Raw genomic sequence first — 214,962 nt, 5'->3', positions numbered from 1 at the left:
CGCCCCGGACGACACCCCACCCCGGACACGGCACCGACCCACCACCCCAGCCCCGCCGGCGCTTGAGGCGACCCGCAGCAACCGAGCTGCAAACCAACCCGGCCCGGCGCGGGGCAGCCCGAACCCCGGAAACCGCCCGGCCAGGGCACGGGGTACCGGGGACACCCCGAACCCCGTCACACGACCCGGCCAGGGCAACGGCCCGGCAAGGGCACCGGCCCGGCCAGGGCACCGGATCCGTAGACCGGCACCGGAACCCCCGCCTCCGACACCAGCTTGCCCGCCGCCTCCCCCGCCTCCGACGGAGTCCACCGGCCGCCGCGGTCCACCGTCGGCCCCGGCCGCCAGCCCTCCATCACCGTGATCCGGCCCCCCTCCGCCTCGAAGACCCGCCCCGTGACCCCGGCCGACGCCTCCGACCCGAGCCACACCACCAGCGGCGACACGTTCTCCGGGGCCATCGCGTCGAAGCCCCCGGCGGCCGGCGCCGCCATGGTCTCCGCGAAGGTCCGCTCCGTCATCCGGGTCCGCGCGGCCGGCGCGATCGCGTTGACCTGCACCCCGTACCGGCCCATCTCCGCCGCCGCGACCAGCGTCAGCCCCAGGATCCCGGCCTTCGCCGCGCTGTAGTTGCCCTGCCCCACCGACCCCGCCAGACCGGCCCCCGAGGAGGTGTTCACCACCCGGGCCGCCACCTGCCGGCCGGCCTTCGCCTCCGCCCGCCACCACGCGGCCGCCGCGCGCAGCGGCAGGAAGTGGCCCTTCAGGTGCACCCGCATCACCGCGTCCCAGTCGCCCTCGTCCAGGTTCACCAGCATCCGGTCCCGCAGGAATCCGGCGTTGTTGACCAGGGTGTCCAGCCGCCCGAAGGCGGATACGGCCGTCGCCACGAGGGAGGCCGCGCCTTCGGAGGTCGCGATGTCCCCGCCGTGCGCCACCGCTTCGCCGCCCAGCGCCCTGATCTCCTCGGCCACCCGCGCCGCGGGACTGTCCGGACCCGGCAGCCCGTCGATCCCGACCCCCAGGTCGTTGACGACGACCTTCGCCCCTTCCGCCGCGAAGCCCAGCGCATGGGCCCGGCCCAGTCCCCGGCCCGCGCCCGTCACCACGACCACCCGGCCGTCCGCAATGCCCGCCATCTCAGCTCTCCTTGTCCGCAGTCTTGTTGACGTTCGCCGCGTCCAGAAACGCCGGCCGCTCCCCGCCCCCGTGTACGAGCAGGCTCGCCCCGCTCACGTATCCCGCCCGGCCGGAGGCCAGGAAGACCGCCGCCTCCCCCACGTCCGAGGGTTCCGCCAGCCGCCCCAGCGGCACGGTCGCGCCGACCGCCGCGATCCCGGCCTCGTCGCCGTAGTGCAGGTGCGCCAGCTCGGTCCGCACCATGCCCAGGACCAGCGAGTTCACCCGTACTTCGGGCGCCCACTCCACGGCCATGGACCGGGCCAGGTTCTCCAGCCCCGCCTTGGCCGCGCCGTAGGCGGCCGTCCCGGGCGAGGGCCGGGTGCCGCTGACGCTGCCGATCATCAGCACCGAGCCCCGGGACTCCAGCAGCCACGGGTACGCCGCCAGCGAGGCCGTCATCGGGGCCACCAGGTTCAGCTCGACGACCCGCGCGTGGCGCTCCGCCTCCCCCTCCCCCAGCAGCCGGTACGGGGTGCCGCCCGCGTTGTTCACCAGGCAGTCGAGCCGCCCGTACCGGGCCGCGACCGCGCCGAAGAAGTCCTGGACGGCCGCCGGATCGCGCAGGTCCAGCGCGGTGTACGAGGCCTCGCGGCCCGCCGCCGACACCGGTTCCCGCGGCGGCCGGCGCGCGCAGACGACCACTTCCGCGCCCGCCGCGAGGAACGACCGCGCGATCCCGGCGCCGACGCCCCGGGTTCCGCCGGTGACGACGGCAACCCTCCCGTTGAGCTCCATCGGCTGCTACCTTCCTCACCTAACAAATGTTTGGTGGAAAGGTAGCTGATCCGCTCATGGGTGTCTCCACCTCCAGCCCGGACAAGGGCATCGCACTCGTCACAGTCGACTTCCCGCCCGTCAACGCACTGCCCGTGCAGGGCTGGTACGACCTCGCCGACTCCCTGCGCGCCGCCGGCCGCGACCCCGAGGTCCGCTGTGTCGTCCTCGCCGCCGAGGGCCGTGGCTTCAACGCGGGCGTCGACATCAAGGAGATGCAGCGCGACACCGGCCACGCGGCCCTCATCGGCGCCAACCGGGGCTGCTACGAGGCCTTCGCCGCCGTCTACGAGTGCGAGGTGCCGGTCGTCGCGGCCGTGAACGGGTTCTGCCTGGGCGGCGGCATCGGCCTCGTCGGCAACGCGGACGCGATCGTGGCGAGCGACGACGCCACCTTCGGCCTGCCCGAGCTGGACCGGGGCGCGCTCGGGGCCGCCACCCATCTGGCCCGTCTCGTCCCGCAGCACCTGATGCGCGCCCTGTACTACACCTCGCGCACCGCGACCGCCGCCGAACTGCACGCGCACGGCTCGGTCTGGAGGGTGGTCCCGCGCGCGGAACTGCGTACGGCGGCGCTCGAACTGGCCGCCGAGATCGCCAGGAAGGACGGCTACCTGATCCGGCTGGCCAAGGCGGCCATCAACGGCATCGACCCCGTCGACGTGCGCCGCAGCTACCGCTTCGAGCAGGGCTTCACCTTCGAGGCCAACCTCAGCGGGGTCGCCGGCCGCGTCCGCGACACCTTCGGAAAGGCGGAACCGGCATGACGGGCACGACCGGCACGACGGGCACGACCGGCACGACCGACAAGGTGCTGACGCCCGAAGAGGTCGTCGCACGGCTGCACAGCGGAATGACCCTCGGCATAGGCGGCTGGGGATCCCGGCGCAAGCCCATGGCCCTGGTGCGGGCACTGCTCCGCTCCGAGATCACCGATCTCACCGTGGTCTCGTACGGCGGCCCCGACGTCGGGCTGCTCGCGGCCGCCGGCCGGATCCGCAGGCTCGTCGCCCCCTTCGCGACCCTCGACTCGATCCCGCTGGAGCCCCACTTCCGGGCCGCCCGCGAACGCGGCGCCTTCGCCCTCACCGAGCTCGACGAGGCCATGTTCATGTGGGGCCTGCACGCCGCCGCCAACCGGCTCCCCTTCCTCCCCGTCCGCGCCGGCCTCGGCTCCGACGTGATGCGGGTCAACCCGGAGCTGCGTACCGTCACCTCCCCCTACGCCGACGGCGAGGAGTTCGTCGCCGTCCCGGCGCTGCGGATGGACGCCGCGCTCGTGCACCTGAACCGCGCCGACCGCCTCGGCAACGCCCAGTACCTCGGCCCCGACCCCTACTTCGACGACCTGTTCTGCGAGGCCGCCGACACCGCGTACGTCTCCTGCGAGCAGCTCGTCGAGACCGCCGAGCTCTCCAAGGCGGGCCCGCCGCAGTCCCTGCTGGTCAGCCGGCATTCCGTCACCGGGGTCGTGGAGACCCCGAACGGCGCGCACTTCACCTCCTGCGCCCCCGACTACGACCGTGACGAGCCCTTCCAGAAGCTGTACGCGACCACCCCCTGGCCCGAGTTCGCCGCCCGGTTCCTCTCCGGTGCGAGCGAGCACGACTACCAGTCGGCCGTCCGGACCTGGCACGAGGAGCAGAAGTGAGCACAGCGACAGCGACCCCGGTCAGCCGCGCCGAGTACTGCGTGGTGGCCTGCGCCGAGGCCTGGCGGGACAACGGGGAGGTGCTGGCCAGCCCGATGGGCCTGGTGCCCTCGTTCGGAGCCCGGCTCGCGAAGCGCACCTTCTCCCCGGACCTGCTGCTGACGGACGGCGAGGCGATGCTGGTCGGCCTGGACGGCACTCCCGAGGGCTGGCTGCCGTACCGCCGTCATCTCACGATGGTGACGGGCGGCAGGCGGCACGTGATGATGGGGGCGAGCCAGATCGACCGGTACGGCAACCAGAACATCTCCTGCATCGGCGACTGGGAGCAGCCGGCCCGCCAGCTCCTCGGGGTGCGCGGGGCGCCCGTCAACACCCTGAACAACCCGGTGAGTTACTGGATCCCCAAGCACTCCACCCGGGTCTTCGTGGAGCGGGTGGACATGGTCAGCGGGGTGGGCTACGAGCGTGCCGAGGCGGCCGGGGTGACCCGCTTCCACCGGCTGCCGCGCGTGGTGAGCGATCTCGGCGTCTTCGATTTCACCGGCCCCGGCCACAGCATGCGCCTGGCCTCCCTGCACCCGGGGGTGAGCGTCGAGCGGGTCCGGGAGGCCACCGGTTTCCCCCTCGCGGTCGCGGACGGGGTCCCGTACACGCGGGAACCGACGGCGCGGGAGCTGCGGCTGATCCGCGAGGTGATCGACCCCGAGGGGCTGCGCGACCGGGAAGTGCGGGTCTGACGGCATGAAGACGGCATTCACCGAGCTGGTCGGGGTGGAGCACCCGATCGTGCAGACGGGCATGGGCTGGGTGGCGGGCCCCCGGCTGGTGTCGGCGGCGGCCGGCGCGGGCGCCCTCGGGATCCTGGCCTCGGCGACGATGACGGTGGAGCAGCTGCGCGGGGCGGTCCGGGAGGTGAAGTCCCGTACGCGGGCGCCGTTCGGGGTCAATCTGCGCGCGGACGCCGGGGACGCGGCCGAGCGGGCCCAGCTGATCATCGACGAGGGGGTCCGGGTGGCCTCGTTCGCCCTCGCTCCGTCGAAGGAGCTGATCGCACGCCTCAAGGACGCGGGCGTGGTGGTGATCCCGTCGGTCGGGGCCCGGCGGCACGCCGAGAAGGTCGCGGCCTGGGGCGCCGACGCGGTGATCGTGCAGGGCGGCGAGGGCGGCGGGCACACCGGTGACGTGGCCACCACCGTGCTGCTGCCGCAGGTGGTGGACGCGGTGGACATCCCGGTGGTCGCGGCGGGCGGGTTCAGTGACGGTCGCGGGCTCGTCGCGGCGCTGGCGTACGGGGCCGCGGGCATCGCCATGGGCACCCGCTTCCTGCTGACCTCCGACTCCACCGTCCCGGACGCCGTCAAGGCCGAGTACCTGAAGGCCACGGTCAGGGACGTCACCGTCACCACGGCCGTCGACGGGCTCCCGCACCGGATGCTCCGCAGCGAGCTGGTCGCCTCCCTGGAGCGGGCGGGCCGCGCCGGGGCGCTGGCCAGGGCGGTGCGGCACGCGGCCGGGTTCCGGAAGCTGTCGGGCCTGTCCTGGCCGCAGATGGTGCGGGACGGCCTGGCGATGAAGCACGGCAAGGACCTGTCCTGGAGCCAGGTCCTGCTCGCCGCGAACACCCCCATGCTCCTCAAGGCGTCCATGGTCGAGGGCCGTACGGATCTCGGCGTCATGGCATCGGGCCAGGTCGCGGGTGTGATCGAGGATCTTCCGTCGTGTGCGGAACTCGTCGCCCGGATCATGGCCGAGGCCCAGGCCGTGCTGGACCGACTGCACGGCTAGGGGCCGTCCCCCAGATCAGGCTGGGTTTTCCCGGGGGGTGTCCTGCCGACAGGGCACCCTCCGGCTCCAGCACCCCCCGCACCCGCTCGGCACCCTGCCACCGACAGGGTGATTCCCCCTTCTCCGTTACGGGAGTTGCCACAGATGAGCCGTGCCCGAATCCGCCTGGCGACCGCGGCGCTCGCCTCCGCACTCGCCCTCGGTACTCTGCCCGCCGCCGCGTCCGCCGCGCCGGCGGCCCCCGCGTCCGCGGGACACCACGGGTACCACCAGGCGGCAGAAACGATTCGCCAGATCCCCCTCCAGGGCGCGGTCAACGTCCGCGACCTCGGCGGCTACCGCACGTGGACGGGCGGCCAGGTCCGCCAAGGCCTCGTCTACCGCTCCGACGCGCTGAGCAAGCTGACCGCGGCGGACCTCACCACCGTCGCCGGTCTGGGCCTCAAGAAGGTCGTGGACTTCCGCATTCCGATGGAGGTCCAGTACGACGGCGCCGACCGGCTGCCCGCCGGGCTCTCCCCCGCCTCCCGCCCGGTCAGCGACCTCGGCCTGTACGGGACCCTCGTGTCCGCGATCTCCAGCGGCGACCCCGCGACGCAGGAGCAGATGCTCGGCGGGGGCCGCGCCGAGGCCTACATGCGCGACATCTACCGCACCTTCGTGACCAGCCCCGAGAACCGGGCGCAGTTCGCGGCCACGCTGCGGGAGATCGCCGACGGCAAGCAGGGCCCGCTGCTGTACCACTGCACGTCCGGCAAGGACCGGACGGGCTGGATGAGCTACGTGCTGCTGCGCGCACTGGCCGTTCCCGAGGACACGGCCGAGCGCGACTACCTGGCCTCGAACACCTTCCGCGCGGCGTACGACGCCCAGGTGCGCGCGGGCCTCAAGCAGTCGGGCCGGATGCAGAACCCGGACCTGCTGATCCCCCTCCAGGAGGTCCGCGCGGACTACCTGGACGCGGCGACGGCGCGGATGGAGGCGGACTACGGCAGCTTCTACGGCTACCTGACGAACGGCCTCGGCCTGGACCTGCAGACGCTGGCGCGGCTCCAGTCCAAGCTGGTCCGCTAGATCCAAAACTTGCCGGAACGCGGAGCGCCGGGCAGCGCGCGAGTGCGCTGCCCGGCGTACCGGTGTGTCTTGCGGCGGATTCCCGCGCGGATCAGGCGCGCCCGGCCGCCGGACGGCCGCCACCGGAGCGACGCCGGGCGCCCGCCGGGGCGCCGCCGGTGCGGGCACCGCCCTGGCCGCCGCCCTGGCCCCGGGAGCCCGCCGGGGCGCCCTGGCCGCGCGTACCGGACTGGCCGGAGCCGCCCTGGCCGCCCGCGGAGCGGGGTGCCCGGCGCGAGCGTCCCTCGCCCGCAGCGGCCGAGGTACCGGAGGAGCCCTGGCCGCCGCCCTGGCCGCCGCCGGAGCGACGGCGCGGGGCACCGGAGCCGGAACCCGAACCGGAGCGGCCGGCGCTGCGCGGCTTCGGCGGGGTCGGCTGCGGCACGTCCAGCACCACCGGGATGCCCGAGGGCTCCTTGGCGCCGGTCAGCCGGGACAGCTCCTCGTCGGAGGACTTGATCTGCGCGGTGCGCGGGGAGATCCCGGCGTCCGACATCAGCCGGGTCATGTCCCGCTTCTGGTCGGGCAGCACCAGGGTGACCACGCTGCCGGACTCGCCGGCGCGGGCGGTACGGCCGCCGCGGTGCAGGTAGTCCTTGTGGTCGGTGGGCGGGTCCACGTTGACGACGAGGTCCAGGTCGTCGATGTGGATGCCGCGCGCGGCCACGTTGGTGGCGACCAGCGCGGTGACCTCACCGGTCTTGAACCAGTCCAGGGTCCGGTTGCGCTGCGGCTGCGAGCGGCCGCCGTGCAGGCCGGAGGCGCGCACGCCGTCCGCGAGGAGCTTCTTGACCATGCGGTCGACCCCGCGCTTGGTGTCGACGAACATGATCACCCGGCCGTCGCGGGCGGCTATGCGCGTCGCCACGGCCTTCTTGTCGGTCTCGTCCATGACGTACAGGACGTGGTGCTCCATCGTGCTGACCGCACCCGCGGACGGGTCGACGGAGAAGGCGACCGGGTCGTGCAGGAACATCTTGACGAGCTTGTCGATGTTCTTGTCGAGGGTCGCGGAGAACAGCATGGTCTGGCCCTCGGGCTCGACCTGCTTGAGCAGCGCGGTGACCTGCGGCATGAAGCCCATGTCGGTCATCTGGTCGGCCTCGTCGAGGACCGTGATGGCGACCTGGGAGAGGTCGGCGTCACCGCGGTCGATGAGGTCCTTGAGCCGGCCGGGGGTGGCGACGAGCACCTCGGCGCCGCGGCGCAGCGCGCCCGACTGCCGGTTGATCGACATGCCGCCGACGACGGTCGCGATGCGCAGGTTGACGGCCGTGGCGTACGGGGCCAGGGCGTCGGTGACCTGCTGCGCGAGCTCGCGGGTCGGTACGAGGACCAGCGCGAGCGGCTGCTTCGGCTGTGCGCGGCGGCCGGCGGTGCGGGACAGCAGCGCCAGGCCGAAGGCCAGCGTCTTGCCGGAGCCGGTGCGGCCGCGGCCGAGCAGGTCACGGCCGGCGAGGGAGTTCGGCAGCGTGGCGGCCTGGATCGGGAACGGCTCGGTCACGCCCTGGACGGCGAGGGTCTTCAGCAGCGCCTCGGGCATGTTCATGTCCTCGAACGCGGCGACCGGCGGGAGCGCCGGGGTCAGCGGTTCGGGCATGGTGAATTCTTGGGGCCTGGCCACGGGGGCGGACTTCTGCCGTCCCGCGCCAGCCTTCGGACGTCCCTGGGCCGCACCTCGGCCCCGGGTGGGGCGGCGGCTGGGTCGTGCGGAGCTGGAGCTGGTCATGCGGAAATGCCCTCCTGAAACCGGCAGGTACAACAAGGTCGAAACAGCAGACAAGCCGGGGCCCGCACCTCACGGTGCGGGCCCCGGCGAGCTGAAATACTTAGTTGGCGGGGAGGATGTTCTCCGCCTGGGGGCCCTTCTGGCCCTGGGTCACGTCGAAGGACACGCGCTGGCCCTCCTGGAGCTCACGGAAGCCCTGGGTGGCGATGTTCGAGTAGTGGGCGAAGACGTCCGGGCCGCCACCGTCCTGCTCGATGAAGCCGAAGCCCTTTTCCGAGTTGAACCACTTCACGGTGCCAAGTGCCATTTTGAATCTCCTGAATAGGCGGCAAGGGCCCCATCCGGAGACTCCGGTAAAAACAATTAAAGCGCCTGTCGGAGCATTCCCGTCAGGCGCACATAAAGTTCATGGGTACCACAACTGCAACGAGACCTAAGCTAGCACACCGCCACAGGGGCGCGCCTCCGCGCGTGTGGGACCTCACTCCGGGGCGCCCTCGCCGCCGGTGCCGGACCCGGTGCGCCGGGGGGCCCATCGTACGTGACCCCGGCCGCCACGGGCCCGGCCCGAGGGGCGGGCCCGGCCCGATCGGCAAGCCCGGCCTGATCGGCAAGCCACCCCCTCGGGGCTACAGCCGCTCGATGATCGTGACGTTGGCCTGGCCGCCGCCCTCGCACATCGTCTGGAGGCCGTAGCGGCCGCCGGTGCGCTCCAGCTCGTGCAGGAGGGTGGTCATCAGCTTGACGCCGGTGGCGCCCAGGGGGTGGCCGAGGGCGATGGCCCCGCCGTTGACGTTGACCCTGGCGGGGTCCGCGCCCGTCTCCTTCAGCCACGCCAGCACGACCGGGGCGAAGGCCTCGTTGATCTCCACCAGGTCGATGTCGTCCAAGGACAGCCCGGTCTTCTTCAGCGCGTGGGCCGTCGCCGGGATCGGCGCCGACAGCATCCGGATCGGGTCCTCGCCCCGCACCGACAGGTGGTGGATCCGGGCCCTCGGGGTCAGGCCGTGTTCCCCGACCGCCCGCTCGGAGGCGAGCAGCATCGCCGCGGCCCCGTCCGAGACCTGCGAGGAGACCGCCGCGGTGATCGTGCCGCCCTCCAGCACCGGCCGCAGGCCCGCCATCTTCTCCAGGGTCGTGTCGCGGCGCGGGCCCTCGTCCACCCGTACGTCCCCGTACGCCGCGATCTCCCGGTCGAACCGGCCCTCGTCGATCGCCCGGACCGCCCGCTGGTGGGAGCCGAGCGCGAACTCCTCCATGTCCCGCCGCGAGATCCCCCACTTCTCGGCGATGAGCTGCGCGCCGTGGAACTGGTTCACCGGCGCGTCCCCGTACCTGGCCCGCCAGCCCGCCGAGCCCGCGTACGGGCCTTCGGTGAAGCCCAGGGGCTCCGCCGCCTGACGCGAGGCGAAGGCGATCGGGATCATCGACATGTTCTGGGTGCCGCCCGCGACCACCAGGTCCTGGGTGCCGGACAACACGCCCTGCGCCGCGAAGTGCACGGCCTGCTGGGAGGAACCGCACTGGCGGTCGACGGTCACCCCCGGCACCTCCTCGGGCAGGCCCGCGGCCAGCCACGCGGTCCGCGCGATGTCGCCCGCCTGCGGCCCCACCGTGTCGAGGCAGCCGAAGACCACGTCCTCGACGGCCGCCGGGTCCACCCCGGAACGCTCCATCAGCGCCCGCAGGACGTGGGCGCCGAGGTCGGCCGGGTGGGCCCCGGACAGGCCTCCCTTGCGCCGCCCCACGGGGGTGCGTACCGCGTCGACTATGTAGGCCTCGGGCATGGGGACTCCTTTGGTCGGTTACGTACGCAGGGCGATCCCGTCCAGCACCATCGACAGGTACTGGCGGGCGATCTCCTCGGGGCTGTGCAGGCCGCCCGGCCGGTACCAGGAGGCCGCCACCCACACCGTGTCGCGCACGAAGCGGTAGGTGAGGCGGATGTCGAGGTCGGCCCGGAAGACCTTGGCGGCGACCCCGCGCTCCAGGGTCCCCAGCCACGCCTTCTCGAACTTCTGCTGCGAGTCGGACAGGTAGTGGAAGCGGGGCTGGGCGGACAGGTGCCGCGATTCCTTCTGGTAGATCGCGACGGCGGCGCGGTGCCGGTCGATCTCGCGGAAGGACTCGGTGACCAGGGCCTCGATGGTCTCCCTGGGACCGAGACCGGCGGCGAGGACGGTGTCGTAGCCGGCCCACAGTTCGGTCAGGAAGGCCGAGAGGATCTCGTCGAGCATCGATTCCTTGGAATCGAAGTGGTAGTAGAGGCTTCCGGCGAGCATCCCGGCGGCGTCGGCGATCTTGCGGACGGTGGTGGCGTTGTACCCCTGGGCGGCGAAGACCTCGGCGGCGGTGTCGAGGAGTTCCCGTCTGCGCTCGGGGGACGCGGTCACCTGTGGCTTCTTCTTGTTCGTTGGCACGCGCCCATTCTCGGCCTACGCGTGCTGGCTGCTGACCGACACGGTCTCGCCCGTCATGTACGACGAGTAGCCGCTGGCCAGGAAGACGATGACGTTGGCGACCTCCCACGGCTCGGCGTACCGGCCGAAGGCCTCCTTGGCGGTGAGTTCGGCCAGCAGCTCCTCGCTGGTGACCTTCACCAGGTGCGGGTGCATGGCCAGGCTCGGGGCGACCGCGTTGACGCGTACGCCGAACTCGGCCGCCTCCAGGGCCGCGCAGCGGGTCAGTGCCATCACTCCGGCCTTGGCGGCGGCGTAGTGGGCCTGGCCGCTCTGGGCGCGCCAGCCGATCACGGAGGCGTTGTTGACGACGACCCCGCGGCCGGTGCGGGCCGGTTCGCCGACCGCCTCGCCGGCCCTCTTGCCCGCCGCCTTGAAGGAGCGCAGGGCGGCGCGGGTGCAGCGGAAGGTGCCGTTCAGGGTGACGTCGAGGACCCGGCCCCACTGGTCGTCGGTCATGTCGACGAGGGCGGCGGTGCCGCCGAGTCCGGCGTTGTTGACGACGATGTCGAGGCCGCCGTGGGTGTGTTCGGCGAGCGCGAACAGGGCCCGCACCTGCTCCTCGTCGGTGACGTCGCAGGGCAGGGAGGTCACCCGGTCCGCCCCGAACTCCGCGGCCAGCGCCTGCTCGGTCTCCTTGAGCCGCCGGGCGTGGGCGTCGCCGATGAGGACGCCGGCGCCTTCCTCCAGGAAGCGGCGGGCGGTGGCGCCGCCGATCCCGGCTCCGGCGGCCGCGGTGACCACGGCGGTCCGGCCGGCCAGCAGCCCGTGCCCGGTCACGTACTGCGGTGCGTTCACGCCCGTACCTCCTTGGGAAGGCCGAGGATCCGCTCGGCGGTGGTGTGGCGCCGGATCTCGTCCGAGCCCGCGTCCGCGCGGGGGCCGTCGAAGAAGACCTCGGTGCGGAACTCCTCGACGCCGCTCATGGCCGTACGTTAACCTACCAAACACTTGTTAGGGAAGGATCCCCGCATGGCCGAGCCCGAAGCCCCGGCGATGCCGTACGAGCGGCGCGGCCCGGTCGCGCACGTGACCGTGAACCGGCCCCGCTGCCGCAACGCCCGGAACAGCGCGCTGACATGCGCCCTGGACGACGCCTGCTACCGGGCGGCCGAGCGGGTCGTCGAGCGGGCCGGGCCGGCGCGGGAGACCGGCCGGCCGGCGCGGCGCATCGCCAGGACGGCGGCGGAACCGCTCGGCGGCATCGGCACCGCCGCCACGAAGGAGGCGAACAGCTGATGGACCTCACGCACGCGGCGGACGTGGAGGCCTTCCGGGCCGAGGCCCGGGACTGGCTCCGCACCCACGTCCCGGCCCGGCCCCTGCCCTCGCTGGAGACGGCCGAGGGGTTCGCCGCGCACCGGGAGTGGGAGGCCCGGCTGCACGCGGACCGCTGGGCGGTGGTGTCCTGGCCCGAGGAGTACGGGGGTCGGGGCGTGGACATCGAACGCTGGCTGGTGTTCGAGGAGGAGTACTGGGCGGCGGGCGCGCCCGGCCGGGTCTCCCAGAACGGCATCAACCTGCTCGCGCCGACCCTCTTCGACCACGCCACGGCGCGGCAGCGGGCGCGGGTGCTGCCCTCCATGGCCGGCGGCGAGGTGATCTGGGCCCAGGCCTGGTCGGAGCCCGAGTCCGGCTCCGACCTGGCCTCGCTGAAGTCGAAGGCGGTCCGCACCGAGGGGGGCTGGCTGCTGTCCGGGCAGAAGACCTGGTCCTCCCGGGCGGCGTTCGCGGACCGCGCCTTCGGCATCTTCCGGACGGACCCGCAGGCGCCGAAACCGCACCAGGGGCTGACGTACCTGATGTTCGACCTGCGGGCCCCGGGGGTCACGGTGCGGCCCATCGGCCGCCTCGACGGGAAGCCGGCCTTCGCGGAACTCTTCCTGGACCGGGTCTTCGTACCGGACGAGGACGTCATCGGGGAGCCGGGACAGGGCTGGCGGATCGCGATGTCCACGACGGGCAACGAACGGGGCCTGACCCTGCGCTCGCCGGGCCGTTTCCTGGCGGCGGCGGACCGGCTGCTGTCGCTGTGGCGCGCGCGGGCGGACCCCTGCGACACCGCGATGCGGGACCGGGTGGCGGACGCGGTGGTCGGGGCGCGCGCCTACGAGCTGTTCACCTGGGCCAACGCCTCCCGGTTCGCGGCGGGCGAGACGATCGGCGCCGAGTCCAGCCTCAACAAGGTGTTCTGGTCCCAGTACGACATCGCCCTGCACGAGACGGCGCTGGACCTGCTGGGCCCGGACGCGGAACGCGCGGACGGCGAGTGGGCCGAGCCGTGGGTCTTCTCACTGGCCGGGCCGATCTACGCGGGCACCAACGAGATCCAGCGCGACATCATCGCCGAGCGGCTGCTCGGCCTTCCGAAGGGCCGCCGCTGATGCGCTTCCTGCCGACCGACGAGCAGCGCGACTTCGCCCGCACCCTGCACGCACTGCTCGGCTCCGCCGCTGTCCCGGCGGCCGTACGGGCCTGGAGCGCCGGGGACCAGGCCCCCGGGCGGGCGCTCTGGACCCGGCTGGCCGATACGGGGCTGTTCGCACTGGCCGCCGACGAGGCGTACGGCGGGGTGGGGCCGCTGGCGCCGGAACTGGCGCTCGCCTTCGTCGAGTTGGGGCGGGCCGGAATGCCGGGGCCGGTGGTGGAGACGGCGGCAGCCGGGGTGCTGCTGTCGGAGCTGGCCGACGAGGCGGTGGCCAAACGCTTCCTGCCCGGCCTGGTGGCGGGCGAGACCTCGGCGACCGTGACCCTGCCGGGCGGGGGGCCGTACGCCCTGGACGCGGACGCGGCGACGTACTGCTTCACCGTGTCGGACGCCGGCGAACTGCGGCTGGCGGGCGGCCGCGGCGAACTGCTGCCGTCGACGGACCCGGCGCGCCGGCTGTACGCGCCGGACCCCGGCGGGGAACTGCTGGCCGCCGGACCGGCCGTGACGGCCGCGGCGCAGACCGCCCTGCGGTGGGCGCGCCTGCTGACCGCGGCCCAGTGCCTGGGGGTCGGGGAGGCGCTGCTGGCACGGACGGTGGAGTACGCCAAGCAGCGCACCCAGTTCGGGACGCCGATCGGCGGCTTCCAGGCGGTCAAGCACCGGCTGGCGGACACGCTGCTGGGCCTGGAGTTCGCCCGGCCGCTGCTCTGGGCCGCCGCCCTGTCCCTCGGCGCGGGCGATGTCGCGGCGGCGAAGCTCACCGCGGGCGAGGCCTCGTACGCGGCGGCCGCCACGGCCCTCCAGCTCCACGGGGCGGTCGGCTACACCGAGGAGCTGGACCTCTCCCTGTGGCTGCGCAAGGCCCGCCCGCTGCGCGACGCGTGGGGAACGGCGCCGGCGTGCCGGGCGGAGGTGCTGCGGGGAGCCGGGGCCGGGCGGCCGGGGGGCTAGGCGGGCCGCTGTCACATGACCGTCACGTGGAGGCTGGTGACGTAGGGCTCCTCGACCGTCCCGTCGGGGAACCGCTCGCTCAGCAGTGCCCGCTCGGCGTCCACGAACTCCCTGGTGCCGGGCTCGCCGAGGAGGAGGAAGGCGGAGTGGCTGGCGAGGTTGGCGAGGTGGTCTTCGAGGGTGACCCGGCGGGACCAGGAGACGCTGCGGGAGCGGAAGCCGGAGTCGATGCCGGCGGGCAGGGTACGGAAGCTGACGCCCTCCGCGCCGAACAGCGCCCGGATCCGGGCGCCCTGGGCGGCGACCCACGGCACCGACTCGTCTATGTCGTTCCAAAAGATCGCCAGCGCCCCGCCGGGCCGCAGCACGCGGCGGGCCTCGGGGACGGAGCGGGCGGGGTCCGTCCAGTGCCAGGCCTGTGCGTACGTGAGCAGGTCGAAGCCGGCGGTGACGAGCGGGAGCCGGTCACCGTCGCCGCGCACGAGCGGGATCGAGGGGTGGGCCCGGCGGAGTTCGGCGGCCATTCCGTCACCGGGTTCGACGGCGACGACGTGCGCCCCGCGGGCCTGCAGCAGGGCGGTGGCGATGCCGGTCCCGGCGCCGACGTCTGCGACGCGGGCACCGGCGAGCGGGCGGCCGCCCAGCTCTTCCAGGGCGTCGAACAGGGCCTCGGGGTAGGCGGGCCGGTGCGCGGCGTACTGCGCGGCGGCGGCGTCGAAAGATCGTGCGCGGGGTGTGGTCACGGGGCCCATTCTCCCCCGCCGGGGCGGGGGTTGGGGGTCGGGGGTGCCCCCGTGGCCCCGTGATCAGGTTTGCAGCTCGGGGTACCGGGGACACCCCGAACCGAGGAAACCGCCCGGCCAGGGCACCGGCAGATCAGGCCCGGGGTACCGGGGACACCCCGAACCCCGTCCACCGCCCGGCCAGGGCAACGGCTGCGCGGGCCGCCGGGAGGGGGGCGCCCAGGAAGCCGTGGAAGACCCCCGGGTACAAGAGGATTCCGCAGTCGACGCCCGCCTCCGCCAGCCGGCGCCCGTACGCCAGCCCCTCGTCCCGCAGCACGTCGCAGTCCGCCAGGACGATCAGCGTGGGCGGCAGGCCCGACAGGTCGGCGGCGCGCAGCGGGGATACGTGCGGGTGGGCCGGGTCTCCGCCGTACTGGTCCCAGTACCAGGCCATGTGGGCGGCGGTGTGGAAGCAGCCCTCCCCGTACGTCTCCACGGACGCGGAGTCCATGGCCGCGTCCAGCGGCGGGTAGAACAGCAGCTGTCCCGCCACCAGTCCGGGGGCCCGCAGCGCGGTGACGGCCGCCAGGTTGCCGCCGCTGGAGTCCCCGGCGACGGTCACCCGGTCGGGGTCGCAGCCCAGTGCGCCGGCCCGGGCGCGGGCCCACAGCAGCACGGTCAGGGCGTCGTCCGGCGCGGCGGGCCAGGGGTGTTCGGGGGCCAGGCGGTAGTCGGCGGAGACGACCACGGCGCCCGAGGCGGCGGCGAGTTCCCTGCAGAGGGCGTCGTGGGTGTCCAGGCCGCACATCACCCAGCCGCCGCCGTGGAAGTAGACGACCAGCGGCCGCCCGGTGGATCCGGGAGCGGGGTCGTACACCCGGACCGGGACCCCGGAGGCGTCGGTGTCCCGTACGGAGGCGACCTCGGGTCCGGGGGCGCGTGTGCCGGCGGCGACCGCGGCCCGCAGCGCCTGCACGTCCCCGGGGCCGGGGAAGGCCGCGGCCATCGCGTCGCACAGCCGCCGGGCCTCCGGGGAGAGGGAGTCGCTCATCGGGCCGTCATCCCCCCGTCGACGGCGAACTCGGTGCCCGTGACGTACGAGGACGCGTCCGAGCAGAGGAAGAGGACGAGTTCCCCGACCTCTTCGGGGCGGCCCATGCGGCCCAGCGGTACGTGCGACCAGTCCTGCCCCGACACGGCGGAGATCATCGGGGTGTCGATGGCTCCGGGGTGCACGGAGTTGACCCGGATCCGGTCGCCGGCCAGGTCGAGCGCCGCCGAGCGGGTCAGTCCGCGCAGCCCGAACTTGGTGGATCCGTAGGCCGCGTGGCCGGGTATCCCGACCAGTCCGGCGGTGGAGGAGATGTTGACGATCGAGCCGCCTCCGGCGGCGCGCAGCACGGGGGCGACGGCCTGGATGCCGAGGAAGGGGCCGAGCAGGTTGACCCGCAGCAGTGCCTCGAACTCCGCGGGGTCCTGGCGCTCCACGTGGGCGGTGCGCCACAGGGCCGCGTTGTTGACGAGGGCCGAGATCGTGCCGAAGGCGGCGCTGGCCTCGCGGACGACCTGGGCCCAGCTGTCGGCGTCGGCCACGTCGTGGCGGACGTACAGCGCCTGTTTCCCGAGGGAGGCGGCGACCTCGCGGCCCTCGTCCTCCCGGATGTCGGTGACGACGACCCGGGCTCCGGCCTCGGCACACAGCCGGGCTTCGGCCGCGCCCTGGCCGCGTCCGGCGCCGGTGATGACGACGATCTTCCCGTCGAGTGGGATCACGGCTCGGCCCTCCAGTCCCTCCGTACGGCTCTTTCGATTAGGCATACTTCTAGCAGGCATAACCTGCCGGGGGAAGGGGCACCGCGGGGACCGGTCGTAGACTGCGCTGCGTGGCAGACGAGACGAACAGGCGCGCCCTCCCCGCGACCAGCTGGGCTGTGCTCGGGCTGCTCTCCTTCGGGGAGGAGCTCTCCGGTTACGACCTGAAGAAATGGTCGGACTGGTCGCTGCGCTTCTTCTACTGGAGCCCGTCCTTCAGCCAGATCTACAGCGAGCTCAAGCGGCTGGAGAAGGCCGGCTACGCCTCCTCGCGGATGGTCGCCCAGGAGACCGGAACCCGCGACAAGCGCGTCTACCGGATCACCGACGAGGGCATGACGGCCGTACGGGAATGGGCGCGCGAGGCCCCGGTCGACCCGCCGGTGCTCAAGCACGGGCCGATGCTTCGGCTGTGGCTCGGCCACCTGCTGGCGCCGGAGCAGATGCGCGAAGTCCTCGTACAGCACCAGGAGTTCGCGGAGATGATGCGCTGCCGCGCGGTGGCGGACGTGGAGGGTGCCAGGGACGAGGCGTCCTGGGCGTACCCGACGCTGACCCTGAAGTGGGCCGAGCGGTACTACGCCTCGGAGCGCGATCTGGCGGCGGCCATGCTCGACGACATCGAGGCGCTCACGGCGGAGCGCGGCAAGCAGCCGTAGGCGCGCCGGCCCGGGCCGAGGAGGGCGGGCGGGGGCGTGCGCGTCTGAGGGGCCTCTGTCAGTGCTCCGCGCTTAGATGGAGGGATGACAACCATCAACAACTGGGCGGCCTTCGAGAAGGCGGAACCGGAATTCGCGGCGACGGTCCAGGCCCGCTTCGCGCAGTTCCCGCACCATGTCCTCGGCACCCTCCGCAAGGACGGCTCGCCGCGGCTGACCGGCCTCAATGTCGACATCCGCGGCGGGGAACTGTGGCTCGGCATGATGGCCGGCTCCCTGAAGGGCAGGGACCTGCGGCGCGACCCGCGCTTCGCGCTGCACTGCAACCCGGGCGCGGGCGAGGAGATGGAGGGCGGGGACGTCCGGATCTCCGGGCGGGCGGTGGAGCTCGTGGACCCGCCGGAGCTCCACCGGTACGCGGAGGAGACCGAGTCCCCGCACCCGTTCGACCTCTTCCACGCGGATCTGACGGAGGTCGTCCACATCAGCATCGACGGCGACGACCTGGTGGTCCGGACATGGACCCCGGCGCACGGCATCCGCACCCTGCGCCGGGGCAACGACGACGAGCCGCCGCGCGAGGACCCGCCCGGCGGCCTGGGCAGTCCCGCTAGCTGAGGGGGACGACACCGCCGGGTCCGGGGACGGCGAGGACGCGCGGGTCGACGTCCAGCTGACTGCGGTCGATGTTGATCGTGACCCCGCCGTACGTGGAGTCGTGGCCGCCGCGGAACTGGTGGGCCCGCCGCGGGCCCGCCCATTGGAGGGTTCCGGCGGGCAGGCCCATATCGGCGTCGGAGACCGAGGCCGAGCTGTTCCAGCGGGCCACCCACAGCACGTCCGGCATCGCCTCCGGGGCCTGGTGGTAGTGCGCGCTCAGCGCCGGGACCCCGGAGGCGGCGTGCACGTACGCCGCCGCCTTGTAGCCGAGTTCGTGCAGGCGCACCGTCCAGGCGGTGAGGTAGGCCACGACCGGGGCGTCCCAGGTGGCCCGGTCCGTGTAGTGCTCCAGGTCGTTGTAGATCACCGTGCCCTGCCCCAGGCCCAGCGACCGGGCCGCGTCGGCCGCGCCCTCGGCCGCCTCCTTGCCCTCCTCGTTGGCCTCGGAGGGGTCGGTGGACAGGCCGGTGGTGGCGCTGCGCCAGGGCTGCGGGCCCACCCAGATCGGCATCAGGTGCCAGCCCGCGTCGGCCTGCTTGCGGACCCAGCCGGACGTGAGCTGCGGCTGGGCGCAGGCCCGGGCGCGGCCGCCGATGTACACGCCGACGGCGCCGAAGGGGGAGTCCTGCCGCCAGGCGTTCATCGCCGCCTGGGTGGGGGCGGTGCAGGCGTCGAAGCCGAGGCCGGTGAAGGGTTCCTGGGCGCTACGGGGCGCCGGGAGGGCGGCGGTCACGGCGTCGGCCGCCGCGCCGGGGGCGGTGGCGCCGCCGGCCGCGGCGCGGGCGCGCTCCAGGAGGTCGCGTACGGCGTCGGGGGCGGTCCCGTACGAGACGGTGGCCATCAGCCCGGCACCGGGCAGGGCGTACCGCAGCTCGTTGCTGTCGCCGTCGTCCTGCGGGAGCGGGCCGCCCCGCTCCACCGGGAGGGTCGGGACGTCGGCGCGCGCCGGGGCGCCGTCGAGGGGCTCCAGGTGCAGGGTGTCGGCGCGGGTGACGACGGCGCGGCCGGTGCATTCGGCCTGGGTGCCGGCGTGGCCGAGGTAGAGCGTGGGCAGGTCGAGGCGCAGGCAGGCGCCGGGGTGCCGGTCGAGGTCGACGACCCGCCAGTCGGCGGGGACGGTGAGCCGCAGCCCGCGGTAGTCGATGGTGCGGCCGTCGGCGGCGCCGTCGGCGGTGACGGCGAGCGCGGTCGGGGCGGGCAGCAGCAGGGCGGCGCCCAGCAGGCAGCGCAACAGCAGCATTCGGGAGGGCATGGGGCCCACAGTTACCAGACGGCGGGGCCCCTCAACTGTGCCGAGGAGCCCCGCAGATGGGCCGTACGGCCTAGGGTGCGTCCTGCCGGTCGGGCTGGTCCTGGAAGGCGGGGAGCGCGAAGATCCGCTCCTTGCCCGCCTCGTCCATCAGCTCGGCCAGCGGCAGCACCAGTTCCCACAGGTCCCGCCGGTCGACCTCCCGTACCAGCGCGTCCAGCTCGGTGTCGGCGAGCCCGGCGGCGGAGTCCGCCACCGCCCTCCGTCCCTCCTCGGGCAGCGCCCCCGCCAGGGGCGGGAACTCCGCCCACAGCCCGGTCGCGGCGACGGCCCGTACCACCCCGGCCAGCACCTGCGGATCGCGCAGCGACTCCAGCCGGGCCACGGCCGTCCGGTCCCGTTCGCCGAGCAGGGCGACGAGCGGGAGCAGCGCCTCCCACAGGCCCTCGGCGTGCGTCACCCGCACGAGCGAATCGAGCTCGGCCCCGTCGAGCCGGGCGGTGAGCTCCGCGATCCGCCGTCGCTGCTCGCCGCCGACCATCGCGGCGACGGCCAGGGCTTCTTCCCAGAGTCCGCGCACGGCGGCGGTGCGGACCACCGAGCCGAGCCGCTCGTCGCCCATGAGCTCCAGGATGCGCGGGAGCCGCTCGGGAAGGTCGGCGTAGAACCCGGCCCGGAGCACGTCCGCGTCGCCGACCTGCTCCAGGAGATGGCGGCGGCCACCCCGGCCGGTACCAGCTTGGTCGCGGCGGCGGTCGTCACCTCCGCCGTCGCCACCGGCGACCTGGCCTGCGCCGAGGCGTGAGCCTCCCTCGCGCACCGGGACGCGGAGCGGCTCGGGCTGCCCACGCAGCGGGCCGCGGCCCTGCGCTGCGCGGGCCAGGACCTGGCGGGCCGGGGGGGGAACCGGCAGCGGCGGCGCAGCGGTACGTACGGGCGGCCGAGGAGGCGGGGCGTTCGGGCGCAGCCCTGTGGGAGGCGCTGTTGCTGCTGCCGGGCGCGTCGCTGACGGAACGGGCGGGGGACGCGGCCGGGGCGGAGCCCCTGTGGGAGCAGGGCCGACGGCTGGCCGGGGCGGGCGGGGCCGGGCTGCTGACGGGCCTGGCGGACCTCCTGCGGCCCGCCGCCCAGGCCCCTCCCCCGGCTCCCTTGGCGGACCTCACCCGGCGGGAGCGGGAGATCGCGGCCCTGGTCGCCGAGGGGCTCACCACCCCGGCGATCGCGGCGCGGCTTCGGCTGAGCCCGCGTACGGTCGACACGCACCTCTCGCACATCTTCCGCAAGACCGGCCTCACCAGCCGCTCGGCGCTGGCCGCGCTGACCGCCCGCCGGCTCCCGGGAGAGGACCGGCCTACCGTGCGGCTGCCCGGACCATGAAGACGTCCACCTCGTCCTGGGCCTCGACGACGAACCCGTGATGCTCGTACAACGCCCGCGCGGCGCTCCCCCGCAGCACGTTCAGCCGTACGTCCGCCCCTTCGGCGTCGGCCCGTTCCAGCACCCCGCGCAGCAGGGCGGACCCCATCCCCCGGCCCTGGTGGGCGGTGTCCAGGTACAGGTGCTCCAGCAGCAGCCCCTGCCCGTCGGGCCGTACGGTGACGGACCCGACGACCTCGTCCCCCACGACGACCACGGACGAGCACTCCGGCGAGAACCCGTCCCGCAGCCGCTGCCGCACCCGGTGCTCGTCGTACCGCCCGAGCCGCTCCAGGTCCCCGCGCATGACGACGGCCCTCAGCTCGGCCACCGCCTCCACGTCCCCCGCCTCCGCGGCCCGCAGCCCCCACTCCACGTCAAGATCCATCGCCCAAGTATCCGCCCCGGCGCATACCGTGGGAGCCGCAAGGCAGACCGGTACACGGGAGGGCGGCTGCCCGCCTCCGGCGAGGTCGCGGACCTGCTGGGCACGATCGTCGGCGAAGCGGTGGTCGTGCGCAGGCGTCTCATCGAACTCGACGGCATCCCCTGCGAGTTGACGGACACCTATTACCCCGGCCCCATCGCGGCCGGCACCCCCCTCGCGGCAGCCGGCAAGATCCGTGGCGGCGCCGTCACCCTCCTCGCGGAACTCGGGTACGTGGGCGTCAAGGCCGTCGAGACGGTCACGGCCCGTATGCCGTCGGCGGACGAACGCGACCGTCTGCGCATGGAGGCCCGACCGCACATGCCACAGCGCCCGCCATCCCTGGTCGGGGACATGCCGGGCGCCGTGTCAGAGTGCCGTACGCCGTTGTACGGACCGTATGAGGGGTCCTCCCGAGAGGGAGGGGGTTTCGCTTGGTTACACCGTGATGGAGCGGTCCGTCGGCTTGACCGGGTACGGGAGGGCGCTGCTGCCGGTCAGGAAGCGGTCCACGCCGCGGGCGGCGGAGCGGCCTTCCGCGATCGCCCAGACGATGAGCGACTGGCCGCGGCCCGCGTCGCCGGCGACGAAGACGCCGTCCACGTTGGTCGCGTACGCGGCGTCGCGCTCGATGTTGCCGCGCGCGTCCAGGCCCAGGCCGAACTGCTCCACCAGGCCGTTGGCCTGGTCGGTGCCGGTGAAGCCCATCGCCAGGGTGACCAGCTGCGCCGGGAGGACGCGTTCGGTTCCGGGCTTCTGCTCCAGCTTGCCGTCCTTGAACTCGACCTCGATCAGGTGGAGCGCCTGGACGTTGCCGTCCTCGTCGCCCTCGAAGTGGGTGGTGGAGACGGAGTAGATCCGCTCGCCGCCCTCCTCGTGGGCCGAGGTGACCTTGTACAGCATCGGGAACGTCGGCCACGGCTGGCCGGCCGCCCGCTCCTCCGACGGCCGCGGCATGATCTCCAGCTGCGTGACCGAGGCCGCGCCCTGGCGGTGGGCGGTGCCCACGCAGTCCGCACCGGTGTCGCCGCCGCCGATGACGACCACGTGCTTGCCCTCGGCGGTGATCGGCGGCGCCATGAAGTCGCCCTCCTGGACCTTGTTGGCCAGGGGGAGGTACTCCATCGCGAAGTGGATGCCCTTGAGGTCACGGCCGGGGACCGGCAGGTCGCGGGAGACCGTCGCGCCGGCCGCGATGACCACCGCGTCGAACCGCTTGCGCAGGTCGGTGGCGCTCAGGTCGCGGCCGATCTCGATGCCGGTACGGAACTTGGTGCCCTCCGCGCGCATCTGCTCGATGCGGCGGTTGATGTGCACCTTCTCCATCTTGAACTCGGGGATGCCGTAGCGCAGCAGACCGCCGATGCGGTCCGCGCGCTCGTACACCACCACGGTGTGGCCGGCCCGGGTCAGCTGCTGGGCCGCGGCCAGACCCGCCGGGCCGGAGCCGATGACGGCTGCCGTCTTGCCGGAGAGGCGCTCCGGCGGCTGCGGGGTGACGTTGCCGTTGTCCCAGGCCTTGTCGATGATCGAGACTTCGACGTTCTTGATCGTGACGGCCGGCTGGTTGATGCCGAGCACGCACGCCGACTCGCACGGAGCGGGGCACAGGCGGCCCGTGAACTCCGGGAAGTTGTTCGTGGCGTGCAGGCGCTCGGACGCCGCGCTCCAGTCCTCGCGGTACGCGAAGTCGTTCCACTCCGGGATCAGGTTCCCGAGCGGGCAGCCGTTGTGGCAGAACGGGATGCCGCAGTCCATGCAGCGGCCGGCCTGCTTGCTGATGATCGGGAGCAGCGAGCCCGGGACGTAGACCTCGTTCCAGTCCTTGACGCGGTCGGCGACGGGACGGGTACAGGCGGTCTCGCGGGGGGTGGTGAGGAAGCCCTTAGGGTCAGCCATTGGTCGCCGCCTCCATCATCTTCTCGGTGGTCTCGGACTCCGAGAGTCCAGCGAGCTCAGCGGCGTCCTTGGCGGCGAGCACTGCCTTGTAGGTGGTCGGGATGATCTTGCTGAAGCGGTCGACCGAGACGGCCCAGTCGGCCAGGAGCTTCGCGGCCACGGTCGAGCCGGTCTCCTCCTCGTGGCGGCGCACCACGTCGTGCAGCCACCGCTTGTCGGCGTCGGACAGTACGGTCTCGACGGCCCCGGCGTTGCCGACGTTGACGCTGTTCGGGTCGAGGTCGATGACGTACGCGACACCGCCCGACATGCCGGCCGCGAAGTTGCGGCCCGTCTCGCCCAGGACGACGGCCTGGCCGCCGGTCATGTACTCGCAGCCGTGGTCGCCCACGCCCTCCGAGACGACCAGGGCGCCGGAGTTGCGGACGCAGAAGCGCTCGCCGGTGCGGCCGCGCAGGAACATCTCGCCGCCGGTGGCTCCGTAGCCGATGGTGTTGCCGGCGATGGTGGAGTACTCGGCGAGGTGGTCGGCGCCGCGGTCGGGGCGGACCACGACGCGGCCGCCGGAGAGGCCCTTGCCGACGTAGTCGTTGGCGTCGCCCTCCAGGCGGAGGGTGACGCCCTTCGGCAGGAAGGCGCCGAAGGACTGGCCGGCCGAGCCCGTGAAGGTCAGGTCGATGGTGTTGTCGGGCAGGCCCGCGCCGCCGAACTTCTTCGTGACCTCGTGGCCGAGCATGGTGCCGACGGTCCGGTTGATGTTGCGGATCGCGACCTGGGCGCGGACCGGCTGGGCCGCTTCGGCGGTCTCGGCGTTCAGCGCGTCGGCGGAGAGCTTGATCAGCTCGTTGTCGAGGGCCTTCTCCAGGCCGTGGTCCTGCTCGATCAGGGCGTGGCGGACCGCGCCCTCGGGCAGCTCGGGCACGTAGAAGAGGGGCTCGAGGTCGAGGCCCTGCGCCTTCCAGTGCGTGACGGCCTTGCTGGTGTCGAGGAGCTCGGCGTGGCCGACGGCCTCCTCGATCGTGCGGAAGCCCAGCTCGGCGAGGAGCTCGCGCACCTCCTCCGCGATGAACTCGAAGAAGTTGACGACGAACTCGGGCTTGCCGGAGAAGCGCTCGCGCAGGACCGGGTTCTGGGTGGCGATGCCGACCGGGCAGGTGTCCAGGTGGCAGACGCGCATCATGACGCAGCCGGAGACGACGAGCGGCGCGGTCGCGAAACCGAACTCCTCGGCGCCGAGCAGCGCGGCGATGACCACGTCGCGGCCGGTCTTGAGCTGGCCGTCCGTCTGGACGACGATGCGGTCGCGCAGCCCGTTGAGCAGCAGGGTCTGCTGGGTCTCGGCGAGGCCGAGCTCCCAGGGACCGCCCGCGTGCTTCAGCGAGGTGAGCGGGGAGGCGCCCGTACCGCCGTCGTGGCCGGAGATGAGCACGACGTCCGCGTGGGCCTTGGACACACCGGCGGCGACGGTGCCGACGCCGACCTCGGAGACGAGCTTCACGTGGATGCGCGCGACCGGGTTGGCGTTCTTGAGGTCGTGGATCAGCTGAGCCAGGTCCTCGATGGAGTAGATGTCGTGGTGCGGCGGCGGGGAGATCAGGCCGACACCCGGGGTGGAGTGCCGGGTCTTGGCGACCCACGGGTAGACCTTGTGGCCGGGCAGCTGGCCGCCCTCGCCGGGCTTGGCGCCCTGCGCCATCTTGATCTGGATGTCGTCCGCGTTGACCAGGTACTCGCTGGTGACGCCGAAGCGGCCGGAGGCGACCTGCTTGATGGAGGAGCGGCGCGCCGGGTCGTACAGGCGGTCCGGGTCCTCGCCGCCCTCACCGGTGTTGGACTTGCCGCCCAGCTGGTTCATGGCGATGGCGAGGGTCTCGTGCGCCTCCTTGGAGATGGAGCCGTACGACATGGCGCCGGTGGAGAAGCGCTTGACGATCTCGGAGACCGGCTCGACCTCGTCGAGGGAGATCGACGGGCGGTCGCCCTTGAAGCCGAACAGGCCGCGGAGCGTCATCAGGCGCTCGGACTGCTCGTTCACGCGGTCCGTGTACTGCCGGAAGATGTCGTACCGGCGGTTGCGGGTGGCGTGCTGGAGGCGGAAGACCGTCTCCGGGTCGAACAGGTGCGGCTCGCCCTCGCGGCGCCACTGGTACTCGCCGCCGATCTCCAGCGCGCGGTGCGTGGCGGCGATGCCGGAGACCGGGTACGCCTTGGCGTGGCGCGCGGCGACCTCCTTGGCGATGACGTCCAGGCCGGCGCCGCCGATCTTGGTGGCGGTGCCGCCGAAGTACGTGTCGACGAACTCCTGGTTCAGGCCGACGGCCTCGAACACCTGGGCGCCGCGGTAGGAGGCGACGGTGGAGATGCCCATCTTGGACATGACCTTCAGGACGCCCTTGCCGAGCGCGTAGATCAGGTTCTTGATGGCCTGCTCCGGCTCCAGGCCGGACAGGAACGTACCCGCGCGCAGCAGGTCCTCGACGGACTCCATGGCGAGGTACGGGTTGACGGCGGCCGCGCCGTAGCCGATCAGCAGCGCGACGTGGTGGACCTCGCGGACGTCACCGGCCTCGACCAGCAGACCCACCTGGGTGCGCTGCTTGGTGGCGATGAGGTGGTGGTGCACGGCGGAGGTGAGCAGCAGCGACGGGATCGGCGCGTGCTCGGCGTCCGAGTGACGGTCCGAGAGGACGATCAGGTGGGCGCCGTTCTCGATGGCCGCGTCGACCTCGCCGCGGATCTCCTCCAGGCGGGCGGCCAGGGCCTCGCCGCCGCCCGAGACCCGGTAGAGCCCGGACAGGGTGGCGGCCTTCATGCCCGGCATGTCGCCGTCGGCGTTGACGTGTATGAGCTTGGCCAGCTCGTCGTTGTCGATCACCGGGAAGGGCAGGGTGACGCTGCGACAGGACGCGGCGGTCGGCTCCAGCAGGTTGCCCTGCGGGCCCACCGAGGACAGCAGCGAGGTGACGAGCTCCTCGCGGATGGCGTCCAGCGGCGGGTTGGTGACCTGCGCGAAGAGCTGCGTGAAGTAGTCGAAGAGCAGCCGGGGGCGCTCGGACAGGGCCGCGATCGGGGAGTCCGTGCCCATGGAGCCGAGGGGCTCGCCGGCCGTACGGGCCATCGGCGCGAGGATGACGCGCAGCTCTTCCTCGGTGTAGCCGAAGGTCTGCTGGCGGCGGGTGACCGAGGCGTGGGTGTGCACGATGTGCTCGCGCTCGGGCAGGTCCGTCAGCTCGATCTCGCCGGTCTCCAGCCATTCGGCGTACGGAGCGGCGCCGGCCAGTTCGGCCTTGATCTCGTCGTCCTCGATGATCCGCTTCTGGGCGGTGTCGACGAGGAACATCTTGCCGGGCTGCAGGCGGCCCTTGCGGACGACCTTGGCCGGGTCGATGTCGAGCACGCCGACCTCGGAGCCGAGGACGACGAGGCCGTCGTCGGTGACCCAGTAGCGGCCGGGGCGCAGACCGTTGCGGTCGAGGACCGCGCCGACCTGGGTGCCGTCGGTGAAGGTGACGCAGGCCGGGCCGTCCCAGGGCTCCATCATCGTGGAGTGGTACTGGTAGAACGCGCGGCGGTCCGGGTCCATGGAGGTGTGGTTCTCCCACGCCTCCGGGATCATCATCAGCACGCTGTGCGGCAGCGACCGGCCGCCGAGGTGGAGCAGCTCCAGGACCTCGTCGAAGGAGGCCGAGTCGGAGGCGTCCGGGGTGCAGATCGGGAAGATCCGGTCCAGCGCGCCGTCGCCGAAGACGTCGGAGGCGAGCTGGGACTCGCGGGCCTTCATCCAGTTCCGGTTGCCCTTGACCGTGTTGATCTCGCCGTTGTGCGCGACGAAGCGGTACGGGTGGGCGAGCGGCCAGGACGGGAAGGTGTTCGTCGAGAACCGGGAGTGGACCAGGGCGAGCGTCGACGCGAAGCGACGGTCGGAGAGGTCCGGGAAGAAGGGCTCCAGCTGGCCGGTGGTCAGCATGCCCTTGTAGACGATCGTGCGGGCGGAGAGCGAGGGGAAGTACACCCCGGCCTCGCGCTCGGCGCGCTTGCGCAGCACGAAGGCCTTGCGGTCCAGCTCGATGCCCGTGCTGCCTCCCCCGGACTCCGTCCGGGAGGTGCCCCCGGTCACGAAGAGCTGCGAGAAGGCCGGCATGGTGGCGCGGGCGCCGTTGCCGAGCAGGTCGGGGGTGACCGGGACCTCGCGCCAGCCGAGAACCGTCAGGTTCTCCTCGGCCGCGATGGCCTCGATCTGCTCCACGGCGACGGCCTGTGCGGTGCCGTCGGCGGGGAGGAAGGCGATGCCGACGGCGTACGCGCCGGCCTCGGGGAGCTCGAATCCGGCGACCTCGCGCAGGAAGCCGTCGGGCACCTGGGAAAGGATTCCGGCGCCGTCGCCCGAGTCCGGCTCGGAGCCGGTGGCGCCGCGGTGCTCGAGGTTCCGCAATACGGTCAGCGCCTGCTCGACCAGCGTGTGGCTGGCCTCGCCGCTGAGGTTGGCCACAAAGCCGACGCCGCAGGCGTCGTGCTCGTTGCGCGGGTCGTACATGCCCTGCTGGGCGGGGCGACCGTCCATGGGCGACCAGGCGGTGTTGCTGAGGCCGGTCGCGGAGTGCGTGGATGCGGAACGCATCGGCTCTCCCGTCGTCGTCGTGGCATATGTGCATAGCCGAGGGACGACGTTGGCCCTCTGCGAAATTTCGTGCAGGTTACATGATGACGCCAATCCCGAGAAGCGGATATCGCGTTCCAGCATGCGGACACTGCACGAAGCAGGAGAAGGGGGACCTTCGCGGAGGTTCGATGGACGTCCGTGGACGCATCACGGGTCGAAGGTCCCGGCGCGGGGCGGGCACCATTGCCCGGACGCCCTGGTCTGATGCCCGGCTGACACGGAATTGAAACCGCCGGGTAACGGACTACTTATGCTGCCTACCGCATAGTGTCTCACTCCTGCGCCGGTTAGCCTATGGCGCCGCCGATCCAGCTTCCCAGGACGTACGTCACACCGGCGGCCGCACCGCCCAGGACCAGCTGCCGCAGCCCGCTGTACCACCAGGACCGGGCCGTGACCCGGGCGACCACCGCGCCGCAGGCGAAGAGCCCGGCCAGCGCCAGCAGCACGGCCGGCCACAGCGCGGTCGCACCGAGCAGGTACGGCAGTACGGGCAGCAGCGCGCCCAGCGCGAACGAGCCGAAGGACGAGACCGCGGCGACGGCCGGCGAGGGCAGGTCGTCGGGGTCGATCCCGAGCTCCTCGCGGGCGTGGATCTCCAGCGCCTGCTCCGGGTCGCGGGACAGCTGCATCGCGACCTCGCGCGCCAGGGCGGGCTCGACGCCGCGCGAGACGTACAGCTCGGCCAGCTCCTCCATCTCGTCGACGGGGTGCTTGCGCAGCTGCTGGCGCTCGACGTCGAGCTCCGCCAGCACGAGCTCGCGCTGCGAGGCGACCGAGGTGTACTCACCGGCCGCCATCGAGAAGGCGCCGGCCGCCAGACCGGCGAGGCCGGTGATGACTATGGTCTGCGGCGCGACCGCGCCGCCCGCCACTCCGGTCATCAGGGCGAGGTTCGAGACGAGCCCGTCCATGGCACCGAAAACAGCCGGCCGCAGCCATCCGCCGTTGACGTCACGGTGGGTGTGGTTGTCGCGGTGGGCGGTGTGAAGCGGTGCTTCGGTGTCGATGATGGACATACGGCTTATCTCCCCTTTTCTTGCGAGTGGGTACGCGAAGGCGACGCGCAGGAATCCACTCCCCCTGAACACCTCGAAACTACGCACGATTTTTGCCGCCCGCCAGCAAGGAAGGCCGTACTTACCTGGGGTTTCGCGGGTCGGCGACCGGGTGACGGGGGTGTTCTGGGGGCGTTTCGCGGCAAGCGACAAACCACATGCCATGGCACAAATCCCCCAAGGGCTCATCATGAGTCCCATCAAATGGAGAGGCGCGCCATGGAGCTGATTGCATGCAATCCGCAGGTCCTCCTCGAACGGGCCAGGGGCGCTCTTCTGGGACTCGCGGTGGGCGACGCGCTGGGCGCCCCCGCGGAGAACATGAAGCCCTCGGAGATCCGGGCGAAATGGGGGCGGATCGAGGGCTTCGTCTCCGATGACCCGGCGGGCACGGACGACACCGAGTACGCGATCTTCTCCGGCCTGCTGCTGGCCCGGCACGGCTCCGCCCTGACCGTGTCCCACGTCGAGCGTGCCTGGCACCACTGGATCGCGGACCTGGACGAGGGCCCGTTCCGGGGCGCCGGCTTCTCGGAGCGCGGCACGCTGGAGAACCTCCGCCGCGGCCTCGCCGCCCCCATCTCGGCGCAGCACCGGCACGCCTGGTCCGACGGGCTGGCGATGCGGGCGGCCCCGTTCGGGGTCTTCGCGGCGGGGCGTCCGGCGGAAGCGGCCCGGCTCGTGGCCATCGACGGCTCGGTCAGCCACGACGGGGAGGGCATCTACGGCGGCCAGGCCGTCGCGGCGGGTGTCGCGGCCGCCATGGCCGGGGGCTCGCCCGCCTCCGTGATCTCGGCGGCCCTGTCGGTCATCCCGTCCGACTCCTGGACGGCCCGCTCCCTGCGCCGGGCGGTCACGGCCGCCCCGCGCGGCGAACGGGCGGTGCGGTCGGCGGTGGTCATCGGCGGCTACCCCTGGACGGACCTGGCCCCGGAGGCGGTGGGCCTGGCCTTCGGGGCCTTCGCCGCGTGCCGCGGGGACTTCGCGGGGTCGGTGCTGACCGCCGTGAACATGGGCCGGGACGCGGACACCACCGCCGCGGTGGCGGGCGCCCTCGCCGGCGCCATGTCCGGCGCCCCCGACATCCCCGCCGCCTGGGCGTCGGCCATCGGCCCGGTCCGGGGCAGCTGCCTCCCCTCGATGCGGGGCTACCACGTCCTGGACATCGCGGACCTCCTCACCCCGGAAGCCGAGACCCCCCGATGACCCCACCCCTCTCCCCCTCGAACCCCGCCGCCACCGACCCACCCCGCCCGCCCGAGCCCGCCCCGGGCCCCGGGGAGCCCTGCCCGGCCGAAGCCGCCCCCGGCGTCACCGACCCACCCGGCCCGGCCTCCTCCACGCCGGACCCCGCCGACCCGACCCGCCCGGCCGCGGCCGCCCCGGGCCCCGGAGAGCCGGCCCGCACGACCGAGAACCCGGTCCCGCGGCCGGACCCCGCCGCACGCCCCGGCGCATCGCCCCGCCCGGCGGAGACCCTCTCGGGCCCCGGCCGGCCCTGTCCGGCCTGGGCCCCGGCCGTGCGGGCGGACGCCGCCCCGGTGCCGGATCCGGCCCACGCAGCCCTGGCCCCCGGGGGGCCGGACACCGCCGCCCCCGGCCCGGACCACCCGGCCGAAGCCCGGGCCCCCGGGGGGTCCGGCACGACCCCCGCCCGGCATCCACCGGCCGCCGGGCGGGTGCCCCAGGGCCTGCCCCCGCTTCCGGGAACGGGCCGAGCGGGAGACAGCCCCGCCCCCGCCGCGCCCCCGGGCGACCTGGCCGAGGGCCCGCGCCCGCAGGCCCGTACCGGCACGGCCCCGGCCCAAAGCCCCGGCAGCGGCACACACTCCGCCCCGGCCCGCCCCACTGCGCAGACGCCGACTCCGACGCACACCGCAACGGCCCTGGCCGGCCCGCAGGAACCGCCCACGGGAACCCACTCCGCCACGGCCGCCCCCTCCCCGCAGGCACCGCCCACGGGCACCGCACCCGCCCCGGCCCCGTCGGACCCCGCCCCCCGCACCGACACGCCCCAGCCGGCCGGCCCGCGCCGCATCGAGGGGCTCCTGCTCGGCCTCGCCGCGGGCGACGCCGCCGGGTGGCCCGCCGCCCGGCACCGGGCCAGCCGGATGCCCGAGTGGACCCGCCGCCTCACCCGCGAGCTCGACACCTTCGCCGAGCAGAACGCCACCACCACCCTCCCCGTCCCCATCGCCCTCAACCAGCCCCCGGAGCCCCTGCGCCTCGGCCCCTCCGACGACGCCGAGTGGGCCGCCTTCGCCGCCGAGTCCGTGCTGACGGCCGCCGGGGTGCTGCTCAGCGACCTCAGCCGGTCGCGCCGGATGCGCGCGGCCATCGACCTGGCCTGGAACGCCCTGGCCTCCGAGGTCGCCGCGGCGGCCGAACGTGCCCCCGAGGTGGAGTCGGCCGTGCTCCCCCTGCGTGCCCGGATCTCCGTCCGGGCCGGCCTCGGCAACCTCGCCGCCGGGCTCCGCCCGCCCGCCACCGGCCACGACAACCCGCACTACTTCGACGACGCCGCCTGCATCCGCGCCTGCGTCCTCGCCGTGGTCCACCCCGGCGACCCCCGCGCGGCCGCGGACCTCGCCGAGTTCGACGCCCGCTACACCCAGGACGGCGACGGGGTCCACGGCGCCCGCGCCATGGCCGCCGCCATCGCCACCGCCCTCACCGGCGCCGACACCGACACGGCCGTCGACGCCGCCCTCGAACAGCTCCCCGCCGCCACGGAGATCGGCCGCAACGCCCGCCACGCCGTCAAACTCGCCCGCACCGAGGCGCCCGGCGGCGCCTTCGCCATCGTTCCGCTCCTGGAACACCAGATCGTCGACCACGTCTACAGCTACGGCATCGCCGCCGCCGAGACCGTCCCCGTGGCCCTCGCCCTCGCCACCGCCGCCCGCGGCAAGGTCTCCGAGGCCGTCCCGGCGGCCGCCTGCCTCTCCCGCGTCGCGGACTCCGCCCCCGCCCTGGCCGGCGCCCTCACCGGCACCCTCGGTGGCGGCGACTCCCTCCCCGCCGCCTGGCGCGAGGCCTGCCGCACCCTCTCCGGCTGCGCCCTCCCCCGGCTCGCCGGCACCGACCTCGTCGAACTCGCCGCGCTGCTGACCCGTACGGAACTCACCTCCCCCAAAAACCCCAACCCCCAAGGGATGATTCGGACATGACCCACACGCCCCTCACGCTCGACGACCGGGTGGCCGGCTGCCTGATCGGGGCCGCCGTCGGCGACGCCCTCGGCGGCCCCGTGGAGGGCTGGTCCCCGGACCAGATCGTCGAGCGGCACGGCGGCCGCGTGCACGGCATCGTCGGCCCCTGGTACGAGAACTGGCGCACCGCCCGGCCCATCGCCCCGTACCACAAGGGCGACGGACACGTCACGGACGACACCCTCATGACGCACGCGCTGGTACGGGTCTACGAGGCCGTACGGGACCACCTGGACGCGTACGCGATCGCCGAACACCTGGTCCCTGACCTCATGACGAACCCCCGCTGGATCCCGGAGCTCGAAGCCGAGGCCCTCCCCCTCCAGCGCGTCTTCCTGGCCGAGAAGTGGATCGTGACCCGGCTGCACTACGCCCACGCCGATCCGCGCGAGGCGGGCACCGGCAACATCGTCAACTGCGGTGCGGCGATGTACGTGGCGCCGGTCGGACTCGTCAACGCCGGCGATCCCGCGCACGCGTACGCCGAGGCTCTGGACATCGCCGGCGCGCACCAGTCCTCGTACGGGCGGGAGGCGGCGGGCGTGTTCGCGGCGGCGGTGGCCGCGGCGTGCGTGCCGGGGGCGACGGCGGCCTCGGTGGTCGACACGGCCCTGTCCCTCGCCAAGGACGGTACGCGCGAGGCCATCGCGGCGGTTCGCGAAGTGGCCTCGCAGCACCGGGACTTCGAATCGGCGCTGGTCCCTCTGCGGGCGGCCGTCGCCCCGTACGACTCGGTCGGCCCGGACTACCGCAAGCCCTCGCTCGGCGCCCGGCGGCCGTCGCGGCTCCACGCGATCGAGGAGCTCCCGATCGCGCTCGGCATGCTGCTGGTGGCCGACGGGGCGTACGAGGGTTCCGTGCTCGGGGCCGTCAACTACGGCCGGGACTGCGACTCCATCGCCACCATGGCGGGCGCCGTCGCGGGGGCCCTCGGGGGCGAGGCCGTGATCCCCGCCGCCTGGGCGAAGCAGGTCGCGGAGGCCAGCCGGCTGGACCTGCACGCCCCGGCGGCCGCGCTGACCGAGGTCGCCCGGGAGGTCTTCCGGCGGGACCAGGACCGGCGCCGCGCCCACGAGGCGGCGTTCCGGGCGATCGCGACGCCGCGGTGACGGGGCCCGCGGAGTGCGCCGTGCGGCTGACGTGGGTCCAGCCGGAGGACCTGGTCGGGCACGAGTTCCGCCAGGCGGCGCAGGACGGCCGGGAGGCGGGGCCGCTGCTGCGCACCTGGCTCGCGGCGGGCGGCCGGCCGGCCCCGCCCAGCGCCGGCGCCTCCCCCGCCCCGCCCGCGCCGGAGCTCCGCGCCCTGGCCGCCCGCCTCCTGACCGAACTCGCGGCCCTGCCCTGCCCCTCGGCCCCGGCCGAACCCACCCCCTGGCCCGCCATCACCGCCACCTGGGCGGAGCCGCCCCGGGCCGACGAGGCGGCCGTGTCGCCCACGCCGGCCCCGCCCCGGTGCCTGCCGCCCGCCCCGCCGCCGCCCGCCGCCACACCCCGGCCCGGCGCAGCCACCGATGCCGGCTCCGAACCCCCGCCCGGGCCCACCGCCACACCCCCGCCCGGCGCAGCCACCGCCCCCCGGCCCGGCCCAACCACCGATGCCCGCACCGAACCCCCGCCCGGGCTCACCGCCACACCCGCGCCCGGCGCAGCCACCGCACCGCCGCCGCCAACGACGCCCGCCGTCGCAGCCGGGGCTCGCCCCGACCCCCGGCCCACCCACAGGGTGCGGACCCGGCCGGCGCCCCCGTCCCCGCAGGAGCGCCCCGCCCCGCGCACCCCGCCGGAGGCGTCCCGGCTGGAAGCCGCCTGGCTCGGCCGGGCCGTCGGGTGCCTGCTCGGGAAGCCCGTGGAGAAGCTGCCCCTGGCCGGGATCCGGGCCCTCGCCCGGGCCACCGGCAACTGGCCGCTGGCCGACTGGTTCACCGCCCGCGGCGTCCCGGCGGAGCTCCTGGCCGCACACCCCTGGAACCGCCGCTCCGCCCCCACCTCCCTCGCCGAGAACATCGACGGCATGCCCGAGGACGACGACCTCAACTACCCCCTCCTGAACCTGATCCTGCTCCAGCGCCACGGCAAGGGCTTCACCACCGCCGACGTGGCCCGGCTCTGGCTCGACGAACTCCCCGCCGGCCGCACCTTCACCGCCGAGCGGGTCGCCTACCGCAACCTCCTCCAGGGCCTGGAGCCCCCGGCCACCGCCACCCACCACAACCCCTTCCGGGAGTGGATCGGCGCCCTCATCCGCGCCGACGTCCACGGCTGGACCAACCCCGGCGATCCGGCCGCCGCCGCGGCCCAGGCCCACCGGGACGCGGTCCTCACCCACACCGGCAACGGGGTCTACGCGGCCCTCTTCGTCGCCGCCGCCATCGCCGAGGCCGCCACCGGCCGGGCCGACGTGCACACCGCGCTCCGGTCCGGTCTGGCCGTCGTACCGCCCCGCTCACGCCTCGCCGAGGCCGTCCGCTTCGGGATCGACACCGCCGGCCGCCACGCCGACTTCGACCACGTCGTGGACCGCCTCCACGCCCGGTACGGCCACTACCACTGGGTCCACGCCGTCCCCAACACGGCCCTGATCGCGGCCGCCCTGACGCACGCCGACGGCGATTTCACCCACTCGGTGTGCCGCGCCGTGTCCGGCGGCTGGGACACCGACTCCAACGGCGCCACCGCGGGCTCCCTCGCCGGACTCCTCGCAGGGGCCCCCGCGAACCTCCCGGACCGCTGGACCGCCCCGCTCAAGAACCGCCTCGCCACCACCGTGCCCGGCTTCGACGGCATCGGCTTCGACACCCTCGCCCACCTCACCGCTCAGGAGGCAGCCCGCTCATGACGGCCATCGCCGTGCTCGGCAGTACCAACATGGACCTCGTCGCCTACGTACCCAAGGCCCCCCGGCTCGGGGAGACCGTCACCGGCCGCGCGTTCCGCACCGCTCCCGGCGGCAAGGGCGCCAACCAGGCGGTGGCCGCCGCCCGTTGCGGCGGCGAGGTGGTGATGATCGGTGCGGTCGGGGCGGACGAGTTCGGCGTACGGCTGCGCTCCGCGCTCGCCGCCGCCGGGGTCGAGACGGCCGCCCTGCGCACCGTCGAGGGGGCCAGCGGCACCGCCCACATCACCGTCGACGACGAGGGCGCGAACAGCATCATCGTCATCCCGGGCGCCAACGCCCTCGTCACCGGCCTGGAGGCGGGCGACGAATCCCGCATCGGCTCCGCCGGCTCCCTGCTCCTCCAGCTCGAACTGCCCATGGAAGCCGTGCTCGCCGGGGCCCGCGCCGCCCGCGCCCACGGCGTCCGTACGATCCTCACCCCGGCCCCGGCCCAGCCGCTGCCCTCCGAACTCCTCGCCGTCACCGACCTCCTGGTCCCCAACGAGCACGAGGCGGCCACCCTCACCGGTCTCACCGATCCGTACCAGGCGGCCGAAGCGCTGCTCCAGGACGTCCCCGAGGTGGTGATCACCCTCGGTGCGGCCGGGGTGCTGTACGCCGCGCGCGGCCGGGAGCCGCTGACGCTGCCGGCGCCCCGGGTCCGGGCCGTGGACACCACCGCCGCCGGGGACACCTTCGTCGGGGCGCTGGCCGTGGCCCTCGGGGAGGACCGCCCGATGGGCCAGGCGCTGCGCTGGGCTTCGGCCGCCGCCGCGCTGTCCGTCCAGCGGCCGGGCGCCCAGGACTCGATGCCGGCCCGGGCCGAGACGGACGCCTTCGCAGCAGCGGCCGGGGCCGGGAACGCGAACGGCAACGGCAACGGCAACGGCAACGGCAACGCGCCCGCCGACGGGAGGGCGTCATGACCCGACCCGCACCCCTGGCCCAGACCGCCCCGCCTTCCGCCCCGCACCCCGGCCCGCACCCCGCCCCGCACCCCGGCCCCCTGCGGGGGCTCCGCGTCCTCGACCTCGCCACCCTCTTCGCGGGGCCCCTCGCGGCCACCCTGCTCGGGGACTTCGGTGCCGAGGTCGTCAAGGTCGAGCACCCGGACCGCCCGGACCCCTCCCGCGGCCACGGCCCCGCCAAGGACGGCATCGGCCTCTGGTGGAAGCTGCTCGGCCGGAACAAGCGGACGATGACCCTCGACCTGTCCACCCCCGGCGGCCGGGAGACCCTGCTGCGGCTGGCCGCCACCGCCGACGTGGTCATCGAGAACTTCCGCCCCGGAACCCTGGAGAAGTGGGGCCTCGGCTGGGCCGAGCTGTCCGCCGCCAACCCGCGGCTGGTGCTGGCCCGCGTGACGGCCTTCGGCCAGCAGGGCCCGTACGCCCACCGCCCCGGCTTCGGCACCCTCGCGGAGGCGATGAGCGGCTTCGCGGCGATCACCGGGGAGCCGGAGGGGCCGCCGACCCTGCCGCCGTTCGGGCTCGCGGACTCCATCGCGGCGCTGACCACCGCGTACGCCGTGATGGCCGCGCTGGCCGGCCGGGACCGCACCGGCCGGGGGCAGGTGGTGGACCTGGCCATCATCGAACCGATCCTGACCGTGCTGGGCCCGCACCCGCTCTGGTACGACCAGCTCGGCTACGTACAGCCGCGCAGCGGCAACCGCTCCGCCAACAACGCGCCCCGCAACACCTACCGCAGCGCGGACGGCCGCTGGCTGGCGGTGTCCGCCTCGGCCCAGTCCATCGCGGAGCGCCTGATGCGCCTGGTCGGCCGGCCCGAACTGATCGCGGAACCCTGGTTCGCGACCGGCTCCGGCCGGGCCGCCCACACGCACGTGCTCGACGAGGCGGTCGGCGGCTGGATCGCCCGGCACAAGGCGGAGGAGGTGGTCGCCGCGTTCGAGGACGCCCAGGCGGCGGTCGCCCAGGTCTACGACGTACGGGACGTCATGGCCGATCCGCAGTACGCGGCCCTCGGCACGCTCACCGAGGTCGAGGACCCCGAGCTCGGCCCGCTCCGCATGCAGAACGTGCTCTTCCGGCTGTCCGAGACCCCGGGCGGCATCCGCTGGGCGGGCCGCCCGCACGGCGCGGACACCGAAGCCGTCCTCGCCGAACTCGGCCTGACCGAGGCCGAGATCACCGTGCTCAGGAAGGACGGGGCCCTGTGATCCTCACCTGGCTGTACGCACCCGGCGACCGGCCCGAGGTGGTCTGGAAGGCCCTGCACTCGGGGGCGGACTCCGTCATCGTGGACCTGGAGGACGGGGTCTCGGCATCCCGCAAGGAGTACGCCCGGGCGGCGACCGCCGAACTGCTGGCCGACCGGCCGCCGGTGCCCGTGCAGGTCCGGGTCAACGCCCTGGACTCCCCCTGGGCCGGCGCCGACCTCAACGCCCTCACCGGGCTCCGGGGCCTGTCGGGGCTGCGGCTGCCCAAGATCTCCGCCCCGGAGCAGATCAGCGCCGTGGCGGACCGCACGGGCGGGGTGGCCCTGTACGCCCTGCTGGAGTCGGCCCTGGGCGTGGAACGGGCGTACGAGATCGCGCGCGCCCACCCCGTCCTGCGCGGGCTGTCCCTCGGGGAGGCCGATCTCCGGGCCGACCTGGGCGTCAGTGCGGAGGCGGGCCTGGACTGGCCGCGCTCCCGGGTGGTGGTCGCGGCCCGGGCCGCCGGGCTGGCCCCGCCCTCGCAGTCGGTGTTCCCCGACATCCGGAACCTGGAGGCGCTGGCCGTCTCCTGCGCGCGCGGCCGGGCCCTCGGGTTCCTGGGCCGCGCCGCGATCCATCCGCGGCAGCTACCGGTGATCGAACGGGCCTACCTCCCCGGCCCGGAGGAGGTCACCGCCGCCGAGGAGATCGTCACCGCCGCGCGGGCCACCCCGGGCGCGCTGGCCCTGCCCGACGGCCGCTTCGTGGACCCGGCGGTGGTGGCGGCGGCCCACCGCACCCTGACCCTGTCCCGCCGCGGCAACGGCTAGGCCGTTCCTTTCGGCCTGGGGCCGTCCCTTTCGGATCTCGGGGTGTCCTCGGGAACGCGGAAGGGTGCCGCGCTGAGCGCGACACCCTTCTCGGCAGATCACGGACCTGGGGCCCGGAGCTGGTCAGAGCTTCTTGGCCTCGGGAGCCGCCTCGGCGTCCGCCTTCGCGGCGTCCTGCGGCGCGCCCTCGGCAGCGGGCTCGGTCTTGACCCCGGCCTCGGCCTTGGTCTTCCCCCCGGCCCCGGCGGCGTCCTCGCCCGTGCCGCCGGTCGCGGACTCGGACCCGGACCCGGCCTTGGTCTCGGACCCGGTCGCGGACTTGGTGCCGGACCCGGTCTCGGCCTTGGTCCCGGACCCTGTCACGGCCTTGGTCCCGAGCTCGGACGTGGTCGCGGCCTTGGCCTCCACGTCGGACTTCCCCTTCGCCCCGGCGCCGTCGGCCGCGGCGGGGCCGCGGTCCGGCTCCACCACTTCCTCACGGCCCGGCCGCAGCTTCGTCGAGACGACGAAGTAGACCACCGCGAGCACGAAGCACAGGATCGCGGTCCACACGTTGAGCCGCATGCCCATGATGTGGTGGGCCTCGTCGACCCGCAGGTACTCGGTCCAGACACGGCCCGCGCAGTACGCGGCCACGTACACGGCGAAGGCCCGGCCGTGTCCGAGCTTGAAGCGGCGGTCGGCCCAGATCACCAGCGCGGCGACGCCGAGGCACCACAGCGACTCGTACAGGAAGGTCGGGTGGTACGTCCCGGCGACCCGGTTCGGGCCCTCGCTGATCTTCAGGGCCCACGGCAGATCGGTGGGGCGGCCGTACAGCTCCTGGTTGAACCAGTTGCCCCAGCGGCCGAAGGCCTGGGCGATGGCGATGCCGGGAGCCAGGGCGTCGGCCCAGGCCGGCAGCGGGATCCCGCGCAGCCGACAGCCGATCCAGGCACCCACCGCGCCCAGCGCGATCGCGCCCCAGATGCCCAGGCCGCCTTCCCAGATCTTGAAGGCGTCGACCCAGTTGCGGCCCTCGCCGAAGTAGAGCTGGTAGTCGGTGATCACGTGGTAGAGGCGACCGCCGACAAGGCCGAAAGGCACCGCCCAGACGGCGATGTCCGCGACCGTGCCCGGCTTTCCGCCGCGCGCGATCCACCGCTTGTTGCCGAGCCAGACAGCGACGAAGACGCCGATGATGATGCAGAACGCGTAGCCGCGCAGCGGGATCGGTCCAAGATTGATCACGCCGGTCGACGGGCTGGGGATATAGGCAAGGTTCATGGCAGGACCGACGCTACCCTGCCGGGCGGTGGAGACCGCAACCCGCCCGGCAAGCTCGGCTGAATCGATACGGGGGCGTCACACCTTCCCCACGGGCAGCTCAGTCCTCTCCCGCCCCCTTGGAGACGGAAGCGGAACCGGCCTTGGCCCCCGTCGTCGAGGAGGACTTCGCCGAAGACTTCACCGAGGACTTCGCCGGGGAAGCCGAAGCGGAGGCCGAGGCGGACGGCGAGGCCTTCCCGGCGTCCGTCGCGGAGCCCTTCGGCGTCGTGGCGGCGCCCCCGGTCCCCTTGGCCGCGGCCTCCACCTTCTCCTTGAGCTTCTGCGGGGTCAGCGGGTTCGCCTGGTCGGCGAAGATGTCCTTGCCGTCCAGCTGCACGGTCGGGGTTCCGCGGAACTTCCCGGCGCGGAAGGCCTCCTGGGACTTGCCCACCCAGGCGTTGTGCTTGCCGTCCTCCACGCAGGCGCGGAACTCGGGGGTGTCCAGCCCCTCCACCTTGCCGGCCAGCTCCAGCAGCTTGGCGTTGTTGCCGTAGGCGTCGTCGGTCTCCTGCGGCTGGTTCTCGAAGAGCACGTCGTGGTACGCGGGGAACTTCCCGGCGTCCTGCGCGCAGGCGGCCGCGTTGGCCCCCTTGAGGGAGCCGGTGCCGCCCATGTTCCCGTCGATCAGGGTGACCAGGTGGTATTCGGCCTTGAGGAGCCCCTTGGCCTCCAGTTCGTGGACGGTGGCCCGGTAGTTGTCCTCGAAGGCCTTGCAGGCCGGGCAGCGGAAGTCCTCCCAGACGGTCAGCGTGGACGGGGCGGCGTCCTTGCCGGTCTGGATGGCGAGCGCGTCCTTGCCCACGGCCCCGGAGGGCGCGACCACCGGACCCTTCGCGGAGTCGCCGGACTTCCCGGTGTTGGCCGCGATCAGGCCGACGACGGCCGCCAGGCCTAGTACGCCGACCACCGCCGCCGACACGATCAGGGTCCGGCGGCGCTTGTCCCGGGTCTTCTGCCGCTCGCGCTCCACCTGGAGTCGCTCGCGGGCCGATCGTTTCGTCGCATCGCGGTTCGCACCGTCGTTCTTCTCGCTCACGTTCCGCCAAACGAAGCGGGGAGGCACTCGCGTGCCTCCCCGCTCCCACTTCCACCCGATCGGGCTACAGAACCCCCGTCGGGGCCCGCCCGGCGTCAGGACCTGCGTACGCCTTCCGCAAGCTCGCCCGCCAGGGCCCGCACGCCGGCCAGCCCCGTCGCCAGGTCCGGCGCGTCCAGCAGCACCTTCACGAAGGCCGAGCCGACGATCACCCCGTCGGCGAAGCCCGCGACCTCCTTCGCCTGCACGGCGTTGGAGACGCCCAGGCCCACGCAGACCGGGAGCTCGGTGGTGGCGCGGGTGCGGCGGACCAGGTCCTGGGCCTGGTTGCCGACCGATTCGCGGGTGCCGGTGACCCCCATCAGGGAGGCGGCGTAGACGAAGCCGGAGCCGGCCGCCGTGATGGTGGCCAGGCGGGTGTCCTGGCTGCTGGGCGCCACGACGAAGACGGTCGCCAGACCGTGCTTCTCCGCGTGCTCGCGCCACAGCGCGGACTCCTGGACCGGCAGGTCGGGCAGGATGCAGCCCGCGCCGCCGGCCGCCGCCAGCTCGGCCGTGAACCGCTCGACGCCGTAGCGGTCGATGGGGTTCCAGTACGTCATGACCAGGATCGGGACCCCGGTGGCCTCGTGCGCCTCGCGCACGGTGCGCATCACGTCGGCGATCTTGACGCCGCCGCGCAGGGCGATGTCGTCGGCGGTCTGGATGACCGGGCCGTCCAGCACCGGGTCGCTGTGCGGCAGCCCGATCTCGACGATGTCCGCGCCGCCGGCGAAGACGGCCTTGACGGCCTCGATCCCGCCGTCGACGGTCGGGAAGCCGGCCGGGAGGTAGGCGACGAGAGCGGCGCGGTCCTCGGACTTCGCCTTCGCGAGGGTGGCGCTCAGCAGGTCGATGTTCCCGCCCGCGCTGTTTGCGTCGGCGCCGTTTCCGCCCGCGTTGTTTCCGTTGGCACTCACTTGTCGTCCCCCTCGGAGAACTCGTTCTCGGCGACTTCCCCGTCGGTGTCGTACAGCCCGAAGTACCGCGCGGCGGTGTCCATGTCCTTGTCGCCCCGACCGGACAGGTTGACCAGGAGCAGGGCGTCCTTGCCCAGCTCCCTGCCGAGGTCCAGCGCCCCCGCGAGGGCGTGCGCGGACTCGATCGCCGGGATGATGCCCTCCGTACGGGAGAGCAGGCGCAGGGCCTGCATCGCGGCGTCGTCGGTGACCGCGCGGTACTCACCGCGGCCGGAGTCCTTGAGGTAGGAGTGCTCGGGGCCGATGCCCGGGTAGTCCAGGCCGGCCGAGATCGAGTACGGCTCGGTGATCTGGCCCTCCTCGTCCTGGAGGACGTAGGAGCGGGAGCCGTGCAGGATGCCCGGCTCGCCCGCGGTCAGCGTGGCCGCGTGTTCGCCGGTCTCGACGCCGTGTCCGGCGGGCTCGAAGCCGACGAGGCGGACGCCGGCGTCCGGGATGAAGGCGTGGAAGAGGCCGATGGCGTTGGAACCGCCGCCGACGCAGGCCAGTGCCGCGTCGGGCAGGCGTCCGGCGCGCTCCAGGATCTGGCGGCGGGCCTCGACGCCGATGACCCGGTGGAAGTCGCGGACCATGGCCGGGAAGGGGTGCGGGCCGGCGACCGTGCCGAAGAGGTAGTGGGTGCGGTCGACGTTGGCGACCCAGTCGCGGAAGGCCTCGTTGATGGCGTCCTTGAGGGTCCGGGAGCCGGACTTCACCGCGATGACCTCGGCGCCCAGCATCCGCATCCGGGCCACGTTCAGCGCCTGGCGCTGGGTGTCGATCTCGCCCATGTAGATGGTGCAGTCGAGGCCGAAGAGGGCGCAGGCGGTGGCGGTGGCCACGCCGTGCTGGCCGGCTCCGGTCTCGGCGATGACGCGGGTCTTGCCCATGCGCTTGGTGAGCAGCGCCTGGCCCAGCACGTTGTTGATCTTGTGCGAGCCGGTGTGGTTGAGGTCCTCGCGCTTGAGGAAGATCCGCGCGCCGCCCGCGTGCTCGGCGAACCGGGGCACCTCGGTGAGGGCGCTGGGCCGGCCCGTGTAGTTGACCATGAGCTCATTGAGCTCGGCGGCGAAGGCCGGGTCGCCCTTGGCCTTCTCGTACTCGACGGCGACCTCGTCCACGGCGGCGACGAGCGCCTCCGGGATGAACTTGCCGCCGAAGTCGCCGAAGTAGCCCTCGGCGTTGGGGACGTGACCCTCCGGGTCCGGGATGAAGAACGAGCTGGTGGACATGGCCACTACTCCTACGGGGTGCGACGGGATGACTGCACCGTATTGCGCCGCCGGCCCGTGGCACGCGCACCCCGCTGGGGGGTGGGGGTGCGTACGGACGGAGCGGCCCGCGCCCGGAGCCGGCGGCTCGGGGCGGCGGGCCGTACGGGACCACCCGGCGGGTACCTCAGCGGTACCGGGCGGGGAAGGCCCTCGTTACGGCGCCGGGGCGCCGCGCCATCGCATGCCGTTGACCTGACCGGGCTCGGAGCCGATCACGTACCGCACCCGCCGTCCGTGCACGCGCCGGGCCGGGGCGCGGCAGCCGCGGGGGCGGCAGCCGCGCGCCAGGGGCGCGTACGCCGTCGGCACGGCGGCCGGGCCGTAGCCGGGCCGGGTGCGGACGCGGGGGCGGAAGGGCGGCATGGGAGTGGTCAGCTCCGCCCGTGGCGCAGGGCGGGGTGGGCGCCGGCGGCGACGAGGTCGGCCACGGCCGCCTTCGGGTCGCGTCCGGTGACCAGGGACTCCCCGACGAGGACGGCGTCGGCGCCCTCGTTGGCGTAGGCGATCAGGTCGTGCGGCCCGCGGATACCGGACTCGGCGACCTTCACGATGTGGTCGGGGATCTCCTGGACGACGCGCTCGAAGGTGGAGCGGTCGACCTTGAGGTCCTTGAGGTTGCGCGCGTTGACGCCGATGATCTTGGCGCCGGCGGCGACGGCGCGCTCGACCTCCTCCTCGTCGTGGACCTCGACGAGCGGGGTCAGCCCGATGGTCTGGGCCCGCTCGATGAGGGAGACGAGGGCCTCCTGTTCCAGGGCCGCGACGATCAGCAGCGCGAGGTCGGCGCCGTAGGCGCGGGCCTCCCACAGCTGGTACGCCGTGACGATGAAGTCCTTGCGCAGGATCGGGATGTCCACGCGGGCACGGACGGCCTCCAGGTCGGCCAGCGAGCCGCCGAAACGGCGCTGTTCGGTGAGGACGGAGATGACCGCCGCACCGCCCGCCTCGTAGTCGGCGGCGAGCCCGGCCGGATCGGCGATCGCGGCCAGCGCGCCCTTGGACGGGCTGGAGCGCTTGACCTCGCAGATCACCTTGACGCTGTCACCACGCAGGGCGGCGACACCGTCCTTGGCCTGGGGCGCCTTGGCGGCACGCTCCTTGAGCTCGTCGAGGCTCACGCGGGCCTGCCGTTCGGCAAGGTCTTCGCGGACCCCTTCGATGATCTCGTCGAGCACACTCACGCGAGCGGCCCCCTTCCGGGTCGATGACGGTCGGCCGCCTTGCAGACACGTACCACTGCAAGGTCAGCACTCAAATGGTATCCGCAGGTCGCCGCGGCCTCCGCACGGACTTCGCCGTTTCCCATTGACTGGACAGTCGGAATACGGGCTTCCTCCGGCTGTCGCCCGGCTCTCAGGGGGCCAGGGCCGAGCCGAAGGGAAGATTGCGAAGAATCGCGAAAATCAGGACCAGAGACCCCAAACCCCACCAATACCCCTTTTTCAGGGTGATCCGCGGGGCGGGGCGGCCGCGCCAGGCGTTGACCAGCCACAGGGCCGTGAAGGCCGCGAAGAGGAAGTAACCGACGACGGCCACGGCATTGGCCCCGAGGGCCGTGAGCAGGTCGCCCTGCGCGAAGGCGTGGGCACTGCGCAGCCCGCCGCAGCCGGGGCAGAGGATCCCCGTCAGCCGCAGCAGCGGGCAGACGGGGTAGTGCCCGGGCTCGTTCGGGTCGACGGCGCCCACGTACCCGAAGGCGGCGACGGTCCCGGCCAGGGTGAGGGCCGCAGGGGCCAGCCGCCGGGCGCGCGAGGCCCGTACCGGAGCGGGCACGCCGTGTGCGGCGGCCGGGGCGGGAGGAAGGGTACGGGAGGCGTCCACGCGCTGATTCTCTCCGGTCATGACAAAAGGCGCAGCCCCGACAGGGCCGCGCCTTCAGCTCCGCTCGGTCCTCGCCCGTCAGACGTTCGCGGGGACCTTGGACGCGGCGATGACCTCGGCGAGGTCCTTGTGGGCGACCTTCGGGGCGCCCATGCCGACGGCCTTCATCGCCAGTCCCACGACACCGCCGAGCGCGACGACGACGAGGCCGGCCCAGAACCCCAGCGGGTTCGCGAGCACCATGAAGGCGCCCGAAACGCAGAAACCGATGAAGGCGATGATGACACCGGTCCAGGCGGCCGGGGTGTGTCCGTGGCTCGTGCCCGCCATGAGTTGCTCCTCGTTGCTCTGTCGCACGTCACGTGCTGTGTCGAACGCTCGATGCCCATTGTCCCGCACAGGACGGGACGGCTGCTCACGGGGGTCCGTCAGCGGGTGGGGTCCTCACCCCGGTCCAGAGCCTTCCACAGGTCCTCGGGCCGGTCCGGGTCCACCGCCGCGGGAGTACGCGTACGGGTACTCCCGTCGCGTTCGTAGCGGCCCCCCATCGCGGGCCAGCTCCGGCCGAAGCGCAGGGCCAGCAGGCCGGCGACCAGGATCAGGGCCGCTCCCCCGGCCGTGATGAACGGCCACGCCGTATGGGTGAGGCCGACCACCTGCGCGGCGGTGTCGGCCGTCGTCCTGGCGGCCTGCTCGTCGAGGGCCCGGTGGTCGTCGGCGGCCGACACGGCGGCCAGCGCGGCGCCCAGGCCGCTCAGCGCGAGCAGCCCCGACACCAGCAGCCGGCTCCTGCCGCGCACGGCGAAGACGGCGACCAGGGCGGCCAGCCCCACGATGGCCAGAGCCGCCGGAAGACCGGTGACGGCCCGCCCGTCGGCGCTCAGCGGCAGCGAGCCGCCGCCGATCGCGGCGCTGCCCTGCGCCCAGGTCCGGCCGGAGGCGAGCAGGACGACGGTGGCGCCGAGCGCGCCGAGCAGCAGGGCGGCGGCCACACTGCGGCGGCCGCCGCTGCCGGTCGCGGGCCCCGTCGGGACCTCTTCGGTCCCAGGGGCTTCGGCATCGTCTCGGGGCGGGGGTACGGCACTCACGTACCCCACTATCCCCTACGCCCTCAGGCGCGGTGGAGGCGGTTCGCCGCTCCGACCGCGCGCAGCACCGCGGCGGCCTTGTTGCGGCACTCCAGGTCCTCCAGCTCGGGCACCGAATCCGCGACGACCCCCGCGCCGGCCTGCACGTACGCCGTCCCGTCGCGCAGCAGCGCCGTACGGATGGCGATGGCCGTGTCGGAGTCCCCGGCGAAGTCGAGGTAGCCGACGCAGCCGCCGTACAGGCCGCGGCGGGTGGGCTCCAGCTCCTCGATGATCTGCATGGCGCGCGGCTTGGGCGCCCCCGAGAGGGTGCCGGCCGGGAAGCAGGCGGTGAGCACGTCGAAAGCGCTCTTGCCCTGGGCGACCCGGCCCGTCACGGTCGAGACGATGTGCATGACGTGCGAGTACCGCTCGATCTTCATGAACTCGACGACCTCGACGGAACCCGGCTCGCACACCCGGCCCAGGTCGTTGCGGCCCAGGTCGACGAGCATCAGGTGCTCGGCGCGCTCCTTGGGGTCGGCCAGCAGTTCCTCGGCGAGCTCCTGGTCCCGCTGCGGGGTCGCGCCGCGGTGCCGGGTGCCGGCGATGGGGTGCACCAGGGCCCGCCCGTCCTCGACCTTCACCAGCGCCTCGGGGCTGGACCCGACCACGTCGAAGCCGTTCTCGAAGCGGAACAGGTACATGTACGGGGACGGGTTGGTGGCCCGCAGCACCCGGTAGACGTCCAGCGCGGACGCCTCGCAGGGCGTCTCGAACCGCTGCGAGGGCACCACCTGGAAGGCCTCGCCCGCCCGGATCCGCTCCTTCACGTCCTCGACGGCGGCCTGGTACTTCTCGCCGCCCCACAGGGCCGAGAACTCCGGCAGCTCGGAGGCGGGCAGCGGGGTGGGCACGTACGGGGCGGACCGCGCGAGGTCCGCCTCCATGGCGTCGAGGCGGCCCACCGCGTCCGCGTACGCCTCGTCCACACCGGTGTCGAGGTCGTTGTGGTTGATGGCGTTGGCGATGAGCTGGACCGTGCCGTCCCAGTGGTCCAGTACGGCCAGGTCCGAGGTGAGGAGCATGGTCAGCTCGGGCAGCTGGAGGTCGTCGGCGGTGTGCTCGCCGATGCGCTCCAGGCGGCGCACGATGTCGTATCCCAGGTAGCCGACCATGCCGCCGGTGAAGGGCGGCATCCCGCCGGCGATGTCGCGGGGCGTGTGCAGGGCCTCCACGGTGGCGCGCAGGGCCTCCAGCGGGTCGCCGTCCGTGGGGACGCCCACGGGCGGGGTGCCGATCCAGTGCGCCTGGCCGTCCCGGACGGTCAGGGTGGAGTCGCTGCGCACGCCGATGAAGGAGTAGCGGGACCAGGAGCGGCCGTTCTCGGCGGACTCCAGAAGGAACGTGCCGGGGCGTTCCGCGGCCAGCTTGCGGTAGAGCCCCACGGGGGTGTCCCCGTCGGCCAGCAGTTTGCGGCTGACGGGGATGACGCGGCGGTCGACCGCGAGCTTGCGGAACGTCTCAAGATCCATGGCTGGGGACCCTACCTATTCGGCGTCGCTGAGAAGGACATCGGCGTCGAAGCACGTACGGGCGCCGGTGTGGCAGGCGGCCCCGACCTGGTCGACCTTGACGAGCAGGGTGTCGGCGTCGCAGTCGAGGGCGACGGACTTCACGTGCTGGAAGTGGCCGGAAGTGTCTCCCTTGACCCAGTACTCCTGGCGGCTGCGGGACCAGTACGTACAGCGGCCGGTGGTCAGGGTCCGGTGCAGGGCCTCGTCGTCCATCCAGCCGAGCATGAGCACCTCACCGGTGTCGTACTGCTGGGCGATGGCCGGTACCAGTCCGTCCGCGGAGCGCTTGAGGCGGGCGGCGACGGCGGGATCGAGGGAGGTCTTACTCATGTGGCCATTGTGCCGGGCCGGGGGGACGATCACGGATCGGTGTCCGCCTGATGAGCAGGCGTGGGACGGGTTCCAGCCGTAGGCTGGCCCCCATGTCTACCCATGCGAAGCGCGAACGCCTGCTGCTGGCGGACCTGTTGGAGGCGGCGGGGCCCGAGGCGCCGACGCTGTGCGAGGGCTGGCGCACGCGGGAGCTGGCGGCGCACGTGGTCGTGCGCGAGCGCCGCCCGGACGCGGCGGGCGGGCTCCTGCTGAACGTCCTGAAGGCCCGGCTGGACAAGGCGATGGAGGAGTACACCGCCAAGCCGTACGAGGAACTGATCCAGCTGATCCGCACCGGCCCGCCGAAGCTGTCCGTGTACTCGCTGAAGCAGATCGACGAGGCGGCGAACGCGGTGGAGTTCTACGTCCACGCGGAGGACGTCCGGCGCGCCCAGCCCGACTGGTCGCCGCGCGCGCTGGACCCGGTGTTCTCGGACTCCCTCTGGTCCCGCCTGGAGAAGCTGGCCCGCCTCACGGGACGCCGCTCCCCGGTCGGCCTGGTGCTGCGCCGCCCGAACGGCCAGACCTCGGTGGCGCACAAGGGGACCCCGGTGGTGACGGTCACGGGCGAACCGGGGGAACTGACGCTGTTCTGCTTCGGGCGGCAGGCCGCGTGCCGGGTGGAGCTGGACGGGCCGCCGGAGGCGATCGCGAAGCTGACGGTGGCGGAGCTCGGCCTGTAGCCCGGCCGGCTGTTCAACGGGGTCCGGGGTGTCCCCGTGGCCCCGTCAACCGCCCGGCCAGGGCTCCGGCCCGGCCAGGGCGCTCGTCAAACGGCCCGGCCAGGGCACTCGCGGACGGGGTGCCCCGCGCCCCGAAGCGCGTCCTTGACCTCGGAGATCCGCAGGTCGCCGAAGTGGAACACCGACGCCGCGAGCACCGCGTCGGCGCCCGCCGCGATGGCCGGCGGGAAGTGCTCCAGCCTGCCCGCACCGCCGGAGGCGATCACCGGGACCGTGACGTGCTTGCGCACGGCCGCGATCATCTCGGTGTCGTAGCCGTCCTTCGTGCCGTCCGCGTCCATCGAGTTCAGGAGGATTTCCCCGGCGCCCAGTTCGGCCGCCCGGTGGGCCCATTCGACGGCGTCGATGCCGGTGCCCTGGCGGCCGCCGTGGGTGGTGACCTCGAAGGACCCGGAGGCGGTGCGCCGCGCGTCCACCGACAGGACGAGGACCTGCCGCCCGAAGCGCTCCGCGATCTCCTGGATCAGCTCGGGCCGCACGATGGCGGCCGTGTTCACGCCCACCTTGTCCGCGCCGGCCCGCAGCAGCTTGTCCACGTCGTCGGCGGTGCGTACGCCGCCGCCGACGGTGAGCGGGATGAAGACCTGTTCCGCGGTGCGGCGCACCACGTCGTAGGTGGTCTCGCGGTTGCCGGAGGAGGCGGTGATGTCGAGGAAGGTCAGCTCGTCGGCGCCTTCGGCGTCGTACAGCTTGGCCATCTCGACCGGGTCGCCGGCGTCGCGCAGGTTCTGGAAGTTGACTCCCTTGACGACCCGGCCGTTGTCCACGTCCAGGCAGGGGATCACCCGTACGGCGAGGGTCACGGGGACACCGCCTTGTACGCCTCGACCTCGACCTCGACGACCATGCTCGGGTCGACGAAGCCGGAGACGATGAGCATGCTCGCGGCGGGGCGGACCGCGTCGAAGAGTTCCTTGTGCGCCCGGCCGACCTCCTCGACGTCGCGGGCGTGCGTGAGGTACATCCGGGTACGGACCACGTGCTCCGGGCCGAGCCCGGCCTGGGCGAGGGCCTTGAAGGCCACGCCGAAGGCGGTGATCGTCTGGTCGTACGGGCCGCCGCCGTCGGCGGCGGTGCAGCCGGAGACCAGGACCAGGCCGTTGGGGAGCTGGACGGCACGGGAGTAGCCGATGACGTCCTCGTAGGGGCCGCCGGAGGAGATGCGGCGCACGTCGGGGGAGGAGCTCATGCGGAGACCACCTTCAGGGCTTCTTCCAGGGTGAAGGCCTTGGCGTACAGGGCCTTTCCGACGATGACGCCTTCGACTCCCTGCGGGACCAGCTCGGCCAGGGCGCGCAGGTCGTCGAGCGAGGAGATGCCGCCGGAGGCCACGACGGGCCGGTCGGTGGCGGCGCAGACGTTCTTCAGCAGCTCCAGGTTGGGGCCAGTGAGGGTGCCGTCCTTGCCGATGTCGGTGACGACGTAGCGGGCGCAGCCCTCGGAGTCCAGGCGCGCGAGGGTTTCGTACAGGTCGCCGCCCTCGCTGGTCCAGCCGCGGCCCTTGAGGGTGGTGCCGCGTACGTCGAGGCCGACCGCGATCCTGTCGCCGTGCTCGGCGATCGCCCTGGCGGCCCATTCGGGGGTTTCCAGGGCGGCGGTGCCGAGGTTGACGCGGGTGCAGCCGGTGGCGAGGGCCGCGGCGAGCGAGGCGTCGTCGCGGATGCCGCCGGACAGTTCGACCTTGATGTCCATGGCGCCGGTGATCTCGGCCACCAGGGCGCGGTTGTCGCCGGTGCCGAAGGCGGCGTCGAGGTCGACGAGGTGCAGCCATTCGGCGCCCGACGCCTGCCAGGCGAGGGCCGCTTCGAGCGGGGAGCCGTAGGAGGTCTCGCTGCCGGACACCCCGTGCACGAGGCGGACGGCCTGACCGTCACGGACGTCGACGGCAGGCAGCAGTTCGAGCTTGCTGGCGGTCATCAGAGGGTCTCGATCCAGTTGGTGAGGAGCTGGGCGCCGGCGTCGCCGGACTTCTCGGGGTGGAACTGGGTGGCCCACAGGGCCCTGTTCTCCACCGCCGCGACGAAGGGCTCGCCGTGGGTGGCCCAGGTCACCTTGGGGGCGCGGATCGCCGGGTTGGTGACCTCCAAGCTCCAGTCCCGTACCGCGTACGAGTGGACGAAGTAGAACCGGGCGTCGGCGTCCAGTCCGGCGAAGGCCTGGCTGTCCTCGGGTGCCTGGACGGTGTTCCAGCCCATGTGGGGGACGATCGGGGCCTTGAGCGGCTCGACCGTGCCGGGCCATTCGTCGAGGCCCTCGGTCTCCACGCCGTGCTCGATGCCGCGTTCGAAGAGGATCTGCATGCCGACGCAGATGCCCATGACGGGGCGGCCTCCGGAGAGCCGGCGGCCGATGATCCAGTCGCCGCGGGCGTCCTTGAGGCCCTTCATGCAGGCGGAGAAGGCGCCCACGCCGGGGACGAGGAGTCCGTCGGCGTCCATGGCCTTGTCGTAGTCGCGGGTGATCTCGACGTCCGCGCCGACGCGGGCGAGGGCGCGTTCGGCGGAGCGGACGTTGCCGAAGCCGTAGTCGAAGACCACGACGCTCTTGGTTGCGCTCATTCCCAGATTCCTTGGATCCGCAGGACTCCGGCGGCGAGACACATCGCGGAGCCGATGGCGAGCAGGATGATGACCGACTTGGGCATCTGCTGCTTCTGGAAGGAGTAGACGCCGCCGGCCAGGAAGAGGCCGACGACGATCAGGATGGTGTTGAGGCCGTTCACGGCTAGAGGGCGCCCTTCGTGGAGGGCAGGATTCCGGCGGCGCGCGGGTCGAACTCGGCGGCGTAGCGCAGCGCCCGGGCGAGGGCCTTGAACTGGCACTCCACGATGTGGTGGGCGTTGCGGCCGTACGGGACGTGGATGTGCAGGGCGATCTGGGCCTGCGCGACGAAGGACTCGAAGATGTGCCGGGTCATCGTCGTGTCGTACTCGCCGATCATCGGCGCCATGTTCTCGGGCTCGGTGTGCACGAGGTACGGGCGGCCGGACAGGTCGACGGTCACCTGGGCGAGGGACTCGTCGAGCGGCACGGTGCAGTTGCCGAAGCGGTAGATGCCCACCTTGTCGCCGAGGGCCTGCTTGAAGGCGGCGCCGAGCGCGAGGGCGGTGTCCTCGATGGTGTGGTGGGAGTCGATGTGCAGGTCGCCGTCCGTCTTGACCGTGAGGTCGAAGAGGCCGTGGCGGCCGAGCTGGTCGAGCATGTGGTCGTAGAAGCCCACGCCCGTCGAGACGTCGACCTTGCCGGTGCCGTCGAGGTTTATCTCGACGAGGACCGAGGTCTCCTTCGTGGTCCGTTCGACCCGTCCGATGCGGCTCATGCGTGCTGCTCCTTCTTCAGTGCGCGAACCGCTTCCAGGAACGCGTCGTTCTCGGCCGGGGTGCCGGCGGTGACCCGCAGCCAGCCCGGTACGCCGTTGTCCCTGACCAGGACGCCCTGGTCGAGGATCTTCTGCCAGGCGGTGTGGGCGTTCTCGAACTTCCCGAACTGGATGAAGTTCGCGTCGGACTCGGTGACCTCGTAGCCGATGGCCCGCAGCTCGGTGACGAGGCGGTCCCGCTCGGCCTTGAGCTGCTCGACGTAGCCGAGCAGGGTGTCGGTGTGCTCCAGCGCGGCCAGCGCGGTCGCCTGGGTGACGGCCGACAGGTGGTACGGCAGGCGCACCAGCTGGACGGCGTCGACCACGGCGGGGTGCGCGGCCAGGTAGCCCAGGCGCAGTCCGGCGGCGCCGAAGGCCTTGGACATGGTCCGGGAGACCACCAGGTTGGGGCGGCCCTCGATCAGCGGGAGGAGGGAGTCGCGGTGGCTGAACTCCACGTACGCCTCGTCGACGACGACGAGCGAGGGCTTGGCCGCCTGCGCGGCTTCGTAGAGGGCCAGGACGGTCTCCGCCTCGACCGCGGTACCCGTGGGGTTGTTGGGCGAGGTGATGAAGACGACGTCGGGGGCGTGCTCGGCGATGGCCCGCTCAGCGGCCTCCACGTCGATGGTGAAGTCCTCCCGGCGCGGGCCGGAGATCCAGCCCGTCCCGGTGCCCCGGGCGATCAGGGCGTGCATCGAGTACGAGGGCTCGAAGCCGATCGCGGTGCGGCCGGGCCCGCCGAAGGTCTGCAGCAGCTGCTGGAGGACCTCGTTGGAGCCGTTGGCGGCCCAGACGTTCTCCCGCGCGACCGGGTGCTTGCCGGTGCGGGTGAGGTAGGCGGCCAGCTCGGTGCGCAGCTCGACCGCGTCCCGGTCGGGGTAGCGGTTGAGGGTGCGGGCGGCGTCGGCCACGCGCTCGGCGATGCGCCGTACCAGCTCCTCGGGGAGCTGGTACGGGTTCTCGTTGGTGTTCAGCTGGACGGGTACGTCGAGCTGCGGAGCGCCGTACGGGCTCTTGCCGCGCAGTTCGTCCCGGATGGGGAGGTCGTCGATGCCGGTCACTTCCCAGGAACCTTCCAGCCGAAGCGCGCCTTGAGGGCGGCGCCGTGCGCGGGCAGGTCCTCGGCCTCGGCCAGCGTCACCACGTGGTGGGTGACCTCGGCGAGGGCGTCCCGCGTGTAGTCGACGATGTGGATGCCGCGCAGGAAGGACTGCACGGACAGGCCGGAGGAGTGGCAGGCGCAGCCGCCGGTGGGCAGCACGTGGTTCGAGCCGGCGCAGTAGTCGCCGAGGGAGACCGGGGCCCACGGGCCGACGAAGATCGCGCCGGCGTTGCGTACCCGGGCGGCCCAGGCGGCGGCGTCGGCGGTCTGGATCTCCAGGTGCTCGGCGCCGTACGCGTCGACGACCTTCAGGCCGTCCTCCAGGCTGTCGACCAGCACGATGGCGGACTGCTTGCCGGCGAGGGCGGGCTTGATCCGGTCCTCGACGTGCTTGGTGGCGGCGACCTGCGGCTCCAGCTCCTTCTCGACGGCGTCCGCGAGCTCGGCGGAGTCCGTGACGAGGACGGCGGCGGCGAGCGGGTCGTGCTCGGCCTGGCTGATCAGGTCGGCGGCGACGTGTACGGGGTCGGCCGTGGAGTCCGCGAGGACCGCGATCTCGGTGGGGCCGGCCTCGGTGTCGATGCCGATCTTGCCGGTGAAGTAGCGCTTGGCGGCGGCGACCCAGATGTTGCCGGGGCCGGTCACCATGTTGACCGGCAGGCAGTCCTCGGTGCCGTACGCGAACATCGCGACGGCGACGGCGCCGCCGGCCGCGTAGACCTCGTCCACGCCGAGCAGCGCGCACGCGGCGAGGATCGTCGGGTGCGGCAGACCGCCGGCGGGGTCTCCGTCAAAAGCGGGCTTCTGCGGCGGGGAAGCGAGCGCGATCGACTCGACGCCCGCCTCCTGCGCCGGTACGACGTTCATCACGACGGAGGACGGGTACACGGAGCGGCCACCCGGGGCGTACAGCCCCACGCGCTCGACCGGAACCCACTTCTCGGTCACCGTGCCGCCGGGGACCACCTGGGTGGTGTGCTCGGTGCGGCGCTGGTTGCGGTGCACGATCCGGGCGCGCCGGATCGACTCCTCCAGGGCGGCGCGGACGGCCGGGTCCAGCTGTTCGAGGGCGGCCTTGATGGCCTGCGCGGGTACCCGGACCTGCGAGAGTTCGACCCCGTCGAACTTCTGCGCGTACTCGATCAGCGCCGCGGTGCCGCGATGATGGACGTCCTCGCAGATGGGCCGCACCTTCTCCAGGGCGGCTTCCACGTCGAACTCGGCACGGGGCAGCAGATCGCGCAGGGCGCCGCCCTCGGGGAGGGCGTCACCGCGCAGGTCGATACGAGAGATCACGTCCCAATTCTCTCAGACCGTCTCCCGCCACCGTTCGCCTGTATCACTGGCTGATACACGCCCCGGATGTCACCGGCTCCCCTTAGCGTTCCTGTACACGTAAGTGGCAAGCGGAGGGGGACCGCCATGACCGAGGCGCGCGCGGACGAGGAACCGGCGGATCTGACCGGTCCCGAGCGCCGGATGTGGCAGGCGTACCGCACGGGCAGCGTCTGCGATCTCAGCGCCCGCGCCGCCGACCGGGACGACCCGCACTCCGAGCGGGTCTGGGACTCCGGGCGCACCGTCCGGGCGCAGGTGGTGGCCCTGCTGCTGCTCCACGGCCCGGGTCCGGTGCCGGGCCGGGTGGCCTCGCTGAAGCTGCGCGGGGTGCGGATCAGCGGGCGGCTGGACCTGTCCGGGGGCACGGTCGACCCGTACGTGGAGTTCCAGTCCTGCCGCTTCGACAGCGAGATCCAGCTGTCCGAGACCCGCTTCGGGACGTTGCGCCTGGTCAACTGCGCGATCCCGCGGCTGGAGGCGGCCCGGCTGCACACCGAGGGTGATCTGCACCTGCCGCGCTGCCGGGTGGCGCGCGGGATCCGGCTGACCGACGCGCAGATCGGCACCGACCTGCTGATCAGCCAGGCGGTCGTGCAGCGGGACAACAAGGGCCGGGCCATCGTGGCGGACGGCCTGTCGGTGGCGCAGGACTTCCAGGGCGAGATGCTGGAGACGTACGGCGAGGTCAGCCTGCGCGGCGCCAAGGTCGGCGTGTCGATGAGCCTGCGCGGGGCCCGGCTGCGCAATCCGCTGGGGCGGCGCGCGCTGAACGCCCCGCAGCTGACCGTCGAGCGGACGCTGTACCTGACCTCGGTGGCGCTGAACCACTCCCCCGGCGACTCCGGGACGCACACGCCCCCGTACGGGCTGGGGCAGACCCCGGCGAACGGCCAGGGGGCGCAGGCCTTCGAGTGCCGGGGCGGGATGCGCCTGGACGACGCCCGCTTCGGTGACGCGGTCGACTTCTACGGGGCCCGCTTCCTGCTGTCGGCGGAGCAGGAGCTTTCGCTGCGGCGGATCCAGACGCCGGAGCTCCGCTTCGTCGGGGAGCAGCCGCAGGGCGGGCGGATGGTGGTGTCGGGGGCGAAGGTGGTCAAGCTGGTCGACCTGTCCACCAGCTGGCCGGGTCCGGGGCGGCTGTCGATGGAGGGGTTCTCGTACGAGATCCTCGCGCCCCGGGGCCATTTCCCGCTGCCGCGCCGGCTGGCCTGGGTGGAGGCGGCCACTCCCGAGTACAGCCCGGAGCCGTACGAGCGGCTGGCGGCCGTGCTGCGGGCCAGCGGCGAGGACGCGGACGCCCGGGAGGTGCTGCTGGCCAAGCAGCGCAGGCGGCGAACGACGCTGCCGCCGGCGGCCAAGGCCTGGGGGTACCTCCAGGACTGGACGGTGGTCTACGGCTACCGCCCCGGCCGGGCCGCGCTGTGGATGGTGGTGCTGTGGGCGGCGGGCTCGCTGCTCTTCCTCCGGCTCCATCCGCCCGCGATCAAGGCGGACGAGCATCCGCACTGGAATCCCGCTCTGTACGCGCTGGATCTCCTCCTGCCGGTCATCGATTTCGGGCAGGAGGGCCAGTGGGACCTGAAGGGCGGCTGGCAGTGGGGCGCGGCGGCTCTGGTCGTGCTGGGCTGGATCCTGGCCACGACGGTGGCGGCGGGCGCGTCCCGGCTGCTGCGGCGGGGGTGACCGCTGCGGCGCTCCGGCCACTACCCTGTGCCTCGTGACCACCGTTCGCCTGCCACTCTTCCCGCTGAACTCGGTGCTGTTCCCCGGCCTCGTGCTGCCGCTGAACATCTTCGAGGAGCGCTATCGCGCCATGATGCGCGAACTGCTGAAGACGGGCGAGGACGAGCCGCGGCGCTTCGCGGTCGTCGCGATCCGCGACGGCCGGGAGGTCGCGCCGACCGCGCCCGGCCTGCCCGATCAGACGGCCCTGCCCGAACGCGGCCCGGGGGCCGGCTTCGGCGCGGACCCGATCCAGGCCTTCCACCGGGTGGGGTGCATCGCGGACGCGGCGACCATCCGGGAACGGGAGGACGGCAGTTTCGAGGTGCTCGCCACCGGCACGGCGCGGGTCCGGCTGCTGTCGGTCGACGCCTCGGGGCCCTTCCTGGTCGCGGAGCTGGAGGAGCTGCCGGAGGACGCGGGCGACGGCGCGGGAGCGCTGGCCGAGGGCGTGCTGCGGGCGTTCCGCAACTACCAGAAGCGGCTGGCGGGTGCCCGCGAGCGCTCCCTGACCTCGGGGGCGGAGCTGCCCGACGAGCCGTCGGTGGTCTCGTACCTGGTCGCGGCGGCGGCGGTGCTGGACATCCCGGCGAAGCAGCGCCTCCTCCAGGCCCCCGACACGGCGACCCGCCTCGCGGAGGAGCTGAAGCTGCTGCGCGCGGAGACCGCCGTGATCCGCCACCTTCCGTCGCTGCCCGCGGTGGACCTGACGCGCACGCCGACGAGCCCGAACTGATGGCGACGAAGGGGACGAGCCCGAACTGATGGCGAAGAAGAAGACGGGCGCCGGCGCCGCCACCCCCGCGATAGCGGCGCTCACCGCGGCCTCGGCGGAGTTCACGGTGCACTCGTACGAGCACGACCCGGCGCACCCCTCGTACGGCGAGGAGGCGGCGGAGGCGATGGGGGTCTCCCCGACGCAGGTGTTCAAGACCCTGGTGACCGATGTGGACGGGACCCTCACGGTGGCGGTGGTCCCGGTGTCGGGGTCGCTGGACCTGAAGGCCCTGGCGGTGGCCCTGGGCGCCAAACGGGCGTCGATGGCCGATCCGGCGCTGGCGGAGCGCACCACGGGCTATGTCCTGGGCGGCATCTCGCCGCTGGGGCAGCGCAAGCGGCTGCGTACGGTGGTCGACGCGTCGGCCGCGTCTCACCCGACGATCTGCGTGTCGGCGGGCCGCCGCGGCCTGGAGGTCGAGCTGGCCCCGGCCACCCTGACCGCGCTCACCGCGGCGGCGCTGGCCCCGATCGCCCGCGCCTAGCCCGTACGGGCGTACGGCGTACGGGCGTACGACAGGGCCGCGAAGGGCAGGTCAGCGGCGCGGAGGCTCCGCATCGGACGGGTTCCCTGCGGTGCCGCCGGCCTCGGCCGCGTGCACGTGCGCGGGCGGGTACGAAGCCCCGGCCCAGTATTCGCCCGGCTCGGGTTCCCGCGGGGAGAACAGGGCCGTCAGGCCGAGGTGTGCGATCGCCGCGACCATCGGCCACGTCAGCAGCACCCCGTGCGCCAGCATCTGGAGCGGAGCGTCGAAGGGGACGTCCTTGCCCGCCTTCAGCGCGGCCGCCCGCAGGTCGGAGGTCGGCCCCAGCCACAGGCCCAGCCGCCAACCGAGCAGCGCGGCGAAGCAGGACCCGACCACGAGCCCGATCACCAGCGGCACCCCGCCCCGGCGCCGCCACAGGAAGGTGCCGAGGGCGCTCAGCAGCCCGAATCCGGCGGCGAGCAGCAGGAACGTGCCGTCCGACCCGATGCGCGCCTCGCTCTCGGTGTTCCGCAGGAACACGGCCTCCCCGTTGGAGACGTACTGGACCTTCGGCGCGAGCCAGGCCCACAGCAGCCCGAGCAGGACCCCGGACACGCCCACCACGAGGGCGACGGCGGCGCCGTCGCGGATGTCGCCCGGAGTGATCCCCCCTGCGGCTTCGCGCGGCTTCTCGGGCGGGAGCGCCGGCGGGTCGAACGGGGACGGCGGCGGGGTCACGGCTTCGGTCACCCCCACATCGTGCCAGGTCCCGAACGAGGGGGTCCGCCCGGCACCGGCGTCAGCGGACCGCGGCCCGCCGGTACGCCCAGGTGGCGACGGCCAGGGACAGCGCGCCCACGGCGCCGCACACCCCCAGGTCGAGGAGGACGGCCGCCCAGTCGGGGTGCGGTTCGAAGGTCCGGGCGAAGGCCTCGACCCCGTACGTGGACGGCAGCAGGTCCCGCGCCCACACGATCACGTCCGGCATCCGCTCCGGCGGCAGCACCCCGAGCAGCAGTGCGGCCGACATGCCGAGCTGTCCGGCCAGCGTGGCCAGCTCCTGCCGGGGCGCGAGCAGCCCCAGGACGGCTCCCAGCCCGGCCAGCGCGGCCCCCGCCAGCGGGACGACGGCGGCCAGGATCCACAGCCCGCCCATCGGCAGCCCGAACAGCACGCAACCGAACAAGGCGGTGACCAGCGTCCCGGGCAGGGTGAAGGAGGCGTACGCGGCGGCCGCGCCCAGGACCACCGAGGCGGGCGGCACCGGCAGGGTGGCGTAGTGGTCGAGCCCGCCGCTGGCCCGCAGCTGCCCGAAGTACTGCGCGAGGAGGTTCAGCGCGACGAAGGCGACGACCAGCACCGAGGAACCGGCGACCACGGCCCGCGCTTCGGAGCCCCCGTCCACCACGCCCCGCATCAGGATCATGATCCCGACGGACTGGAAGGTGGCCACGAACAGCAGCGGGATCCGCGCCACCCGCGCCCGGGACAGCTGCGCCCGGTAGACGGCGGCCAGCGCCGGGAAGAAGCCGGCCCGGGGAGCCAGCACACCGACAGCGGCACTCACGACTTGACCAGCCCCTTCGAGACCCGCCCGCCCAGGGCGAGGTACACGTCCTCCAGGCTCGGCGTGGCCAGAGTGAAATCGTCGAGCGCGGCGAAGGCCGGGCCGCCGGTGACGGCGGCCACCGCCGCGCGCGCCTCGTCGGGCGCGAGCCGCAGCAGCCACCGGCGGCCGGACTCGGTGGCCTGCGGGGCCAGTGCGGCGACCTCCGGCACGTCGAGCGGCGCGGCGGTCCGCCACACCAGTTCGAGGCGGACCTCGCCGGAGACCCGGGCCTTGAGCCCGGCCGGGGTGTCGCAGGCGATGACCTTGCCCTGGTCGATGACGGCGACCCGGTCCAGCACGGTCTCGGCCTCGATGACGTTGTGGGTCACGAGCAGGACGGTGGCCCCGTGCCGGGCGCGGCGCCGGTCGACGGCGGCCCAGACGGCCCGCCGGGCGAGGGGGTCCATGCCGGTGGTGGGTTCGTCGAGGACCAGTACGGGCCGCTCCCCCACGAGTGCGGCGGCGAAGCAGGCGAGCCGGCGCTGCCCGCCGGAAAGTTTCTTCAGGGGCCGTCCGGCGATCTCGGTCAGCCCGAGTTCCTCCAGTACGGCGTCCCGCGCGGCCCGCGCCTCGCGTACGCGGAGCCCGCGCAGCCGGCCGGTGGTCTCGGCGGCCAGCGCCACCGTGAGCTCGTCCAGGGCGGTGGATTCCTGCCCGAGGTAGGCGAGCAGCCGGGCCGCCCGCTCGGGGTGGCGTACGAGGTCGTGACCGAGCAGGGTGACGGCGCCCGAGTCGGGCCGCATCAGGCCGGTGAGCTGGCGGACGAGCGTGGACTTGCCGGCGCCGTTCGGGCCGAGCAGGCCGAAGATCTCGCCGCGCCGGACCTCCAGGGAGATCCCGTCGGTGGCGCGGGTCTCGGGCAGGGCGGGGGCTCCGCGCCGGCCGCGCACCGCGGGGTAGGTCTTGACCAGGTCACGCACATCGCAGATCACGTCGGAGGCCGCTGTCGCGGTCGCTGCCGTGTCGCTGCCGCCCGCTCGTGCCGCCGATGCTGTGCCCGTACTCACGAGGGAGCAGCCTACGCGGCTTCCGCCCTCACTCGGCCGCCGGGGGCGTCGGCGCCGCCGGGACGGCGGGCATCGGGAGGGGTGGCACGGGGAGGGGGGTGCCCGCCACGTGCTCGGCGGCGGCGCGGACGTCGATCTCCCGCCAGAAGCCGGCCCTGATGGCGTACCGGTCGTGTTCGTCGATCTGGTCGTCCTTGTGGGCGAGCAGCCCGAAGCGGGCCGCGTAGCGCAGCAGCTCCCCGTCGATGCGGTGCGGGATGCGGGGGTACATGGTGGCCAGCTTCTGGAGGTGGACGGTCTCGGGCAGCCGTTCCATCCAGCGCCTGGCGAAGACCTGGCCGACCTCGAAGGGGTCGCCGCCGACGGTGGTGATGTCCTCCTCGCGGTCCGCCCAGCGCTGCTCGGCGGAGGTGAGCTGGGCGAGGGTGGGCAGCGAGGCGGTCTCGGCGGGTTCCCCGAGCGGGCCCGCCCGGTCGATCCAGCCCTTGTCGGAGGACCAGCGCAGGGCGCTGCCGGCCGGGGCGGCCTGGCCGTTCTGGGCCGCGGGGGCCGGGGTGCCGGGGGCGCGCAGGGCGGCCAGGTCCTTGGGGGTGGGTACGGGCCGCGTTCCCTCGGCGGTCGCTCCGGTAGCGGGCGCCGGTACGGGCGCACCGCGTTCGGCGGCGTCCGCGGCGGTGGCGGAGGAGCCGTTGCGGGCGGCCTCGGCCAGGGCGGCCTCGGGCAGCGGGGCGGAGAGGATCGCGGCGATCTCCGGGCGTGGCGCGGGGGCCGGGGAGCACAGGCCGGTGAGGTCCTTGGCGCGGACGGCCCGGGTGATCCAGGCCCGGTCCAGGACCCGGCGTTCGTCGGCTTCGGCGACGAGGTCCTCGGACTGGTTGTAGTCCCCGTCGGCGGCCTGGACGGCCCACAGGTGGACGGCGACGCCGTGTTCCTTGGCGGACATCAGCCCGGGCAGCAGGTCGCCGTCACCGGTCACCAGGACCACGTCGGAGCAGGCGCGGTTGCGGGCCAGTTCGGTGAGCTCGGCGTGCATGGCGGCGTCGACGCCCTTCTGCGCCCAGCGGCCGTCGCTGCGGGTCAGGGCGCCGAGCCGGACGGTGACGCGGGGCATCACGCGCAGCCGCCGGTGTTCGGGCTGGGGCACCCGGTCGGGTGCGCCGTCGAACCAGTAGATCCGCAGCAGGGGCTGTTCGGTGTCCGCCTCCGCCCGCTCGCGCAGGCCCTGGATGAGGGCGGCATGGTCCACGGTGATGCGGGAGCGGGAGGGCTCCCCTGCGAGAAGGCTTGCGGCGGCGCCCAGCAGGTAGCCGGCGTCCACCAGGACGACGCAGCGATCCACGCGTTCCACCCTCTTCCCTGGGGGTCCTGGATAAGTTTTCCCCGAGTCTGCCCGACCGCAAGGGTGTTGACGGCCGGAACTCGATCATCGGCGTGGCGTATCTCCCGGCGGGGTGCGCGAGGGCGTCGGCTACGCGCAGTAATGATCCAAAATGCGCGCTTTCGGGCGCTGTGTGAGGGTGAAGGCGGCCCTGGCCCCTACACCCCCACGGAGGCTTCCCATGGCCAAGAACAAGAACCGCCAGCAGCCCGCCAAGTCTCAGGACCGCTCGTCGTCGCAGGATCCGGGCAAGAGCTCGATGGAGTCCTCGTCGCCGGAGCCCTCGTCGTCGGCGCCGAGTCCGATGCACATGGCCGGCAAGCGCAAGGAAAAGAAGTTCGGCCACAACTGACACCGCTTGCCGCAGCAGGCGAAAGGGCGCGCCCGGAACTCCGGGCGCGCCCTTTACGTGGCCCCGGCGGTGCCTAGCCGGCCAGGCAGGAGGGGCCGAGCAGCACCTTGAGGTCGCCGAAGAGCGCCGGGTCGGGCTGGACCCGGTGCCGGTCGAGCCGCAGGACCGTGGTCGTACGCGGCCCCTGGAGCTTGATCCGTACCTCGGTGTTGCCCTTGTGGTGGCGCAGGATCTCGCCCAGACGGGTCACCATCGGCGGGGTCACCTTGACGGTGGGGATGGTGAGGACCACGGGAGCGTTGGTTCCGGCCGAGGAGAGGTCGGGGACCATCATCTCCATGGCGACCAGCCGGGGGACGTCCTCGCGCTTGTCGAGGCGGCCCTTGACGAAGACGACGGTGTCCTCGACCAGCTGGGTGGAGACGAGCTGGTAGGTCGCGGGGAAGAACATGCATTCGATGGAGCCGGCCAGGTCCTCGACGGTGGCGATGGCCCAGGCGTTGCCCTGCTTGGTCATCTTGCGCTGGAGGCCGGAGATGATGCCGCCGATGGTGACGACCGCGCCGTCGGAGTGCTCGCCGCCGGTGAGCTGGGAGATTCCGGCGTCCGTCTTGTCGGACAGCACGTGCTCCAGGCCGAAGAGCGGGTGGTCGGAGACGTAGAGGCCGAGCATCTCGCGCTCCTGGGCGAGCAGGTAGGACTTCTCCCACTCCACGTCGGAGAACTCCACGTCGAGGCCGAAGCCGGGCTCGTCGCTCGCGCCCTCGTCGCCCATTCCGCCGAAGAGGTCGAACTGTCCCTCGGCCTCCTTGCGCTTGACGGCGACCACGTTGTCGATCATCGGTTCGTGGTGGGCGACCAGGCCCTTGCGGGTGTGGCCCATCTCGTCGAAGGCGCCGGCCTTGATCAGGGACTCGACGGTGCGCTTGTTGCAGACGACGGCCTCGACCTTGTCCAGGAAGTCGGGGAAGGTGGAGTACTTCCCCTTGGCCTTCCTGGTCTTGATGATCGACTCGACGACGTTGCTGCCGACGTTGCGCACGGCGGTGAGGCCGAAGAGGATCACGTCGTCGCCCTGGGCGGCGAAGTTCGGCTCGGACTCGTTCACGTTCGGCGGGAGCACCTTGATGCCCATGCGCCGGCACTCGTTCAGGTAGATCGCGGACTTGTCCTTGTCGTCCTTGACCGAGGTGAGCAGGCCCGCCATGTACTCGGCCGGGAAGTTCGCCTTGAGGTAGGCGGTCCAGTAGGAGACCAGGCCGTACGCGGCCGAGTGGGCCTTGTTGAAGGCGTAGCCGGCGAAGGGGACCAGGACGTCCCACAGGGCCTTGATCGCCTGGTCGCTGAAGCCCTTCTTCTTGGCGCCCTCCTCGAAGATGACGAAGTTCTTCGCCAGTTCCTCGGGCTTCTTCTTGCCCATCACGCGGCGCAGGATGTCGGCCTCGCCGAGCGAGTACCCGGCGATGATCTGGGCGGCCTTCTGCACCTGCTCCTGGTAGACGATCAGGCCGTAGGTGACCGCGAGCACCTCTTCGAGCGGCCCTTCCAGCTCCGGGTGGATCGGGGTGATCTCCTGCTGCTTGTTCTTGCGCAGGGCGTAGTTCGTGTGCGAGTTCATGCCCATCGGGCCCGGCCGGTACAGGGCCGAGACGGCGGAGATGTCCTCGAAGTTGTCGGGCTTCATCAGGCGCAGCAGCGAGCGCATGGGGCCGCCGTCGAACTGGAAGACGCCGAGGGTGTCACCGCGGCCGAGGAGCTCGAAGGTCTTGGGGTCGTCGAGCGGCAGGGCCAGGAGATCGATGTCGATCCCCTTGTTGGCCTTCACCATCTTGACGGCGTCGTCCATGATCGTGAGGTTGCGCAGGCCGAGGAAGTCCATCTTCAGCAGGCCGAGCGACTCGCAGCTCGGGTAGTCCCACTGGGTGATGGTGACGCCGTCGGTGTGCCGGACCCAGACGGGCACGTGGTCGGTGATCGTCTCGCTGGACATGATCACGCCTGCGGCGTGCACGCCCATCTGGCGGACCAGGCCCTCCACGCCGCGCGCGGTGTCGATGACCTTCTTGACGTCGGGCTCGTTCTCGTACATCCCGCGGATCTCGCCGGCCTCGCCGTAGCGCGGGTGCGTCGGGTCGAGGATGCCGGAGAGCGGGATGCCCTTGCCGAGGACGTCGGCGGGCATGGCCTTGGTGAGCCGGTCGCCCATGGCGTACGGGTAGCCCAGGACGCGCGCCGAGTCCTTGATCGCGTTCTTGGCCTTGATGGTGCCGTACGTGCCGATCATGGCGACCTTGTCGGCGCCGTACTTCTCGGTCACGTACCGGATCACCTCGACGCGCCGACGCTCGTCGAAGTCGATGTCGACATCGGGCATGGAGACGCGCTCGGGGTTCAGGAAGCGCTCGAAGATCAGGCCGTGGGTGAGCGGGTCGAGGTCGGTGATGCCCATGGCGTACGCGACGATCGAACCGGCCGCGGAGCCTCGGCCCGGGCCCACCGCGATGCCCTGGTTCTTGGCCCACATGATGAAGTCGGCGACCACGAGGAAGTAGCCCGGGAAGCCCATCGAGATGATCGTGTCCATCTCGTACTCGGCCTGCTTCATCCGGTCCTCGGGGATGCCCCCGGGGTAGCGGCGGTGCATGCCGCGCATGGTCTCCTCGCGGAACCAGCTGACCTCGGTGTGGCCGTCCGGGATGTCGAACTTCGGCATCAGGTTCCGGAACTGGAACATGCCCTCGGTGTCGATCTGGTCCGCGACCAGCCGCGTGTTGGCGCAGCCCTCCTGCCAGGCGTCCGAGGAGTCGATGGCGTACATCTCGTCCGTGGACTTCAGGTAGTAGCCGGTGCCGTCGAAGCGGAAGCGGTCCGGGTCCGAGAGGTTCTTGCCGGTCTGGATGCAGAGCAGGGCGTCGTGGGCGGTGGCCTCGCTCGCGTACGTGTAGTGCGAGTCGTTCGTGACCAGCGGCGGGATGCCGAGCTTCTTGCCGATCTCCAGCAGCCCGTCGCGGACCCGGCGCTCGATCTCGATGCCGTGGTCCATCAGCTCCAGGAAGTACCGCTCCTTGCCGAAGATGTCCTGGTACTCCGAGGCCGCCTTCAGGGCCTCGTCGAACTGGCCGAGGCGCAGTCGGGTCTGGAGTTCGCCGGAGGGACAGCCGGTGGAGGCGATGAGCCCCTCGGACCACTTGCTGATGGTCTCCTTGTCCATGCGCGGCCACTTCGTGAGCCAGCCCTCGGCGTACGCGTCGGAGGACAGCCGGAAGAGGTTGTGCAGGCCGGTGGAATTCGCCGCCCAGATCGTCTTGTGCGTGTAACCGCCGGAACCGGAGACGTCGTCGCGCTTCTGGTGGGGCTGGCCCCACTGGATGCGCCGCTTGTTGCGGCGGGACTCGGGGGCGACGTACGCCTCGATCCCGATGATCGGGGTGACTCCGGCCTTCTTCGCGGAATGGAAGAAGTCGTACGCGCCGTGCAGGTTGCCGTGGTCGGACATGGCGATGTGCGTCATGCCCATCTCGTTGCACGCGTTGAACATGTCCTTCAGCCGCGCGGCACCGTCCAGCAGCGAGTACTGGGTGTGTACGTGCAGGTGCGTGAACGGCGGCTTGGTCACGGTGAGGGTCCTCCGGCGGGGAGAGAGGGGGGCAGCCTCGAAGTCTACGTCGGCCGACTGACACATCCGGGGCACAGACCGGTACCTTCATCCGTTGCAGACCCAAGGACGCCCGTCCGACCCCTCATGATCAAACGTGATCCACCCCGCACCACCAGGAGGCACTCGCCATGGCGGTACCCGAGACGACGCACGAGCAGCGTGCCGAACAGATACTCGACGTGTTCGACACCGCTTTCGGTGAGCTGCTCGCCGCCGACCCCGCTGCCTTCCAGGTGAAGTTCCGGAAGATGGCGGCCTCCGCGTTCGCCTTCTACCGGGGTACGGCCTGCCTGTTCTACGCCGACCTGGAGCGGGACCGGCACGGCGGCCCCTACCTGGACGAGCGGACCGGCCGGGTGTGGATCCACGGCGATCTCCACGCCGAGAACTTCGGCACGTACATGGACTCCAACGGCCGTCTCGTCTTCAACGTCAACGACTTCGACGAGGCGTACGTCGGCCCCTTCACCTGGGACCTCAAGCGCTTCGCCGCCTCCGTCGCCCTGATCGGCTACACCAAGGCGCTCAGCGACGAGCAGATCAGCGAGCTCGTACGGATCTACGCCGGCGCCTACCGCGAGCGGATCCACGCCCTGGCCACCGGCGCCAAGCACGAGGAGGTCCCCTCCTTCACGCTGGACACCGCCGAGGGCCCGCTGCTGGACGCCCTGCGCTCGGCCCGCTCCCGGACCCGTTTCGCGCTGCTCGACTCGATGACCGAGATACGGGACTTCGAGCGCCGCTTCACCGCCGGCCCGGGCACCATCGAGCTGGACGCCGCCACCCGGTACAAGGTGCTGGCCGCCTTCGACGGATACCTGGAGACCCTCCCGGAGGAGTCCCTGGTGCGCCCGGATTCGTACCGCGTCAAGGACGTGGTGGGGCGCCGGGGCGTGGGCATCGGCTCGGCGGGCCTGCCCTCGTACAACATCCTGCTGGAGGGCCACAGCGACGCCCTGGAGAACGACGTCGTGATCTACCTCAAGCAGGCGCAGACCCCGGCGGTGTCCCGGCACATCACCGAGCGCGCGGTGCGGGAGTACTTCCAGCACGAGGGGCACCGCACGGTGATCTCCCAGCGGGCCCTGCAGGCGCATGCCGACCCGTGGCTGGGCTGGACCGAGCTGGACGGGTCCGGGCAGCTGGTGGCGGAGGTCTCCCCGTACGCGGTGGACCTGGACTGGTCCGACCTGGACGACCCGGAGGAGATAGCGGCCGTGGCCGCCGATCTGGGCCGGGCCACGGCGACGATGCACGCGGCGGCCGACGCGGCGGAGAGCGGCCAGTCGCTGGTCCCGTTCTCCACCGAGCGGGCCATCGACGCGGCCATCGCCGCCGACGAGGAGGGGTTCCCGGCGCTCCTGGTCGACTTCGCCCACGCCTACGGGGCCCGGGCGCGCGCCGACCACCAGATCTTCGTCGACCTGTTCCGCAACGGCCGGATCATGCCGTAGCGGACGGGCCCCGGCACCCAGGGCCTTCGGTTCACAGGGAGTCGTGGCAGACTCGCGGCGATGGACATATCAGGGGCAGGACTCCGGGGGCTGCGGGCCGCGCTGTTCAGCGCGCTCGTCGTGCTGCTCTCCGCGGGCTCGCACGTCCTCATGTCCCGGGTGCCGCTGCCGCCCGTGCTCGTCGCCGGCTCCTTCGCCGCCGTCTTCGTGCTCGCCTTCGCGCTGGCCGGACGGGAACGGGGCTTCGGCCCGATCGCCGGGCTGCTGGTCCCGCTGGAGCTGGCGGCCGACACCGTCTTCACCGCCGGGCAGCACGTCTGCTACGGCCCGGCGGGCGGTCCGGTGTCCGGGCCGCTGCGCGCGCTGGGCCTGGACGAGCTCTGCGGCGGCGCCCCGGTCGGCGGGCCGCTGACCGAGGCGGCCGGTCCCGTGGGCGATCCGGCCGCGCTGCTCGCCGCTCCCGGCCCGTGGACGCCCTGGCTGCTGCTGGGCGGGCACGTCGCGGTCGGGCTGCTGGCCGCCGCCTGGCTGCGGTACGGGGAGCGGGCGCTGGGCCAGCTGCTGCGGGCCGTGGCCGCCGTCGCGTTCCGGCCGCTGCTGCTGGCGGTGGCCGCGGTCGGGGCGGCCGCGGGTCCGGCGCGACGGGCGCTGCGGCCGGTGCTTCCGGGCGCGGTGGCCCGTACGCGCTTCCCCGCGCATTCCGTGGGCCGACGGGGACCTCCCGTACGCACGGCGCTCGCGAGCGTCTGACGTACGTACTGCGGTTCCCCCCTTCAAGACCCCACGGAGATCACCATGAGTTCACGCAACAGCCAGGCGAACAAGGCGGCGGCCCGCGAGAGGCTGCGCGCCGAGCGCGAGAAGCAGGCCAAGAAGGACAAGACGCGCCGGCAGCTGATCGTCGGCGGCGCGGTCGTGGGCATCCTCGCCGTGGCCGGCCTCGCCGGCTACGCGGTCGTACAGGCGAACCAGCCCGACCACTGGGAGAAGGCCGCCGACGCGGAGCTGGTCCAGCCGAAGAACACCACCGGCGACAACGGCACCACGGTCGTCATCGGCAAGGCCGACGCGAAGAAGACCCTGGAGGTCTACGAGGACTCGCGCTGCCCGGCGTGCGCCTCCTTCGAGCAGGCCGTCGGCGGGCAGGTGAAGAAGGACGTGGACGCGGGCAAGTACAAGCTCCAGTACTTCGGCGCCACCTTCATCGACAACGGCGTCAAGGGCGAGGGCTCGAAGAACGCGCTGAGCGCCCTGGGCGCGGCGCTGAACGTCAGCCCCGAGGCCTTCCTGGACTACAAGGCCGCGCTGTACTCCAAGGAGCTGCACCCCGAGGAGACCGTCGACAGCTTCGCCAAGGACGACTACCTGATCAAGGTCGCGGACACGGTCCCGGCGCTCAAGGGCAACGCCGAGTTCAAGAAGGCCGTCGAGGACGGCACGTACGACCGGTGGGCGATGGAGATGTCGAAGGCCTTCAACAAGTCCGATGTGAAGGGCACGCCGACCCTGAAGATGGACGGCAAGAAGATCGAGACCCCGTCGACGCCGGAGGCGTTCACCGCGGCGATCGACAAGGCCATCGCGGGCTGACCCTCCGCCGACAGTCAGGCAGGGCAGGCGGGCAGGCAGGCAGCGTCAACGGGCGGGCGAACCACGAGAGTTCGCCCGCCCGTTGCTTGCACGTGACTGTACGGGCGGGGATACCGCTCAGTAATGTCCTTGTCCGTGACCAGTCATCTCTCGCCCGCCTCCCCCACGGCCGACCCGCGCCGCCGTACGGTGGTCCTGGCGGCCGCGGCCACCGCCGCCCTCGCCCCGATCGCCGCCCTGGGCACGCCCGCGGCCCACGCGGCGGAAGCCGCCCCCGCCTTCCTGCACGGCGTCGCCTCGGGCGACCCGCTGCCCGACGGGATCCTGCTGTGGACCCGCGTCACCCCCTCCCCCGAGGCCGTCCCCGGCTCCGGCCTGGGCCCGGCCACCCGCGTGGGCTGGGAAGTGGCCGAGGACAAGAACTTCGCCCGGGTCGTCGCGAGCGGCGCCGTGACGGCGACGGCCGCCGCCGACCACACCGTCAAGGTGGACGTGCGCGGCCTGAGGCCGCACACCCCGTACTGGTACCGGTTCACCGCCCAGGCCACCACCTCCCCGGCCGGGCGCACGCTGACCGCCCCGGCCGCCGACGCGAGCACGGCGGGGATCCGCTTCGGCGTGGTCTCCTGCGCCAACTGGGAGTCGGGCTACTTCTCCGCGTACCGGCACCTGGCCGCCCGGTCGGACCTGGACGCGATCCTGCACCTGGGCGACTACGTCTACGAGTACGCCTCCGGGGGCTTCCCGGAGGCGAAGTACGTCGTCCGCCCGCACGAGCCCAGGCACGAGATCGTCTCGCTGGCCGACTACCGCACCCGGCACGGCAGGTACAAGACGGACGCCGACCTCCAGGCGCTGCACGCGGCCCACGCGATCGTGGCCATCTGGGACGACCACGAGTTCGCCAACGACGCCTGGTCGGGCGGCGCGGAGAACCACACCCCGGGCGCCGAGGGCGAGTGGGCGGCCCGCGCGGCCGCCGCCAAGCAGGCGTACTTCGAGTGGATGCCCGTACGCCCCTCCATCGCCGGCACCGTCTACCGGCGACTGCGCTTCGGCACCCTCGCCGATCTGCACCTGCTGGACCTGCGGAGCTTCCGCTCACAGCAGGTCAAGGTCGGCAGCGGCACGGTGGACGACCCGGAGCGGACCATCACCGGACGGGCCCAGCTGGACTGGCTCAAGTCGGGTCTGGCCTCCTCGCAGGCGACCTGGAAGCTGGTCGGCACCTCGGTGATGATCTCGCCGCTGGCCTTCGGCGCGCTCCCCGCGCACCTGCTGGCGCCCCTCACGAAGCTGCTCGGCCTGCCCGAAGGCGGCATAGCCGCCAACGTGGACCAGTGGGACGGCTACACGGACGACCGCAAGGAGCTCCTGGGCCACCTGAAGGACCGGAACATCAAGAACACGGTGTTCCTGACCGGCGACATCCACATGGCGTTCGCGAACGAGGTCCCGGTGCTCAAGGCGACCTACCCGGGCTCGGGGACGGCGGCGACCGAGTTCGTGGTGACCTCGGTGACCTCCGACAACGTCGACGACTACCTGCACGTGCCGGCGGACACCGCCTCGCTGGTCGCGGAGGCGGCCGTCAAGGCGGCCAACTGGCACGTGAAGTGGCTGGACATGGACGCCCACGGCTACGGCGTCCTGGACGTGACGGCCGAGCGCTCGCAGATGGACTACTACGTGATCTCCGACAAGCGGCGCCAGGACGCCACCTCCGCGTGGGCGCGCTCGTACCGCACCCTGAACGGCACCCAGAAGGTGGAGCGGGCCGACCGCCCGGTTTTCTGACGGACCGTCAATCTTACGGCCCGAAGGGGCGCTTGGTACACACCAGGCGCCCCATTCGTCTCTCACGCAACAAATCTTTAACCTCCGAGGTCTTGTCATCCTGATGACATGCACACGTAAGCTGCCCGCCAGCGTGAGGAAATCCCTCACCCCCCACCACGCTTCGCGAGGAGTACACGTGCGCGCAGTCGCCCGCATATCCCCCCTTCTCCGCCGCCGCCTCATGGGTACGGCCGTTCTGGCCGGAACCCTGGCGTTCGCCCCCCTCACGGCCCCCACCACCGTGGCCGCCGCCTCCGCGGCGAAGACCCCTGCCGAGGCCTGTGCGACGGGCCAGTCGACGGACACCGCGGCCAACGCCCGCGTGGCCCGCCCGCAGGACCACCACGCGGCCGACCCCAACGAGGTGACGGACGCCCAGGTCAAGGCCATGGACGCCGACCTGAAGAAGAAGCTGGGCCAGTCGACCCCGCAGCAGCTGGACGGCATGAGAGCCCGCGCCGCCGCCACCACGACCATCCCGGTCTACGTGCACGTCATCACCTCCGGGACCACCGGCAAGCTGACGTCCGCCCAGATCAACAGCCAGATCTCGGTCCTCAACGCCGCCTACGCCGGACAGGGCAGCGGCAACGTGAACTCCGGCTTCCAGTTCAGCCTGGCCGGCACGGACTACACGGACAACGCCGCCTGGTACAACGTCTCGGACGGCACCCAGGCCGAGAAGGACATGAAGAACACCCTGCGCAAGGGCGGCAAGAACGCGCTGAACCTCTACACCGCCAACCTCGGCGGCGGACTGCTCGGCTGGGCCACCTTCCCCAGCTCCTACGCGTCCCAGCCCAAGATGGACGGCGTGGTCATCCTCAACTCCTCGATCCCCGGCGGCTCCGCCGCCAACTACAACGAGGGCGACACGGGGACCCACGAGGTCGGCCACTGGCTCGGCCTCTACCACACCTTCCAGGGCGGCTGCTCGGGCAGCGGCGACTCGGTCTCCGACACCCCGGCCGAGAAGAGCGCGGCGTTCGAGTGCCCGACGGGCCGTGACACCTGCGGCGCCAGCGGTGTGGACCCGATCCACAACTTCATGGACTACACGTACGACTCCTGCATGTACCAGTTCACGACCGGTCAGGTGTCGCGCATGAAGAGCATGTGGACGGCGTACCGGGCCTGACGCACCCGGCGCACGTGACAGGGGCCCGGTCAGGCATCCGCCTGGCCGGGCCCCTGCGCGCGGCGCCCGCGTCCTACAGTCCGTCGAGGAAGGACAGCGCGACCTTCCAGGTCTGCTCGGCGGCCTCGGCGTCGTAGTCGTCGAGCTCCGGGTCCGTGAACAGGTGGCCGGCCCCCGGGTAGCTGTGGACCTCCACGTCCGCCCCGGCCCTGCGCATCCGCAGGTACCAGGCCGTCAGCCAGTCGTGCGGCTCGAAGGGGTCCGGGTCCGCGACGTGCAGCTGCACCGGCAGCTCGTCCGCCGAGGCGTCCTCCTCCAGGTCCGACGTCCCGTGCAGGAGCAGCAGCCCGCGCGCCTTCGCGTCGTGCAGCGCGAGGTGCTGCGCCATCGAAGCGCCGAAGGAGAAGCCGGCGTAGACCAGACCCTGGTCCGAGTAGGGGGCGGCGGCCAGGATCGCGCGCCGCAGCAGCTCGTCACGGCCGATCTCGTCCTGGTGGGCCATGCCCTCCTCGACGCTCCCGAACGTACGCCCCTCGAAGAGGTCGGGCACCTGGACCTGGTGCCCCGCCGCGCGCAGCCGGTCGGCCGCCGCGTGCACTGCGGGCCGCAGCCCGTACGTCGAATGGAAGAGCATGATGTTCATACCCCCATCGTGCCAGTTTCCGGGGCCCCCTTCCGGTTAGGTTCACGGGCATGGATATGGAGAACGTCCTGCGCCCCGTCGCGGTCATCGGCGGCTCGCTGGTGGTCACCGCGCTCGCCGGGTGGCTGCTGGACCGGCTGCTGCGCCGGGCCGACGCGCGGCACAGCGAAACGCCCCTGTGGGGGCTGCTGCGCCGCTGCCGGTCGCCCTTCCAGATCGTGCTGTGCACGGCCCTCCTCAGAGGCTCGTACGTCCAGTCGCGCATCCTGCCGGACCACAAGGAGGGGGTGGGCCGGGCGCTCACCCTGGTCCTGATCGCCTCGACGGCATGGCTGCTGGTGCGGATCGCCACGGCGGTCGTCGACTCCTCGTACGCGCGCTACGCGGCCGGCGCCCCGGACGACGCCCGGGTCCGCCGGGTCCGCACCCAGGTCACGCTGATCCAGCGGGTGGTCACAGCCGTGGTCGTGGTGGTCGCGCTCGCCGCCATGCTGCTGACGTTCCCCGCGATGCGCACGGTCGGCGCCTCCATGCTGGCTTCGGCGGGCGTGCTGGGCATCGTGGCGGGCATCGCCGCGCAGTCCTCCCTGAGCAACCTCTTCGCCGGACTCCAGATCGCCTTCGGCGACACCGTCCGCATCGGCGACACGGTGGTGGTGGACGACGAGTGGGGCAAGGTCGAGGAGATCACCCTGACCTTCCTCGTGGTCCGTACCTGGGACGAGCGCCGGATCACGATGCCGGTCTCGTACTTCACCAGCAAGCCGTACGAGAACTGGTCGCGCGGCGGCGCGCAGATGACCGGCACCGTCTTCCTTCACCTGGACCACTCGGCGCCGGTCCCCCTGCTCCGCGAGCAGCTGTCGGAGATCCTCAAGGAGACCCCGGAGTGGGACGGCCGCGCGAGCGGCCTGGTCGTCACCGACACCACCCCGAACACCATCCAGGTCCGCGCGACGGTCACCGCGAAGGACGCCGACGACGTGTGGACCGTACGGTGCGTGGTGCGCGAGCGCCTGATCGCCTGGCTGGTGGCCAACCACCCGTACGCCCTCCCGCACGTCACCACGGCCGACGCGGTGCAGCCGCCGACCGCCCCTTAGCTGCGCAGGCTGCGCACGTCCAGGTGGCGCAGCACGCGGTCCACGATCTCCGGGTCCGCCCCCGGCTCGCTGCGTGCGGCCAGCACCTCGTGCCGGGCGGCGGACATCATCTCGCGCTGGATCCGCTGGACGTCCCGGATCCGCTCCACCCGCTTCGCGTACGCCTCCCGCCGCTCCTCGTCGACCATGTCGGGGCTGATCCTGGCCCCCACGTCGTAGGCCCGCCGGTACAGGGTCTCCACCAGGTCCTCCGGCAGCTGCTCCACCTCCTCGATCTCCCGCAGCCGTCGTTTCGCGGCCTTCGCGGCGCGGATCGCCAGCAGCCGCTCGGTCTCCCGCTCCGCGTCGGTGTCGGCCTCCACCCCGAGCCGGCGCACCAGCCAGGGCAGGGTCAGGCCCTGGCAGACCAGCGTGGCCATGATCACGGCGAAGGCGATGAAGATGATCTGGTCCCGGGCCGGGAAGGGGTCCCCGCCGTCCACCTTGAGCGGGATGGCCAGCGCCAGCGCCACGGAGGCCACCCCGCGCATCCCGGCCCACCACATGACCACGCTCTCCCGCCAGCTCAGCGGGATCTCCTCGTCGTAGTCGCGCCGCCCGTGCAGCTTCTTGGCCAGCCAGCCGGCCGGCAGCAGCCACAGCAGCCGTACGCCGACCACCACCGCGATCACGGTCGCCGCCCACCCGGCCATCACCCACTCGCGGCCCCGGGCGACCCCGAACACGTTGTGCAGCTCCAGCCCGATCAGGCCGAAGGCGACCCCGGTGACCAGCATGTCGACGACTTCCCAGAAGGTGTGCCCGGCGAGGCGCCCGAGCACGTCGTCGGCGTCGGTCGCGTACTCGGCGAGGAACAGCGCGGTGGTCAGCACGGCCAGCACCCCGGAGCCCTGGAGTTCCTCCGCGACCACGTACGCCACGAACGGCACCAGCAGCGTCAGCCCGATCTGCAAGGTGGCCTCCTCCAGCCGGCCCATGAGCCGGTTCGCGGCCCAGCCGAGCCCGAGTCCCACCGCGACGGCAACCACGGCGGAGAGCACGAACTCCCCGAGCGCGTCGGGCCAGGAGAAGCTGCCGCTGACGGTGGCGGCGATGGCCACGTGGTAGAGCACGATGGCGGTGACGTCGTTGAAGAGCCCCTCGCCCTCCAGGATGGACACCATCCGGCGCGGCAGCCCGAGCGCCCCGGCGACGGCGGTGGCCGCGACGGGGTCGGGCGGGGCGACGAGCGCGCCGAGCGCGACGGCGGCCAGGAGGGGCAGCCCCGGCACGATGGCGTGCGCGACCGCCGCCACCGCGGCCGTGGTGACGAACACCAGGGCCACGGCCAGCAGCAGGATGGGCCGTACGTTGGCGGCGAACTGGCGCCAGGAGGTGCGCTGCACGGAGGCGTACAGCAGGGGCGGCAGTACCAGCGGCAGGATGTACTCGGGCGGGATGTCGACGTTCGGCACGGCCGGCACCAGGGCCAGCACCACCCCGCCGATGGTCATGAGCACGGGCGAGGGCAGCCCGAGCCGGTCCCCGAGCGGCACGGTCACCACGGCCCCGAGCAACAGGACGAACAGCAGTGCAAGCTGATCCACGACACCAACCCTGCCAGGCCGCTGCCGCCGGGCCGCGCGGGGAGGGGGCCGAACCCGCGTGTCGGGAGCTAGCTCAGCGGGCGCCGCATCGCCCGGTGCGGGATGCCGGCGTCCTGGAACTCCGGCCCGTAGGCCTCGTAGCCGAGCCGCTCGTAGAAGCCCAGCGCATGCGTCTGCGCTCCCAGGTCGACGGCGGTCAGCCCCAGCGCGGCGGCCTCCGCCTCGATCGCCCGGACCAGCGCCACTCCGACGCCCAGCCCGCGGGCGGCGGCGCTGACGGCCAGCCGCCCCAGCGAGCCGACCTCCAGGGAGCCCGTCTTGCCCAGCGCGTCCGGCCCGTGCAGCAGCCGGCCCGTGCCGAGCGGCCCGTCCGGGCCCTCGGCCAGCACGTGCACCGCGATCGCGTCGTAGGCGTCGTACTCGATCGACTCAGGTACGCACTGCTCGACCACGAACACCTCGGTGCGCACCGCGAAGCAGGACGCCATGTCGGCCTCCGAGGAGGCCACCCGGACGGTGAAGGAGGTCACTCGCTCTCCGCGCGGATCACGTCCAGCGCGTGCTGGAGGTCCGCCGGGTAGCCGCTCTCGAACTCGACCCACTGCCCGTCCGACGGGTGCTCGAAGCCGAGCCGTACGGCGTGCAGCCACTGCCGGGTCAGCCCCAGCCGCTTGGCCACGGTCGGGTCGGCCCCGTAGGTCAGGTCGCCGACGCAGGGGTGGCGGTGCGCGGACATGTGCACGCGGATCTGGTGCGTACGCCCGGTCTCCAGCTTGATGTCCAGCAGCGAGGCGGCGCGGAAGGCCTCGATCAGGTCGTAGTGGGTGACGGAGGGCTTGCCCTCCTGGGTCACGGCCCACTTGTAGTCGGCACTGGGGTGACGGCCGATGGGCGCGTCGATGGTGCCGCTCATCGGGTCGGGGTGGCCCTGGACCAGCGCGTGGTAGCGCTTGTCGACGACGCGCTCGCGGAACTGGTTCTTCAGCGAGGTGTACGCGCGCTCCGACTTCGCGACGGCCATCAGGCCGGAGGTGCCGACGTCGAGGCGGTGGACGATGCCCTGGCGCTCGGACGCGCCGGAGGTGGAGATCCGGTAGCCGGCGGCGGCGAGGCCGCCGATGACGGTGGTGCCGGTCCAGCCGGGGCTCGGGTGGGCGGCCACGCCCACCGGCTTCATGATGACGACGATGTCGTCGTCGTCATGGACGATCTCCATGCCCGGGACCGGCTCGGCCACGAGTTCGACCGGCCGCGGCGGCGCGGGCATCTCGACTTCGAGCCAGGCGCCACCGTGCACACGCTCGGACTTCCCGACGACACTGCCGTCGACCGACACCTTCCCCGCGGCCGCGAGCTCGGCCGCCTTCGTCCGGGAAAATCCGAACATACGGGCGATGGCGGCGTCGACGCGCTCGCCCTCGAGGCCATCGGGAACGGGCAGGGTGCGGATCTCGGGAATCGTACTCACCTGTCGAGTATGCAGGACTCGGCAGGAGAGCATTCCCGCGCTCAGTCCTTGTGGACGGTCCCGTCCGGGTCCAGCCCCCTGAACGACAGCAGGACGATCAGGATCCCGCCGCACACGATGGCGGAGTCCGCGAGGTTGAAGACGGCGAAGTGGGCAGGCGCGATGAAGTCGACGACCGCGCCCCGGAACACGCCCGGCGACCGGAAGATCCGGTCGGTCAGGTTGCCCAGCGCACCGCCCAGCAGCAGGCCCAGCGCGATCGCCCACGGCAGGCTGTACAGCTTGCGCGCCAGCCGCACGATCACCACGATCACGGTGGCCGCGATGCAGGTGAAGATGATCGTGAAGGCCTCGCCGAAGCCGAAGGCGGCGCCGGGGTTGCGGATGGCCGAGAGCTTCAGCAGGTCGCCGACGACCTCGATCGGCTGCTGGTGCTCCAGCTTCGCCACGACCAGCATCTTGCTGCCGAGGTCGATCAGGTAGGCCAGCACCGCCACCACCAGGAGCGCCGCGATCCGCCGATGCCCCTTGGGCCCGGCAGACTCCGGCTGGGTGTCGTCTCCGACCTCCGGCGTACCGATGATGCGCTCCGCCTCTGCCACGTGAGTCCCTCGAACTAGCGCGAACCAGGTTGCCGACGACACCGCCCTGCAAGGTTTCCTGGACCCTGACGAGACACGAGGGTACGTCAGGGCACCCGTCCACCGCCCGGCTAGTGCCGCCGCTCCTGCTTCTGCTTGCAGTCCACGCACAGCGTGGCCCGGGGGAACGCCTGCATCCTGGCCTTCCCGATGGGCTTGCCGCAGTTCTCGCAGAGCCCGTACGTGCCCGCGTCCAGGCGTTCCAGGGCGCGCTCCGTCTGCTCCAGCATCGAGTTCGCGTTCGCCGCGAGGGCCAGTTCGGACTCCCGGGTGATGTTCTTGGTGCCCGTGTCGGCCTGGTCGTCGCCCGCGCCGTCGCCCGAGTCCCGCATGAGGCCCGAGATGGCCTCGTCGGAGGCCTGCAACTCGGCCCGCAGCCGCAGCACCTCGCTCTCCAGCTCGGCCCGGGCCTCGTCGACCTCCTCGGGCGTCCAGGGGTCCTCTCCGGGGCGTACGGGGAGCTCGCCCGGGCCGGCCACCTTCACCTTCGGCAACCCGCTGCTCGCGGCCGCAGCCGTCTTCCTGGACGTACCGGTGCTCTTCTTGGCAACCACTTTCCGGGCTCCCGTCTCTGACGCGGCCTGCGCCGCCCCCTCGGCCGCGGCCGGCTTGGCCGTGGCCTTCTTCGCCGTCGTCCTCACGGCGGCCGCCTTCTTGGCGGGCGCCGACTTCTTCGCGGGTGCCTTCTTCGCGTCCGGTGCGGTCTTGGCCGGTGCGGTTCTGGCCGGCGCCGTTTCGGCGGACGCCGTTTCGGCCGGTGCCGATCTGGCGGCCGCCTTCTTGGCCGGTGCCTTCTTGGCCGGTGCCGATCTGGCGGCCGCCTTCTTGGCCGGTGCCTTCTTCGTCGGTGCCGTTTTGGCCGGTGCCTTCTTCGCGGGCGCCTTCTTCGCCGGCGCCTTCTTCGCCGGTACCTTCCGGACAGCCGCCTTCCCGGCGGGAGCCTCGACCTCGGCGACCTTCCCGACAGCCTTCTTGGTAGTCCCGGCGGTCTTCTTCGCCACCATGGCCGCGGCCCCTTCACATACTGTGATCTTTGCTCGCGAATCGTGCCGGAACGATAAATCGACTCCAGCCCCGCGGCAACGGGGCGCGCATCCTGCGAGGTCAACCTGCATCCGTTGTGCCCATCCGGAAGCCCGGTAATCCGCCACTCCCGTCACACCGGATCCCGGACCCGCGCCCGGGCCCATCCGGGTCACGCCCGCCCCGCCCTCCGCCCCGGCGCCACGCCCCGTATAACCGGTCGGCCGGCTGCCCCCCTGGCCGTACACTGGGCCCAGCGAAAGGCATGGATGGGGACGAGTAGCGTCGGACGCAGCCAGGAGCGACCCGGGGACGGTGAGAGCCCGGGGGCGAGCGCGATGCGAAGGATCACCCCGGAGCCGCCGGAAGAAAGCCGTCACGGATCCCGCACGGATCCCCGTACGGGAAGTAGAACCGGCTTCGCACCCCAATGAGGGGGCCACCGGATCCGTCCGGCGGCCAAGGAGGGTGGTACCGCGGGAGCTGCCGAGCTCTCGTCCCTCCGGACGGAAGTGACAACCCGCCGGAGGAAGAGTTCAGCCTCATGACCACACCGCCGCAGTACCGCCCGGTACCCGCCCAGGTCGACCTGCCTGCCCTTGAGCACGCCGTCCTCGACTTCTGGCGCGAGAGCAAGACCTTCGCAAAGACCCTGGAACAGTCCGAGGGCCGCCCCGAGTGGGTGTTCTACGAGGGCCCGCCCACCGCGAACGGCATGCCCGGTGCGCACCACATCGAGGCCCGCGTCTTCAAGGACGTCTTCCCCCGCTTCCGCACCATGCGCGGCTACCACGTGGCCCGCAAGGCCGGCTGGGACTGCCACGGCCTGCCCGTCGAGCTCGCCGTCGAGAAGGAGCTCGGCTTCAACGGCAAGCAGGACATCGAGGCGTACGGCATCGCCGAGTTCAACGACAAGTGCCGCGAGTCCGTGACCCGCCACACCGACGCGTTCACCGAGCTCACGACGCGGATGGGCTACTGGGTCGACCTGGACGACGCCTACCGGACGATGGACCCCGAGTACGTCGAGTCCGTGTGGTGGTCGCTGAAGGAGATCTTCAACAAGGGCCTGCTCACCCAGGACCACCGCGTGGCCCCCTGGTGCCCGCGCTGCGGCACCGGCCTCTCGGACCACGAGCTGGCGCAGGGCTACGAGACGGTCGTGGACCCCTCGGTCTTCGTCCGCTTCCCGCTGACCTCCGGCCCCCTCGCGGGCGAGGCGGCGCTGCTGGTCTGGACGACCACCCCCTGGACCCTGGTGTCCAACACCGCCGTGGCCGCGCACCCGGACGTCACCTACGTGGTCGCGACCAACGGCGAGGAGAAGCTCGTCGTCGCCCAGCCGCTGCTGGAGAAGGCCCTCGGCGAGGGCTGGGAGGCCACCGGCGAGTCCTTCACCGGCAAGGAGATGGAGCGCTGGACGTACGAGCGCCCGTTCTCCCTCGTCGAGTTCCCGGCGCCCGCCCACTACGTCGTGAACGCCGAGTACGTCACGACCGAGGACGGCACCGGTCTGGTCCACCAGTCCCCCGCCTTCGGCGCCGACGACCTCGCGGTCTGCCGCGCGTACGGCCTGCCCGTCGTGAACCCGGTCCGCCCCGACGGCACCTTCGAGGAGGAGGTCCCGCTGGTCGGCGGCGTCTTCTTCAAGAAGGCCGACGAGAAGCTGACCGCCGACCTGGACGCGCGCGGCCTGCTCTTCAAGCACATCGCCTACGAGCACAGCTACCCGCACTGCTGGCGCTGCCACACCGCGCTGCTCTACTACGCCCAGCCGTCCTGGTACGTCCGCACCACCGCCGTCAAGGACGCGATGCTGCGGGAGAACGAGAAGACGAACTGGTTCCCGGACTCGGTCAAGCAGGGCCGCTTCGGCGACTGGCTGAACAACAACATCGACTGGGCCCTGTCCCGCAACCGCTACTGGGGCACCCCGCTGCCGATCTGGCGCTGCGAGGAGAACCACCTCACCTGCGTCGGCTCCCGCGCCGAGCTGAGCGAGCTGTCCGGGCAGGACCACTCGGAGCTGGACCCGCACCGCCCGTTCATCGACGAGGTCACCTTCACCTGCACCGCCGAGGGCTGCTCGCTCGAAGCCGTCCGCGTGCCCGAGGTCATCGACGCCTGGTACGACTCGGGCTCGATGCCGTTCGCGCAGTGGGGCTACCCGTACAAGAACAAGGAGATCTTCGAGCAGCGCTACCCGGCGCAGTTCATCTCCGAGGCCATCGACCAGACGCGCGGGTGGTTCTACACCCTCATGGCCGTCGGCACGCTCGTCTTCGACAAGTCCGCGTACGAGAACGTGGTCTGCCTGGGCCACATCCTCGCCGAGGACGGCCGGAAGATGTCCAAGCACCTGGGCAACATCCTCCAGCCCATCCCGCTCATGGACCAGCACGGCGCGGACGCGGTGCGCTGGTTCATGGCGGCCGGCGGCTCCCCGTGGGCGGCGCGGCGCGTGGGCCACGGCACGATCCAGGAGGTCGTCCGCAAGACGCTCCTCACGTACTGGAACACGGTCGCCTTCCAGGCGCTGTACGCCCGTACGTCGAACTGGGCGCCCTCGGCCTCGGACCCGGCGCCGGCCGACCGCACGGTGCTGGACCGCTGGCTGCTCTCGGAGCTGAACACGCTCGTCTCCGAGGTCACCGACGCGATGGAGTCGTACGACACCCAGCGCGCCGGCAAGCTCCTGTCCTCCTTCGTCGACGACCTGTCGAACTGGTACGTGCGCCGCTCGCGGCGCCGGTTCTGGCAGGGTGACGCCTCGGCCCTGCGCACCCTCCACGACGTCGTGGAGACGGTCACCCGCCTGATGGCCCCGCTGACCCCGTTCATCACGGAGCGGGTCTGGCAGGACATGATCGTCCCGGTCACGCCGGACGCGCCGGAGTCGGTGCACCTGTCCACCTGGCCGGTCGCGGACACCTCGGCCGTGGACCCGGCGCTGTCCCAGCACATGCAGCTGGTACGCCGCCTCGTGGAGCTGGGCCGGGCGACGCGTGCGGAGTCGGGCGTCAAGACCCGTCAGCCGCTGTCGCGCGCGCTGGTCGGGGCCGTCGGCTTCGACGCCCTGTCCCCCGAGCTCCAGGCCCAGATCACGGAGGAGCTGAACGTCTCCTCGCTGGCCTCCCTGTCGGAGGTCGGCGGCTCGCTGGTCGACACCACGGCGAAGGCCAACTTCCGGGCGCTGGGCAAGCGCTTCGGCAAGGGCGTCCAGGACGTGGCGAAGGCCGTGGCCGCGGCGGACGCGGCGGCGCTGTCCCTGGCGCTGCGCTCCGGCGGGGCCACGGTCGAGGTGAACGGCGAGACGGTGACCCTCACCCCGGAGGAGGTCATCATCACCGAGACCCCCCGCGAGGGCTGGTCGGTGGCCTCGGACTCCGGTGCGACGGTCGCGCTGGACCTGGAGATCACCCCGGAGCTGCGGCTGGCGGGTCTGGCGCGTGACGCGATCCGCCTGATCCAGGAGGCCCGGAAGAACTCCGGCCTGGACGTGGCGGACCGGATCGCCCTGCGCTGGTCCTCCGAGGACCCGGAGGTCGTGACGGCCCTGACGGACCACGCGGAGCTCATCGCGGACGAGGTCCTGGCGACGGACTACGCGTCCGGCGAGGCGGACGCGGCGTACGGCGAGCCGTTCACGGACGAGGCCCTCGGCCTGGCGTTCCGCCTCCGCAAGGCGTAACCGCCCACCGGCCCCGAGCGGCCCGCACCTCCCTGCCGGGGGGTGCGGGCCGCTTCGCGTTCCCCAGACGGCGGGGTGCGGGCCGTGCGTTCCCCCGGCGGCGGCGTGCGGCCGGGTACGGGAACGGGCCGGGCCCGGCACCCCCTGAGGGGAACCGGGCCCGGCCCGTGAAGCGACTGCCGACGCGAGGGGCGGCGGCGCCTAGTTGTCGTCCTCGTCGATCAGGAAGCCCCGCATGGGAGAGGGCGCCTGCATCGGCTGCGGAGCGACGGGCCGCACCGGAGCCATCGGCTGCGTCATCGCCGGGGACATCTGCTGCTGGCCGCCGTAGGACGGACCGGCACCCATCGGGGACGGGCCACCCATCGGGGAGGGACCGCCCATGGGGGACGGGCCGCCCATCGACGGGTTGCTCATCGAGTGGCCCATCGCGCCGGCCGGAGCCATGGACGGGGTCGGCGACGGCGGCAGGGCCGGGCCGGCCGGGTTGCGCGGCGGGGCGAGGGAGTCGTCGGCCTGGGTCTCCAGCTGGCGCAGCTGCGACTCCAGGTAGGACTTCAGACGCGTACGGTACTCGCGCTCGAAGCCCCGCAGGTCCTCGACCTTGCGCTCCAGCGTGGCGCGGGCGGACTCCAGGGAGCCCATCGCGACGCGGTGCTTCTCCTGCGCGTCCCGCTCCAGCGCGTCGGCCTTGGCGCGGGCGTCCCGCTCCAGGCCCTCGGCACGCGAACGGGCCTCGCCGACGATCTTGTTGGCCTCGGAGCGGGCCTCCGCGATCGCCTGGTCGGCGGTCTGCTGCGCGAGCGACAGGACGCGGGCGGCGCTGTCGCCGCCGGGGCCCTGCTGCGGGAGCTGCTGCTGGTGCTGCGGGTGCATCTGCTGGCCCATCGGCTGCATCTGCTGACCCATGGGCTGCATCTGCTGGCCCATCGGCTGGCCGAGCGGGTTCTGTCCGCCCATGGACTGCTGCTGCATGGGCTGCTGGCCCATCTGCTGCTGCTGGCCCATCTGCTGCTGCTGGCCGCCCATGCTGTGCTGCTGCATGGGGCCGCCCATCGGGCCCGGACCCTGCGGTCCGTGTCCACCGGGGCCGGCCGGGAGCTGCGGCTGGCCGCCGGGCAGCTGGGGCGGGCCCATCTGCTGCTGCTGCTGCTGCTGCGGCGGGCCGGATATGGCCGCGGGCACGGGGGCGCCGGGGCCACGCTGGTCCTGGGGTTCCGGCTTGCGCATGCCCTGCTGCTGCTGGTTCTGCGCGGCGGCGCGAGTGGCGGCAGCCAGCTTGGCGCGCAGGTCCTCGTTCTCGCGCAGCAGGCGCGTCAGCTCGGATTCGACCTCGTCGAGGAAGGCATCGACCTCGTCCTCGTCATAGCCTTCTCGGAGGCGGACGGTCGTGAACTGCTTGTTCCGCACGTCCTCGGGAGTCAGCGGCATGTCTTCTTCACCTCTACGTAGTCGTCGGCAGTCGGCAAGACCGTATCGGGACTGTCCCCGCGCCTGCGGGGAAGCACATCGTTCACACGCTTCTCGCAGCGGTGCTCACGAAACTGATGAGGATGTAAACGATGATCATCAGAACGAAGAAGGACAGGTCGAGTGCCACGCCCCCGAGACGCAACGGCGGAATGAAACGCCGAAGAAGCTTGAGCGGTGGATCGGTGACAGTGTAGGTGGCCTCCAGAACGACCACCATCGCCTTGCCGGGTGTCCATGAACGTGCGAACTGGAACACGTAGTCCATGACCAGTCGGAAGATCAGCACGATGAGGAAGCACATCAGCGCGATGTAGACCACTTGCAGTGCGACGCCCATCCCGCGCTTCCCTCTCCCCTGCTCCCGCTCTGTTCCCGGTCCCGTATCTGACGGATCGGTCTAGCTTTGGTTGAAGAACCCGCCCTCCGCGATGCGGGCCTTGTCCTCCGCCGTGACATCGACGTTAGCAGGCGACAGCAGGAACACCTTCTGTGTCACGCGTTCAATGCTGCCGTGCAGGCCGAACACGAGGCCGGCGGCGAAGTCGACCAGACGCTTCGCGTCGGTGTCGTCCATCTCCGTGAGGTTCATGATCACCGGAGTGCCCTCACGGAAGTGTTCCCCGATGGTACGGGCCTCGTTGTAGGTCCGGGGGTGCAGCGTCGTGATGCGGTACGGCTCCCGCTCGGAGACGACCTTGGGCATGATCACGGGGGCGTTCTTCTCCATGTTGGTGCGGTCAGGTGTGATGGATGCCACGGGTGCGATTCGCGCCGGACGTCCGCTTTCCACCGGCATCGGGATGGGTTCCCGCTGTGCCGGAGGCTGTGCCACTCGTACCGGTTCGTCCGATACGGGCGTTTGGTGCGCGGGCTGCTGGCGGCGGTGTCCCTCGCGGGACCGCTCCGGCTCCGGCTCGGGCTCGAACTCGTCATCGGGGTCGTACCCCGGGTTGTCGTACCGGTCGTCCTCCACGAGGCCGAGGTAGACCGCCATCTTGCGCATCGCGCCGGCCATTCTCCGAGTCCTCCGCTCTGTGGTGGATCGCCCTGTCGCAGGTGTCGCTGTGTCACCAAAGTCACCAACTGCCCGCGATCCACGTGGTCTGTCCGCTCATCAGCGGAAATGACCATATTTTCTGCTGTGGTCCGACTTTCTTCGCGACGTTACCCGAGCCGGGGTCTCGCGCCGAGTACCGCAGTGCCGACGCGTACATGTGTCGCACCCGCCAGCACGGCCTGTTCCAGGTCTGCGCTCATTCCCGCCGAGACCATCGTGGCAGCAGGATGGTCGGCGCGCAGGCCGGATGACAATTCCATCAGCCGCTCGAAGGCCGCCTGTTCGCGGCCCGCGTACGGCCCGGCCAGCGGAGCCACCGTCATGAGACCGTCGATCCGCAGCCCCGGCGCGGCGGCCACGAGGTCCGCCAACTCCGGGAGCAGGTCGGGCGCCGCCCCTCCCCGGGCTCCCCGCTCCCCCGACTCGGCGTCGAGGGCGATCTGCACGAGGCACCCCAGCTCCCGTCCCGCGGCCGAGGCCGCCGCCGAGAGCGCGTTCACCAGCTTGGGCCGGTCGACCGACTGCACCACATGCGCGTATCCCGCCACGGAACGGACTTTGTTCGTCTGCAACTGGCCGACGAAGTGCCAGCTGAGCGGCAGATCCGCGCAGGCCGCGGCCTTGGGGGCGGCGTCCTGGTCGCGATTTTCCGCAACATGACGGACACCCAGGTCCGCCAGCAGTCGTACGTCGCTCGCCGGGTAGGTCTTGGTGACCACGATCAGGGTCACCTCCTCCCGCGCCCGCCCCGCCGCCGCGCAGGCGGACGAGATACGTTCCTCCACCCGCGCGAGGTTCTCGGCGAGCTCGGCCTTACGATCCGTCATTCTTCTTTTCCCCCGGGGGTCCGGGGGTCGTCCCCCGGGAAGGCTCTGTCAACCAGACATATCCGGCAAGCCGCCCGGTCACCCGGTCGCGGCGGTACGAGAAGTGGTCCCGCGACTCCAGTGTGCAGAACGCGGAGCGGTCGGTCCGCGCCACCCCCGCCCCGGCCAGTTGCGCGTGCACTCCGGCGACCACGTCGACGGCGGGTGTCCCCCAGCTGGTCTCGGCCCACGCGGCCGGCACCACCTCGGCGACCGCCGCCCGCATCTCGGCCGGCACTTCGTAGCACCGGCCGCAGACCGCGGGTCCCGTACGGGCGACCATGCGCCCGGGGTCGGCCCCGAGGGCGGTCATCGCCTCGACCGCGGCGGGCACCACCCCGGCGACCAGCCCCGGCCGTCCGGCGTGGGCGGCGCCCACGACCCCGGCGACCGGATCGGCCAGCAGGACGGGCACGCAGTCGGCGGTGAGCACCGCGAGGACGAGCCCCCGCCGCGCGGTCACCACCGCGTCCACCTTCGGAATCTCCTGATCGGAGTCCCAGGGGCCGTCCACCACCGCGACGTCCCGGCCGTGCACCTGGTTCATCCAGACGACCAGCTCGGGAGCCACGCCCAGGGACTTCGCCGCGATCGCCCGGTTCGCACGAACGGCGGCCGGGTCGTCTCCGACCGCGCCGCCGAGATTGAGCTCCTCGTACGGAACGGCGCTCACCCCGCCCCACCTGTCGGTGAAGGCGAAGTGCGCGCCGTTCTCGTTGTGCTGTCCCAGGGTCACTTCAAGAAGTCCGGGACATCCAGCTCCTCGGCCGGGCTGTCCTGGTACGGACGGGCCGTCGGGACCTGGGCCGGCGGCGGGAACTCGTTGACCGGCTCCGGCTCGACCGGAGCCGGCGGGTCCTCACGCGGGGTGACGGTGCCGAGTCCGCCGAAGGCCGGGCGGACCGGCTCGGCCGCGCGGACCGGCGCCGGGGCCGGCTCCTCGCGCTTGGTGGACGCGGCGCCGATGACGTTGTCCCGGCGGGCCGGGGGCTGTCCGCCGTCGAACCCGGCCGCGATGACGGTGACCCGTACCTCGTCGCCGAGCGCGTCGTCAATGACGGCGCCGAAGATGATGTTCGCCTCGGGGTGCGCCGCCTCGCTCACCAGCTGCGCGGCCTCGTTGATCTCGAAGAGACCGAGGTCCGAGCCGCCCGAGATGGAGAGCAGCACGCCGCGGGCTCCGTCGATGGACGCCTCCAGCAGCGGCGAGGAGATGGCCATCTCGGCGGCGGCCACCGCGCGGTCGTCGCCGCGGGCCGAGCCGATGCCCATCAGGGCCGAGCCGGCCTCGGACATCACGGACTTGACGTCCGCGAAGTCGAGGTTGATCAGGCCGGGGGTGGTGATGAGGTCGGTGATGCCCTGGACGCCGGAGAGCAGGACCTGGTCGGCCGACTTGAAGGCGTCGAGCACGCTGACCTGGCGGTCCGAGATGGACAGCAGTCGGTCGTTGGGGATGACGATGAGGGTGTCGACCTCTTCGCGGAGCTCGGCGATGCCGTCCTCCGCCTGGTTCGCGCGGCGCCGGCCCTCGAAGGTGAACGGCCGGGTGACCACACCGATCGTCAGGGCACCCAGCGAGCGTGCGATGTTGGCGACGACGGGTGCGCCGCCGGTGCCGGTGCCGCCGCCTTCGCCGGCGGTGACGAAGACCATGTCGGCCCCCTTGAGGACCTCTTCGATCTCCTCGCGGTGGTCCTCTGCCGCCTTCCGGCCGACGGCCGGGTTGGCGCCGGCGCCGAGGCCCCGGGTGAGTTCACGGCCGACGTCGAGCTTGACGTCGGCGTCGCTCATCAACAGCGCCTGGGCGTCCGTGTTGATGGCGATGAACTCGACGCCCTTGAGACCGACCTCGATCATTCGGTTGATGGCATTGACACCACCGCCGCCGACACCGATGACCTTGATGACTGCGAGGTAGTTCTGCGGTGCTGCCACGTCGAAGGCCTCTCGCCTCGAGTTACGTGTCGCCGCCTCGCGGGCCTGCGTTGCGACGACTGATGCCGAAATTGGGACGGTCCGTACACGCCGACCCGAACCCTAACCCTGAAGTTTAGGGTTAAGGGTGTGTCTGTTCCTTGGACTCTTCCGAACAGGACACTAAGTCGACAAGTAGCGCGTGTTCAACGAACACGCCGAACCTCCCGTTTTTCTTTTCACCCTATGTGATCACCCGTATCGGTGGCCAACCAGGGTGCTTCGCTGTTCGACCCGACGTCAACTCCCGGACACGGCCGGGGCGGTGGGCACGCTCACGTCGAAGTGGTCGGCCTTGGGCGCGGCTTTCAGCAGGGCGGTCAGCGCCCGCCCCTTCGCCTCACCCAGTTCGCCGCTCCCCCAGACCACCGTCCGGCCCTTGGTGAGCGCCAGTACGACTGCGTCGTACGACTCCACCTTGACCTGCACGGTCTGCTCGGCGATCGCCTCGGGGAGGCTTCCCGCGATGCCCACGGCCTCGCGCAGCAGCCGTTCCTCGTCGAAACGACGGGCGCTGGGTGAGCGTTCCGCTGCCAGTTCGAGGACCGGAACGCCCGCCGGTGCTTTCGCAACCGTGTCGAATCGCACACCCGAAGCGTCCACTTCGACGAAGTCCGTGCCCTTTTTGACGAGCAGGACGGGCTTGCGTTCCTTCACCTTCAGGCTGATTCCGTGCGGCCAGGCCCGCACCGCTTCGACCGAATCGATGCGGGGCAGCCGGGTGCGCAGCCTTCCCTCGATCTCGTCGGTGTCGACGCCCACCAGGGGGGCGCCGACCGGGACGGCCGCGGCGGCGAGCACCTGCTCGGGAGTGAGCACTTCGGTGCCGCCGGCCGTGACCTTCTCGACGCGGAGCCAGGAGGATCCGTAGAGCACCCAGGTGCCGCCCGCGGCGAGGACCACCGCGGCGGCGAGGGAGGCCGCCGCGATGATCCGGCGCCTTCTGACGCCGGGGTCCCGCGGGCCGGTCCCCTTCGGCGACTTCGGGCGCCAGGGGGGCTTGGGAGAGCCGGAGCCCCTGCCCTTGCGGGCGGGGCGGTCGGAACCCGGGGTCCCGCGCTGTGCGGTCGTCGCTCCGGCCACTCCTGTGCCTCCTGGGTCGGTCCTTCCCGCCTCAGCGGGCTCTGCGTGCTGCGATCGCCTCGTAGACCAGGCCGACGAGCAGGTCGTCGGCGTCCCGGCGGCCGAACTCGGCGGCGGCGCGGGACATCTCGTAGAGGCGGTGCGGGTCGGCGAGCACCGGGAGGACCTGGCTGAGCACCCACTCGGGAGTGAGCTCCGCGTCGTCGACGAGCAGGCCGCCGCCGGCCTTGACCACCGGCTGGGCGTTGAGCCGCTGTTCGCCGTTGCCGATCGGCAGCGGTACGTAGGCGGCCGGCAGCCCGACGGCGGAGAGTTCGGCGACGGTCATCGCACCCGCGCGGCACAGCATCATGTCGGCGGCGGCGTACGCGAGATCCATCCGGTCCACGTACGGTACCGGCACATACGGCGGCATCCCGGGCATGTTGTCGACACGCGGCAGTTCGTTCTTCGGCCCGACGGCGTGCAGGATCTGGATCCCGGAGCGCTGGAGGGTCGGCGCGACCTGCTGGATGACCTCGTTGAGGCGGCGGGCGCCCTGCGAGCCGCCGGAGACCAGCAGCGTCGGCAGGTTGGGGTCCAGGCCGAAGGCGGCGCGCGCCTCCGGGCGGACGGCGGCCCGGTCCAGGGTCGAGATCGAGCGCCGCAGCGGGATGCCCACGTAGCGGGCGCCGCGCAGCTTGCTGTCCGGCGTGGACACCGCGACGGCGTGCGCGTACCGGGAGCCGATCTTGTTGGCCAGTCCCGGCCGGGCGTTGGCCTCGTGGACGATGATCGGCACCCCGAGCCGCTTGGCCGCGAGGTAGCCGGGCAGGGCCACGTAGCCGCCGAAGCCGACGACGCAGTCGGCCTTGGTCCGCAGGAGGATCTCCTCGGCGGCCTTGATGGTGCCGCGCAGCCGTCCTGGGACGGTGATCAGCTCGGGCGTGGGCTTGCGGGGCAGCGGTACGGCGGGGATCAGTCCCAGCTCGTAACCGCGCTCCGGCACCAGGCGGGTTTCGAGTCCGCGTTCCGTGCCGAGGGCGGTGATGCCCACGGAAGGGTCCTGCCTGCGCAGGGCGTCCGCGAGGGCGAGCGCCGGCTCGATGTGGCCGGCGGTCCCCCCACCGGCGAGTACGACATGCACCGAAATTCACCGCTCTCCGGACGGACGCTTCTTGACGCGCCGTCTCATCGACTTCCATCTCAGCCCGGTCCGCTTCCAGCCGGTCTTCGGCTGCCGCATCGCGAGCGCCGCGCGCGCCGCCGGCTCCTCACGCGCGAAGGCGATGAGCAGTCCGACCGCGAACATGGTCGGCAGCAGGGCCGACCCCCCGTACGAGAACAGCGGGAGCGGGACCCCGGCGATCGGCAGCAGACCGAGCACCGCACCGATGTTGATCACGGCCTGGGCCGTGATCCATGTGGTCACGCCTCCCGCGGCATACCGTACGAAGGAGTCCTCCGTGCGTCCGGCCACGCGGATACCCGCATAGCCTAGAGCCGCGAACAGGGCGAGCACCGACAGCGTCCCCGCCAGACCCAGTTCCTCACCGGTGATGGCAAAGATGAAGTCGGTGTGGGCTTCTGGCAGTTGCCCCCATTTTTCCACACTGGCACCCAGGCCGGAACCGAACCATCCGCCGGATGCGAGAGCATAGATTCCGTGGACGGCCTGCCAGCAAAGGTCGTTCTTGCCCGGTTCTGTCGCGCCGAGGCAGGCGAGCCGGTCCATCCGGTGCGGGCTCGTCTTGATCAGCAGTGCGACGATCACACCCGCGAAGGCCAGCACCCCCACGAACATCCGCGTCGGCGCACCCGCCAGCCAGAGCAGGCCGAACAGGATCGCCCCGAGGATCATCGCGGTACCCATGTCGCCGCCGAGCATGATGAGCCCGAGCAGCAGGAACGCCACCGGAACCAGCGGCACCAGAAGGTGCTTCCACTGGCTCAGCAGTTCCTTGTCGCCCTTGCGGGCCAGCAGGTCGGCGCCCCACAGGATCAGTGCCAGCTTGCCGAACTCACTGGGCTGGAGCATGAACGGACCACCAAGGGAAATCCAATTCTGGTTTCCGTTGATCGCCACTCCTATCCCCGGGACCTGCACCAGGACCATCAGGAAGAGGGTTCCGGCCAGCACGGGGTAGGACAGCGCCCGGTGGAGCTTGACGGGCATCCTGGAGGCGGCCAGCAGCAGCGCGGCGCCGATGAGGGCGGCCAGGAACTGCTTCTTGAAGAAGTAGGCGTCGCCCAGGCCGAGCTGGAGCGCCTTGATCATGGAGGCCGAGTAGACCATCACGAGGCCGAGCACGGTGATCAGCAGGGAGCTGCCGAAGATCAGGTAATACGCCGTGAGCGGCCGGTCCCAGGCTTTGCGCAACTGCTGCTGCGTACGCCGGATCCCGGCGAGCGGACCTCGCCCGCCGGGCGGTTTCGATCCGGTCGCCGGGCTGCGGCGCTGTGTCCTGACGGCCCTGACGGCTCTGACGGCCTTCGCGGCGGACGGCCGCCGCCCCGGCAGCACTTGCTTGGCCGGCATCTGTGATCTTCCCCTCCACTCGTACGAGGCGAGCAGCCGGTCGGGGAGGACACCTGCCCTGGATCGGCCTAGGCGCTCTCGGCGGCCAGTTCGCGCACCGCGTCGGCGAATGCGTCCCCACGCTTGTTGTAGTTCGCGAACATGTCCATCGAGGCACAGGCAGGTGCCAGCAGGACCGTGTCGCCGCGCTCGGCGAGCCGGGCCGCTTCCCGGACCGCCGCGAGCATCGCCCCAGTGTCGGTCCGGTCGAGGTCCACGACCGGGACCTGGGGCGCGTGTCGCGCCAGCGCCTCGGCGATCAGGGCGCGGTCGGCGCCCATCAGCACGACGGCGCGCATCCGCTTGGCCGACTTCTGCACGAGCTCGTCGAAGGTCGCGCCCTTGGCGAGGCCGCCGGCGATCCACACGACCGGCTCGAAGGCCGCCAGGGAGGCCTCCGCCGCGTGCGTGTTGGTGGCCTTGGAGTCGTCGATGTACGTGACCCCGTCGACCTCGGCCACGTGCGCGACGCGGTGGGCGTCCGGCCGGAAGTCGCGCAGCCCGTCGCGGACGGCGCGGGGGGTGACGCCGAAGGCGCGGGCCAGGGCCGCCGCGGCGAGCGCGTTGGCGATGTTGTGCGGGGCGGGCGGGTTGACGTCCTCGACCTGTGCCAGCTCCTGGGCGTTCTTCTGCCGGTTCTCGACGAAGGCCCGGTCGACGAGGATCCCGTCGACCACGCCGAGCATGGAGGGGCCGGGGGCGCCGAGGGTGAACCCGATGGCCCGGCAGCCCTCCTCGACGTCCGCGTCCTCGACCAGGCGCTCGGTGGCCGGGTCGGCGACGTTGTAGACGCAGGCGACGGTGTTGCCCTCGTAGATCCGGCCCTTGTCGGCGGCGTACGCCTCCATGGTGCCGTGCCAGTCGAGGTGGTCGGGGGCCAGGTTCAGGACGGCCGCCGAGTGGGGACGTACGGAAGGCGCCCAGTGCAGCTGGTAGCTGGAGAGCTCGACGGCGAGCACGTCGTACTGCTCGTCGCCGGTCACCACGTCGATGATCGGGGTGCCGATGTTGCCCACGGCCACGGTCCTGAGCCCGGCGGCCTTCAGGATCGACGCCAGCATCTGCGTGGTGGTGGTCTTGCCGTTCGTGCCGGTGACGGCGAGCCACGGCGCCGCGTCGGGACCCCGCAGCTGCCAGGCGATCTCCACGTCCCCGACGACGTCGACCCCGGCTTCGGCGGCGGCCGCGAAGAGCGGGCTCTGCGGCATCCAGCCCGGCGAGGTGACGACCAGGTCCGTGCCCTCGGGGAGGGTTTCGGCGTCGGAGAGGCGTACGGCGATCCCCGCGGCCTCCAGCTCCGCCGCCCGGGCCCGGTGGCCCTCGGTGTCGCCGCCGTCCACGACGGTCACCGATGCGCCGAGGCCGGCCAGGGCGCGGGCGGCACTGATGCCGCTCACGCCGAGACCGGCGACGGTGATGTTCATTCCCTGCCAGGGGGTCACTTTTCGGCTGCCCATCCCGCGTAGAAGAGACCGAGGCCCACGATCACGCACATGCCCTGGATGATCCAGAAGCGGACCACCACAAGGACCTCGGACCACCCCTTGAGTTCGAAGTGGTGCTGGAGCGGCGCCATCCGGAAGACGCGCTTGCCGGTCATCTTGAAGGAACCGACCTGGATGACGACCGACATCGTGATGAGGACGAAGAGGCCGCCGAGGAGGGCGATCAGGAACTCCGTGCGGGAGCAGATCGCGAGGCCGGCGAGCGCGCCGCCGAGGGCGAGCGAACCGGTGTCACCCATGAAGATCTTGGCCGGCGAGGTGTTCCACCACAGGAAGCCGAAGCAGGCACCCATCAGGGCGGAGGCGACGACCGCGAGGTCCAGCGGGTCGCGCACCTCGAAGCAGGCGCCCGGGTTGGTCAGGGTCTGCGCGTTGGCGCAGGACTCCTGGTACTGCCAGACGCCGATGAAGGTGTAGGCGCCGAAGACCATCACGGCGGCGCCGGTGGCCAGGCCGTCCAGACCGTCGGTCAGGTTCACGCCGTTGGACATCGCCAGGATCATGAACAGCGCCCAGACCACGAACAACACGGGGCCGATCGACCAGCCGAAGTCCGTGACGAACGACAGCTTGGTGGAGGCCGGGGTCAGCCCCTTCGAGTCCTTGAACTGGAGCGCGAGCACCGCGAACGCGATGCCGACGATCAGCTGGCCGGACATCTTCGCCTTGGCGCGCAGACCGAGCGAGCGCCGCTTGACGATCTTGATGTAGTCGTCCAGGTATCCGACCAGACCCATGCCCGCCATCAGGAAGAGCACGAGCAGACCCGAGAGGCTCGGCTCCTCGCCGGTGATGACCTTGGTGAGGGCGTACGCGATGAGCGTGGCCAGGATGAAGGAGATGCCGCCCATGGTGGGCGTGCCCTTCTTCCCGGCGTGGCCGCGGGGGCCGTCGTCCCGGATGAACTGGCCGTAGCCCTTGCGGGCCAGCAGCTTGATCAGCAGCGGGGTGCCGATGAGCGTGAGGAACAGGCCGATGACGCCGGCGAACAGAATCTGCCTCATCGGTCGGCGACCTCGCCCTCGCGCTCCAGCAACGCAAGCGCGACCCGCTCCAGGCCGATCGACCTGGAAGCCTTCACCAGCACGACGTCACCCGGGCGCAGTTCACTGCGCAACAGGTCGACCGCCGCCTGCGCGTCGGACACGAGCACCGACTCCTCACCCCACGAACCCTCGTTATATGCGCCCAGTTGCAGCCAGGACGCTTCCCTGCCCCCGACTGCGACGAGCTTGCTCACGTTGAGCCGGACGGCGAGCCGTCCCACCGCATCGTGCTCGGCCAGCGATGCGTCACCGAGCTCGGCCATGGGGCCGAGCACCGCCCACGTACGTCCCCCGCCGGCCCTCGCGGGGCCGCCCATCGCGACAAGCGCGCGCAGAGCGGCCCGCATGGACTCGGGGTTCGCGTTGTAGGCGTCGTTGACGATCGTCACGCCGTCCGCTCGCTCGGTGACCTCCATCCGCCACCGGGACAACGTGCCCGCTCCGGAGAGCGCGGTGGCGATCTCCGATGCGGACATGCCCAGTACATGGGCGACGGCGGCCGCGGCGAGCGCGTTCGACACGTGGTGCTCACCGTACAGCCGCAAGGTCACATCACTGCACCCGGTGGGTGTGTGGAGTGTGAAGGCGGGCCGCCCGTCGGGTGTCATACGCACTTCGGTGGCCCGTACCTCGGCGTCCTCGGCCTCGCCGAAGAAGACCGTACGGGCCTTCGTGCGGGCGGACATGGCGCGCACCAGCGGGTCGTCCGCGTTCAGGACGGCGACGCCGCCCTCGGCCTCGGCCGGCAGGGCCTCGACCAGCTCGCCCTTGGCCTGGGCGATCTGCTCCCGGCCGCCGAACTCCCCGATGTGGGCGGTGCCGACGTTGAGCACGAGGCCGATGCGCGGCGGCGTCAGGCCGGTGAGGTACGCGATGTGGCCGATCCCGCGGGCGCCCATCTCCAGTACCAGGTGCCGGGTTTCCGCGGTGGCCTTCAGGGCGGTGAGCGGCAGGCCGATCTCGTTGTTGAGGGAGCCCGGTGTCCACACGGTGGGTGCGTGCTGCTGGAGCACCTGGGCGATCAGGTCCTTGGTGGAGGTCTTGCCGGCCGAGCCGGTCAGGGCCACCACGTCGGTGCCGAGGCGTTCCACGACGGCCCGGGCGAGGGCGCCGAGCGCCTTCTCCACGTCGGGGACGACGATCGCGGGTACGCCGACGGGCCGGGCGGCGAGGACGGCTGCCGCGCCGGCCAGGACCGCGCGCTGCGCGTAGTCGTGGCCGTCGACGTGCTCGCCCTCGAAGGCGGCGAACAGGCTGCCGGCCTCCACCTGGCGGGAGTCGATGACGACGGGCCCGCTGATCCGCACCGACGGATCCGGTATGTCGTGGGGCCGCCCGCCGGTGATGTCGGCGATCTCGGCGAGGGAAAGGGCGATCACTGGTCCACCTCGGCCTGCGTGGGTTCGATGTGCGTGGCCGCGGTGTGCGCCGCCCGGGCCTCGATGGCCGCGCGGAGCACCTCGCGGTCGTCGAAGGGGCGTACGACACCCGCGGTGTCCTGGCCCTGCTCGTGCCCCTTGCCCGCCACCAGCACCGTGTCGCCGGGCCGGGCGCGCGCGACGGCGGCGGCGATGGCGGCCGCCCGGTCGGCGTCGACGAGGACGGTGCCCCGCTCGGCGGGCGGTACGGACACGGCCCCTTCGAACATGGCGGCGAGGATCGCGAGGGGGTCCTCGGAGCGCGGGTTGTCGGAGGTCAGCACGGCGACGTCGGCGTACCGGGCGGCCGCGGCTCCCATCGGGGCCCGCTTGGTGGTGTCGCGGTCACCGCCACAGCCCAGGACGATGTGCAGCTTGCCCTCGGTGACCTCGCGCAGGGCCCGCAGCACCGATTCGACGGCGTCGGTCTTGTGCGCGTAGTCGACGACGGCGAGAAACGGCTGTCCCGCGTCCACCCGCTCCAGCCGGCCGGGGACTCCGGGGACCGCGGCGACGCCGTCGGCGGCGGTCTGCGGGTCGATGCCGGCGGCGGCGAGGGTGACGATCGCGGCGACGGTGTTGGCGACGTTGAACGGGCCGGGCAGCGGGGCGGTGGCCCGTACGCGCTGTCCGTCCGGGCCGACCAGGGTCAGCGTGGAGTCGGCGGCGCCCAGCACCACGTCCTCGGCGCGCCAGTCGGCGGCCGGGTCGCCTGTGGCGGAGAAGGTGACGACCGGGATCGTCGCCTCCTTGGCCAGGCGGCGGCCGTACTCGTCGTCGGTGTTGACCACGCCGAGGCGGGCGCGGCGCTCGGTGAAGAGCTGCGCCTTGGCCTGGAAGTAGTCCTCCATGTCGGAGTGGAACTCCATGTGTTCCGGACTCAGGTTGTTGAAGACGGCCACGTCGAAGACGCAGCCGTCGACCCGGCCCAGCACCAGGGCGTGGCTGGAGACCTCCATGGCCACGGCCTCGACCCCGCGTTCGCGCATGACGGCGAAGAGGGCCTGGAGGTCGGTGGCCTCGGGGGTGGTGCGCTCGGACTTGATGCGTTCGTCGCCGATGCGCATCTCGACGGTGCCGACCAGTCCGGTGCGGCGGCCCGCGCCGCGCAGGCCGCCTTCGACGAGGTACGCCGTGGTGGTCTTGCCGGAGGTGCCGGTGATGCCGAGCTGGAGCAGGCCTTCGCCGGGCCGGCCGTAGATCGTGGCGGCGAGCTCGCCCATCCGGCCGCGCGGGTCCGGGGCGGCGAGCACCGGCAGACCGGTCGCGGCGGCGCGGTCGGCGCCCGCGGGGTCGGTCAGCACGGCCGCGGCGCCGAGGGCGGCCGCCTGGGCGGCGAAGTCCGCGCCGTGCAGCTTGGCGCCGGGCAGGGCCGCGTACAGATCGCCGGGGCGCACGGCACGGGAGTCGTGCGTGATGCCGGTGATCTGCGTGCTTTCCGCGTCGGGGGCGGCGCCTGATGCTCGGACACCCAGCAGGGTGGCCAGCTCGCCCAGAGGGGTCGGGCGGGCGGCCACGGGCCGGGGCGCTCCCGGCGGCACTGCCGGGGCGTCTTTCTGGGTGGTTCTGGGCTGATCAGCGTGGGACACGGCGGTGAGCGTACCGGGCGCGGCGGGCCCGTTGCGAAGCGAGGTACCGGCAGCGGGGCCGGTGGCCGACTGGTTCCCGGGTTTCGGGGTGATCGTTGTCACTGATGGTGCCTCACGCATTTCTGGCTGGGCGGCGGGTTCACTGGCCGGGCTGCGCGCCGGGCTGGGTGCTCGGCTGCGGTGCGGGCGGTGCGGGCTGCGGGCCCGAGTCGAAGGTGACCGGCAGCCCGGCGGGGGCGGTGCCGGTGGGGGCGACCTGAAGGGTCTTGAGGGCGAACTCCATGACCTTCTTGTAGATGGGGCCGCAGATCTGGCCACCGAAGTAGCTGCCCTTGGTGGGGTTCTGGATCGCGCAGTAGACGGTGATGCGGGGGTTGTCGGCGGGGGCGAAGCCGGCGAAGGAGGCGGTGTAGCCCTTGTAGCGGCCGGTGGCCGGATCCACCCGGTTGGAGGTGCCGGTCTTGCCGCCGACCCGGTAGCCGGGGATGCGCGCCTTGGTGCCGGTGCCCTCCTGGTCGTCGACCACGGATTCGAGCATCGCCGCGAGGGTCTTGGCGGTCTCGGCGCTGACGACGCGGGTCTGGCCGGGCGCGGGGGCCGGGGTGAAGCGGCCGTCGGGGCCCTTGCTGCCGCGGACCAGGGTCGGCTCGATCCGGATCCCGCCGTTGGCGATGGTCGAGTACACGGAGGCCGCCTGCATGGCGTTGAGGGACAGGCCCTGGCCGAAGGGGATCGTGTACTGCTGGGAGGTGGACCAGGCCTCGGGCTTGGCGAGGATGCCCTGGGACTCGCCGGGGTAGTTCAGGCCGGTGGGCCGGCCGATGCCGAACCTGTCCAGGTACGAGTACAGGACCTTGTTGGCCTCGGGCTGGGTGGCGCCCAGCTGTCCGGTGGCCAGGATGGTGCCGATGTTGGAGGACTTGGCGAGGACCCCGTTGAGGGTCAGGTACCAGGTCGGGTGGTCGATGTCGTCCTTGAAGAGCCGGTCGCCGCGGTGCAGGCGGTTGGGGACCTCGACGTGCGTCTCGGGGGTGGCCTTCTTCTCCTCCAGGACGGCGGCCATCGACATCACCTTCGCGGTGGAGCCGGGCTCGTACACGTCCTGGAGTGCGGCGTTGCCCATGGCGGCGGACCTGGCCTTGGAGAGGTCGTTGGGGTCGAAGCCGGGGGCGTTGGCCATGGCCAGCACCTCGCCGGTGCGGGTGTCCTGGACGATGACGTAGCCGCGGTCGGCGCCGGACTTCTCCACCTGCTCGGTGATGGCGCTCTGCGCGGCCCACTGGATGTCGCGGTCGATGGTCAGCTCGATGTTCTCGCCGGGTACGGCGGGCTTCTCGCTGGATCCGGCGGTGGGGACGCGCCGGCCGCCGGACTGGGCGTAGGTGAGCTGGCCGTCCTTGCCGGCCAGCTTCTTGTCCAGGGAGGACTCCAGGCCGCCGCCGCCCTTGCCCTCGGCGTTGACGTAACCCAGTATCCCGGCGGCGAGGTCGCCGTTCGGGTACACCCGCTTGCTGCTGTCCTCCTTGAACACGCCCGCGATGACGTTGGCGCCGGGGCCGTTGTTCTTCTTGTCGGCGGCCGCCTTGTCCGCGAAGACCTTCTTGAGGTCCTTGATCTGGTTCCAGACCTGGGGGGTCTGCCGGCGGGCGAGGATGACGTAGCGGGTGTTCTTGGTCCTGAGGCGTTCGGTGATCTCCTTGGCGTCCTTGCCGAGGATGGGGGCGAGGAGCGCCGCGGCCTGCTCGGGGGCGTCGGGGGCCTTGCTCTCCTGCGGGGTGAACATCTTGGGGTCGGCCGTGATGTCGTACGCGTCCACGCTCGTCGCCAGGGCCACGCCCCTGCGGTCGGTGATCTCCCCGCGTTCGGCGGCCAGGGTGTAGCTGGCGAAGCGGTTCTCGGAGGCCTTGGCGGAGTAGGCGGAGGCGTCGACGGCCTGCACCTGGAGCAGCCGTACGACGAACGCCAGCATCACGAGGGTGAGCCCGACGCTGACCAGCCGCAGCCGGGGCCGGGGGCTGCCCAGCCGGATGGTGTGGGGCTTGCGGGCCGGGGCGGGCCGACGGGTGAGGGGCCGGGACGCCGGCCGGGCGGTGGCCCTGGCCCGGTCGCCGCCCGCGGGCCTCGACCGTCCGGGCCCCGGCACCCGCCGCCGGGGCTCCTGCGGGCTCACGCGCCCACCTCCGGCACGGCTGCCGCCGGGGGCACCTCCCGGAGGTGGCCGGGGGAACTCGACGCGCGGGTGCGGGCGGGGCCCGGGGAGCGGGGAGCGGGCGGGGTGGGGAGGAGCCCCGCGGGGGTCCGCGTCACGACGTCACCTTCCAGGGGTCTGGCTGGGCTGGGGGGTTCCGCTCGCGGCCGGCGGGTTCGGTGCGGCCGGGCCGCTCGCCGCGGCGGAGGGGGCACCGGCCGGGGCTCCGGAGGGCGCGCCGGACGCCGGGGGCTGGGCCGCCGGGGGCTGCGCTGCCGGCGGAGCGGCCGGCGGGGGCGGGGCCTCCGCCTCCGCCGCCGTGCCCGCGACCTTCCCGTCCGGGCCGATGAAGACGGGGCTGCCGCCCGGCACCAGGCCCAGCTCGTGGGCCCGCCGCTGGAGGGCGTCCGGCGCCGAGTAGCCGTCCACGTCCCGCTGCAGGGCCTGTTCCTCGTCCGTGAGGACGGTGGTCTCCTTCTTCAGCTTGGTCAGCTGGAAGGAGCCCTGGTTCAGCGCGGAGTTCAGCAGCAGCAGGCTGATCAGGCCGCCGCCCAGCAGGGCGACGACCAGCAGCACGAACGGCATCCGGGCCGCCTGTCCGGCCCCGCCCGCTGCGCCGGCGCCGATGCCGGTCCGCAGCCGTCCCCCGCGCTTGGTCACAGCCGCGCCTCGCGGATCCGTTCGACCCCGCGGAACCGGGCGGGGGCGGCCCGCCGGTTCTCGGCGATCTCCTCCTCCGTCGGGAGCTCCGCGCCGCGCGTCAGCAGCTTGAGCTTCGGCTGGTACTTCTCCGGCACCACCGGCAGTCCGGGCGGCGCCGTCGAGGCCGCGCCCGCCGCGAAGACCTGCTTCACGAGGCGGTCCTCCAGCGAGTGGTACGAGAGCACCGCGATCCGCCCGCCGACCGCGATCCGGTCCACGGCGGCCGGGATGGCCCGCTCCAGGCCGGACAGCTCGCCGTTGACCTCGATGCGCAGTGCCTGGAAGGTCCGCTTGGCCGGATTGCCGCCGGTGCGCTTCGCCGCCTGGGGCAGCGAGTCGCGGATGAGTTCGACCAGCCGGGCGCTGTTGGTGAAGGGTTCCTTGTCCCGCTCGCGCACGATCGCCGACACGATCCGTTTGGCCTGCTTCTCCTCGCCGTACTGGCGCAGGATGCGGACCAGCTCGCCCGGGGCGTAGGTGTTGAGGACCTCGGCCGCGCTGATGCCGGTCGTCTGGTCCATGCGCATGTCCAGCGGGGCGTCCTGGGCGTACGCGAACCCGCGGTCGGCCTCGTCCAGCTGCATCGAGGAGACGCCCAGGTCGAAGAGGATGCCCTGGACGGCCGGGATGCGCAGGCCGTCCAGTACCTCGGCCAGGTCGGCGTAGATCGCGTGGACGAGGGTGGCCCGGTCGCCGAAGGGCGCGAGCCGCTCCCCGGAGAGCCGCAGGGCCTCCTTGTCGCGGTCGAGGCCGATGAGGTGCACCTCGGGGAACCGGGTCAGCAGGGCCTCGCTGTGGCCGCCGAGGCCGAGGGTGCAGTCGACGACGACGGCCCCCGGCCTCTCCAGCGCCGGGGCCAACAGGTCCAGGCACCGCTGGAGCATCACCGGGACATGTCGGGACTCGCTAGTCAAAGCGCCCTCTCAGATAACGGCGCGGCAGGCGTACGCCGCGCCGCGCACGCGGAGTTTTACCAGGGGGCCGGGCGGCCGGTGAGGGCCGGGCTCCGGCCGGTTCGCGTCACTTTAGTGCAACGGTCGCCGCGGTCAACGAACCGCCCCGCGCGCCGTGCGCCCCGCTCGCACGGAACCCGCAAATGCCGCGAATCACCCGAACAGCCGCCTCCGCCCCACCCTTGTGGGTTAGCTCACAACAAGGCCGGTTGACGTTCTTTGTCCATCCTCACTCCATGCCTCTCCAAGCCGTGACCATTAACGTCGTACCCATGACGACTTCCGCATCCCTGCCCGTAGAACCCGCAGCCCAGGCATCCAGCGGCGGTTCCGTCACGGACCGGCTGGTCGAGGCGAACCGTCGCTACGCCGCGGCGTTCACCGATCCCGGCATGGACGCCCGCCCGGTCCTCCACGTCGCCGTGGTGGCCTGTATGGACGCCCGCCTCGACCTGCACGCCGCCCTCGGCCTGGAGCTCGGCGACTGCCACACCATCCGCAACGCGGGCGGTGTGGTCACCGACGACACCATCCGCTCGCTCACCATCAGCCAGCGGGCGCTGGGCACCCGTGCGGTGATACTCATCCACCACACCGGCTGCGGCCTGGAGAGCCTGACCGAGGACTTCCGGCACGAGCTGGAGGACGAGGTCGGCCAGCGCCCCGCCTGGGCCGTCGAGGCCTTCCGGGACGTGGACCAGGACGTCCGCCAGTCCATGCAGCGGGTCCGGACGAACCCGTTCCTGCCTTTCCGCGACGATGTGCGAGGCTTCGTCTTCGACGTGCACACCGGGCTCCTGCGGGAGATCGATCCCGCCTGTTGAGTGACACAAGGCCGTAACGCCGTCAAGAATGCGGGGTGACGCCACCCGGAAACCTCCGGGCGGCGTCCACACTCTTGCAATTCAGAGGTGTCGGGGTGGGCCGGTTCATACGCCAAGGGCGTCGGCCCGGAGAAAGGCCGAGGAGAACCAGGTGACCACGTATGACGACCGAGCGAGCCTCGCGGATCTGACCAGCACTGCGGAGCGGGTCCGCCGCTCGGTCGAGAGCGTGATCGAGGGCAAGCCCGAGGTCGTGCGCCTCGCGCTGACGGTGCTGCTCGCCGAGGGGCACCTGCTCATCGAGGACGTCCCGGGCGTGGGCAAGACGATGCTGGCCAAGACCCTCGCCAAGTCGATCGACTGCTCGGTGCAGCGCATCCAGTTCACGCCGGACCTGCTGCCCTCCGACATCACCGGCGTCAGCATCTACGACCAGCAGCGCCGCGAGTTCGAGTTCAAGCCGGGCGCGATCTTCGCCCAGATCGTCATCGGCGACGAGATCAACCGCGCCTCGCCCAAGACCCAGTCAGCGCTGCTGGAGTCGATGGAGGAGCGCCAGGTCACCATCGACGGCACGACCTACACGCTGCCCAGCCCCTTCATGGTGGTCGCCACCCAGAACCCGGTGGAGATGGAGGGCACCTATCCCCTCCCCGAGGCCCAGCGCGACCGCTTCATGGCCCGCGTCTCGGTCGGCTACCCCAGCGCCGAGGCCGAGCTCCAGATGCTCGACGTGCACGGCGGGCTCTCCCCGCTGGACGACCTGCAGGCCGTCGCGCACGCGCACGACATCGTCAAGCTCATAGAGGCCGTCCGGGAGGTGTACGTCGCGGAGCCCGTACGCCGCTACGTGGTCGACCTGGTCTCCGCCACCCGCAGCCACCCGGACCTGCGCCTGGGCGCCTCGCCCCGCGCCACCCTGCACCTGCTGCGCGCCGTGAAGGCCTCCGCCGCGCTCTCGGGCCGGGAGTACGTCCTGCCCGACGACGTCCAGGCCCTGGCCGCGCCCGTCCTCGCGCACCGGCTGCTGCCGACCGCGCAGGCCCAGCTGAACCGGCGGACCGCCGAGCAGGTCGTGAACGAGATCCTGCAGCGCACCCCCGTCCCCGCCGCGCACGCCCGCGGCGAGATGCCGCCCGGCGCGGGCATCCGGGGCTTCTGATGAGCGCCGGTGCCCCGCGCGGCGCCGGTGGCCCGAGCCAGGACGGCGGCGGTCTGCGCGCCTCGCTGTCCGGGCTGACCACCCGCGGCCGCTCCTTCCTCGCGGCCGGGGCCGCCGCCGCCGTGTGCGCCTACGTACTCGGCCAGAGCGAACTGCTCCGGGTCGGGCTGCTGCTCGCCGCGCTGCCGCTGATCTGCGTCCTCGCCCTGCACCGCACCCGCTACCGGGTCTCCGGCAGCCGCCGGCTGACCCCGGGCCGGGTGCCCGCCGGCGGTGAGGCCCGGGTGCAGCTGCGCATGGACAACACCTCCCGGGTGCCGACCGGGCTGCTGATGCTCCAGGACCGCGTCCCGTACGTGCTGGGCCCCCGGCCCCGCTTCGTGCTGGACCGGGTCGAGCCCGGCGGGCGCCGCGAGGTGTCCTACCGGGTCCGCTCCGACCTGCGCGGCCGCTACCCGCTGGGCCCGCTCCAGCTGCGGCTGACGGACCCCTTCGGGATGGTCGAGCTGACCCGTTCCTTCAGCACGTACGACACCCTCACGGTCATCCCGCGCACCGAGGCCCTGCCCCCGGTCCGGCTGACCGGCGAGGCCAACGGCCACGGCGACGGAAGCCGCCGCTCCCTGGCCCTGGCCGGGGACGACGACGTGATCCCGCGCGGCTACCGGCGCGGCGACGACCTGCGCCGGGTGCACTGGCGCTCCACCGCCCGCTACGGCGAGCTGATGGTGCGCCGCGAGGAGCAGCCCCAGCGCACCAAGGCGACCGTGCTGCTGGACACCCGGCAGGACGCGTACGAGGGCGCGGGACCCGATTCCGCCTTCGAGTGGGCCGTGTCGGGGGCCGCGTCCACGCTGGTGCACCTCCTGGAGCAGGGCTTCTCGGTGCGGCTGCTGACCGACACCGGGACCTCGGTGCCCGGCGAGGGCGGCGGCTTCTCCTCCGGCGGGCACGATTCCGCCGAGGCGGCCGGACTGATGATGGACACCCTCGCGGTCGTCGGCCACTCCGACGGCACCGGCCTCGCGAAGGCCTACGACGCGGTCCGGGGGGCCGGTGGGGGCGGGGGCTTCGGCGGAGCCGGCTCCGACGGGCTCCTCATCGCCTTCTTCGGCGACCTGGACGAGGTACAGACGGAAATGGCGGCCCGGATGCGGCAGCGCAGCGGAGGTGCGGTGGCGTTCGTACTGGATTCCGCGGCCTGGAACGGAGCGCCCTCACGGGCCGAGGAGCGGCTGCGCCGGCTGCGCGACGCGGGCTGGACGGCCCTGGCCGCCCCGCCCGGGGTCCCCTTCGGCGAACTGTGGCGGCAGGCCGGGACGGCTCCGCTCGCCGCGGGTGCCGCCGGAGGCTGGTCATGAGCGGGCGCGCGAGACTGACGCTCTTCTCGATGCTGGCGACCCTGCTCACGTCGTGGTCGCTGGCGCCGCTGGTGGAGTCCTCCGGCTGGCTGGTGCAGGCGGCGGTGCTGCTCGCCGTGCAGAGCGCCGCGGGGGCCGGGGCGCGGCGGATTCCGCTGGCGCGGTCGCTGACGGTGGCCGCACAGCTGCTGGTGTCGCTGGTGCTGCTGGTCTTCCTCTTCGCGGGGAAGGCGGAGTCCCCCGCCGGCGGGCTGACCGGCTTCCTGGTCACGGACTTCGGATCGCTGTTCGGGCAGGGCGTACGGGACGTCGGCGAGTTCGCCATACCCGCCCCGCTGACGGACGGCATCCGCCTGCTGCTGCTGTCCGGGGTGCTGCTAATCGGCCTCCTGGTCGACACCCTGGCCGTCACGATGCGGACGGCCGCCGCGGCCGGGCTGCCGCTGCTGGCGCTGTTCTCGGTGGCCGCCGGGCTCTCGGCCGGCCAGGGCGGCGCCTGGTTCGCCTTCCTGCTGGCGGGCTGCGGCTACCTGATGCTGCTGCTCACCGAGGGCCGCGACCGGCTCGCGCAGTGGGGCCGGGTCTTCGGCGCCGCCCCGAACGGGCCCGTCTCGGCGGCCTCGGGGTACGGCGGCGGCAAGGGCGGCGCCCAGGCCGTGGCACCCGTACGCACCGGCCGGCGGATCGGCGTGGTCGCGCTGGGGCTGGCGCTGGCCGTTCCGGCGGTGCTGCCCTCGCTCGGCGGCGGGATGCTCGGAGCGGGCGACGACGGCGGCGCCGGGAGCGGCTCGGGCGGCGGGACGATCTCGGCGGTGAACCCGCTGGTCTCGCTCCAGGGCAGCCTGAACGCGCAGGACAACCGGGTGGTGCTGCGGTACCGGACCGACAGCCCCCAGCAGTCGGAGCAGTACCTGCGGATCCTGGCGCTCGACGATTTCAACGGGGTCAAGTGGGAGGCCTCCGGGCGCCCCCTGACCGATGTACCGGAGCGGATGCCGACCCCGCAGGGGCTCGGCGACCAGGTCCGGCGGACCGCGGCCGAGGTGCGCACCACCGTCTCGGCGGCCCAGACGTACGCGCAGCGCTACCTGCCGATGCCGTACCCGGCGACCCAGGTGGACATCGGCGGAAAGTGGCGCTTCGAGCCGGCCGGCCGGACCCTGGTCGGGGACCAGCTGGCCAAGGACAAGTTCCAGAACGTCCAGGGCGCCCAGTACACGGTGCGGAGCCTGCTGCTCCAGCCGACGGCCTCGCAGCTGCAGACCGCCCCGGGGCCGGACCCCTGGGTCCAGGCCGAGTACACGAAGCTGCCGGACAACCTGCCGCCGGTCGTCGCCGAGACGGCCCGGCGGGTCACGCAGGGCGCCAAGGACGACTACACGCGCGCCGTGAAGCTCCAGGACTTCTTCGCGGTGAGCGGCGGATTCCGCTACGACACCACCGTGAACTCGGGTACGGGTTCGCAGGCCATCGCCCGGTTCCTGAACGACAAGGAGGGCTTCTGCATCCACTTCTCCTTCTCGATGGCGGCGATGGCCCGCTCCCTGGGGATCCCGGCGCGGGTGGCGGTCGGTTTCACCCCCGGCACCAGGCAGGCCGACGGCAGCGTGAACGTGTCCATGCGGGACGCGCACGCCTGGCCGGAGCTGTACTTCGAGGGCGTGGGCTGGACCCGCTTCGAGCCGACGCCCCGGTCGGGCATCTCGGTGCCGGACTACAGCCGGGCCGCGACCCCGACGGCCCAGCCGTCCGCACCCGCCCCGCTGCCCTCGCAGGCGGCGACGCAGCCTTCCGCGGCGCCCTCCCAGGCGCAGGACTGCCCGCCGGAGCTGAGGAGGCTCGGCGAGTGCGGGGGTCCGGCGCTGTCGCAGGGCACGGGCGCGGGCGGCGGCGGAGCCACGCTGCTGTCGGTACTGGGCTGGTCGGCCGCGGGCGTCGCCGTGCTGGCTCTGCCGCTGCTGCCGCTGCTGTGGCGCAGGCGGGTCCGGGCGCGGCGGCTGGCGGCGGGTGACGTGCTGCTCGCCTGGCGCGAGCTGGGCGACGCGGCCTGGGACGTGAACATCCCGCCGGACGAGGCCCTGTCGCCGAGGCGGGCCGCGGGGCGCGTGGTCGTCCTGAGCCGGCTGGAGGGTGCGGCGGCGGAGGCCGTCCACCGGGTCGCGGGCGCGGTCGAGCGGGCGCTGTACGCCCCGCCGGACGCGGACTCCTCGTACGAGGGCCTGGCCGCCGATGTGCTGCTGGCCCGCTCCGCGCTCCTGGCGGCCTCCTCGCGGGGCACCCGAGTACGGGCGCTGCTGCTGCCGCGCTCCGTGGCCCGGCTGGGCTGGGCGGCGTCGGCGCGCTGGTCGTCGGCTGCCGGGCGCGTCACGGCACTGTCCGGCCGGATCCGCGTACCGCTGCGCGGACGGGGCTGAGAGCAGGCCCGCGGTCCGGCGGCGGGCCGCACGTGAAAACGCCGGTGCGGCGAGGCTCGTTCCCCCCGAGCCTCGCCGCACCGGCGTTCCTGCACCACCGGGCCCCCCAACTGCTCCCGGCGAGGGACGAGGGCCCGGCCCGCTCCGCGGCCCCGTGTCCGCGGTGCGGGCCGAGCGCCCCTGTCCGTCACCCCCATTCTGCTGTCTTCGCAGGTGGGAGCCCATCCGTATTCGTACTCAACCGGAGGCCTAGGTACGGATACTCAGTTCTACGCCGCGACCGGCCCCCGGCGGCACCGCCGACCGGGGGTCACCGGCTCCCGCTGACCCGGCCCCGCAGCAGCAGCGACAGCGCCGAGTGCACGTCGTCCAGCGACCGCTCGCTCTGGAAGGACTGCCAGTCCAGCGCGGCCACCAGCACCATCCCCACCATCGCCGCCGCCGTCAGCGGCACGTCGATCTCGGAGCTGAGCTCGCCCCGCTCCACGCCCTCGCGCAGCACGGTCTCCACCACCGCCACCGCCTCCCGGCGGACCACCATCAGCGTGGACTGCCACGTCCGGTTGGTCCGCCACAGCTCGGCGACGTACAGCTGGGTGAAGGCCGGGTACCGGTCGATGAAGACCAGACCCGCGCGGATCATCTCGTCGAGCGCTTCGACCCGCGTGCCGCCGCGCGCCTCGGTCTGCTCGGCCGCCGTCCGCAGCGAGGCGGTCAGCAGCCCCACCCCGTGCCGCAGCAGTTCCTCGAAGAGGTCGTTCTTGCTCGCGAAGTTGTAGTAGACCGTGCCCTTGGCCACGCCCGCCCGCTCGGCGATCTCGTCGACCGTGGTCGCGGAGAAGCCCTGCTCCGCGATGAGGGTGACGGCCGCTTCGTAGAGCTTCTGCCGGGTGGCCTGCCGTCGGCCGCTGCCGGTACCGGTACCGGGGCTGCTGCTTTCCATGGCGCTGATTCTCACAGGTCAACAGCTTTCTACAGGCTCAGTTCCGGGTGCAGCCGGTCCATGGTCCACACCTGCTTGCCGCGGGCGGCGAGCGCGGTGAGGGCCAGGGCTCCGGCCGTGAAGGCCGCCAGGACCGCGCAGCCCTGCCACACCGGGGCGAGGTCGCCTCCGGTGATGAGCCGGCGCAGGCTCTCGACGACGTACGACATCGGCAGGAAGGGATGGATCGCGTTGAAGAAGCCCGGGCTGGTCTGGACGGGGTACGTGCCGCCCGCCGAGGTCAGCTGGAGCATCAGGAAGGCGAGGACCAGGATGCGCCCGGCCGCGCCGAACTTGGCGTTCAGCCACTGCACGATCGCGGCGAAGCAGCCGGTGACCAGCATCAGGAAGCCGACGGTCAGCGCGGGGCGGGCCATCTCCAGGCCGAGGCCCCAGTGGAGTACGGACATCAGCGCGCCGACCTGCGCGGCGCCGATCCCGGCCACGGGCAGCCAGCCCGCGAGGGCGATGCGCCAGGGCGAGGCACCGGCGGCCAGCGCCCGCTTGTTCAGCGGCGCGATCAGCATGTAGGCGACCATCGCGCCGACCCAGAGGGAGAGCGGGATGAAGTACGGGGCGAAGCCGGTGCCGTAGTTGGGCGCCTTGTGCAGGGACTGGTTGGCGAGCCGGATCGGGTCGGACATGACCTGGGTGCGGGCCTCGCGCGCCTGCTGGTCGTAGTCCGGGATCTTGCCGGCGCCTTCGTGCAGGCGGCCGGCCAGCTCTCCGTTGCCGTCGACCAGCTTGTACATGCCGCCGTCGAGGGTGTGGGCGCCGTCGCCGAGCTTGCCGACGCCTTCGTTGAGGGCTCCGGAGCCGCTGGAGGCGGTGCCGAGGCCGGAGTGGAGCTGGGCCGTGCCGGAGGCGACCTTCTGGGCGCCGGCGTTCAGGGCGTTGACCTTGGCGACGGCCGCGTCGAGGTCGGAGGACAGGCCGGGGGCCTTGTCGACGAGCTCGCGGGCCTTCTTCTCCAGGTCGGTGAGCTGGCCGCGGAGCTTGCCGATGTCTCCGTTGGAGTTCTTGGCCAGGTTGTTGACGTCACCGGCCAGCAGGGCGCCCTCGGCGGTGTCGTCCTTGATCCTCTTGAGGTCCGGGCAGGAGGCCAGGTGCGGCTCGGCCCCGGGGGTGACGCAGTGGTCGGTGTAGTACGTGGCGGCGCCGCTGGCGGCCCGCTTGGTCACGGCCGCGACGGCCGGGGCCTTCTCGGTGAACTTCTCCAGGTGGTTGTTGACCACCTGGGCGGTGTCGGCGACCAGCTGGGCGGTGTCCGCCAGGGACTTGGGGTCCTTGACGAAGGGCTTGGCCTTGGAGGCGGCGCCGTTGACCTTGTCGGCGAGCGTCTGGGTGCCCGCGGCGATGTCCTTCGTACCGGTCTCCAGCTGGCCGGCGGCCGTGTTCAGCTTCTTCAGGCCGCCGGCGAGCTCACCGGTCTTCTCCTTGGCGGTGTCGAGGCCGTCGGCGAGGTCCTTGGCCCCCTGCTGGGCCTTGCCGGCGCCGTCCTTGAGCTTGTCGGCGCCGTCGGCGGCCTCGGCGGTCTTGTCGTGGAGGTCGGAGAAGTTCACGAAGATCTTGTCGAGGAAGCCGCGGGAGGCGTTGGCGGACGCCGCCGAGCGGACCTCGGAGAAGACGGTCTTCGAGATCGAGCCGACGATGTAGTTGTTCGCGTCGTTCGTACGGACCTGGAGGGCCCCGGTGGTGGGGTCCGCCCCGGAGCTGGAGGCGATCTTCGAGCTGAAGTCGGCGGGCATGGTCAGGGAGAGGTAGTACTTCCCCTCCTCCACGCCCTTGGCCGCCTCGTCGGCGCTGACCTCGCGCCAGTCGAAAGTCTTGCTGTTGTGCAGCTTCTTGGTGATCTCGTCGCCCGCCGCGATGCGCTTGCCGTCGACGGTGGCACCCTGGTCGGCGTTGACGAGGGCGACGGGGACCTTGTCGAGGCGGCTGTACGGGTCCCAGAAGGACCAGAGGTACAGGGCTCCGTAGAGCAGCGGCAGGAGCAGCAGCGCGACGAGAGCGGCCCGGGGCAGCTTCCCCCGCCCGAACCGCTTCAGCTCAAGCGCGGCCAGTTTCGGCGAGCGCATCGTCCGTCCCCTTCGTGTCGTCGTCGTTGGTGTCGGGCTCGGCGGTCGCGCCGTTCGCGGCGTCGGCGTCGGCGTCGGCGGCCCCGGCGTCGTCCTCGGCCACGGTGCCGTCGACCGCGGTGTCCCCGGCTGCGGAGTCGGCCTTGGCGGGCTTGGGCTTGGCGGGCTTGGTGGCTTTGGCCTTGGGGGCCTTGGCCGGCTTGGCCTTGTCGGCCTTGTCGGCCTTGGCGGCGTCGGGCGCGTCGGCCTTGGGCTCGTCGGCCTTGGCGGCGTCGGCCTTGTCCGCCTCGGCGGCCTTGGGCTCGTCGGCCTGCTTGGCGTCCGCCTTGGCACCCCAGGTGATCTTGGGCTCCTCGGTCGGGCGGGCGGCCGGCGTGGGCTTCGCGGCGGGCTTTTCCTCGGCCGGCGGCTTTTCCTCGGCCGGCGCGACCGTGCGCAGCACCACCGCCCCCTCCGGCGCCTCGTTGCAGACCGCCAGGACGGTGGTCCCCCGGTCGGCGATCGAGCGGAGCAGGGCCCAGAGCTCGGCGCGCTCGGCGGTCGAGAGCTTCAGGTCGGTGTCGTCGAGGGCGAGCAGCCGGGGGCTGCCCAGCAGGGCGATGGCCACGGACAGCCGGACGGCCTCCAGCCGCTCCAGGTCGCGCACCGAGGTGCGCGGGCCCTTGGGCAGGGTGGCGAGGTCGAGTCCGGCGGCGGCCAGGGCCGCTTCGGTCCGGGCCGCGGTGGAGGTGCGCCGCTCGCCCCGCGGGCGGAGCAGGGCCCGCACGGGGCCCTCGTAGCGGCGCTGGAGCATCGCCCCCTCGCGCAGCTGCTCGGCGACGGTGAGCGCCTGGTCGAGGTCGTTGACCCCGGGGACGTGGCCGAGGGCGGCGATCCGGCGGACCGCGGCCATCTTCTTCGGCAGCCGGTGGCGGCCGATCTCGGCGTGGCCCTCGGAGGGCTTCATCCGGCCGGTGAGGGCGAGCAGCAGGCAGGTCCGGCCGCTTCCGGAGGGGCCTTCGAGCGCGATGAGCGACCCGGGTGCCGCGTCGATCCCCACGCCCCGGAAGACCCAGCCGCGCGGTCCCTTGAGTCCGAAGCCCTCGGCCTTGACGGCCGCGCCGTGCGGGCTGTCCACGCCCGTCCCCCTTCTTTTGAACTGACCGGTCAGTTCAAAAACTATCAGGTAAGGCCGCCCGATGGGGGCAGGAGAGGGACCTACGGCTGGGAGGCAAGAGAAACCCCCAGGTCAGGAGGATTGTCAGTGGCGGGCGTCACGATGGATCCACGCAGTGCGACAGCACCGCGGCACCACGGCGCACTCCACAGGCGCTCCGAAGCAGCACGTATCGACAGGAGGTTCGTCATGGCCACACCGTCCCCGTCCCCTGTCCACCCCGTCCCGAGGAAGTCGGCGGCTCCGCCGGCCGCCCTCGATCTGCTCGCCAAGGCCCGCAGCGGCCTGGCCGAGGCGGTCGGTCTGCCACGGCCCAACGAGCGGTACGCCACCGCCCACCTCGCGGCACTGCGCGTGGCCGCGGCCGTGCTCGCCGCCCGCGGCCGGCCCGAACCGGTGAACCCGCGCCGGCGGCCCCGGATCCGCAGCGCGTGGGAGGTACTGCCGGAGATAGCGCCGGAGCTGACCGAGTGGAGCGCCCTCTTCGCCTCCGGAGCGGACCGCCGGGCCCGGGCCGAGGCCGGCATACCGGACGCGGCGACCGGCCGGGACGCGGACGATCTGGTGCGCGAGGTGGGGATGTTCCTGCGCCTGGTGGAGCGGATGCTCTCGCTCCGCCCGGTGGCCCCGGCGAGGCAGCCGAGTCCGCCGCAGGACCTCCCGCAGCCATCGGCCCAGGCGCTGCCGCAGCCCCGGCCGGAGCGTCCGCACGCGGGATGAGCTGGTCGGCGGCTTGAGGCAATAGGGTGGGGCACGCCCGCACCCATACCGCGCCGAGGAGCCATCAGCCGTGTCGGACACTTCCCGCCCCCGCGCCTCCCTCCGCACCGCCGTGGTGTGGGAGGTCCTCAAGGAGGCCCTCGACCGCCGGGTGAAGGCGACCGGGCGGGACGTGCTGGACGTACTGGACACCGGCGGCGGCACCGGCAAGTTCGCCGTGCCGGTGGCCCGGCTGGGCCACCGGGTCACCGTGGTCGACCCCAGCCCCAACGCACTGTTCGGGCTGGAGCGCCGCGTCGCCGAGGCCGGTGTCGCCGATCTGGTGCGCGGGGTCCAGGGCGACGCCCAGGGCCTGCTGGACGTCGTCGAGCGGGACGCGTACGACGTCGTGCTCTGCCACGGCGTGCTGGAGTACGTGGACGACCCGGCCGAGGGCGTGTCCAACGCCGTCGCCGCCCTGCGCTCCGGCGGGATCCTGAGCCTGCTGGCCGCCGGACTGGGCGGGGCCGTCCTGGCCCGCGCGCTGGCCGGGCACTTCACCGAGGCCCGGACCGCGCTCGCCGACCCGGCGGGCCGCTGGGGATCCGGCGACCCGGTCCCGCGCCGGTTCACCGCCGAACAGCTCACCGAGCTGGTCGGCGGAGCCGGCCTGGAGGTCGGCGCGGTGCACGGCGTACGGATCTTCGCGGACCTCGTCCCCGGAGTCCTGGTGGACACCGAGCCGGGCGCGGTCGAGGCGTTGCTGCGACTGGAGGAGGCCGCCGCCGAGCTGCCGGCCTTCCACGCGGTCGCCACGCAGTTGCACGTCCTGGGCGAGAAGCCCGCCTGATCTGCGGAGCGTCCGGCGCAGGCGGATTCCCGCACACCCTCCGAACCGGCGGTCGGCCACGTATGATCGAGGGACCGGTCGGCATGGCGGACTGGCCATTGGGGAATAAGCGCCTCAGTGACCGCGCAGGCGACGGTACGGTTTGAACGCAGTGGCTTTTTGACTCAGTGCATTTTTCGAACGTGGCGTAGAGGGCGGGTATCACGGGGGCGATTCCCCGCCTATCCTGAAGGGGACCCCTGGTCGCTACCCCCCGCGACCGACGGATGAGGAGGACTCCCGTGCCGCTCTCGGAGCACGAGCAGCGAATGCTCGAGCAGATGGAGCGAGCGCTGTACGCCGAAGATCCCAAGTTCGCGACAGCGCTTGAGGGAAGCGGACTGCGCACGTACACCCGGCGACGGGTTTACCAGGCAGTCGCAGGCATTGTGGTGGGTATCGCGCTCCTCATGACCGGTGTGATCGTGCCGAACGTGCTCTGGATCAGCGTGGTGGGTTTCCTCGTCATGCTGGGCTGTACGGTTCTCGTGGTCACCGGTTGGCGCAAGGCACCCAAGCCTGGCGAGCAGCCCGTCTCCGGCAGTGCAGGCGGTTCGGCCCACGGCCGGAACCGGCAGCGTCGGTCGATGATGACCCGCATCGAGGAACGGTGGCAGCGCCGCCGTGACGAACAGGGGCAGTAGCCCCACTGAACATGACGGAGGGGACGGCTGCCGACGGGCGGCCGTCCCCTCCGCCGTATGCCCGCCGGAGCACCCGTCCTACGGCATGATGTCCGAATGACTGTGCTGCCCCTGGTCTTCACCAGCGGCTGGGCCAGCGGGATCAACGCCTACGCCGTGATCCTCCTGCTCGGCATCTTCGGCGCGACCGGCCTGACCGACGAGGTGCCGGCTTCGCTGCAGCGCACCGATGTCCTGATCGTGGCGGCCGTGCTGTTCCTCTGCGAGGCGGTGGCCGACAAGATCCCGTACGTGGACTCGCTGTGGGACACCGTCCACACGGTGATCCGCCCGGTCTCCGGGGCGGTGGTCGGCGCCCTGCTGGCCGGGCAGAGCGGGTCGCTCTCCGACATCGCGGCCGGGGCGGTCGGCGGCTCCACCGCGCTGGCCAGCCATTTCGTCAAGGCCGGTACCAGGATGGCGGTGAACACCTCCCCGGAGCCCGTCAGCAACATCGTGATCAGCACCGCCGAGGACCTCGGCGTGGCCGGCATCGTCACCTTCGCCATATTCAACCCCCAGGCCGCGGCGGTCATCGCGGCCGTGCTGCTGGCGGCCGGCCTGGCCATACTGGTCTTCCTCTGGTCCCGGATCCGCCGCTTCCGGCGCCGCCGGGCCCAGCGCCGCGAGGAGAAGCGGCTGGCCGCCGAGGTCCGCCGGACCACCGGGGCGCCACCCTACTGACCTGGCTCGATAGGCTCGGCCGCATGGCACGAATTGCGGTGATCGGCGCCGGGATGGGCGCGATGGCGACGGCGGCCCGGCTGGCCGTGGCAGGCCACCAGGTGACGGTGTACGAGCGGGGCTCCACCTACGGCGGGGCCGTGGGCCGCTACGAGCGCGAGGGTTTCGCCTTCGACACGGGCCCCGGGCTGCTGCACCTGCCCGCCGTCTACCGCGACCTGTTCGTGAAGACCGGCAAGCGGCCGCTGGAGGAGTGCGCCGAGCTGGTCCAGGTGGATCCCGCCGTCCGGCACCTGCTGCCCGACGGCACCGGGGTCACCCTGCCGGGCGCCTCGCGCGGCGGCGCCGCCGCCGTCCTCGACCAGGCCTTCGGGGCGGGCGCCGGGGACCGCTGGAACGGGGTCCTCGGCCGCGCCCGCGAAGCCTGGAACGCCACCCGCCGCCCCCTGCTGGAGGAGCCGCTGCGGCCCGACTGGCAGAGGCTGGGCGAGGACCCGTACCCGGCGCTGCGCAGGAGCGGCCTGCTGCGGCGGCGCCCGCCGACCCTCGCCGAGGTGGCGGAGCGGGAGCTGGGCGGGCCGCTCGGGCAGCTGCTGACCGCTCGGGTGCGCTCGTACGGGCTCGACCCGGCGGCGGCGCCCGCCTCGGCGGCCGTACTGCCCTACATGGAGCAGACCTTCGGCAGCTGGTACGTGCGCGGCGGGATCCGGACGCTGGCCACGGCCGTGTACGAGCGCTGCCGGGAACGGAAGGTGGCCTTCGTCTTCGACGCGGAGGTGCGCGAGGTCCTGGAGCGGGACGGCCGCGCGGCCGGGCTGCTGCTGGCCGACGGCTCCGTGGCGGACGCCGACTCCGTGGTCTGCGGCGTCGACCCGAGGGCGCTCGCCGTCGCGCCGGCGCCCGGTTCCACGCCCGCCCGGAGCACCGGACTCCCCGGCCGGTACACCCTGTTCCTGGCCCTGCGCGGGCCCCGCCCCTCGGACGCCGTGCACCGCACCCTGGTCGGGCAGGACGTGACCGTACTGCGCCCCGACGACCCCGCCGGCCGGCCCGACGCGGAGCACGAGGCGGTCACCGTGCAGGCGGTGACGGCTCCCGGGTCCGCGCCCTCGGCCGAGGAACTGCTGGCCGCGGCCGCCCCGGCGGTGCCCGGGCTGCGCGAGCGGCTGCTGTGGCAGGAGCTGCGCACCCCCGCCGACATCGCCGCGGCCACGGGCGCGCCGGACGGCTGCGTGCCCCCGCCCGCCCTCGCGGGGGCCGGCGGGCGGCTGCTCTACCCTGCGAACACCACGGCCCTGCCGGGCCTGTACCTCGCGGGCGGCTGGGCCCACCCCGGCGGCGGCCTCCCGCACGCGGGGATGACCGGCGCCCTGGTGGCCGGGCTCATCGTGGAGGGCGCGGACTTCCGCGGCTCCCGCTAGGCGTTTCGTGCGTCCGGATCAGTATCGGTACTGGTCGTAGTCGCCGGCGCCGCCCTGGTACGGGTACCCCTGCGGCTGCTGCTGCGGGGGCTGTTCCTCGCCCGGGTAGGGCTGGCCGGCCCCGTCGGTGGACCGCTGCTGCGGCACCCAGACCCCGCCGGGCGGGGTGTCCACGGAGTACTGCTGCTGGTTGTAGTCGGCGTACGGCGCGTAGTCGTAGTTCTGCGGCGGGGCTACGCCTCCGCCGGTGCCGATGTACGGGTCCGAGTAGGCGGCGTAGACCTGCTGCTCCCCCGTCGGATAACCGCCGGAGTAGTCGTAGCCGCCCTGGGGCTGCGGGTCGTAGTAGGCCGCGTACTGGTGGGCGTCCTGCTCGGGCGTGCCGAACGGCGAGGCGAAGGCGGCCGTTTCGGCGGCCTGGCCGGACTGGTCCTGCTGGGCCGAGTATTGGGGAGCGAAGCTCTGTATCCCGTACGAGCCGGTGTCCTCGGGAACCGGCTGCGGGGTGAAGACGTTCGCCTCGCGGTCGTCGAACTCGTCCCGGTCGTCCCGGTCGTCCCGGCTCCCGGCGGTGTCCGCGCCGTACTCCAGCCCCGTCACTTCCAGTGCGGGCTCGCTGCGTTCGGGGCGCGCACCGGCGCCCCGGCGGCGGCCGCTCTTGCGCACGGGCTCCCCGCCGCGGCGCAGGGCCCATCCGGCCACGAAGCCCTTGCGGAAGGACAGCGTCACCAGGGTCTGGCCGATCGCGAAGGCGGCCGCGCCGGCCGCGATGACGAGCACCGACGGCAGCACCACCCCCGCGACGACTCCGACGAAGCCGGCGAAGGCGAGCAGGCGCCAGCGGAGCCGGGCCTTGTACTGCATCAGGACCTCGGCAAGCAGCCACAACGCGACGAAGCCGAACGCGATGTAGAGGACCGTCATTCCCATGCATGGCCCCTCTCGGTACGGCCGCCGGCGCGGGAACGGGGGACGGCCGATCAGGCCCGCTGGTGCAGGCCCAGGTTCTCGTAGATCTCGAGGGTCGCCGTGGAATTGTTCAGCGTGATGAAGTGCAGCCCCGGGACACCCTCGGACAGCAGCCTCGCGCAGAACTCCGTGGCGAACTCGATGCCAATGGAGCGTACAGCGGCCGGGTCGTCCTTGACCGCGAGCATGCGGTCTTTTACGGCCGCGGGGAAGAGCGCGTTGCTGAGCTGGGGCAGCCGGTCGAGCTGCTTGATCCCCACAACAGGCATGACCTCGGGGATGATCGGGGTCTCGCAGCCCGCCTTCTCGACGCTGTCGCGAAGCCGCAGATAATTCTCCGGATCGAAGAACATCTGGGTGATCGCGTAGTCGGCGCCCGCGCGGCACTTGTCCACGAAGTGCCGGATGTCCGTGTCCCAGTCCTCCGAACGCGGGTGCATCTCGGGGAAGGCCGCGACGCCGACGCAGAAATCGCCGGACTCCTTGAGCAGGCGCACGAGGTCGGCCGCGTACTCGACGCCCTCGGGGTGCCTGACCCACGGACCCATGGGGTCGCCCGGCGGGTCCCCCCGCACGGCGAGCATGTTGCGGATGCCCGCGTCCGCGAACTGGCCGATGACGTGGCGCAGCTCGGCGATCGAGTGGTCGACGGCGGTGAGGTGCGCGACGGGGGTGAGGGTGGTGTCCGCGGCGATCTGCTCGGTGGCCCGTACGGTGCCGCCGCGGGTGGAGCCGCCGGCTCCGTAGGTGACGGACACGAAGCTGGGGGCTACCGCCTCGATGCGGCGGAGGGCGTTCCAGAGGTTGCGCTCGCCCTTCTCGGTCTTGGGAGCCCAGAACTCGAAGGAGTACGAGCGCCCGGACGCCAGAAGGTCGCGGACCGTGTGCGCACGATCCGACCAGGTGGAAGCGGTACCAGAGGCCATACGGGCAGGTTAGACGCGGCCCGGCGGAGGCCGAAGCTGCGTCCACCCATTGGACACGTTTTTGGACACCTACGCGAGACGGGCCCGTACGCGCTTGGCCAGCTCGGCGGCGGCCGCGCCGGGGTCGGAGGCCTCGGTGATGGCCCGTACGACCACGACCCGGGTGGCGCCGGCGTCGAGCACCTCGTCCAGATTGGTGCTGTCGATACCGCCGATGGCGAACCAGGGCCGCTCCTGCGGCAGGGAGGCGGCGTACCGGACGAGCCCGAGGCCGGGGGCGTACCGGCCGGGCTTGGTGGGGGTGGGCCAGCAGGGGCCGGTGCAGAAGTAGTCCACGCCGGGTTCGGCGACGGCCGCGTCGACCTCGGACTCGGCGTGGCAGGAGCGGCCGATCAGGAGGTTCTCGCCGAGGATCGCGCGGGCGGCGGGGACGGGGATGTCGCCCTGGCCGAGGTGCAGGACGTCGGAGCCGATGGCGTGCGCGACGTCGGCGCGGTCGTTGACGGCGAGGAGCTTGCCGTGCCGGCGTGCCGCCTCGGCGAAGACCTGGAGGTGTTCCAGCTCCTCCGCCGCCTCCATGCCCTTGTCCCGGAGCTGGACGATGTCCACGCCGCCCGCCAGGGCGGCGTCCAGGAACTCGGGGAGGTCACCCTGCCGCTTGCGGGCGTCCGTGCACAGGTAGAGCCGGGCGTCGGACAGCTGCTGCATGGGTGTACCCCCGTGGTGGTGGCGGTGTACGGGCCCGCGTGCTCGGCCCGTACACCGGTGGATCGGCGAATCAGCGGATCAGAGGGCGAGCGCCTGAGCGCGGCGCTTCACCTCCGTGCCGCGATTCTCGCTCAGCGCCTGGGCGGGGGTGCCGGGCAGGGTCGGGTCCGGGGTGAACATCCACTCCAGGATCTCCTCGTCGGAGAAGCCGTCGTCGCGGAGCACGGTCAGCAGGCCGACGAGGCCCTTGACGACCTTGTCGCCGTCGATGAAGGGGGCGGGCACCTGGAGGGAGCGGTTCTCGCCGCGGCGCACCGCGAGCAGCTGACCTTCCTTGACCAGCTGGCGGACCCGGGTCACTTCGATGTCGAGCATCTCCGCGATGTCGGGGAGGTACAGCCAGGCGGGGACAAGGGCGTCGATCTTTGCGTCAATCTCGGTCACGTGCACAAGCCTGCCATCTCGGACTGACCGCCGGTACCCGAGCCGTCCGTCCGTGGGCGCGTGCGGCACCCGAGCCGTGCGCCCGGGGACCGCACACGGCCGGGAGGGGGTGGCCGTCAGGCCGTGGCCGACTTCAGCGGGGTGCCGGGGTCGGAGACCCTGGCGGGGTCCAGGAGCGCGCCGGATTCGATCAGGCGGCGGCCCTGGGCCAGGTCGCGGGGGCGGCCCACCGCGAGGACCGCGACCAGGGCGCCGTCCCGGAGCCAGCAGACCGACCAGGCGGGATCGGCCGGGTCGCCCCGCCACACGAGCCGGTCCGCTCCGCCGTGGTGTCCGGCGTACTGCACGAAGCGCCCGAACTGCTCCGACCAGAAGTACGGCACCGGGTCGTACACGCCGTCCGCGCCGGTGAGGATGTCGGCCGCGACGACCCGCGGCCCCTGCAGGGCGTTGTCCCAGTGGTGCACCAGCAGCCGCGCCGCGTACCGCGCCGACGGGAAGGACGCGCAGTCCCCGACCGCGTACACCCCCGGCAGGGAGGTCCGCAGCCGGTCGTCGGCCGTGACCGAGCCGTCCGGGCCCAGTGCGATGCCCGACCCCGCCAGCCAGCCCGTCGCCGGGCGGGCTCCGATGCCGACGACCACCGCGCCGGCCTCCAGCACGCGGCCGTCCGCGAGCAGGACCCGGCCCGGCTCCACCGAGGCAACCCGCGCTCCGGTCAGCAGCGTCGCCCCCGCCTCCCCGTACCAGCGCCCCATCGGTTCGGCGACCTCCGGGGGCAGGGCCCCCGCCAGGACCCGGTCCGCGGCCTCGACCACGGTCACGGCGCAGCCGGCCTCCCGGGCGGCCGTGGCGAACTCCGCGCCGATCCAGCCCGCCCCGACCACGACGACGGCCGGCGCGGCGGCGAGCACCGGCCGCAGCCGTGCCGCGTCGTCGAGGGTGCGCAGCAGGTGGACGCCCTGGACCCCCTCGGAGCCGGGCAGGGTCAGCGGTTCGGCGCCGGTGGCGAGTACGAGGACCCCGTACGGGACCGGGCCCGCGGCCGTGTCCAGCTCGTGCGCGGCGGCCCGCAGGCCGGTGACCTCGAGCCCCAGTCGAAGTTCGATGCCGAGCCCTTCGAAGTCCACGTCGAAGGCGGAGTCCTCGGCCTTGCCGAGCAGCACCGCCTTGGACAGCGGGGGGCGGTCGTAGGGCTGGTGGGGTTCGGCGCCCAGCAGGGTGACGGGGCCGGTGAAGCCCTGTTCGCGGAGGGCCACCGCGGTCTGCACCCCGGCCATTCCGGCGCCGACGATGACGACGCCGCTCTGAGTCTGTTCCGTCTGCTCGCTCACCCCGCCCACCCTAATCACCTGACGGTCCGTCAGGAATAGCGGGCGGGGAGGCAGCCTTACCCGGCACCGGCCCCGGGGTTAGTCTGGCCACCGTACCTATCGCGGGAGTCCGGGCGCACCGGGCTGAGAGGGAGGCTGGCCGGCCTCCGACCGTACGAACCTGATCCGGGTCATGCCGGCGAAGGGAGGGGCTGGACACCCATGCACTCATCACGACAAACGGGTCACGACGTCCTCGTCATCGGAGGCGGCGTCATCGGCCTGGTCACCGCCTGGCGGGCGGCCCGCAGCGGGCTGCGCACCGCAGTGGCCGACCCGGCGCCCGGCGGCGGGGCCGCCCAGGTCGCGGCCGGGATGCTCGCCGCCGTCACCGAGCTGCACTACGGCGAGGAAACCCTGCTGGGGCTCAACGTGGCCTCCGCCGCCCGCTATCCGGAGTTCGCCGCCGAGCTGACCGAGGCCAGCGGCGGCATGGAGATCGGCTACCGCGCCTGCGGCACCCTCGCCGTGGCCCTCGACTCCGACGACCGGCTCCACCTGCGCGAGCTGCACGCCCTGCAGCGCCGCTGCGGGCTGGAGTCCGACTGGCTGACCGGCCGCGAGTGCCGCCGCCTGGAGCCGATGCTGGCCCCGGGCGTCCGGGGCGGGCTGCGCGTCGACGGCGACCACCAGGTGGACCCGCGACGGCTCGCGGCCGCGCTGCTGGCCGCCTGCGAGCGGGCGGGGGTGAGCGTCTACCGGGCGAGCGCCGACCGGCTGAGCGTGGTCCACGACCGGGCCGTGGGCGCCGTGCTCGACGACGGTACGGAGCTCCGCGCGGACCAGGTGGTGCTGGCGGCGGGCTCGCTCAGCGGGCAGCTGGCGGGCGTACCGCCCGAGGTCGAGGTTCCGGTACGGCCGGTGAAGGGCCAGGTGCTGCGGCTGACGGTGCCGGCCTCGTACGCGCCGTTCCTGTCGCGGACCGTACGGGCCGTCGTACGCGGCAGCCACGTCTACCTGGTGCCGCGCGAGAACGGCGAACTCGTCGTCGGGGCCACCAGCGAGGAACTCGGATGGGACACCACCGTCACCGCCGGCGGGGTGTACGAGCTGCTGCGCGACGCCCACGAGCTGGTGCCCGGCATCACCGAGCTCCCGCTGACCGAGACCCGCGCCGGCCTGCGGCCGGCCTCCCCCGACAACGCCCCGCTGCTCGGACCCACCGAGCTGCCCGGCCTGCACCTGGCCACCGGGCACTACCGCAACGGGGTGCTGCTGACCCCGCTCACCGGCGACGTGATGGCGGAACTGCTGGTCACCGGCGCGGTGCCGGAGATCGCCCGCCCCTTCAGCCCGCGCCGTTTCACCCAGGCACGTCAGGAGTCGTACGCATGACCATCTCCGTCAACGGCGAGCCGCGCGAGGTCGCGGCCGGGACCACGCTCGACGCCGTGGTCGCCACCTTGACCCGGGCCCCCAAGGGGGTCGCGGCGGCGCTCAACGAGACCGTGGTGCCGCGCGGCCGGTGGCCGCACACCGAGCTGGGCGACGGCGACCGGGTCGAGATCCTCACCGCGGTACAGGGGGGCTGAGGACGATGGCAGACGACCTCTTCGCCCTCGGCGACCGCACCTTCTCCTCCCGCCTGATCATGGGCACGGGCGGCGCCCCGAGCCTGGACGTCCTGGAACGCGCCCTGGTCGCCTCCGGGACGCAGCTCACGACCGTCGCCATGCGCCGCCTGGACCCCACGGTCCAGGGCTCGGTGCTGTCCGTCCTCTCCCGGCTCGGCATCGCCGTCCTGCCGAACACCGCGGGCTGCTTCACCGCGGGCGAGGCCGTGCTGACGGCCCGGCTCGCCCGGGAGGCGCTGGGCACGGACTGGGTCAAGCTCGAAGTGGTGGCCGACGAACGCACCCTGCTCCCGGACGGGGTCGAGCTGCTGGACGCCGCCGAGATCCTGGTGGACGAGGGCTTCACGGTCCTCCCGTACACGAACGACGACCCGGTGCTGGCGCGCAAGCTGGAGGACGTGGGCTGCGCGGCGATCATGCCGCTGGGGTCTCCGATCGGCTCCGGGATGGGCATCCGGAACCCGCACAACTTCGAGCTGATCGTGGAGCGGGCCGGGGTCCCGGTGATCCTCGACGCGGGGGCCGGTACGGCCTCGGACGCGGCGCTGGCGATGGAGCTCGGGTGCGCCGCGGTGATGCTGGCGTCGGCGGTCACCCGCGCCCAGTCGCCCGCGCTGATGGCCGCGGCCATGCGCGACGCGGTGTCGGCGGGCCGCCTGGCCCACCGCGCGGGCCGCATCCCGCAACGCCGCTTCGCCGAGCCCTCCTCCCCCACCGAGGGCCGCGCGACCCTGGACCCGGAGCGCCCGGCGTTCTGACGGGGGCGGGGGTACGGGGTTCACGGCGCGGGCCCGCCAATCCCCCCTCGACCCCCTGGGGCGGGTCGGCGGCCGCCCACCCGCCCCCCGGGTACGGGCGGGTGGGGGCGGGGGTGTCCCCTCGGCCGGTCTCAGGGAGGGGCGGGGGTTTCCCGTCAGTCCCATCGTCCTTCCGCGTCGGGCCGGCCCGTCAAGGGCGCTCACTGCGTTCGCGTCGCTCCGCGACGGCCTTCGGCCGCCCTTGACAGACCGCCCCGCCACGGAAAAACGAAGACTGCCGGGAAACCCCCAAAAGAACGGCACGGTCCGTGGTCGAGGGGCGGGCACCTCAGGGACGCAGGAGGCACCGCGCATCGGCCTGCCGGGCATCCGGACCCTCGCAGGCCTGGCCCGGGCCGCAAGCACGGCCCCCAGGCGCCCCAGATCGCTACGCGCTGCCCACGATCTGGCGTCCGACGACCGCCTGGGGCTCATCCCCGCACCAAAAGCCGACCAGAGCGCCGCGGGAAGCACCCAAGCGCCTCAGATCGCTACGCGCTCCTCAAATCTCGGCGACTGACGGCCGTCCGGGGCTGATCGTGGGCGGGTTCTACATTGGTGACGGCGGTGGTGAATTCGCGGCCGGAAGCGTTGCGGATGTAGGCAAGCTCCATCCAGCGTTCGACGCCGGTGGCGGAGACGTTCTCGTTGATCACGGCCATCAGCTCACCCTCGTTGCCGGACGCGATGTCGCGGACGCGACGGCGCAGGAGGCTGTGCGGGACGTACGCGTACCGATCGCTCATCGCTCGTCTCCTGGAAATGTGCTGAGGAAGCGCTCCCAGCCGACCAGTGCCCGATCGAGCAGCTCTTCGCTCGGTTCCTCCCCGATCGTCACTCTGACCAGAGAGACGTCGGCATCCACTGCGGACGAATGACTGCGTTGGGGCATGTGCACACCACTCCTTGCAAAGTTGGTCTGAAGTGATGCTCCGTCGCTGGTTCGAGCGTTCCTACCGCGTTCGGCGGACGTTCGGGACACTTCATCAGTACGGTGCTTTTCGTCCCAGACGTCCCGTGGAGGCGAACTGTGAATCATGCGCTCCGGCAAGCGATGGCGAATGCCAAGATGACCGAGGGGCAACTTGCCGAGGTCTGTGGGGTAGATGCGAAGACAATCGGTCGATGGTTGACCGACCCGAATCGTGTTCCGCACGCTCGGCACCGATGGGTGGCATGCGGGGCATTAGGAGCAGAGGAGGCAGCCTTGTGGCCTAACGCCGTCCGGTCCGTACTCACCACAGGGCCCGACAGAGAGATGGTGCAGGTCTTCCCCTACCGCTCGGCGGCACCGGCGAGCTTGTGGAAGTCGCTGGTGACGAAAGCCGGGAAGGAGCTGACATTCGCCGGCTACACGAACTACTTCTTGTGGCTGGAACAGGCGAACTTGGGGGGTGCGCTGCGACGCAAGGCACAGAGCGGTTGCCGTGTGCGCTTTCTGATCGGAGACCCGGAAAGCCCAGTCACAGCAGCGCGGGAGGTCGAGGAAGCCGTGCCACTGACTCTGTCCACGCGGATCGCCGTGACGCTGAACGAGTTGGAGAAGCTGCGCGATGTCGACAACATCGAGGCCAGGTTCGAGACAGGTCACGTCAACCTGTCCGTCTTCCGGTTCGACGACGAAATGATCGTGACTCCCATCCTTGCCCGTAGCGTTGGCCACGACTCGCCGATGATGCACCTGCGGCGTGGGCAAACGGATGGAATGTTCGACCGCTTCGCGGCTCATGTGGAAGAGCTGTGGAGTCGTGGGCGCGATGTTCGGGAGGCGAGGGACGATGCCCAGGCGTGACTACGAGGACGACCCGGATGCTCCCGTCGCGAACAGCCTTGTCCCGGCCGCTTCGGCCGTCGTCGTGGACGACGTCGGCCGGGTGCTGTTGCAGCGGCGAACCGACAACGGGATGTGGGCGCTTCCCGGCGGGGTGATGGAGCTCGGGGAGAGCATTGGCGAGTGCGCCGTGCGGGAGACTCGCGAAGAAACCGGAATCACGGTCGAGGTCACTGGCATCGTGGGGACGTACACGAACCCCGGACACGTCTTCGCATACGACGACGGCGAGGTCCGACAGGAATTTTCGATCTGTCTTCTCGCCCGCCCCACAGGGGGACAACTCAGGGTGTCCGATGAGTCCTTTGAGGTGGCCTGGTTCACCCCCGAGGCTACTGACGACCTCCTGATGGTCCCGAGCATCCGCAAGCGCATCAGCGACTGGCGGGCGGGGTGCGGTCCCGTCGTCCGCTGATGTCCACGAAAGCGCTGGCGCGGATCTCCAGAATTGCCGAGACCCCGTAACGCTCGACCATCTCGGCTTCGCCGGGCACCTGGTCTCCCGGCTTCAAAACGCCGGCACGAACCTGCTGGACGATGTCCTCGGCGATCTGCAAGTACCGAGGGACGGCCTCCTATGCTCATGTGCATGAGTAGCAGCGTCCCATCGGACGGGTCAACGCCACGCTATTCCGTGTCGGTTGCCGGGGTGGTGGTGCGTGATGACGGCCGACTGCTGCCCATCCGCCGAGCTGACAACGGGACGTGGGAGCTGCCCGGCGGAGTGCTGGAGCTGGCGGATTCCCCCGAGGGCGGGGTGCGGCCGGAAGTGCTGAGAAAACCGGTATTCATGTCGAGGTGAAGCCGATCAGCCCCGGACGGCCGTCAGTCGCCGAGATTTGAGGAGCGCGTAGCGATCTGAGGCGCTTGGGTGCTTCCCGCGGCGCTCTGGTCGGCTTTTGGTGCGGGGATGAGCCCCAGGCGGTCGTCGGACGCCAGATCGTGGGCAGCGCGTAGCGATCTGGGGCGCCTGGGGGCCGTGCTTGCGGCCCGGGCCAGGCCTGCGAGGGTCCGGATGCCCGGCAGGCCGATGCGCGGTGCCTCCTGCGTCCCTGAGGTGCCCGCCCCTCGACCACGGACCGTGCCGTTCTTTTGGGGGTTTCCCGGCAGTCTTCGTTTTTCCGTGGCGGGGCGGTCTGTCAAGGGCGGCCGAAGGCCGTCGCGGAGCGACGCGAACGCAGTGAGCGCCCTTGACGGGCCGGCCCGACGCGGAAAAACGAAGACTGCCGGGAAACCCCCGCCCCTCCCTGATGGGGTTCAGCCCGGGTTCGGCTGTTCTTCGGTGCCGCCGTACGGGACAGGCCGGGTCCTCCTTCCCCCCGAGCCGGGACAGGCCGGGTCCTCCCTCCCCCCGAGCCCGGGCGGGAGGCAGCCACCGACCCCGGCGTGGGGGCAGCGAGGGCGAAGGCCCCGCGCACGCGTGAACCCGTACCCCACGTCACAGCTGCGCTGCAACCACCCCCACCCGGGTCGGGCGGGCCAGGGGCGCTCGTAGAATCGCCGGGTGGATACGACCCTGGATGACCCCCTCGTCGGGCGCGTGCTCGACGGCCGCTACCGCATCGATGCCCGCATCGCGGCCGGCGGCATGGCCACGGTCTACCGGGCCCTCGACACCCGCCTGGACCGCGTCCTCGCGCTGAAGGTGATGCACCCGGCACTGGCCGCCGACGCGGCCTTCGTCGACCGCTTCATCCGCGAGGCGAAGTCGGTGGCCCGCCTCGCCCACCCCAACGTGGTCGCCGTGTTCGACCAGGGCACGGACGGCCCGTACACGTACCTCGCCATGGAGTACGTCTCCGGCTGCACCCTGCGCGACGTGCTCCGCGAGCGCGGCGCGCTCCAGCCCCGGGCCGCCCTCGACATCTTCGAACCGGTCCTCGCCGCCCTGGGCGCCGCCCACCGGGCCGGCTTCGTCCACCGGGACATGAAGCCCGAGAACGTGCTGATCGGCGACGACGGCCGGGTCAAGGTGGCGGACTTCGGCCTGGTCCGCAGCGTGGACTCGGTCACCAACACCACCGGCTCGGTGCTCGGCACGGTCTCCTACCTCGCCCCCGAGCAGATCGAGAACGGGATCACCGACACCCGCGTGGACGTCTACGCCTGCGGTGTCGTGCTGTACGAGATGCTCACCGGCTCCAAGCCGCACAACGGCGGCAACCCGGCCCAGGTGCTCTACCAGCACCTCAACGAGGACGTGCCGCCCCCGTCGGCCGCCGTCCCGGGGCTCCCGGCCGGCCTGGACGAGCTCGTCGCGCAGTCCACCGCCCGCAATCCGGAGCTGCGGCCCACCGACGCCGCCTCCCTGCTGGGGCTGACCCTCGACGCCCGCGCACGGCTCGGCGACGAGGAGCTGGACGCGGTACCGCCGCAGGCGCGGTCCGCGGAGCGGGCCTCCTCCGAAGACCGCACCGGCGTGATCCCGCGTCCCGTGACCGCGCAGCAGCCCGTGAACCACACCTCCCGGCTGGCGAGCCCGGCCCTGCCGCCGGCCCGGCCGCGGCGGACCGTACGCGCCCCCCGCAAGGGCCCGCTCCTGATCGTCGTCGGCGTGCTGCTGGCCCTGGGGATCGGCACCGGGGTCTGGTACATCAACTCCGGACAGTTCACCAAGGTCCCGAACCTCCTCGGCAAGACGGAGCAGCAGGCCAGGGCCGAGCTCTCGGCGGCCGGCCTCGGGGTGAAGGCGGTGGACCGGAAGTTCAGCGACGCCTTCGACCGCGGCACCGTCATGAACACCGACCCTGCGGGCGGCAAGCGCATCCGGGGCAACGGCGCCGTGACGATCACCCTGTCCCGCGGCCCCGAGGTCGTCAGCGTGCCCGACCTCAAGGGCAAGCCCCTGGAGGCCGCCAAGGCCGAGCTGACCTCCGCCGGCCTCGCGCCCGGCATCGTCACCCAGGCGTTCAGCCAGGACATCGCGCAGGGCTCGGTGGTCAGCACCAACCCGGCGGGCGGCCAGAAGCGGGCGCCCGACACGGCGGTCGCGATCGTCGTCAGCAAGGGCCGCCCGGTCCCGGTCCCGACCGTCACCGGCAGGCCCCTGGACCAGGCCCGCTCCGCGCTGGAGGGCCTCGGCTTCAAGGTGGAGACGGCCCCCGAGCAGGTCAACTCCCCCTCGGCCGCCGGTACGGTCGCCAACCAGTCGGTGGGCGCCGGCACCCAGGCCGCCGCGGGCGACACGATCACCCTGACCGTCTCCAAGGGGCCCCGCCAGGTCCAGCTGCCGGACGTCACCGGCCAGGATGCGGACGCCGCCCGCAAGACCCTGGAGGCCCTGGGCTTCAAGGTGAAGGTGGACAAGCCCTTCCTCTCCTTCAGCAACACCGTGGAGAGCCAGTCGGTGCCGGGCGGCCAGAGCGCCCCCGAGGGCAGCACGATCACCGTCAAGATCAAGGGGCTGTAGCGCACCGTGACACGCAATCCAGTGGGCGGGCACGTCCCCGTCGCGGGCGGGCTCGCCTCGGTCGGGCTGACGTACGCCCGGGAGATGGGCGCCGAGGCGGTCCAGGTGTTCGTCGCCAATCCGCGCGGCTGGGCCACGCCGGTCGGCAACCCGGCACAGGACGAGCTGTTCCGCGAGCAGTGCGCGCGGGACTCGATCCCGGCGTACGTGCACGCGCCCTACCTGATCAACTTCGGCTCGCACACCGAGGCGACCGTCGAGAAGTCGGTGGAGTCCCTGCGGCACTCGCTGCGCCGGGGACGGGAGATCGGCGCGCTGGGGGTGGTCGTCCACACCGGGTCGGCCACCGGCGGCAGGCCTCGCGAGGAGGCGTACGCGCAGGTCAGGGAGCACATGCTGCCGCTGCTGGACGAGCTGACGCACGAGGACGACCCGTTCCTGCTGCTGGAGTCCACGGCGGGTCAGGGCTTCTCGCTGTGCTCGCGGACCTGGGACTTCGGACCGTACTTCGAGGCGCTCGACCACCATCCGAAGCTCGGGATCTGCCTGGACACCTGCCACATCTTCGCGGCCGGCCACGACCTGGCGGAGCCGGGCGGCACCAAGCAGACGCTGGACCTGCTGGTGGACACGGTGGGCGAAGGCCGGCTGAAGCTGATCCACGCCAACGACTCCAAGGAGGGCGTGGGGGCGCACAAGGACCGGCACGCGAACATCGGCCAGGGCCACATCGGCCGGGAGGCCTTCGCCGAGCTCTTCTCGCACCCGGCGATGGACGGCGTACCGCTGATCATCGAGACGCCGGGCGGCAAGGAAGGGCACGCGGCGGACGTGGCACTGCTGAAGGAGCTGCGCGGGCTCCACTGATCATCCGTTGAGGAATACCCCTAGGGGGTATACGGTTCTGTCATTGGCAGGACCGTTCTTCCGGCGTTTCCAGGGGGTTCCGATGGACCACGCACACGCGCACCACGAGCACGCGAACCACGACCACGCGAACCACGAGCACGCGCACCACCACGGCCCCGCCGGGGTCAGCTGGGCCATGGCCGCCAGGGCCACCCTCCACTGCCTCACCGGATGCGCCATCGGCGAAGTGCTCGGCATGGTCATCGGCACCGCGCTCGGCTGGGGGAACCTGGCGACGATGATCCTGGCGATCGTCCTCGCGTTCTTCTTCGGCTACGCGCTCACGCTGCGCGGGATCCTCGGCGCGGGTGTGGACTTCCGTACGGCCGTCAGGGTGGCGCTGGCCGCCGACACCCTCTCGATCGCCGTCATGGAGCTGATCGACAACGGTGTGATCGCCCTGTGGCCGGGAGCCATGGACGCCCACCTGTCGGAGCCGCTGTTCTGGACGGTGCTCGCGATCTCGCTCGTGATCGCCTTCGTCGTGACGACCCCGGTCAACAAGTGGATGATCGGCCGCGGCAAGGGCCACGCGGTCGTCCACCGGTACCACCACTGAGGCGGAGCGTCAGAGCTCCGGCCCGTCGCCGGGCACCTCCTGGTAGGAGTAGCGCTGCTCGCGCCAGGGGTCACCGATGTTGTGGTACCCCCGCTCCTCCCAGAAGCCCCGCCGGTCGGCGGTCATGTACTCGATGCCGCGGACCCATTTGGGGCCCTTCCAGGCGTACAGGTGCGGGACCACGAGGCGCAGCGGGAAACCGTGCTCGGCGGTCAGCAGTTCGCCACCCTGATGGGTGGCGAAGACCGTCCGGTCCGAGGAGAAATCCGCCAGGCGCAGGTTCGAGCTGAAGCCGTACTCGGCCCACACCATCACGTGGGTGGCCTGGGGGGCCGGCGGGGCGAGTTCGAGGAGGGTGCGGGCGAGGACCCCGCCCCATTCGGCGCCCTGCATGCTGAACTTCGTCACGCAGTGCAGGTCCGCCACGACGGAGTCGAACGGCAGGGCCGCGAAGTCCTCGTGGTTCCAGCAGTGCTTCTCACCGTCGGCCGTCGCGCCGAAGACCCGGAACTCCCAGCGCTCCGGCTTGAACTTGGGGACGGGGCCGTAATGGGTGACCGGCCAGCCTCGCTGCAACCGCTGCCCCGGAGGGAGCTCAAGGTACTCGGCTCCCGGAGATTCACGGCTTTCCGGCTGACCCATGACTCCATGGTGACAGACGTGGCAGTGTGGTCATGACCAGCTCCGAGCCGATTCGGGCAAGTCGCGGTAACTCCCACTAAGGAGGCACTTACTGGACGGCCCCGGGCGGCGGTGCAAGGATGCGCGCACCTGCCCAGTCACATAGCTGACATTGCTTGGAAGGAGCCTCTGCGATGCAGGGCGACCCCGAGGTCCTCGAGTTTCTCAACGAGCAGCTGACCGGCGAGCTGACGGCCATCAACCAGTACTGGCTGCACTACCGCATCCAGGACAACAAGGGTTGGACGAAGCTCGCCCACTACACCCGTGCCGAGTCCATCGACGAGATGAAGCACGCTGACAAGATCACCGAGCGCATCCTGATGCTCGACGGTCTGCCGAACTACCAGCGCCTCTTCCACGTCCGCGTGGGCCAGACGCTGACGGAGATGTTCCAGGCGGACCGGCAGGTCGAGGTCGAGGCCATCGACCGCCTCAAGCGGGGCATCGAGGTGATGCGCGGCAAGGGCGACATCACCTCCGCGCGGCTCTTCGAGGAGATCCTGGAAGACGAGGAGCACCACATCGACTACCTCGACACCCAGCTGGAGCTCATCGAGAGCATCGGGGAGCCGCTCTACATCGCGCAGCTCATCGAGCAGCCGGAGAGCTAGGCCGGCCGGAGAGCCAGGCCCGCCTGAGTGCCAGGCCGACCTGAGGGCCGGGCCGGGCCGGAGAAGCTAGGCCGCTTCCGCGAGCTCGGGGCCGGCGGAGAGCACGGCTGCCGCGTTTCCCGTGTCCAGCAGCTCCCGGCGCGGGCACGCCCCGCGGCCGAGGAGGCCCTGGATGGTACGCACGCAGGAGCCGCAGTCGGTGCCGGCCTTGGTGGCCGAGGCGATCTGGCGGGGGGTGCAGGCCCCGGCGGCCGCGTGGTCCTTGACCTGCTTGTCGGTGATCCCGAAACAAGAGCAGACGTACACGCGGTTCACCTCCCTGGCAGGAATGGTTCGGCCAGCCATCCCCTATTCGGTGAGGCTTACCTAACCATACCCAAAGTTAGGGTCACCTAAAAGGGGTGGATACGACGGTGGGGCACGGATCACATGGATCCGTGCCCCACCGTCGTAGGAACCTACGTGTCACCGACGCGTCAGGAACAGCGCCGCCTACTGGTCGCGGTACATCTCCGCGACCAGGAACGCCAGGTCCAGGGACTGGCTGCGGTTGAGGCGCGGGTCGCAGGCCGTCTCATAGCGCTGGTGCAGGTCGTCGACGAAGATCTCGTCGCCGCCGCCCACGCACTCGGTGACGTCGTCACCGGTGAGCTCGACGTGGATGCCGCCCGGGTGGGTGCCCAGGGCCTTGTGGACCTCGAAGAAGCCCTTGACCTCGTCGAGCACGTCGTCGAAACGGCGCGTCTTGTGGCCGGAGGCGGCTTCGAAGGTGTTGCCGTGCATCGGGTCGGTGACCCAGGCGACGGTCGCACCGGACGCGGTGACCTTCTCGACCAGCTCGGGGAGCTTGTCGCGGACCTTGTCGGCGCCCATGCGGACGACGAAGGTCAGCCGGCCCGGCTCGCGCTCGGGGTCCAGGCGGTCGATGTAGGTCAGTGCCTCGTCCACGGTGGTCGTGGGGCCGAGCTTGATGCCGATCGGGTTGGCGATCTGCGAGCAGAACTCGATGTGCGCGTGGTCCAGCTGGCGGGTGCGCTCACCGATCCAGACCATGTGGCCCGAGGTGTCGTACAGCTTGCCGGTGCGCGAGTCCGTACGGGTCAGCGCGCCCTCGTAGTCGAGCAGCAGCGCCTCGTGCGAGGCGTAGAACTCCACGGCCTTGAACTCGGCGGGGTCGGTGCCGCACGCCTTCATGAAGTTCAGCGCGTTGTCGATCTCCCGCGCGAGCTGCTCGTAGCGCTGCCCGGACGGGGAGGACTTCACGAAGTCCTGGTTCCAGGCGTGCACCTGGCGCAGGTCGGCGTAGCCACCGGTGGTGAAGGCGCGCACCAGGTTGAGCGTGGAGGCGGACGCGTTGTACATCCGCTTCAGCCGCTCGGGGTCCGGGACGCGGGCCTCTTCGGTGAAGGCGAAGCCGTTGACGGAGTCGCCGCGGTAGGTCGGCAGGGTGACGCCGTCGCGGGTCTCGGTGTCCTTGGAGCGCGGCTTGGAGTACTGGCCGGCGATGCGGCCGACCTTGACGACCGGCACGGAGGCCGCGTACGTCAGGACGGCGCTCATCTGGAGCAGCGTCTTCAGCTTGGCGCGGATGTGGTCGGCGGAGACACCGTCGAAGGCCTCGGCGCAGTCGCCGCCCTGAAGGAGGAACGCCTCGCCCTTGGCGACGGCTCCCAGTCGGGCGCGCAGCTGGTCGCACTCGCCCGCGAAAACGAGCGGAGGATACGACTCGAGGTCCGCGACGACAGCGCGCAGGGCCTCGGCATCGGGGTACGAAGGCTGCTGCGCCGCGGGAAGGTCTCGCCAGGTCGCCTTGGCGGCGGGGGCTTGGGTTTCAGCGTTCACGGTCACCTCATACACATTACGGCGTCACACGCCGCGTTCAGCCCGGTGCCCACTCCGTGAGACGGATATCTCTGGGAATGCACCCGCCTGTGCTGATCCGGATGCTTCGCGTCCACCGGGACGTCCGCTATGGTCGGCGGCATGTACGCGCACTCGAACCAGAACTGGTGGTGGCCCGCTTCCGGCGGCCCACTTCTCGCGCGTACGTAGAACGACACAGACGACGCGAAGGCCGCCCGAGGGGCGGCCTTCGGTGCTTTCCGGGCCCGGGCCGTCCCTCTCACCTCACCACGGAGAAGGACGCCCGCCCCATGGAACTCAGCCGCTTGCTCGACGACTCCTGCCCGCCGTTCGCCCTGCTGCGCCGCCGCACCCCCGGCCGCGACCACGACACCGTCGAGCTGCTGATCGGCCCGGTGCACGAGGCCGGGCGCCTCGCCGATCTGCCCCTCGGGGCGCTCCCCACCCTGGCCCTCGTCCCGTTCCGGCAGATCCGGGAGCGCGGGTTCGACGTGCGCGACGACGGCACGCCGCTGAGCGTGCTGACCGCCGAGGAGTCCTACGAGCTCCCGCTGGCCGAGGTACTGGCCGCGCTGCCGGACCACGAGGTACGGGTCGCGGGCGGCGGCTTCGACGTCCCGGACGAGCAGTACGCGGCCACCGTGGAGCGGGTCGTCGAGGACGAGATCGGGCGCGGCGAGGGCGCGAACTTCGTCATCCGGCGCACCTACGAGGGCCGGATCGACGGCTTCGGCCGGGCCGACGCGCTCGCGCTGTTCCGGCGGCTGCTGCTGGGCGAGCGGGGCGCGTACTGGACCTACGTCGTGCACACCGGGGAGCGCACCCTGATCGGGGCCAGCCCGGAGGTGCACGTGCGGATGTCCGGCGGGACGGTCGTGATGAACCCGATCAGCGGGACGTACCGGTACCCCGCCGGGGGGCCGACGGCCGAGTCCCTGCTGGCCTTCCTCGGAGACCGCAAGGAGACCGAGGAGCTGTCGATGGTCGTCGACGAGGAGCTCAAGATGATGTGCACGGTCGGGGACATGGGCGGGGTGGTCGTCGGGCCCCGCCTCAAGGAGATGGCCCACCTCGCGCACACCGAGTACGAGCTGCGCGGGCGCTCCTCGCTGGACGTGCGCGAGGTGCTGCGGGAGACCATGTTCGCGGCGACGGTGACCGGCTCGCCGGTGCAGAACGCCTGCCGGGTGATCGAGCGGTACGAGACCGGGGGCCGCGGCTACTACGCGGGCGCGCTCGCCCTGCTGACCGAGGACGCCGCGGGGGCGCAGACCCTGGACTCCCCGATCCTGATCCGCACCGCCGACATCGCGCCGGACGGGACCCTGCGGGTGCCGGTGGGGGCGACCCTGGTGCGCCATTCCGACCCGGCGGGCGAGGTGGCCGAGACGCACGCCAAGGCCGCCGGGGTGCTGGCCGCGCTGGGCGTGCGGCCCCCGGCGCCCCGGCCGGCGGCGGCCGGAGCCCCGCTCGCGGGCGACCCCCGGGTCCAGGCGGCCCTCGCCTCCCGGCGCCAGGACCTGGCCCCGTTCTGGCTCCGCATGCAGGAGCGGCCGGCCGCGGCGCCGGGCCACGCCCTGGTGGTGGACGGGGAGGACACCTTCACCGCGATGCTCGCCCACGTGCTGAGGGTGACCGGGCTGGAGGTGACCGTACGCCGCTACGACGACCCGGGCCTGCGGGCCGCCGCGCTGGCCTGGGAGGGCCCGGTCGTCCTGGGCCCCGGCCCGGGGAACCCGGCGGACGCCGGCGACCCGAAGATGCGGATGCTGCGCGGGCTGGCGGCGGACCTGCTGGCGGGGCACCGGGGCGGCCTGCTGGGCGTCTGCCTGGGCCACGAGCTGCTGGCCGCCGAGCTGGGGCTGCCGCTGGTCCGCAAGGCGGAGCCCGCACAGGGGGCGCAGACCCGGATCGACCTCTTCGGGGCGCAGGAGGTGGTCGGGTTCTACAACACGTACACGGCCCGCTGCACGGCGGAGCTCGCCGACCGGCTGGCGCTGCGCGGGGTGGAGGTCGCGCGGGACCCCGGGACGGGCGAGGTGCACGCCCTGCGGTCGGCCGCCGGCTTCGCCGGGGTCCAGTTCCATCCGGAGTCGGTGCTCACCCTGCGGGGCGCGGACCTGCTCCGCGACCTCCTGACGGCCGTCCGTACCGCCACGGCCGCGTAGGCCGGCCTGGCGGTGCCGGGGGCGTCACTCCGTCGGGGACAGGGTGTTCTCGGAGCGGCGCCCCGCCAGGTAGTCGTTCACGTTCGACACCGTCGTGGCGATGATCTGGCCCACGGCGTCGGTCGTGTAGTAGGCCTGGTGGGAGGTCACCACCACGTTCGGGAAGGTGATCAGCCGGGCCAGGGTGTCGTCCTCGACCGCCTCCAGGGACCTGTCCATGAAGAAGAGCCCGGCCTCGGCCTCGTACACGTCCAGGCCCACCCCGGCGAACCGGCCCGCCCGCAGCTCGTCCACCAGCGCGTCGGTGTCCACGAGCCCGCCCCGGCTGGAGTTCACCAGGATCGCGTCGTCCTTCATCAGCCGCAGCGCCGCGCCGTCGATGATGTGGTGCGTCGCGTCCAGCAGCGGCACGTGCAGGCTGATCAGGTCGGACTCGGTGAACAGCGTCTCCTTGTCCACGTACTTCATGCCCAGCTCCACGCAGGCCGGGTTCTGTGCGACGTCCCAGCCCAGCAGGTTCGTCCCGAAGCCCTGCGCGATCCGGGCGAAGGCCTCGCCGATCTTGCCGGTGCCGAGCACGCCGACCGTGCGGCCCCGCAGGTCCCGGCCCATCAGCCCGTCCAGGCGGAAGTCGAAGTCCCGTGTCCGGTTCGAGGCGCGGACGATCCGGCGGTTAACGGCCATCGCCAGGGTCCAGGCGAATTCGGCCACCGAGTACGGGGAGTAGTACGAGACCCGGCTGACGGTCAGGCCGAGCTCGCGGGCCACGTCCAGGTCGATGTTGTTGAAGCCCGTGGAGCGCTGGGCGATCATCCTGGTCCCGCCGCCCGCCAGCGTCCGCAGCACCCGCCCGCTCAGGTCGGCGTTGACGCTCGACGAGACGATCTCGTACCCGGCCGCGATGGGGGCGGTGTCCTCGCTGAGGAAGACGTCCAGGCAGCGCACCTCGTGGTGGCCCGCGAAGGCCTTCCGCATGAGCGGCTTCTCGTCCGCCTGCACCCCGAATGCCAGGATCTCCACGTTCGCTCCCGCCTTCACCGCGTCTTCGCATGCACCGGATCATGGGTCTTTGTCACGATACGACCCATGATCCGGACGTGCTGTGCGGCTCGGCTCAGCCGAAGAAGACCTCGGCCTCCTCGTAGAGCGCCGGGTCCACCGTCTTCAGCTTGGACGTGGCCTCCGCGATCGGCACCCGGACGATGTCCGTCCCCTGGAGCGCGACCATCTTGCCGAAGTCCCCGTCGCGCACCGCCTCGATCGCGTGCAGCCCGAAGCGGGTGGCCAGCCACCGGTCGAAGGCGCTGGGCGTGCCGCCTCGCTGGACGTGGCCGAGGACCGTCGTACGGGCCTCCTTGCCGGTCCGCGCCTCGATCTCCTTCGCCAGCCACTCGCCCACGCCGGAGAGCCGGACGTGGCCGAAGGAATCCGTCGTCGCGTCCTTCAGCACCATCTCGCCGTCCTTGGGCATGGCGCCCTCCGCGACGACGACGATCGGCGCGTAGCTCGCCTTGAAGCGGGAGGCGACCCAGGCGCACACCTTGTCCATGTCGAAGCGCTGCTCCGGGATGAGGATCACATTGGCCCCGCCCGCCAGCCCCGAGTGCAGCGCGATCCAGCCGGCGTGCCGCCCCATCACCTCGACGACCAGTACCCGCATGTGCGACTCGGCGGTGGTGTGCAGCCGGTCGATGGCCTCGGTCGCGATGCCGACGGCGGTGTCGAAGCCGAAGGTGTAGTCGGTGGCCGAGAGGTCGTTGTCGATCGTCTTCGGCACGCCCACGCAGGGGATGCCGTACTCCTCGTAGAGCTTGGCGGCCACGCCGAGGGTGTCCTCGCCGCCGATCGCGACGAGGGCCTCGACCTCGTACTTGGCGAGGTTCTCCTTGATCCGCCGGACCCCGTTCTCCAGCTTGAAGGGGTTGGTGCGCGAGGAGCCGAGGATGGTTCCGCCGCGCGGCAGGATCCCGCGCACCGCGGGGATGTCGAGGGGGACGGTGTCCCCCTCGACCGGGCCGCGCCAGCCGTCCTTGAAGCCGAGGAAGTCGTACTGGTACTCCTGGACGCCCTTGCGGACGACGCCCCGGATGACCGCGTTGAGCCCGGGGCAGTCGCCGCCGCCCGTCAGCACTCCGACCTTCATGGAATCTCCCTTCGCCAAAGGGCCCACTGAGCCCAATGGGCCCGCATGACGGTCACGCTAGTGGTGACTCAGGTCACAGCAAGGTGCCGGGAAGGGTCAATTCCGTTGCCATCGCGGGGCGTTGCGTTCGGACGTTCACCCGTACGGGGAACCGTCCGCGGGGACGCTCCGCGCGGCGTTCCCCCTTACGCGTCGTCCAGGCCGCGCTCTATGGCGTACCGGACGAGCTCCACCCGGTTGTGCAGCTGGAGTTTGCCCAGGGTGTTCTGCACGTGGTTCTGCACCGTGCGGTGGGAGATGACCAGCCGCTCCGCGATCTGCTTGTACGAGAGGCCCTTGGCCACCAGCCGCAGCACCTCGGTCTCACGGTCGGTCAGCTGCGGGACCTTCGGCTCGTCGGCGGCGGCCGGAGCCGGGTCGCTGGCCAGCCGCCGGTACTCGCCGAGGACCAGACCGGCCAGGCCGGGCGTGAAGACGGGGTCGCCGGCTGCCGTGCGGCGGACCGCGTCGATCAGCTCCTGGGCGCCGGCGGACTTCAACAGGTAGCCGGTCGCGCCGGACTTCACCGCCTCCAGGACGTCGGCGTGCTCCCCGCTCGCGGAGAGCACGAGGACGCGCAGGGCCGGGTTGGCGCCGACCAGCTCCTTGCAGACCTGGACCCCGGGCATGCCCGGCAGGTTGAGGTCGAGGACCAGTACGTGCGGGGCGGCGGCGCGGGCGCGGCGCACCGCCTCCGGACCGTCCCCCGCGGTGGCCACGACGTCGAAGCCCGCGGCCGCCAGGTCGCGGGCGACCGCGTCCCGCCACATCGGGTGGTCGTCGACGACCATCACCTTGATCGCGCTGAGCTCGTTCGGCTCGGTCACTGGGTCCTCCCCCTCGGTACTTTCAGTTCCACTTCGGTGCCCTGTCCGGGGACGGACACCAGCTCGGCGGTGCCGCCGAGATCACGCAGCCGGCCCCGGATCGACAGGGCCACACCCATCCGGCCCTCGCCCTCCGCCTGGTCCAGCCGCCCGGCCGGAATGCCCGGGCCGTCGTCACGGACGGTGACGATCACCTCGTCGCCCCAGTCCTCGACCAGGATCCAGGCCCTGGCCCCGTCTCCCGCGTGCTTGCGCACGTTGTCGAGGGCGGCGCCCACCGCGGCCGCCAGCTCCCGCGCCGCGGGCACCGGCAGCGGCACCGGGGTCCCCGGCTCGGCGAAGCTCACCTTCGACCCGGCGTGCGGGGCGAGCAGGCTCCGCAGGTCCAGCTCGCCCTCGTCGGCGCCCGGCTCCTCGAACTCGTACGTGTCCACGAGCGCGCCGAGCGACTCGTCCCGGGAGATCCGGGACGGGTGCACGAGCCCGCTGGAGACCAGGGTGCGCAGCGCCACCTCCTGGTCCCCGGCCATCCGGCCCAGCTCGGCGGCCTCCCCGCCGAGCTCGGTGCCGCGCCGCTGGACCATGGCGAGGACCTGGAGGACCCCGTCGTGGATGTCGCGGGCGAGGCGTTCGCGCTCGCGGGTGGCGGCTTCGATCTCCAGGGCGCGGGCCAGCGTGGCCTCACTGGCCCGGGCGACCTCGACCACGTAACCGATGGCGATGGAGGCGACCCAGACCAGCAGCACGTTGTGCAGGGTGTCCCGGGTGGGATTGCCGCCGTGGACCACCATGTTCGCGGCGGCCACGAAGCTCGACGCGAAACCCGCCCAGCGCCAGCCGCCCTTGATGGCGAACGCGAGGACCGAGCCGGCCGTCCAGATGGTGGGCAGCGTCGGGCCGCCGCCCGCGATCCGCTCCGAGGTGTCGGCGAGCGGGGTGAGCAGGATGCCGACGATCGCCACGGTCAGGTCGGCGCCGAGGAACCGCTTGGTGCAGCTGGCGGCGTTCGCCACCTTGCGGTGGGTGACCAGGGTCCAGGCGGCGAGCACGACGAGGTAGCCGGCCGCGACGCCCGGGCGGTCGAACTCCCTGTACGCGGAGGCGAACAGCAGCACCGCGTAGACCATGGTGAGCAGCCGGTACGCCGTCAGGGCCCGCCACAGCGGCTGCTCGACCGACATGTGTACGACGCGTTCGCGTTTCGCCATCTCCCCCACCCCGTGCGGGCGGTACCGCCCGCCCCTACTCCGCGCCCTTGTCGCCCTTGTCGCCCTTGGCCTTATCGGCCTTCTCGGCGTCCGCGATCTGCCGCTTGGCGGCCGTCGCGTAGATGTCGACGTACTCCTGGCCCGAGAGCTTCATGATCTCGTACATGACCTCGTCGGTCAGCGAGCGCAGGATGAACCGGTCGCCGTCCATGCCCTGGTAGCGGCTGAAGTCCAGCGGCTTGCCGATCCGGATCCCCGGACGCATCAGCTTCGGCACCACCTTGCCCGGCGGCTGGATCTTCTCGGTGTCGATCATCGCCACCGGGATCACGGGGGCGCCGGTGGCGAGCGCCACCCGGGCCAGACCGCCGGGCTTGCCCCGGTAGAGCCGGCCGTCGGGTGAACGCGTCCCCTCGGGGTAGATACCGAACAGCTCTCCGCGCTCGATGACGTCGATGCCGCTCTTGATGGCGGCCTCGCCCGCCCCGCGCGCACCGGAACGGTCCACCGGGAGCTGGCCGACGCCCTTGAAGAAGGCGGCCGTCAGCTTGCCCTTGACGCCCGGGGAGGTGAAGTACTCCGCCTTCGCGATGAAGGTCACCTTCCGGTCGAGCACGGCCGGGAGGAAGAAGGAGTCGGAGAAGGACAGGTGGTTGCTCGCGAGGATCGCCGGCCCCTCCGCGGGAATGTTCTCGAGGCCCTCCACCCACGGCCTGAAGGCGAGCTTCAGTGAGCCGCCGATCGAGAACTTCATTGCGCCGTAGATCAACTCGAAAGCCTTCCTGTGTCTGTCGAACAGACCTTATCCCCTGCCTCCCCCGGGAGCGGCCCGACGACCCTGGTCGGTGCCACCCCGGTCGCGTACGGTGAAGTCACACAGCGCTACGCACCTGTACCCCCTCATCCCCCTTCGCATCCCGACCCACAAGGAGACCCTGGTGCCCGTCCTCCCTGGAGCAGAGCCGTTCCGCCACGAGGGCGGAGAGGTCGGCGTGCTTCTCTGCCACGGCTTCACCGGTTCCCCCCAGTCGCTGCGCCCCTGGGCCGAGTATCTGGCCGAGCGGGGACTGACGGTGTCGCTGCCCCTGCTCCCCGGACACGGGACGCGCTGGCAGGACATGCAGCTCACGGGCTGGCAGGACTGGTACGCCGAGGTCGACCGCGCGCTGCGGGAGCTGCTCGACCGGTGCCAGCAGGTGTTCGTGTTCGGGCTGTCGATGGGCGGCGCGCTGACCCTGCGGCTGGCGGCGAAGCACGGGCACGCGGTCAGCGGCCTCGTCCTCGTCAACCCGGCCAACAAGGTGCACGACCCGCTGGCCGTCGCCCTTCCGGTGGCCAAGCACTTCATCCGGTCCACGCCGGGCATCGCGAGCGACATCGCGAAGCCGGGCTCGGAGGAGGTCGGGTACGACCGGGTGCCCACCCGGGCCGCGCACTCGCTGCGCCAGTTCTTCAAGCTGGTGGACGCCGAGCTGCCCCAGGTCACCCAGCCGGTGCTGCTGCTGCACAGCCCGCAGGACCATGTCGTCCCGCCCGTCGACTCGGCGCGCATCCTGGCCCGCATCTCGTCCACGGACGTGACCGAGACCCTGCTGGAACAGAGCTACCACGTCGCGACGTTGGACCATGACGCGGAGCGGATCTTCGCGGACAGCTTTGCGTTCGTCGGGCGGCTCGCGGAGAGCGTCGGCAGGGAGGGGGCGGCCAGCGGTGGCTGAGCACGAGGAGTCGTCCGGGGGTGTTCCCCCGTTGGACGAGGAGGCGGCGTGGGCGGCGATCGTCGCCGGGTACGGACAGGAACCGCCGGACCCGCCGGGGTCGAGACCGTTCCGGCCGATCGAGAACCTGATGCTGCCGGAGGAGGACGTCCAGCCGACGCCGCCCGCGGCGGCGAAGCCTGCGGAGAAGGACGCCGACCCGGCGGACCCGGCCGGTCCGGCGGACCCCGCCGGGCCGCTGGGCAGCTCGGTGGTCTTCGCCCCGGGCGTGGGCGCGGCGGGCCCCCGGGACCACTCCCTGGCCGAGCCGAAGGACGAGGACCTGACGCCCGAGGACCGGGCGGACGAGGGCCACTTCGTCCCCCCGGAACCGGAGCTCCCGCCGGCGGACACCACCTCCAAGTTCGCCTGGCTGGCGGTCGTGGGCGGTCCGGTGCTGCTGCTCCTGGCGGTGCTGCTCCAGTGGGAGATGACCTGGTGGCTGACCACCCTGGGCATCGGCGGCTTCCTGGGCGGCTTCGCCACCCTGGTCGCCCGCATGGCGCACGATGACGACGACGAGGACGACCCGGGCCGCGGCGCCGTGGTGTGAGTTTCCCTTCCGCGCCGCTCGCGCGGCCCGGGGGCCGGGGGCGCGGCCCCCGGCTTGCCCAGCAGGACGGGGCCCGGACCGGGGCTGGCCCGGGGCCCCGCGGCCTCCGGCCTGACCGACAGGACGGGGCCTGGTCCGGGGCTAGTCCGGGGCCTGGGCCGGGGCGGGCAGGCGGAGGGTGGCCAGGACCGGGAGGTGGTCGGTGGCCGCGCGGAGGTCCTTCGGGGACACCCCCGCCAGCCCCGCCGGGACACCACAGGTCAGGACCTCGACACCGCGCGTCGCGAAGACCGCGTCGATCCGCCGGTCCGGCGCGTCCTGCGGGAAGGTCGGCCCGCCGCCCCACGGGGCCACCGCGAAGCCGTCCTGGAGCTCGGCCGCCAGCCGGCCGAACGCCGGTCCGTCCGGGCCCTCGTTGATGTCCCCCGCGGCGATCGCGTACGGGACGTCCAGCCCGGACAGCCGGTCCAGCAGCATCCCGGCCTGCGCGACCCGTTCTGCGCCGTGCAGCGACAGGTGGGCGCTGACGGCCCCCACCCGCGCGGCCCCGAAGCGGACCACGGCCGTGGCGAAGCCCCTGCGGTGCAGCCCCGGTGTCAGCGGCAGCAGTACGTCCTCGGTGCGCTCCACGAAGGCCCGTAGCGAGCACAGCAGCAGCGGCCCGGCGGCCGTCGCGCCCCCGCTCAGCACCACCAGCTCACAGCGTGCGGCAAGTCGCGCCGCGTGTTTGCGCCACCGGAAGAACCGCGGCGCCTCCTGGGCGAACACCAGGTCGGGCTCGCACGCCCGGATGACCCGGGCCAGCGCCTCCTCGTCGTCGCGCAGCGAGCGGATGTTGTAGCTGAGCACCCGGATCACGGCAGAACCGTCGGGCTCCGTATGAGACTTGGGCAGGTCCATGCCCGCAAGATACGCAGCTGCCCGCCGCTCCCACAGGGGGCGCGGCGGGCAGCCGGGAGAACGGCGGGGGTCAGCCCTGGCGGGCCAGGTCGGCCGCGCCGACGAGCCCGGCCTTGCCGCCGAGCTGCGCGGCCAGCACCTGCGCGTGCGGGCGCCACGCGCCGCCGATCAGCCAGCGCTTGAAGGACTTGCGGATCGGGTCCAGGACCAGGTCGCCCTCGTCGGAGACCCCGCCGCCGACGATGAACGCCGACGGGTCGAACAGGGACGCCAGGTCGGCCAGCCCCGCGCCGGCCCAGCGGGCCAGCTCGCGGAAGGAGTCGATGGCGACCAGGTCGCCGGCCCGGGCGGCCTCGCTGATGTGCTTGCCCTCGATGCCCTCGGGGGTGCCGTCGCCGAGGGAGAGCAGGACGGTCGCGTTCTCGGGCGTGGCGTTGGCGCGCTGCTTGGCGTAGCGGACGAGGGCGCGGCCGGAGGCGTACTGCTCCCAGCAGCCCTGGCTGCCGCAGCCGCACAGCAGGCCGTCCGGGACGACCCGGATGTGGCCGAACTCGGCGGCGACCCCGAAGCGTCCGCGCCGCAGCTTGTTGCCGATGATGATGCCGCCGCCCAGGCCCGTGCCGAGCGTGATGCAGATGACGTCCTCGTGGCCCTGGCCCGCGCCGAAGCGGTACTCGCCCCAGGCCGCGCAGTTCGCGTCGTTCTCGACGACGACCGGGAGGCCGATGCGCTGCTCGACCTTGTCCTTGAGCGGCTCGTGGCGCCAGTTGATGTTGGGCGCGAAGAGGACGGTCGCCCGCTTGTCGTCCACGTATCCGGCGGCGCCGATGCCGACGGCGTCGATGGTGTGGTTGCTGCTGACCTCGGACACGGCGGCGCAGATCGCTTCCGTCACTCCGTCCGCGGTCGGCGGGGTGGGCACCTTGTACGTCTCAAGGATGGTGCCCTCTTCGTCGACCACGCCGGCCGCGATCTTCGTGCCGCCGATGTCGACGCCGATGGTGAGTCCCATTAGTCCCTCGGTTTCCGGTCAAACCCCGCCACGGCCCACCGTACCCGAGCGCGACGGAGGATCAGTCGAGATCGATGCGCTGGGTCGGGCCCGAATCGGGGCCCTCGTCGCGGTCGTCCCGGCCGTCGCCGGGGGCCTCGGGGGCGCTCTCCCGGCGGGGGCCCGGGGCCGACGGCGGGGCGTCGTCGCGCGTCCAGCGGCGCTCGTGGCCCTCGACGGCCGAGCGGTAGGCGGCGAGCAGCTCCGAACCGGCGGCCGCGAGGTGGTCGAAGACCTCGGGGTTGCGCTCGATGACGGGCTTGGCGGCGGTCTTCGCCTGGTTGACGAACTGGCGTACGGCGCCCTGGGCCGTGGCGCCCAGCAGCGGGTTGTTGAGGCCGGAGACCTTGTCGGCGACGGCCTCGAACAGCTTGAACAGCTCCTCGGCGGCGCTCCCGGTGCCCCCCGCGCCCTGCCCCGCGCGGCGGCGCTCCTTCTCTGCGGCGAGGTCCTCGGCACAGGCCTCGGCCCAGGCGTCTTCGTCGATGGGACGGTCGGTGGCCTCGCTCATGGCGGACTCTCCTGCGGCGGATGCGGAACGTGCGGTACGGGCTACCTTCGACGGTACCCGAACGGCGGTACGGGGCTCAGTGCGCCCGGGGCCACAACTGCGGGTCCGGGGTGAAGCGGATGCGGAGCTCGCCGTCGGTGAGGGCGGCGCCGGAGACCGTGCAGCGGCGCAGCGCCGAGGGCAGCGAAACGATCCTGCGGTACGGGCCCGCCGTGAGCAGCAGTTCGTCGCCGCGCCGGATCAGGTCGAGGTCGGCCTTGCGGGCGCCGGGCAGCGGCACCGCCCAGACGAGTACCCCGTCCTCGGCGAGCCGGTCCTCGACGGCCCAGTCCCGGCGGGGCGCGGGCGCCGGGGCGGGGGCGAGCGCGCCGGCGTCGGCGAGCGCGGCCAGGTCCTCGGGCCCCTGCGGGTCGCGGCCCAGGTGCGGGAGCGGGGTCACGGCCAGCTCGGCGGCCCACTGCGCCGCGTACTTCTGCTGCTGGGCGGCGAGCCCGGCCGCCCAGGGGTCGGCGAGCTCCTGGGGGACGGTCCGGTTGGCGACGAGGGAGGCGGCCGGCAGCTGGTGCAGGGCGAGCCCGAGGCGCCCGGTGCGCAGGGCGGCGTCGGCGGCGGGTCCCGGCTCGGCGACCAGTCGCAGTTCGGTGGTGGGGGACTCGACGACGGCCTGGACGGCGGCCAGCTCCTCGTCCCAGCGCGCGGCGGCCTCGTACAGCCACTGCGCCGGCATGGGCACTCCGGCCAGCTGGGCGAGCACGGGGCGCAGGGCGCGGGCGGCCTGCCGCTCGGCCGGGAGCAGCCGGGCCAGGTAGCGGCGCAGCTGGGCGGGGAGGGCGAGGGTGGCCACGGTCTGGTGCAGCGGGGGCATGTCCACGACCACGAGCTCGGTCCCGGGTGCGGCGGCGGCCCTGCGTACGGCCCTGAGCAGCGCGAACTGCTCGGCGCCGGGCAGCTCGGTGAGTTCCTCGGCGCCCAGTGGCCGGCCGCCGAGCATCCCGATGAGGGCGGCCCCGCGCTCCTGGAGGGCGACGAGCTCGGCGCGGAACTCCTCGCCGGAGTCGAACCGCGCGACCCGCATCCCGCCGGCGACGGGCACGGCCCGCAATCCGGGCACGATCTCGGCGGACTCCCCCGCCGGTGGCCCGACGAGTCCCGCCAGGGGGTCGCCGGGGTCGCCGGAGAGCAGCAGCACGCGCCGCCCCTGCCGCGCGGCGGCCAGGGCGGTGGCCGCGGCCACGGTGGTCCGCCCGGCTCCGCCGGGGCCGGTGATCAGCAGGGTGTGCATGGTGCGGGTGCTCCTAGGACGGTTTCTTGCCGGGCGGGCCGGGCGGGCCGGTCCCGCCCGCCACGCAGCGCCGCCGGCGGATGCGGCACGCCGTCCGGGCGGAGCCTGACCCGGGTCGTACGAGTGCGGCGGCGCCGGTGCTCAGGCGGATTCGACGCGCTTCTTCAGGCCCGCCAGGGCGCGGTCGATGATGACCTTCTCGGCCTTGCGCTTGATCATCCCGAGCATCGGGATCTTGACGTCCACGGTGAGCTGGTAGGTCACCTCGGTGCGCTTGCCGCCGTCCAGCGGGGCCAGCCGGTACGAGCCGTCCAGCTGGCGGAGCATCTGCGACTTGCCCAGCGTCCAGCTGACCTCGTCGGCGCCCCAGGAGTAGACCAGCGTGTGGTCGTCCTTGATCGCGCCCGCGTCGAGCAGCAGCCGGACCTTCTCCGCGCGGCCCTCGGCGTCGGTGGACAGGACCTCGGCCTCCTTCACCTCGCCGGTCCACTCGGGGTAGCGGGCGAAGTCGGCGATCACGGCCATGACGTCGGCCGGGGCGGCCTCGATCGTGATGCTCGAGCTGGTGTGTTCCGCCATCGCGGTCGCTCCTCCGGGGACTGTTCGACAAGTGTGCGGGGGCCTCCGGCCGCCGCGTGAAGGCTACCGCGCGTGCGGGCTCCGCCACTCCAGTGGCTCCCGGGTCCCGCCGGAACGGCCGACGCCACCGGTTCCGCGGGCCGCGGCGACCCGGCGGACCGCACCGGCTCCGTTCACCACTCCAGCGCCCACGGCCGCCCCGTCGCCGCGAAGTGCCCGACGTTCACGCACTCCGTCCCGCCGATCCGCATCCGCCGCGCCATCGGCTGGTGCACGTGTCCGAACAGCGCGTACCGCGGCCGGGTCCGCCGGATCGCCGCCAGCAGGGCCTCGCTCCCCCGCTCGAACCGCCGCGCCACCGTGTCGTAGCAGAGCTCCGGCACCTCGGGCGGGATGTGCGAGCAGAGCACGTCCACCTCTCCCAGCGCCTCGACCTTGGCGGCGTACTCCTCCTCGGAGACCTCGTACGGGGTCCGCATCGGCGAGGGCAGCCCGCCGCCGACGAAGCCGAAGACGCGGCCGCCGATCTCCACCCGCTGGCCGTCGAGGACGGTGGTGCCGGGTCCGGCGTACTCCCGCCACAGGCCCGGGATGTCGACGTTGCCGTACGTGGCGTACGTCGGGGTGGGCAGCGCCGCGAACATCTGCGCGTACTGGCGCCGTACCGCGCCCTCGATCAGCTGCTCCCGGTCAAGCCCCGCCCACAGGCTCCGGCCGAATTCGCGCGCCTCCGCGAACCGCCGCGCGGTGCGCAGCTCGACGATCCGGTCGGCGTTCTCGACGCCGAACAGGTCGGGGAAGATGCCGCGCGAGTGGTCGGCGTAGTCGAGGAAGAGCACCAGGTCACCGAGGCAGACCAGCGCGTCGGCGCCTTCGCCGGCCCGGGCGAGCGCCTCGGTGTTGCCGTGGACGTCGCTGATGACGTGGACCCGCGTACGACTCTTCCTGCCAACCATGCCGCCACCCTAGGGGCGACTGGGGCGGACGGGTAGAGGGGCCCGGGCAGCCAGCCGGACCTGCGGTTACTTCCGAGTCCCGAGCGGGGTCGACTAGTGTCGGGATCGGCACGGCCGTGTCATGTGACGCACGGAACATCTGGCCGGTTCCCTCTATCCGGAACCCACTACCGGTGGGTAACGTCCGGTCGGTCCACATGGTGGCGATGGCGCCCAGAGGAGCAGCAGTCTTGCGCGAGTTCAGCCTTCCGGCCCTGTACGAGGTCCCGTCGGACGGGAACCTGACGGATCTCATCCGCCGCAACGCCGCTCAGCATCCCGACACCGCCGTCATGAGCCGCAAGGTCGACGGCCGGTGGCAGGACGTGAGCGCGACCGAGTTCCTCGCCGAGGTCCGCGCCGCGGCCAAGGGCCTGATCGCGGCCGGCATCGAGCCCGGCGACCGCGTCGCCCTGATCTCCCGCACCCGCTACGAGTGGGTGCTGTTCGACTTCGCGATCTGGAGCGCGGGCGGCGTCACCGTTCCCGTGTACGAGACCAGCTCCCCCGAGCAGATCCAGTGGATCCTCGGTGACTCCGGAGCCGTGGCCGTCGTCGCCGAGACCCCCGGCCACAGCGCGACCGTGGCCGGTCTGCGCGACCGGCTGCCGGAGCTGCGCGAGGTCTGGGAGATCGAGCAGGGCGCCTTCGACACGCTGAAGGCCGCGGGCGCCGAGGTCACCGAGGCCGAGGTCGAGGCGCGCAGCACGCTCGCGGGCGCCGACGACCCGGCCACCATCGTCTACACCTCGGGCACCACCGGCCGCCCCAAGGGCTGCGTGCTGACCCACCGCAACTTCTTCGCCGAGTGCGGCAACGTGGTGGAGCGGCTCAGCCCGCTCTTCCGCACCGGCGAGTGCTCCGTCCTGCTCTTCCTGCCGGCCGCGCACGTCTTCGGGCGCCTGGTGGAGGTGGCGGCCGTGCTGGCGCCGATCCGGCTGGGCTGCGTACCGGACATCAAGAACCTCACCGACGAGCTGCAGTCCTTCCGGCCCACGCTGATCCTCGGCGTGCCGCGCGTCTTCGAGAAGGTCTACAACTCCGCTCGTGCCAAGGCCCAGGCCGACGGCAAGGGCAAGATCTTCGACGCGGCGGCCGAGACGGCGATCGCGTACAGCCGTGCGCTGGACACCCCGGGCGGCCCGTCCCTCGGCCTGAAGCTGAAGCACAAGCTGTTCACCAAGCTGGTCTACAGCAAGCTGCACACGGTCCTCGGCGGGCGCGGCGAGTACGCGATCTCCGGCGGCGCCCCGCTGGGCGAGCGGCTCGGCCACTTCTTCCGCGGCATCGGCTTCACGGTGCTGGAGGGCTACGGCCTGACCGAGTCCTGCGCGGCCACGGCCTTCAACCCGTGGGACCGCACGAAGATCGGTACGGTCGGCCAGCCGCTGCCGGGCTCGGTGGTGCGCATCGCCGACGACGGCGAGGTGCTGCTGCACGGCGAGCACATCTTCAAGGGGTACTGGAAGAACGAGGCGGCGACCGCCGAGGCGCTGACCGACGGCTGGTTCCACACCGGCGACGTCGGCACCCTCGACGAGGACGGCTACCTCGCGATCACCGGGCGCAAGAAGGAGCTCATCGTCACGGCGGGCGGCAAGAACGTCGCGCCCGCGGTGATCGAGGACCGGATCCGCGCCCACGCGCTGGTCGCGGAGTGCATGGTGGTCGGCGACGCGAGGCCGTTCGTGGCCGCGCTGGTCACCATCGACGAGGAGTTCCTCGGCCGGTGGGCCGCCGAGAACGGCAAGCCGGCCGGGGTCACGGCGGCGGAGCTGCGCGAGGACGCGGACCTGATCGCCGCCGTCCAGAAGGCGGTGGACGACGGCAACGCGGCGGTGTCCAAGGCGGAATCGGTGCGGAAATTCCGCATTCTGCCCTCCCAGTTCACGGAGGAGTCGGGGCACATCACGCCTTCGCTGAAGCTCAAGCGGAATGTGGTGGCGAAGGACTTCGCGGACGAGATCGAGGCGCTGTACCGGGGCTGACGGGCCGGACGGGCCTGGCGGCCCGCGGCCGGAGGCCGCGGGTCAGCGGGGGTCCTGCGCGAGGATCCGCGCCATGTTCCGCTCGGCGAGGGCCGTGATGGTCACGAACGGGTTCACCCCGAGCGAGCCCGGGATCAGCGAGCCGTCGACCACGTACAGCCCCTGGTAGCCCTTGGCGCGGCCGAAGTCGTCGGTCGCCCGGCCGAGCACGCAGCCGCCGAGCGGGTGGTAGGTGAAGTTGTCCGCGAAGGCCCGGTTCCCGCCGAACAGGTCGTAGCGGTAGATGGTGAAGTTGGCCCGGTTGACGCGGTCGAAGAGCCGCTTGGCCGCGTCGACGGACGGGGTGTTCTGGTCCCGCCGCCACTGGAGCTGCGCGCGGTCGCCGGCCGCGTCGTAGGTGAAGTGGCCGCGCTCGGGGTTCTTGGTGATGGCCAGGTACATCGAGATCCAGTGCTCGAAGCCCATGGGCAGCGGGGCGATCTCCGCGAAGACCGGGCCGGCGGGGTTGTCCCAGTCGTCGATGCCCAGGGCGGGCATGGTGGCCTGGTTCGCGCCGACCGTGTCCCAGAGGTGGTTGGCGCGCGCGGTCATGACGTTGCCGTTGTGCCCCCAGCCGAGCCCGACCTCCTCTCCCAGCGCGGGCAGCGTGCCGGTCTCGCGGGCGCGCAGCAGGATCTCGGTGGTGCCGAGGCTGCCCGCCCCCAGGAACAGCTGCCTGCAGCCGAGTTCGCGGGTCTGGGTCACCCGTCCCGTGACGTCGCTGGTCCGCACGGTGAGCACGTATCCGCCGGCCGGGTCCGTGCGTACGCCGACCACGCGCTGCATGGTCTCGATGGTGACGTTGCCGGTGCCGACGGCGGCGGCGAGGTAGGTCTTGTCGACGCTCTTCTTGCCGTGGTTGTTGCCGTAGATGACCTCGCCCGCGAGGGCGGACCTGGTGGCGGTGCCGGCCGCCTCGCGCTTCATGTACTCGAAGTCGTAGACGTTGGGGACGAAGGTGGTCCGCAGCCCGGTGTTCTGGGCGTGCTTGCGGGAGATCCGGGCGAAGCGGTACCACTCCGTGGACTCGAACCAGGCGGGGTCGATGTCGTTGACGCCGAGCATCGCGCGGGCCCGGGGGTAGTAGGTGCCGTACATCTCGTCGGCGTCGACCTGGGGCAGCACCTCGGAGAAGTACGCGCGCCGGGGCGTCGGCGCCATGCCTCCGTTGACGAGCGAACCGCCGCCCACGCCACGGCCCACGTACACGGACATGTCGCCGTAGTTCACGCGGTCGAGGACGCCCGGGTAGGGGCTGATGTCCCGGTTGACCACGTCCAGCCAGAGGAACTGGGCGAGCGGGGCCTCGGTGCGGGTGCGGAACCACATGGAGCGCTGGTCGGGGGCGGACGTGGAGGGGAAGATCTTGCCGTCGGGCCCGGGGGTGTCCCAGAGCCGGCCCATTTCGAGGACGACGGTACGGACCCCGGCCTGTCCGAGGCGCAGCGCGGCGACGGCGGATCCGTAGCCGGAGCCGACGACGATGGCGGGGGCGTACTGCGCGGCGGCGGGCTCGACGGCCGCGGCGGAGGAGAGTCCGATGCGGGTGAAGCCGAGTGCGGCGGCGGTCTGGAGGGCGCCCAGTCCCAGGACATGACGGCGCGTCAGATGTGGTGTCATGGCCGCATCATGAGCGGATTCCGCCCAACCGGCCATAACCCGCACTGACACGCTTTTGAGTAACAGTCAGACATGGCTCGACCGTAGGCGGACCCCGCTGCCGCCCGTCCGGTTTGCTCGACCCTGCCCGCGATCGGCGCCCCGGGAGCGATAATCCCCCTCCGCCCGGAAAGGGGACCCCGGCGGCCGCGCCCGCCGCGCGCTACAGGAGCGCGCGCAGGCGCTCCGCGAGGAGGTCCCAGCGCCACTTCTCCTCGACCCACGCGCGGCCCCGCTCGCCCATGCGGCGGCGCAGTTCCGGGTCCAGCAGCAGGGCGGTGATCCGGTCGGCGGCCTCCTGCGGGGAGCCGCCCCGGACCACCCAGCCCGTCTCCCCGTCCAGCACCGCGTCGGGCGCCCCGCCGGAGTCGCCCGCGACCACCGGCAGCCCCGTCGCGGAGGCCTCCAGGTACACGATCCCGAGCCCCTCCACGTCCAGTCCGCCGCGCCGGGTCCGGCACGGCATCGCGAAGACGTCCCCGGCGCCGTAGTGGGCCGGCAGCTCCGACCACGGGACGGCTCCGGTGAAGACCACGGAGTCCGCGACCCCCGTGGCCGAGGCGAGCGCGCGCAGGTCGCCCTCGTACGGCCCGCCGCCCACGATCAGCAGTACGGCGTCGGGCACCGCCGCCAGGATCCGCGGCATGGCCTCGATGAGGGTGTCCTGCCCCTTGCGCGGGACCAGCCGGGACACGCACACCACCACCGGACGGTCGGTCAGCCCGAGCCGCGCCCGGACCTCCGCCCCGCCCGACCCGGGGTGGAAGGTCTTCTCGTCCACCCCCGGCGGGAGCTGCGTCATCCGCGCCGCCGCCCGGTCCGTCACCGCCGAGGCGATCCGCGAGCGCGTGTACTCCCCGAGGTACGTCAGCGTGTCGGTGCCCTCGCCGATCCGCCGCAGCAGCTGCCGCGCGGCCGGCAGCTGCGCCCAGCCCGCCTCGTGCCCGTGGGTGGTCGCCACGATCCGCCGCGCCCCCGCCCTGCGCAGCGCCGGGCCCATCAGCCCCAGCGGAGCGGCGGCCCCGAACCACACCGACTCGCAGCCGTGCTCGCGCAGCAGCCCCACGGCCCGCCGGGTCACCCGGGGGGTCGGCAGCAGCATGGTCGTCCGGTCGCGCACCACCTGGAACGGCTGCTCGGCGTCGAAGGCCGCGGTGGCCTCGCGGCCCTCCGCGCTCCGCTTCCAGGTGGAGGCGTAGACGACGATCCGGTCGGGATCCAGCCGCAGCGCCATGTTGTGCAGGAAGGCCTGGATGCCGCCCGGTCGCGGCGGGAAGTCGTTGGTCACGATCAGCGTCTTGTGCATCGCCAGCCAAAGTACCGGACTAGCGTGCGCCCAGTTCCCCCCGCAGGCTCGCCTGCCAGGCCGTCGTCAGACCGGCCGGATCGCCCCCGACCGTCTCCTCCAGCGCCACCGCGAGCGGCTCGCGGCCGGCCAGCTCGTAGAGCCGCACCAGCGTGGCCTCGCCCCACTTGGCCGCGATGAGCCGGCAGGCCAGCCAGGACCCCTCGTACGCCCGCGCCAGCGCGTCCGGGTCGCCCCCGAAGGCGAAGGCCTCGTCCCGGGGCAGTTCGGCCGGCAGTTCGCCCCGTCGCACCGCCCGGCCCAGGGCGGGCGCGGCTTCGGCGGCCGTGTGCCCGGAGCCGCGGTACGCCACCCAGTCCGCGAAGCCCTCCGCCAGCCACAGCGGGGTCTTCCCGGTGGTCGCGGTGCGCGTCGCCACGTGGGTGACCTCGTGGGTCAGCACGATCCGCCGCCCCTCCCCGGACAGTTGCGCGTACCCCTCCGGGTTGACCACCACCCGGTCGGCCGGGACCGGCCCGTCCCCCACCCGGCCGGTGGTGACCGCCCCCATCCCCCGGTACGCGGCGGCCGGCTGCCCCAGCAGCGCGGCCATGGCGTCCAGCGTGCCGGGAACCAGCACCACCACCCGCCCCGACCACGTCCCCGGCCAGGCGGCGCTCACCGCGGGCACCGCCCGGTCCGTCTCTCCCGCGATCCGGGACAGGGTCTCCTGGGACTGGCCGACGCCGAGCACCAGCGCGTGCGCGCCCCGGGCCACCACCGGCTCGCCCTGGTCCCACAGCTGCGGCAGGGCCCCCGGCGCGGGCCGGTCGCCGGTGACCCGCCAGGCCCCGCCGTCCCGCGCGAGTTCGACTTCGCGCCCCGACCCGGCGGGAGCCTCGTCGTGGCCGGCCAGCCGGTAGCGCAGCTGCGCCCGCGCGACGGCCCGTTCGCCGTCCCGCCGGACCGAGGTGACCTCGTACGCCCAGCCCTCCAGCGGGATCCCGGAGAGCCGCGCGGGCGGGGCGGCGGACCAGTCGGCCACGGCCCGCCGGATGCCGGGCTCGGCGGTGTCCCGCGCGGGCGCAGCGCAGCCGGCCGGCAGCGGGCACACCAGCAGCAGCGGCAGGACCCGTACGACGAGCCGATGGAGGAGACGCCCCGGAAGCATCCGCCGATCGTACGCAGCGTCCCGCTCGGGTGCGGGTCAGGGGGCAGGCCGGCAGCAGGGGCAGGTCAGGGCCGGGTCACCGAGGAGACCGGCATCATCCCCACCGGGTCGTAGCGCACCCGCGCGCCCGGGTAGGGGGCGTGGACCACCTGGCCGTTGCCCACGTACATGCCGACGTGGCTGGCGTCCGAACGGTAGGTCACCAGGTCGCCCGGCTGGGCCTGCGACAGCGGCACCTGCCGGCCCGCGTGCCGCTGCGCCTGCGAGGTGCGCGGCAGCGAGACGCCCGCCTGGCGGTACGACCACACCATCAGGCCGGAGCAGTCGAAGCCGGAGGGACCGGTGGAACCCCAGACGTACGGCCGGCCCACGGCGGCCCGGGCGGCCATCACGGCGGTCGCGGCCCGGCCCGAGGACGGGCCGGCCGGGGCCATCTCCGGGAGCCCCGCGGCGCGCCCGCCGGAGCGCGAGGCCCGCTCGAAGTCGGCCCGCTCCTCGGAGGGCATCGCATTGAGGAGCCGGCGGGCGGCGGCCAGCTTGGCCGTGACGGACCTCTTGTGACGGGCCACGTCGGAGCGCAGGGCCTCCAGTTCGGCGAGCTTGTGGGAGGCCTCCTGGCGCTGCTGGCCGATCCGGCGCTGCTCGTCGCGGAGTTCGTCCAGCTGGTCGGCCTGGCGGCCGGTCAGCCGGCCCAGGACGGCGGCCTTGTCGAGGTAGTCGTCCGGGTTCTCGGACAGCACCAGCGAGAGCGTGGGGTCGAGGCCGCCGGAGCGGTACTGGGCCCCGGCGAAGGCGCCGAGGACGCCCCGCATGGTGTTGATGCGGTCCTGGCTGCGGGCGACCGCGTCCTGGGCCCGGCCGATCTCGGCGCGGAGCCTGTCGGCCTTCTCACCGGCCTCGTTGAAGCGCTCGGTGGCCTGTTCGGCCTCCTCGAAGAGCCGGTCGACCTGGGCGCGGGCGCCTGCCGAGGGCTCCTGCGGGAGGCCGGGGGCGGCGCTCGCGGATGCTCCCGTCATGGCGACCGCCGCGGTGGCCGCTGCGGCGGTGAAGACGGTGACCTTAGTGTTCCGGTCGAGGCCGCTGAGCCCGGGCCGGCGATGGGACGCCACGTGAAACCGCTCCCTTCCGCTTGCGCGGGCCCCGGGTCCGCCCCCCGTGGACGGCCGTGTGCCGGGTTCCGCGCTGGCAGACAGTAGCCGCGCCGCGGGGCACCGGCCAACGACCGTCGGAGGGCGGGTACGGCGGCGCCCCGCAGGAGACGCAGGTCACCGGCGGGGCGTGCGGTCAGAGCGTGCGGTTGTAATTCGCCCGGATGGGCGGCGTACGGCGCGTCCCCGGTGGAAGCCGTCCGGGCTCAGATGCGGACGCCGAACTGGAAGGGCATGTTGTCCATCGACTCGTACTTGACGCCGCCGCGCGGGTTGGAGGCGTGCAGCGTCATGTTGTTGCCCGCGTAGAGGCCGACGTGGTGCAGGTCGCCGTAGAAGAAGACCAGGTCGCCGGGCTGGAGCTGGCTGCGGCTGATGCGCGTGCCGTCGTTCGCCTGGGTGTAGGTGGTGCGGGTGATGCTGACCCCGGCCTGCTTGTAGGCCCACTGCGTCAGACCGGAGCAGTCGTAGGCGCTGGGGCCCGTCGCGCCGGACACGTACGCCATGCCCACCTTGGTCTTGGCGGCGGCGAGGGCGGCTCCGGCCCGGCCCGAGGGCTTCACGTCGCCGAGGTCGGGGGAACGCTCCCCCTCGCTGCGGCTGGCCCGGCTGGCCTTGCTCTCCTCGTCCTTGAGCTGGGCGCGCTCCTGCGCGGTCAGCGTGTTGAGGAGGGCCTGGGCCTCGGCGAGCTTGTCCTGCGAGGCCTTCTTCTTCTCGCCGAGCTCCTTGCGGGTGGCGTCGAGGTCCGCGAGCTTGCCGGAGGCCTCCTGGCGCTGCTGCGCGAGGACGCGCTGCTTGGCCTGGATCTTCTCGATGGCCTCGACCTGCTTGCCGCTCAACTGCTGGAGCGTGGAGGCCTTGTCCAGGTAGGTCTCCGGGTCGGCGGAGAGGAAGAGCGCGAGGGACTGGTCCATGCCGCCGGTGCGGTACTGGGCGCTGGCCATCGAACCGAGCGTGTTGCGGAGCTCGTTGAGCTCGCCCTGGCCGCGGGCGACCGCGTCCTGGAGCTGGTTGATCTCCTTCTCCAGCTTCTCCTGGCGCTCCTTGGCCCCGTTGAACTTCTCGGTGGCCTGCTCCGCCTCCTCGTAGAGGGCGTCGACCTTGGTCTTGACCTCGTCCTTGCCGGGCTGCGCGGGAGCGGCGCCGGCGGACTGGGCGGAGAGGGCGACGGCCGCGGCGGCCGTGGCGGTGAGCACGGTCACGCGTGTGCGGGTCGGCTGCTTGGGTCGACGGTGGGACGCCACGAAGGCGAGCTCCTTCTTCCTAGAGCCGCCGATTGGTGAACGCACACTCGGCAGCACCTTCGCCGCCACCCCGAATGGGTGATCTACCGCACGAAGGTTTGAACAGACCCTAGTGACCCGCCTGTGATCACTTCAAATCCTCGTGGGAAAAAAATCGGCCGCCCACCGGCTTCTTTACCTACAGCGCACGCTCCGTACCGGTCAGTTGACGGTACGTTCCCTCGGGGCCCCGGCAATTCCGGCATTGGGCCCAGGAGTTACGAAACGCGCGAAAGCCGCTTCAGCAGCAAGGCGGACGTCACCGGCCGGGCTCCGGCCTTCGCCACCCCGTCCGCCACCTCGCGGTCGGTGGACACCACGACCACCGGACGGCCGGGCGGCTCGGCCCGCACCAGCTGGCGGATCAGCTCGTCCGCCGTCACCCCGGCCTTGGAGAACAGCACCCGCACCCCGCGCGGCGGGGCCAGCAGCACCGGCGCCGCCAGCTCGGCCCCGTCGAAGACGCAGGTCATCTCCGCCCCCGTCTGCGCGGCCAGCATCGACAGCCCGCCCAGCAGCCGCAGCCGCTGCTTCTCCAGCGGCATCGTCGGATAGCCGGTCTTGGTCACGTTGTAGCCGTCGACCACCAGATGGGCCTGGGGCAGCGCCAACAGCTGGTCCAGCAGGGCCGGATCGGTCTCCGACAGCGCCCGCGCCGCGATGTCCTTGGGGGTCATCCGGCCCGGCTCCACCGCCTCCACCGTGTCCGCCGGCCGGGTGGAGACCGGCGGCAGCGCCAGCTCGCGGCGCAGCCCGGCGGCCGCGTCCAGCACGGTGTCCAGCAGCAGCCGCAGCCGCATGTCCTCGATGCTGCGCCCCTCGCGGGTGGCCCGGCGCGAGGTCTCCAGCGCCGACTCCACCTCCGCGAGACGGGACTTGAGCCGCCGGGTCTCGCTCTCGGCCGCGGCCACCTGCGCGGCCGCCTCACCGCGGATCCCGTCGATCTCGGCGCCGAACTTGCGCAGGGCCGCCTCGCCCCGCTTGACGTCGCTGAGGGCGCTGCGCAGCTTGCGCTGAAGCGATTCCGCTTCCTTGCGGGCGGCGTCCAGCTCGGCCCGCACCTGCTCGCCGCCGGCCCGCTGCATCTCCCGTGCGTGGGCCAGTTCCTCGCGGAGCCGCTCCATCTCGCGCCGGGTCTCGTCCCCGACCCGCTCGGCGTCGGCGCGCTGCGCCTCCTCGCCGGCGGCGGCCACCAGCTTGACCCAGTCGGCCGGACGCAGCACGTACGCGGCGGCCGCCACGTCCAGCGGATCGGCGGCGGCGGGCGGGGCGCCCGACTCCAGGGCAGCGGCCAGTTCGGCCTGGGCCTCGCGGAGCTTCTCGGCGACCCGGCCGCGGAACACGGCGTCCGTCTCCACGGCGGCGGCCATGGCGTTGCCCGCGAACTTGGCGCGCCGGGTCGGGGTGAACCGGGCGTACTGGCGCAGCTGCGCCGGGAGGTCCGCGACCGTCAGTCCGCCGAAGGCCTCCGAGACGAGCGCCACGACCCTGCGCCGCACGCCTTCCGGCAGCGGGCGGTCGAGCACCTCGGCGGCGTCGCCGGCCACGTCGGCCGGCTCAGCGCCGCTTGCTGGCTCCACAATCCGTCACCCCTACCGTGATCTACCTGTGGGCCCGGCTCCCTCAGGAGTCCGCGCCCGGCCTGTCCACGAGCTCGATCTGGTCCACCGCGTTGCACCAGCGGCAGCGGACCGACTCGATGGTCTCATTGACCACCTCGCGCTCCTCGACCTTGGGCTCCCCGGCGAGGTCCAGGTGGACGTACTCCACGACCTTCGACGAACGGGTGACGTCGAAACGCGTGAGGTTGCCGCACAGGGTGCAGCGCCACCGGGTGGTGTCGGTCGGCAGGGGAACCGTCATCAGGCCGCTCTCTCCTTCGTAGCTCATTCAATTAAAGCCGCCGTCTGCTCCGGACGACGGCACAGCTCGTAACCCTACGGCCTGCCACCGCTTCAGGTGGGTCGGGTTGGGCCATGCTCGGTCGCATGATCGTAAGGTGGCAGGCCGTACGCGAGGCGGCCCGGGGGCCGGTGGTCACCCACGCGCTGATCGCCGGATGCTGCGTGGTGTTCCTGCTCGGCCCCGCCTCGGGCATGAACCCGGTCTACGGAACGGGTGACGAGCTGCTGGCGACGGGCACGGCGTACTTCCGGCGCTGGGGCGTGGTCCCGGACGGGCTCTTCTCGGGCACGGCCAGAGCCCTGCTCACGCCGCTGACCGCGCTGTTCGTCCACGGCAGCTGGCTGCACCTGCTCGGCAACATGCTCTTCCTGCACGTCTTCGGCGCGATGACGGAGGAGCGGATGGGCCGCCCGGCCTTCCTCGTCTTCTACATCAGTACGGGCTACCTCGCCCTGGCCGCGTACGCGGCGGCGAACGCCTCCTCGGACCAGACCCTGGTCGGCGCTTCCGGCGCGATCTCGGCGGTGCTGGGCGCGTTCCTGTGCCTGTTCCCGCGCGCCCGGGTGACGAGCCTGTTCCCGTTCCTCTTCTTCCTGCCGCTGCGGTTCCCCGCGTGGATCGTGCTGATGTTCTGGTTCGTCCTCCAGTGGGTGGCGGCCCACCGCGCGGAAAGCGGTCCGGGAGTCGCGTACCTGGCCCACGTGGTGGGCTTCTCGCTGGGCTTCGGCTACGCGTGGGTGCGGTATCGGCGTACGACTAGAGTGAGGCGACCAGCGACTGCCGGCGAGGGAGACAGCCAACCGTGATCACCGCGATCGTGCTCATCAAGACCAGCGTGGACCGCATCCCCGAGATCGCCGAGTCCATCGCCGCACTGGACAGCGTCAGCGAGGTCTACTCCGTCACCGGGACGTACGACCTGATCGCCCTGGTCCGGGTGGCCCGCCACGAGAACCTGGCGGACATCATCCCGGGCCGCATCAGCAAGATCCCCGGCGTCGAGGCGACGGACACCCACGTGGCGTTCCGTACGTACTCCCAGCACGACCTGGAAGCCGCCTTCGCGATCGGCCTCGACGCCTAGCGCTCCGCGGGTTCACAGCCCCGGCAGGGTCTCCCCCGGCCGGGCGCCGGCAGGGACCGGTCCTGCTCCACCAAGGCGCCCTGCCACAGCGGCAGGGGCCTGCCCACGAGCGCCCGGCCGGTCGGTATCGGATCCCGGTACGGCATGCCGCGAAGCTGGTGGAGGCGCGTCAGGAGACGGGGACGCAGCGGCCCTCTTCGGTGCGGTACTGCCACTTGGCGCCGTCCGCGACGAGGTCCTTGACCGCGCGGACGAAACGCTCGACGTGCTCGTCGGGGGTGCCCGCGCCGAAGCTGACGCGGATCGCGTTCAGCGAGCGCTCCCCCGGGGCCGCTTCGGGGGCCCCGCACTCGCCCTGGGCCTGCGGCTCGCTGCCGAGCAGGGTGCGGACCAGCGGGTGCGCGCAGAAGAGGCCGTCGCGGACGCCGATGCCGTACTCGGCGGACAGGGCGGCCGCGAAGTGCGAGCTGTTCCAGCCGTCGACGACGAAGGAGATGACGCCGACGCGCGGGGCGTCGTCCCCGAACAGCGACAGGACCCGGACGGCCGGGACGTCCGCGAGGCCCTCGCGGACGCGCGCGATGAGGTGCCGCTCGCGGGCGACGAGGCTGTCGAAGCCGGCCTCGGTCAGGGCCTTGCAGGCGGAGGCGATGGAGTAGACGCCGATGACGTTCGGGGAGCCGGCCTCGTGGCGGGCGGGCGTGGTGTGCCACTCGACGTCCACGCCGCCGTCCTCGCGCCGGGCGACCTTGCGGGAGGCGCCGCCGCCCGCGAGGTACGGCTCGGCCTGCTGGAGCCAGTCCGCCCGGCCGGCCAGGACTCCCGAGCCGAAGGGGGCGTAGAGCTTGTGGCCCGAGAAGGCGACCCAGTCCACGTCCAGCTCCTGCACGGAGACGGGGTGGTGCGGGGCCAGCTGGGCGGCGTCCAGCACGATCCGCGCGCCGTGGGCGTGCGCGGCGGCGGCGAGCTCCTTCACCGGCCACAGCTCACCGGTGACGTTGGACGCGCCGGTGACGCAGACCAGGGCCGGGCCGTAGGGCTCCCGGTCGGCCAGCGCGCGCTCCAGGGTCTCGACGGCCTGGGCCGGGGTGCGCGGGGCGTTGAGGTACGTGACCCGCGCGTCCCCCCACGGCAGCAGCGAGGCGTGGTGCTCGGTCTCGAAGACGAAGACCTGGCAGTCGGCCGGGAGCGCGGCGGCGAGCAGGTTCAGGGAGTCGGTGGTGGACCGGGTGAAGACGACCTGGTCGGCGGGACGGCAGTCGAGGAACTCCGCGACGGTGACCCGGCTCTGCTCGAAGAGGTCCGTGGAGAGCTGCGAGAGGTACCCGGCGCCGCGGTGGACGCTGCCGTAGTACGGGGCGTAGGCGGCCACGTCGTCCCACACGCGCTGCAGGGCGGGGGCGCTGGCGGCGTAGTCGAGGGCGGCGTAGGTGACCTCGCCGCCGGTGACCAGCGGCACGGTGACGTCACGGCCGAGCACGGGCAGCGGCTCGGCACACGCGGGGTCGACGGTGACGGCGGCGTCGGCGGCGCTGGCGGTGTTCAGGGTTGCGGACATGGCGGTATCTCCCGGCAGGCAGGGCGGAATGGCTTCGGTGTGCCCGTACGCGGGTACGGCTCTGCGGCCGACCGGGGTACGGGATGACCTCGGAGCACGGGGAGGGCGTACGGAGGTACGCGGAAGTGGCCCTGTTCCGAGGGTTGAAGAAGGGGCGGACTCGCCCTATCGCATTCGCTTGCTCACGGAAAACGCTCCTCGAGAGACCAGGATCCCTGGTGTCGAGGGATCCGCGCTTGCCGTAGACCTCACTGCCTACGACCTGGTCATCACCCGGGGCACCCCGCCACGGAAGGAGGGTTGCCGGACAGCAAGCCGGGGCAAAACGCTGTCGCTCGTGACCTGACCAGAATCCTGCCACAAGATCCGCCGTGCGCAAGACCCCGGTCCGCATGCTGGACCGGGGCCTTGGCCGGAATGGCCCGAAAGGGGTCAGGCGTTGCTCGCGGCCACCCAGCGCTCCAGCGCCGCCCTGGCCGCGCCCGAGTCGATGGACTCGGCCGCCCGGGCGATGCCCGCCGCGATCTGCTCCTCCAGGGAGCCGCTGCCCGGGTCCAGTGCCACCAGGGCCGCCGCCGAGTTCAGCAGGACGGCGTCCCGTACCGGGCCGGTCTCGCCGGCCAGCAGCCGGCGGGCCACGTCCGCGTTGTAGGAGGGGTCCCCGCCCCGCAGCGCGGACACGTCGACCAGCTCGATCCCGACGTCACGCGGGTCGAAGGGCAGCTCGGTGACCGAGCCGTCCCGGACCCACCACACCCGGGAGGTGGAGGTGATGGTGAGCTCGTCGAGGCCGTCGTCGCCCCGGAACACGAGCGCCGAGGAACCCCGGTCGGCGAGTACGCCCGCGACGATGGGGGCCACCCGGGGGTCGGCCACGCCGGTCGCCTGGGAACGGACCCGGGCCGGGTTGGTCAGCGGGCCGAGGAAGTTGAACAGGGTCCGGATGCCCAGCTCCTTGCGGGCCGCCGCCACGTGCCGCAGCGCGGGGTGGAACTTCACGGCGAAGCAGAAGGTGATGCCGGCTTCCGCCGCGACCTCCACCACCCGTGCGGGGGCCAGGTCCAGGTTGACGCCGAGCTTCTCCAGGACGTCCGAGGAGCCGCTGGCGGAGGACGCGGCCCTGTTGCCGTGCTTGACCACCTTGGCGCCCGTACCGGCCACCACGATCGCCGACATGGTGGAGATGTTCACCGTTTTGGCCCCGTCGCCGCCGGTCCCGACGATGTCCACCGTCCGGCCCGGCACCTCGATCAGGTTGGCGTGCTCGTACATGCTCCCGACGAGCCCGCTGATCTCCTCGACCGTCTCCCCCTTGGCCCGCAGCGCGACCACGAAGCCCGCGATCTGGGCGTCGGTGGCCTCCCCGCGCATGATCCTGTCCATGGCCCAGGCCGTGTCCTCGGCGCGCAGGTCCCGGCCGGTCAGCAGGGCGTCGAGAACGCCCGGCCAGCCGCGGGCCGCCACGCTGTCGCCGCCTGCCGGGGTCGCAACGTTCATGGTCCGCTCCTGCTGCTAGTGGGCCGCGCCCGTACTCACCGCCCACGTCGAATGGGAAGGGCCTCAGCCTATCCAGCCGGGCAGGACGGCAAAGAGCCCCGTCCAGACACTGGACGGGGCTCTCGCCGTGGCGACACCAGGATTGACCGAAATCAATCCCTCATGCGTTCAAGCGGTCACGCGGAGATCAGTGGTGGCCGTGGCCGCTCTGGATCTCCTTGTACTCCTCCACCGTGGGCTTCGGAATCTGGTTGTTCTCCGCGAACATGCCCTTGCTGAGCTTCGCGCGGAGCTTCTCCGTGGCCTTGAGCTTGCGCTCGACACCGTTCTCGTCGACCGTCGGGCCGAGTTCGAGCGGCTGGTACTGCTCGTGCGAGGTGATCGTGTGCAGCTGCCCCTGCGACAGCGGCTCGTGGACCTCGACGAACTCACCGTGCGGGAGGCGCTTGATGATGCCGGTCTCGCGACCGTGCAGCACCTTGTCCCGGTCCCGGCGCTGGAGGCCGAGGCAGATCCGCTTGGTGACGATGAAGGCGAGGACCGGGACGGCGAAGAAGCCGATCCGGACGAACCAGGTGATCGAGTTGATCGACAGGTGGAAGAACTGGGCGAACATGTCGTTGCCGCCGCCGATGAGGAGCACGATGTACTCCGCGATCCAGGCGACACCGAAGGCCGTACGGGTCGGGACGTTGCGCGGGCGGTCCAGGATGTGGTGCTCGCGCTTGTCCCCGGTGACCCAGGACTCGATGAACGGCCAGACGGCGATCGCGCCCAGCACCAGCGGGAAGAGCAGCAGCGGGACGAACACACCCAGGACGAGGGTGTGGCCCCACAGGTTGATCTCCCAGCCCGGCATGGCTCGGATCAGGCCTTCCGGCATACCCATGTACCAGTCGGGCTGCGCACCGGTGGACACGTGGTCCGGGCGGTACGGGCCGAGCGCCCAGATCGGGTTGATCGAGGCGATCGCCGCGATGGCCGCGATGACACCGAAGACCAGGAAGAAGAAGCCTCCGGCCTTGGCCATGTAGACCGGCAGCAGCGGCATGCCGACGACGTTCTTCTCGGTCTTGCCGGGGCCTGCGTACTGGGTGTGCTTGTGGAACACGACCAGGATCAGGTGGGCCACCAGCAGGCCCATCATGATGCCGGGCAGCAGCAGGATGTGGATCGAGTAGAACCGTGCGACGAAGTCGCCGCCCGGGAACTCGCCGCCGAAGAGGAAGAACGACAGGTACGTGCCGACGATCGGCACGGACAGGATCGCGCCCTCCATGAAGCGGACACCGGTGCCCGAGAGCAGGTCGTCCGGCAGGGAGTAACCGGTGAAACCGGTGAACATGCCGAGGACCAGCAGCAGGAAGCCGAAGATCCAGTTGACCTCGCGCGGCTTGCGGAACGCACCCGTGAAGAAGACGCGCATCATGTGCACGACCATCGCCGCGACGAAGATCAGTGCCGCCCAGTGGTGGATCTGCCGGATGAGCAGACCGCCGCGGACGTCGAAGCTGATGTCCAGCGTCGAGGCGAAGGCCTCGGACATCTGGACGCCCTGCATCGGCACGTACGAGCCGTCGTAGACGACCTCGTTCATGCTCGGGTGGAAGAACAGCGTCAGGTACACACCCGTGAGGATGATGATGACGAAGGCGTAGAGGCAGATCTCACCCAGCATGAAGGACCAGTGGTCCGGGAAGATCTTGCGCATGTTCGCCTTGGCGAGGCCGTAGATGCCCAGGCGGCCGTCCGCCCAGTCGGCTACACGCTCGCCGGCCGGCGCTTTGCGCGCCGTCGTGGTGTCAGTGGCAGTGCTCATCCGCGCTCCCAGAAAGCAGGACCGACGGGCTCTTCGAAGTCGCCGAGCGCCTCGAGGAAACCTTCGTCATTGACGCCGATCCGCAGCTGCGGAAGCGCGTGACCAGCCGGGCCGAAGATGACTCGGGCGCCGTCGGAAAGGTCGAAGGTGGACTGGTGGCACGGGCAGAGCACGTGGTGCGTCTGCTGCTCGTACAGGCTGATGGGACAGCCGACGTGGGTGCAGATCTTGGAGTAGGCCACGATCCCGTCCTGGGACCACTCCAGCTCCTGCTTGTCCTTGATGTCCTCCGGCTGGATCCGGACGATCATCAGGGCGGCCTTGCCGATCTCGATCTGGAACTGCTCCGGATCGGAGTGCTCGATCTCCTCCAGGCCCTCGGGCATGGCGAAGGTCAGCGAACCGACGAGCACGTCCTCGGGACGCAGCGGCTCCATCGTGTTCTGGTTGATGAGCAGCTTGCCCTTGGCCCAGGCGGTCTTGCGCAGCTTGTCCTCGGGCAGCGTGCCCAGGTCGCGCAGGAGCACGACGCCGGAGAGCGGCACCAGGGCCAGCGCGCCGAACATCGTGTTGCGGATCAGCTTGCGGCGGCCGATGTCGGACTCGCGGGCGCCGTCGGCGAAGTCCGAGAGGACCTTCGCCTTGACCTCCGGCGCGGAGGCGATCTCGTGGCGCTCGTCGGCGACCTCGACGTCGGACATCAGGGTGCGGGCCCAGTGGACCGCGCCCGCGCCGATGCAGAAGAGCGCGGTGCCCAGGGTCAGACCCAGGGCGAAGTTGAGCGCGCTCACCCGCCCGATGGGGAAGATGTAGACGATCTTCTCGATCGGGATGGCCACGTAGGAGGCGATGAAGCCGACAGTGGCCAGCATCGACAGCGTGAACAGCATCGCGACCGTGCGCTCGGACCGCCTGGCGGCCCGCTCGTCGATGTCCTGGATGCGCGGCTTGTGGACCGGCAGGCCCGGGTCGGCGAACGGGTCGTCCGCGACCGCTACGCCAGCGTGGTGCGCGTCGCCCTGCTCGCTCGGCAGGTGCTTCTCTTCGGGAATGTCTTGGCTACTCATGACTTCTTGGCCTTAGCGGTGTGGGCCGCGACCCAGACGGCGACAGCGATCAGCGCACCCAGACCGAAGATCCAGCCGAACAGACCCTCGGAGACGGGGCCGAGGCCACCGAGCTTCAGGCCGCCAGGGCTGACCGACTTCTCGCCGTTCACGTTCTGGAGGTACGCGATGATGTCCTTCTTCTCCTTCTCCGGCATGGTGCTGTCGGGGAAGGAGGGCATGTTCTGCGGGCCGGTGAGCATGGCCTCGTAGATGTGCTTCGGCTCGACGTCCTCAAGGTTGGGGGCGTACTTGCCGTGCGTCAGGGCGCCGCCCTCGCCGGTGAAGTTGTGGCACTGCGCGCAGTTGTTGCGGAACAGCTCACCACCCTTGGCGATGTTGGCACCCGCGGGGTCGTACTGCTTCTCGGTCGGCGTGGCCGGGCCGGCGCCGAGGGACGAGATGTACGCCGCCAGCTGGTCGATCTGCGCCTGGGAGTAGATCGCCGGCTTCTTCGGCACCTGGGCGCCGGGCTGCTGGGCGGGCATGCGGCCCGTGCTCACCTGGAAGTCGACGGCTGCGGCGCCGACGCCGACCAGGCTCGGGCCGTCAGAGGAACCCTGACCGCCGGTTCCGTGGCAGCTTGCGCAGCCCACGGCGTAGAGCTTCTTGCCCTCCTCGATGGCGAGGGACTGGGCGGTTTCATCGGCCTGCGCCTTGCCCGCGGGGGCGAAGGCGGCGTAAAGCCCCCCAGTGGCCGCCAGCGCGAGAAGTAGAACGACGACCGCCGCCAGCGGATGGCGTCGTCGTGCGGAGAGCTTTTTCACGGATTACCCCGGTGTCAGGATCTTCTGCGTCGGTGTTTCTGGATGGAGTGCCGGGCCGGGCCCGGCGACGTGTTCGCTACTTGATCAGGTAGATCGTCGCGAAGAGGCCGATCCAGACGACATCGACGAAGTGCCAGTAGTAGGACACGACGATGGCCGACGTGGCCTGTTCGTGGGTGAACCTCTTGGCCGCGTACGTCCGGCCGAGGACCAGCAGGAAGGCGATGAGACCGCCCGTCACGTGCATACCGTGGAAGCCGGTGGTCAGGTAGAACACCGATCCGTACGGGCCGGACGAGAGAGACATGCCCTCGTGCTTGACCAGCTCGGTGTACTCGAACACCTGGCCGCCAATGAAGATCGCACCCATGACGAACGTGATGATGAACCACGTCCGGAGCTTCTTCACGTCACCGCGCTCGGCTGCGAATACGCCGAGCTGGCAGGTGAGCGAGGAGAGCACCAGGATCGTTGTGTTCGTCGCCGAGAAGGGCAGATTCAAGGCCGAAGCCTGTTCTGTCCAGTACTCGGCACCCGTCACGGATCGCAGGGTGAAGTACATCGCGAAGAGGGCCGCGAAGAACATCAGCTCGGAACTCAACCAGATGATGGTTCCGACGCTGACGAGGTTCGGCCGGTTGACCGTCGGGTGCGCGTGCCCGGTATCTACTGTCGTTGCTGTCGCCACGACCGACATTATGTCGGTCGCTTATCCCGCCCTCACCCCGGGGGGTGCCGTTCGGAGTGTCAGGGCCGTGTGCAAGGCCCGAACGGCCCATCAGATCGGCGTACGGACGTAGGGTCGCGAGGCTGTGCGAACCGATGTTGACACCGGGTCGGACGGAGTAGCATCCCGCGCAACATCAACGTGATTCACGGGACACGTGGAGGAACGAAATGCGGGCGACTGCGCGAGTTCTGGTCTACAGCGACGACGCGGGCACCCGGGAGCAGGTGCGGCTGGCCGCCGGGCGCAGGCCGGCCGCGGACCTGCCGCCGGTGGAGTACGTGGAGTGCGCGACCCTTCCGGCGGTCCTGTCCCAGCTGGACGCGGGCGGCATCGACGTGTGCGTGCTGGACGGCGAGGCGGTCCCGGCCGGGGGCATGGGCGTGTGCCGGCAGATCAAGGACGAGATCTTCCGGTGCCCCCCGGTGCTGCTGCTGATGGGGCGCCCTCAGGACGCCTGGCTGGCCACCTGGAGCCGCGCGGACGCGGCCGTGACCCTTCCGGTCGACCCGGTGGCCTTCCCCGAGGCCCTGGCGGGCCTGCTGCGCCCCCGGCTGGCCCTGGACGCGTAGCCGGGCCGGGGGCCCGCTCGGACGGAAGCGGCCCTCGAGGAGCCCGTGAGGACTCCTCGAGGGCCGGTCCGGGGCCTCTTTCGGGGGGTTGTGGCGCCCCCGCGCGCGCCGGTTCAGACCTGCGGGCGGAGCCGGGCCTGGTCGACGGGGCTGCGGCCGTCCTGGGTCCCCTTGAGGAGGGCGCTTCCCTCGCGCCATTCCTTCCAGTCCAGGTTCCAGTCGCCGTACCCGTTCCCGAAGGTGTCCATGTCGTCGCCGATGCTGTTGATCACCTTGACGATGTCGCCCTCGGTGATGTTCTCGTAGAACCAGGCCGCGTTGCCCGTGCTCATGCCGGTGCAGCCGTGGCTGACGTTCTCGTAGCCCTGGGAACCCACGGACCACGGGGCGGCGTGGACGTATTCACCACTCCAGGTGACGCGGGTCGCGTAGTAGACGGGCAGGTTGTAGTACTCGCTGCCGCCGATGCCGACGGTGTCGCCGCGCATCTGGACGAAGTACTGCTTGCCCAGGACCACCTTGACCCCGTTGCGGGTGGAGAAGCCCGGCTTTCCGGTGGTCACCGGAATGGTGTTGATCACTTCTCCGTTGCGCCGGAACGTGAGGTAGTGCGACGAGGCGTCGGTGGTGACCTCCACGCGGTCGCCGATCTCCAGCGTCAGCGGCTTGGCGGCGGCGCCGTAGAGGTCGTCGGAGACCTTGACGCCCTCCAGGTTGCTGCGGGCGGAGACCTCGGTGTTGGCCGGCCAGTAGTCCTTGGGCCGGTAGTGGAGCGTCTTGTCGTCCACCCAGTACCAGGCGCCCTCGACGCCGGCCGGAGCGTCGACGACCAGCCCCCGCTCGACGAGCGCGCGGGCGGCCTTGTCCTTGACGGGCTCGCTGAGTTCGGCCGTGATGGGCTGTCCGACGCCGTATTTGCCCGCCTCAGGGCCGAATTCCACCTGGAGGACCTTCTTGGCCGGGGTGGTGTCGAAGGCGAGCGTGCGCTGCCCTGGGGCGCCCCGCTCGTCCTCGGTGCTCACGATGACCGAGTAGCGGACTCCGGCGGCCATCGGGACGGTGCTGTGCCAGCGGTCGCCGGTGGCGGTGAGCTCGCCCGCCAGCCGGCGGCCGTGGGTGTCCACGGCGGTCACGTCCGTGATCCGGCCCCCGCCGGTCTTGGCCGTGACCTCCAGGGGCCGGTTGGGGTCCACGGGACGGCTGCCGGCGGCCTGGTTGAAGGCGACCCTGTCGCCCGCGTCAAACGGGCGGGCTGACAGCGGGTTGTTGTCGCCGGACCCGCATGCGGTGGCGCCGGCCCCGAGGGACGCGACCAGCAGGGAGCAGCTGAGTACCGTCCAAAGACGCGGTGACTGGTTCATGGAGCCAACGCTATGAAGATATGACAATTACGGCGCGCGGGATGACTGCAAACGAGGGGCCCGGACTCCTCTGTTCGAGGTGTCCGGGCCCCTGGTGCCACGCGTGGGTGCTGCTACTGGTTCTGGTTCTCACCGCGGTAGTACTCGTACACCCAGCCCCACAGGCCGATCATGATGATCGGGGCCGAGAAGTACATGAGCCACCAGCCGAAGACGACGCTCATGAAGGCGAGCGCGCCACCGATGCCCAGCGAGAGCGGCTGCCAGCTGTGCGGGGAGAAGAACCCCAGCTCGCCCGCCTCGTCGGCGACGTCGGCCTCCAGGTTGTCCTGGGCCATCTCGTCCACGCGCTTGGCCGTGAAGGCCAGGTAGTAGCCGATCATGACGCTCAGGCCGAAGGCCAGGAAGAGCGCGGTGGTGCCTACGGGCTCCTTCGACCACACGCCGTACACGACGGCCATGATCAGGATGAAGAAGGAGAGCCAGAGGAACATCTTGCCCTGGATCTTCACTTGCCGGCCTCCTTGCCACCGGTGACAGCCTTGGTGGCCACGCTGTGGTCCTCGAGGTGGTCGAGGGCCGCGATCTCAGGGTGGTGCAGGTCGAACGCCGGGGATTCGGAGCGGATCCGCGGAAGGGTGAGGAAGTTGTGCCGCGGCGGCGGGCAGGACGTCGCCCACTCGAGCGAACGGCCGTAGCCCCACGGGTCGTCGACCTCGATCTTCTTGCCGTACTTCGCCGTCTTCCAGACGTTGTACATGAACGGCAGCATCGACAGGCCGAGCAGGAACGAGCTGATCGTGGAGAAGGTGTTCAGCGCGGTGAACCCGTCGGCGTTGAGGTAGTCCGCGTAACGACGCGGCATGCCCTCGGCGCCCAGCCAGTGCTGCACCAGGAAGGTGCCGTGGAAGCCGATGAACAGCGTCCAGAAGGTGATCTTGCCCAGGCGCTCGTCGAGCATCTTGCCGGTGAACTTGGGCCACCAGAAGTGGAAGCCCGCGAACATCGCGAAGACGACGGTGCCGAACACCACGTAGTGGAAGTGCGCCACCACGAAGTACGAGTCCGAGACGTGGAAGTCCATCGGGGGCGAGGCCAGGATGACGCCGGTCAGACCACCGAAGGTGAAGGTGACCAGGAAGCCGATCGTCCACAGCATCGGGGTCTCGAAGGACAGCGAGCCCTTCCACATGGTGCCGATCCAGTTGAAGAACTTCACACCGGTCGGTACCGCGATCAGGAAGGTCATGAAGGAGAAGAACGGCAGCAGCACACCGCCGGTGACGTACATGTGGTGGGCCCACACGGTCACCGAGAGGCCGGCGATCGCGATCGTCGCCGCGATCAGGCCGATGTAACCGAACATCGGCTTGCGCGAGAAGACCGGGATGACTTCGGAGACGATTCCGAAGAACGGCAGGGCGATGATGTACACCTCGGGGTGCCCGAAGAACCAGAAGAGGTGTTGCCACAGCAGCGCGCCGCCGTTGGCCGCGTCGAACACGTGCGCACCGAACTTGCGGTCGGCCTCCAGCGCGAAGAGCGCGGCGGCCAGCACCGGGAAGGCGAGCAGGACCAGAACACCGGTCAGCAGCACGTTCCAGGTGAAGATCGGCATGCGGAACATCGTCATGCCCGGAGCGCGCATGCAGATGATCGTGGTGATGAAGTTGACCGAGCCGAGGATCGTGCCGAAGCCCGAGAAGGCCAGACCCATGATCCACATGTCGCTGCCGATGCCCGGCGAGTGCACCGCGTCCGTCAGCGGGGAGTACGCGAACCAACCGAAGTCGGCGGCGCCGTTCGGCGTCACGAAACCGGCCACCGCGATGGTCGAGCCGAAGAGGTAGAGCCAGTACGCGAACATGTTCAGCCGCGGGAACGCCACGTCGGGCGCGCCGATCTGCAGCGGCATGATCCAGTTCGCGAAGCCCGCGAACAGCGGGGTGGCGAACATCAGCAGCATGACCGTGCCATGCATGGTGAACGCCTGGTTGAACTGCTCGTTCGACATGATCTGCGTGCCCGGACGGGCCAGCTCGGCGCGCATGAAGAGCGCCATGATCCCGCCGATGATGAAGAACACGAACGACGTCAGCAGGTACATCGTGCCGATGGTCTTGTGGTCGGTGGTGGTGAGCCACTTGACGACCACGTTGCCCGGCTGCTTGCGCCGCACCGGCAGCTCGTTCTCATACGAGTCGGCGGCGGCACCCTGAGATTCGTTGAGGATGCTCACAGTTTGTTCGCCTCCGAGTTGCGGGCGGGGTCAGTCTGCTTGATGCCGGCCGGGAGGAAGCCGGTCTGCCCCTTCTCGGCAAGCTCCTTGAGGTGTGCCCGGTAGGCCTCGGGGGAGACGACCTTGACATTGAAGAGCATGCGCGAGTGGTCGACGCCGCAGAGCTCGGCGCACTTGCCCATGAAGGTGCCCTCCTGGGTGGGGGTCACCTCGAAGACGTTGGTGTGGCCGGGGATGACGTCCTGCTTGAAGAGGAAGGGCACCACCCAGAACGAGTGGATGACGTCGTTCGACGACAGGATGAAGCGGACCTTCTCGCCCTTGGGGAGCCAGAGGGTCGGACCCGGGTTGTTCGTGTCCGGGTTCCGGTCGGCCGGGACGCCCTTGGTGTAGACGCCCTCGGCGCCCGCGGGGAAGTCCTTGGCGAAGCGGTCCGGGATGGAGGCGAGCTCCTTGGGGACCTGAACGGCCCCGTCCTTCTTCTCCTCGCCGGCCTTCGGGGCCGGCGCGGCGGGAAGCTTCGGGGTCGCGGGGTCGCCGTCGACGTCCTCGATGTAGTTGAAGCCCCAGCTCCACTGGAAGCCGACCACGTTGATCGTGTGCTTCGGCTTCTCGGAGAGGGACAGCAGCTTCGTCTCGTCACGCGCGGTGAAGTAGAAGAGCACCGAGACGATGATGAGCGGGACCACGGTGTACAGCGCCTCGATGGGCATGTTGTACCGGGTCTGCGCCGGAACCTCGATCTTCGTCCGGCTGCGCCGATGGAAGACGACGCTCCAGATGATCAGGCCCCACACCAGGATGCCCGTGATCAGCGCGGCCGCCCAGGATCCCTGCCAGAGGGAGAGGATGCGCGGCGCCTCCTCGGTTACCGGAGTCGGCATTCCGAGGCGGGGGAAGTCTTTCCATGTGTACGAGCAACCAGTGGCGGTCGCCAGGACCACGCCCGCAGTCAGCGCCTGCAGCAGCTTCCGCCGCATCGGGCGCCGCGGCGAGCGGTCGGAGCCGTAGGGACTCACGTAGCGCCTTCCCGAGAGTCTCGGCCCGCGCGGCCGGCCGCGGCCGTGTTCGGGTCGGTCGCCGGCCCTGACGCAGGCAGGGGTTTGGATGTTTATGCGGACCAAACCCTACTGGACGCTATTTGGGGTCGCGCGGGGAGGGTGCCCAACGCGCCGCTACTGCCCCCGAAGGGATGGATCCGCCGTACGGGGGACGGGCCATCCGGCCCTGAAAGGCGGTCTCGGGAAGACATCTGACGGCCCCTGACCTCGGGCTGCCCGCGCCGCCGGTTAGCGTGGCCGGATGCCGTACTTCGACACCGCCTCAGCCGCCCCGCTGCACCCCGTGGCCCGTCAGGCGCTGCAGGCCGCCCTGGACGAGGGCTGGGCCGACCCGGCCCGGCTGTACCGGGAGGGCCGGCGCGCCAGGCTGCTGCTGGACGCGGCCCGGGAGGCGGCCGCCGAGGCGGTGGGGTGCCGCGCCGACGAGCTGGTGTTCACCCCTTCGGGGACGCACGCTGTTCACACGGGCCTCGCGGGAGCCCTGGCCGGCCGCCGACGCGTCGGCGGCCATCTGGTCGTGTCGGCGGTCGAACACAGTTCGGTGCTGCACGCGGCCGAAGTCCACGCCGCCGCCGGGGGGACGGTCACCGAGGTCCCGGTCGACCGGTTCGGCGGGGTGAACCCGGCGGACTACGCCGCGGTGCTCGGCCCGGACACCGCGCTGGCCTGCCTCCAGTCGGCCAACCACGAGGTGGGCACCGTACAGCCGGTGGCCGACGTGGCCGAGGTCTGCGCCGCGGCCGGGGTGCCGCTGCTGGTGGACGCCGCCCAGTCGCTGGCCTGGGGCCGGGTCGAGGGCGCGTGGTCCGTGCTCGCCGCGAGCGCCCACAAGTGGGGCGGTCCGCCCGGGGTCGGGCTGCTGGCGGTCCGCAAGGGGGTCCGCTTCTCTCCTCAAGGCCCGCCGGACGAAAGGGAGTCGGGCCGCTCCCCCGGCTTCGTCAACCTCCCCGCGATCGTCGCGGCGGCGGCCTCGCTGCGGGCGGTGCGCGCCGAGGCCGACGTGGAGGCCGCCCGGCTGCGGTTGCTGGTGGACCGGATCCGGCGCCGGGTGGCCCGGCTGGTGCCGGACGTGGAGGTGGTGGGCGACCCCGACCGGCGGCTGCCGCACCTGGTCACGTTCTCCTGCCTGTACGTCGACGGGGAGACCCTGCTGCACGAGTTGGACCGGGCCGGCTACTCGGTGTCCTCCGGGTCCTCCTGCACCAGCTCGACCCTGACGCCGTCCCATGTCCTGCGGGCGATGGGGGTGCTGTCGGAGGGGAACGTACGGGTGTCCCTGCCGGCCGGGACCACGGCGGACGAGGTGAACGGCTTCCTGGAGGTGCTGCCGCGGACGGTGGCCGGGGTCCGGGAGAAGCTCGGGGTGCGCGAACCGGAGCCGTGCGAGCCGGTGGCGGACTCCCTGCGGCTGGACGCCCTGGGCCTGCGCTGCCCGCAGCCGGTGATCGAACTGGCCCGGGCCATCGTCACCGTCCCGGTGGGCGGGACGGTGACGGTGGTGTCGGACGACGAGGTGGCCCGGCTGGACATCCCGGCCTGGTGCGCGATGCGCGGCCACGCCTACCTGGGCGAGACCCCGGCCGAGGTGGGCGGGGCGTACACCGTGCGCCGCGTGGTGTGACGGGCCGGACGGGCGCGGCGCCGGGCCAGGGGGTGTCGTACCGGTCGGGCCGGGGCCGGCCCGGTCGGCAGGGCGCCGCCTAGACGGAGAGGTGGGCGCGGACCTCGGCGGCGGCCGTGTCCCCGTAGGCCTTGGTGAAGCGCTCCATGAAGTGCGCCCGGGCCAGCGTGTACTCCTGCGTGCCGAGGGTCTCGATGACCAGCGTGGCCAGCATGCAGCCCAGCTGGGCCGCCCGCTCCAGGCCGACGCCCCAGCCCAGGCCGGTCAGGAACCCGGCGCGGAAGGCGTCGCCGACGCCCGTCGGGTCGACCTTCGCGGTCTCCTCCGGGCAGCCGACGACGATCGGCTCCTGGCCGACGCGCTCGATGCGTACGCCGTTGGAGCCGAGCGTGGTCACGCGGGTGCCGACCTTCGCCAGGATCTCCTCGTCGGTCCAGCCGGACTTCGACTCGATGAGGCCCTTCTCGTACTCGTTCGAGAAGAGGTACGTCGCGCCCTCCATCAGGGTGCGGATGTTCTCGCCGTCCATGCGGGCGATCTGCTGCGAGAAGTCGGCGGCGAAGGGGATCCCGCGCGTCCGGCACTCCTCCGTGTGGCGCAGCATCGCCTCGGGGTCGTCCGCGCCGATGAGGACAAGGTCGAGGCCGCCCACGCGGTCGGCGACGGCCTTCAGCTCGATCAGGCGGGCCTCGCTCATCGCGCCCGTGTAGAAGGAGCCGATCTGGTTGTGGTCGGCGTCCGTGGTGCACACGAAGCGCGCGGTGTGCAGCACCTCGGAGATCCGTACGGACTCGGTGTCGACGCCGTTGCGGTCCAGCCAGGCGCGGTACTCGTCGAAGTCCGAGCCGGCCGCGCCGACGAGGACCGGGCGGCTGCCGAGCTGCCCCATGCCGAAGCAGATGTTCGGGCCGACACCGCCCCGCCGTACGTCGAGGTTGTCGACGAGGAAGGAGAGGGAGACCGTGTGCAGCTGGTCCGCGACCAGCTGGTCGGCGAAACGGCCGGGGAAGGTCATGAGGTGGTCGGTGGCGATGGAGCCGGTGACTGCGATACGCACGGCGTGGATGCTCCTGCGAAGGACGGCGAGGGGACATTCAAAACTACCCGGTCCGCGGCCTGCGGCCGACCGTCCGAAACTACCCCGTAGTAGGTCTTTCTCCGCCCGCCGAGCCGTGCCTACGGTGCCCTCATGACCTACACCGATGGCTTCGGGTACGCCGACCTCACCGCCGAGACCCGTCCCGGCTTCGCACGGCTGCTGGGCGACTGCGCCCGGATGGCCCCGCACTGGGCGGTTCCGCAGGGCCCCCGCCCGGACCGTGTGGCACCGTCGCAGATCCACGGCGTCAGCGTCCCGTCGGCCTCGGCCCGGCTGATCGCCTCCACCGCCGCGTACGGCGACTAGGACGGCCTAGGGGCCAGGGGAACCGGTTGCGCCTCTGTTCCGTCACACACGCATCACGTACGACGGGACAGGTAAAGGAGCGATTCGGTGACCAGCGAAGAACCCGACACATCACGCGCCGCACGACGGCGGCCGGCCTGGGCCGTCGGCTCGATCGCGGCCGCCGTCCTGCTCGCGGGCGGCGGTACGGCGTACTGGGCGTCGACGGCCTACGGCGACGGCTCGGGCAGCGGCCGTACGGGTGACACGGCAGCCGTCGCGCCCCGCCAGGCGGCGACTCCCCCGGGCCCCGGCATCGCGCCGGGCGAGCCGGACCCGTCCGGCGCCGGGGTGACCTACCGGGCCGACGTCAAGCTTCCCGAGGCACCCGCGACCGCGCCGGCGTTCGCCGCGTCCGGCGAGGTGACCTCGGAGGAGGTGGCGAAGCTCGCGAGCGCCCTCGGCATCTCCGGCGCGCCCCGGCTGTCCGGGGAGCAGTGGCTGGCCGGTGAGGCCGGCGACGGCTCCGGGCCCCGGCTCACGGTCACCCTCAAGGCCCCCGGCACCTGGACCTTCAACCGCTTCCAGCCGGGCACCGACAACGGGGGCGGCGGCAACGGGACCGGCGACAACTGCAAGCGCGGCCAGGACACCTGCGGTCCGGCCACGCTCCCCCAGGACTCCGGCTCCCTCGCGGCCACGCCCGTCTCCGAGGAGGCCGCCAGGGCCGCCGCGGCGCCGGTGCTGGCCGCCGCCGGGCAGGGTGACGCCAAGCTGGACGCCGCCCTCGTGCAGGGCTCGGTCCGGGTCGTGACGGCGGACCCGGTGGTCGGCGGGGTGCCCACCCAGGGCTGGTCCAGCAAGGTGAGCGTGGGCGCGGACTCCCGGGTGGTGGCGGGCAGCGGCGAGCTGAAGGCCCCCGCCAAGGCGGCCGAGCAGCCGGTCGTCGGGGCCGTCGAGGCGCTGGCCCGGCTCAACGCCAAGAACTCCGGGTCCAACGGCACCGGCCCGGGCCCGAGCGGCTGCGCGACCTCGGTCCCGCTGGCCCCGGACACCCCGGTCGGCGCGACGGACACGCTCCCCTGCAACCCGGAGCCGCGCCCGCTGAAGCCGCCGCGGACCGAGACGGTGCGGGGCGCGGTGCTCGGGCTGGCCCCCGGGACCGTGGACGGCTCGCGGGGCCTGGTCCCGGCCTGGCTCTTCGAGGTGGCGGGCCAGGGCGGCAAGCCGGGCCACACCGTGGTCCAGCCGGCCGGTGCCGAGGACGGCGCCACCCCGGCCCCGCCGGTGCCCCCGACGGCTCGCACGGTGCCCGGGTTCTCGTACGCGGAGGCCGACCGGAAGCTGACCGTGAACTTCTGGGGCGGGGTGTGCAGCACCTACGCCGTGGAGGCGCGGGAGCAGGAGGGTTCGGTACTGGTGAAGATCACCGACACTCCGGACAAGACCCGCCAGGCCTGCATCATGATCGCGCAGGAGATGTCCCAGACGGTGACGCTGCGCGAACCGCTCGGCGACCGCAAGGTGGTCGACGCGACGACGGGCAAGCCGCTCCCGCGCCAGTAGGCGCGGCACGCGCCCGCACATGCGAAAGGGCCCGCGCACCAGTCGGAATCGACCGGTGCGCGGGCCCTCGTCGTACAGGCTTAGCTGAACGAGTCGCCGCAGGCGCAGGAGCCGGTGGCGTTCGGGTTGTCGATGGTGAAGCCCTGCTTCTCGATGGTGTCGACGAAGTCGATGGAGGCACCGTGGAGGTAGGGCGAGCTCATCCGGTCCGTGACGACCTTGACGCCGTCGAAGTCCTTGACGACGTCGCCGTCGAGGGAGCGCTCGTCGAAGAAGAGCTGGTAGCGCAGGCCGGAGCAGCCACCGGGCTGGACGGCTACGCGCAGCGCCAGGTCTTCACGGCCTTCCTGCTCCAGCAGGGTCCTGACCTTCTCGGCGGCGGCGTCGGACAGGAGGATGCCGTCGCTCACAGTGGTCTTGTCGTCCTGTACGGACATCTGCATTCACTCCCGAAGTGGGCGGCTCCCCGCCTGCGGCTGGGGAAACGTCGGACTCTTGCCGTCGGTGGCAACCAGCGCGACCGCGGATTCATTCCGGGTCCCGCACCTTGTTCCAGATATTCATGCTCGCACACCGGCACGCGGACGTGGACCTGACGGACGGGCGGGTTCCCGGCGGCCGGGCGAATGCGTCACATCGACACTATCGGCATCGTCAAACTGACGTGAAGCAGTTATGATAGATAGCGTCAAATAGACGAGAAGTCGAAGCTCTGCTTCAGAAGTCCCTAGTCGCAGAACAGAAAGGGTGCGTGTCGTGACCACCGCCCAGCCTTTGGACGTCCAGCCGACGCCCCTTGCCCTGCTGCTGCTCGGCCGCGAAGCCGACCCCAAGAGCGAGCGCGGGGTGGAATGCCCCGGCGACCTGCCCTCGCCCTCGGACCCGAACCTCGTGGCGCGCGCCCGCGCGGCCAAGGAGAAGCTCGGGGACAAGGTCTTCATCCTCGGCCACCACTACCAGCGTGACGAGGTCATCGAGTTCGCGGACGTCACCGGCGACTCGTTCAAGCTGGCCAAGGACGCGGCCGCCAAGCCGGAGGCCGAGTACATCGTCTTCTGCGGCGTCCACTTCATGGCCGAGTCCGCGGACATCCTCACCTCGGACGACCAGAAGGTCGTCCTGCCCGACCTCGCGGCCGGCTGCTCGATGGCCGACATGGCCACCGCCGAGCAGGTCGCGGAGTGCTGGGACGTGCTGACCGAGGCCGGGATCGCGGGCAGCACCGTGCCGGTCTCGTACATGAACTCCTCGGCCGACATCAAGGCCTTCACCGGCAAGCACGGCGGCACGATCTGTACGTCGTCCAACGCCAAGAAGGCCCTGGAGTGGGCCTTCGAGCAGGGCGAGAAGGTGCTCTTCCTGCCGGACCAGCACCTGGGCCGCAACACCGCCGTCCGCGACATGGGCATGTCCCTCGACGACTGCGTGCTCTACAACCCGCACAAGCCGAACGGCGGCCTGACCGTCGAGCAGCTGCGCGACGCCAAGATGATCCTGTGGCGCGGGCACTGCTCGGTGCACGGCCGGTTCTCGGTCGACTCGGTCAACGACGTGCGCGCCCGCATCCCCGGCGTGAACGTCCTGGTCCACCCCGAGTGCAAGCACGAGGTCGTGGCGGCCGCGGACTACGTCGGCTCGACGGAGTACATCATCAAGGCGCTGGAGGCGGCCCCGGCCGGCTCCAAGTGGGCCATCGGCACCGAGCTGAACCTGGTCCGCCGCCTGGCGAATCGTTTCGCGGCGCAGGACAAGGAGGTCGTCTTCCTCGACAAGACGGTCTGCTTCTGCTCGACGATGAACCGCATCGACCTCCCCCACCTGGTGTGGACCCTGGAGTCCCTGGCCGAGGGCAACCTGGTCAACCAGATCCAGGTCGACAAGGAGACGGAGAGCTTCGCGAAGCTCGCGCTGGAGCGGATGCTGGCGCTGCCGTAGCCGTACGAAGGGGGGCGTCCGGCATCTGCCGGGCGCCCCCCTTTTCGTACTCCTCCAGGCGGCCCACGCGGACGGGCCGCGGAGGGTGGCCCGGCCCCGGACACCACCGCGTGCGGCGGCGGTGTCCGGGGCCCGTGGAGCCGGTCGGGTCAGACCTTGGCCGGGGTCTCCTCGTCGGCCTGCTGGGGCGGGACCACCGTCAGACGGGCCGTCTTCCTGGCCCGGCGGCGTTCCTTGCGGAGCTCGACCATCGCGTAGAGGGTCGGCACCAGCAGCAGGGTCAGCAGCGTGGAGCTGACCAGGCCGCCGATGACCACCACCGCGAGCGGCTGCGAGATGAAGCCGCCCTCGCCGGTGACGCCGAGCGCCATCGGGAGCAGGGCGAAGATCGTCGCGAGGGCCGTCATCAGGATGGGCCGCAGACGGTGCCTGCCGCCCTCGATGACCGCCTCGACGACACCCAGACCCTGGGCGCGGTACTGGTTGACCAGGTCGATCAGGACGATCGCGTTGGTCACCACGATGCCGATGAGCATCAGCATGCCGATCATCGCCGGGACGCCCATCGGGGTGCCGGTGACGATGAGCAGGCCCAGCGCGCCGGTGGCGGCGAAGGGGATGGACACCAGCAGGATCAGCGGCTGGACCAGCGAGCGGAACGTCGCGACCAGCAGCATGAACACGATCGCGATGGCCGCCAGCATGGCCAGGCCCAGCGAGCCGAACGCGTCGTCCTGGTCCTGGGAGACACCGCCGATGGAGGCCGTGGCTCCGTCGGGCAGGTCCAGTTCCTTGACCTTGCTCTGGAGCTCGGTGCTGACCGCGCCGGTGTTGTCGCCGACCGGCTTGGCCGTGATGGTGGCGGCGCGGGCGCCGTCGATCCGGGTCATCGCGACCGGACCGGGGACCACCTTGACCTCGGCTATGTCACCGAGCTTGACCGGGCCGACCGGGAGCGCCTGCAGCTGGGCCAGGGTGGTGGCCGGCTGCGCGGACTTCACGACGATGTCCCGCTCGGTGTCGTCCAGTACGGCCTTGCCCGCCGGGTTGCCCCGTACGGACTGGGCGACGATCGCGCCCAGCGCGGCCTGGTTCAGGCCTGCCTCGGCGGCCTTGGGGGTGGCGGTCACCGAGATCCGGGGCACGGACTGGGACAGGTCGCTCTGTACGTCCGTGACGTTCTTGAGCTTCGCCACCTCGGCCCGGACCTGCTCGGCGGCCTTGGCGAGCACGTCGGCGTCGCCGGCCTTGACGACCACGCTCAGGTTGGAGCTGCCGAAGCCGCCGCCCGCGAGGATCTTGGTGTCGCCGATGCCGTCGAGTGCGGCGAGCTTCGTCTCGATGTCCTTCTTGACGGACTCGCCCTTGCCGGCGTCCTTCAGGGTGACCTGGTACGAGGCCTGGTTGGAGCCCGTGCCGCCGCCGAAGGCCGCCATGAAGCCGGAGGAGCCCACGGTGACCTGGTAGTCCTTGACCCCGTCGACCGAGGCCAGCACCTTCTCGACCTTGCGGCTCGACTCGTCCGCGGCGGCCAGCGAGGTGCCGGGGGCCAGCTCCTGCTTGACCGTCAGGGTGTCCTGCTCGCCCTGGTCGAAGAAGTTCGTCTTCAGCAGCGGGGTCATCGCGAAGGTGGCGACGAGGACCACCACGGCGATGGCCACACTGGTCAGGCGGCGACGGGTGGCGAAGCCCAGGACCCGTACGTAGAACCGCTGGAGCCTGCTGCGCGCCTCCTTCTCCTCGGCGTCGCGGCGGGCCTTCTCCGGGTCCTGCGAGGTCCCCTTGGGCGCCCGCAGGAACCAGTACGACAGGACCGGGACCACCGTCAGCGAGACGAGCAGCGAGGCCAGCAGGGCCGCGGTGACGGTGAGCGAGAAGGAGCCGAAGAGCTCGCCGATCATGCCGCCGACGAGGCCGATGGGCAGGAAGACGGCCACGGTGGTGAGCGTGGAGGAGGTGACCGCGCCGGCCACCTCCTTGACCGCGGTGATGATCGCGGCCTCGCGCTCCTCGCCGTAGCCGAGGTGGCGCTTGATGTTCTCCAGGACCACGATCGAGTCGTCGACGACCCGGCCGATGGCGATGGTGAGCGCGCCCAGGGTCAGCATGTTGAGCGACAGGTCGCGGGTCCACAGCACGATCAGCGCGAGGACCACGGACAGCGGGATGGAGACCGCGGTGACCAGCGTCGAGCGCAGCGAGCCGAGGAAGACCAGGATCACGATCACCGCGAAGAGCAGGCCCAGCAGGCCCTCGGTGGTGAGGCTGGAGATGGACTTGGCCACGGCCGGTCCCTGGTCCATGACCACGGCCAGGTCGGCGCCGGAGCCGAGGGTGGAGCGCAGTTCGGGCAGCTTGTCCTTGACGGCGTCGGAGATCGCGACGGCGCTGCCGTCCTTGTCCATGGTCAGGACGAGGGCGAGGCTGGGCTTGCCGTTGGTACGGGTGATCGAGACGGCCTTGGCCGCCTCCTGCTTCACCGCGGCGACGTCACCGAGGCGGACGGCGGGCTTGCCGGCGCCGGGGCTCAGGCGCAGGTCCTCCAGCTGCGCGAGGGAGGTGTAGCCGCCGCCCACGCGGACGGTGCGGTTCTTGCCCTCCTCGTCGAAGGAGCCGGCGGGCACGGTGGAGCCGCCCGCCTGGAGGCCCTGGGTGAGCGCTGCCGCGTCGAGGCCGGCGGCCGCGAGCTTGGCGTTGTCCGGGGTGACGGTGACCTGGAGGTCCTGAACGCCGTCGACGGTGACCTGGCCGACGCCCTCGATGTCCGAGAGGACGGGGACCACGGAGGACTCCAGCTGGTCCGCGAGGGCCTGCTGGTCCTTGTCCGAGGTGACGGCGAGGATGACGGTCGGCATGTCGTCGGTGGAGCCGGCCACCACCTGCGGGTCCACGTCGGCGGGGAGCCGGACGCGGGCGCGGTTGACGGCCTGCTGGACGTCGGCGACGAGCTGCTTGGTGCCGCTGTCGCCGTAGTCGAAGGTCGCCATGATCAGGGCATTGCCCTCGCTGGCGGTGGAGGTGATGCCGGTGATGCCGTCGACGCCCTTGAGGGTGGCTTCGATCGGCTCGATGACCTGCTTCTCCACCACGTCGGGCGAGGCGCCCTGGTAGGGCGCGAGCACGGACACCATCGGCAGTTCGATGGAGGGCAGCAGCTGCTGCTTGAGCTGCGGGACGGCTATGGCGCCGAAGAGGAGCGCGACGATCGACACGAGGCCGATCAGCGCTCTCTGGGCCAGGCTGAAGCGGGACAGCCAGGACATGGTTGGGGAATCTCTCTGCAGTGACGTATCGAAGCCGTGCCATGAGGCACACGCGAGGGCTCCTCAGCCTCTCCTACGCCGGGGCGCCGCTTCGTCGCCCCCAGGTGCCGTCCTTATGTGCGGCATACCGCGCCCGCAGTACGCCGCACTACTCCGGACCGCTCCGCCGCTACCCGGTCCCCTCGGCCCGCGGCCGCACCAGGCCCGATTCGTACGCGATGACCACCAATTGCGCCCGGTCGCGGGCGCCCAGCTTGGCCATGGCCCGGTTGACGTGGGTCTTGACGGTGAGGGGGCTGACCTCCAGGCGGCCGGCGATGCCGTCGTTGGACAGGCCCGCGGCGACGAGTACGAGGACCTCGCGCTCCCGGCCGGTCAGTGCGGCGAGCCGCTCGCCGTGCGCGGAGCCGGGGCCGGGGGCGTCGAAGTGGCCGCCCTGGGCGAGGAAGGTGGCGATGAGCCCTTTGGTGGCGGCCGGGGACAGCAGCGCCTCGCCGGCCGCGGCGACCCGGATGGCGTTGAGCAGCTCGTCGGGTTCGGCGCCCTTGCCGAGGAAGCCCGAGGCGCCGGCGCGCAGTGCCTGGACGACGTACTCGTCGACCTCGAAGGTGGTCAGCATGACGACGCGGACCCCGCACAGCTCCGGGTCGGCGCTGATCATGCGGGTGGCGGCGAGGCCGTCGGTGCCCGGCATCCGGATGTCCATGAGGACGACGTCGGCCCGCCGCTCGCGGGCCAGGGCGTAGGCCTGCGCCCCGTCGGAGGCCTCCCCGACGACCTCCATGTCGCTCTCGGAGTCGACGAGGACCTTGAACGCGCTGCGCAGCAGCGCCTGGTCGTCGGCGAGCAGCACCCTGATGGGCCCGCCCCCCGCTATACCTGCCGCTGTGTCGGTCACCCCCCGAGGGTAGCCGTCAGCCCAGGGCGAGGATCACGAGGACCGCGGTCGCCGAGACCTCGGACAGGGCCCCGAAGACGTCGCCGGTGACCCCGTCGAACCGGCGGACGCAGCGGCGCAGGAGGAGTTCCGCCGCCAGCAGGGCGGCGAGCACGGCCGCCGCGTGCTGGGCGGCGGCGGGCAGACCCAGCGCGAGGGCCGCGGCCGCGCCGGCGGCCACCGTGAGCAGGGCCACCGCGGCGGCGGACCGGCGCGGGACCACGCCCGCGACCGCCGCGCCGAGGCCCCCGGGGCGGGCGGCGGGGACCCCCTCGCGGGAGGCCAGGGTCATCGCGAGCCGCGCGGTGACGGCGGCGAGTACGGTGGCCAGCGCACCCCGGACCCAGCTGTCGGCGTACACGTTCGACAGGGCCGCCACCTGGATCAGGAACACCACCAGCAGCGAGATCACCCCGAACGGGCCGATGTCGGACTGCTTCATGATCCGCAGCGCCGCCTCGGCGGGTTTGGCGCTGCCGAGCCCGTCGGCGGTGTCCGCCAGGCCGTCCAGGTGCAGGCCCCGGGTCAGCGCCGCGGGCACGGCGACGGTGACGGCGGCGGCCAGCAGCGGTCCCCCGCCGAGGACCAGCAGCAGCACCCCGGGCACGGCGGCGAGCAGGCCGACGGCGAGCCCGGCGAGCGGGGCGCAGACCATCCCGGTGCGGGCGGCCGGCCGGTCCCAGCGGGTGATGCGGGCGGGCAGCACGGTCAGCGTGCCGAACGCGAAGCGGAGCCCGTCGAGCCACGGGGCGCGCTCGGGGACCGGTGGCTGTGGCGGATCTTCGAACGAATCTGTCATCGGCGCGAACGCTACCCCGTCGCGGTCGGCGGTAAATTGCGCGATACCCGGCAAAGCGGAAGGTGGTGTCATGGGTCACTGGTGGTACCGGAACGTCATCGAGCCGGGGAAGCTCCCGCTTCTCCTCGCGCTCCTGTCCTTCGTGACGTCCTTCCTGGTCACCCGGGTGATCACCCGGCTGATCCGGGCCGGGAAGGGCCCCTTCAAGAACGTCACCCCCGGCGGGATGCACGTCCACCACGTGGTGCCCGGCGTGATCCTGGTGGTCATCGGCGGCTTCGGGGCGGTCGGCAGCGGCCGGCACGGCTTCGGCGCCCTGCTCTCGGCCGTGACCTTCGGGATCGGGGCGGGACTGGTGCTGGACGAGTTCGCGCTGATCCTGCACCTGGACGACGTCTACTGGAGCGAGGACGGCCGCAAGAGCGTGGAGATCGTGGTCCTGACGGCCGCGCTGGTGGGGCTGGTCCTGGGCGGTTTCCTGCCCTTCGGCGTCAACGACCTCACCGCCGAGGAGCGGCAGAGCCGCGGGGTGGTCATCATGAACATGGCCACGAACTTCTTCCTGGCCCTGATCGCACTGTGGAAGGGCAAACCGCGCACCGCGTTCTTCGGCACGGTCATCCCCTTCGTCGCGCTGATCGGCGCGGTCCGGCTGGCCCGGCCCGGCTCCCCGTACGCGAAGAGGTTCTACGCCAAACGCCCGAAGGCCCGCGCCAAGGCCGGGTTGCGGGCCTTCCACCACGACCGGCGCTGGGCCGCCCCGCGCCGCAGGTTCGAGAACTTCATCGGCGGGACCCCCGACCCGAAGCGGATCTCCCTGGAGAAGAGCAAGGACTGACGCGCCCGCACGCGACGGGCCCGCCCCCGGTGAGGGGGCGGGCCCGTCGTACGTATGCGGTGGCGTGCGGCTCAGCCCGGGATCAGCCCGTCGTCGCTGAGCATCTCCTTGACCTCGTCCAGCGAGGCGTCGGGAGCGGGCAGGATCAGCTCGGAAGGCTCCAGCGCGTCGTCGGGGAGCGGCTCGCCGAGGCGGCGCACGGCGTCGAGCAACTGGCCCAGCGTGCGGCGGAAGCCCTCCTCGTCGCCGGCTTCCATCTCCGCGAGGAGGTCGTCGTCCAGCTTGTTGAGCTCGGTGAAGTGGCTGTCGGCCAGCTTCACCTGCCCCTCCCCCATGATGCGGACAATCATGACGGGCCCCTGTCCTACTGCTTGTCGAACCGGTGCTGGGTCTGCGAGGGCTGGGCGTTGCCGGGGGCGCCGCCCTCGATGGCCTGCTGCCGGTCGGACGGGCCGCCCGCCAGCTCCGCCTTCATGCGCTGGAGCTCGAGCTCCACGTCCGTACCGCCGGAGAGGCGGTCCAGTTCGGCCTGGATGTCGTCCTTGGAGCCGAGGCCGCTCTGGTCGTCCAGGGCGCCGGAGGCCAGCAGCTCGTCGATCGCACCGGCGCGGGCCTGGAGCTGGGCGGTCTTGTCCTCGGCCCGCTGGATGGCCAGGCCGACGTCGCTCATCTCCTCCGAGATGCCGGAGAAGGACTCCGCGATCCGGGTCTGCGCCTGGGCCGCGGTGTACGTGGCCTTGATGGTCTCCTTCTTGGTGCGGAAGGCGTCCACCTTGGCCTGGAGGCGCTGGGCGGCGAGCGTCAGCTTCTCCTCCTCGCCCTGGAGGGTCTGGTGCTGCACCTCCAGGTCGCTGACCTGCTGCTGGAGCGAGGCGCGGCGGGACAGGGCCTCGCGGGCCAGGTCCTCGCGGCCGAGGGCGAGCGCCTTGCGGCCCTGGTCCTCCAGCTTGGCGGACTGGCCCTGGAGCTGGTTCAGCTGCAGTTCCAGCCGCTTGCGGGAGGTCGCGACGTCGGCGACTCCGCGGCGCACCTTCTGCAGCAGTTCCAGCTGCTTCTGGTACGAGTAGTCGAGGGTTTCGCGCGGATCCTCGGCCCGGTCAAGGGCCTTGTTCGCCTTCGCGCGGAAGATCATCCCCATACGCTTCATGACACCGCTCATGGGCTTCGCGCGCCCCCTTCTAGACGGACTTCGCTCCAGGTCACCAGCAATCGCGGTACTCGGTCTCCCGAGCGACCGCCATCAGAACCCACAGTACGGGCCCTGTCTCCATTACCGCACTGTTCGAGGACGGATGCGCTCCTCCTCCAGGACGACTGCGCCCGCGCCGTGTCAGGCGTAAGGAGTAGGTGATCCCAGGAGACCCCGAACCCTGCACAAGGGAAGACGCCCGCCGTTGCCGGATCGTTCCCCACCGAGGTGGGGGGCGTGCCCTTGACCACGTACGCTTGGGTCTTGTGTTTGGTAGCCGTTCCTCCAAGGAAGAGAAGGCCGCCGCCACCGACAAGGTGAGCGCCGATCCTTCGCAGCCCCGTGACCCCCAGGCCCCGAAGGGCCGCCCGACGCCGAAGCGTGCTGTGGCCCAGTCGCAGCGCAAGGCAGTGGTGGCCTCGACCGGCAATCGCAAGGAGGATGCCAAGCGTGCCCGCGAGCAGCGCCGTGTAGAGATGGCCAAGCAGCGCGAGGCCCTGGCCAATGGCGACGAGCGCTACCTGCCCGCCCGCGACAAGGGCCCCGTCCGCAAGTACGTACGCGACTTCGTGGACTCCCGCTTCTCGGTGGCGGAGATGTTCCTGCCGCTGGCCGTGGTCATCCTGGTGCTGAGCATGGTCCGGGTGCCCTCGATCCAGAACATCGCGCTGCTGCTGTGGCTCGGCGTGATCGTCCTGATCATCCTCGACTCCATCGGCATGTTCGTGCGCCTGCGCAAGGCCCTGAACGAGCGCTTCCCGGACGAGCCGAAGCGCGGCGCCGTTGCGTACGGCCTGATGCGCACCCTCCAGATGCGCCGGCTTCGCCTGCCGAAGCCGCAGGTCAAGCGCGGGGAACGGCCCTGAGCCGAGCGACGCCCGCATCGGGGGCGTCGGGAGTCGCGGTGGACAACTTCTCCGGGGGGTCCCGGCTCTGGCTCGAGGGCCTGGGCGGGCTGCGCAACGCGGTCCGGCAGGAACTCGTGGGCCGGCAGGTCGACGAGCAGATCGCGCACCGCTTCCCGGTCGGGCAGCGGCTGCGCGTCCTCGACGTGGGCATGGGCCAGGGGACCCAGGCGCTGCGCCTGGCCCGCGCCGGCCACAAGGTCACGGGCCTGGAGCAGGACCCGGGCATGCTGGCGGTCGCCCGCGAGGCGCTGGCCGCGGAACCGGCCGGGATCCGCGACCGGGTCCGGCTGATGGAGGGCGACGGCCGCGAGACCGGTGTGCACTTCGTGCCGGGCAGCTTCGACGTGGTGCTGTGCCACGGAGTACTGATGTACGTGCCCGAGCCGGACGCCATGCTGGCCGGGCTGGCCCGCATGCTCGCGCCGGGCGGGCTGCTGTCCCTGCTGGTGCGCAACGGCGACGCGCTCGCCATGCGGCCCGGTCTGGACGGGGACTGGAGCGCCGCCCTGGCGGCCTTCGACACCATCGACTACACGAACCGGCTGGGCCTGGACGTACGGGCCGACCGGCTGGCCGGGCTGACCGCCACGCTGTCGGGGATCGGGGCTCCGCTCCAGGCCTGGTACGGGGTGCGCGTCTTCACCGACGGCACCGAGGCCGGGGAGCACCTCCCCCAGGACGCGGAACTGGAACGGCTGCTCGCCGCCGAGGACCGCGCCGGGCGCACCGACCCGTACCGCGGGGTGGCGGCCCTGTTGCACCTGTGCGGTGTGCGGGGCTGAGCCCGCACACCGCTGCGGCGCCGCTCAGGCCTCCAGGGCCTCGCGCAGGCTCATCGTGTACAGCTCGGTGCCGGTGTCGTCGGACAGCTTCACCTTCTCGGTGCCGCCTTCCAGCAGGTCCTTCCAGTACTCACCGATCCAGGACTCCGCGTCCCCCTGCGTGGTGAACTCCTCCGGCACCACCGAGGGTGCCGTCTCGGTGCCCTCGGCCGTCTCGAAACGCCACGTCCACGCCATGTCCGCCTCCGTTGCTCGTCCGCTGCTCGCACGCTTCTCGCCTTGAGTCTGCCCGCAGAGTAACCGGGCGCGCACCACTCTCGGCGACGCGGGAGGATCATCCTGTGGAACTCACTCTGCTCGGCACCGGTACACCCGAAGGACTGCCCCGCCCCGGCTGTCCCTGCGCCGCCTGCGCGGTCTCCGTCGGCGCCCTGTCCCGGGCCGCGACCGCCGTGCTCGTGGACGGCGCGCTGCTGCTCGACCTGACCCCCGGGGCGGTGCTGGCCGGGGCCCGCGCCGGGCATTCGCTGGCCGGCGTACGGCAGGTGCTGCTCACCCACCCGCACGACGGCCCGGCCGTGGAGCTGCCGCCGGGGCTGCCGGCCGCCGGGCGGGTGCCGGACGGGCAGGAGCTCTCGGTGATCAGCGGGCACCGGGTGCGGGCGGTGCCGATGGACGCGCCGGGCACCGGGTACGAGGTGACCGGGCCGGACGGCAGCCGGCTGCTGTACCTGCCGCCCGGCGGTGCGCCCGCCGGGATCCGCAACTCCCGGGCGGAGTCCGGGGCGGGAGCGGCCGGGCGGCGCGCGTACGACACGGTCCTCGCGGACGTGCTGGGACGCCCGGAGGCGCTGGCGCGGCTGCGGGCCGACGGTTCGGTGGGACCCGCCACGGATGTGATCGCCGTACACCTGGACCACGACACCCCGCCCGGCCGCGAGCTGGCCCGGCGGTGCGCGGCCGCCGGGGCTCGCGCGGTGCCGGACGGGACGACCGTGGCGGTGGGCGAGTACCGGGCGGTGCCGGACGTGCCGAGGCGGACGCTGGTGCTGGGCGGGGCCCGGTCGGGCAAGTCGTACGAGGCGGAACGCCGGCTGGCGGGCTTCCCCGAGGTGGTCTACGTGGCCACGAGCGGCTCCCGGGGCGAGGACGCGGAGTGGGCGCAGCGGGTGGGCCTGCACCGGGAGCGGCGCCCCGCGAGCTGGCGGACGGTGGAGACCTGCGAGCTGGTCCCGCTGCTGGCGGACGGCGGCGGGCCGCCGTTGCTGATCGACTGCCTGGCGCTGTGGCTGACGGATGCGATGGACCGGGCCGGGGCGTGGGACGACGCCGTCTGGGCGGGCGGCGGGGAGAAGAAGCTGCGCGAGCGGGCCGCCGAACTGGTGGCGGCCGTACGCGCGACCCGGCGGCCGGTGGTGCTCGTCAGCAACGAGGTGGGGGCGGGCGTGGTGCCCGCGACCGCGTCGGGGCGCCGCTTCCGTGACGAACTGGGGCGGCTCAACAGCGCGGTGGCGGGCGAGTGCGAGCACGTACTGCTGGTGGTGGCCGGCCAGGCGGTGGTCCTGAAGGACTGAGCGGGCGGGGGCGGTTCCGCCCCCGCGGCCCTCGTCCGCCGGGCCACGGGAGGGGCTTGGGGAGGGCCTCACCGGCTGTACGCTCTGGCAGATGACCACGCTGAATCTCGACGACTTCTCCGATCTGATCGAACGCCCCGACGGGGGCGTCCGGCGTGACGCCGAGGATCGCCGTGAGCGCCTGGCCGTGCCGCCCGGCGCGCTGGGCCGGCTCGACGAACTGGGCGAGTGGCTGGCCGCCGCGCAGGGGCGGGTTCCGGTACGGCCGATCGAGCGGCCCCGCGTCGTACTGTTCGCCGCCGACCACGGGATCGCCGCCGAAGGGGTCTCCGCGCGGGCCGCCGGCACCACGTACGAGCTGGTGCGCGGCGTGCTCGACGGGACCAGCCCCGCGGCCATCCTGGCCGGGCGCCTCGGCGCCTCGGTGCGGATCGTCGACGCGGGCCTGGACTGCGACCCGGAGCTCCTCCCCGAGGAGATCGTCCGGCACCGCGTACGGCGCGGCAGCGGGCGGATCGACGTGGAGGACGCGCTGACGGCCGAGGAGGCCGAGGCCGCGCTGCGGCTGGGGATGCGCATCGCCGACGAGGAGGCCGACTCGGGAACCGATCTCGTCGTGCTCGGGGACGTCAGTGTCGGCGGCACCACGGTGGCCGCGACCCTGATCGCCGCGCTCTGCGGGACCGACGCCTCCGTCGTCACCGGCCGCGGCGGGATCCCGATCGACGACCTGGCCTGGATGCGCAAGTGCGCGGCGATCCGCGACGCGTTGCGCCGGGCCCGCCCGGTGCTCGGCGACCAGGTGGCGCTGCTGGCCAAGGTCGGCGGCGCGGACGTGGCCGCCATCACCGGTTTCCTGCTCCAGTGCGCGGTGCGCCGCACACCGGTCATCCTCGACGGGATCGTCTCCGCGGCCTGCGGACTGGTGGCCCAACGGGCCGCGTTCCGGGCCCCGGACTGGTGGCTGGCCGGCCAGGCCAGCGGCGAGCCCGGCCAGGCGAAAGCCCTGGACAGGATGGCACTCAACCCTCTGCTCGACCACGGCGTCACTGTGGGCGAGGGAACAGGGGCCTTGCTGGCCCTCCCCCTCGTTCTGGCCGCCGCCGCTCTCGCCGCGGAACTGCCGGAGCGGGCGGCGGAGGAGCAGACGGACTGATTCACCGGGCGCCACGGGCCTGACCAGTCCGGGGCGCTCGATCCGCCCGTGGACGGTGACGCCCCATATCATCGCTTTTCATGGGAGAGGTCCGCTTGACCAGCGCAGAGACCACGACGGCAGCAAACGGCAGGAAGGATTCCGGCGGCGATCCCGGCGGCAAGGGGGATCCCGCCGGCAAGGGCGATCCGGCCGGACGGGCGGAGACCCGCAGGGGAAGCAAGCACTCACGGCGCGGCGCCGCCTTCGCGGTCTGGTACCTGCGCGCCGTGACCTTCGTGAACTTCCTCAGCGCGGTGTGGCTTTCGCTCGGGCAGGACCTGCGCCGGCACAACACCGCCGATTTCTACACCCCGTACCTGCTCACGGCGGGCTTCGCCTCCGGGCTGTTCTCGCTGATCCTGGCGGTCACGATGGGCCGCCGCAAGCGGGCCGCCTGGATCCTGAACCTGGTGATCAGCGGGATGCTGCTGTTCGCCTTCGCCACGGCGGCCTTCGCCCCGTGCACCGGCGGGGAGTTCAACTTCTGCTACCCCGAGTTCCGCGACCACGCGCAGAACTGGGTCTCCCTCGCCCTCACCGCCGCCTTCGTCGGCGCGCTGCTGCTGGGCCGCCACGAGTTCTACGCCAAGGGCGACCGGTCCAACCCCAAGCTGGCCACCGCCGTCGCCGCCGTCGGCCTGCTGCTGACCTCGCTGGTCGCCGCCCTGCTCGTCGGCGCCACCAACACCGACCCGGACCGGGCCGACGCCACGTTCCTGGCCCGCTGGAAGTACGGCGCCATGCGGCTGGTCACCCTGGAGCCGAACGACCGCCCCTTCGACGGGATCGCCACCCCCGGCTGGGTGGACGTCTGCATCAACGTCATGTCGATGCTGCTGCTGCTCGCCGTGCTGTTCGCGGCGTTCCGCTCCCGCCGGGCCGTGGACCCGCTGACCCCCGAGGACGAGGAGCGGCTGCGCGCGCTCCTCGCCAAGCAGGGCGACCGCGACTCCCTCGGCTACTTCGCGCTGCGCCGCGAGAAGTCCGTCATCTGGTCCCCCACCGGCAAGGCCGCCGTCACCTACCGCGTGGTCGGCGGGGTCTCCCTCGCGTCCGGCGACCCGATCGGCGACCCGGAGGCCTGGCCCGGCGCCATCGAGCCCTGGCTGGCCGAGGCCCGCGAACACGGCTGGATCCCCGCCGTGAACGGCGCGAGCGAGGAAGCGGGGCAGATCTACGCCCGGCACGGCCTGGACGCGCTGGAGCTGGGCGACGAGGCGATCGTCGAGACCGCCGAGTTCACCATGGAGGGTCGCGCCATGCGGACCGTCCGGCAGGCCTTCAACCGCGTCAAGCGGGCCGGCTACACGGTCCGGATCCGCCGTCACGCCGAGATCCCGGCCGAGGAGATGGCCGAGCTGGTGCGCCGGGCCGACGACTGGCGCGACGGCGCGACCGAGCGCGGCTTCTCGATGGCGCTGGGCCGTCTGGGTGACCCGGACGACGGCCAGTGCATGATGCTGGAGTGCTTCGACGGCAAGGGCGAGCTGCGGGCGCTGCTGTCCTTCGTGCCATGGGGCCCCAAGGGCCTGTCGCTCGACCTGATGCGCCGTGACCGGGAGTCCGAGAACGGTCTGATGGAGTTCATGGTCATCGAACTCCTGGAGCGCTCAAAGGAGATCGGCGTCACACAGGTCTCGCTCAATTTCGCGATGTTCCGCTCCGTCTTCGAGCGGGGCTCCAAGCTCGGCGCGGGTCCGGTGCTGCGCATGTGGCGTTCGCTGCTGAGCTTCTTCTCCCGCTGGTGGCAGATCGAGTCCCTCTACCGGGCCAACGCCAAATACCGGCCGATCTGGGAACCGCGGTTCATGCTCTTCGAGAAGAGTTCCGACCTGCTGCGCATCGGTATCGCGGCGGGCCGGGCCGAGGGCTTCCTGGAGGCGCCCGGCCTGCCGAAGTGGCTGCACCGCAGACATCTGGAGACCCATCGTTGACAGCGTGGACGAACTCCCCGCTCCGGCGGTTCGCCCGCCGCGAGTGGGGGCCCCTGTTCTGGACGGTCCGGGACGCGCTCGTCCGTGAGAAGTGGCGGGCGATCCCGATGACGATCGGCGCGGTCTGCCTGACCTCGGTCTTCCAGATCGTCCAGAACACCCCATGGGGCTTCCAGCCGGTGCAGGACCTCGGTTCGGTCAAGGCCGCCGACCCGCTCTGGCTGGCGCTGCTGCGCACCCCCCTGTCCCTGTTCGTCCCGGCCCTGGACCTGCCGGTGTGGGGGGCGCTCGCGCAGATCCTGCTCGTCTTCGGCATCTGCGAGATCTGCATCGGCTGGTGGCGCACCCTGCTCGTCGGCTACGTGGCCACGCTCGCCGGGACCACGTACGCGCGGATCGGCCTGTCCCTGGGCCCCGACCATCCCTTCGGGCTGCCCGTCTCCGACCGGATCGTCAACGACACCGGTCCCTCGGCGGCCGTGGTGGGGCTCGCCATATACGTCTGCTGGCGGTACCGGGCCTACCTCACCGGGGCCCTGGTGATCCTGGTGATGACCGGCGAGGTGCTCGTCAAGGACAACCTCGCGGGCAAGGAGCACCTCGCGGCCATCGCCGCCGTCATGGCGGTGTGCGTGGTCCGCGCGAAGTGGGGCCCGGAGCGCTCCCGCACACCGCTGGGGCAGCGCCCGCCGCCCCCGGCGCCGAGCGCACGGCCCGGGCTCTGACCCGGGCTCTGACCCGGCCCGCGGGCCGGGGGCCGTGGCGGGCAGGCCGTACCGTATCGGGGTGACGACACACCTCGGGCCCTTCGGCCCCACCCGGCAGTGGATGCGGGCCCATCCGCTGGCCACCGACGCCGTGCTCGCGCTCGGGGCGTTCGTCTCCATGGTCGTCGGATCCTTCGCCGATCCGCACGGACCGCACGGTCCCACCTTCGGCACCCGTACCCCCGAGCCCTTCTCCCTGCTGCTGATGTTGCTCGGCGCGGCCGCCCTGGTCTTCCGCCGCCGGCACACCCGCACCGTGCTCGCCGTGACCTGCGCGCTGTCGCTGCTGGAGCTGACCACCGGGGAGCCCCGCGCGCCCGTCGCCATGTGCACGGTGATCGCCCTGTACACCCTGGCCGCCAGCACCGACCGGCCCACCACCTGGCGGATCGGGCTGCTCACCATGGCCGGGCTGACCGGCGTGGCCATGCTGGCCGGACCACTGCCCTGGTACGCGCAGGAGAACATCGGGATCTTCGCCTGGACCGGCATGGCCGCGGCCGCCGGGGACGCGGTGCGCAGCCGCCGGGCCTTCGTCGACGCCATCCGGGAGCGGGCCGAGCGCGCCGAGCGGACCCGCGAGGAGGAGGCCCGGCGGCGGGTCGCCGAGGAGCGGCTGCGGATCGCCCGGGACCTGCACGACGTGGTGGCCCATCACATCGCCCTGGTCAACGTGCAGGCCGGGGTGGCCGCGCACGTCATGGACAGGCGACCGGACCAGGCCAAGGAGGCGCTGGCCCACGTACGGGACGCCAGCCGCTCCGCGCTGAACGAGCTGCGCGCCACGGTCGGGCTGCTGCGGCAGTCCGGGGACCCGGAGGCGCCGACCGAGCCCGCGCCGGGGCTGGCCGTACTGGACGAGCTGACGGACACCTTCCGGCACGCGGGACTGCCGGTGGAGGTCATCGTGCAGCTGGACCGGGACGCGGCCCCGCTGCCGGCCGCCGTGGACCTGGCCGCGTACCGGGTGATCCAGGAGGCGCTGACCAACGTGCGCAAGCACGCGGGCCCGGGGGCCAGGGCCGAGGTGAGCGTCGTGCGGGTCGGCGCCTCGGTGGAGGTGACCGTGCTGGACGACGGGGGCGAGGCGGCCGGCCCGGCCGCGGAGCCCGCGCCCGCGGACGAGCCGGGCGGCGGCCACGGGCTGCTGGGGATGCGCGAGCGGGCGGGCGCCCTGGGCGGGTCCTGTTTCGCGGGGCCGCGGTACGGGGGCGGGTACCGGGTGCACGCGATCCTTCCGGTGGCCTGAGCTGGCGGGGTGCGCCCCGGCCGGGACCGGCCGCTCAGGCCCGCGGTTCCCCGGTGCGGGGGCAGACCTTGCGCCAGGTGCCCAGCTCGTACTTCTTCTGCAGCGAGCTGAGCTTCGCCTTCTGCGAGCGGGCGCACCACTCCCCCACCCGGCTCTCGTACTCGACGTGGAAGACGGCCTTGTCCGCGTCGGTGAACGGGGCGTAGCGCTCGCACTCGTCGTGTTCCATGCACTGCTCGTTGACCGCGAAGTCGAAGTCGCCCACCAGCTGCGGGATCTGGTCCAGATCGTTCTTCAGCCCGACCGCCAGTCCCCGGTCGTGCGCGAGGCGGGCGATGAGCCGGTTGTACGCGAGCTGGTCCTCGCCGGTCAGCGGGAAGCCGGACTTGTTGGCGTAGCCGTCCATGTTGTCGGGCTCCACCGCGTCGAAGCCCTTCTCCTTGCACATGTCGAACCGCTTGGCGATCAGCGGTTCCAGCTCCGCGCGCCGCCGGATGTCCAGCCAGCGCTCGCCCTCCCAGCCGTTGCCCTCGCCCAGCATCGACTTCGGGAACGCGTCGGCGTCCGGCCGGAAGTCCTCCCAGGCGCCGGTGGACAGGTAGCAGATGGTCTTGCGGCCGGCCTTCTTCAGGGCGGCGACCTCCTCCTTGCGGGTGGTGAACCCGTCCACGTCGTACACGGCCGCCTTCACCGAGGTGTCGAGCTTGCCGGTGAGCTGCCACTGCCAGCTGACCCCGGGCCTGGGCTGCCAGCGTTGTCCCGGCGGCGGGTCGGGCGAGAGGTCGTCCGGCTCCGGCACCGAGGTGCACGCGGCGAGCAGCAGGAGCGGGCCGACGGCCGGCCAGAGCAGCGGGCGGCGCTTCACGCGGAGGCCTCCAGGGTGTCCGGGAGGGTGCCCCACGGGTGCGCGCCGGTCCCGGGGACCGCGCAGTGCACGGCGGCCCGCCGCTCCCGGGCGAGTTCGGCGGCGGGTGCGCCGGGCGGGACGGCGTACACCAGGTGGCAGAACCGCTGCGCGGGGTGGTCGGCGGTCCAGGGCGGTATGGCGGCCGCGTCCCGGTAGGCGTCCCAGGGTCCCTCGAAGGTGACGAGCAGGTCGGCGAGTTCGGCGTACCCGGGGTGCGGGTGGACGCCGTGGTTGAGGACGAGCGTACGGGCCCCCGCGGCCCGGGCGGCGACGCCGAGCCGGCCGTAGTGCGGCAGGAGTTCCGGGTCGGCGGAGACCTGGTCGAGGAAGGCCCCGTCGGTGGCGTACCAGTCGCGGTGGCGCAGCAGGTCCTGGACGACGGCCGCGTGCGGGCGGCGCCCGTAGTCGGTGTCGGCGTACCCCAGGACGGGCACCCCGGCCTCGCGCAGCCGCTCGGCGACGGCGGCGAACCGCTCGTCGGGTGCGTCGCCCGGCCCGCTGTCGGGGTTGAGCACGACCGAGTGCAGCCGGGCCGCGGAGCGGATCAGCAGCTCCCAGGCCTCGGGCCGGTCGGCGGGATGCTCGTACAGGGGCACCAGCAGCATGTGGTCCTTCTTCATGTCCGTCTCGTACGGGGGCACGTGCGTCAGCGGTGGGCCGTGGCCCGGCCCAGGAGCAGGCAGACCAGCGCGGCCAGCGCGGCCGCGGCGCTGCCCGCCACCACCAGCTGGACCAGCCGCGGCTGCCCCACCCCGGTGAGCAGGGCCAGGCTCTGCGCGACGGCGGCCGAGGCGCAGACCACGGCGGCGGGCCGGACCGCCCCGAAGGACTGCAGGAGCAGCCCGGTCCACATCACCGCGCCGAGCAGCAGCAGGGTGGCGACCCGGATCCCGGTCAGGCCGGGGGCGCCGGGCCACAGCAGGGTTCCGGCGACGCCGAGGGCCAGCAGCACCGTCAGGTACTGGGTGAGGCAGCGGGCCAGGGTGGCGAGCATCCGGCGCCAGAACGCCCGGGGTGAGCGGGCGGCCCGCAGCCCTGCCAGGCTGCCGCTGCGGAAGCGGTGCAGCAGCCATTCGGCGGGGCCCATGCTGAGGGTGAGGGCCACCGCCGAGGGGGCCGCGACCGCCTCGGCGGGGCCGCCGGCCAGCACCTCGCCGAGGGCGGCGTACAGCACGAGCAGGCCGGTGCCGAGGCCGAACACCCCGTACGGCACGGAGTCCCCGAGCCGGGGCCCGCGCGGCGCGTACTCCTCCTCGGCGCCGCGCAGCATCCGCCAGCGCACGGGGCCCTCGCCCGGGTGGCGCCGCGACCGGTCGCGGATCCGGCGCACGACGGTCCGTACCCCCTCGGCCAGGGGGAGTTCCCGGACCGCGAGGGCGCAGGCGGCCACCAGGGACACCACGAGCAGGGTCACCCGTACCGGCACGGGCAGGTCCACGAACAGGACGAGCACCGCACCCGCGGCCATCGGGCCGAGCGCGGCGAGCAGCACCCGCTCCCGGCCGAGGACCAGCAGGACGGTCGCGGCGCCGACGTACAGGGCCTGCCCGGCGGCGAAGGCGTACGAGAACGGCGGCCCGCCGGGCACCGCCAGTGCGGCGGCGGTGCCCAGCAGGGCCCCGGCGGGGGCGCCGGCGAGCAGGGTCCGCCCGGCGGCGGCCCGGTCGCCGAGGCCGAGCCAGGAGTAGGCCCGGTGGGACAGGGTCTGGTCCCAGACCCAGCCGATCAGCGCGCCGGCGAGCAGGGTGAGCGTCCCGGCGGGCAGCCCGAGGCGGTCCTTGGGGCCCTCCAGCAGGGGGGCGCCCAGCAGGTAGGCGAGGCCCGGCAGGGCGAAGATCACCCCGCGGAGCAGACAGGCCGTGAGGGAGACCTTCCAGGGGTCGGGGGCGGCGCCCGGCTCCGGGAAGGAGCGGGGCACCCGGGCGTAGAGCTCCTCGGCGAGTCCGAAGGAGTCCTGGCGGCCGTACGTGAGCCGGATGTACTCGTCGGTCATCCCGTCGGATTCGAGGATGGCGGCGATCTCGTCCGGGTGTACGGCCGCGGCGATGAACACGTCGAGCCGCTCGGCGAGTTCGTCCATCGGGTCGGCGGCCGGGGAGACCGTCCGCCGCGGCCGCGGGATGGCCGGCAGGGTGTTGCCGCCCGGCACCTTCAGCCAGAGGGATCCGCTCACCACAGGCTCCCGTCCGCGGCGAGCTCCTTGTACCAGGGGTCCGCGAGCCGCCGGGTCCAGTCGTCGCCGGGGCGCACGGGCAGCAGGGGCTGGCCCGCGAGTTCCCGGTAGATGTGCCGGAATCCGTCCACGGACTGGTGGAGGGTGAACTTCTCGACGACCCGCTTGCGCGACATCCGGCCGAGTTCGGCGCGTCGTGCGTCGTCGCGGAGCAGGGCAAGGGTGGCGCGGGCCATGGTCTCGGGCTCGCGGGGCGGGACGACGAGTCCGGTGTCCCCGACGGCCTCGCGCACTCCCCCGACGTCGGTGGACACGGTGGTGCGGCCGCAGGACATGGCCTCGATGATGCTGAAGGGGAAGCCCTCGCTGATGGAGGAGAGCATCACGACGCTGCCGGCCGCGTAGGCCTGGGCGACCTGCTCGATCCGGCCCTCGTACGCGATGCCGTCGCTGACGCCCAGTTCGGCGGCCAGCTTCTCCAGGCGGAGCTTGTAGTCCTCGCAGCCGGCCGGGACCGGTCCGAAGAGGCGCAGCCGCAGGGCGGGCAGCTCCTCGCGCATGAACGCGTAGGCCCTGATGAGGGTTTCGAGGTCCTTGATCGGGTCGATCCGGCCGCACCAGCTGAGGGTGGGCACGTCCGGTTCGGGGCCGGCCTCGGGGAAGGCGTGCGGGTCGACGCCGTTGTAGACGGTGCGGATCCGGTCGGAGGCGGCGCCGCCGCGCTCCTCCCAGCGGCGGTTGTACTGGTTGCACGGGGTGATCAGGTCGGCCTGCCGGTAGCCCTCGGTGTTGAGCTCGCGGTAGAAGCCGAGCATCAGGGCCTTGACGGGCCAGCGCTGCTCCGCGGTGCGGTAGCCGAGGTAGCGCTCGCGCAGGTAGATGCCGTGCTCGGTGAGCAGGAAGGGGACCTGGTCCAGGTACTTGGCGGCGAGCGCCGGGAGGGTGGCGAGACCGCTGCTGACGGCGTGCGCGACGCTGTCGGGCGGGATCCGTACGGAGAGCGGGCGCAGCGCGTGTTCCAGCAGGTCGGTGGCGGTGAGCGCGTCGTGGATGGTGGGCGCGGCCTCCGCGGTGACCAGGCCGGGGCGGGTCCAGACGTTCATCAGCAGGCGCAGGACGGACTCGGAGCGCAGTGCCGGGGCGAGCTTGCCGGCGCGGGCCAGCAGGGCCAGTTCGCGCAGGGACTCGGAGAACCCGCCGTGGGCGGGGTCGAGCATGGACAGGAGATACGTTTCGTACGTCTCGGCGAAACGCCGTTGGGCCTTGCCCCGCAGGACCGACCGCAGTCTCCGGGCCGGCGGCGGGCCCCAGAGCGGTACGGCGGTGTGCCGGTAGACGTTGCGCGGCAGCTCCCAGGTGACCGGCTCGCGTCCGGAGCCGGTCAGGGCTATGACGTTGAAGTCGACTTCCGGCATACCCCGCACCAGTTGGTCGCACCAGGTGCTGACACCCCCGTGGACGTGTGGATAGGTGCCTTCGGTGAGCATGGTGACATGACGCCCATGGCTCATGCGCTGTGTCCCCCCAGGACGGAAAAGGGGCCGGCGCCCGAGGTTTCGCGGAGCGCCGGCGCTAGGTGGTACGTGTGCTCGTGCGATGGTGCGGTCCCGGCCTGGCGGGGCCGGGCGGAGGTCAGGCCAGCTTCAGCGTGACCGCCGACTGGAGCAGCTCGGGACCCGTCCAGGCCGAGCGGGTGCCGGCGTACGCGGTGCCGAAGTCCGCGGTGCCGAGGAGGAGCTGCTTCTTGGTCCCGTTGGGCACGGTGACCGCGGCGAGCACACCGGAGGGCGCCTTGACGGTGACGTCCTTGCCGATGCGGTAGGCGGTGACCTGGTTGTTCGCGATGGCCTTGTCCCAGGCGGCGCGGCGCGTCAGCTCGACGCCGGTGTCCTTCATGCTCTGGTTCACGATCGGCGCGCTGGGCGCGTAGAGCGTGCGGTACGTGTCGAGGACCTGGTTGAGCACCGGGTAGAGGGTGCGGTCCTCGGCGAGGTTGGCCTGGTGGACGTAGTGCGGGCGCGGATCGTTGTTCAGGACGTGGCGCAGGGCGGTCCGGGCCTCCTGCGGGACGATGTAGTTCAGGTAGCCCGTGCCGGTGTCCAGCGCGGCCGGCAGGCAGGTGGAGGCCGCGTTGTCCTCGCAGGCGCCGCTGCCGCCCTGGGCGCGGCTGGTGTAGATCCAGTTGTACTCGTCGGCCATCTCGGCGTTGGTGCCCGTGTTGTAGTACACGTTCATCGGGTACCGGGGGACGGTGAGGGCGGCTCCGACGGCCCGCTGCGCGGGTTCGCGGGAGTTGTCGCTGCCGGCCCACTTCACGCCGTTGTCGGCGAGCGCGCCGGCCAGGTTGGGGTTGTCGGCGGGCTGTTGCGGGAGGGTCTTGAGGCCGGAGTGCTCACCGGTGACCAGCTCGGAGCGGTCGGTGGCGATCCCCTTGGAGGCCGCCCAGTTGTTGTTGTCCCGGATCTGCGCCGAGATCTCGGCGCGGCTCATGTACTGGGTGGCGCCCTGGGCGTTCTTCGTGCACGTCCAGGGGGAGGTGGCGACGTTCTGGACGCACCCGAGGAAGGGGTGGGTGTAGGTGTGGTTCATCCAGCGGTACTTGGCCCGGTCGGCGATCAGCTGGGCGGTCAGCGCGTCGACCCCGCCGTTCTCGGCCTTCCACTCCTCTCCGGCGCCGGCGTTGAAGAGCATGTCGAGCTTGAAGTTCTTGGACGTCTGCCACTGCGCCGCGTACTGGGCGTCGGCGGCGGTCATCCGGATGGTGCTCTCCTTGCCCTCGCCGCCGGCGCAGGCGTAGTCGCCCGGGGTGCAGTTGAGCTCCTTGCTCCAGCGGGCGTCCGGGGCGAAGACGTCGTCCACGTGGACCGCGAAGTAGTTGCGCTCCTGGCCGAGGTGCACGCCCTGGGTGAGCCATTCGACGATGCCGCGGGCCAGCAGCCGGAACTGCTGCTGGTACTGGTTGTAGCCGAAGGTGACGACCAGCTCGCTGCGCCCGTCGTGGGTGTACTCGCCGACGAGCGAGGCCCGCCCGGAGCCGACGGGGGCGTCGAGGTAGCTGGTGTAGCCGGCGCGCGGCTTGGCCATGAACCCGTAGCTCTCGGGGACCAGCGGCGCGTTGTCCTCGAAGGCGACCTGGCCGCCGAGGTAGCCGAACGGGCCCGTCTTGCCGGCGGCGGTGACGGCCGCCTGGGTGCCGTCGAGGGTGCCGCTGAAGCCGCCGTTGTCGGTGTACTCCAGGCCGACTTCCGGGTGCGCCCACGTGTAGGCGTCGACCTGGCGGATCCCGTACGTCGTCTCGTACGCGGTGAGCGCCGTCATCTCGGCCGAACCCGCGCCGAAGGGATTCTCGTTGGGCAGGACCACCCCCTGGAACTTGGCGCGCGGACGGCCGTCGACCGTGTCGCTGAGGTAGGCGGCGTTGATCACCGGGCGGCTGCTGCTGCCCAGGTCGACGCGGGTGTACGGAACCCCCGTGTCGCGGAGCTGCGCGGTGATCGCCTCGACGGAGCTGCCGCCGTCGTCGACGACGAGCACCTTCAGGTCGATCCGCGGTGTCGCGGTCGCCGCCTGGGCGGTCGCCGCGGGTACTGCCACGGACATCAGGGTCGCTGCGGCCATCGCCGCGGCGATCCTGTTCATCCGGTTCTTGTTGACCATTTCGGCCTTCCCCCCGCAGGCCCCCCGACGACTACGGCCCTGTGGCGGACGGCCGGGCCGGGGAGGCTCTGTGGAAATCATGCAAAGGAACCCCGCGTCCCCTTGCGAGAGCGGACCGAGTCTCTCGGACCTCGTCAGGTCTAAAGGGCAAACCTGGAACAGAGGCCACAGATGGGTGAACCTGGTGGCGTCTTGATCGAACAACTTGCCAAACCTTCGAGTGGCGTACGGACGAGTACGTGCGCGTAGGCTCATTTCCGGCGGCCGTCGGGCCGGAATACGATCGCTGCGGAGCGGCCGGCGACCCCGACGCGACCGCAGCGCCCATACACATAAACGGAAGCGAGACTTCACCACCGTGACTGCTCTGACTCTCAGCACTGCCGGCGCCGCGACGCTGCGCGCCGACGCCCTCGTGGTCGGCGTGGCGAAGGGCTCCAAGGGCCCCGTCGTCGCCGCGGGCGCCGAGGCCGTGGACAAGGCGTTCGACGGAAAGCTCGCCGCCGTGCTCGACGCGCTCGGCGCCTCGGGCGCCGAAGGCGAGGTCACCAAGCTGCCCGCGCCGGCCGGCCTGAAGGTCCCGGTCGTGCTGGCGGTCGGACTGGGCTCCGTACCGGAGCAGGACGAGTCGTACGACGAGGAGGCGCTGCGCCGCGCCGCCGGCGCCGCCGCCCGCGCCCTGCACGGTGCGAAGAAGGCCGCCTTCGCGCTGCCCCTGGACGACGCCTCCGCCGTCACCGCGGTGGCCGAGGGCGCGCTGCTCGGCGCGTACGCCTTCACCGCCTACCAGGGCGGCGAGAAGAAGGGCGCCAAGGGCGACGGCCCCAAGCAGCCCCTCGCCGAGGTGGCCCTGCTCGGCGCCAAGCCCCGCGACAAGGAGCACAAGGCCGCGGCCGAGCGCGCCACCGTCGTCGCCACCGAGGTCAACATCGCGCGTGACCTGATCAACACCCCGCCGAACGACCTCACCCCCGAGGCCTTCGCCGCCGTCGCGTCCGCGACCGCGAAGGAGAACGGCATCAAGGTCCAGGTCCTGGACGAGAAGGCGCTGATCAAGGGCGGCTACGGCGGCATCATGGGCGTCGGCAAGGGCTCCGAGAACCCGCCGCGCCTGGTGAAGCTCTCCTACACCCACTCCAAGGCGGAGAAGACCCTCGCCTTCGTCGGCAAGGGCATCACCTACGACTCGGGCGGCATCTCCCTGAAGCCGGCCGGCCACAACGAGACGATGAAGTGCGACATGTCCGGCGCCGCCGCCGTGTTCGCCGCCGTCGTCGCGGCCGCGAAGCTGGGCCTCCAGGTCAACGTCACCGGCTGGCTCGCGCTCGCCGAGAACATGCCGTCCGGCTCGGCCACCAAGCCCGGTGACGTGCTGCGCATGTACAGCGGCAAGACCGTCGAGGTCCTCAACACGGACGCCGAGGGCCGTCTGGTCCTGGGCGACGCGCTGACCAGGGCCTCCGAGGAGAACCCGGACGCGATCGTCGACGTCGCGACCCTGACCGGCGCGATGGTGCTGGCGCTGGGCGACCGGACCTTCGGGATCATGGCGAACGACGACGCCTTCCGCACCGCGATCCACGAGATCGCGGAGGAGGTCGGCGAGGCCTCCTGGCCGATGCCGCTCCCCGAGGACCTGCGCAAGACGATGGACTCCCCCACCGCCGACATCGCCAACATGGGTGTCCGGATGGGCGGCGGCCTGGTGGCCGGCCTCTTCCTCCAGGAGTTCGTCGGCGAGGGCATCACCTGGGCCCACCTCGACATCGCGGGCCCGGCCTTCCACGAGGGCGCCCCGTACGGCTACACCCCCAAGGGCGGCACCGGCTCGGCCGTGCGTACCCTGGTGCGGCTGGCCGAGCGCACCGCCACGGGCGACCTGGGCTGACCCCGCCCGGACCGTTTTGACGTCCCGCCCTGTGGGACGGAACACGCCCCGGGACCCGGATCGAGGTCCCGGGGCGCGTTCACTCTCGACGAAACCTTGAGGATCAGTAGGTTTCTACGCACTGGTAACCCCCACTTCGGGCAGAACGACGGTCCACACCCGGGGCCCGGCGTCCCGCGTTCCCCCGACAAATGCGAAGATGGGTTCTCGGCAGGACAGGGCCCCCACCACAGGGCCGAAGAAACAAGCGGCCGATTACCAGCCGCCGCCCGGTCACAGAGGACCGGTGCCCGGCGCACATGCATGGAGGACGTGACGTGGCGAACGACGCCAGCACCGTTTTCGACCTAGTGATCCTCGGCGGTGGCAGTGGCGGTTACGCCGCGGCTCTCCGCGCATCCCAGCTGGGTCTCGACGTTGCGCTGATCGAGAAGAACAAGCTCGGCGGCACCTGCCTGCACAACGGCTGCATCCCCACGAAGGCTCTGCTGCACGCGGGCGAGATCGCGGACCAGGCGCGTGAAGCCGCCCAGTTCGGTGTCAAGGCCTCTTTCGAGGGCATCGACATCGCGGGTGTGCACAAGTACAAGGACGAGGTCATCTCGGGCCTGTACAAGGGCCTGCAGGGCCTGGTCGCCTCTCGCAAGGTGACCTACATCGAGGGTGAGGGCCGCCTCTCCTCGCCGACCTCCGTCGACGTGAACGGCCAGCGCATCCAGGGCCGCCACGTCCTGCTGGCGACCGGCTCCGTGCCGAAGTCGCTGCCGGGCCTGAACATCGACGGCAACCGCATCATCTCCTCGGACCACGCGCTGGTCCTGGACCGCGTGCCCGAGTCCGCGATCATCCTGGGCGGCGGCGTCATCGGCGTCGAGTTCGCCTCGGCGTGGAAGTCCTTCGGCACCGACGTCACCGTGATCGAGGGCCTCAAGCACCTCGTTCCGGTCGAGGACGAGAACAGCTCCAAGCTTCTTGAGCGCGCTTTCCGCAAGCGCGGCATCAAGTTCAACCTCGGCACCTTCTTCGACAAGGCCGAGTACACCGAGAACGGCGTCCGCGTCACCCTCGCCGACGGCAAGACCTTCGAGGCGGAGGTGCTGCTGGTCGCCATCGGCCGCGGCCCGGTCTCGCAGGGTCTGGGCTACGAGGAGCAGGGCGTCGCGATGGACCGCGGCTACGTCCTGGTCAACGAGTACATGCAGACCAACGTGCCGACCATCTCGGCCGTCGGTGACCTCGTCCCGACCCTGCAGCTCGCACACGTCGGGTTCGCCGAGGGCATCCTGGTCGCGGAGCGTCTGGCCGGTCTCAAGACCGTCCCGATCGACTACGACGGTGTGCCGCGCGTCACGTACTGCCACCCCGAGGTCGCTTCCGTCGGCATCACCGAGGCCAAGGCCAAGGAGATCTACGGTGCGGACAAGGTCGTGGCCCTGAAGTACAACCTGGCTGGCAACGGCAAGAGCAAGATCCTCAAGACCGCGGGCGAGATCAAGCTCGTCCAGGTCAAGGACGGTGCCGTGGTCGGCGTCCACATGGTCGGTGACCGGATGGGCGAGCAGGTCGGCGAGGCTCAGCTGATCTACAACTGGGAGGCTCTGCCGGCCGAGGTCGCGCAGCTCATCCACGCGCACCCGACCCAGAACGAAGCGCTCGGCGAGGCCCACCTGGCCCTGGCCGGCAAGCCGCTTCACTCCCACGACTAATCGTCACGGGCGCGACGACCACTTCCGCACATTCGTTAGGAGCAACTGAAACCATGTCGGTTTCCGTAACCCTTCCGGCGCTCGGAGAGAGCGTGTCCGAGGGCACTGTCACCCGCTGGCTGAAGGCCGAGGGCGAGCGCGTCGAGGCCGACGAGCCGCTGCTCGAGGTCTCGACCGACAAGGTCGACACCGAGATCCCGTCGCCCGTCTCCGGCATCCTGGCCTCCATCAAGGTCGCCGAGGACGAGACCGTCGAGGTCGGCGCCGAGCTGGCCGTCATCGACGACGGCTCGGGCGCGTCGGCTCCGGCCGCCGCCCCGGCCGAGGCCGAGACGGTCGTCGCCGAGGTTCCGGCTGCCGAGGCCCCCGCGGCTCCGGCCGCCGAGGCCCCTGCCGCTCCGGCTGCCGAGGCCCCCGCCGCTCCGGCCGACGCGCCCGCCGCCTGCGGCACGGACGTCGTTCTCCCCGCCCTGGGCGAGAGCGTCACCGAGGGCACCGTCACCCGCTGGCTGAAGCAGGTCGGCGAGTCCGTCGAGGCCGACGAGCCGCTGCTCGAGGTCTCCACGGACAAGGTCGACACCGAGATCCCCGCGCCGGTCGCCGGCACCCTGCTGGAGATCCTGGTCGGCGAGGACGAGACCGCCGAGGTCGGCGCCCGTCTGGCCGTCATCGGCGTTGCCGGCGCGGCCCCCGCGGCTGCCCCGGCCGCTGCCGCTCCGGCTCCGGTCCAGGCCGCCCCCGCTGCCGCCGCTCCGGCGCCGGCCGCTCCGGCTCCGGCCGCGCCGGCCGCCCCGGTCGCTGCCGCCCCGGCTCCGGCCGCGCCGGCCGCCCCGGTCGCCGCTCCGGCTCCGGTCCAGGCCGCTGCTCCGGCCGCCGCCCCGGCTCCGGTCACCCCGGCCGCGCCGGCCGCCCCCGCCGCCCCGGTCTCGGCCGGTGACGAGGGCGCGTACGTGACCCCGCTGGTGCGCAAGCTCGCCTCGGAGTCCGGCGTCGACCTGTCCACGGTCTCGGGTACCGGTGTCGGTGGCCGCATCCGCAAGCAGGACGTCCTGGCCGCCGCCGAGGCCGCCAAGGCCGCCGCCCCGGCTCCGGCCGCTGCCGCTCCGGCCGCCAAGGCTCCGGCCGCCGCGGTCTCCGAGCTGCGTGGCCAGACCGTCAAGATGACCCGCATGCGCAAGGTCATCGGCGACAACATGATGAAGGCCCTGCACTCGCAGGCTCAGCTCAGCTCCGTGGTCGAGGTGGACATCACCAAGATCATGAAGCTGCGCGAGAAGGCCAAGGGCGCGTTCCTGGCCCGCGAGGGCGTCAAGCTCTCGCCGATGCCGTTCTTCGTCAAGGCCGCTGCCCAGGCGCTGAAGGCCCACGCGGTCGTCAACGCCCGGATCAACGAGGACGAGGGCACCATCACCTACTTCGACTCGGAGAACATCGGCATCGCCGTGGACTCCGAGAAGGGCCTGATGACCCCGGTCATCAAGGGTGCCGGTGACCTCAACCTGGCGGGCATCTCCAAGGCGACCGCCGACCTGGCCGCCAAGGTCCGCGGCAACAAGATCACGCCGGACGAGCTGTCGGGCGCGACCTTCACCATCAGCAACACCGGCTCGCGCGGTGCGCTGTTCGACACGGTCATCGTGCCCCCGAACCAGGTCGCCATCCTGGGCATCGGTGCCACGGTGAAGCGCCCGGTGGTCATCGAGACCGCCGAGGGCACCAACATCGGCATCCGCGACATGACGTACCTGACCCTGTCCTACGACCACCGCCTGGTGGACGGCGCGGACGCGGCCCGGTACCTCTCGGCCGTCAAGGCGATCCTCGAGGCCGGCGAGTTCGAGGTCGAGCTCGGCCTGTAAGGCTCTCCCCGCGGCGGTAGCCGCACAGCTGTCGCGTCAGGCGCCCCCGCCCGGAACCACTCCGGGCGGGGGCGCCGTCGTCTCGGCGGGAGCGGGCGGCCCGGGCCGCGGCCCGGCGGCCGCGGCCGTCGCCTTGTAACCAGCCTCACCCCGGGTCCCCCGCCGCGAACGCATCGCAGCTGGCCAACACCGCCGTATTGTCTACGCATCAGAGCTCTGCGTGCCCCCTCAGGAGATGAAGCGCCGATGATCACCCCACCCGTCGTGCACTCGCTGCGCGAGCAGATCCGCGAGCACATCGTGGAGGGGATCGTCAGCGGCCGCTGGAAGCCCGGCGAGCGGATCGTGGAGCGCCGGATCGCCGTCGAGCTGGAGGTCAGCCAGACGCCCGTACGGGAGGCCCTGCGGGAGCTGGAGACGCTGCGGCTGATCGAGTCCGCCCCGAACAAGGGCGTGCGCGTACGGAACCTCTCCGCGGCGGACCTGGAGGAGATCTACCCGGTCCGGGCCGGTCTGGAGCAGATCGCCGCCGAGCTGGCCGCGCCCCGGCTGGCCGCCGACTGCACGGCGCTGGAGCCGCACGTGGCGGCCCTGTGGGAGGCCGACCGGAGCGAGGACGGCACCGCGCAGGTGCGGCACACCGTCGGGTTCCACCGGGAGCTGGTGCGGGCGGCCGGGAACAGCGTGCTGCTGCACACCTGGGAGAGCCTGGGCATCGAGGTCTTCACGGCCCTGTCCATCCGCTGGCTCGGGACCGTCCAGAAGTCCTACGCGGAGGAGCACGAGGCCCTCGTGGCGGCCTTCCGCAGTCAGGATCCGGACATCGGACTGCTCGTGAAGCGGCATGTCCTGGGGTGTGCGCCCCGCGCCTGAGGGGCTCCGGCTCCTTCTGAGCGGGGTGTTCGGCGTCTGAGCGTACCGGTCGGCACGCCTGCCCCGCGACCCGCTCTGACCTGGGGTTTCACCGGTCCTCAAGGTCGCCGCTAGCGGCCCGGCCTGTACTGGAACCACCGGCACCGGGTGCCTCAGCGACTGGCACCCGGTGCCGACTTTTCTCGTATGGACGTTTATTCGTCACTTTTATTTGATCGATCATCGATCAGCGCTTTACAGTCGACCCGGACCCCACCCGGGTCCAACGACCCTGTCCTGCCCGTCAGGGATTTTCTTCACCACCTCTCCTTTGTCCGGAAGGCGGCGCACACCGATGTCCGACCCCGTAGGAAAGCTTCCGAGCGAGCTCGACCAGCTCCCGGACCGCGACACCGAGGAGACCGCCGAATGGGCGGCCTCCCTCGACGCCGTCGCAAAGGCCGCCGGTACGCGCCGCGCCGAGTACCTGCTCCGCCGTACCCTCCAGCACGCCGAGGCCGCCGGCCTCGCGCTGCCGAAGCTGCTGGAGACGGACTACGTCAACACCATCCCCACCGCCGCGGAGCCGGAGTTCCCCGGTGACGAGGCGATGGAAGCCAGGATCACCGCCTGGAACCGCTGGAACGCGGCCGCCATGGTGACCCGCGGCTCCAAGTACGGGGTCGGCGGCCACATCGCCACCTTCGCCTCGGCGGCCTGGCTGTACGAGACCGGCTTCCAGCACTTCTTCCGCGGGAAGGAGGCCGACGGATCGGGCGACCAGCTCTACATCCAGGGCCACGCCTCCCCCGGCATCTACGCCCGCGCCTTCCTCGACGGCCGCATCTCCGAGCAGCAGCTCGACAACTTCCGCCAGGAGTCCGGCGGCAACGGCCTGCCGTCCTACCCGCACCCGCGGCGCCTGCCGTGGCTGTGGGAGTTCCCGACGGTCTCCATGGGCCTCGGCCCGCTCTCCGCGATCTACCAGGCGCGCTTCAACCGCTACCTGCAGAACCGGAGCATCAAGGACACCGCGAACTCGCACGTCTGGGCCTTCCTGGGCGACGGCGAGATGGACGAGCCCGAGTCGACCGCCGCCCTGGCCCTGGCCTCCCGCGAGCAGCTCGACAACCTGACCTTCGTCATCAACTGCAACCTGCAGCGCCTCGACGGTCCGGTCCGCGCCAACTTCCGCGTGGTCCAGGAGCTGGAGGCCCAGTTCCGCGGCGCCGGCTGGAACGTCATCAAGTCGCTGTGGGGCTCCGCCTGGGACGAGCTGTTCCAGCTCGACACCACGGGCGCCCTGGTACGCCGCCTGCGCGAGGTACCGGACGCGCAGTTCCAGACGTACGCGACCCGCGACGTGGCCTACATCCGCCAGCACTTCTTCGGCGCCAACGCCGAGCTCGTGCAGCTGGCGGGCGTGCTCTCGGACGCGAAGATCGCCGAGTGCTTCCACAGCTCCCGCGGCGGCCACGAGCCCCGCAAGGTCTACGCCGCGTACAAGGCCGCCCTGGAGCACAAGGGCGCGCCGACGGTCATCCTCGCGCAGACCGTCAAGGGCTACACGCTGGGTGCCGGGTTCGAGTCGAAGAACGCGAACCACCAGATGAAGAAGCTGACGATCGACGAGTTCAAGGACATGCGCGACCTCCTTGGCCTCCCGATCCCGGACAGCGCCTTCGCCGACGGCGTCGTCCCCTACGGCCACCCGGGCGCGAACAGCCCCGAGGTGCAGTACCTGAACGAGCGCCGCGCGGCCCTCGGCGGCCCGGCCCCGGCCCGCAAGGTCAAGCAGGTCGCCCTGCCGGCTCCGGCCGACCGCTCCTTCGCCCCGCTGCTCAAGGGCTCCGGCAAGCAGGAGATGGCCACCACCATGGCCTTCGTCCGGCTCGTCAAGGACCTGATGCGGGACAAGGAGACCGGCAAGCGCTGGGTGCCGATCGTCCCCGACGAGGCCCGTACCTTCGGTATGGAGTCCCTCTTCCCGTCGGCCGGCATCTACTCGCCGCTGGGCCAGACGTACGAGCCGGTCGACCGCGACCAGCTCATGTACTACAAGGAAGCCAAGGACGGCCAGATCCTCAACGAGGGGATCACCGAGGCCGGCGCCATGGCCGACTTCATCGCCGCCTGCACGTCGTACGCGACGCACGGCGAGCCGATGATCCCGTTCTACATCTTCTACTCGATGTTCGGCTGGCAGCGCACCGCCGACCAGATGTGGCAGCTCGCCGACCAGCTCGGCAAGGGCTTCATCGTCGGCGCCACCGCCGGCCGCACCACGCTGACCGGTGAGGGCCTCCAGCACGCGGACGGCCACTCGCACCTGATCGCGTCCACGAACCCGGCGTCGCTGAACTACGACCCGGCCTTCGCGTACGAGATCGCGGTGATCGTCAAGGACGGTCTGCGCCGGATGTACGGCGAGAAGCCGGAAGACGTCTTCTACTACCTGACGGTCTACAACGAGCCGAAGGTGCAGCCCGCGATGCCCGAGGGCGTCGAGGAAGGCATCCTCAAGGGCCTGTACCGCTTCAACACGGCGGCCGACCTGGCCGAGGCGGCCCCGGCCGCCGACGCCCCCAAGGTCCAGCTGATGGCCTCGGGTACGGCGATCCACTGGGTCCTGGAGGCGCAGAAGCTGCTCGCCGCCGACTGGAACGTGGCCGCCGACGTCTGGTCCGCCACCTCCTGGGGCGAGCTGCGCCGCGACGCGCTGGAGTGCGACGAGGCGCTGCTGCGCGGCGAGGTCCGCACGCCGTACGTCACGCGTGCGCTGGAGGGCGTCACCAGCCCGGTCCTGGCCGTCTCCGACTGGATGCGCCAGGTCCCGGACCAGATCAGCCAGTGGGTCGAGCAGGACTACACCTCGCTCGGTACGGACGGCTTCGGTCTGTCCGACACCCGCGAGGGCGCCCGCCGCCACTTCGGTGTCGACGCCCAGTCGATCGTGGTGGCCGCGCTGGCCCAGCTCGCCCGCCGCGGCGAGGTCCCGGCGTCCGCCATCAAGGAGGCCCGGGAGCGCTACGGCCTGTAGGCCCGAGCGCTCCGCGCGTGCGTGAGGCGGTCCGCCCCCGGGGGGAGGCGGGCCGCCTCACGGCGTTCACCAGATGTCGTCCGAGGCGTCGCCCGGCGCCTCCTGGCGCACGAGGGAGCCCCTGGGCGCCGTCAGCAGCTTGCGCAGGCTGTCCAGATTGGCGGCGATCGCCTCGCGCTCCGCGTCGATCTCGGCCTGCTCCCGCTGGGCGTCGCCGCGCATCCGGGCCACTTCCTGCTCCGCCCGGACCGTGAGTTCCCCGGCTCTCCTCTGGGCGCTCTCGACGGTCTGGCGTGCCCTGCGCTCGGCGTCCGCGAAGAGTGCCTCGGCCTCCAGACGCAGCTGCTCCGCACGGTGCTCGATCTCCGCGAGGCGCTTCTCCGCCTTGGCCTGACGCGAGGCCAGGTCGCGCTCGGACTGCTCGCGGCGCCTGGCCAGGTTGGTCTCGAAGTCCACAGCCGCCTGGGCGGCCTTGGTGCGGGTCTCCTCGAAGAGCGCGTCGGCCTGCCGGCGCCTTCCCATCGCGTCGTCCAGAGCCCGCCGGCCCGCCTGGTCCGCTTCCTGCACCCGGGCCATCAGCGTCTCGGCCGCCTCCTCCTTCTCCCGGGCGGCGGCCAGCGCCTTGGCCGCTTCGTGGGCGGTGGCGGCCGCCTGCTCCTCCCTCGCCCGGGCCCGTGCGAGGGCCTCCTCCGCCTCGGTCCGCCAGGCCGCGGCGTCCCGCTCCGCCTGGGCGCGTACCCGTGCGGCCTGTGCCTCGGCGTCCTCCGTCACGAAACGGGCCAGCGACTGGGCGTCGGCGAGCGCCTGGACGACCTGCGTCTTCGCCTCCCGGGTCACCACGTTCCGGGCCTTGTGCTGCTCCAGCGCCGCCCGCAGCTCCGCGATCGCCGAGGCGGCGTTCGCGGGGCGGTCCTGGGGGCTCTTGGCGAGCAGCCGCATCACGAGGTCGGTGACCCGGACGGGAACGCCGCTCACGGCTTCGGACAGCGGGCGCGGGGCCTGGTGGATCTGCTGGTAGAGCATCCCGTGCGCGCTGCTCGCGGTGAAGGGCGGCCGGCCCGCGAGGCCCTCGTACAGCAGGCAGCCCAGGCTGTAGAGGTCGGCGCGGTGGTCGATCTCACGGTCGCCGCGGCACTGTTCGGGGGACATGTAGGCCGGGGTGCCCAGTCCGGCGCCCGGGGCGGTCAGGTCGGCGACGCGCAGGGTTTCGCCGAGGAACTTGGCGATGCCGAAGTCGAGGACCTTGATCACGCCGTTCTCGGTGAGGACGACGTTCTGCGGTTTGACGTCCCGGTGGACGATGCCGCGCTCGTGGGCGGCCGACAGCGCGGCCGCGATCTGGCAGGCCCAGTGGGCGACGTCGTACCAGGGGACGGACGCGGAGGCGCGGAAGGTCTCGGCGAGCGTGCGGCCGTCGAGGCGTTCCATGACCAGGTAGAGCATGCGCCGGCCGCCCAGGTGGGCCTCACCGCAGTCGTGGACCGTGACGGTGTGCCGGTGCGGCAGGTTCGCCGCGGAGCGCACCTCGTGCGTGAATCGCTGTTCGACCTCGGCCGCGGCCATCCCGGGTACGGCGTGGACGAGTTTGGCCGCTACCGGCCGCTGCATCCGTACGTCCTGGGCGCTCCAGACCTCGCCCATTCCCCCGCCGCCCAGGCGCTCCTCCAGCCGGTACCGGCCTTCGAGTAACTCGCCCCGCAGTTCGCCCTGCATCAGTGCCCTCCCCGACCCTCTTTCACGTGCTCCGAGTATGCGGCCGGGAAGCCGGGTTTCCGCCAGGGGGTGGGCCGAGCAGGTGGGACGACCGGCCTTTGGCCGTATGCGCGGTGGCGGCGCGGGGGCCGACCCGTGATGCTGGAGCGGTGATGGACGAGACGGAGTTCTGGGAGATCGTCGACAGTACCCGCGAGGCCGCCGAAGGCGACCCCGAGGAACACGCCGAGCTGCTCGTGGAGCGGCTGGCGCTGCTCGATCCGGACTCCGTCCTGGACTTCGCCCGGCACTTCGAGTCGCGGTACAACCGGGCGTACACCTGGGACCTGTGGGGCGCGGCGTGGGTGCTGCTCGACGGGGCCAGCGACGACGCGTTCGACTACTTCCGGTGCTGGCTGATCGGCCAGGGCCGGGAGGTCTTCGAGGGCGGGGTGCACGATCCCGACCAGCTGGCGGAGCTGCTGGGGGACTTCGACGAGGAGATCGACGGCGACGGGGAGGAGCTGGGGTACGCGGCCGACGAGGCGTACGAGCAGCTGACCGGGGCGGTGGCACCGGATCTGGGGGTCCCGCTGCAAGCGGCGGAGCCGGAGGGCGCCCCGCTGGACTTCGAGAACGAAGCCGTGCTCGCGGAGCGCTTCCCCCGGCTGTGGGACCGGTTCAGGGGCTGAGCCCGTCAGTAGTGCGTGCCGCCGTCGATGCGGATCTCCGTACCGGTGATGAAGGCGCCGTCCTCGCTGCCGAGCATGGCGACGACCCCGGCCACCGTCTGCGGGCCGGCGAAGCCCTGGCCGAGGGCCGGGGCCAGCTTGGTGAACAGGCTCCAGTCGGTGTCCTCGGGCAGGCCCGGGCCGGTGCCGGTGGTCATGCCGCTCTCGATGGAGCCGGGGGCGACGGAGACGAAGCGCAGGCCCTGCTTGCTGTACTCGGCGGCCAGCGCGTGGGTCATGGACTGGATACCGCCCTTGCTGGCCGCGTAGGCGGACATGTAGGGGTGGGCGAAGGACGCCGAGGTGGAGCTGAAGTTCACGACGACCGGCTGGTCGCCCTCCAGCAGCGCCGGGATCGACTCGCGGATCATCAGGAAGGTGCCGGTCAGGTTGACCGCGATGACCTTGTTCCAGAAGTCGAGGGTGGTCTGGTGGGTGTGCGCGGAGCGCAGGATGCCCGCCGCGTTCACCAGTACGTCCAGCCCCCCGCCGAGGCTCGCGACGGCGGCGGGGACGCCCGTCCGCACGGCGACCTCGTCGGATATGTCGAGGACGGCCGTGGTGAGGCGGTCCCCGTGCCCGTCGGCGCCTGCCTGGTCGGCGGTGGCCTTGAGCCCGGCTTCGTCGACGTCCACGGTGTGCACGCGGCCGCCCTCGGAGAGGATGCGGTGGACGGTGGCCCGGCCGATGCCGGACCCGCCCCCGGTGATGAGGACGCGACGTCCTTCGTAACGGTTCATGGGGCGAGCGTACCGAGAGCATGGCACGTTTTGCCATAGTGACAATGAATGCAATCGCCCGCGCTCGCGGGCGGTAGGCTTCACCCGTGAGATCCCCTCGTCCGTACTCTCCCCAGGCCGGCCCCGGAGCCCAGTCGCTGACCGAGCGCCGCAAGGCCGCCACCCAGCTCGACATCGCCCGCGCGGCCTGCGAACTCTTCGCCGAGCACGGCCCCGACGGCACCACCGCCGAGGACATCGCCCACCGCGCCGGGGTGGCCCTGCGCACGTTCTACCGCTACTTCCGCAACAAGCAGGAAGCCGTGGCCCCGCTCCTCGCGGGCGGCGGTGACGCCTGGCGCGCACTGCTCGCCGAGGAGGATCCCGGCACCCCGCTCGCCGAGGCCCTGGAACGCGCCGTCACCCGCTCGCTCAGCGACTCCCAGGCCGTCGAGGAGGGCCTGGAGGTCACCCGCGGCCTGCTGCGCGCCGCCGCCACCGACGAGGCCCTGCGGGCGGTCTGGTACCGCGTGAACCAGGACTCGGAGGAGCGCCTGGCCCCGGTGGTCGCCCGCCTCGTCGGCCCGGACGCCGACCCGCTCGGCGTGCGCCTCCTGGCGGCCGCCGCCACGGACGCGATCCGCATCGCGCTGGAACTCTGGTCGGCCACCGACGCCCCGGTCTCCGGCGCCGGCTCCCCGGCCGAACTCGCGGTCCGCTGCCTGCGCGACCTGACGGGCGCGATGCCCCTCCTGCGCCCCTCCGCCTGAGGCGCGCACCGCCCCGCGCCCAGACGGGGCGCTCCCGCCGGCCGGCCCGGGTCAGAGGAACCGCTGCGACTTCTCCCTCAGGTGTCCGGCGAAGTACGCGGGCGCGTCGGGACGCATCCGGGCGAGGGCCACCATGGCGGTGACGATGACGTCCGCGACCTCGGCCTCCACGTCTGCCCAGGTGTGCGAGTTCCCCTTGCGGGGGTTCGTGCCCTTGGCGCCGATGACGGCCTGGGCGGCCTCCCCGAACTCCTCACCGATCTTGAGGATCTGCAGGGTCACGCTCTCCTCGTGCGTGACGCCCCGCTCCCGGTCGTGCTCGTCGAACCGCGCCACGAGCGCGCCGATGGTCTTCCAGGGATCTTCCATCCCCCGAAGCTAGCGCCCCGCACCGGGCCGCAGACCGCAAAACGGCGAAGCCCCGCCGCTCTCCGGGGAGAGGGGCGGGGCTTCGGCGATCACTGCGCCGGTACGGCTTGGCCGGTACGACTTAGAGGTCGAAGTACATCTCGAACTCGTGCGGGTGCGGACGCAGGGCGATCGGGGCGATCTCGTGCGTGCGCTTGTAGTCGATCCAGGTCTCGATCAGGTCGGGGGTGAAGACACCACCGGCGAGGAGGTACTCGTGGTCGTCCTCCAGCGCCTTGAGGACCGCGTCCAGGCTGGTCGGGACCTGCGGGACGCTCGCGTGCTCGTCGGGGGAGAGCTCGTAGAGGTCCTTGTCGATCGGCTCCATCGGCTCGATCTTGTTCTTGACACCGTCGAGGCCGGCCAGCAGGAGGGCCGCGAACGCCAGGTACGGGTTCGAGGACGGGTCCGGGGCGCGGAACTCGACGCGCTTGGCCTTCGGGTTCGAGCCCGTGATCGGGATGCGCATGGCGGCCGAGCGGTTGCGCTGCGAGTACACCATGTTGACCGGCGCCTCGAAGCCCGGGACCAGACGGTGGTAGGAGTTCACCGTCGGGTTGGTGAAGGCCAGCAGCGACGGGGCGTGCTTGAGGATGCCGCCGATGTAGTAGCGGGCGGTGTCCGAGAGGCCCGCGTAGCCGGCCTCGTCGTAGAACAGCGGGTCGCCGTTCGCCCACAGCGACTGGTGGACGTGCATGCCCGAGCCGTTGTCACCGAAGATCGGCTTCGGCATGAAGGTCGCGGTCTTGCCGTTGCGCCAGGCGACGTTCTTCACGATGTACTTGAAGAGCATCAGGTCGTCGGCCGCGGCGAGCAGCGTGTTGAACTTGTAGTTGATCTCGGCCTGGCCACCGGTGCCGACCTCGTGGTGCTGGCGCTCGACCTGGAGGCCCTGGGCGTCCAGTTCGAGGGAGATCTCGGCGCGCAGGTCGGCGAAGTGGTCGACCGGGGCTACGGGGAAGTAACCACCCTTGTAGCGGACCTTGTAACCGCGGTTGTTCTCCTCGGAACCGGTGTTCCAGGCGCCGGCCTCGGAGTCGATGTGGTAGAAGCTCTCGTTCGCGGTGGTCGCGAAGCGCACGCTGTCGAACACGTAGAACTCGGCCTCGGGGCCGAAGTACGCGGTGTCGGCGATGCCGGTGGAGGCCAGGTACGCCTCGGCCTTCTTCGCGACGTTGCGCGGGTCGCGGCTGTAGGCCTCGCCCGTGATCGGGTCGTGGATGAAGAAGTTGATGTTGAGCGTCTTGTCCTTGCGGAACGGGTCCAGACGCGCGGTGCTGATGTCGGCACGCAGCGCCATGTCGGACTCGTGGATCGCCTGGAAGCCGCGGATCGAGGAGCCGTCGAAGGCCAGCTCCTCGTTCGGGTCGAACGCCCGCCCCGGAATGGTGAAGTGCTGCATCACACCAGGCAGGTCGCAGAAGCGCACGTCAACGAACTTGACGTCGTTCTCCTCGATGTACTGCTTCACTTCGTCGGCGTTCTGGAACATCCAACTCCTCCTACTCCCGACCCCGGGGCAGGGGCGGGCTTTATAGCTCGTGGTGCGTCAGTGCGGTGCCGCACGCTGACCCGACCATAAGCACACGGGATTTCTCAAGCATGACCCATTTGTTTCGCACAAGTTAACCAGGGTCCCGTCCGAGTGCCGGGGAGGCCCACGGGTACCGTGGTCGGGTGGACAACAGGCAAGCAATCGGTTCCTGGCTCTCCGGCCCCCGCGCGGCCGCCGAGGAGATGGGCGTCGACTTCGGGTACCGGGGCGAGCGCCTCGGCCTGCCCGAGTCGGGGCCCGGCTCGGTGGCACGCTTCGGCCGCCGGCTCGGCGCCGTCGCGATCGACTGGATCGGTTGTCAGCTGATCGCATACGGGCTGATCACGCACGGCGACCTGACCGCCGCCGGCAACTGGACGCTGGTGCTCTTCCTGGCCCTGACCCTCCTGACCCTGGGCACCGTGGGCTTCACCCCCGGAAAGCGGATCCTGGGCCTCCGGGTCATCTCGCAGGACGGCGGACGCCTCGGCCTCCCCCGCGTGGTGCTGCGCACCGTACTGCTGGCCCTCTTCGTCCCGGCCCTGGTCTGGGACCGGGACGGCCGCGGACTGCACGACAGGCTGGCCCGCGCCGTCCAGGTGCGGATCTAGGGCGCGCCCCCGAGGAACAGAGCGACGACACACGGGTGCCCCCGGAGCCGACGGCTCCGGGGGCACCCGTGTGTCGTATACGAAAAGCAGGTCAGCGCATCTTTCCGCCGCGCGGCATCCGCATGCCCTTGGGCATCGGACCCTTCGGCACCGGCATGTTGCTCATCAGGTCACCCATGGCCCGGAGCTTGTCGTTGACCTGCGTGATCTGCGGGCCGGACAGCACGCGCGGCAGCTTGAGCAGCGTCGTACGGACCTTCTTGAGCGGGACTTCACCCTCGCCGGTACCGACGATGAAGTCGTGCACCGGGACGTCGGGCATGATCCGGGCCAGCTTCTTCTTCTCGGCCGCGAGCAGGGTCTTCACCCGGTTCGGGTTGCCCTCCGCGATCAGGACCACGCCCGCCTTGCCGACGGCCCGGTGGACGATGTCCTGGTTCCGGTTCATCGCGACGGCCGGGGTGGTCGTCCAGCCCCGTCCCACGTTGTCCAGTACGGCCGCGGCCGCGCCCGGCTGTCCCTCCATCTGCCCGAAGGCAGCCCGCTCGGCCCGTCGTCCGAAGACGATCGCCATTGCGAGGAACGCCACCAGGAAGCCCAGGATGCCCAGGTAGACCGGGTGGTCGATCAGGAAGCCGATCGCAAGAAAGACACCGAAGGTGACGATTCCCACGCCCGCGACGATCAGACCGACCTTCGGGTCGGCCTTGCGCGTCATCTTGTACGTCAGGGCGATCTGCTTCAGTCGCCCGGGGTTCGCAGCAGTCTCTGCGTTTGACTTCCTCGCCATAAGGCGAAGTTTACGTGGCCTGCGGGGTTCGGGTAGCCGCGGCCTCGAGTACGTGCTCGGTTTCGACCCGGTCCTTGGCCCTGCGGCGGTCCTCCAGGACCGCGGTCCAGGCGTTGCGGCGGGCGCCGCTCATGAGCAGCGACTCGATGCCCCGGAAGGCGTCGGTGAAGGACGGGATGGCGATGGCGCGTACGGGCGCGGCCTGCATGATGTCGATCCCTTTCACGGTGCTCACGTCGGCTGGGGTCGGACTGTGGTGCGCGGTGCGTGGTCTGCGTGATGTGCGGTGCGTGTAGCTATCGTCACTGACTGGTGTTACCAGGGCATGACCAGACGGTCAAATGTGATTGACGTGTTGCAAAGACTGACGCGGCCCGCCTGGCTCTTCCTCGAATGAGCCTAGGGGCCGCGTCAGTGCGGTGTTACTGCTTAGTAATCATTTGTGCGGGACTTCACACAGCCCCGGTTGTTCACGCGGTCGCGCCGATTCACACGGTCGCGCGCTTCTCCATCGCCTGCTGGTAGAGGCGCCCGGCCCGGTAGGACGACCGGACCAGCGGGCCGGACATCACACCGGAGAAGCCGATCTCCTCGGCCTCCTTCGCCAGCTCGACGAACTCGGCCGGCTTCACCCAGCGCTCGACGGGGTGGTGCCGCGGCGAGGGCCGCAGGTACTGGGTGATGGTGATGAGCTCGCAGCCGGCCTCGTGGAGGTCCTTGAGGGCCTGCGAGACCTCCTCGCGCTCCTCGCCCATGCCGAGGATCAGGTTCGACTTCGTGACCAGGCCGTAGGCGCGCGCCTTCGTGATCACCTCGAGCGAGCGCTCGTAGCGGAAGCCGGGACGGATCCGCTTGAAGATCCGCGGGACCGTCTCGACGTTGTGCGCGAAGACCTCGGGGCGGGAGGCGAAGACCTCCTCCAGCAGCTCCGGGACCGCGTTGAAGTCGGGAGCCAGCAGCTCGACCTTGGTGTGGCCGCTCTCACGGCCCGCCGTCTGCTCGTGGATCTGGCGCACGGTCTCCGCGTACAGCCAGGCACCACCGTCGGGCAGGTCGTCGCGGGCGACGCCGGTGATGGTGGCGTAGTTCAGGTCCATCGTGACCACGGACTC

199 protein-coding genes, 3 pseudogenes and 2 riboswitches (1 of these 204 cut by a window edge) are annotated in these 214,962 nt (G+C 72.1%); of the genes and pseudogenes, 78 read left to right on the top strand and 124 right to left on the bottom strand.

The features are described from left to right. Positions 1-176: 176 nt before the first annotated feature. Complete coding sequence (locus ACZ4TG_RS24225; protein ID WP_468166150.1) at positions 177-1,139, bottom strand: SDR family oxidoreductase; 963 nt, start codon at positions 1,137-1,139, stop codon at positions 177-179. A 1-nt stretch (position 1,140) separates the two neighbouring features. Beyond that, the gene (locus ACZ4TG_RS24220; protein ID WP_468166147.1) at positions 1,141-1,917 is read right to left on the bottom strand and encodes an SDR family oxidoreductase; all 777 of its coding nucleotides are present in this window, start codon (positions 1,915-1,917) and stop codon (positions 1,141-1,143) included. 56 nt (positions 1,918-1,973) lie between these two features. Between ACZ4TG_RS24220 and ACZ4TG_RS24215 the strand changes: the two genes are divergently transcribed. The 5 genes from ACZ4TG_RS24215 (at position 1,974) to ACZ4TG_RS24195 (ending at position 6,469) form a co-directional block, all read left to right on the top strand. After that, entirely contained in the window at positions 1,974-2,723 is a 750-nt protein-coding gene (locus ACZ4TG_RS24215) for an enoyl-CoA hydratase family protein (protein ID WP_468166144.1), read from the top strand. Continuing rightward, on the top strand, positions 2,720-3,607 hold the full coding sequence (locus tag ACZ4TG_RS24210; protein ID WP_468166142.1) for a CoA transferase subunit A: 888 nt from the start codon (positions 2,720-2,722) through the stop codon (positions 3,605-3,607). The genes ACZ4TG_RS24215 and ACZ4TG_RS24210 overlap by 4 nt, the downstream gene beginning before the upstream one ends. Beyond that, entirely contained in the window at positions 3,604-4,347 is a 744-nt protein-coding gene (locus ACZ4TG_RS24205) for a CoA-transferase subunit beta (protein ID WP_468166140.1), read from the top strand. The genes ACZ4TG_RS24210 and ACZ4TG_RS24205 overlap by 4 nt, the downstream gene beginning before the upstream one ends. A 4-nt stretch (positions 4,348-4,351) precedes the next feature. Further along, on the top strand, positions 4,352-5,395 hold the full coding sequence (locus ACZ4TG_RS24200) for an NAD(P)H-dependent flavin oxidoreductase (RefSeq protein WP_468166138.1): 1,044 nt from the start codon (positions 4,352-4,354) through the stop codon (positions 5,393-5,395). Between the two features lie 144 nt (positions 5,396-5,539). Beyond that, positions 5,540-6,469: a tyrosine-protein phosphatase gene (locus tag ACZ4TG_RS24195; protein ID WP_468166136.1), complete on the top strand. Its 930-nt coding sequence runs from the start codon at positions 5,540-5,542 to the stop codon at positions 6,467-6,469. A 91-nt stretch (positions 6,470-6,560) separates the two neighbouring features. On the opposite strand, the gene ACZ4TG_RS24190 is transcribed toward ACZ4TG_RS24195, so the two are convergent. The 6 genes from ACZ4TG_RS24190 to ACZ4TG_RS24165 all read right to left on the bottom strand — a co-directional run bounded on the left by ACZ4TG_RS24190 (position 6,561) and on the right by ACZ4TG_RS24165 (position 11,622). Beyond that, entirely contained in the window at positions 6,561-8,237 is a 1,677-nt protein-coding gene (locus ACZ4TG_RS24190) for a DEAD/DEAH box helicase (RefSeq protein WP_468166134.1), read from the bottom strand. A 100-nt stretch (positions 8,238-8,337) separates the two neighbouring features. After that, complete coding sequence (locus ACZ4TG_RS24185; protein WP_030707191.1) at positions 8,338-8,544, bottom strand: cold-shock protein; 207 nt, start codon at positions 8,542-8,544, stop codon at positions 8,338-8,340. A gap of 322 nt (positions 8,545-8,866) precedes the next feature. Next, a complete protein-coding gene (locus ACZ4TG_RS24180) occupies positions 8,867-10,024 on the bottom strand; it encodes an acetyl-CoA C-acetyltransferase (protein ID WP_468166132.1) in 1,158 nt (385 codons plus the stop codon). A gap of 18 nt (positions 10,025-10,042) precedes the next feature. Beyond that, entirely contained in the window at positions 10,043-10,657 is a 615-nt protein-coding gene (locus ACZ4TG_RS24175) for a TetR/AcrR family transcriptional regulator (protein WP_468166129.1), read from the bottom strand. Positions 10,658-10,672: 15 nt separating this feature from the next. Beyond that, positions 10,673-11,494, bottom strand: coding sequence for an SDR family oxidoreductase (locus ACZ4TG_RS24170; RefSeq protein WP_468166127.1), 822 nt, complete (start codon positions 11,492-11,494; stop codon positions 10,673-10,675). After that, positions 11,491-11,622, bottom strand: coding sequence for a hypothetical protein (locus ACZ4TG_RS24165; RefSeq protein ID WP_468166125.1), 132 nt, complete (start codon positions 11,620-11,622; stop codon positions 11,491-11,493). The genes ACZ4TG_RS24170 and ACZ4TG_RS24165 overlap by 4 nt, the downstream gene beginning before the upstream one ends. A 46-nt stretch (positions 11,623-11,668) precedes the next feature. Here ACZ4TG_RS24165 and ACZ4TG_RS24160 point away from each other — a divergent pair, with 46 nt between their 5' ends. The 3 genes from ACZ4TG_RS24160 to ACZ4TG_RS24150 are packed head-to-tail and all read left to right on the top strand — an operon-like array spanning position 11,669 to position 14,078. Beyond that, the gene (locus ACZ4TG_RS24160; protein ID WP_468166123.1) at positions 11,669-11,935 is read left to right on the top strand and encodes a hypothetical protein; all 267 of its coding nucleotides are present in this window, start codon (positions 11,669-11,671) and stop codon (positions 11,933-11,935) included. Then, positions 11,935-13,080 (top strand): acyl-CoA dehydrogenase family protein, encoded by a 1,146-nt coding sequence (locus tag ACZ4TG_RS24155; RefSeq protein ID WP_468166120.1) that lies wholly within the window; start codon positions 11,935-11,937, stop codon positions 13,078-13,080. The genes ACZ4TG_RS24160 and ACZ4TG_RS24155 overlap by 1 nt, the downstream gene beginning before the upstream one ends. Beyond that, a complete protein-coding gene (locus tag ACZ4TG_RS24150) occupies positions 13,080-14,078 on the top strand; it encodes an acyl-CoA dehydrogenase family protein (protein WP_468166118.1) in 999 nt (332 codons plus the stop codon). The genes ACZ4TG_RS24155 and ACZ4TG_RS24150 overlap by 1 nt, the downstream gene beginning before the upstream one ends. 11 nt (positions 14,079-14,089) lie before the next feature. Here the strand turns inward: ACZ4TG_RS24150 and ACZ4TG_RS24145 are convergent, their stop codons facing one another. The 3 genes from ACZ4TG_RS24145 to ACZ4TG_RS24135 form a co-directional block, all read right to left on the bottom strand. Then, the gene (locus ACZ4TG_RS24145; protein ID WP_468166116.1) at positions 14,090-14,830 is read right to left on the bottom strand and encodes a class I SAM-dependent methyltransferase; all 741 of its coding nucleotides are present in this window, start codon (positions 14,828-14,830) and stop codon (positions 14,090-14,092) included. A 124-nt stretch (positions 14,831-14,954) separates the two neighbouring features. Next, entirely contained in the window at positions 14,955-15,854 is a 900-nt protein-coding gene (locus ACZ4TG_RS24140; RefSeq protein ID WP_468166114.1) for an alpha/beta hydrolase, read from the bottom strand. Then, entirely contained in the window at positions 15,851-16,576 is a 726-nt protein-coding gene (locus tag ACZ4TG_RS24135) for an SDR family NAD(P)-dependent oxidoreductase (protein WP_468166111.1), read from the bottom strand. The genes ACZ4TG_RS24140 and ACZ4TG_RS24135 overlap by 4 nt, the downstream gene beginning before the upstream one ends. Positions 16,577-16,686: 110 nt before the next feature. Between ACZ4TG_RS24135 and ACZ4TG_RS24130 the strand changes: the two genes are divergently transcribed. Beyond that, positions 16,687-17,274: a PadR family transcriptional regulator gene (locus tag ACZ4TG_RS24130; protein WP_468166109.1), complete on the top strand. Its 588-nt coding sequence runs from the start codon at positions 16,687-16,689 to the stop codon at positions 17,272-17,274. 84 nt (positions 17,275-17,358) lie between these two features. Continuing rightward, entirely contained in the window at positions 17,359-17,892 is a 534-nt protein-coding gene (locus ACZ4TG_RS24125; protein ID WP_468166107.1) for a pyridoxamine 5'-phosphate oxidase family protein, read from the top strand. Here the strand turns inward: ACZ4TG_RS24125 and ACZ4TG_RS24120 are convergent. Continuing rightward, positions 17,885-19,186, bottom strand: a complete 1,302-nt coding sequence (locus tag ACZ4TG_RS24120) for a glycoside hydrolase domain-containing protein (RefSeq protein WP_468166105.1) — start codon at positions 19,184-19,186, stop codon at positions 17,885-17,887. The two genes, ACZ4TG_RS24125 and ACZ4TG_RS24120, sit on opposite strands and share 8 nt — an antisense overlap. A gap of 70 nt (positions 19,187-19,256) precedes the next feature. Next, the gene (locus tag ACZ4TG_RS24115) at positions 19,257-19,865 is read right to left on the bottom strand and encodes a hypothetical protein (RefSeq protein WP_468166103.1); all 609 of its coding nucleotides are present in this window, start codon (positions 19,863-19,865) and stop codon (positions 19,257-19,259) included. 302 nt (positions 19,866-20,167) lie between these two features. Between ACZ4TG_RS24115 and ACZ4TG_RS24110 the strand changes: the two genes are divergently transcribed. Continuing rightward, positions 20,168-20,560 carry a helix-turn-helix transcriptional regulator gene (locus ACZ4TG_RS24110; protein ID WP_468166101.1) on the top strand — a complete coding sequence of 131 codons (393 nt, stop codon included), beginning with the start codon at positions 20,168-20,170 and terminating at the stop codon, positions 20,558-20,560. Here the strand turns inward: ACZ4TG_RS24110 and ACZ4TG_RS24105 are convergent. After that, a complete protein-coding gene (locus ACZ4TG_RS24105; RefSeq protein WP_468166099.1) occupies positions 20,535-20,987 on the bottom strand; it encodes a GNAT family N-acetyltransferase in 453 nt (150 codons plus the stop codon). The genes ACZ4TG_RS24110 and ACZ4TG_RS24105 overlap by 26 nt on opposite strands. Between ACZ4TG_RS24105 and ACZ4TG_RS24100 the strand changes: the two are divergent. Beyond that, positions 20,982-21,329, top strand: a pseudogene (locus ACZ4TG_RS24100) (UTRA domain-containing protein); the annotation flags it as partial. The gene ACZ4TG_RS24105 and the pseudogene ACZ4TG_RS24100 sit on opposite strands and share 6 nt — an antisense overlap. Positions 21,330-21,464: 135 nt before the next feature. Here the strand turns inward: ACZ4TG_RS24100 and ACZ4TG_RS24095 are convergent. The 3 genes from ACZ4TG_RS24095 to ACZ4TG_RS24085 all read right to left on the bottom strand — a co-directional run bounded on the left by ACZ4TG_RS24095 (position 21,465) and on the right by ACZ4TG_RS24085 (position 28,604). Then, positions 21,465-22,925 carry a glutamate synthase subunit beta gene (locus tag ACZ4TG_RS24095; protein WP_468166097.1) on the bottom strand — a complete coding sequence of 487 codons (1,461 nt, stop codon included), beginning with the start codon at positions 22,923-22,925 and terminating at the stop codon, positions 21,465-21,467. After that, positions 22,918-27,486 carry a glutamate synthase large subunit gene (gltB, locus tag ACZ4TG_RS24090; protein WP_468166197.1) on the bottom strand — a complete coding sequence of 1,523 codons (4,569 nt, stop codon included), beginning with the start codon at positions 27,484-27,486 and terminating at the stop codon, positions 22,918-22,920. The genes ACZ4TG_RS24095 and gltB overlap by 8 nt, the downstream gene beginning before the upstream one ends. A 386-nt stretch (positions 27,487-27,872) precedes the next feature. After that, positions 27,873-28,604: a VIT1/CCC1 transporter family protein gene (locus ACZ4TG_RS24085; RefSeq protein ID WP_468166095.1), complete on the bottom strand. Its 732-nt coding sequence runs from the start codon at positions 28,602-28,604 to the stop codon at positions 27,873-27,875. A gap of 258 nt (positions 28,605-28,862) precedes the next feature. On the opposite strand from ACZ4TG_RS24085, the gene ACZ4TG_RS24080 reads away from it, so the two are divergent. The 7 genes from ACZ4TG_RS24080 (at position 28,863) to ACZ4TG_RS24050 (ending at position 37,721) form a co-directional block, all read left to right on the top strand. After that, entirely contained in the window at positions 28,863-29,849 is a 987-nt protein-coding gene (locus tag ACZ4TG_RS24080) for an ADP-ribosylglycohydrolase family protein (RefSeq protein ID WP_468166093.1), read from the top strand. A 473-nt stretch (positions 29,850-30,322) separates the two neighbouring features. Next, complete coding sequence (locus ACZ4TG_RS24075) at positions 30,323-31,813, top strand: ADP-ribosylglycohydrolase family protein (protein WP_468166195.1); 1,491 nt, start codon at positions 30,323-30,325, stop codon at positions 31,811-31,813. Continuing rightward, entirely contained in the window at positions 31,810-32,964 is a 1,155-nt protein-coding gene (locus ACZ4TG_RS24070) for an ADP-ribosylglycohydrolase family protein (RefSeq protein WP_468166091.1), read from the top strand. The genes ACZ4TG_RS24075 and ACZ4TG_RS24070 overlap by 4 nt, the downstream gene beginning before the upstream one ends. 20 nt (positions 32,965-32,984) lie before the next feature. Continuing rightward, positions 32,985-34,691 (top strand): ADP-ribosylglycohydrolase family protein, encoded by a 1,707-nt coding sequence (locus ACZ4TG_RS24065; RefSeq protein ID WP_468166089.1) that lies wholly within the window; start codon positions 32,985-32,987, stop codon positions 34,689-34,691. Beyond that, complete coding sequence (rbsK, locus tag ACZ4TG_RS24060) at positions 34,688-35,656, top strand: ribokinase (protein WP_468166087.1); 969 nt, start codon at positions 34,688-34,690, stop codon at positions 35,654-35,656. Before ACZ4TG_RS24065 ends, rbsK begins: the two co-directional genes overlap by 4 nt. After that, positions 35,653-36,912: a CaiB/BaiF CoA transferase family protein gene (locus ACZ4TG_RS24055; protein ID WP_468166085.1), complete on the top strand. Its 1,260-nt coding sequence runs from the start codon at positions 35,653-35,655 to the stop codon at positions 36,910-36,912. The genes rbsK and ACZ4TG_RS24055 overlap by 4 nt, the downstream gene beginning before the upstream one ends. Further along, positions 36,909-37,721, top strand: a complete 813-nt coding sequence (locus ACZ4TG_RS24050) for an HpcH/HpaI aldolase/citrate lyase family protein (RefSeq protein WP_468166082.1) — start codon at positions 36,909-36,911, stop codon at positions 37,719-37,721. Before ACZ4TG_RS24055 ends, ACZ4TG_RS24050 begins: the two co-directional genes overlap by 4 nt. 123 nt (positions 37,722-37,844) lie before the next feature. On the opposite strand, the gene lgt is transcribed toward ACZ4TG_RS24050, so the two are convergent. The 11 genes from lgt to hisI form a co-directional block, all read right to left on the bottom strand. Then, positions 37,845-38,987: a prolipoprotein diacylglyceryl transferase gene (gene lgt / locus ACZ4TG_RS24045; RefSeq protein ID WP_468166080.1), complete on the bottom strand. Its 1,143-nt coding sequence runs from the start codon at positions 38,985-38,987 to the stop codon at positions 37,845-37,847. A 100-nt stretch (positions 38,988-39,087) separates the two neighbouring features. After that, entirely contained in the window at positions 39,088-40,065 is a 978-nt protein-coding gene (locus ACZ4TG_RS24040; RefSeq protein ID WP_468166078.1) for a DsbA family protein, read from the bottom strand. A 95-nt stretch (positions 40,066-40,160) separates the two neighbouring features. After that, the gene (gene trpA, locus ACZ4TG_RS24035; protein WP_468166076.1) at positions 40,161-41,024 is read right to left on the bottom strand and encodes a tryptophan synthase subunit alpha; all 864 of its coding nucleotides are present in this window, start codon (positions 41,022-41,024) and stop codon (positions 40,161-40,163) included. Further along, on the bottom strand, positions 41,021-42,295 hold the full coding sequence (gene trpB / locus ACZ4TG_RS24030) for a tryptophan synthase subunit beta (protein ID WP_468166074.1): 1,275 nt from the start codon (positions 42,293-42,295) through the stop codon (positions 41,021-41,023). The genes trpA and trpB overlap by 4 nt, the downstream gene beginning before the upstream one ends. Positions 42,296-42,490: 195 nt before the next feature. Beyond that, positions 42,491-42,700, bottom strand: coding sequence for a tryptophan biosynthesis modulator TrpM (gene trpM, locus ACZ4TG_RS24025; protein ID WP_468166072.1), 210 nt, complete (start codon positions 42,698-42,700; stop codon positions 42,491-42,493). An 8-nt stretch (positions 42,701-42,708) separates the two neighbouring features. After that, a complete protein-coding gene (trpC, locus tag ACZ4TG_RS24020) occupies positions 42,709-43,518 on the bottom strand; it encodes an indole-3-glycerol phosphate synthase TrpC (RefSeq protein WP_468166070.1) in 810 nt (269 codons plus the stop codon). A gap of 172 nt (positions 43,519-43,690) precedes the next feature. Next, a complete protein-coding gene (locus tag ACZ4TG_RS24015; RefSeq protein WP_468166068.1) occupies positions 43,691-44,179 on the bottom strand; it encodes a DUF2752 domain-containing protein in 489 nt (162 codons plus the stop codon). Positions 44,180-44,236: 57 nt separating this feature from the next. Continuing rightward, entirely contained in the window at positions 44,237-44,488 is a 252-nt protein-coding gene (locus tag ACZ4TG_RS24010) for an HGxxPAAW family protein (RefSeq protein ID WP_468166066.1), read from the bottom strand. Between the two features lie 98 nt (positions 44,489-44,586). After that, positions 44,587-45,255, bottom strand: a complete 669-nt coding sequence (locus tag ACZ4TG_RS24005; RefSeq protein WP_468166064.1) for a TIGR02234 family membrane protein — start codon at positions 45,253-45,255, stop codon at positions 44,587-44,589. Between the two features lie 14 nt (positions 45,256-45,269). Next, complete coding sequence (locus ACZ4TG_RS24000; protein WP_468166062.1) at positions 45,270-46,760, bottom strand: anthranilate synthase component I; 1,491 nt, start codon at positions 46,758-46,760, stop codon at positions 45,270-45,272. A gap of 15 nt (positions 46,761-46,775) precedes the next feature. Next, positions 46,776-47,132, bottom strand: a complete 357-nt coding sequence (gene hisI / locus ACZ4TG_RS23995) for a phosphoribosyl-AMP cyclohydrolase (protein ID WP_468166060.1) — start codon at positions 47,130-47,132, stop codon at positions 46,776-46,778. A 92-nt stretch (positions 47,133-47,224) separates the two neighbouring features. On the opposite strand from hisI, the gene ACZ4TG_RS23990 reads away from it, so the two are divergent. Continuing rightward, positions 47,225-47,857, top strand: a complete 633-nt coding sequence (locus ACZ4TG_RS23990) for a TIGR03085 family metal-binding protein (RefSeq protein WP_468166058.1) — start codon at positions 47,225-47,227, stop codon at positions 47,855-47,857. Between the two features lie 86 nt (positions 47,858-47,943). Here ACZ4TG_RS23990 and hisF read toward each other — a convergent pair whose 3' ends face one another. Genes hisF through hisD form a run of 8 tightly spaced genes read right to left on the bottom strand, consistent with a single transcriptional unit; the run spans position 47,944 to position 53,675 of the window. Then, complete coding sequence (hisF, locus tag ACZ4TG_RS23985; protein WP_468166056.1) at positions 47,944-48,720, bottom strand: imidazole glycerol phosphate synthase subunit HisF; 777 nt, start codon at positions 48,718-48,720, stop codon at positions 47,944-47,946. Beyond that, entirely contained in the window at positions 48,717-49,106 is a 390-nt protein-coding gene (locus ACZ4TG_RS23980; protein ID WP_468166054.1) for a RidA family protein, read from the bottom strand. The genes hisF and ACZ4TG_RS23980 overlap by 4 nt, the downstream gene beginning before the upstream one ends. Next, positions 49,103-49,834: a bifunctional 1-(5-phosphoribosyl)-5-((5-phosphoribosylamino)methylideneamino)imidazole-4-carboxamide isomerase/phosphoribosylanthranilate isomerase PriA gene (gene priA, locus ACZ4TG_RS23975; protein ID WP_468166052.1), complete on the bottom strand. Its 732-nt coding sequence runs from the start codon at positions 49,832-49,834 to the stop codon at positions 49,103-49,105. Before priA ends, ACZ4TG_RS23980 begins: the two co-directional genes overlap by 4 nt. Next, positions 49,834-50,475 (bottom strand): imidazole glycerol phosphate synthase subunit HisH, encoded by a 642-nt coding sequence (gene hisH / locus ACZ4TG_RS23970; protein WP_468166050.1) that lies wholly within the window; start codon positions 50,473-50,475, stop codon positions 49,834-49,836. The genes priA and hisH overlap by 1 nt, the downstream gene beginning before the upstream one ends. Continuing rightward, positions 50,472-50,639, bottom strand: coding sequence for a hypothetical protein (locus ACZ4TG_RS23965; RefSeq protein ID WP_266993965.1), 168 nt, complete (start codon positions 50,637-50,639; stop codon positions 50,472-50,474). Before ACZ4TG_RS23965 ends, hisH begins: the two co-directional genes overlap by 4 nt. Before the next feature lie 2 nt (positions 50,640-50,641). Continuing rightward, positions 50,642-51,235 carry an imidazoleglycerol-phosphate dehydratase HisB gene (gene hisB, locus ACZ4TG_RS23960; RefSeq protein ID WP_030155936.1) on the bottom strand — a complete coding sequence of 198 codons (594 nt, stop codon included), beginning with the start codon at positions 51,233-51,235 and terminating at the stop codon, positions 50,642-50,644. Next, positions 51,232-52,338: a histidinol-phosphate transaminase gene (locus ACZ4TG_RS23955; protein WP_468166048.1), complete on the bottom strand. Its 1,107-nt coding sequence runs from the start codon at positions 52,336-52,338 to the stop codon at positions 51,232-51,234. The genes hisB and ACZ4TG_RS23955 overlap by 4 nt, the downstream gene beginning before the upstream one ends. Beyond that, positions 52,335-53,675: a histidinol dehydrogenase gene (gene hisD / locus ACZ4TG_RS23950; protein WP_468166046.1), complete on the bottom strand. Its 1,341-nt coding sequence runs from the start codon at positions 53,673-53,675 to the stop codon at positions 52,335-52,337. Before hisD ends, ACZ4TG_RS23955 begins: the two co-directional genes overlap by 4 nt. A gap of 126 nt (positions 53,676-53,801) precedes the next feature. Between hisD and ACZ4TG_RS23945 the strand changes: the two genes are divergently transcribed. Genes ACZ4TG_RS23945 through ybaK form a run of 3 tightly spaced genes read left to right on the top strand, consistent with a single transcriptional unit; the run spans position 53,802 to position 56,701 of the window. Beyond that, entirely contained in the window at positions 53,802-55,400 is a 1,599-nt protein-coding gene (locus tag ACZ4TG_RS23945; protein WP_468166044.1) for an oxidoreductase, read from the top strand. Positions 55,401-55,434: 34 nt separating this feature from the next. Next, positions 55,435-56,175 carry an LON peptidase substrate-binding domain-containing protein gene (locus ACZ4TG_RS23940; RefSeq protein WP_468166042.1) on the top strand — a complete coding sequence of 247 codons (741 nt, stop codon included), beginning with the start codon at positions 55,435-55,437 and terminating at the stop codon, positions 56,173-56,175. A 28-nt stretch (positions 56,176-56,203) separates the two neighbouring features. After that, entirely contained in the window at positions 56,204-56,701 is a 498-nt protein-coding gene (gene ybaK, locus ACZ4TG_RS23935) for a Cys-tRNA(Pro) deacylase (protein ID WP_468166040.1), read from the top strand. Positions 56,702-56,752: 51 nt separating this feature from the next. On the opposite strand, the gene ACZ4TG_RS23930 is transcribed toward ybaK, so the two are convergent. The 4 genes from ACZ4TG_RS23930 to ACZ4TG_RS23915 form a co-directional block, all read right to left on the bottom strand. After that, positions 56,753-57,433, bottom strand: coding sequence for a hypothetical protein (locus ACZ4TG_RS23930; RefSeq protein ID WP_468166038.1), 681 nt, complete (start codon positions 57,431-57,433; stop codon positions 56,753-56,755). Positions 57,434-57,482: 49 nt separating this feature from the next. Beyond that, a complete protein-coding gene (locus tag ACZ4TG_RS23925) occupies positions 57,483-58,250 on the bottom strand; it encodes an ABC transporter permease (protein WP_468166036.1) in 768 nt (255 codons plus the stop codon). Next, positions 58,247-59,221, bottom strand: a complete 975-nt coding sequence (locus ACZ4TG_RS23920; RefSeq protein WP_468166193.1) for an ABC transporter ATP-binding protein — start codon at positions 59,219-59,221, stop codon at positions 58,247-58,249. Before ACZ4TG_RS23920 ends, ACZ4TG_RS23925 begins: the two co-directional genes overlap by 4 nt. Before the next feature lie 106 nt (positions 59,222-59,327). Next, positions 59,328-60,647 (bottom strand): NYN domain-containing protein, encoded by a 1,320-nt coding sequence (locus ACZ4TG_RS23915; RefSeq protein WP_468166034.1) that lies wholly within the window; start codon positions 60,645-60,647, stop codon positions 59,328-59,330. Between the two features lie 211 nt (positions 60,648-60,858). Here ACZ4TG_RS23915 and ACZ4TG_RS23910 point away from each other — a divergent pair, with 211 nt between their 5' ends. After that, positions 60,859-61,029, top strand: coding sequence for a hypothetical protein (locus ACZ4TG_RS23910; RefSeq protein ID WP_468166031.1), 171 nt, complete (start codon positions 60,859-60,861; stop codon positions 61,027-61,029). A 73-nt stretch (positions 61,030-61,102) separates the two neighbouring features. Here ACZ4TG_RS23910 and dnaE read toward each other — a convergent pair whose 3' ends face one another. Next, positions 61,103-64,645 (bottom strand): DNA polymerase III subunit alpha, encoded by a 3,543-nt coding sequence (gene dnaE / locus ACZ4TG_RS23905; RefSeq protein ID WP_468166029.1) that lies wholly within the window; start codon positions 64,643-64,645, stop codon positions 61,103-61,105. Positions 64,646-64,815: 170 nt separating this feature from the next. Between dnaE and ACZ4TG_RS23900 the strand changes: the two genes are divergently transcribed. The 5 genes from ACZ4TG_RS23900 (at position 64,816) to ACZ4TG_RS23880 (ending at position 70,708) form a co-directional block, all read left to right on the top strand. After that, complete coding sequence (locus tag ACZ4TG_RS23900; protein ID WP_468166027.1) at positions 64,816-66,141, top strand: DUF2252 domain-containing protein; 1,326 nt, start codon at positions 64,816-64,818, stop codon at positions 66,139-66,141. A gap of 60 nt (positions 66,142-66,201) precedes the next feature. After that, complete coding sequence (locus tag ACZ4TG_RS23895; protein ID WP_468166025.1) at positions 66,202-66,891, top strand: hypothetical protein; 690 nt, start codon at positions 66,202-66,204, stop codon at positions 66,889-66,891. 45 nt (positions 66,892-66,936) lie between these two features. Next, a complete protein-coding gene (locus ACZ4TG_RS23890; RefSeq protein ID WP_468166023.1) occupies positions 66,937-67,731 on the top strand; it encodes a DsbA family protein in 795 nt (264 codons plus the stop codon). Positions 67,732-67,854: 123 nt separating this feature from the next. Then, positions 67,855-69,528, top strand: a complete 1,674-nt coding sequence (locus tag ACZ4TG_RS23885) for an alkaline phosphatase D family protein (RefSeq protein ID WP_468166021.1) — start codon at positions 67,855-67,857, stop codon at positions 69,526-69,528. Positions 69,529-69,751: 223 nt separating this feature from the next. After that, a complete protein-coding gene (locus ACZ4TG_RS23880) occupies positions 69,752-70,708 on the top strand; it encodes a zinc metalloprotease (RefSeq protein WP_468166191.1) in 957 nt (318 codons plus the stop codon). Between the two features lie 73 nt (positions 70,709-70,781). On the opposite strand, the gene ACZ4TG_RS23875 is transcribed toward ACZ4TG_RS23880, so the two are convergent. Beyond that, positions 70,782-71,351 carry a dienelactone hydrolase family protein gene (locus ACZ4TG_RS23875; RefSeq protein ID WP_468166019.1) on the bottom strand — a complete coding sequence of 190 codons (570 nt, stop codon included), beginning with the start codon at positions 71,349-71,351 and terminating at the stop codon, positions 70,782-70,784. 56 nt (positions 71,352-71,407) lie between these two features. On the opposite strand from ACZ4TG_RS23875, the gene ACZ4TG_RS23870 reads away from it, so the two are divergent. Continuing rightward, complete coding sequence (locus tag ACZ4TG_RS23870) at positions 71,408-72,454, top strand: mechanosensitive ion channel family protein (protein WP_468166189.1); 1,047 nt, start codon at positions 71,408-71,410, stop codon at positions 72,452-72,454. Here the strand turns inward: ACZ4TG_RS23870 and ACZ4TG_RS23865 are convergent. The 5 genes from ACZ4TG_RS23865 to ACZ4TG_RS23845 form a co-directional block, all read right to left on the bottom strand. Continuing rightward, complete coding sequence (locus tag ACZ4TG_RS23865; protein WP_468166017.1) at positions 72,451-74,040, bottom strand: Na+/H+ antiporter; 1,590 nt, start codon at positions 74,038-74,040, stop codon at positions 72,451-72,453. The genes ACZ4TG_RS23870 and ACZ4TG_RS23865 overlap by 4 nt on opposite strands. Before the next feature lie 68 nt (positions 74,041-74,108). Then, positions 74,109-74,528: a GNAT family N-acetyltransferase gene (locus ACZ4TG_RS23860; RefSeq protein ID WP_468166187.1), complete on the bottom strand. Its 420-nt coding sequence runs from the start codon at positions 74,526-74,528 to the stop codon at positions 74,109-74,111. Positions 74,529-74,566: 38 nt separating this feature from the next. Continuing rightward, positions 74,567-75,508: an RluA family pseudouridine synthase gene (locus ACZ4TG_RS23855; RefSeq protein WP_468166015.1), complete on the bottom strand. Its 942-nt coding sequence runs from the start codon at positions 75,506-75,508 to the stop codon at positions 74,567-74,569. Between the two features lie 41 nt (positions 75,509-75,549). Beyond that, on the bottom strand, positions 75,550-76,110 hold the full coding sequence (gene lspA / locus ACZ4TG_RS23850) for a signal peptidase II (RefSeq protein WP_468166013.1): 561 nt from the start codon (positions 76,108-76,110) through the stop codon (positions 75,550-75,552). 110 nt (positions 76,111-76,220) lie between these two features. Continuing rightward, on the bottom strand, positions 76,221-76,790 hold the full coding sequence (locus tag ACZ4TG_RS23845; RefSeq protein ID WP_468166011.1) for a TraR/DksA family transcriptional regulator: 570 nt from the start codon (positions 76,788-76,790) through the stop codon (positions 76,221-76,223). On the opposite strand from ACZ4TG_RS23845, the gene ACZ4TG_RS23840 reads away from it, so the two are divergent. Further along, positions 76,765-77,292 carry a pentapeptide repeat-containing protein gene (locus tag ACZ4TG_RS23840; protein ID WP_468166009.1) on the top strand — a complete coding sequence of 176 codons (528 nt, stop codon included), beginning with the start codon at positions 76,765-76,767 and terminating at the stop codon, positions 77,290-77,292. The two genes, ACZ4TG_RS23845 and ACZ4TG_RS23840, sit on opposite strands and share 26 nt — an antisense overlap. A 424-nt stretch (positions 77,293-77,716) precedes the next feature. Further along, complete coding sequence (gene ileS / locus ACZ4TG_RS23835) at positions 77,717-80,863, top strand: isoleucine--tRNA ligase (RefSeq protein ID WP_468166007.1); 3,147 nt, start codon at positions 77,717-77,719, stop codon at positions 80,861-80,863. A gap of 201 nt (positions 80,864-81,064) precedes the next feature. Here the strand turns inward: ileS and ACZ4TG_RS23830 are convergent, their stop codons facing one another. The 16 genes from ACZ4TG_RS23830 to rsmH form a co-directional block, all read right to left on the bottom strand. After that, complete coding sequence (locus tag ACZ4TG_RS23830; protein ID WP_468166005.1) at positions 81,065-82,294, bottom strand: DivIVA domain-containing protein; 1,230 nt, start codon at positions 82,292-82,294, stop codon at positions 81,065-81,067. 82 nt (positions 82,295-82,376) lie between these two features. Beyond that, complete coding sequence (locus ACZ4TG_RS23825; RefSeq protein ID WP_030155988.1) at positions 82,377-82,673, bottom strand: YggT family protein; 297 nt, start codon at positions 82,671-82,673, stop codon at positions 82,377-82,379. A 60-nt stretch (positions 82,674-82,733) separates the two neighbouring features. Continuing rightward, positions 82,734-83,351, bottom strand: coding sequence for a cell division protein SepF (locus ACZ4TG_RS23820; RefSeq protein WP_468166003.1), 618 nt, complete (start codon positions 83,349-83,351; stop codon positions 82,734-82,736). A gap of 149 nt (positions 83,352-83,500) precedes the next feature. After that, positions 83,501-84,220, bottom strand: coding sequence for a YggS family pyridoxal phosphate-dependent enzyme (locus tag ACZ4TG_RS23815; protein ID WP_468166001.1), 720 nt, complete (start codon positions 84,218-84,220; stop codon positions 83,501-83,503). Continuing rightward, positions 84,207-84,995, bottom strand: coding sequence for a peptidoglycan editing factor PgeF (gene pgeF, locus ACZ4TG_RS23810; protein ID WP_468165999.1), 789 nt, complete (start codon positions 84,993-84,995; stop codon positions 84,207-84,209). The genes ACZ4TG_RS23815 and pgeF overlap by 14 nt, the downstream gene beginning before the upstream one ends. Next, on the bottom strand, positions 84,992-86,197 hold the full coding sequence (ftsZ, locus tag ACZ4TG_RS23805; protein WP_468165997.1) for a cell division protein FtsZ: 1,206 nt from the start codon (positions 86,195-86,197) through the stop codon (positions 84,992-84,994). The genes pgeF and ftsZ overlap by 4 nt, the downstream gene beginning before the upstream one ends. A gap of 279 nt (positions 86,198-86,476) precedes the next feature. Next, on the bottom strand, positions 86,477-87,319 hold the full coding sequence (locus tag ACZ4TG_RS23800; RefSeq protein WP_468165995.1) for a cell division protein FtsQ/DivIB: 843 nt from the start codon (positions 87,317-87,319) through the stop codon (positions 86,477-86,479). Between the two features lie 31 nt (positions 87,320-87,350). Next, a complete protein-coding gene (gene murG / locus ACZ4TG_RS23795; protein ID WP_468165992.1) occupies positions 87,351-88,445 on the bottom strand; it encodes an undecaprenyldiphospho-muramoylpentapeptide beta-N-acetylglucosaminyltransferase in 1,095 nt (364 codons plus the stop codon). Between the two features lie 6 nt (positions 88,446-88,451). Then, entirely contained in the window at positions 88,452-89,837 is a 1,386-nt protein-coding gene (gene ftsW / locus ACZ4TG_RS23790; RefSeq protein ID WP_468165990.1) for a putative lipid II flippase FtsW, read from the bottom strand. Positions 89,838-89,905: 68 nt separating this feature from the next. Next, positions 89,906-91,333, bottom strand: a complete 1,428-nt coding sequence (gene murD / locus ACZ4TG_RS23785) for a UDP-N-acetylmuramoyl-L-alanine--D-glutamate ligase (RefSeq protein WP_468165988.1) — start codon at positions 91,331-91,333, stop codon at positions 89,906-89,908. Continuing rightward, positions 91,315-92,385, bottom strand: coding sequence for a phospho-N-acetylmuramoyl-pentapeptide-transferase (gene mraY / locus ACZ4TG_RS23780; protein WP_468165986.1), 1,071 nt, complete (start codon positions 92,383-92,385; stop codon positions 91,315-91,317). Before mraY ends, murD begins: the two co-directional genes overlap by 19 nt. Further along, entirely contained in the window at positions 92,382-93,806 is a 1,425-nt protein-coding gene (locus ACZ4TG_RS23775) for a UDP-N-acetylmuramoyl-tripeptide--D-alanyl-D-alanine ligase (RefSeq protein ID WP_468165984.1), read from the bottom strand. The genes mraY and ACZ4TG_RS23775 overlap by 4 nt, the downstream gene beginning before the upstream one ends. Next, positions 93,803-95,536: a UDP-N-acetylmuramoyl-L-alanyl-D-glutamate--2,6-diaminopimelate ligase gene (locus ACZ4TG_RS23770; RefSeq protein ID WP_468165981.1), complete on the bottom strand. Its 1,734-nt coding sequence runs from the start codon at positions 95,534-95,536 to the stop codon at positions 93,803-93,805. The genes ACZ4TG_RS23775 and ACZ4TG_RS23770 overlap by 4 nt, the downstream gene beginning before the upstream one ends. A gap of 37 nt (positions 95,537-95,573) precedes the next feature. Further along, positions 95,574-97,604, bottom strand: coding sequence for a peptidoglycan D,D-transpeptidase FtsI family protein (locus ACZ4TG_RS23765; RefSeq protein ID WP_468165979.1), 2,031 nt, complete (start codon positions 97,602-97,604; stop codon positions 95,574-95,576). Between the two features lie 141 nt (positions 97,605-97,745). Beyond that, positions 97,746-98,207, bottom strand: coding sequence for a cell division protein FtsL (ftsL, locus tag ACZ4TG_RS23760; protein ID WP_468166185.1), 462 nt, complete (start codon positions 98,205-98,207; stop codon positions 97,746-97,748). Positions 98,208-98,278: 71 nt separating this feature from the next. Further along, positions 98,279-99,208 (bottom strand): 16S rRNA (cytosine(1402)-N(4))-methyltransferase RsmH, encoded by a 930-nt coding sequence (rsmH, locus tag ACZ4TG_RS23755; protein WP_468166183.1) that lies wholly within the window; start codon positions 99,206-99,208, stop codon positions 98,279-98,281. A 305-nt stretch (positions 99,209-99,513) separates the two neighbouring features. Here rsmH and ACZ4TG_RS23750 point away from each other — a divergent pair, with 305 nt between their 5' ends. The 4 genes from ACZ4TG_RS23750 to ACZ4TG_RS23735 all read left to right on the top strand — a co-directional run bounded on the left by ACZ4TG_RS23750 (position 99,514) and on the right by ACZ4TG_RS23735 (position 105,038). Then, positions 99,514-100,101, top strand: coding sequence for a beta-class carbonic anhydrase (locus ACZ4TG_RS23750; protein ID WP_468165977.1), 588 nt, complete (start codon positions 99,514-99,516; stop codon positions 100,099-100,101). A gap of 151 nt (positions 100,102-100,252) precedes the next feature. Further along, the gene (locus tag ACZ4TG_RS23745) at positions 100,253-101,263 is read left to right on the top strand and encodes an AAA family ATPase (protein WP_468165975.1); all 1,011 of its coding nucleotides are present in this window, start codon (positions 100,253-100,255) and stop codon (positions 101,261-101,263) included. Further along, positions 101,263-102,624, top strand: coding sequence for a DUF58 domain-containing protein (locus ACZ4TG_RS23740; protein ID WP_468165973.1), 1,362 nt, complete (start codon positions 101,263-101,265; stop codon positions 102,622-102,624). The genes ACZ4TG_RS23745 and ACZ4TG_RS23740 overlap by 1 nt, the downstream gene beginning before the upstream one ends. After that, the gene (locus ACZ4TG_RS23735; RefSeq protein ID WP_468165971.1) at positions 102,621-105,038 is read left to right on the top strand and encodes a transglutaminase TgpA family protein; all 2,418 of its coding nucleotides are present in this window, start codon (positions 102,621-102,623) and stop codon (positions 105,036-105,038) included. The genes ACZ4TG_RS23740 and ACZ4TG_RS23735 overlap by 4 nt, the downstream gene beginning before the upstream one ends. Positions 105,039-105,348: 310 nt before the next feature. On the opposite strand, the gene ACZ4TG_RS23730 is transcribed toward ACZ4TG_RS23735, so the two are convergent. The 3 genes from ACZ4TG_RS23730 to ACZ4TG_RS23720 are packed head-to-tail and all read right to left on the bottom strand — an operon-like array spanning position 105,349 to position 109,215. Continuing rightward, positions 105,349-105,981, bottom strand: coding sequence for a TetR/AcrR family transcriptional regulator (locus ACZ4TG_RS23730; protein WP_468165969.1), 633 nt, complete (start codon positions 105,979-105,981; stop codon positions 105,349-105,351). Positions 105,982-106,010: 29 nt separating this feature from the next. Further along, positions 106,011-108,098, bottom strand: a complete 2,088-nt coding sequence (locus ACZ4TG_RS23725; RefSeq protein WP_468165967.1) for a YhgE/Pip family protein — start codon at positions 108,096-108,098, stop codon at positions 106,011-106,013. Continuing rightward, positions 108,070-109,215: an ATP-binding cassette domain-containing protein gene (locus ACZ4TG_RS23720; protein WP_468165965.1), complete on the bottom strand. Its 1,146-nt coding sequence runs from the start codon at positions 109,213-109,215 to the stop codon at positions 108,070-108,072. The genes ACZ4TG_RS23725 and ACZ4TG_RS23720 overlap by 29 nt, the downstream gene beginning before the upstream one ends. A gap of 228 nt (positions 109,216-109,443) precedes the next feature. Here ACZ4TG_RS23720 and ACZ4TG_RS23715 point away from each other — a divergent pair, with 228 nt between their 5' ends. The 5 genes from ACZ4TG_RS23715 (at position 109,444) to ACZ4TG_RS23695 (ending at position 113,630) form a co-directional block, all read left to right on the top strand. Continuing rightward, on the top strand, positions 109,444-109,974 hold the full coding sequence (locus ACZ4TG_RS23715) for an SAV_6107 family HEPN domain-containing protein (RefSeq protein ID WP_468165963.1): 531 nt from the start codon (positions 109,444-109,446) through the stop codon (positions 109,972-109,974). A gap of 70 nt (positions 109,975-110,044) precedes the next feature. Next, positions 110,045-110,803, top strand: coding sequence for a methyltransferase (locus ACZ4TG_RS23710; RefSeq protein WP_468165961.1), 759 nt, complete (start codon positions 110,045-110,047; stop codon positions 110,801-110,803). 281 nt (positions 110,804-111,084) lie between these two features. Continuing rightward, a complete protein-coding gene (locus ACZ4TG_RS23705) occupies positions 111,085-111,486 on the top strand; it encodes a DUF3040 domain-containing protein (RefSeq protein WP_468165959.1) in 402 nt (133 codons plus the stop codon). 96 nt (positions 111,487-111,582) lie between these two features. Further along, positions 111,583-112,209, top strand: a complete 627-nt coding sequence (locus ACZ4TG_RS23700) for a DUF4126 domain-containing protein (RefSeq protein WP_468165957.1) — start codon at positions 111,583-111,585, stop codon at positions 112,207-112,209. 23 nt (positions 112,210-112,232) lie between these two features. Further along, entirely contained in the window at positions 112,233-113,630 is a 1,398-nt protein-coding gene (locus ACZ4TG_RS23695; protein ID WP_468165955.1) for a phytoene desaturase family protein, read from the top strand. Positions 113,631-113,648: 18 nt separating this feature from the next. On the opposite strand, the gene ACZ4TG_RS23690 is transcribed toward ACZ4TG_RS23695, so the two are convergent. The 5 genes from ACZ4TG_RS23690 to ACZ4TG_RS23670 all read right to left on the bottom strand — a co-directional run bounded on the left by ACZ4TG_RS23690 (position 113,649) and on the right by ACZ4TG_RS23670 (position 118,011). Then, positions 113,649-114,560, bottom strand: coding sequence for a hypothetical protein (locus ACZ4TG_RS23690; protein ID WP_468165953.1), 912 nt, complete (start codon positions 114,558-114,560; stop codon positions 113,649-113,651). Positions 114,561-114,610: 50 nt separating this feature from the next. Continuing rightward, positions 114,611-115,525, bottom strand: a complete 915-nt coding sequence (metF, locus tag ACZ4TG_RS23685; RefSeq protein WP_468165951.1) for a methylenetetrahydrofolate reductase [NAD(P)H] — start codon at positions 115,523-115,525, stop codon at positions 114,611-114,613. Positions 115,526-115,594: 69 nt separating this feature from the next. After that, entirely contained in the window at positions 115,595-116,233 is a 639-nt protein-coding gene (gene thiE / locus ACZ4TG_RS23680; RefSeq protein WP_468165949.1) for a thiamine phosphate synthase, read from the bottom strand. 78 nt (positions 116,234-116,311) lie between these two features. Then, positions 116,312-116,677 (bottom strand): Rv2175c family DNA-binding protein, encoded by a 366-nt coding sequence (locus ACZ4TG_RS23675; protein WP_362133496.1) that lies wholly within the window; start codon positions 116,675-116,677, stop codon positions 116,312-116,314. 116 nt (positions 116,678-116,793) lie between these two features. Further along, positions 116,794-118,011 carry an NAD(P)/FAD-dependent oxidoreductase gene (locus ACZ4TG_RS23670; RefSeq protein ID WP_468165947.1) on the bottom strand — a complete coding sequence of 406 codons (1,218 nt, stop codon included), beginning with the start codon at positions 118,009-118,011 and terminating at the stop codon, positions 116,794-116,796. 91 nt (positions 118,012-118,102) lie between these two features. Then, positions 118,103-118,215, top strand: a riboswitch (TPP riboswitch). On the opposite strand from ACZ4TG_RS23670, the gene thiO reads away from it, so the two are divergent. From thiO to ACZ4TG_RS23655, 3 genes are all read left to right on the top strand, one after another. Then, positions 118,213-119,385, top strand: coding sequence for a glycine oxidase ThiO (thiO, locus tag ACZ4TG_RS23665; protein ID WP_468165945.1), 1,173 nt, complete (start codon positions 118,213-118,215; stop codon positions 119,383-119,385). (Overlaps the previous riboswitch by 3 nt.) Then, entirely contained in the window at positions 119,382-119,582 is a 201-nt protein-coding gene (thiS, locus tag ACZ4TG_RS23660; RefSeq protein WP_468165943.1) for a sulfur carrier protein ThiS, read from the top strand. The genes thiO and thiS overlap by 4 nt, the downstream gene beginning before the upstream one ends. Positions 119,583-119,587: 5 nt before the next feature. After that, positions 119,588-120,382: a thiazole synthase gene (locus ACZ4TG_RS23655; protein WP_468165941.1), complete on the top strand. Its 795-nt coding sequence runs from the start codon at positions 119,588-119,590 to the stop codon at positions 120,380-120,382. Positions 120,383-120,912: 530 nt separating this feature from the next. Here ACZ4TG_RS23655 and ACZ4TG_RS23650 read toward each other — a convergent pair. Continuing rightward, entirely contained in the window at positions 120,913-121,167 is a 255-nt protein-coding gene (locus ACZ4TG_RS23650; protein WP_468165939.1) for a hypothetical protein, read from the bottom strand. A gap of 512 nt (positions 121,168-121,679) precedes the next feature. Here ACZ4TG_RS23650 and ACZ4TG_RS23645 point away from each other — a divergent pair. Together ACZ4TG_RS23645 and ACZ4TG_RS23640 are read left to right on the top strand one after the other, a co-directional pair. After that, entirely contained in the window at positions 121,680-122,213 is a 534-nt protein-coding gene (locus ACZ4TG_RS23645) for a DUF5919 domain-containing protein (protein WP_468165937.1), read from the top strand. After that, the gene (locus ACZ4TG_RS23640; RefSeq protein WP_468165935.1) at positions 122,200-122,667 is read left to right on the top strand and encodes an NUDIX domain-containing protein; all 468 of its coding nucleotides are present in this window, start codon (positions 122,200-122,202) and stop codon (positions 122,665-122,667) included. The genes ACZ4TG_RS23645 and ACZ4TG_RS23640 overlap by 14 nt, the downstream gene beginning before the upstream one ends. 1 nt (position 122,668) lies before the next feature. On the opposite strand, the pseudogene ACZ4TG_RS23635 reads toward ACZ4TG_RS23640, so the two are convergent. Further along, positions 122,669-122,809 (bottom strand): annotated as a pseudogene (locus tag ACZ4TG_RS23635) (GntR family transcriptional regulator); the annotation flags it as partial. A gap of 20 nt (positions 122,810-122,829) precedes the next feature. Between ACZ4TG_RS23635 and ACZ4TG_RS23630 the strand changes: the two are divergent. The 4 genes and pseudogenes from ACZ4TG_RS23630 to ACZ4TG_RS23615 form a co-directional block, all read left to right on the top strand. Then, positions 122,830-123,065, top strand: a pseudogene (locus ACZ4TG_RS23630) (NUDIX domain-containing protein); the annotation flags it as partial. A 691-nt stretch (positions 123,066-123,756) separates the two neighbouring features. Further along, positions 123,757-125,661 (top strand): Stk1 family PASTA domain-containing Ser/Thr kinase, encoded by a 1,905-nt coding sequence (gene pknB, locus ACZ4TG_RS23625; protein WP_468165933.1) that lies wholly within the window; start codon positions 123,757-123,759, stop codon positions 125,659-125,661. Positions 125,662-125,667: 6 nt separating this feature from the next. Then, a complete protein-coding gene (locus tag ACZ4TG_RS23620) occupies positions 125,668-126,528 on the top strand; it encodes a deoxyribonuclease IV (protein ID WP_468165931.1) in 861 nt (286 codons plus the stop codon). A gap of 82 nt (positions 126,529-126,610) precedes the next feature. Next, positions 126,611-127,129, top strand: coding sequence for a DUF4396 domain-containing protein (locus ACZ4TG_RS23615; protein ID WP_468165928.1), 519 nt, complete (start codon positions 126,611-126,613; stop codon positions 127,127-127,129). Between the two features lie 9 nt (positions 127,130-127,138). On the opposite strand, the gene ACZ4TG_RS23610 is transcribed toward ACZ4TG_RS23615, so the two are convergent. Continuing rightward, on the bottom strand, positions 127,139-127,771 hold the full coding sequence (locus tag ACZ4TG_RS23610; protein WP_468165926.1) for a sulfite oxidase-like oxidoreductase: 633 nt from the start codon (positions 127,769-127,771) through the stop codon (positions 127,139-127,141). Between the two features lie 173 nt (positions 127,772-127,944). Here ACZ4TG_RS23610 and bfr point away from each other — a divergent pair, with 173 nt between their 5' ends. After that, complete coding sequence (gene bfr, locus ACZ4TG_RS23605; protein ID WP_030233303.1) at positions 127,945-128,424, top strand: bacterioferritin; 480 nt, start codon at positions 127,945-127,947, stop codon at positions 128,422-128,424. Between the two features lie 66 nt (positions 128,425-128,490). Here the strand turns inward: bfr and ACZ4TG_RS23600 are convergent, their stop codons facing one another. Next, the gene (locus ACZ4TG_RS23600) at positions 128,491-128,739 is read right to left on the bottom strand and encodes a (2Fe-2S)-binding protein (protein WP_468165924.1); all 249 of its coding nucleotides are present in this window, start codon (positions 128,737-128,739) and stop codon (positions 128,491-128,493) included. A 177-nt stretch (positions 128,740-128,916) separates the two neighbouring features. Continuing rightward, complete coding sequence (locus ACZ4TG_RS23595) at positions 128,917-130,272, bottom strand: class II 3-deoxy-7-phosphoheptulonate synthase (protein ID WP_189736270.1); 1,356 nt, start codon at positions 130,270-130,272, stop codon at positions 128,917-128,919. A gap of 305 nt (positions 130,273-130,577) precedes the next feature. Here ACZ4TG_RS23595 and ACZ4TG_RS23590 point away from each other — a divergent pair, with 305 nt between their 5' ends. Beyond that, positions 130,578-132,455, top strand: a complete 1,878-nt coding sequence (locus ACZ4TG_RS23590; RefSeq protein ID WP_468165922.1) for an anthranilate synthase family protein — start codon at positions 130,578-130,580, stop codon at positions 132,453-132,455. Between the two features lie 24 nt (positions 132,456-132,479). Here ACZ4TG_RS23590 and ACZ4TG_RS23585 read toward each other — a convergent pair whose 3' ends face one another. The 5 genes from ACZ4TG_RS23585 to ACZ4TG_RS23565 all read right to left on the bottom strand — a co-directional run bounded on the left by ACZ4TG_RS23585 (position 132,480) and on the right by ACZ4TG_RS23565 (position 137,441). Next, positions 132,480-133,475, bottom strand: a complete 996-nt coding sequence (locus ACZ4TG_RS23585) for a 2-hydroxyacid dehydrogenase (protein ID WP_468165920.1) — start codon at positions 133,473-133,475, stop codon at positions 132,480-132,482. A gap of 94 nt (positions 133,476-133,569) precedes the next feature. Continuing rightward, a complete protein-coding gene (locus ACZ4TG_RS23580) occupies positions 133,570-134,598 on the bottom strand; it encodes a 6-phosphofructokinase (protein ID WP_468165918.1) in 1,029 nt (342 codons plus the stop codon). Between the two features lie 185 nt (positions 134,599-134,783). Next, positions 134,784-135,428, bottom strand: coding sequence for a response regulator (locus ACZ4TG_RS23575; protein WP_468166181.1), 645 nt, complete (start codon positions 135,426-135,428; stop codon positions 134,784-134,786). Between the two features lie 32 nt (positions 135,429-135,460). Continuing rightward, entirely contained in the window at positions 135,461-136,672 is a 1,212-nt protein-coding gene (gene macS / locus ACZ4TG_RS23570; protein ID WP_468165916.1) for a MacS family sensor histidine kinase, read from the bottom strand. Positions 136,673-136,706: 34 nt separating this feature from the next. Beyond that, positions 136,707-137,441 (bottom strand): lysophospholipid acyltransferase family protein, encoded by a 735-nt coding sequence (locus ACZ4TG_RS23565; RefSeq protein ID WP_468165914.1) that lies wholly within the window; start codon positions 137,439-137,441, stop codon positions 136,707-136,709. 169 nt (positions 137,442-137,610) lie between these two features. Here ACZ4TG_RS23565 and ACZ4TG_RS23560 point away from each other — a divergent pair, with 169 nt between their 5' ends. Next, a complete protein-coding gene (locus ACZ4TG_RS23560) occupies positions 137,611-138,390 on the top strand; it encodes an alpha/beta hydrolase (RefSeq protein ID WP_468165912.1) in 780 nt (259 codons plus the stop codon). Next, positions 138,383-138,982: a hypothetical protein gene (locus tag ACZ4TG_RS23555; RefSeq protein WP_468165910.1), complete on the top strand. Its 600-nt coding sequence runs from the start codon at positions 138,383-138,385 to the stop codon at positions 138,980-138,982. Before ACZ4TG_RS23560 ends, ACZ4TG_RS23555 begins: the two co-directional genes overlap by 8 nt. A gap of 141 nt (positions 138,983-139,123) precedes the next feature. On the opposite strand, the gene ACZ4TG_RS23550 is transcribed toward ACZ4TG_RS23555, so the two are convergent. The 6 genes from ACZ4TG_RS23550 to ACZ4TG_RS23525 all read right to left on the bottom strand — a co-directional run bounded on the left by ACZ4TG_RS23550 (position 139,124) and on the right by ACZ4TG_RS23525 (position 144,261). Next, positions 139,124-139,882, bottom strand: a complete 759-nt coding sequence (locus tag ACZ4TG_RS23550; RefSeq protein WP_468165908.1) for an endonuclease/exonuclease/phosphatase family protein — start codon at positions 139,880-139,882, stop codon at positions 139,124-139,126. Between the two features lie 70 nt (positions 139,883-139,952). Next, positions 139,953-140,894 carry an ROK family glucokinase gene (locus ACZ4TG_RS23545; RefSeq protein ID WP_468165906.1) on the bottom strand — a complete coding sequence of 314 codons (942 nt, stop codon included), beginning with the start codon at positions 140,892-140,894 and terminating at the stop codon, positions 139,953-139,955. A gap of 61 nt (positions 140,895-140,955) precedes the next feature. Further along, the gene (locus ACZ4TG_RS23540) at positions 140,956-141,444 is read right to left on the bottom strand and encodes a DUF5304 domain-containing protein (protein ID WP_468165904.1); all 489 of its coding nucleotides are present in this window, start codon (positions 141,442-141,444) and stop codon (positions 140,956-140,958) included. Positions 141,445-141,520: 76 nt separating this feature from the next. Next, complete coding sequence (locus ACZ4TG_RS23535; protein ID WP_468165902.1) at positions 141,521-142,726, bottom strand: ArsA family ATPase; 1,206 nt, start codon at positions 142,724-142,726, stop codon at positions 141,521-141,523. Between the two features lie 141 nt (positions 142,727-142,867). Next, complete coding sequence (locus ACZ4TG_RS23530) at positions 142,868-143,305, bottom strand: SRPBCC family protein (RefSeq protein WP_468165900.1); 438 nt, start codon at positions 143,303-143,305, stop codon at positions 142,868-142,870. A 173-nt stretch (positions 143,306-143,478) separates the two neighbouring features. Next, complete coding sequence (locus ACZ4TG_RS23525) at positions 143,479-144,261, bottom strand: metallophosphoesterase family protein (protein WP_468165898.1); 783 nt, start codon at positions 144,259-144,261, stop codon at positions 143,479-143,481. A 230-nt stretch (positions 144,262-144,491) separates the two neighbouring features. Between ACZ4TG_RS23525 and ACZ4TG_RS23520 the strand changes: the two genes are divergently transcribed. Beyond that, positions 144,492-146,288: an AMP-dependent synthetase/ligase gene (locus ACZ4TG_RS23520; protein ID WP_468165896.1), complete on the top strand. Its 1,797-nt coding sequence runs from the start codon at positions 144,492-144,494 to the stop codon at positions 146,286-146,288. Between the two features lie 42 nt (positions 146,289-146,330). Here the strand turns inward: ACZ4TG_RS23520 and ACZ4TG_RS23515 are convergent, their stop codons facing one another. From ACZ4TG_RS23515 to ACZ4TG_RS23485, 7 genes are all read right to left on the bottom strand, one after another. Next, positions 146,331-147,947 carry a GMC oxidoreductase gene (locus ACZ4TG_RS23515; protein ID WP_468165894.1) on the bottom strand — a complete coding sequence of 539 codons (1,617 nt, stop codon included), beginning with the start codon at positions 147,945-147,947 and terminating at the stop codon, positions 146,331-146,333. Between the two features lie 202 nt (positions 147,948-148,149). After that, on the bottom strand, positions 148,150-149,292 hold the full coding sequence (locus ACZ4TG_RS23510) for a glycosyltransferase family 4 protein (protein WP_468165892.1): 1,143 nt from the start codon (positions 149,290-149,292) through the stop codon (positions 148,150-148,152). 19 nt (positions 149,293-149,311) lie between these two features. Further along, positions 149,312-150,442 (bottom strand): hypothetical protein, encoded by a 1,131-nt coding sequence (locus tag ACZ4TG_RS23505; RefSeq protein ID WP_468165890.1) that lies wholly within the window; start codon positions 150,440-150,442, stop codon positions 149,312-149,314. A 65-nt stretch (positions 150,443-150,507) separates the two neighbouring features. Beyond that, a complete protein-coding gene (locus ACZ4TG_RS23500; RefSeq protein WP_468165888.1) occupies positions 150,508-151,551 on the bottom strand; it encodes a C40 family peptidase in 1,044 nt (347 codons plus the stop codon). Between the two features lie 245 nt (positions 151,552-151,796). After that, positions 151,797-152,834: a C40 family peptidase gene (locus ACZ4TG_RS23495; RefSeq protein ID WP_468165886.1), complete on the bottom strand. Its 1,038-nt coding sequence runs from the start codon at positions 152,832-152,834 to the stop codon at positions 151,797-151,799. A gap of 257 nt (positions 152,835-153,091) precedes the next feature. Then, complete coding sequence (locus tag ACZ4TG_RS23490) at positions 153,092-154,456, bottom strand: NYN domain-containing protein (protein ID WP_468166179.1); 1,365 nt, start codon at positions 154,454-154,456, stop codon at positions 153,092-153,094. Positions 154,457-154,496: 40 nt separating this feature from the next. Beyond that, the gene (locus ACZ4TG_RS23485; RefSeq protein WP_008738811.1) at positions 154,497-154,736 is read right to left on the bottom strand and encodes a hypothetical protein; all 240 of its coding nucleotides are present in this window, start codon (positions 154,734-154,736) and stop codon (positions 154,497-154,499) included. Positions 154,737-154,861: 125 nt separating this feature from the next. Here ACZ4TG_RS23485 and ACZ4TG_RS23480 point away from each other — a divergent pair, with 125 nt between their 5' ends. Continuing rightward, on the top strand, positions 154,862-155,584 hold the full coding sequence (locus ACZ4TG_RS23480; protein ID WP_468165884.1) for a rhomboid family intramembrane serine protease: 723 nt from the start codon (positions 154,862-154,864) through the stop codon (positions 155,582-155,584). Beyond that, positions 155,581-155,862 (top strand): Lrp/AsnC family transcriptional regulator, encoded by a 282-nt coding sequence (locus ACZ4TG_RS23475; RefSeq protein ID WP_008738815.1) that lies wholly within the window; start codon positions 155,581-155,583, stop codon positions 155,860-155,862. Before ACZ4TG_RS23480 ends, ACZ4TG_RS23475 begins: the two co-directional genes overlap by 4 nt. Before the next feature lie 169 nt (positions 155,863-156,031). Here ACZ4TG_RS23475 and ACZ4TG_RS23470 read toward each other — a convergent pair whose 3' ends face one another. From ACZ4TG_RS23470 to ctaE, 6 genes are all read right to left on the bottom strand, one after another. Next, complete coding sequence (locus tag ACZ4TG_RS23470) at positions 156,032-157,420, bottom strand: aminotransferase class V-fold PLP-dependent enzyme (protein ID WP_468165881.1); 1,389 nt, start codon at positions 157,418-157,420, stop codon at positions 156,032-156,034. Positions 157,421-157,647: 227 nt separating this feature from the next. Continuing rightward, positions 157,648-157,763, bottom strand: a riboswitch (SAM riboswitch). A gap of 89 nt (positions 157,764-157,852) precedes the next feature. After that, on the bottom strand, positions 157,853-158,917 hold the full coding sequence (gene trpD, locus ACZ4TG_RS23465) for an anthranilate phosphoribosyltransferase (protein ID WP_468165878.1): 1,065 nt from the start codon (positions 158,915-158,917) through the stop codon (positions 157,853-157,855). Between the two features lie 187 nt (positions 158,918-159,104). Then, positions 159,105-160,736: a cytochrome bc1 complex cytochrome b subunit gene (qcrB, locus tag ACZ4TG_RS23460; RefSeq protein WP_468165876.1), complete on the bottom strand. Its 1,632-nt coding sequence runs from the start codon at positions 160,734-160,736 to the stop codon at positions 159,105-159,107. Then, positions 160,733-161,803, bottom strand: a complete 1,071-nt coding sequence (gene qcrA, locus ACZ4TG_RS23455; RefSeq protein ID WP_468165874.1) for a cytochrome bc1 complex Rieske iron-sulfur subunit — start codon at positions 161,801-161,803, stop codon at positions 160,733-160,735. Before qcrA ends, qcrB begins: the two co-directional genes overlap by 4 nt. Then, the gene (gene qcrC, locus ACZ4TG_RS23450; protein WP_468165872.1) at positions 161,800-162,609 is read right to left on the bottom strand and encodes a cytochrome bc1 complex diheme cytochrome c subunit; all 810 of its coding nucleotides are present in this window, start codon (positions 162,607-162,609) and stop codon (positions 161,800-161,802) included. The genes qcrA and qcrC overlap by 4 nt, the downstream gene beginning before the upstream one ends. Before the next feature lie 76 nt (positions 162,610-162,685). Next, positions 162,686-163,306: an aa3-type cytochrome oxidase subunit III gene (gene ctaE / locus ACZ4TG_RS23445; RefSeq protein WP_053676065.1), complete on the bottom strand. Its 621-nt coding sequence runs from the start codon at positions 163,304-163,306 to the stop codon at positions 162,686-162,688. Between the two features lie 200 nt (positions 163,307-163,506). Here ctaE and ACZ4TG_RS23440 point away from each other — a divergent pair, with 200 nt between their 5' ends. Next, on the top strand, positions 163,507-163,908 hold the full coding sequence (locus ACZ4TG_RS23440; RefSeq protein ID WP_468165870.1) for a hypothetical protein: 402 nt from the start codon (positions 163,507-163,509) through the stop codon (positions 163,906-163,908). A 113-nt stretch (positions 163,909-164,021) separates the two neighbouring features. Here ACZ4TG_RS23440 and ACZ4TG_RS23435 read toward each other — a convergent pair whose 3' ends face one another. The 4 genes from ACZ4TG_RS23435 to ctaC form a co-directional block, all read right to left on the bottom strand. Further along, on the bottom strand, positions 164,022-165,269 hold the full coding sequence (locus ACZ4TG_RS23435) for a L,D-transpeptidase (protein ID WP_468165868.1): 1,248 nt from the start codon (positions 165,267-165,269) through the stop codon (positions 164,022-164,024). 113 nt (positions 165,270-165,382) lie between these two features. Further along, a complete protein-coding gene (locus tag ACZ4TG_RS23430) occupies positions 165,383-165,781 on the bottom strand; it encodes a cytochrome c oxidase subunit 4 (RefSeq protein ID WP_468165866.1) in 399 nt (132 codons plus the stop codon). Continuing rightward, positions 165,778-167,508: an aa3-type cytochrome oxidase subunit I gene (gene ctaD / locus ACZ4TG_RS23425; RefSeq protein ID WP_468165864.1), complete on the bottom strand. Its 1,731-nt coding sequence runs from the start codon at positions 167,506-167,508 to the stop codon at positions 165,778-165,780. The genes ACZ4TG_RS23430 and ctaD overlap by 4 nt, the downstream gene beginning before the upstream one ends. Further along, the gene (gene ctaC, locus ACZ4TG_RS23420; RefSeq protein ID WP_468165862.1) at positions 167,505-168,527 is read right to left on the bottom strand and encodes an aa3-type cytochrome oxidase subunit II; all 1,023 of its coding nucleotides are present in this window, start codon (positions 168,525-168,527) and stop codon (positions 167,505-167,507) included. Before ctaC ends, ctaD begins: the two co-directional genes overlap by 4 nt. A gap of 283 nt (positions 168,528-168,810) precedes the next feature. Here ctaC and ACZ4TG_RS23415 point away from each other — a divergent pair, with 283 nt between their 5' ends. Further along, positions 168,811-170,190: an aminotransferase class V-fold PLP-dependent enzyme gene (locus tag ACZ4TG_RS23415; protein WP_468165860.1), complete on the top strand. Its 1,380-nt coding sequence runs from the start codon at positions 168,811-168,813 to the stop codon at positions 170,188-170,190. Between the two features lie 79 nt (positions 170,191-170,269). Here ACZ4TG_RS23415 and ACZ4TG_RS23410 read toward each other — a convergent pair whose 3' ends face one another. Further along, positions 170,270-171,247, bottom strand: a complete 978-nt coding sequence (locus ACZ4TG_RS23410) for a carbohydrate kinase family protein (protein WP_468165858.1) — start codon at positions 171,245-171,247, stop codon at positions 170,270-170,272. 132 nt (positions 171,248-171,379) lie between these two features. Between ACZ4TG_RS23410 and ACZ4TG_RS23405 the strand changes: the two genes are divergently transcribed. Both ACZ4TG_RS23405 and ACZ4TG_RS23400 read left to right on the top strand, forming a co-directional pair. Then, positions 171,380-171,595, top strand: coding sequence for a hypothetical protein (locus ACZ4TG_RS23405; protein WP_468165856.1), 216 nt, complete (start codon positions 171,380-171,382; stop codon positions 171,593-171,595). An 87-nt stretch (positions 171,596-171,682) separates the two neighbouring features. Then, positions 171,683-173,140, top strand: coding sequence for a hypothetical protein (locus ACZ4TG_RS23400; RefSeq protein ID WP_468165854.1), 1,458 nt, complete (start codon positions 171,683-171,685; stop codon positions 173,138-173,140). An 80-nt stretch (positions 173,141-173,220) separates the two neighbouring features. On the opposite strand, the gene erpA is transcribed toward ACZ4TG_RS23400, so the two are convergent. Further along, positions 173,221-173,577, bottom strand: coding sequence for an iron-sulfur cluster insertion protein ErpA (gene erpA, locus ACZ4TG_RS23395; protein ID WP_008738845.1), 357 nt, complete (start codon positions 173,575-173,577; stop codon positions 173,221-173,223). 310 nt (positions 173,578-173,887) lie between these two features. Between erpA and nadA the strand changes: the two genes are divergently transcribed. Continuing rightward, entirely contained in the window at positions 173,888-175,075 is a 1,188-nt protein-coding gene (nadA, locus tag ACZ4TG_RS23390) for a quinolinate synthase NadA (RefSeq protein ID WP_468165852.1), read from the top strand. Positions 175,076-175,224: 149 nt separating this feature from the next. On the opposite strand, the gene ACZ4TG_RS23385 is transcribed toward nadA, so the two are convergent. From ACZ4TG_RS23385 to cobS, 3 genes are all read right to left on the bottom strand, one after another. Continuing rightward, entirely contained in the window at positions 175,225-178,338 is a 3,114-nt protein-coding gene (locus tag ACZ4TG_RS23385) for an efflux RND transporter permease subunit (protein ID WP_468165850.1), read from the bottom strand. A 169-nt stretch (positions 178,339-178,507) separates the two neighbouring features. After that, a complete protein-coding gene (locus tag ACZ4TG_RS23380; protein WP_468165848.1) occupies positions 178,508-179,236 on the bottom strand; it encodes a response regulator in 729 nt (242 codons plus the stop codon). Between the two features lie 16 nt (positions 179,237-179,252). Beyond that, positions 179,253-180,074, bottom strand: coding sequence for an adenosylcobinamide-GDP ribazoletransferase (gene cobS, locus ACZ4TG_RS23375; RefSeq protein ID WP_468165846.1), 822 nt, complete (start codon positions 180,072-180,074; stop codon positions 179,253-179,255). A 70-nt stretch (positions 180,075-180,144) separates the two neighbouring features. On the opposite strand from cobS, the gene ACZ4TG_RS23370 reads away from it, so the two are divergent. Continuing rightward, a complete protein-coding gene (locus ACZ4TG_RS23370) occupies positions 180,145-180,912 on the top strand; it encodes a hypothetical protein (RefSeq protein WP_468165844.1) in 768 nt (255 codons plus the stop codon). A 71-nt stretch (positions 180,913-180,983) separates the two neighbouring features. Here ACZ4TG_RS23370 and pspAA read toward each other — a convergent pair whose 3' ends face one another. Then, positions 180,984-181,262, bottom strand: coding sequence for a PspA-associated protein PspAA (pspAA, locus tag ACZ4TG_RS23365; protein WP_468165842.1), 279 nt, complete (start codon positions 181,260-181,262; stop codon positions 180,984-180,986). A 14-nt stretch (positions 181,263-181,276) separates the two neighbouring features. Beyond that, entirely contained in the window at positions 181,277-182,071 is a 795-nt protein-coding gene (locus tag ACZ4TG_RS23360; protein ID WP_468165840.1) for a PspA/IM30 family protein, read from the bottom strand. 287 nt (positions 182,072-182,358) lie between these two features. Here ACZ4TG_RS23360 and ACZ4TG_RS23355 point away from each other — a divergent pair, with 287 nt between their 5' ends. Next, positions 182,359-182,967: a DUF3043 domain-containing protein gene (locus ACZ4TG_RS23355; RefSeq protein ID WP_468165838.1), complete on the top strand. Its 609-nt coding sequence runs from the start codon at positions 182,359-182,361 to the stop codon at positions 182,965-182,967. 80 nt (positions 182,968-183,047) lie between these two features. Beyond that, on the top strand, positions 183,048-183,791 hold the full coding sequence (locus tag ACZ4TG_RS23350) for a class I SAM-dependent methyltransferase (RefSeq protein WP_468166176.1): 744 nt from the start codon (positions 183,048-183,050) through the stop codon (positions 183,789-183,791). 24 nt (positions 183,792-183,815) lie between these two features. Here the strand turns inward: ACZ4TG_RS23350 and ACZ4TG_RS23345 are convergent, their stop codons facing one another. Next, positions 183,816-184,028 (bottom strand): hypothetical protein, encoded by a 213-nt coding sequence (locus ACZ4TG_RS23345; RefSeq protein WP_468165836.1) that lies wholly within the window; start codon positions 184,026-184,028, stop codon positions 183,816-183,818. Between the two features lie 104 nt (positions 184,029-184,132). On the opposite strand from ACZ4TG_RS23345, the gene ACZ4TG_RS23340 reads away from it, so the two are divergent. The 5 genes from ACZ4TG_RS23340 to ACZ4TG_RS23320 all read left to right on the top strand — a co-directional run bounded on the left by ACZ4TG_RS23340 (position 184,133) and on the right by ACZ4TG_RS23320 (position 190,513). Beyond that, a complete protein-coding gene (locus ACZ4TG_RS23340) occupies positions 184,133-185,365 on the top strand; it encodes a bifunctional adenosylcobinamide kinase/adenosylcobinamide-phosphate guanylyltransferase (RefSeq protein ID WP_468165834.1) in 1,233 nt (410 codons plus the stop codon). Positions 185,366-185,456: 91 nt separating this feature from the next. Next, positions 185,457-186,521, top strand: a complete 1,065-nt coding sequence (cobT, locus tag ACZ4TG_RS23335) for a nicotinate-nucleotide--dimethylbenzimidazole phosphoribosyltransferase (protein ID WP_468165832.1) — start codon at positions 185,457-185,459, stop codon at positions 186,519-186,521. 260 nt (positions 186,522-186,781) lie between these two features. Then, entirely contained in the window at positions 186,782-188,497 is a 1,716-nt protein-coding gene (locus ACZ4TG_RS23330; RefSeq protein WP_468166174.1) for a phosphatidylglycerol lysyltransferase domain-containing protein, read from the top strand. Next, complete coding sequence (locus ACZ4TG_RS23325) at positions 188,494-189,222, top strand: hypothetical protein (RefSeq protein WP_468165830.1); 729 nt, start codon at positions 188,494-188,496, stop codon at positions 189,220-189,222. The genes ACZ4TG_RS23330 and ACZ4TG_RS23325 overlap by 4 nt, the downstream gene beginning before the upstream one ends. Positions 189,223-189,325: 103 nt before the next feature. After that, positions 189,326-190,513, top strand: coding sequence for a sensor histidine kinase (locus ACZ4TG_RS23320; protein ID WP_468166172.1), 1,188 nt, complete (start codon positions 189,326-189,328; stop codon positions 190,511-190,513). A gap of 34 nt (positions 190,514-190,547) precedes the next feature. Here the strand turns inward: ACZ4TG_RS23320 and ACZ4TG_RS23315 are convergent, their stop codons facing one another. The 5 genes from ACZ4TG_RS23315 to ACZ4TG_RS23295 all read right to left on the bottom strand — a co-directional run bounded on the left by ACZ4TG_RS23315 (position 190,548) and on the right by ACZ4TG_RS23295 (position 197,250). Continuing rightward, a complete protein-coding gene (locus ACZ4TG_RS23315) occupies positions 190,548-191,378 on the bottom strand; it encodes an endo alpha-1,4 polygalactosaminidase (protein ID WP_468165828.1) in 831 nt (276 codons plus the stop codon). Then, positions 191,375-192,040, bottom strand: a complete 666-nt coding sequence (locus tag ACZ4TG_RS23310) for a spherulation-specific family 4 protein (protein WP_468165826.1) — start codon at positions 192,038-192,040, stop codon at positions 191,375-191,377. The genes ACZ4TG_RS23315 and ACZ4TG_RS23310 overlap by 4 nt, the downstream gene beginning before the upstream one ends. Before the next feature lie 26 nt (positions 192,041-192,066). Continuing rightward, complete coding sequence (locus ACZ4TG_RS23305) at positions 192,067-193,593, bottom strand: hypothetical protein (protein ID WP_468165824.1); 1,527 nt, start codon at positions 193,591-193,593, stop codon at positions 192,067-192,069. Continuing rightward, positions 193,590-195,104, bottom strand: a complete 1,515-nt coding sequence (gene pelF / locus ACZ4TG_RS23300) for a GT4 family glycosyltransferase PelF (protein WP_468165822.1) — start codon at positions 195,102-195,104, stop codon at positions 193,590-193,592. The genes ACZ4TG_RS23305 and pelF overlap by 4 nt, the downstream gene beginning before the upstream one ends. Before the next feature lie 121 nt (positions 195,105-195,225). Next, positions 195,226-197,250, bottom strand: a complete 2,025-nt coding sequence (locus tag ACZ4TG_RS23295) for a hypothetical protein (RefSeq protein ID WP_468165820.1) — start codon at positions 197,248-197,250, stop codon at positions 195,226-195,228. A gap of 358 nt (positions 197,251-197,608) precedes the next feature. Between ACZ4TG_RS23295 and ACZ4TG_RS23290 the strand changes: the two genes are divergently transcribed. The 5 genes from ACZ4TG_RS23290 to aceE all read left to right on the top strand — a co-directional run bounded on the left by ACZ4TG_RS23290 (position 197,609) and on the right by aceE (position 206,595). Next, positions 197,609-199,138 (top strand): leucyl aminopeptidase, encoded by a 1,530-nt coding sequence (locus ACZ4TG_RS23290; RefSeq protein ID WP_468165818.1) that lies wholly within the window; start codon positions 197,609-197,611, stop codon positions 199,136-199,138. 317 nt (positions 199,139-199,455) lie between these two features. Then, positions 199,456-200,844, top strand: a complete 1,389-nt coding sequence (lpdA, locus tag ACZ4TG_RS23285; RefSeq protein WP_468165816.1) for a dihydrolipoyl dehydrogenase — start codon at positions 199,456-199,458, stop codon at positions 200,842-200,844. A 53-nt stretch (positions 200,845-200,897) separates the two neighbouring features. Beyond that, positions 200,898-202,703, top strand: coding sequence for a 2-oxoglutarate dehydrogenase, E2 component, dihydrolipoamide succinyltransferase (sucB, locus tag ACZ4TG_RS23280; RefSeq protein WP_468165814.1), 1,806 nt, complete (start codon positions 200,898-200,900; stop codon positions 202,701-202,703). A gap of 249 nt (positions 202,704-202,952) precedes the next feature. After that, positions 202,953-203,576, top strand: a complete 624-nt coding sequence (locus tag ACZ4TG_RS23275; protein WP_468166170.1) for a GntR family transcriptional regulator — start codon at positions 202,953-202,955, stop codon at positions 203,574-203,576. A gap of 334 nt (positions 203,577-203,910) precedes the next feature. After that, entirely contained in the window at positions 203,911-206,595 is a 2,685-nt protein-coding gene (gene aceE / locus ACZ4TG_RS23270) for a pyruvate dehydrogenase (acetyl-transferring), homodimeric type (RefSeq protein WP_468165812.1), read from the top strand. 66 nt (positions 206,596-206,661) lie between these two features. Here aceE and ACZ4TG_RS23265 read toward each other — a convergent pair whose 3' ends face one another. After that, on the bottom strand, positions 206,662-208,308 hold the full coding sequence (locus tag ACZ4TG_RS23265) for a serine/threonine-protein kinase (protein ID WP_468165810.1): 1,647 nt from the start codon (positions 208,306-208,308) through the stop codon (positions 206,662-206,664). A gap of 152 nt (positions 208,309-208,460) precedes the next feature. Here ACZ4TG_RS23265 and ACZ4TG_RS23260 point away from each other — a divergent pair, with 152 nt between their 5' ends. Then, positions 208,461-208,979, top strand: coding sequence for a DUF4240 domain-containing protein (locus ACZ4TG_RS23260; RefSeq protein WP_468165808.1), 519 nt, complete (start codon positions 208,461-208,463; stop codon positions 208,977-208,979). A 5-nt stretch (positions 208,980-208,984) separates the two neighbouring features. Here ACZ4TG_RS23260 and ACZ4TG_RS23255 read toward each other — a convergent pair whose 3' ends face one another. Continuing rightward, entirely contained in the window at positions 208,985-209,758 is a 774-nt protein-coding gene (locus ACZ4TG_RS23255) for an SDR family NAD(P)-dependent oxidoreductase (protein ID WP_468165806.1), read from the bottom strand. A gap of 86 nt (positions 209,759-209,844) precedes the next feature. Here ACZ4TG_RS23255 and ACZ4TG_RS23250 point away from each other — a divergent pair, with 86 nt between their 5' ends. Next, positions 209,845-210,507, top strand: a complete 663-nt coding sequence (locus ACZ4TG_RS23250) for a TetR family transcriptional regulator (RefSeq protein WP_468165804.1) — start codon at positions 209,845-209,847, stop codon at positions 210,505-210,507. 51 nt (positions 210,508-210,558) lie between these two features. On the opposite strand, the gene ACZ4TG_RS23245 is transcribed toward ACZ4TG_RS23250, so the two are convergent. Both ACZ4TG_RS23245 and glnA read right to left on the bottom strand, forming a co-directional pair. After that, positions 210,559-210,876, bottom strand: a complete 318-nt coding sequence (locus ACZ4TG_RS23245) for a MazG-like family protein (RefSeq protein WP_468165802.1) — start codon at positions 210,874-210,876, stop codon at positions 210,559-210,561. A 121-nt stretch (positions 210,877-210,997) separates the two neighbouring features. Then, positions 210,998-212,407 carry a type I glutamate--ammonia ligase gene (gene glnA / locus ACZ4TG_RS23240; protein ID WP_468165800.1) on the bottom strand — a complete coding sequence of 470 codons (1,410 nt, stop codon included), beginning with the start codon at positions 212,405-212,407 and terminating at the stop codon, positions 210,998-211,000. 185 nt (positions 212,408-212,592) lie between these two features. On the opposite strand from glnA, the gene ACZ4TG_RS23235 reads away from it, so the two are divergent. Further along, positions 212,593-213,060, top strand: a complete 468-nt coding sequence (locus ACZ4TG_RS23235) for an RDD family protein (RefSeq protein WP_468165798.1) — start codon at positions 212,593-212,595, stop codon at positions 213,058-213,060. 91 nt (positions 213,061-213,151) lie between these two features. Here ACZ4TG_RS23235 and ACZ4TG_RS23230 read toward each other — a convergent pair whose 3' ends face one another. The 3 genes from ACZ4TG_RS23230 to lipA form a co-directional block, all read right to left on the bottom strand. Next, positions 213,152-213,850: a DUF4191 domain-containing protein gene (locus ACZ4TG_RS23230; RefSeq protein ID WP_468165796.1), complete on the bottom strand. Its 699-nt coding sequence runs from the start codon at positions 213,848-213,850 to the stop codon at positions 213,152-213,154. A 10-nt stretch (positions 213,851-213,860) separates the two neighbouring features. After that, complete coding sequence (locus ACZ4TG_RS23225) at positions 213,861-214,058, bottom strand: SCO2195 family GlnR-regulated protein (RefSeq protein WP_214937012.1); 198 nt, start codon at positions 214,056-214,058, stop codon at positions 213,861-213,863. 280 nt (positions 214,059-214,338) lie between these two features. Beyond that, on the bottom strand, positions 214,339-214,962 hold the 3' portion of the coding sequence (gene lipA / locus ACZ4TG_RS23220; protein ID WP_468165794.1) for a lipoyl synthase. The gene runs 324 nt beyond the window's last position; 624 of the gene's 948 nt are visible here — the last part of the coding sequence; its start codon lies off the right edge, out of view — the gene reads right to left on this strand; it ends in the stop codon at positions 214,339-214,341.

Source organism: Streptomyces sp. NPDC028314 (genome assembly GCF_055565795.1).
Note: the sequence above shows the minus strand (reverse complement) of the source record. Positions and strands in the feature narration are given on the sequence as shown.

What these genes read in the sequence shown, in the direction of transcription:
- ACZ4TG_RS24225 (WP_468166150.1), bottom strand. Translation starts at nt 1,139, where the DNA reads ATGGCGGGCATTGCGGACGGCCGGGTGGTCGTGGTGACGGGCGCGGGC.
- ACZ4TG_RS24220 (WP_468166147.1), bottom strand. Translation starts at nt 1,917, where the DNA reads ATGGAGCTCAACGGGAGGGTTGCCGTCGTCACCGGCGGAACCCGGGGC.
- ACZ4TG_RS24215 (WP_468166144.1), top strand. Translation starts at nt 1,974, where the DNA reads ATGGGTGTCTCCACCTCCAGCCCGGACAAGGGCATCGCACTCGTCACA.
- ACZ4TG_RS24210 (WP_468166142.1), top strand. Translation starts at nt 2,720, where the DNA reads ATGACGGGCACGACCGGCACGACGGGCACGACCGGCACGACCGACAAG.
- ACZ4TG_RS24200 (WP_468166138.1), top strand. Translation starts at nt 4,352, where the DNA reads ATGAAGACGGCATTCACCGAGCTGGTCGGGGTGGAGCACCCGATCGTG.
- ACZ4TG_RS24195 (WP_468166136.1), top strand. Translation starts at nt 5,540, where the DNA reads ATGAGCCGTGCCCGAATCCGCCTGGCGACCGCGGCGCTCGCCTCCGCA.
- ACZ4TG_RS24190 (WP_468166134.1), bottom strand. Translation starts at nt 8,237, where the DNA reads ATGACCAGCTCCAGCTCCGCACGACCCAGCCGCCGCCCCACCCGGGGC.
- ACZ4TG_RS24185 (WP_030707191.1), bottom strand. Translation starts at nt 8,544, where the DNA reads ATGGCACTTGGCACCGTGAAGTGGTTCAACTCGGAAAAGGGCTTCGGC.
- ACZ4TG_RS24180 (WP_468166132.1), bottom strand. Translation starts at nt 10,024, where the DNA reads ATGCCCGAGGCCTACATAGTCGACGCGGTACGCACCCCCGTGGGGCGG.
- ACZ4TG_RS24165 (WP_468166125.1), bottom strand. Translation starts at nt 11,622, where the DNA reads ATGAGCGGCGTCGAGGAGTTCCGCACCGAGGTCTTCTTCGACGGCCCC.
- ACZ4TG_RS24160 (WP_468166123.1), top strand. Translation starts at nt 11,669, where the DNA reads ATGGCCGAGCCCGAAGCCCCGGCGATGCCGTACGAGCGGCGCGGCCCG.
- ACZ4TG_RS24155 (WP_468166120.1), top strand. Translation starts at nt 11,935, where the DNA reads ATGGACCTCACGCACGCGGCGGACGTGGAGGCCTTCCGGGCCGAGGCC.
- ACZ4TG_RS24150 (WP_468166118.1), top strand. Translation starts at nt 13,080, where the DNA reads ATGCGCTTCCTGCCGACCGACGAGCAGCGCGACTTCGCCCGCACCCTG.
- ACZ4TG_RS24145 (WP_468166116.1), bottom strand. Translation starts at nt 14,830, where the DNA reads ATGGGCCCCGTGACCACACCCCGCGCACGATCTTTCGACGCCGCCGCC.
- ACZ4TG_RS24140 (WP_468166114.1), bottom strand. Translation starts at nt 15,854, where the DNA reads ATGAGCGACTCCCTCTCCCCGGAGGCCCGGCGGCTGTGCGACGCGATG.
- ACZ4TG_RS24125 (WP_468166107.1), top strand. Translation starts at nt 17,359, where the DNA reads ATGACAACCATCAACAACTGGGCGGCCTTCGAGAAGGCGGAACCGGAA.
- ACZ4TG_RS24120 (WP_468166105.1), bottom strand. Translation starts at nt 19,186, where the DNA reads ATGCCCTCCCGAATGCTGCTGTTGCGCTGCCTGCTGGGCGCCGCCCTG.
- ACZ4TG_RS24105 (WP_468166099.1), bottom strand. Translation starts at nt 20,987, where the DNA reads ATGGATCTTGACGTGGAGTGGGGGCTGCGGGCCGCGGAGGCGGGGGAC.
- ACZ4TG_RS24095 (WP_468166097.1), bottom strand. Translation starts at nt 22,925, where the DNA reads ATGGCTGACCCTAAGGGCTTCCTCACCACCCCCCGCGAGACCGCCTGT.
- gltB (WP_468166197.1), bottom strand. Translation starts at nt 27,486, where the DNA reads ATGGACGGTCGCCCCGCCCAGCAGGGCATGTACGACCCGCGCAACGAG.
- ACZ4TG_RS24085 (WP_468166095.1), bottom strand. Translation starts at nt 28,604, where the DNA reads ATGTCCATCATCGACACCGAAGCACCGCTTCACACCGCCCACCGCGAC.
- ACZ4TG_RS24080 (WP_468166093.1), top strand. Translation starts at nt 28,863, where the DNA reads ATGGAGCTGATTGCATGCAATCCGCAGGTCCTCCTCGAACGGGCCAGG.
- ACZ4TG_RS24070 (WP_468166091.1), top strand. Translation starts at nt 31,810, where the DNA reads ATGACCCACACGCCCCTCACGCTCGACGACCGGGTGGCCGGCTGCCTG.
- rbsK (WP_468166087.1), top strand. Translation starts at nt 34,688, where the DNA reads ATGACGGCCATCGCCGTGCTCGGCAGTACCAACATGGACCTCGTCGCC.
- ACZ4TG_RS24055 (WP_468166085.1), top strand. Translation starts at nt 35,653, where the DNA reads ATGACCCGACCCGCACCCCTGGCCCAGACCGCCCCGCCTTCCGCCCCG.
- lgt (WP_468166080.1), bottom strand. Translation starts at nt 38,987, where the DNA reads ATGAACCTTGCCTATATCCCCAGCCCGTCGACCGGCGTGATCAATCTT.
- trpB (WP_468166074.1), bottom strand. Translation starts at nt 42,295, where the DNA reads ATGTCCACCAGCTCGTTCTTCATCCCGGACCCGGAGGGTCACGTCCCC.
- trpM (WP_468166072.1), bottom strand. Translation starts at nt 42,700, where the DNA reads ATGCCGCCCTTCCGCCCCCGCGTCCGCACCCGGCCCGGCTACGGCCCG.
- ACZ4TG_RS24015 (WP_468166068.1), bottom strand. Translation starts at nt 44,179, where the DNA reads ATGACCGGAGAGAATCAGCGCGTGGACGCCTCCCGTACCCTTCCTCCC.
- ACZ4TG_RS24010 (WP_468166066.1), bottom strand. Translation starts at nt 44,488, where the DNA reads ATGGCGGGCACGAGCCACGGACACACCCCGGCCGCCTGGACCGGTGTC.
- ACZ4TG_RS24000 (WP_468166062.1), bottom strand. Translation starts at nt 46,760, where the DNA reads ATGGATCTTGAGACGTTCCGCAAGCTCGCGGTCGACCGCCGCGTCATC.
- hisI (WP_468166060.1), bottom strand. Translation starts at nt 47,132, where the DNA reads ATGAGTAAGACCTCCCTCGATCCCGCCGTCGCCGCCCGCCTCAAGCGC.
- ACZ4TG_RS23990 (WP_468166058.1), top strand. Translation starts at nt 47,225, where the DNA reads ATGTCTACCCATGCGAAGCGCGAACGCCTGCTGCTGGCGGACCTGTTG.
- ACZ4TG_RS23980 (WP_468166054.1), bottom strand. Translation starts at nt 49,106, where the DNA reads ATGAGCTCCTCCCCCGACGTGCGCCGCATCTCCTCCGGCGGCCCCTAC.
- priA (WP_468166052.1), bottom strand. Translation starts at nt 49,834, where the DNA reads ATGACCGCCAGCAAGCTCGAACTGCTGCCTGCCGTCGACGTCCGTGAC.
- hisH (WP_468166050.1), bottom strand. Translation starts at nt 50,475, where the DNA reads ATGAGCGCAACCAAGAGCGTCGTGGTCTTCGACTACGGCTTCGGCAAC.
- hisB (WP_030155936.1), bottom strand. Translation starts at nt 51,235, where the DNA reads ATGAGCCGCATCGGACGGGTCGAACGGACCACGAAGGAGACCTCGGTC.
- ACZ4TG_RS23945 (WP_468166044.1), top strand. Translation starts at nt 53,802, where the DNA reads ATGACCGAGGCGCGCGCGGACGAGGAACCGGCGGATCTGACCGGTCCC.
- ybaK (WP_468166040.1), top strand. Translation starts at nt 56,204, where the DNA reads ATGGCGAAGAAGAAGACGGGCGCCGGCGCCGCCACCCCCGCGATAGCG.
- ACZ4TG_RS23910 (WP_468166031.1), top strand. Translation starts at nt 60,859, where the DNA reads ATGGCCAAGAACAAGAACCGCCAGCAGCCCGCCAAGTCTCAGGACCGC.
- ACZ4TG_RS23900 (WP_468166027.1), top strand. Translation starts at nt 64,816, where the DNA reads ATGGCGGTACCCGAGACGACGCACGAGCAGCGTGCCGAACAGATACTC.
- ACZ4TG_RS23895 (WP_468166025.1), top strand. Translation starts at nt 66,202, where the DNA reads ATGGACATATCAGGGGCAGGACTCCGGGGGCTGCGGGCCGCGCTGTTC.
- ACZ4TG_RS23890 (WP_468166023.1), top strand. Translation starts at nt 66,937, where the DNA reads ATGAGTTCACGCAACAGCCAGGCGAACAAGGCGGCGGCCCGCGAGAGG.
- ACZ4TG_RS23885 (WP_468166021.1), top strand. Translation starts at nt 67,855, where the DNA reads ATGTCCTTGTCCGTGACCAGTCATCTCTCGCCCGCCTCCCCCACGGCC.
- ACZ4TG_RS23880 (WP_468166191.1), top strand. Translation starts at nt 69,752, where the DNA reads ATGGGTACGGCCGTTCTGGCCGGAACCCTGGCGTTCGCCCCCCTCACG.
- ACZ4TG_RS23875 (WP_468166019.1), bottom strand. Translation starts at nt 71,351, where the DNA reads ATGAACATCATGCTCTTCCATTCGACGTACGGGCTGCGGCCCGCAGTG.
- ACZ4TG_RS23870 (WP_468166189.1), top strand. Translation starts at nt 71,408, where the DNA reads ATGGAGAACGTCCTGCGCCCCGTCGCGGTCATCGGCGGCTCGCTGGTG.
- ACZ4TG_RS23860 (WP_468166187.1), bottom strand. Translation starts at nt 74,528, where the DNA reads ATGGCGTCCTGCTTCGCGGTGCGCACCGAGGTGTTCGTGGTCGAGCAG.
- ileS (WP_468166007.1), top strand. Translation starts at nt 77,717, where the DNA reads ATGACCACACCGCCGCAGTACCGCCCGGTACCCGCCCAGGTCGACCTG.
- ACZ4TG_RS23830 (WP_468166005.1), bottom strand. Translation starts at nt 82,294, where the DNA reads ATGCCGCTGACTCCCGAGGACGTGCGGAACAAGCAGTTCACGACCGTC.
- ACZ4TG_RS23825 (WP_030155988.1), bottom strand. Translation starts at nt 82,673, where the DNA reads ATGGGCGTCGCACTGCAAGTGGTCTACATCGCGCTGATGTGCTTCCTC.
- ACZ4TG_RS23820 (WP_468166003.1), bottom strand. Translation starts at nt 83,351, where the DNA reads ATGGCCGGCGCGATGCGCAAGATGGCGGTCTACCTCGGCCTCGTGGAG.
- ACZ4TG_RS23815 (WP_468166001.1), bottom strand. Translation starts at nt 84,220, where the DNA reads ATGACGGATCGTAAGGCCGAGCTCGCCGAGAACCTCGCGCGGGTGGAG.
- ftsW (WP_468165990.1), bottom strand. Translation starts at nt 89,837, where the DNA reads ATGCCGGCCAAGCAAGTGCTGCCGGGGCGGCGGCCGTCCGCCGCGAAG.
- murD (WP_468165988.1), bottom strand. Translation starts at nt 91,333, where the DNA reads ATGGGCAGCCGAAAAGTGACCCCCTGGCAGGGAATGAACATCACCGTC.
- mraY (WP_468165986.1), bottom strand. Translation starts at nt 92,385, where the DNA reads ATGAGGCAGATTCTGTTCGCCGGCGTCATCGGCCTGTTCCTCACGCTC.
- ftsL (WP_468166185.1), bottom strand. Translation starts at nt 98,207, where the DNA reads ATGCCGTTCGTGCTGCTGGTCGTCGCCCTGCTGGGCGGCGGCCTGATC.
- rsmH (WP_468166183.1), bottom strand. Translation starts at nt 99,208, where the DNA reads ATGCTCCAGCGGTGCCTGGACCTGTTGGCCCCGGCGCTGGAGAGGCCG.
- ACZ4TG_RS23750 (WP_468165977.1), top strand. Translation starts at nt 99,514, where the DNA reads ATGCCTCTCCAAGCCGTGACCATTAACGTCGTACCCATGACGACTTCC.
- ACZ4TG_RS23740 (WP_468165973.1), top strand. Translation starts at nt 101,263, where the DNA reads ATGAGCGCCGGTGCCCCGCGCGGCGCCGGTGGCCCGAGCCAGGACGGC.
- ACZ4TG_RS23735 (WP_468165971.1), top strand. Translation starts at nt 102,621, where the DNA reads ATGAGCGGGCGCGCGAGACTGACGCTCTTCTCGATGCTGGCGACCCTG.
- ACZ4TG_RS23730 (WP_468165969.1), bottom strand. Translation starts at nt 105,981, where the DNA reads ATGGAAAGCAGCAGCCCCGGTACCGGTACCGGCAGCGGCCGACGGCAG.
- ACZ4TG_RS23725 (WP_468165967.1), bottom strand. Translation starts at nt 108,098, where the DNA reads ATGCGCTCGCCGAAACTGGCCGCGCTTGAGCTGAAGCGGTTCGGGCGG.
- ACZ4TG_RS23715 (WP_468165963.1), top strand. Translation starts at nt 109,444, where the DNA reads ATGGCCACACCGTCCCCGTCCCCTGTCCACCCCGTCCCGAGGAAGTCG.
- ACZ4TG_RS23700 (WP_468165957.1), top strand. Translation starts at nt 111,583, where the DNA reads ATGACTGTGCTGCCCCTGGTCTTCACCAGCGGCTGGGCCAGCGGGATC.
- ACZ4TG_RS23695 (WP_468165955.1), top strand. Translation starts at nt 112,233, where the DNA reads ATGGCACGAATTGCGGTGATCGGCGCCGGGATGGGCGCGATGGCGACG.
- ACZ4TG_RS23690 (WP_468165953.1), bottom strand. Translation starts at nt 114,560, where the DNA reads ATGGGAATGACGGTCCTCTACATCGCGTTCGGCTTCGTCGCGTTGTGG.
- metF (WP_468165951.1), bottom strand. Translation starts at nt 115,525, where the DNA reads ATGGCCTCTGGTACCGCTTCCACCTGGTCGGATCGTGCGCACACGGTC.
- thiE (WP_468165949.1), bottom strand. Translation starts at nt 116,233, where the DNA reads ATGCAGCAGCTGTCCGACGCCCGGCTCTACCTGTGCACGGACGCCCGC.
- thiO (WP_468165945.1), top strand. Translation starts at nt 118,213, where the DNA reads ATGCACTCATCACGACAAACGGGTCACGACGTCCTCGTCATCGGAGGC.
- thiS (WP_468165943.1), top strand. Translation starts at nt 119,382, where the DNA reads ATGACCATCTCCGTCAACGGCGAGCCGCGCGAGGTCGCGGCCGGGACC.
- ACZ4TG_RS23655 (WP_468165941.1), top strand. Translation starts at nt 119,588, where the DNA reads ATGGCAGACGACCTCTTCGCCCTCGGCGACCGCACCTTCTCCTCCCGC.
- ACZ4TG_RS23650 (WP_468165939.1), bottom strand. Translation starts at nt 121,167, where the DNA reads ATGAGCGATCGGTACGCGTACGTCCCGCACAGCCTCCTGCGCCGTCGC.
- ACZ4TG_RS23645 (WP_468165937.1), top strand. Translation starts at nt 121,680, where the DNA reads ATGGTGCAGGTCTTCCCCTACCGCTCGGCGGCACCGGCGAGCTTGTGG.
- ACZ4TG_RS23640 (WP_468165935.1), top strand. Translation starts at nt 122,200, where the DNA reads ATGCCCAGGCGTGACTACGAGGACGACCCGGATGCTCCCGTCGCGAAC.
- ACZ4TG_RS23615 (WP_468165928.1), top strand. Translation starts at nt 126,611, where the DNA reads ATGGACCACGCACACGCGCACCACGAGCACGCGAACCACGACCACGCG.
- ACZ4TG_RS23610 (WP_468165926.1), bottom strand. Translation starts at nt 127,771, where the DNA reads ATGGGTCAGCCGGAAAGCCGTGAATCTCCGGGAGCCGAGTACCTTGAG.
- bfr (WP_030233303.1), top strand. Translation starts at nt 127,945, where the DNA reads ATGCAGGGCGACCCCGAGGTCCTCGAGTTTCTCAACGAGCAGCTGACC.
- ACZ4TG_RS23590 (WP_468165922.1), top strand. Translation starts at nt 130,578, where the DNA reads ATGGAACTCAGCCGCTTGCTCGACGACTCCTGCCCGCCGTTCGCCCTG.
- ACZ4TG_RS23580 (WP_468165918.1), bottom strand. Translation starts at nt 134,598, where the DNA reads ATGAAGGTCGGAGTGCTGACGGGCGGCGGCGACTGCCCCGGGCTCAAC.
- ACZ4TG_RS23575 (WP_468166181.1), bottom strand. Translation starts at nt 135,428, where the DNA reads ATGGTCGTCGACGACCACCCGATGTGGCGGGACGCGGTCGCCCGCGAC.
- macS (WP_468165916.1), bottom strand. Translation starts at nt 136,672, where the DNA reads ATGGCGAAACGCGAACGCGTCGTACACATGTCGGTCGAGCAGCCGCTG.
- ACZ4TG_RS23550 (WP_468165908.1), bottom strand. Translation starts at nt 139,882, where the DNA reads ATGGACCTGCCCAAGTCTCATACGGAGCCCGACGGTTCTGCCGTGATC.
- ACZ4TG_RS23545 (WP_468165906.1), bottom strand. Translation starts at nt 140,894, where the DNA reads ATGGGACTCACCATCGGCGTCGACATCGGCGGCACGAAGATCGCGGCC.
- ACZ4TG_RS23540 (WP_468165904.1), bottom strand. Translation starts at nt 141,444, where the DNA reads ATGAGCGAGGCCACCGACCGTCCCATCGACGAAGACGCCTGGGCCGAG.
- ACZ4TG_RS23535 (WP_468165902.1), bottom strand. Translation starts at nt 142,726, where the DNA reads ATGCACACCCTGCTGATCACCGGCCCCGGCGGAGCCGGGCGGACCACC.
- ACZ4TG_RS23530 (WP_468165900.1), bottom strand. Translation starts at nt 143,305, where the DNA reads ATGGCGGAACACACCAGCTCGAGCATCACGATCGAGGCCGCCCCGGCC.
- ACZ4TG_RS23525 (WP_468165898.1), bottom strand. Translation starts at nt 144,261, where the DNA reads ATGGTTGGCAGGAAGAGTCGTACGCGGGTCCACGTCATCAGCGACGTC.
- ACZ4TG_RS23515 (WP_468165894.1), bottom strand. Translation starts at nt 147,947, where the DNA reads ATGACACCACATCTGACGCGCCGTCATGTCCTGGGACTGGGCGCCCTC.
- ACZ4TG_RS23510 (WP_468165892.1), bottom strand. Translation starts at nt 149,292, where the DNA reads ATGCACAAGACGCTGATCGTGACCAACGACTTCCCGCCGCGACCGGGC.
- ACZ4TG_RS23505 (WP_468165890.1), bottom strand. Translation starts at nt 150,442, where the DNA reads ATGCTTCCGGGGCGTCTCCTCCATCGGCTCGTCGTACGGGTCCTGCCG.
- ACZ4TG_RS23485 (WP_008738811.1), bottom strand. Translation starts at nt 154,736, where the DNA reads ATGACGGTTCCCCTGCCGACCGACACCACCCGGTGGCGCTGCACCCTG.
- ACZ4TG_RS23480 (WP_468165884.1), top strand. Translation starts at nt 154,862, where the DNA reads ATGATCGTAAGGTGGCAGGCCGTACGCGAGGCGGCCCGGGGGCCGGTG.
- ACZ4TG_RS23470 (WP_468165881.1), bottom strand. Translation starts at nt 157,420, where the DNA reads ATGTCCGCAACCCTGAACACCGCCAGCGCCGCCGACGCCGCCGTCACC.
- trpD (WP_468165878.1), bottom strand. Translation starts at nt 158,917, where the DNA reads ATGAACGTTGCGACCCCGGCAGGCGGCGACAGCGTGGCGGCCCGCGGC.
- qcrB (WP_468165876.1), bottom strand. Translation starts at nt 160,736, where the DNA reads ATGAGCACTGCCACTGACACCACGACGGCGCGCAAAGCGCCGGCCGGC.
- qcrA (WP_468165874.1), bottom strand. Translation starts at nt 161,803, where the DNA reads ATGAGTAGCCAAGACATTCCCGAAGAGAAGCACCTGCCGAGCGAGCAG.
- ctaE (WP_053676065.1), bottom strand. Translation starts at nt 163,306, where the DNA reads ATGTCGGTCGTGGCGACAGCAACGACAGTAGATACCGGGCACGCGCAC.
- ACZ4TG_RS23440 (WP_468165870.1), top strand. Translation starts at nt 163,507, where the DNA reads ATGCGGGCGACTGCGCGAGTTCTGGTCTACAGCGACGACGCGGGCACC.
- ACZ4TG_RS23435 (WP_468165868.1), bottom strand. Translation starts at nt 165,269, where the DNA reads ATGAACCAGTCACCGCGTCTTTGGACGGTACTCAGCTGCTCCCTGCTG.
- ACZ4TG_RS23415 (WP_468165860.1), top strand. Translation starts at nt 168,811, where the DNA reads ATGCCGTACTTCGACACCGCCTCAGCCGCCCCGCTGCACCCCGTGGCC.
- ACZ4TG_RS23405 (WP_468165856.1), top strand. Translation starts at nt 171,380, where the DNA reads ATGACCTACACCGATGGCTTCGGGTACGCCGACCTCACCGCCGAGACC.
- erpA (WP_008738845.1), bottom strand. Translation starts at nt 173,577, where the DNA reads ATGTCCGTACAGGACGACAAGACCACTGTGAGCGACGGCATCCTCCTG.
- ACZ4TG_RS23385 (WP_468165850.1), bottom strand. Translation starts at nt 178,338, where the DNA reads ATGTCCTGGCTGTCCCGCTTCAGCCTGGCCCAGAGAGCGCTGATCGGC.
- cobS (WP_468165846.1), bottom strand. Translation starts at nt 180,074, where the DNA reads ATGACAGATTCGTTCGAAGATCCGCCACAGCCACCGGTCCCCGAGCGC.
- ACZ4TG_RS23370 (WP_468165844.1), top strand. Translation starts at nt 180,145, where the DNA reads ATGGGTCACTGGTGGTACCGGAACGTCATCGAGCCGGGGAAGCTCCCG.
- pspAA (WP_468165842.1), bottom strand. Translation starts at nt 181,262, where the DNA reads ATGATTGTCCGCATCATGGGGGAGGGGCAGGTGAAGCTGGCCGACAGC.
- ACZ4TG_RS23360 (WP_468165840.1), bottom strand. Translation starts at nt 182,071, where the DNA reads ATGAGCGGTGTCATGAAGCGTATGGGGATGATCTTCCGCGCGAAGGCG.
- ACZ4TG_RS23345 (WP_468165836.1), bottom strand. Translation starts at nt 184,028, where the DNA reads ATGGCGTGGACGTGGCGTTTCGAGACGGCCGAGGGCACCGAGACGGCA.
- cobT (WP_468165832.1), top strand. Translation starts at nt 185,457, where the DNA reads ATGACCACGCTGAATCTCGACGACTTCTCCGATCTGATCGAACGCCCC.
- ACZ4TG_RS23320 (WP_468166172.1), top strand. Translation starts at nt 189,326, where the DNA reads ATGCGGGCCCATCCGCTGGCCACCGACGCCGTGCTCGCGCTCGGGGCG.
- ACZ4TG_RS23310 (WP_468165826.1), bottom strand. Translation starts at nt 192,040, where the DNA reads ATGAAGAAGGACCACATGCTGCTGGTGCCCCTGTACGAGCATCCCGCC.
- pelF (WP_468165822.1), bottom strand. Translation starts at nt 195,104, where the DNA reads ATGAGCCATGGGCGTCATGTCACCATGCTCACCGAAGGCACCTATCCA.
- ACZ4TG_RS23295 (WP_468165820.1), bottom strand. Translation starts at nt 197,250, where the DNA reads ATGGTCAACAAGAACCGGATGAACAGGATCGCCGCGGCGATGGCCGCA.
- sucB (WP_468165814.1), top strand. Translation starts at nt 200,898, where the DNA reads ATGTCGGTTTCCGTAACCCTTCCGGCGCTCGGAGAGAGCGTGTCCGAG.
- aceE (WP_468165812.1), top strand. Translation starts at nt 203,911, where the DNA reads ATGTCCGACCCCGTAGGAAAGCTTCCGAGCGAGCTCGACCAGCTCCCG.
- ACZ4TG_RS23265 (WP_468165810.1), bottom strand. Translation starts at nt 208,308, where the DNA reads ATGCAGGGCGAACTGCGGGGCGAGTTACTCGAAGGCCGGTACCGGCTG.
- ACZ4TG_RS23260 (WP_468165808.1), top strand. Translation starts at nt 208,461, where the DNA reads ATGGACGAGACGGAGTTCTGGGAGATCGTCGACAGTACCCGCGAGGCC.
- ACZ4TG_RS23255 (WP_468165806.1), bottom strand. Translation starts at nt 209,758, where the DNA reads ATGAACCGTTACGAAGGACGTCGCGTCCTCATCACCGGGGGCGGGTCC.
- ACZ4TG_RS23245 (WP_468165802.1), bottom strand. Translation starts at nt 210,876, where the DNA reads ATGGAAGATCCCTGGAAGACCATCGGCGCGCTCGTGGCGCGGTTCGAC.
- glnA (WP_468165800.1), bottom strand. Translation starts at nt 212,407, where the DNA reads ATGTTCCAGAACGCCGACGAAGTGAAGCAGTACATCGAGGAGAACGAC.
- ACZ4TG_RS23230 (WP_468165796.1), bottom strand. Translation starts at nt 213,850, where the DNA reads ATGGCGAGGAAGTCAAACGCAGAGACTGCTGCGAACCCCGGGCGACTG.
- ACZ4TG_RS23225 (WP_214937012.1), bottom strand. Translation starts at nt 214,058, where the DNA reads ATGCAGGCCGCGCCCGTACGCGCCATCGCCATCCCGTCCTTCACCGAC.